This is a genomic window from Ensifer sp. EB106-03-01-XG145, assembly GCF_058792075.1.
The window spans coordinates 113,653-339,475 of sequence record NZ_JBYTEC010000002.1; the positions used below are offsets into that span (position 1 = coordinate 113,653).

General features: G+C 63.2%; 212 protein-coding genes, 2 pseudogenes and 2 riboswitches (2 of these 216 running past the window's edge). Of the genes and pseudogenes, 115 read left to right on the plus strand and 99 right to left on the minus strand.

Translation table 11 applies throughout. The features are described from left to right. Positions 1-671 carry the 5' portion of a GntR family transcriptional regulator gene (locus AC3WWH_RS09125; protein WP_057251983.1) on the minus strand. The gene continues 13 nt to the left of window position 1, outside the view, so only the first 671 of its 684 coding nucleotides appear in the window; its start codon is at positions 669-671; its stop codon lies beyond the left edge, outside the window. Between the two features lie 370 nt (positions 672-1,041). Between AC3WWH_RS09125 and AC3WWH_RS09130 the strand changes: the two genes are divergently transcribed. Next, positions 1,042-3,507, plus strand: a complete 2,466-nt coding sequence (locus tag AC3WWH_RS09130) for a DUF599 family protein (protein WP_162752605.1) — start codon at positions 1,042-1,044, stop codon at positions 3,505-3,507. A gap of 143 nt (positions 3,508-3,650) precedes the next feature. Beyond that, positions 3,651-4,031 (plus strand): DUF427 domain-containing protein, encoded by a 381-nt coding sequence (locus AC3WWH_RS09135; RefSeq protein WP_058322749.1) that lies wholly within the window; start codon positions 3,651-3,653, stop codon positions 4,029-4,031. Between the two features lie 111 nt (positions 4,032-4,142). Here AC3WWH_RS09135 and AC3WWH_RS09140 read toward each other — a convergent pair whose 3' ends face one another. Beyond that, the gene (locus AC3WWH_RS09140; protein WP_058322750.1) at positions 4,143-5,054 is read right to left on the minus strand and encodes a LysR family transcriptional regulator; all 912 of its coding nucleotides are present in this window, start codon (positions 5,052-5,054) and stop codon (positions 4,143-4,145) included. A gap of 91 nt (positions 5,055-5,145) precedes the next feature. Between AC3WWH_RS09140 and AC3WWH_RS09145 the strand changes: the two genes are divergently transcribed. Further along, positions 5,146-6,105 carry an MBL fold metallo-hydrolase gene (locus tag AC3WWH_RS09145; RefSeq protein ID WP_058322751.1) on the plus strand — a complete coding sequence of 320 codons (960 nt, stop codon included), beginning with the start codon at positions 5,146-5,148 and terminating at the stop codon, positions 6,103-6,105. 41 nt (positions 6,106-6,146) lie between these two features. After that, on the plus strand, positions 6,147-6,644 hold the full coding sequence (locus AC3WWH_RS09150; RefSeq protein ID WP_492376920.1) for a hypothetical protein: 498 nt from the start codon (positions 6,147-6,149) through the stop codon (positions 6,642-6,644). A gap of 1 nt (position 6,645) precedes the next feature. On the opposite strand, the gene AC3WWH_RS09155 is transcribed toward AC3WWH_RS09150, so the two are convergent. Then, positions 6,646-7,215 carry a helix-turn-helix domain-containing protein gene (locus AC3WWH_RS09155; protein WP_492376921.1) on the minus strand — a complete coding sequence of 190 codons (570 nt, stop codon included), beginning with the start codon at positions 7,213-7,215 and terminating at the stop codon, positions 6,646-6,648. Positions 7,216-7,401: 186 nt separating this feature from the next. Here AC3WWH_RS09155 and AC3WWH_RS09160 point away from each other — a divergent pair, with 186 nt between their 5' ends. Beyond that, entirely contained in the window at positions 7,402-8,535 is a 1,134-nt protein-coding gene (locus AC3WWH_RS09160) for an aminotransferase (protein ID WP_492376922.1), read from the plus strand. A gap of 20 nt (positions 8,536-8,555) precedes the next feature. Here the strand turns inward: AC3WWH_RS09160 and AC3WWH_RS09165 are convergent, their stop codons facing one another. Further along, positions 8,556-9,281: a glutathione S-transferase gene (locus AC3WWH_RS09165; protein ID WP_492376923.1), complete on the minus strand. Its 726-nt coding sequence runs from the start codon at positions 9,279-9,281 to the stop codon at positions 8,556-8,558. A 162-nt stretch (positions 9,282-9,443) separates the two neighbouring features. Between AC3WWH_RS09165 and AC3WWH_RS09170 the strand changes: the two genes are divergently transcribed. The 6 genes from AC3WWH_RS09170 to AC3WWH_RS09195 all read left to right on the plus strand — a co-directional run bounded on the left by AC3WWH_RS09170 (position 9,444) and on the right by AC3WWH_RS09195 (position 15,201). Further along, positions 9,444-10,445 (plus strand): LacI family DNA-binding transcriptional regulator, encoded by a 1,002-nt coding sequence (locus AC3WWH_RS09170; RefSeq protein WP_058322756.1) that lies wholly within the window; start codon positions 9,444-9,446, stop codon positions 10,443-10,445. Positions 10,446-10,594: 149 nt separating this feature from the next. Next, on the plus strand, positions 10,595-11,629 hold the full coding sequence (locus AC3WWH_RS09175; RefSeq protein ID WP_058322757.1) for a sterol desaturase family protein: 1,035 nt from the start codon (positions 10,595-10,597) through the stop codon (positions 11,627-11,629). An 8-nt stretch (positions 11,630-11,637) separates the two neighbouring features. Then, positions 11,638-11,949 carry a MocE family 2Fe-2S type ferredoxin gene (locus AC3WWH_RS09180; protein WP_058322965.1) on the plus strand — a complete coding sequence of 104 codons (312 nt, stop codon included), beginning with the start codon at positions 11,638-11,640 and terminating at the stop codon, positions 11,947-11,949. Between the two features lie 100 nt (positions 11,950-12,049). Further along, a complete protein-coding gene (locus tag AC3WWH_RS09185) occupies positions 12,050-12,994 on the plus strand; it encodes a substrate-binding domain-containing protein (protein WP_492376924.1) in 945 nt (314 codons plus the stop codon). A 120-nt stretch (positions 12,995-13,114) separates the two neighbouring features. Next, positions 13,115-14,320, plus strand: a complete 1,206-nt coding sequence (locus tag AC3WWH_RS09190; protein ID WP_492376925.1) for an NAD(P)/FAD-dependent oxidoreductase — start codon at positions 13,115-13,117, stop codon at positions 14,318-14,320. Continuing rightward, positions 14,320-15,201, plus strand: coding sequence for a sugar phosphate isomerase/epimerase family protein (locus tag AC3WWH_RS09195; RefSeq protein ID WP_156433120.1), 882 nt, complete (start codon positions 14,320-14,322; stop codon positions 15,199-15,201). The genes AC3WWH_RS09190 and AC3WWH_RS09195 overlap by 1 nt, the downstream gene beginning before the upstream one ends. On the opposite strand, the gene AC3WWH_RS09200 is transcribed toward AC3WWH_RS09195, so the two are convergent. Next, a complete protein-coding gene (locus AC3WWH_RS09200) occupies positions 15,194-16,135 on the minus strand; it encodes a LysR family transcriptional regulator (RefSeq protein WP_058322761.1) in 942 nt (313 codons plus the stop codon). The genes AC3WWH_RS09195 and AC3WWH_RS09200 overlap by 8 nt on opposite strands. Before the next feature lie 150 nt (positions 16,136-16,285). Here AC3WWH_RS09200 and AC3WWH_RS09205 point away from each other — a divergent pair, with 150 nt between their 5' ends. The 9 genes from AC3WWH_RS09205 to pcaD all read left to right on the plus strand — a co-directional run bounded on the left by AC3WWH_RS09205 (position 16,286) and on the right by pcaD (position 24,892). Next, the gene (locus tag AC3WWH_RS09205; RefSeq protein WP_058322762.1) at positions 16,286-17,467 is read left to right on the plus strand and encodes a muconate/chloromuconate family cycloisomerase; all 1,182 of its coding nucleotides are present in this window, start codon (positions 16,286-16,288) and stop codon (positions 17,465-17,467) included. Positions 17,468-17,477: 10 nt separating this feature from the next. Beyond that, positions 17,478-17,768, plus strand: a complete 291-nt coding sequence (catC, locus tag AC3WWH_RS09210) for a muconolactone Delta-isomerase (protein ID WP_057251968.1) — start codon at positions 17,478-17,480, stop codon at positions 17,766-17,768. 73 nt (positions 17,769-17,841) lie between these two features. Further along, positions 17,842-18,780, plus strand: a complete 939-nt coding sequence (gene catA / locus AC3WWH_RS09215) for a catechol 1,2-dioxygenase (protein WP_058322763.1) — start codon at positions 17,842-17,844, stop codon at positions 18,778-18,780. Between the two features lie 96 nt (positions 18,781-18,876). Continuing rightward, on the plus strand, positions 18,877-20,235 hold the full coding sequence (locus tag AC3WWH_RS09220; RefSeq protein WP_058322764.1) for a Rieske 2Fe-2S domain-containing protein: 1,359 nt from the start codon (positions 18,877-18,879) through the stop codon (positions 20,233-20,235). Continuing rightward, positions 20,232-20,720: a benzoate 1,2-dioxygenase small subunit gene (gene benB / locus AC3WWH_RS09225; RefSeq protein ID WP_492376926.1), complete on the plus strand. Its 489-nt coding sequence runs from the start codon at positions 20,232-20,234 to the stop codon at positions 20,718-20,720. The genes AC3WWH_RS09220 and benB overlap by 4 nt, the downstream gene beginning before the upstream one ends. 39 nt (positions 20,721-20,759) lie before the next feature. Further along, complete coding sequence (benC, locus tag AC3WWH_RS09230) at positions 20,760-21,788, plus strand: benzoate 1,2-dioxygenase electron transfer component BenC (RefSeq protein WP_058322766.1); 1,029 nt, start codon at positions 20,760-20,762, stop codon at positions 21,786-21,788. Then, positions 21,785-22,573 (plus strand): 1,6-dihydroxycyclohexa-2,4-diene-1-carboxylate dehydrogenase, encoded by a 789-nt coding sequence (locus tag AC3WWH_RS09235; protein WP_058322767.1) that lies wholly within the window; start codon positions 21,785-21,787, stop codon positions 22,571-22,573. Before benC ends, AC3WWH_RS09235 begins: the two co-directional genes overlap by 4 nt. Before the next feature lie 39 nt (positions 22,574-22,612). After that, positions 22,613-23,947: an MFS transporter gene (locus AC3WWH_RS09240; protein WP_492376927.1), complete on the plus strand. Its 1,335-nt coding sequence runs from the start codon at positions 22,613-22,615 to the stop codon at positions 23,945-23,947. 159 nt (positions 23,948-24,106) lie between these two features. After that, complete coding sequence (gene pcaD, locus AC3WWH_RS09245; RefSeq protein ID WP_492376928.1) at positions 24,107-24,892, plus strand: 3-oxoadipate enol-lactonase; 786 nt, start codon at positions 24,107-24,109, stop codon at positions 24,890-24,892. Positions 24,893-24,934: 42 nt separating this feature from the next. Here the strand turns inward: pcaD and AC3WWH_RS09250 are convergent, their stop codons facing one another. Next, the gene (locus tag AC3WWH_RS09250; RefSeq protein ID WP_058322768.1) at positions 24,935-25,339 is read right to left on the minus strand and encodes a cupin domain-containing protein; all 405 of its coding nucleotides are present in this window, start codon (positions 25,337-25,339) and stop codon (positions 24,935-24,937) included. 252 nt (positions 25,340-25,591) lie between these two features. Next, on the minus strand, positions 25,592-26,650 hold the full coding sequence (locus tag AC3WWH_RS09255) for an alpha/beta fold hydrolase (RefSeq protein ID WP_113399375.1): 1,059 nt from the start codon (positions 26,648-26,650) through the stop codon (positions 25,592-25,594). Between the two features lie 141 nt (positions 26,651-26,791). On the opposite strand from AC3WWH_RS09255, the gene AC3WWH_RS09260 reads away from it, so the two are divergent. Then, positions 26,792-27,856 (plus strand): helix-turn-helix domain-containing protein, encoded by a 1,065-nt coding sequence (locus AC3WWH_RS09260; protein ID WP_058322968.1) that lies wholly within the window; start codon positions 26,792-26,794, stop codon positions 27,854-27,856. Between the two features lie 58 nt (positions 27,857-27,914). Here the strand turns inward: AC3WWH_RS09260 and AC3WWH_RS09265 are convergent. From AC3WWH_RS09265 to AC3WWH_RS09275, 3 genes and pseudogenes are all read right to left on the minus strand, one after another. Next, positions 27,915-29,096, minus strand: a pseudogene (locus tag AC3WWH_RS09265) (Do family serine endopeptidase); the annotation flags it as partial. 196 nt (positions 29,097-29,292) lie between these two features. After that, positions 29,293-29,739 (minus strand): hypothetical protein, encoded by a 447-nt coding sequence (locus AC3WWH_RS09270; RefSeq protein WP_058322771.1) that lies wholly within the window; start codon positions 29,737-29,739, stop codon positions 29,293-29,295. A gap of 298 nt (positions 29,740-30,037) precedes the next feature. Beyond that, the gene (locus AC3WWH_RS09275) at positions 30,038-31,168 is read right to left on the minus strand and encodes a citrate synthase (protein WP_058322969.1); all 1,131 of its coding nucleotides are present in this window, start codon (positions 31,166-31,168) and stop codon (positions 30,038-30,040) included. Positions 31,169-31,243: 75 nt separating this feature from the next. On the opposite strand from AC3WWH_RS09275, the gene AC3WWH_RS09280 reads away from it, so the two are divergent. Next, positions 31,244-32,335 carry a citrate synthase/methylcitrate synthase gene (locus AC3WWH_RS09280; RefSeq protein ID WP_492376981.1) on the plus strand — a complete coding sequence of 364 codons (1,092 nt, stop codon included), beginning with the start codon at positions 31,244-31,246 and terminating at the stop codon, positions 32,333-32,335. A 23-nt stretch (positions 32,336-32,358) separates the two neighbouring features. On the opposite strand, the gene AC3WWH_RS09285 is transcribed toward AC3WWH_RS09280, so the two are convergent. The 4 genes from AC3WWH_RS09285 to minC all read right to left on the minus strand — a co-directional run bounded on the left by AC3WWH_RS09285 (position 32,359) and on the right by minC (position 34,740). After that, complete coding sequence (locus tag AC3WWH_RS09285; RefSeq protein ID WP_082640872.1) at positions 32,359-32,535, minus strand: hypothetical protein; 177 nt, start codon at positions 32,533-32,535, stop codon at positions 32,359-32,361. Between the two features lie 272 nt (positions 32,536-32,807). Continuing rightward, a complete protein-coding gene (minE, locus tag AC3WWH_RS09290) occupies positions 32,808-33,068 on the minus strand; it encodes a cell division topological specificity factor MinE (protein ID WP_057251956.1) in 261 nt (86 codons plus the stop codon). Further along, positions 33,065-33,880 (minus strand): septum site-determining protein MinD, encoded by an 816-nt coding sequence (gene minD / locus AC3WWH_RS09295; RefSeq protein WP_057251955.1) that lies wholly within the window; start codon positions 33,878-33,880, stop codon positions 33,065-33,067. The genes minE and minD overlap by 4 nt, the downstream gene beginning before the upstream one ends. 113 nt (positions 33,881-33,993) lie before the next feature. Further along, entirely contained in the window at positions 33,994-34,740 is a 747-nt protein-coding gene (gene minC / locus AC3WWH_RS09300; protein WP_058322773.1) for a septum site-determining protein MinC, read from the minus strand. Between the two features lie 329 nt (positions 34,741-35,069). On the opposite strand from minC, the gene AC3WWH_RS09305 reads away from it, so the two are divergent. From AC3WWH_RS09305 to AC3WWH_RS09320, 4 genes are all read left to right on the plus strand, one after another. Continuing rightward, positions 35,070-35,255 carry a hypothetical protein gene (locus AC3WWH_RS09305; protein ID WP_057252114.1) on the plus strand — a complete coding sequence of 62 codons (186 nt, stop codon included), beginning with the start codon at positions 35,070-35,072 and terminating at the stop codon, positions 35,253-35,255. Positions 35,256-35,943: 688 nt separating this feature from the next. After that, positions 35,944-36,348: a DUF1236 domain-containing protein gene (locus tag AC3WWH_RS09310; protein WP_058322971.1), complete on the plus strand. Its 405-nt coding sequence runs from the start codon at positions 35,944-35,946 to the stop codon at positions 36,346-36,348. 206 nt (positions 36,349-36,554) lie between these two features. Next, complete coding sequence (locus tag AC3WWH_RS09315) at positions 36,555-36,938, plus strand: cupin domain-containing protein (protein WP_306341296.1); 384 nt, start codon at positions 36,555-36,557, stop codon at positions 36,936-36,938. 308 nt (positions 36,939-37,246) lie between these two features. Next, complete coding sequence (locus tag AC3WWH_RS09320; protein WP_492376929.1) at positions 37,247-39,301, plus strand: calcium-binding protein; 2,055 nt, start codon at positions 37,247-37,249, stop codon at positions 39,299-39,301. A 14-nt stretch (positions 39,302-39,315) separates the two neighbouring features. On the opposite strand, the gene AC3WWH_RS09325 is transcribed toward AC3WWH_RS09320, so the two are convergent. The 3 genes from AC3WWH_RS09325 to AC3WWH_RS09335 are packed head-to-tail and all read right to left on the minus strand — an operon-like array spanning position 39,316 to position 42,288. After that, positions 39,316-40,032 (minus strand): ABC transporter ATP-binding protein, encoded by a 717-nt coding sequence (locus AC3WWH_RS09325; protein ID WP_058322775.1) that lies wholly within the window; start codon positions 40,030-40,032, stop codon positions 39,316-39,318. Further along, positions 40,029-41,270: an ABC transporter permease gene (locus AC3WWH_RS09330; RefSeq protein ID WP_492376930.1), complete on the minus strand. Its 1,242-nt coding sequence runs from the start codon at positions 41,268-41,270 to the stop codon at positions 40,029-40,031. The genes AC3WWH_RS09325 and AC3WWH_RS09330 overlap by 4 nt, the downstream gene beginning before the upstream one ends. Before the next feature lie 7 nt (positions 41,271-41,277). Then, positions 41,278-42,288, minus strand: coding sequence for an efflux RND transporter periplasmic adaptor subunit (locus tag AC3WWH_RS09335; RefSeq protein ID WP_058322777.1), 1,011 nt, complete (start codon positions 42,286-42,288; stop codon positions 41,278-41,280). Between the two features lie 143 nt (positions 42,289-42,431). On the opposite strand from AC3WWH_RS09335, the gene AC3WWH_RS09340 reads away from it, so the two are divergent. Next, complete coding sequence (locus AC3WWH_RS09340; protein WP_058322778.1) at positions 42,432-43,118, plus strand: TetR/AcrR family transcriptional regulator; 687 nt, start codon at positions 42,432-42,434, stop codon at positions 43,116-43,118. 30 nt (positions 43,119-43,148) lie between these two features. Here AC3WWH_RS09340 and AC3WWH_RS09345 read toward each other — a convergent pair whose 3' ends face one another. After that, a complete protein-coding gene (locus AC3WWH_RS09345) occupies positions 43,149-43,973 on the minus strand; it encodes an IclR family transcriptional regulator (RefSeq protein ID WP_113399370.1) in 825 nt (274 codons plus the stop codon). A gap of 334 nt (positions 43,974-44,307) precedes the next feature. Here AC3WWH_RS09345 and AC3WWH_RS09350 point away from each other — a divergent pair, with 334 nt between their 5' ends. The 7 genes from AC3WWH_RS09350 to AC3WWH_RS09380 are packed head-to-tail and all read left to right on the plus strand — an operon-like array spanning position 44,308 to position 50,966. After that, positions 44,308-45,366: an ABC transporter ATP-binding protein gene (locus tag AC3WWH_RS09350; protein ID WP_113511402.1), complete on the plus strand. Its 1,059-nt coding sequence runs from the start codon at positions 44,308-44,310 to the stop codon at positions 45,364-45,366. After that, the gene (locus AC3WWH_RS09355) at positions 45,366-46,238 is read left to right on the plus strand and encodes an ABC transporter permease (protein WP_492376931.1); all 873 of its coding nucleotides are present in this window, start codon (positions 45,366-45,368) and stop codon (positions 46,236-46,238) included. The genes AC3WWH_RS09350 and AC3WWH_RS09355 overlap by 1 nt, the downstream gene beginning before the upstream one ends. A gap of 4 nt (positions 46,239-46,242) precedes the next feature. Next, positions 46,243-47,037 (plus strand): ABC transporter permease, encoded by a 795-nt coding sequence (locus tag AC3WWH_RS09360; RefSeq protein WP_113398558.1) that lies wholly within the window; start codon positions 46,243-46,245, stop codon positions 47,035-47,037. Between the two features lie 6 nt (positions 47,038-47,043). Then, the gene (locus tag AC3WWH_RS09365; RefSeq protein ID WP_113398559.1) at positions 47,044-47,358 is read left to right on the plus strand and encodes a (2Fe-2S)-binding protein; all 315 of its coding nucleotides are present in this window, start codon (positions 47,044-47,046) and stop codon (positions 47,356-47,358) included. Next, positions 47,351-48,754, plus strand: a complete 1,404-nt coding sequence (locus AC3WWH_RS09370; protein WP_492376932.1) for an FAD/NAD(P)-dependent oxidoreductase — start codon at positions 47,351-47,353, stop codon at positions 48,752-48,754. The genes AC3WWH_RS09365 and AC3WWH_RS09370 overlap by 8 nt, the downstream gene beginning before the upstream one ends. Continuing rightward, complete coding sequence (locus AC3WWH_RS09375) at positions 48,751-49,893, plus strand: FAD-dependent oxidoreductase (protein ID WP_113398561.1); 1,143 nt, start codon at positions 48,751-48,753, stop codon at positions 49,891-49,893. The genes AC3WWH_RS09370 and AC3WWH_RS09375 overlap by 4 nt, the downstream gene beginning before the upstream one ends. Before the next feature lie 17 nt (positions 49,894-49,910). Beyond that, the gene (locus AC3WWH_RS09380) at positions 49,911-50,966 is read left to right on the plus strand and encodes an ABC transporter substrate-binding protein (protein ID WP_113398562.1); all 1,056 of its coding nucleotides are present in this window, start codon (positions 49,911-49,913) and stop codon (positions 50,964-50,966) included. A gap of 81 nt (positions 50,967-51,047) precedes the next feature. On the opposite strand, the gene AC3WWH_RS09385 is transcribed toward AC3WWH_RS09380, so the two are convergent. After that, complete coding sequence (locus AC3WWH_RS09385) at positions 51,048-52,784, minus strand: peptidoglycan D,D-transpeptidase FtsI family protein (RefSeq protein WP_058322786.1); 1,737 nt, start codon at positions 52,782-52,784, stop codon at positions 51,048-51,050. Position 52,785: 1 nt separating this feature from the next. Further along, positions 52,786-55,239, minus strand: coding sequence for a penicillin-binding protein 1A (locus AC3WWH_RS09390; protein ID WP_113398563.1), 2,454 nt, complete (start codon positions 55,237-55,239; stop codon positions 52,786-52,788). 318 nt (positions 55,240-55,557) lie between these two features. On the opposite strand from AC3WWH_RS09390, the gene AC3WWH_RS09395 reads away from it, so the two are divergent. Beyond that, entirely contained in the window at positions 55,558-56,481 is a 924-nt protein-coding gene (locus AC3WWH_RS09395) for a LysR family transcriptional regulator (protein WP_058322788.1), read from the plus strand. A gap of 191 nt (positions 56,482-56,672) precedes the next feature. Here the strand turns inward: AC3WWH_RS09395 and AC3WWH_RS09400 are convergent, their stop codons facing one another. The 12 genes from AC3WWH_RS09400 to bglB form a co-directional block, all read right to left on the minus strand. Beyond that, positions 56,673-58,217, minus strand: a complete 1,545-nt coding sequence (locus tag AC3WWH_RS09400; RefSeq protein WP_058322789.1) for a SpoVR family protein — start codon at positions 58,215-58,217, stop codon at positions 56,673-56,675. 12 nt (positions 58,218-58,229) lie between these two features. Continuing rightward, positions 58,230-59,549, minus strand: a complete 1,320-nt coding sequence (locus AC3WWH_RS09405; protein ID WP_057251935.1) for a YeaH/YhbH family protein — start codon at positions 59,547-59,549, stop codon at positions 58,230-58,232. Between the two features lie 25 nt (positions 59,550-59,574). Then, positions 59,575-61,524, minus strand: a complete 1,950-nt coding sequence (locus AC3WWH_RS09410) for a PrkA family serine protein kinase (protein WP_034798403.1) — start codon at positions 61,522-61,524, stop codon at positions 59,575-59,577. A gap of 268 nt (positions 61,525-61,792) precedes the next feature. Then, a complete protein-coding gene (locus AC3WWH_RS09415; protein WP_058322790.1) occupies positions 61,793-62,704 on the minus strand; it encodes an alpha/beta hydrolase family protein in 912 nt (303 codons plus the stop codon). A 9-nt stretch (positions 62,705-62,713) separates the two neighbouring features. Next, positions 62,714-63,472, minus strand: coding sequence for a 2-dehydro-3-deoxy-D-gluconate 5-dehydrogenase KduD (gene kduD, locus AC3WWH_RS09420; protein WP_058322791.1), 759 nt, complete (start codon positions 63,470-63,472; stop codon positions 62,714-62,716). Then, entirely contained in the window at positions 63,456-64,541 is a 1,086-nt protein-coding gene (locus AC3WWH_RS09425) for a sn-glycerol-3-phosphate ABC transporter ATP-binding protein UgpC (protein WP_113398565.1), read from the minus strand. The genes kduD and AC3WWH_RS09425 overlap by 17 nt, the downstream gene beginning before the upstream one ends. A 10-nt stretch (positions 64,542-64,551) precedes the next feature. Further along, positions 64,552-65,604, minus strand: a complete 1,053-nt coding sequence (locus tag AC3WWH_RS09430; RefSeq protein ID WP_110880477.1) for a carbohydrate ABC transporter permease — start codon at positions 65,602-65,604, stop codon at positions 64,552-64,554. Continuing rightward, positions 65,601-66,629, minus strand: a complete 1,029-nt coding sequence (locus AC3WWH_RS09435) for a carbohydrate ABC transporter permease (protein WP_057251930.1) — start codon at positions 66,627-66,629, stop codon at positions 65,601-65,603. Before AC3WWH_RS09435 ends, AC3WWH_RS09430 begins: the two co-directional genes overlap by 4 nt. A 197-nt stretch (positions 66,630-66,826) precedes the next feature. Then, entirely contained in the window at positions 66,827-68,095 is a 1,269-nt protein-coding gene (locus AC3WWH_RS09440) for an ABC transporter substrate-binding protein (RefSeq protein ID WP_058322794.1), read from the minus strand. A 90-nt stretch (positions 68,096-68,185) separates the two neighbouring features. Continuing rightward, entirely contained in the window at positions 68,186-70,672 is a 2,487-nt protein-coding gene (locus AC3WWH_RS09445; protein WP_492376933.1) for a hypothetical protein, read from the minus strand. Next, complete coding sequence (gene kduI / locus AC3WWH_RS09450) at positions 70,669-71,505, minus strand: 5-dehydro-4-deoxy-D-glucuronate isomerase (protein WP_492376934.1); 837 nt, start codon at positions 71,503-71,505, stop codon at positions 70,669-70,671. The genes AC3WWH_RS09445 and kduI overlap by 4 nt, the downstream gene beginning before the upstream one ends. After that, positions 71,502-72,602, minus strand: coding sequence for a beta-galactosidase BglB (gene bglB / locus AC3WWH_RS09455; protein WP_058322797.1), 1,101 nt, complete (start codon positions 72,600-72,602; stop codon positions 71,502-71,504). Before bglB ends, kduI begins: the two co-directional genes overlap by 4 nt. Positions 72,603-72,719: 117 nt before the next feature. Here bglB and AC3WWH_RS09460 point away from each other — a divergent pair, with 117 nt between their 5' ends. Further along, positions 72,720-73,772 (plus strand): LacI family DNA-binding transcriptional regulator, encoded by a 1,053-nt coding sequence (locus AC3WWH_RS09460; RefSeq protein WP_492376935.1) that lies wholly within the window; start codon positions 72,720-72,722, stop codon positions 73,770-73,772. Positions 73,773-73,788: 16 nt separating this feature from the next. Here AC3WWH_RS09460 and lhpI read toward each other — a convergent pair whose 3' ends face one another. The 8 genes from lhpI to AC3WWH_RS09500 all read right to left on the minus strand — a co-directional run bounded on the left by lhpI (position 73,789) and on the right by AC3WWH_RS09500 (position 82,423). After that, positions 73,789-75,480 (minus strand): cis-3-hydroxy-L-proline dehydratase, encoded by a 1,692-nt coding sequence (gene lhpI, locus AC3WWH_RS09465; protein WP_492376936.1) that lies wholly within the window; start codon positions 75,478-75,480, stop codon positions 73,789-73,791. Beyond that, on the minus strand, positions 75,477-76,478 hold the full coding sequence (locus AC3WWH_RS09470) for a 4-hydroxyproline epimerase (RefSeq protein ID WP_058322800.1): 1,002 nt from the start codon (positions 76,476-76,478) through the stop codon (positions 75,477-75,479). Before AC3WWH_RS09470 ends, lhpI begins: the two co-directional genes overlap by 4 nt. Before the next feature lie 13 nt (positions 76,479-76,491). Beyond that, complete coding sequence (locus AC3WWH_RS09475) at positions 76,492-77,739, minus strand: NAD(P)/FAD-dependent oxidoreductase (RefSeq protein WP_492376937.1); 1,248 nt, start codon at positions 77,737-77,739, stop codon at positions 76,492-76,494. Between the two features lie 7 nt (positions 77,740-77,746). Then, entirely contained in the window at positions 77,747-78,469 is a 723-nt protein-coding gene (locus AC3WWH_RS09480; RefSeq protein ID WP_034798411.1) for an amino acid ABC transporter ATP-binding protein, read from the minus strand. Further along, positions 78,462-79,112, minus strand: coding sequence for an amino acid ABC transporter permease (locus tag AC3WWH_RS09485; RefSeq protein ID WP_058322802.1), 651 nt, complete (start codon positions 79,110-79,112; stop codon positions 78,462-78,464). The genes AC3WWH_RS09480 and AC3WWH_RS09485 overlap by 8 nt, the downstream gene beginning before the upstream one ends. 13 nt (positions 79,113-79,125) lie before the next feature. Continuing rightward, a complete protein-coding gene (locus AC3WWH_RS09490) occupies positions 79,126-79,791 on the minus strand; it encodes an amino acid ABC transporter permease (protein ID WP_057251921.1) in 666 nt (221 codons plus the stop codon). Between the two features lie 72 nt (positions 79,792-79,863). Beyond that, entirely contained in the window at positions 79,864-80,670 is an 807-nt protein-coding gene (locus AC3WWH_RS09495) for an ABC transporter substrate-binding protein (RefSeq protein WP_057251920.1), read from the minus strand. Between the two features lie 235 nt (positions 80,671-80,905). After that, positions 80,906-82,423 (minus strand): aldehyde dehydrogenase (NADP(+)), encoded by a 1,518-nt coding sequence (locus AC3WWH_RS09500; protein WP_110880487.1) that lies wholly within the window; start codon positions 82,421-82,423, stop codon positions 80,906-80,908. A gap of 156 nt (positions 82,424-82,579) precedes the next feature. Here AC3WWH_RS09500 and AC3WWH_RS09505 point away from each other — a divergent pair, with 156 nt between their 5' ends. Continuing rightward, complete coding sequence (locus AC3WWH_RS09505; protein WP_113398570.1) at positions 82,580-83,614, plus strand: Ldh family oxidoreductase; 1,035 nt, start codon at positions 82,580-82,582, stop codon at positions 83,612-83,614. A gap of 195 nt (positions 83,615-83,809) precedes the next feature. On the opposite strand, the gene AC3WWH_RS09510 is transcribed toward AC3WWH_RS09505, so the two are convergent. After that, positions 83,810-84,583 carry an NIPSNAP family protein gene (locus AC3WWH_RS09510; protein ID WP_245299167.1) on the minus strand — a complete coding sequence of 258 codons (774 nt, stop codon included), beginning with the start codon at positions 84,581-84,583 and terminating at the stop codon, positions 83,810-83,812. A 101-nt stretch (positions 84,584-84,684) separates the two neighbouring features. On the opposite strand from AC3WWH_RS09510, the gene AC3WWH_RS09515 reads away from it, so the two are divergent. After that, positions 84,685-85,323 (plus strand): TetR/AcrR family transcriptional regulator, encoded by a 639-nt coding sequence (locus tag AC3WWH_RS09515; RefSeq protein ID WP_058322804.1) that lies wholly within the window; start codon positions 84,685-84,687, stop codon positions 85,321-85,323. Positions 85,324-85,488: 165 nt separating this feature from the next. Here AC3WWH_RS09515 and AC3WWH_RS09520 read toward each other — a convergent pair whose 3' ends face one another. After that, complete coding sequence (locus tag AC3WWH_RS09520; RefSeq protein ID WP_058322805.1) at positions 85,489-86,451, minus strand: dihydrodipicolinate synthase family protein; 963 nt, start codon at positions 86,449-86,451, stop codon at positions 85,489-85,491. 113 nt (positions 86,452-86,564) lie between these two features. Then, on the minus strand, positions 86,565-87,275 hold the full coding sequence (locus AC3WWH_RS09525) for a GntR family transcriptional regulator (RefSeq protein ID WP_057252112.1): 711 nt from the start codon (positions 87,273-87,275) through the stop codon (positions 86,565-86,567). Between the two features lie 335 nt (positions 87,276-87,610). Between AC3WWH_RS09525 and AC3WWH_RS09530 the strand changes: the two genes are divergently transcribed. The 6 genes from AC3WWH_RS09530 to AC3WWH_RS09555 all read left to right on the plus strand — a co-directional run bounded on the left by AC3WWH_RS09530 (position 87,611) and on the right by AC3WWH_RS09555 (position 93,433). After that, positions 87,611-87,757, plus strand: a complete 147-nt coding sequence (locus AC3WWH_RS09530; protein ID WP_064817045.1) for a DUF1127 domain-containing protein — start codon at positions 87,611-87,613, stop codon at positions 87,755-87,757. 203 nt (positions 87,758-87,960) lie between these two features. Continuing rightward, positions 87,961-88,476 (plus strand): EVE domain-containing protein, encoded by a 516-nt coding sequence (locus AC3WWH_RS09535; protein WP_058322806.1) that lies wholly within the window; start codon positions 87,961-87,963, stop codon positions 88,474-88,476. 123 nt (positions 88,477-88,599) lie between these two features. After that, positions 88,600-89,481 carry a helix-turn-helix transcriptional regulator gene (locus tag AC3WWH_RS09540; protein ID WP_245299168.1) on the plus strand — a complete coding sequence of 294 codons (882 nt, stop codon included), beginning with the start codon at positions 88,600-88,602 and terminating at the stop codon, positions 89,479-89,481. 147 nt (positions 89,482-89,628) lie between these two features. After that, positions 89,629-90,237, plus strand: a complete 609-nt coding sequence (locus AC3WWH_RS09545) for a (2Fe-2S)-binding protein (protein WP_058322808.1) — start codon at positions 89,629-89,631, stop codon at positions 90,235-90,237. A gap of 2 nt (positions 90,238-90,239) precedes the next feature. Next, on the plus strand, positions 90,240-91,217 hold the full coding sequence (locus AC3WWH_RS09550; RefSeq protein ID WP_058322809.1) for an FAD binding domain-containing protein: 978 nt from the start codon (positions 90,240-90,242) through the stop codon (positions 91,215-91,217). Continuing rightward, complete coding sequence (locus tag AC3WWH_RS09555; RefSeq protein ID WP_492376938.1) at positions 91,214-93,433, plus strand: xanthine dehydrogenase family protein molybdopterin-binding subunit; 2,220 nt, start codon at positions 91,214-91,216, stop codon at positions 93,431-93,433. Before AC3WWH_RS09550 ends, AC3WWH_RS09555 begins: the two co-directional genes overlap by 4 nt. Positions 93,434-93,497: 64 nt before the next feature. Here AC3WWH_RS09555 and AC3WWH_RS09560 read toward each other — a convergent pair whose 3' ends face one another. Further along, positions 93,498-94,433: an AraC family transcriptional regulator gene (locus tag AC3WWH_RS09560; protein WP_058322811.1), complete on the minus strand. Its 936-nt coding sequence runs from the start codon at positions 94,431-94,433 to the stop codon at positions 93,498-93,500. A gap of 190 nt (positions 94,434-94,623) precedes the next feature. On the opposite strand from AC3WWH_RS09560, the gene AC3WWH_RS09565 reads away from it, so the two are divergent. The 6 genes from AC3WWH_RS09565 (at position 94,624) to AC3WWH_RS09590 (ending at position 103,580) form a co-directional block, all read left to right on the plus strand. Beyond that, positions 94,624-96,090, plus strand: coding sequence for an alpha-glucosidase/alpha-galactosidase (locus tag AC3WWH_RS09565; protein ID WP_113398573.1), 1,467 nt, complete (start codon positions 94,624-94,626; stop codon positions 96,088-96,090). A 118-nt stretch (positions 96,091-96,208) separates the two neighbouring features. Beyond that, entirely contained in the window at positions 96,209-98,293 is a 2,085-nt protein-coding gene (locus AC3WWH_RS09570; RefSeq protein WP_492376939.1) for an ABC transporter substrate-binding protein, read from the plus strand. 69 nt (positions 98,294-98,362) lie between these two features. Continuing rightward, complete coding sequence (locus AC3WWH_RS09575) at positions 98,363-99,373, plus strand: ABC transporter permease (RefSeq protein WP_492376940.1); 1,011 nt, start codon at positions 98,363-98,365, stop codon at positions 99,371-99,373. Then, positions 99,370-100,497 carry an ABC transporter permease gene (locus tag AC3WWH_RS09580; RefSeq protein ID WP_058322815.1) on the plus strand — a complete coding sequence of 376 codons (1,128 nt, stop codon included), beginning with the start codon at positions 99,370-99,372 and terminating at the stop codon, positions 100,495-100,497. Before AC3WWH_RS09575 ends, AC3WWH_RS09580 begins: the two co-directional genes overlap by 4 nt. Positions 100,498-100,509: 12 nt before the next feature. Continuing rightward, a complete protein-coding gene (locus AC3WWH_RS09585; protein WP_058322816.1) occupies positions 100,510-102,183 on the plus strand; it encodes an ABC transporter ATP-binding protein in 1,674 nt (557 codons plus the stop codon). Positions 102,184-102,206: 23 nt separating this feature from the next. Beyond that, entirely contained in the window at positions 102,207-103,580 is a 1,374-nt protein-coding gene (locus tag AC3WWH_RS09590; RefSeq protein WP_110880544.1) for an alpha-glucosidase/alpha-galactosidase, read from the plus strand. A gap of 165 nt (positions 103,581-103,745) precedes the next feature. Here AC3WWH_RS09590 and AC3WWH_RS09595 read toward each other — a convergent pair whose 3' ends face one another. Both AC3WWH_RS09595 and AC3WWH_RS09600 read right to left on the minus strand, forming a co-directional pair. Continuing rightward, positions 103,746-105,116: a sensor histidine kinase gene (locus tag AC3WWH_RS09595; RefSeq protein ID WP_113398577.1), complete on the minus strand. Its 1,371-nt coding sequence runs from the start codon at positions 105,114-105,116 to the stop codon at positions 103,746-103,748. Continuing rightward, positions 105,113-105,787, minus strand: coding sequence for a response regulator transcription factor (locus tag AC3WWH_RS09600; RefSeq protein ID WP_113398578.1), 675 nt, complete (start codon positions 105,785-105,787; stop codon positions 105,113-105,115). Before AC3WWH_RS09600 ends, AC3WWH_RS09595 begins: the two co-directional genes overlap by 4 nt. Positions 105,788-106,079: 292 nt before the next feature. Between AC3WWH_RS09600 and AC3WWH_RS09605 the strand changes: the two genes are divergently transcribed. The 8 genes from AC3WWH_RS09605 to AC3WWH_RS09640 all read left to right on the plus strand — a co-directional run bounded on the left by AC3WWH_RS09605 (position 106,080) and on the right by AC3WWH_RS09640 (position 113,780). Beyond that, positions 106,080-106,607 carry a patatin-like phospholipase family protein gene (locus tag AC3WWH_RS09605; protein ID WP_492376941.1) on the plus strand — a complete coding sequence of 176 codons (528 nt, stop codon included), beginning with the start codon at positions 106,080-106,082 and terminating at the stop codon, positions 106,605-106,607. Between the two features lie 6 nt (positions 106,608-106,613). After that, positions 106,614-107,588, plus strand: a complete 975-nt coding sequence (locus AC3WWH_RS09610; protein WP_492376942.1) for a hypothetical protein — start codon at positions 106,614-106,616, stop codon at positions 107,586-107,588. A 211-nt stretch (positions 107,589-107,799) separates the two neighbouring features. Next, the gene (locus AC3WWH_RS09615) at positions 107,800-109,059 is read left to right on the plus strand and encodes an ABC transporter substrate-binding protein (protein ID WP_110880540.1); all 1,260 of its coding nucleotides are present in this window, start codon (positions 107,800-107,802) and stop codon (positions 109,057-109,059) included. A gap of 113 nt (positions 109,060-109,172) precedes the next feature. Further along, positions 109,173-110,096: a carbohydrate ABC transporter permease gene (locus AC3WWH_RS09620; protein ID WP_113398580.1), complete on the plus strand. Its 924-nt coding sequence runs from the start codon at positions 109,173-109,175 to the stop codon at positions 110,094-110,096. A 5-nt stretch (positions 110,097-110,101) separates the two neighbouring features. After that, on the plus strand, positions 110,102-110,968 hold the full coding sequence (locus tag AC3WWH_RS09625) for a carbohydrate ABC transporter permease (RefSeq protein ID WP_057251899.1): 867 nt from the start codon (positions 110,102-110,104) through the stop codon (positions 110,966-110,968). Positions 110,969-110,972: 4 nt separating this feature from the next. After that, entirely contained in the window at positions 110,973-112,034 is a 1,062-nt protein-coding gene (locus AC3WWH_RS09630) for an ABC transporter ATP-binding protein (protein WP_492376943.1), read from the plus strand. Beyond that, on the plus strand, positions 112,003-112,794 hold the full coding sequence (locus AC3WWH_RS09635; protein ID WP_492376944.1) for a formylglycine-generating enzyme family protein: 792 nt from the start codon (positions 112,003-112,005) through the stop codon (positions 112,792-112,794). Before AC3WWH_RS09630 ends, AC3WWH_RS09635 begins: the two co-directional genes overlap by 32 nt. After that, positions 112,773-113,780, plus strand: coding sequence for a ScyD/ScyE family protein (locus AC3WWH_RS09640; protein ID WP_492376945.1), 1,008 nt, complete (start codon positions 112,773-112,775; stop codon positions 113,778-113,780). Before AC3WWH_RS09635 ends, AC3WWH_RS09640 begins: the two co-directional genes overlap by 22 nt. A 109-nt stretch (positions 113,781-113,889) precedes the next feature. On the opposite strand, the gene AC3WWH_RS09645 is transcribed toward AC3WWH_RS09640, so the two are convergent. The 3 genes from AC3WWH_RS09645 to AC3WWH_RS09655 all read right to left on the minus strand — a co-directional run bounded on the left by AC3WWH_RS09645 (position 113,890) and on the right by AC3WWH_RS09655 (position 120,803). Next, the gene (locus AC3WWH_RS09645) at positions 113,890-114,963 is read right to left on the minus strand and encodes a glycoside hydrolase family 25 protein (protein ID WP_492376946.1); all 1,074 of its coding nucleotides are present in this window, start codon (positions 114,961-114,963) and stop codon (positions 113,890-113,892) included. A gap of 168 nt (positions 114,964-115,131) precedes the next feature. Further along, entirely contained in the window at positions 115,132-116,691 is a 1,560-nt protein-coding gene (locus AC3WWH_RS09650; RefSeq protein WP_492376947.1) for a B12-binding domain-containing radical SAM protein, read from the minus strand. Then, a complete protein-coding gene (locus tag AC3WWH_RS09655) occupies positions 116,688-120,803 on the minus strand; it encodes an AAA family ATPase (RefSeq protein WP_492376948.1) in 4,116 nt (1,371 codons plus the stop codon). Before AC3WWH_RS09655 ends, AC3WWH_RS09650 begins: the two co-directional genes overlap by 4 nt. 171 nt (positions 120,804-120,974) lie before the next feature. Here AC3WWH_RS09655 and AC3WWH_RS09660 point away from each other — a divergent pair, with 171 nt between their 5' ends. Continuing rightward, positions 120,975-122,660 carry an amidohydrolase family protein gene (locus tag AC3WWH_RS09660; RefSeq protein ID WP_492376949.1) on the plus strand — a complete coding sequence of 562 codons (1,686 nt, stop codon included), beginning with the start codon at positions 120,975-120,977 and terminating at the stop codon, positions 122,658-122,660. 41 nt (positions 122,661-122,701) lie between these two features. Here AC3WWH_RS09660 and AC3WWH_RS09665 read toward each other — a convergent pair whose 3' ends face one another. Genes AC3WWH_RS09665 through thiO form a run of 4 tightly spaced genes read right to left on the minus strand, consistent with a single transcriptional unit; the run spans position 122,702 to position 125,246 of the window. Next, positions 122,702-123,307, minus strand: a complete 606-nt coding sequence (locus AC3WWH_RS09665; RefSeq protein ID WP_492376950.1) for a thiamine phosphate synthase — start codon at positions 123,305-123,307, stop codon at positions 122,702-122,704. Further along, positions 123,304-124,077, minus strand: coding sequence for a thiazole synthase (locus AC3WWH_RS09670; protein WP_492376951.1), 774 nt, complete (start codon positions 124,075-124,077; stop codon positions 123,304-123,306). Before AC3WWH_RS09670 ends, AC3WWH_RS09665 begins: the two co-directional genes overlap by 4 nt. 3 nt (positions 124,078-124,080) lie before the next feature. Next, positions 124,081-124,278, minus strand: a complete 198-nt coding sequence (thiS, locus tag AC3WWH_RS09675) for a sulfur carrier protein ThiS (protein ID WP_057251890.1) — start codon at positions 124,276-124,278, stop codon at positions 124,081-124,083. Further along, on the minus strand, positions 124,275-125,246 hold the full coding sequence (gene thiO, locus AC3WWH_RS09680) for a glycine oxidase ThiO (protein WP_492376952.1): 972 nt from the start codon (positions 125,244-125,246) through the stop codon (positions 124,275-124,277). Before thiO ends, thiS begins: the two co-directional genes overlap by 4 nt. 160 nt (positions 125,247-125,406) lie before the next feature. Next, a riboswitch (TPP riboswitch) is annotated at positions 125,407-125,527 on the minus strand. Positions 125,528-125,939: 412 nt separating this feature from the next. Here thiO and bioB point away from each other — a divergent pair. From bioB to bioZ, 5 genes are read left to right on the plus strand one after another with little or no spacing between them, the layout of a single operon-like run. After that, positions 125,940-126,956, plus strand: coding sequence for a biotin synthase BioB (gene bioB / locus AC3WWH_RS09685; protein ID WP_058322831.1), 1,017 nt, complete (start codon positions 125,940-125,942; stop codon positions 126,954-126,956). Then, positions 126,953-128,098 carry an 8-amino-7-oxononanoate synthase gene (locus AC3WWH_RS09690; RefSeq protein WP_058322832.1) on the plus strand — a complete coding sequence of 382 codons (1,146 nt, stop codon included), beginning with the start codon at positions 126,953-126,955 and terminating at the stop codon, positions 128,096-128,098. Before bioB ends, AC3WWH_RS09690 begins: the two co-directional genes overlap by 4 nt. After that, the gene (gene bioD, locus AC3WWH_RS09695) at positions 128,095-128,733 is read left to right on the plus strand and encodes a dethiobiotin synthase (RefSeq protein ID WP_058322833.1); all 639 of its coding nucleotides are present in this window, start codon (positions 128,095-128,097) and stop codon (positions 128,731-128,733) included. Before AC3WWH_RS09690 ends, bioD begins: the two co-directional genes overlap by 4 nt. After that, positions 128,730-129,998, plus strand: coding sequence for an adenosylmethionine--8-amino-7-oxononanoate transaminase (locus tag AC3WWH_RS09700; protein ID WP_058322834.1), 1,269 nt, complete (start codon positions 128,730-128,732; stop codon positions 129,996-129,998). Before bioD ends, AC3WWH_RS09700 begins: the two co-directional genes overlap by 4 nt. Next, positions 129,995-130,984: a 3-oxopimeloyl-[acyl-carrier-protein] synthase BioZ gene (gene bioZ / locus AC3WWH_RS09705; protein WP_058322835.1), complete on the plus strand. Its 990-nt coding sequence runs from the start codon at positions 129,995-129,997 to the stop codon at positions 130,982-130,984. The genes AC3WWH_RS09700 and bioZ overlap by 4 nt, the downstream gene beginning before the upstream one ends. Before the next feature lie 63 nt (positions 130,985-131,047). Here bioZ and AC3WWH_RS09710 read toward each other — a convergent pair whose 3' ends face one another. After that, on the minus strand, positions 131,048-132,049 hold the full coding sequence (locus AC3WWH_RS09710) for a LacI family DNA-binding transcriptional regulator (RefSeq protein WP_058322836.1): 1,002 nt from the start codon (positions 132,047-132,049) through the stop codon (positions 131,048-131,050). A 296-nt stretch (positions 132,050-132,345) separates the two neighbouring features. Here AC3WWH_RS09710 and AC3WWH_RS09715 point away from each other — a divergent pair, with 296 nt between their 5' ends. From AC3WWH_RS09715 to AC3WWH_RS09730, 4 genes are all read left to right on the plus strand, one after another. Next, entirely contained in the window at positions 132,346-133,278 is a 933-nt protein-coding gene (locus AC3WWH_RS09715) for a sugar ABC transporter substrate-binding protein (RefSeq protein WP_057251882.1), read from the plus strand. A gap of 118 nt (positions 133,279-133,396) precedes the next feature. After that, on the plus strand, positions 133,397-134,959 hold the full coding sequence (locus AC3WWH_RS09720; protein WP_058322975.1) for a sugar ABC transporter ATP-binding protein: 1,563 nt from the start codon (positions 133,397-133,399) through the stop codon (positions 134,957-134,959). A 1-nt stretch (position 134,960) separates the two neighbouring features. After that, positions 134,961-135,974: an ABC transporter permease gene (locus AC3WWH_RS09725; RefSeq protein ID WP_058322837.1), complete on the plus strand. Its 1,014-nt coding sequence runs from the start codon at positions 134,961-134,963 to the stop codon at positions 135,972-135,974. A 135-nt stretch (positions 135,975-136,109) separates the two neighbouring features. After that, positions 136,110-136,580, plus strand: coding sequence for an RbsD/FucU family protein (locus AC3WWH_RS09730; RefSeq protein ID WP_492376953.1), 471 nt, complete (start codon positions 136,110-136,112; stop codon positions 136,578-136,580). A 57-nt stretch (positions 136,581-136,637) separates the two neighbouring features. Here the strand turns inward: AC3WWH_RS09730 and ubiV are convergent, their stop codons facing one another. The 3 genes from ubiV to ubiT are packed head-to-tail and all read right to left on the minus strand — an operon-like array spanning position 136,638 to position 139,076. Continuing rightward, positions 136,638-137,582, minus strand: a complete 945-nt coding sequence (ubiV, locus tag AC3WWH_RS09735) for a ubiquinone anaerobic biosynthesis protein UbiV (protein WP_492376954.1) — start codon at positions 137,580-137,582, stop codon at positions 136,638-136,640. Positions 137,583-137,589: 7 nt separating this feature from the next. Then, on the minus strand, positions 137,590-138,567 hold the full coding sequence (ubiU, locus tag AC3WWH_RS09740) for a ubiquinone anaerobic biosynthesis protein UbiU (RefSeq protein WP_058322840.1): 978 nt from the start codon (positions 138,565-138,567) through the stop codon (positions 137,590-137,592). Further along, the gene (ubiT, locus tag AC3WWH_RS09745) at positions 138,558-139,076 is read right to left on the minus strand and encodes a ubiquinone anaerobic biosynthesis accessory factor UbiT (RefSeq protein WP_492376955.1); all 519 of its coding nucleotides are present in this window, start codon (positions 139,074-139,076) and stop codon (positions 138,558-138,560) included. Before ubiT ends, ubiU begins: the two co-directional genes overlap by 10 nt. A 127-nt stretch (positions 139,077-139,203) precedes the next feature. Between ubiT and AC3WWH_RS09750 the strand changes: the two genes are divergently transcribed. Then, positions 139,204-140,715, plus strand: a complete 1,512-nt coding sequence (locus tag AC3WWH_RS09750) for a UbiD family decarboxylase (RefSeq protein ID WP_492376956.1) — start codon at positions 139,204-139,206, stop codon at positions 140,713-140,715. Then, the gene (locus AC3WWH_RS09755) at positions 140,712-141,290 is read left to right on the plus strand and encodes a UbiX family flavin prenyltransferase (RefSeq protein WP_057251875.1); all 579 of its coding nucleotides are present in this window, start codon (positions 140,712-140,714) and stop codon (positions 141,288-141,290) included. Before AC3WWH_RS09750 ends, AC3WWH_RS09755 begins: the two co-directional genes overlap by 4 nt. On the opposite strand, the gene AC3WWH_RS09760 is transcribed toward AC3WWH_RS09755, so the two are convergent. The 4 genes from AC3WWH_RS09760 to AC3WWH_RS09775 form a co-directional block, all read right to left on the minus strand. Further along, positions 141,287-141,979 (minus strand): NnrU family protein, encoded by a 693-nt coding sequence (locus AC3WWH_RS09760; RefSeq protein ID WP_113132527.1) that lies wholly within the window; start codon positions 141,977-141,979, stop codon positions 141,287-141,289. The two genes, AC3WWH_RS09755 and AC3WWH_RS09760, sit on opposite strands and share 4 nt — an antisense overlap. Positions 141,980-141,989: 10 nt before the next feature. Then, positions 141,990-142,418, minus strand: coding sequence for a hemerythrin domain-containing protein (locus AC3WWH_RS09765; protein WP_058322843.1), 429 nt, complete (start codon positions 142,416-142,418; stop codon positions 141,990-141,992). Positions 142,419-142,647: 229 nt separating this feature from the next. Beyond that, positions 142,648-143,331 carry a DUF1326 domain-containing protein gene (locus AC3WWH_RS09770; RefSeq protein ID WP_058322844.1) on the minus strand — a complete coding sequence of 228 codons (684 nt, stop codon included), beginning with the start codon at positions 143,329-143,331 and terminating at the stop codon, positions 142,648-142,650. A 279-nt stretch (positions 143,332-143,610) separates the two neighbouring features. Next, positions 143,611-143,766, minus strand: a complete 156-nt coding sequence (locus AC3WWH_RS09775; RefSeq protein ID WP_089044838.1) for a hypothetical protein — start codon at positions 143,764-143,766, stop codon at positions 143,611-143,613. A gap of 123 nt (positions 143,767-143,889) precedes the next feature. Between AC3WWH_RS09775 and AC3WWH_RS09780 the strand changes: the two genes are divergently transcribed. The 6 genes from AC3WWH_RS09780 to AC3WWH_RS09805 all read left to right on the plus strand — a co-directional run bounded on the left by AC3WWH_RS09780 (position 143,890) and on the right by AC3WWH_RS09805 (position 149,511). Beyond that, on the plus strand, positions 143,890-144,447 hold the full coding sequence (locus tag AC3WWH_RS09780; protein ID WP_057251872.1) for a cytochrome c oxidase subunit 3: 558 nt from the start codon (positions 143,890-143,892) through the stop codon (positions 144,445-144,447). Positions 144,448-144,452: 5 nt separating this feature from the next. After that, positions 144,453-144,731, plus strand: coding sequence for a cytochrome C oxidase subunit IV family protein (locus tag AC3WWH_RS09785; protein ID WP_058322845.1), 279 nt, complete (start codon positions 144,453-144,455; stop codon positions 144,729-144,731). A 170-nt stretch (positions 144,732-144,901) separates the two neighbouring features. Further along, positions 144,902-145,354: a c-type cytochrome gene (locus AC3WWH_RS09790; RefSeq protein WP_057251870.1), complete on the plus strand. Its 453-nt coding sequence runs from the start codon at positions 144,902-144,904 to the stop codon at positions 145,352-145,354. Between the two features lie 24 nt (positions 145,355-145,378). After that, complete coding sequence (locus AC3WWH_RS09795) at positions 145,379-146,725, plus strand: nitric-oxide reductase large subunit (protein ID WP_058322846.1); 1,347 nt, start codon at positions 145,379-145,381, stop codon at positions 146,723-146,725. 63 nt (positions 146,726-146,788) lie between these two features. Continuing rightward, positions 146,789-147,601 carry a CbbQ/NirQ/NorQ/GpvN family protein gene (locus AC3WWH_RS09800; protein WP_058322847.1) on the plus strand — a complete coding sequence of 271 codons (813 nt, stop codon included), beginning with the start codon at positions 146,789-146,791 and terminating at the stop codon, positions 147,599-147,601. A gap of 8 nt (positions 147,602-147,609) precedes the next feature. Further along, entirely contained in the window at positions 147,610-149,511 is a 1,902-nt protein-coding gene (locus AC3WWH_RS09805; protein ID WP_058322848.1) for a nitric oxide reductase activation protein NorD, read from the plus strand. A gap of 67 nt (positions 149,512-149,578) precedes the next feature. Here AC3WWH_RS09805 and hemN read toward each other — a convergent pair whose 3' ends face one another. Then, positions 149,579-150,931 carry an oxygen-independent coproporphyrinogen III oxidase gene (gene hemN / locus AC3WWH_RS09810; protein WP_492376957.1) on the minus strand — a complete coding sequence of 451 codons (1,353 nt, stop codon included), beginning with the start codon at positions 150,929-150,931 and terminating at the stop codon, positions 149,579-149,581. A gap of 222 nt (positions 150,932-151,153) precedes the next feature. On the opposite strand from hemN, the gene AC3WWH_RS09815 reads away from it, so the two are divergent. From AC3WWH_RS09815 to AC3WWH_RS09830, 4 genes are all read left to right on the plus strand, one after another. Then, a complete protein-coding gene (locus AC3WWH_RS09815) occupies positions 151,154-151,432 on the plus strand; it encodes a DUF2249 domain-containing protein (RefSeq protein WP_093235290.1) in 279 nt (92 codons plus the stop codon). A 142-nt stretch (positions 151,433-151,574) separates the two neighbouring features. After that, a complete protein-coding gene (locus tag AC3WWH_RS09820) occupies positions 151,575-152,954 on the plus strand; it encodes a hypothetical protein (RefSeq protein WP_113398588.1) in 1,380 nt (459 codons plus the stop codon). Next, positions 152,935-153,465: a DUF2249 domain-containing protein gene (locus AC3WWH_RS09825; RefSeq protein WP_058322852.1), complete on the plus strand. Its 531-nt coding sequence runs from the start codon at positions 152,935-152,937 to the stop codon at positions 153,463-153,465. The genes AC3WWH_RS09820 and AC3WWH_RS09825 overlap by 20 nt, the downstream gene beginning before the upstream one ends. After that, the gene (locus AC3WWH_RS09830; protein WP_058322853.1) at positions 153,452-153,778 is read left to right on the plus strand and encodes a metal-sulfur cluster assembly factor; all 327 of its coding nucleotides are present in this window, start codon (positions 153,452-153,454) and stop codon (positions 153,776-153,778) included. The genes AC3WWH_RS09825 and AC3WWH_RS09830 overlap by 14 nt, the downstream gene beginning before the upstream one ends. A gap of 69 nt (positions 153,779-153,847) precedes the next feature. On the opposite strand, the gene AC3WWH_RS09835 is transcribed toward AC3WWH_RS09830, so the two are convergent. Continuing rightward, the gene (locus AC3WWH_RS09835) at positions 153,848-155,071 is read right to left on the minus strand and encodes an NnrS family protein (RefSeq protein WP_113398610.1); all 1,224 of its coding nucleotides are present in this window, start codon (positions 155,069-155,071) and stop codon (positions 153,848-153,850) included. 339 nt (positions 155,072-155,410) lie between these two features. On the opposite strand from AC3WWH_RS09835, the gene nirK reads away from it, so the two are divergent. From nirK to AC3WWH_RS09850, 3 genes are all read left to right on the plus strand, one after another. Next, positions 155,411-156,547, plus strand: a complete 1,137-nt coding sequence (nirK, locus tag AC3WWH_RS09840) for a copper-containing nitrite reductase (protein WP_058322855.1) — start codon at positions 155,411-155,413, stop codon at positions 156,545-156,547. A gap of 101 nt (positions 156,548-156,648) precedes the next feature. Then, positions 156,649-157,566, plus strand: a complete 918-nt coding sequence (locus tag AC3WWH_RS09845) for an SUMF1/EgtB/PvdO family nonheme iron enzyme (protein WP_057251859.1) — start codon at positions 156,649-156,651, stop codon at positions 157,564-157,566. A gap of 275 nt (positions 157,567-157,841) precedes the next feature. Next, complete coding sequence (locus AC3WWH_RS09850) at positions 157,842-158,489, plus strand: Crp/Fnr family transcriptional regulator (protein ID WP_057252108.1); 648 nt, start codon at positions 157,842-157,844, stop codon at positions 158,487-158,489. Between the two features lie 402 nt (positions 158,490-158,891). On the opposite strand, the gene AC3WWH_RS09855 is transcribed toward AC3WWH_RS09850, so the two are convergent. Then, positions 158,892-159,695, minus strand: a complete 804-nt coding sequence (locus AC3WWH_RS09855; protein ID WP_058322856.1) for a class I SAM-dependent methyltransferase — start codon at positions 159,693-159,695, stop codon at positions 158,892-158,894. Positions 159,696-159,801: 106 nt separating this feature from the next. Between AC3WWH_RS09855 and AC3WWH_RS09860 the strand changes: the two genes are divergently transcribed. The 4 genes from AC3WWH_RS09860 (at position 159,802) to AC3WWH_RS09875 (ending at position 164,048) form a co-directional block, all read left to right on the plus strand. Continuing rightward, the gene (locus AC3WWH_RS09860) at positions 159,802-160,935 is read left to right on the plus strand and encodes an ABC transporter substrate-binding protein (RefSeq protein WP_492376958.1); all 1,134 of its coding nucleotides are present in this window, start codon (positions 159,802-159,804) and stop codon (positions 160,933-160,935) included. 154 nt (positions 160,936-161,089) lie between these two features. Next, the gene (locus AC3WWH_RS09865; protein ID WP_492376959.1) at positions 161,090-162,235 is read left to right on the plus strand and encodes an ABC transporter substrate-binding protein; all 1,146 of its coding nucleotides are present in this window, start codon (positions 161,090-161,092) and stop codon (positions 162,233-162,235) included. Next, positions 162,232-163,302 carry a FecCD family ABC transporter permease gene (locus AC3WWH_RS09870; RefSeq protein ID WP_058322859.1) on the plus strand — a complete coding sequence of 357 codons (1,071 nt, stop codon included), beginning with the start codon at positions 162,232-162,234 and terminating at the stop codon, positions 163,300-163,302. The genes AC3WWH_RS09865 and AC3WWH_RS09870 overlap by 4 nt, the downstream gene beginning before the upstream one ends. Next, positions 163,296-164,048 carry an ABC transporter ATP-binding protein gene (locus AC3WWH_RS09875; protein ID WP_058322860.1) on the plus strand — a complete coding sequence of 251 codons (753 nt, stop codon included), beginning with the start codon at positions 163,296-163,298 and terminating at the stop codon, positions 164,046-164,048. Before AC3WWH_RS09870 ends, AC3WWH_RS09875 begins: the two co-directional genes overlap by 7 nt. Positions 164,049-164,157: 109 nt before the next feature. On the opposite strand, the gene AC3WWH_RS09880 is transcribed toward AC3WWH_RS09875, so the two are convergent. The 5 genes from AC3WWH_RS09880 to gcvA all read right to left on the minus strand — a co-directional run bounded on the left by AC3WWH_RS09880 (position 164,158) and on the right by gcvA (position 170,439). Continuing rightward, on the minus strand, positions 164,158-165,432 hold the full coding sequence (locus tag AC3WWH_RS09880; protein ID WP_245299177.1) for a sugar MFS transporter: 1,275 nt from the start codon (positions 165,430-165,432) through the stop codon (positions 164,158-164,160). Between the two features lie 218 nt (positions 165,433-165,650). Beyond that, positions 165,651-166,697, minus strand: coding sequence for a glutathione synthetase (locus AC3WWH_RS09885; RefSeq protein ID WP_058322862.1), 1,047 nt, complete (start codon positions 166,695-166,697; stop codon positions 165,651-165,653). Between the two features lie 7 nt (positions 166,698-166,704). Continuing rightward, on the minus strand, positions 166,705-168,570 hold the full coding sequence (locus AC3WWH_RS09890; protein WP_373419890.1) for a flavohemoglobin expression-modulating QEGLA motif protein: 1,866 nt from the start codon (positions 168,568-168,570) through the stop codon (positions 166,705-166,707). 14 nt (positions 168,571-168,584) lie between these two features. After that, positions 168,585-169,409, minus strand: coding sequence for an N-formylglutamate amidohydrolase (locus AC3WWH_RS09895; RefSeq protein WP_058322864.1), 825 nt, complete (start codon positions 169,407-169,409; stop codon positions 168,585-168,587). A 130-nt stretch (positions 169,410-169,539) separates the two neighbouring features. Beyond that, complete coding sequence (gene gcvA / locus AC3WWH_RS09900; protein WP_058322865.1) at positions 169,540-170,439, minus strand: transcriptional regulator GcvA; 900 nt, start codon at positions 170,437-170,439, stop codon at positions 169,540-169,542. 106 nt (positions 170,440-170,545) lie between these two features. Here gcvA and AC3WWH_RS09905 point away from each other — a divergent pair, with 106 nt between their 5' ends. From AC3WWH_RS09905 to AC3WWH_RS09915, 3 genes are all read left to right on the plus strand, one after another. Next, positions 170,546-170,740, plus strand: a complete 195-nt coding sequence (locus AC3WWH_RS09905; RefSeq protein ID WP_058322977.1) for a hypothetical protein — start codon at positions 170,546-170,548, stop codon at positions 170,738-170,740. A gap of 279 nt (positions 170,741-171,019) precedes the next feature. Continuing rightward, a complete protein-coding gene (locus tag AC3WWH_RS09910; protein ID WP_057251848.1) occupies positions 171,020-171,232 on the plus strand; it encodes a hypothetical protein in 213 nt (70 codons plus the stop codon). 46 nt (positions 171,233-171,278) lie between these two features. After that, positions 171,279-171,881, plus strand: a complete 603-nt coding sequence (locus tag AC3WWH_RS09915) for a nitroreductase family protein (protein ID WP_058322866.1) — start codon at positions 171,279-171,281, stop codon at positions 171,879-171,881. A 51-nt stretch (positions 171,882-171,932) separates the two neighbouring features. Here AC3WWH_RS09915 and AC3WWH_RS09920 read toward each other — a convergent pair whose 3' ends face one another. After that, positions 171,933-172,250, minus strand: a complete 318-nt coding sequence (locus AC3WWH_RS09920; protein WP_057251846.1) for a potassium channel family protein — start codon at positions 172,248-172,250, stop codon at positions 171,933-171,935. A gap of 314 nt (positions 172,251-172,564) precedes the next feature. Here AC3WWH_RS09920 and AC3WWH_RS09925 point away from each other — a divergent pair, with 314 nt between their 5' ends. Further along, complete coding sequence (locus AC3WWH_RS09925; protein WP_058322867.1) at positions 172,565-174,241, plus strand: SulP family inorganic anion transporter; 1,677 nt, start codon at positions 172,565-172,567, stop codon at positions 174,239-174,241. A 1-nt stretch (position 174,242) separates the two neighbouring features. On the opposite strand, the gene AC3WWH_RS09930 is transcribed toward AC3WWH_RS09925, so the two are convergent. From AC3WWH_RS09930 to AC3WWH_RS09940, 3 genes are all read right to left on the minus strand, one after another. Next, positions 174,243-174,677: a GFA family protein gene (locus AC3WWH_RS09930; protein ID WP_058322868.1), complete on the minus strand. Its 435-nt coding sequence runs from the start codon at positions 174,675-174,677 to the stop codon at positions 174,243-174,245. Positions 174,678-174,818: 141 nt separating this feature from the next. Beyond that, positions 174,819-176,192, minus strand: a complete 1,374-nt coding sequence (locus tag AC3WWH_RS09935; RefSeq protein ID WP_058322869.1) for an ATP-binding protein — start codon at positions 176,190-176,192, stop codon at positions 174,819-174,821. Continuing rightward, positions 176,192-176,854: a response regulator gene (locus tag AC3WWH_RS09940; protein ID WP_058322870.1), complete on the minus strand. Its 663-nt coding sequence runs from the start codon at positions 176,852-176,854 to the stop codon at positions 176,192-176,194. Before AC3WWH_RS09940 ends, AC3WWH_RS09935 begins: the two co-directional genes overlap by 1 nt. 115 nt (positions 176,855-176,969) lie before the next feature. On the opposite strand from AC3WWH_RS09940, the gene AC3WWH_RS09945 reads away from it, so the two are divergent. Both AC3WWH_RS09945 and AC3WWH_RS09950 read left to right on the plus strand, forming a co-directional pair. Next, the gene (locus AC3WWH_RS09945; RefSeq protein WP_058322978.1) at positions 176,970-177,728 is read left to right on the plus strand and encodes a L,D-transpeptidase; all 759 of its coding nucleotides are present in this window, start codon (positions 176,970-176,972) and stop codon (positions 177,726-177,728) included. Positions 177,729-177,913: 185 nt separating this feature from the next. Further along, a complete protein-coding gene (locus tag AC3WWH_RS09950) occupies positions 177,914-178,630 on the plus strand; it encodes a L,D-transpeptidase (RefSeq protein WP_058322871.1) in 717 nt (238 codons plus the stop codon). A 48-nt stretch (positions 178,631-178,678) separates the two neighbouring features. Here AC3WWH_RS09950 and AC3WWH_RS09955 read toward each other — a convergent pair whose 3' ends face one another. From AC3WWH_RS09955 to AC3WWH_RS09970, 4 genes are all read right to left on the minus strand, one after another. Continuing rightward, positions 178,679-179,518 carry a L,D-transpeptidase gene (locus AC3WWH_RS09955; protein WP_082640861.1) on the minus strand — a complete coding sequence of 280 codons (840 nt, stop codon included), beginning with the start codon at positions 179,516-179,518 and terminating at the stop codon, positions 178,679-178,681. 82 nt (positions 179,519-179,600) lie between these two features. Next, on the minus strand, positions 179,601-180,590 hold the full coding sequence (locus tag AC3WWH_RS09960; protein ID WP_113398612.1) for a L,D-transpeptidase family protein: 990 nt from the start codon (positions 180,588-180,590) through the stop codon (positions 179,601-179,603). A 333-nt stretch (positions 180,591-180,923) separates the two neighbouring features. Then, positions 180,924-181,178: a hypothetical protein gene (locus tag AC3WWH_RS09965; RefSeq protein ID WP_058322872.1), complete on the minus strand. Its 255-nt coding sequence runs from the start codon at positions 181,176-181,178 to the stop codon at positions 180,924-180,926. Positions 181,179-181,337: 159 nt separating this feature from the next. Then, positions 181,338-182,246 (minus strand): SDR family oxidoreductase, encoded by a 909-nt coding sequence (locus tag AC3WWH_RS09970; protein ID WP_058322873.1) that lies wholly within the window; start codon positions 182,244-182,246, stop codon positions 181,338-181,340. A gap of 87 nt (positions 182,247-182,333) precedes the next feature. On the opposite strand from AC3WWH_RS09970, the gene AC3WWH_RS09975 reads away from it, so the two are divergent. From AC3WWH_RS09975 to AC3WWH_RS09985, 3 genes are all read left to right on the plus strand, one after another. After that, the gene (locus AC3WWH_RS09975; protein WP_058322874.1) at positions 182,334-182,906 is read left to right on the plus strand and encodes a TetR family transcriptional regulator; all 573 of its coding nucleotides are present in this window, start codon (positions 182,334-182,336) and stop codon (positions 182,904-182,906) included. 99 nt (positions 182,907-183,005) lie between these two features. Continuing rightward, a complete protein-coding gene (locus AC3WWH_RS09980) occupies positions 183,006-184,055 on the plus strand; it encodes a serine hydrolase domain-containing protein (RefSeq protein WP_058322875.1) in 1,050 nt (349 codons plus the stop codon). 75 nt (positions 184,056-184,130) lie between these two features. After that, complete coding sequence (locus tag AC3WWH_RS09985; RefSeq protein WP_058322876.1) at positions 184,131-184,625, plus strand: GAF domain-containing protein; 495 nt, start codon at positions 184,131-184,133, stop codon at positions 184,623-184,625. 17 nt (positions 184,626-184,642) lie between these two features. Here AC3WWH_RS09985 and AC3WWH_RS09990 read toward each other — a convergent pair whose 3' ends face one another. The 5 genes from AC3WWH_RS09990 to AC3WWH_RS10010 are packed head-to-tail and all read right to left on the minus strand — an operon-like array spanning position 184,643 to position 188,239. Then, the gene (locus AC3WWH_RS09990) at positions 184,643-185,659 is read right to left on the minus strand and encodes a zinc-binding alcohol dehydrogenase family protein (protein WP_492376960.1); all 1,017 of its coding nucleotides are present in this window, start codon (positions 185,657-185,659) and stop codon (positions 184,643-184,645) included. Then, positions 185,656-185,964, minus strand: a complete 309-nt coding sequence (locus tag AC3WWH_RS09995) for a cupin domain-containing protein (protein ID WP_492376961.1) — start codon at positions 185,962-185,964, stop codon at positions 185,656-185,658. The genes AC3WWH_RS09990 and AC3WWH_RS09995 overlap by 4 nt, the downstream gene beginning before the upstream one ends. 60 nt (positions 185,965-186,024) lie before the next feature. Beyond that, on the minus strand, positions 186,025-187,125 hold the full coding sequence (locus AC3WWH_RS10000) for an alkene reductase (protein WP_058322879.1): 1,101 nt from the start codon (positions 187,123-187,125) through the stop codon (positions 186,025-186,027). Positions 187,126-187,167: 42 nt separating this feature from the next. Continuing rightward, positions 187,168-187,845: an SDR family oxidoreductase gene (locus AC3WWH_RS10005; protein WP_197417355.1), complete on the minus strand. Its 678-nt coding sequence runs from the start codon at positions 187,843-187,845 to the stop codon at positions 187,168-187,170. Further along, positions 187,826-188,239 (minus strand): VOC family protein, encoded by a 414-nt coding sequence (locus AC3WWH_RS10010; protein WP_058322881.1) that lies wholly within the window; start codon positions 188,237-188,239, stop codon positions 187,826-187,828. Before AC3WWH_RS10010 ends, AC3WWH_RS10005 begins: the two co-directional genes overlap by 20 nt. A 90-nt stretch (positions 188,240-188,329) precedes the next feature. On the opposite strand from AC3WWH_RS10010, the gene AC3WWH_RS10015 reads away from it, so the two are divergent. The 4 genes and pseudogenes from AC3WWH_RS10015 (at position 188,330) to AC3WWH_RS10030 (ending at position 190,740) form a co-directional block, all read left to right on the plus strand. Next, a complete protein-coding gene (locus AC3WWH_RS10015) occupies positions 188,330-189,247 on the plus strand; it encodes a LysR family transcriptional regulator (RefSeq protein ID WP_058322882.1) in 918 nt (305 codons plus the stop codon). A gap of 240 nt (positions 189,248-189,487) precedes the next feature. Continuing rightward, positions 189,488-189,994, plus strand: a complete 507-nt coding sequence (locus AC3WWH_RS10020) for an RNA polymerase sigma factor (RefSeq protein WP_058322883.1) — start codon at positions 189,488-189,490, stop codon at positions 189,992-189,994. 101 nt (positions 189,995-190,095) lie between these two features. Then, a pseudogene (locus AC3WWH_RS10025) lies at positions 190,096-190,251 on the plus strand (FecR/PupR family sigma factor regulator); the annotation flags it as partial. A gap of 204 nt (positions 190,252-190,455) precedes the next feature. Beyond that, positions 190,456-190,740, plus strand: coding sequence for an acylphosphatase (locus tag AC3WWH_RS10030; RefSeq protein WP_058322980.1), 285 nt, complete (start codon positions 190,456-190,458; stop codon positions 190,738-190,740). 115 nt (positions 190,741-190,855) lie between these two features. Here AC3WWH_RS10030 and AC3WWH_RS10035 read toward each other — a convergent pair whose 3' ends face one another. Continuing rightward, positions 190,856-191,536: a TetR/AcrR family transcriptional regulator gene (locus AC3WWH_RS10035; RefSeq protein WP_058322884.1), complete on the minus strand. Its 681-nt coding sequence runs from the start codon at positions 191,534-191,536 to the stop codon at positions 190,856-190,858. Positions 191,537-191,741: 205 nt separating this feature from the next. On the opposite strand from AC3WWH_RS10035, the gene AC3WWH_RS10040 reads away from it, so the two are divergent. Continuing rightward, positions 191,742-192,938: a multidrug effflux MFS transporter gene (locus AC3WWH_RS10040; RefSeq protein WP_058322885.1), complete on the plus strand. Its 1,197-nt coding sequence runs from the start codon at positions 191,742-191,744 to the stop codon at positions 192,936-192,938. 84 nt (positions 192,939-193,022) lie between these two features. Here the strand turns inward: AC3WWH_RS10040 and nrdF are convergent, their stop codons facing one another. From nrdF to AC3WWH_RS10065, 5 genes are all read right to left on the minus strand, one after another. After that, the gene (gene nrdF, locus AC3WWH_RS10045; protein ID WP_058322981.1) at positions 193,023-193,997 is read right to left on the minus strand and encodes a class 1b ribonucleoside-diphosphate reductase subunit beta; all 975 of its coding nucleotides are present in this window, start codon (positions 193,995-193,997) and stop codon (positions 193,023-193,025) included. A 179-nt stretch (positions 193,998-194,176) separates the two neighbouring features. Beyond that, entirely contained in the window at positions 194,177-196,330 is a 2,154-nt protein-coding gene (gene nrdE / locus AC3WWH_RS10050) for a class 1b ribonucleoside-diphosphate reductase subunit alpha (protein ID WP_058322886.1), read from the minus strand. After that, entirely contained in the window at positions 196,300-196,716 is a 417-nt protein-coding gene (nrdI, locus tag AC3WWH_RS10055; protein WP_058322887.1) for a class Ib ribonucleoside-diphosphate reductase assembly flavoprotein NrdI, read from the minus strand. Before nrdI ends, nrdE begins: the two co-directional genes overlap by 31 nt. 12 nt (positions 196,717-196,728) lie before the next feature. Continuing rightward, entirely contained in the window at positions 196,729-196,950 is a 222-nt protein-coding gene (nrdH, locus tag AC3WWH_RS10060) for a glutaredoxin-like protein NrdH (RefSeq protein ID WP_058322888.1), read from the minus strand. 296 nt (positions 196,951-197,246) lie between these two features. Continuing rightward, positions 197,247-197,471, minus strand: a riboswitch (cobalamin riboswitch). Positions 197,472-197,760: 289 nt separating this feature from the next. Then, entirely contained in the window at positions 197,761-198,072 is a 312-nt protein-coding gene (locus AC3WWH_RS10065; RefSeq protein ID WP_058322889.1) for a hypothetical protein, read from the minus strand. Between the two features lie 130 nt (positions 198,073-198,202). Here AC3WWH_RS10065 and AC3WWH_RS10070 point away from each other — a divergent pair, with 130 nt between their 5' ends. Continuing rightward, positions 198,203-199,147, plus strand: a complete 945-nt coding sequence (locus tag AC3WWH_RS10070) for a LysR substrate-binding domain-containing protein (RefSeq protein WP_058322890.1) — start codon at positions 198,203-198,205, stop codon at positions 199,145-199,147. On the opposite strand, the gene AC3WWH_RS10075 is transcribed toward AC3WWH_RS10070, so the two are convergent. From AC3WWH_RS10075 to AC3WWH_RS10095, 5 genes are all read right to left on the minus strand, one after another. Next, on the minus strand, positions 199,105-199,842 hold the full coding sequence (locus tag AC3WWH_RS10075) for an aspartate/glutamate racemase family protein (RefSeq protein WP_057251811.1): 738 nt from the start codon (positions 199,840-199,842) through the stop codon (positions 199,105-199,107). The two genes, AC3WWH_RS10070 and AC3WWH_RS10075, sit on opposite strands and share 43 nt — an antisense overlap. A gap of 5 nt (positions 199,843-199,847) precedes the next feature. After that, the gene (locus tag AC3WWH_RS10080) at positions 199,848-200,669 is read right to left on the minus strand and encodes an ABC transporter permease (protein ID WP_058322891.1); all 822 of its coding nucleotides are present in this window, start codon (positions 200,667-200,669) and stop codon (positions 199,848-199,850) included. A 1-nt stretch (position 200,670) separates the two neighbouring features. Continuing rightward, positions 200,671-201,585 carry an ABC transporter permease gene (locus AC3WWH_RS10085; RefSeq protein WP_058322892.1) on the minus strand — a complete coding sequence of 305 codons (915 nt, stop codon included), beginning with the start codon at positions 201,583-201,585 and terminating at the stop codon, positions 200,671-200,673. 208 nt (positions 201,586-201,793) lie between these two features. Continuing rightward, positions 201,794-203,092 (minus strand): ABC transporter substrate-binding protein, encoded by a 1,299-nt coding sequence (locus AC3WWH_RS10090; protein WP_057251808.1) that lies wholly within the window; start codon positions 203,090-203,092, stop codon positions 201,794-201,796. A 33-nt stretch (positions 203,093-203,125) separates the two neighbouring features. After that, the gene (locus AC3WWH_RS10095; RefSeq protein WP_058322893.1) at positions 203,126-204,214 is read right to left on the minus strand and encodes an ABC transporter ATP-binding protein; all 1,089 of its coding nucleotides are present in this window, start codon (positions 204,212-204,214) and stop codon (positions 203,126-203,128) included. Between the two features lie 420 nt (positions 204,215-204,634). Here AC3WWH_RS10095 and AC3WWH_RS10100 point away from each other — a divergent pair, with 420 nt between their 5' ends. From AC3WWH_RS10100 to AC3WWH_RS10120, 5 genes are read left to right on the plus strand one after another with little or no spacing between them, the layout of a single operon-like run. Continuing rightward, positions 204,635-205,477 carry a metallophosphoesterase family protein gene (locus AC3WWH_RS10100; protein WP_058322894.1) on the plus strand — a complete coding sequence of 281 codons (843 nt, stop codon included), beginning with the start codon at positions 204,635-204,637 and terminating at the stop codon, positions 205,475-205,477. Then, positions 205,474-206,640: an ABC transporter ATP-binding protein gene (locus tag AC3WWH_RS10105; RefSeq protein ID WP_113398596.1), complete on the plus strand. Its 1,167-nt coding sequence runs from the start codon at positions 205,474-205,476 to the stop codon at positions 206,638-206,640. Before AC3WWH_RS10100 ends, AC3WWH_RS10105 begins: the two co-directional genes overlap by 4 nt. Then, positions 206,633-207,547, plus strand: a complete 915-nt coding sequence (locus AC3WWH_RS10110; protein ID WP_058322896.1) for a carbohydrate ABC transporter permease — start codon at positions 206,633-206,635, stop codon at positions 207,545-207,547. Before AC3WWH_RS10105 ends, AC3WWH_RS10110 begins: the two co-directional genes overlap by 8 nt. After that, positions 207,544-208,380, plus strand: coding sequence for a carbohydrate ABC transporter permease (locus tag AC3WWH_RS10115; protein ID WP_113398597.1), 837 nt, complete (start codon positions 207,544-207,546; stop codon positions 208,378-208,380). Before AC3WWH_RS10110 ends, AC3WWH_RS10115 begins: the two co-directional genes overlap by 4 nt. 23 nt (positions 208,381-208,403) lie before the next feature. Further along, positions 208,404-209,669: an ABC transporter substrate-binding protein gene (locus AC3WWH_RS10120; protein ID WP_058322898.1), complete on the plus strand. Its 1,266-nt coding sequence runs from the start codon at positions 208,404-208,406 to the stop codon at positions 209,667-209,669. Positions 209,670-209,733: 64 nt separating this feature from the next. Here AC3WWH_RS10120 and AC3WWH_RS10125 read toward each other — a convergent pair whose 3' ends face one another. Next, positions 209,734-210,720: a substrate-binding domain-containing protein gene (locus tag AC3WWH_RS10125; RefSeq protein ID WP_492376962.1), complete on the minus strand. Its 987-nt coding sequence runs from the start codon at positions 210,718-210,720 to the stop codon at positions 209,734-209,736. A 236-nt stretch (positions 210,721-210,956) separates the two neighbouring features. Between AC3WWH_RS10125 and AC3WWH_RS10130 the strand changes: the two genes are divergently transcribed. The 8 genes from AC3WWH_RS10130 to AC3WWH_RS10165 all read left to right on the plus strand — a co-directional run bounded on the left by AC3WWH_RS10130 (position 210,957) and on the right by AC3WWH_RS10165 (position 220,844). Further along, the gene (locus tag AC3WWH_RS10130; protein WP_057251800.1) at positions 210,957-211,985 is read left to right on the plus strand and encodes a substrate-binding domain-containing protein; all 1,029 of its coding nucleotides are present in this window, start codon (positions 210,957-210,959) and stop codon (positions 211,983-211,985) included. A gap of 59 nt (positions 211,986-212,044) precedes the next feature. Next, on the plus strand, positions 212,045-213,589 hold the full coding sequence (locus tag AC3WWH_RS10135) for a sugar ABC transporter ATP-binding protein (RefSeq protein WP_492376963.1): 1,545 nt from the start codon (positions 212,045-212,047) through the stop codon (positions 213,587-213,589). A 28-nt stretch (positions 213,590-213,617) separates the two neighbouring features. Beyond that, positions 213,618-214,607 (plus strand): ABC transporter permease, encoded by a 990-nt coding sequence (locus tag AC3WWH_RS10140; RefSeq protein WP_058322902.1) that lies wholly within the window; start codon positions 213,618-213,620, stop codon positions 214,605-214,607. Between the two features lie 2 nt (positions 214,608-214,609). After that, positions 214,610-215,620 (plus strand): sugar-binding transcriptional regulator, encoded by a 1,011-nt coding sequence (locus AC3WWH_RS10145; RefSeq protein WP_058322903.1) that lies wholly within the window; start codon positions 214,610-214,612, stop codon positions 215,618-215,620. Beyond that, positions 215,617-216,612, plus strand: coding sequence for an aldo/keto reductase (locus tag AC3WWH_RS10150; protein ID WP_492376964.1), 996 nt, complete (start codon positions 215,617-215,619; stop codon positions 216,610-216,612). Before AC3WWH_RS10145 ends, AC3WWH_RS10150 begins: the two co-directional genes overlap by 4 nt. Before the next feature lie 12 nt (positions 216,613-216,624). Then, the gene (locus AC3WWH_RS10155) at positions 216,625-218,373 is read left to right on the plus strand and encodes a glycerol-3-phosphate dehydrogenase/oxidase (protein WP_492376965.1); all 1,749 of its coding nucleotides are present in this window, start codon (positions 216,625-216,627) and stop codon (positions 218,371-218,373) included. Beyond that, complete coding sequence (locus AC3WWH_RS10160) at positions 218,346-219,188, plus strand: class I fructose-bisphosphate aldolase (protein ID WP_492376966.1); 843 nt, start codon at positions 218,346-218,348, stop codon at positions 219,186-219,188. Before AC3WWH_RS10155 ends, AC3WWH_RS10160 begins: the two co-directional genes overlap by 28 nt. A gap of 126 nt (positions 219,189-219,314) precedes the next feature. Continuing rightward, positions 219,315-220,844: an FGGY-family carbohydrate kinase gene (locus AC3WWH_RS10165; RefSeq protein ID WP_492376967.1), complete on the plus strand. Its 1,530-nt coding sequence runs from the start codon at positions 219,315-219,317 to the stop codon at positions 220,842-220,844. 106 nt (positions 220,845-220,950) lie between these two features. Here AC3WWH_RS10165 and AC3WWH_RS10170 read toward each other — a convergent pair whose 3' ends face one another. The 5 genes from AC3WWH_RS10170 to AC3WWH_RS10190 all read right to left on the minus strand — a co-directional run. Beyond that, on the minus strand, positions 220,951-221,577 hold the full coding sequence (locus AC3WWH_RS10170; RefSeq protein WP_492376968.1) for an outer membrane protein: 627 nt from the start codon (positions 221,575-221,577) through the stop codon (positions 220,951-220,953). Positions 221,578-221,786: 209 nt separating this feature from the next. Then, positions 221,787-223,124 (minus strand): sensor histidine kinase, encoded by a 1,338-nt coding sequence (locus AC3WWH_RS10175; protein ID WP_492376969.1) that lies wholly within the window; start codon positions 223,122-223,124, stop codon positions 221,787-221,789. Next, entirely contained in the window at positions 223,121-223,795 is a 675-nt protein-coding gene (locus AC3WWH_RS10180; protein ID WP_492376970.1) for a response regulator transcription factor, read from the minus strand. The genes AC3WWH_RS10175 and AC3WWH_RS10180 overlap by 4 nt, the downstream gene beginning before the upstream one ends. Before the next feature lie 262 nt (positions 223,796-224,057). Beyond that, entirely contained in the window at positions 224,058-225,797 is a 1,740-nt protein-coding gene (locus tag AC3WWH_RS10185; protein ID WP_492376971.1) for a M14 family metallopeptidase, read from the minus strand. Further along, positions 225,794-225,823: the 3' portion of an ABC transporter permease gene (locus AC3WWH_RS10190; RefSeq protein ID WP_058322909.1), read on the minus strand. The gene runs 825 nt beyond the window's last position; 30 of the gene's 855 nt are visible here — the last part of the coding sequence; its start codon lies beyond the right edge, outside the window; it ends in the stop codon at positions 225,794-225,796. The genes AC3WWH_RS10185 and AC3WWH_RS10190 overlap by 4 nt, the downstream gene beginning before the upstream one ends.

Sequence of the window (225,823 nt, forward strand, 5' to 3'; positions counted from 1 at the left end):
TCAGTCTCGCGCGCCTCAAGGAGCGCTTTCAATCTCGTTGCCGTCGCGTTGATATGGGCGCGTGCCAGCTTCTCGGCCTCGTCGAGGTTTCGTGCCGCGATCGCCTCGACGATCAGCCCGTGCTCGGCGACCGCGGTGCTCGCGCGTTCGCTGGACAGCGAAAAGGCGGGCGCAAAGACCTGCGAGGTCATACGCAGAAGCGGTCCGAGCGGTGCGAGCGATGTGTTGCGCGAGGCGGCGACGATCGCCTCGTGAAAGATCACGTTGGACTGGGTGTAGGCGGCGGGATCCCAGTTCTCGACAGTCTTGCGCTGGCGCTCCACCTGCTTTGCCAGATCCTTGATCTCGGCGGTGGTGGCGCGCTCGGCGGCGTTGCGGGCAGCCACGCCGTCCATCGCTTCGCGCACGGCATAGGCGTCCAGAAGCTTCGGCAGGTCTGCGGTTGCGACCCTGACACCGCTGCCCGGCTTGTTGACCACCAGCCCGTCGCGCTCGAGCACCCGCAAGGCTTCGCGCAGCGGCGTACGGCTGATTCCGAATTCGGCGGCGATCCGCTCCTGGCGCAGCGTCGCGCCCGGCGCATAGACGCCGGCATAGATGCGTTCGCGAAGTGCCTGAGCTACTTCGTCAAGAAGGCGCGATTGGCTTCGCCATTCGAAGGATTGGTTCATCGATCCCTCCCAATATCGAGGTAAATTGTATCCAGGATACAGAAGATGTCAATCGGCGGCCTGGCGAGTTCCGCTTTGTGCAAGTACTTCCGCTCTCCCGCACGCCCGACTGGCCGCCGGCCGGGTCCTAGCCGTCAAAGCGATCGCAAGACGAGGTGACCGTTTGCCGGCTCATGTTTCGACCTGACCCCAAAATTTGACGGTTGTCGGTTTGCGGCTCCCGTCCGCGGATAGAAGGCGGCCACTGACGTTCCACTGGAGCGTTATTCAGCCAAAGGAGAGGCGATGCATCACGAAGTTGCGCGGCACGAAGACGCTTCCAAATCGGCTCGCTTCGGCGCGTTTTCTTCACGCCCGGCGATTCGGCCCTTTGGCCTCGACCGCGATCGGTCTCTATCTGCAGAGCCTGCCGGCCGCCGCCGCATGCAGCTTCGTGCCGACCGCCGGTGACGACATCTATCTGTGCGACAGCGGCACTTCGGCCGGCTTTACGGATCTTGGCGGCAACAATACGCTTTCCCTGCCTGTCGGTGGTACCGGTACCATTACCAGCGCCGTCACCTTCGGCGCCGGCAGCGACAGTTTCACGATGACCAGCGGTACGCTGCAGTCGCTGAACCAGGGTGACAACCTCGACACGTTCTTCATGTCGGGCGGCGATATCGTCGGCTTCTTTGACGACGGCGACAGCGCAGTCATGACCGGCGGGCGCATCGGCCGCGTCAACATGCTGCTCGACGACAACCTGTTCGACATGTCGGGAGGCACGATCGACAACAACCTGGTCGCAGGCTTCGGCAACGACATTCTCTCCGGCGGCACGATCGGCGGCAACATCAGCGTCAGCGGCGGCACGGATAGCGTGACGTTGACGGGCGGGTCTGTCGGCGGCAATGTCCTGATGAGTTTCGGAACGGATACGTTCACGTGGGACAGCGGCGGCACCATCGATGGTAGCGTTGACCTCGGGGCCGACAACGACACTGCAAGGCTTCGTAACCTGACGAGCGCCAACCTCGCCGGGACCGATACGCTTACCGGCGGCCTGGGTGTCGACGGCTTGACGTTGGAAAACGTCCAGACCGGCGTCGTGGCGCGGTTCCAAAGCTGGGAAACCATCAATGCCAACGCCGGCAGCGTGTTGACCTTTGATGGCAATCTGACGCTCGGTGACAGCGGTTCGGGAACCGGCACGCTCAATGTCGATGCATCCAGCACGCTTCGCGGCGGCGGGACCAATGCGGCGGTCTCGGCAGCCGCGCCCGGTCAATTAGTGGCGGTCATCAATGCCGGCACCATCGATTTGTCGGATGCCGGCGCAAGCACGAGCGATCGCTTTACGGTCAACGGCAACTACACCGGCAATGGTGGCCTGCTGGTACTCAATACCGTTCTGGACGATGATGCCTCGCCATCGGATCGCGTCGTCGTGTCAGGCGGCACGGCGACCGGCACAACTGCCGTCAGCGTTGTCAACGCCGGAGGTGCCGGTGCCGATACGCTTGCGGATGGCATTATGGTCGTCGAGCTCGCCAATGGTGCGACGTCAGCGGCAAGCGCCTTCGCGCTCAATGGCAGGGTCGCCGCCGGCGCCCACGAATATTTGCTCTACAAGGGCGGAGTGACGGCCGGGTCGGAAGAGAATTTCTATCTGCGCTCGACGCTCGTCGTCGTGCCGACGCCGACAACGCCGCCACCCGAGAACGTGCCACCAATTATCGTCGACCCGCCGGCCGTGCCGCCCACAGTGCCGCCGGTCGTAGAGCCGGAAATCGTCATCCTTCCTCCTGGCCCCGGCGTTGCGCCACCTTCGGAGGACGCGACGCCGGTCGAGCCCGAAATCGTGACCGTGGACATTGGCGGAGTGCCGACCGTAGTCGAAGTCGTGCCGCTCTATCGCGTCGAGGTTCCGACCTATTCCGCAGTCCCACAGATTGCCGAATATCTGGCGCTTTCGACCCTTGGCACCTTCCATGAACGGCGTGGCGGATGGTTCGATCGCGCCACCGCTCGCGAGCGCGTTGACGTGCCCGTCCTACCTGTTTCAATTAGCAGCGGGTATGGTGGGAGGCTGGCCGTGCAGATACTGGATTGGATTGCGATTATCCTGTTCCTCGTAACCTGGGTGGGATTGGAGCCGATGATGGCGCTTGGCTGGCCGCGCCGGACAGACAGCCTGATGCTCGACATGGTGCGTATCAGGCGGGCCTGGATGCGCGAGGTCCTGACACGGGATACCAATTTCATCGGCGATGCCGCCATCCTCGGTCACACGATCAACTCGGCCTCGTTTTTCGGTTCGGCCAATCTCATCGTCATCGTCGCCATGAGCAGTGCGCTTTTCATCCAGCCGACGGCAGGTCTTCAGGCGGGGATCATTTCGATGTTCGCGCCGATCGAACCGCTGTGGATGTTCCAGTGCAAGGTGCTGCTCGTCATGGCGACATTGCTGCGGGGGCTTTCCGAATTCATCTGGGCGGTCCGGCAGATCAACTACTGCCTTGCGGCGATCGGAGCCAGTCCGTCGCGGGACGAAGCCCGAGACATCGCCGCATGGACCCACGCCTTGTCGCTGATGATCAATCCGGCACTTCGCTCATTCAGCCAGGGCGTTCGCTCCTACTACTTCACCGTTGCCGCGGCCCTCTGGTTCTTGGGCCCGATTGCTTTTCTCGTCGCCATCATCGGCTCGGTGGGACTTCTCGTCTGGAGACACAGCTGGTCGGATACGGCAAAGGGCGTGATGGAGGTGCGCAAGCTGCTGGATGAGAGCAATCCGCCTGCCGCCGAGGCAGAGCCTGCCGCAGCGATCAGTTCGCCGGTGGCGAATATCTGAAGACGAACCGCGGCGCCCGCGGAAAAAGCCGCCCTGTTCTCCCGTCCTTGGTCAGGCGTCGCAGGCGCTTTTGGCGTGAGCGGTTGGAATTCGACAGTAAGTCTACCATCTAGACATCAGCAACGTTTCAGAGGCGGTCGCTCATGTCAGACAAACCGATCAAGATTCCCGGCCCCGATCATCCGATCACAGTCGAGAGAAATCCGGCGCGTGTCGTCGTCACCCTCGGTGGGCGCGTTATCGCCGACACCCGCGATGCGCTGACTTTGCGCGAGGCATCCTACCCGGCGGTGCAGTACATTCCGCGCAAGGATGCCGACATGTCGTTGCTGGCGCGCACGGATCATTCGTCCCACTGCCCATACAAGGGCGATGCTTCCTATTTCAGCATCCCATCCGGCGGAGAGCGGTCGAGGAACGCCGTCTGGACCTATGAAAGCCCGCATGCGGCGGTGGCCGCCATCAAAGATCGGTTGGCATTCTATCCGGACAGGGTGGATTCGATTGAAGAGACCCGGCCCTAAAGCGTGTCGCGATCTTTCAGATTCGCTCCTTGCGCTTTAAGTTCTTGATATTTCGCATGTCGTTGTCGCAAAATTCGGCGCACTTTTGCGCGACAGGCTTTGGCCGCGAGGTCACTCGCTCCGGACCCGGAACGTTTCGCGCACCGCCCTCAGGAATTCTGCCACTTTCGGCAGATCACCCAGCTGCTGATGGTAGAGATAGTAGAGGTGTGTGGCTGGTCCGGACCATTCGGCAAGGACCGGAACGAGCCGCCCGGTGGTGACACCATCGGCGGCGAGCGCGCCGCTCAGCATACCGATGCCGAGACCCTCGGCGATCAGGCGCTCTCCGATCGCCGGATCGTCGACGACGATCGAGGGTGGGCGCTCAAGCGTGAAATGCCGGTTGCCGTCGGAGAGCACCCAGTGGGCCAGTTCCCGCCGCATCCGGGTCCGGTGCGCCACCAGCGCGACATGCATCAGGTCCTCGGGTGACGAGAGCGATAACCCGTCGCAGTAGGCCGGCGCGGCGTAGAGCCGCTGTTCGATCGTTCCGATCTTTCGGTAGATCATCTCGCTGTCGACCGGCTCGCCCATTCTCAGCGCCACATCGACGCTTTCTCCGATCAGATCGACATTGTTGTGTGCCGTCTGCAGATCGACCTGAACCGCCGGGCAAAGCTCCGCATAGCGCTTCAGGATCGGCGGTAGGAAGGTGCGGGCAAAGGCGACGGATGTGGCGACCCGCAGTCGCCCGCGGGCGGCGCCATCGGCGGGCCGGAAACCCGCAATGCCGCGATCGATGAGCTCTACGGCCCCGCCGATCGACTCGAGCAGGTGCTTGCCCGCCTCGGTCAGGGAGACCCGGCGCGTGGAGCGCAGCAGCAGCGCGACGCCAAGCGCGGTTTCAAGCTCAGCCAAGCGCCGGCTAACCGTGCTTGGCGGAAGGTGCAGGCGAAGTGCTGCGGCTGAGAAACTCTCGGTGCGGGCGACCTCGAGGAAGATCCTGAGGTTATTGAGATCGGGAGACTGGGGGGATTTCATGCGTTTCCGGAACAATCACTTCCATGATCGCAGGATAATCGACGGAGAGTTGAATTGATAGCTTCGTCGCATCCAATCGAAGGAGCCGATCATGACCACTCGCAGACAAGCTTTGGGCCTTCTCGCCGCCACGGCCCTGTTGCCGCTCGCACCGCGGTTTGCCTTTTCCGCTGCGCCGTTCTCGACCGTCGCCAATGCCGGTTACTACCATTTCCGCTTCGGAAAGTTTGAGGTTACGGCGCTTTCGGACGGCACGCTGGCACTGCCCATGGCGAAGATCTATCAGAAAGAGCCCGAGGGCGAACTGCAGCGCAGGCTCGATGAGGCCTTCCTCGGCAAGGAGCCGCATTTGTCGATTAACGCCTATCTGGTAAACGACGGCAAGCGCCTATTGCTGATCGATGCGGGGTCCGGCGCCTTGCTCGGCGCCGCCGCCGGCAAGCTCATCCGCCATCTCACGGCCTCCGGCTACCGGCCCGACCAGGTTGACGCCGTTGTTTTGACCCACGTGCATGCCGATCACTCCGGCGGCCTTACCGTCGACGGCAAGCCCCAGTTTCCGAATGCCGAAATCCATCTCGCCGACCGCGAGTATCGTTACTGGATCGAGCGCGAGGGCGTGACGACGATGACGGAGGCGCAGAAGACCGACTTCCAGCGCGCCGAGGACGCTCTGGCTCCCTATATCGCCGCCGGAAAAGTAAAGCGTTTCGCCGACAATGCGGACGTGTTGCCGAACCTCGGATCGATCCTGCGAGCCGGGCATACGCCCGGACATTCCTCGATCGTGCTCCAAGCCGATGACGGCCAGCGTCTGGTCTTCTGGGGTGACGTGATCCATGGCGACCACGTCCAGTTCGACGCTCCCGACGTCTTCGTCAGCTTCGACGTCGATGGAACAGCGGCGGCCGCGACCCGTGCGGTGGCACTGGCAGATGCAGCCGATGGCCGCTACCTCGTTGCCGGCGCTCACCTGCCGTTCCCCGGTGTCGGCCACGTGGCCCGGGACGAGACGCTCTATCGCTTCATCCCCTGGAACTACGTCGAATAGCGAGCGTTTCGAAGCCGGATCACTTGTAGGCGTAGGCGTCGATGGTTTCGCTGCGCCCGCTCAGACGCACGCCATCGTGGCGCACCCACCTGTCTGATCCGGCTTCGTCGATCTTTCCTGCCGCGAAGGCTTCCGCCGAAACGACGATCGATGCGCCGAGGTGGCGGGATTCGGCCTGCAGCCGCTGGCCGACTCCAGCGCCCGACGATGATCGAGAGCGCCAGCATCAAGGCGGCGATCGCCAGCGAGAAGGCGAACCGCGCATTCGAGGCGAAGCGTTCGGCCTCACGCTCGGCATCGAACAGGACGCGGCCGTCCTGGCTCATCCAGCTATCCGGTTGTTCGATTTTCAGAAGCATGTAGATCTTCGTCCCTCACTCGCCGAGTGCCGGGCATCCTTCCATTCGGGTCTGCTCGAATCAAGCGCGCCGGACCGAGCTTCCGCGATTGGTGAGCCGGTGCCTTCACATTGTCGTGTGGAGCGGCGTCCCCTCCGGCTCTTGCCCGCCGGGCTGCGTCTGCTAGGCGGCTACCGGTGAGTTAGGAAATGACGTTGCGGACGAACCGCACGACTTCGCCACCGTCATTGATGTAGGCATAGGCCTGGGCGGAGCTATAGACCGCGAAGGTACCGCTGGCGTATCGCTTGCGCACGCCAGCGACCTCAAGCGTCAAGGTTCCTTCCGTTACGAACAGCATTTCGTGCCACCCTTGCGGGTCGGGCTCGGCGTCATAGCGCTCGCCTGGGGCGAGCGACCAGAGCCACATCTGGGCTTCGGACGTAGCAGGGGCAGAAGCGAGCAGCCGCGCTTCGCTCTCTGCCTGTTGGCCGCGCCAGGTCACAGCGTCGATGTTGTCGCGGGATTGGCGAGACGGGTCCCTGACGAGATCGACGAAGCCGACGTTCATGGCAGCCGCCAGCTTGTCGAGGCTGGAGAGGCTGATGTTGGCGTCGCCGCCTTCGACCGCGACGATCATGCGGCGGCTGATGCCGGAGGCTTTGGCGAGTGCCGTCTGGCTCAGTCCCGCCGCCACGCGGATGCGCCGGAGATTGTCCGCGACATGGGTCAGCACGTCGGATCGATCTTGACTGTGCAATATATTGCTCATATCGTTCTTCTATACGGATCGACCATCAACGGCCAGCCATTTCTGGTGCCTCCGACCGCGACGGAGGCCACGTGCGCAGCTGTGCCAACTGGAAGGGTTTCATGTCACAGCAAGCGACAATTCTCAACGTCGCCGACAGGTCCGGCTTACTCGCAGCCATAGCCCAACATTCGAAAGGTCACTGACATGAAAATCCGCGACTTCGGCGTCGAAATCTGGATGAATCGCTACGAGAACCATTGCGAATGGAATCTCGCCGAGACCTGCGTTGAATCGCTGACCGTGGCGGAATTGCTGGAAATGGCGGGCAAGACGGACACGATCCTTGCCGAACTACTGCCGCTGAAGCTGACCTATGGCGCCATCGAGGGTTCCGAACGGCTGCGCGGGCAGATCGCAAGCCTCTATGCGAAACAGGCGATCGAAAACGTCGTCACCACGCATGGTGCGATCGGCGCCAATGCACTGGTGCATGAGACGCTCGTCGAACCGGGAGACCGGGTGATTTCGGTGCTGCCGACCTACCAGCAGCACTATTCGATTCCGGAAAGTTATGGCGCCGATACGCAGATCCTGAAACTGACGGAGGAGACCAGTTTCCTGCCTGATCTCGAGCAGTTGCAGCGGCTCGCAATCCCCGGCACGAAGCTGATCGCCATCAACAATCCGAACAACCCGACCGGCGCGCTGATGGGTCGCGGCTACCTCGAAAAGATCGTCGGTATCGCGCGCGGCTGCGGCGCATGGATCCTCTGCGACGAGGTTTATCGTGGCACGGACCAAGAGGGCGACGGTTTGACGGCATCGATCGCAGACCTCTACGAAAAGGGCATCAGCACCGGCAGCATGTCGAAGACGTTTTCGCTCGCCGGCCTGCGGCTCGGCTGGATCGTCGCGCCGCCCGAACTGATCCACGCCGTTTCGATCCACCGCGATTACAACACGATCAGCATCGGCATGCTGGACGATCACTTCGCGGCAATGGCGCTGGAAAACCGCGACAAGATCTTGGCGCGCAGCCAGCGCATTACCCGCACCAACCTCGCGGTGCTGTCGGACTGGGTCGACAGTGAACCGCGGATCTCCTGGGTCAAGCCCAAGTCGGGCACCACGGCACTACTGAAATACGATCTGCCGATAACCTCCGAAGCATTCTGCCTCGGATTGTTGGAGCGCACCGGCGTGATGCTGACGCCTGGCAGCGCGATGGATATGGAGGGCTATCTCAGGATCGGCTACGCCAACAGCGAAAGTATTCTTCGCGAGGGTCTGCAGCGCCTGTCCGGGTTTCTTCACGAGCAACAGTCTGCCGCCGCGTAAGGAGCACGCGGGCTTGTCCTTCAGGGCTCGATATCGAGCTCCGGGTAGCGACGGAAGATACCGTTCTCGTTGAAAGCCAAGCGTCGCGGCGACGCGAGATAGGCCGCGATGTTCGGCCTGGCTTTCACCGAAGCGTGCAGCTTCAAAAGCTCGGAGTATTGCCGCTCGTAATGGCGCATCGCCTTCGGGAAGGCATAGCGAAGCCCTTCGGTCACCTGGAAGAGCGAGAGATCGATATAGGTGGCGACGTCGCCGGAGGCGTGGCCGCTGCCATCGGGGTTTTGTTCAAGCACCCGCTCGAAATAGCCGAGAAACTTCGGGATGCGGTTGGTGACGAATTCGAAAGCCCGGCCCTTCGCCTCCGCCTTCTGCTCCTCGTAGTATTTCGAGGTTGCGATCGGGTGGTGGGTGTCGTGCACCTCAGCAATGAAGTCGGTGACGGTGAGTTGCAGGCCGTTAACGAACCAGCGCAGTGCCTCCTCCTTGGGTGCGAGCCCGAGCCTCGGGCCGAGGTAAAAAAGGATGTTGGCCACATGCGAAATGATCTGGTCGCCATCCCTCAGGAACGGCGGCGCGAAGGGGATGTGTGCTTCGGTGGCGCTCTCCATCAGCTTGATCATCTCGCCGGTGCCGCGGCCCGGTTCGCGGGTGACGTCGATATAGTCGGCACCGGCATCCTCAAGCGCAAGACGCACGAATTCGCCGCGGCCCTGAATGCCGTCCCAGTAGTACAACTCATAGGTCATGGAAGCCCTCTGCCGATCTCGGATACCCGGTTGATATAGGCCATCGGCGGTTTAGGGCGAGGGCAAGGCAGCAATTGCAAGGCGCGCGCTGTCGAACAGGCCGCGACGCATGCTATGGCGGTGTGGAGAAGCAACGGGGGCTGGTGCCAGGGGAAAGCCTAGGTGAGCAAACCGAATTATCGCGACATTGCCGAACTTGCAGGCGTCGGAACCGCGACGGTCGAACGTGTTCTCAACGGACGTGGCGGCGTGCGCCCGGACCTGGTCGAGAAGGTGGTCGTTGCCGCGCGCACGCTGAATTATCCGCGCACGCTGCCCGACACCCATCGCGGTCTTTTGCGCATCGACGTGCTGATGGTCCGCCCCGAAACGACCTTCTATCGCCGGCTCTCCAAAGCTTTCGAAAGGATCGCGGAGACGCTCGATCCGCTTGTCGTGGTGCAACGCAGCTTCACCGAGGAGATGAAGCCGGACGAGATTGCCAGGCGGATTCTTGCGACCGAGATTCCGCGTGCTGGCCTGATCCTTGCCGTGCCCAATAGTCCGCTGATCAGCGCCGCGGTCGAGACGGTCGTTGCGCGCGGGGTGCCGGTGATCCATGTCGTCACCCGGGCGTCCGAGAAGCAGGGCGAATTCGTCGGCATCGACAACTACGCGGCCGGACGAACGGCAGCACTCTTCATCGCCCGCATGGCGCGCGAAATCGGCCCTGTCGTTGCCCTCTGCCACCCGATCTATCAGGTCCATCGCGATCGCCTCAGCGGCTTTTCGGACTATTTCCAGGAGCATCCGGGCGAGCGCCGGTTCGACTGGCTGGGCTTCACCCGCGACGAGGAGCACTACGGCGCCGAAGCGCTGCGATCGGCGCTCGAGATGTATCCGGATATGGCCGGGCTCTACAATGCCGGTGGCGCGAACGCCGCCTTGATCGATGTTCTTCGCCGGCATCCGCGCGGCAGGGAGATTTTCTTCGTCGGCCATGAGTTGACCGATTATACGCGCAAGGCGCTTAGCGACGGCATCATGGACGTCGTGCTCGACCAGGCGCCCGAGGCGCAGGCCCGCCGCGCCCTTGACCTTGTGCTGCGCCGGATCGGTCTTTCAGAGCTGGAACCGGACAAGGCGCCTATTCGGTTCATCACCGTCACGGCCGAGAGCATTTGATCTAATTTGATCAAACAAGCCTTCGCCGTTCAGAACGCCTCCTGCTAGATTTTTATCAAGAAGGAGAGCGCGGTCCGAGTGAACCGGAAGGCGCTCTCCTTCACCGGAATTTGTGCGGAACGCCCGCGATCCGCCGGGAGGAGAGCGTTATGGACGACTTGAAGTATGGAACGCGCAACAAGCGCGGCGACTGGGCGCCGAATGAGCCGATCGAAACGGCGCCGCTGTTTGCCTTTCCGCCCAAACTGCTGGCGCTCCTGAAGTGGCTGCCGCACTATTTCTTTCCGTGGAATGCGATCTTCGCCGCTTCGGCCGTCGCCTACTGGGCCTGGGCAATCCCGCCGACCGAGACGATGCAGACTTTGGGCATCGGCTGGATCGCATGGCTCTACGTGGTGAACGCGGTCTGCGTCTTCCTCTTCTATGGCGCCTTCGAACTGCACCTCTACGTGCTGAAACGGCAGGAAAACCGCTTCAAGTACAATGGCAAATTCCCGGCCGAGCAGAAGAGCAAGGCTTTCTGGTTCGAGAGCCAGAACCTCGACAACATCCTGCGCACCTTTCTCTCAGGCGTGACGATCTGGACCGCCGTCGAGGTCGCCATGCTCTGGGCCTATGCCAATGGCTATGCGCCTTGGCTGAGCTTCGCGGAAAATCCCTGGACGCTCGCTTTCGTCGCGCTCGTCGTGCCTGTGATCCACGAGTTCCACTTCTTCTGCATCCACCGGCTCATCCACACGCCGCTGCTCTACAAGTGGGTGCATTCGGTCCACCACAATTCGGTGAACCCGTCGCCATGGTCCTCGCTGTCGATGCATCCGGTCGAGCACCTGCTCTATTTCGGCACCGCCTTCTACCACCTGGTGCTGCCGTCGAACCCGATCCTGATGCTCTACCAACTTCACTATGCGGGCTTCGGCGCCATTCCCGGCCATGTCGGCTTCGACAAGGTCGAGGTCGGCGAAGAGACACTCGTCGATAGCCACGCCTATGCGCATTACCTGCACCACAAGTATTTCGAGGTGAATTATGGCGACGCCCTGATCCCGCTCGATCGCTGGTTCGGCACCTGGCACGACGGCTCCAAGGAAGGCGAGGCGCGGATGCAGGAACGCTACCGCAAGCGCAAGGAAAAACTCGCAGCCCGCAAGGCGCGCAACACGATCGGGGAGGCAGCAGAATGAGCAACGTGATCACCTGGGTACCAGCCTGCAAACTGGATGACATCGAGCAGGAAGGGGCGATCCGCTTCGACCACGCCGGCCGCACCTACGCGGTCTACCGCGGGCCGGATGACAGCGTCTATTGCACCGCCGGTCTCTGCACCCATGAGGCGATCCATCTCGCCGATGGGCTGGTCATGGACTTCGAAGTGGAATGTCCCAAGCATTCCGGCGCCTTCGACTACCGCACCGGCGAAGCCCTTAGGCTTCCCGCCTGCGAGAACCTGAAGACCTATCCCGCCGAAATCGTCGACGGCGAGGTTCGGGTGGCCCTCGGTTAGGGCCCGCGCTTACCGCGCGCTCGAACCACTCGAGCATTGATCGGGTCCGTGGGACCCCCGGAATGCGCTCGGGTGATCCGGCACCCATTGGGAGGAAATCATGAAATCCATGTACCTGGCGGCTGCTCTTGCCGCCTTGATGGGAAGTGCTGCCTCGGCGGAGACGATCGGTGTCTCAATGCAGAGCTTCGACAACAACTTCCAGACGCTGCTGCGTGAAGGCATCAGCGCCAGAGCATCGGAAACCGGAGGCGTCAATGTCCAGATTGAGGACGCCCAGACCGACATCTCCAAGCAGCTCAACCAGGTAAACAACTTCATCGCGTCGGGCGTCGACGCGATCATCACCACGCTCGCCGACACCTCCGCCGCTCCAGGGATAAGCGAGGCGGCAGAGAAGGCAGGCATCCCGCTCGTCTATCTCAACCTCCAGCCGGACAATGTCGCCCAGTTGCCGGTAAAGCAGGCCTATGTCGGAAGCCGGGAAACGGACTCCGGCAAGCTGGGCGCCGAGGCCGCCTGTTCGCTGCTCAAGGAAAAGGGCAAGGCCGGTAACGCGCAGGTCTATATCCTGATGGGCGATCTCGCCCACCAGGCCTCGCGGGACCGCACCTCGTCGTTCAAGGAGACGCTGGCTGCCGGCGGCTGCAAGGGCGCCACCATCGCCGACGAGCAGTCCGCCGCTTGGACGCGCACCAACGCGATGGACCTTACCACCAACTGGATCACGGCCGGGCGCCCGATCGACGTGGTTTTTGCCAACAACGACGAAATGGCGATCGGCGCCATACAGGCGCTCAAAGCCGCCGGCGTGTCGATGGACGACGTGATCGTCGTCGGCATCGATGCGACGCAGGATGGTCTCGCCGCTATGGCCGCGGGCGATCTCGATGCGACGGTGTTCCAGAATGCCAAGGGCCAGTCGGCGAGCGCGCTCAATGCTGCCGTCGCGCTGGCGCGCGGCAAGGCCGTCGAACGCGAAGTGATGGTTCCCTTCGAGCTCGTCACGCCCAAGAACATGGCCGACTACGCGACTCGCAATTGATCCTCCCGGCCGGCGCATTTCTCCTGCCTGCGCCGGCCACCTTTCCTGAGCGGGATGAGGAACAGTGCGTGCGGTTTTCCGCCCGCATCCCGCTCCAACTTATGATCTTTGGAGCAAGCCATGAATGGCATCGTCATCATCGGCGCCGGGGAATCCGGCACCCGCGCGGCCTTTGCGCTGCGTGAATCGGGCTTTACCGGCAGCGTCACGCTCACCGGCACGGAACCGCATCTGCCATATGAGCGCCCGCCGCTGTCGAAGCCGCTCAACGGCGCGGTGCAGATGAAGCCGATCTGTGGCGCCGAGGCGCTTCAGGCCGCCGGTATCGACTACCTCCAGGGCGTATCGGCCCTGAGCCTCGATCCGGATACCCGGTCTGTCGCTTTCAGCGACGGGCGGACGCTTACATACGACAAGCTGCTGCTTGCGACCGGCGCTCGCCCGAGGCGGCTGACATGCCCTGGGGCTGAGCGCGCGCTCGACTTTCGCACCTATGCGGATGCGGCGACAATCTTCTCCAGCGCCGACCCGGGAAAAAGTATCGCCATCATCGGTGGTGGTCTGATCGGCATGGAGCTCGCGGCCGTTCTGCGCGGCAAAGGCATAACCGTCAGCGTTATCGAGATGGCGGCTAAGCCGCTCGGACGCGCGGTTCCACCGCGCTTTGCCGCCAAGCTCCATGCGCGGCATCAGGATGAAGGCGTTGCGTTTCATCTCGGTCAGGGGATCGCCGCGATCACCGACGATGCCGTTCTCCTCGCCGATGGCAGCGCGGTGCCTGCCGATATCGTCGTCGTGGCGATCGGCGTTCTGCCGGATGTGGCGCTCGCCGAGGCGGCGGACCTTGCCACCGGAAACGGTGTCCTGACGGACAGTTTTCTTCGCACCAGTGACCCGAACATCTTTGCGGCCGGTGACTGCGCCGCGGTGGCGCAGCCGGGCGGCGGGTACATTCGCTTCGAGAGCTGGCGCAATGCGCGCAGCCAGGCGGAGACCGCGGCCCGCAACATGGTCGGCGGAAAGGAAGCTTTTGGCGCAATCCCCTGGTTCTGGACCGACCAGTACGATCTCGGTCTGCAGGTCGCGGGCCTGCCGCAGCCGGAGCATCAGAGCGTGATCCGCCAACTCGACGGCGGCGAGCTGGAGTTCTACCTGGACGATGGACGCCTCCTTGCCGCGGCGGGCCTCGGTTCCTGCAATAGCGTCGCCAGGGACATCAAGCTCGCCGAGATGCTGATTGCCGCCGGTATCAATCCCGACCCCGCAGCGCTTGCTGATCCCGGCGTGAACCTGAAGGCGCTTCTGAAGAGCTCGCGGGCGGCCTGATGCAGAAGTTGCTTGTCTTTCAGTCGCTCTGGGCGATGGAGCGCCGGCATGCGGACGGCTGCGAACGCAGTCTCGAGGAAAACATCGCTGTTATCGTCGAGGCCGGGTTCGACGGCATCAGCGCGCATTACACCAACCGTGATGACGTCGTCCGCCTCAACGAAGTGATCCGCGGCACCGGATTGAAGATCGAGGGCGTCTGTTTTCCCCGGAGCGTCGAGGACCTGCGCCTGACGCTGGAGCTGGCGAGCGAATTTCCTGTCAGCCACATCGATCTGCAGGCGGATGTCCGTCCGCGCCGGGTGGAAGATTGCCTGCCGCTTCTGGACGGATGGATGCGGCTCGCCGAAAGGGCGGGTGTCCCCGTCTATGTCGAAACCCATCGCCACCGGATCACTAGCGACCTCTTGTTCACGTTGGACCTGCTGGGCCGACGCCCCGATTTACCGCTGCTCGCCGATCTCTCGCACTATCTGGTCGGCCGCGAGTTCGCCTTTCCGGTCGAAGCGGAAAGCCACGCCCAGATCCGGCGCATCCTCCACAACGCCCAGGCCTTCCACGGACGCATCGGCTCATGCCAACAGATCCAGATCGAGATTTCCTTTCCGCAGCATCGCCCCTGGGTCGATCTCTTCCGCGAGTGGTGGGCCTACGGCTTTCGCTACTGGCGATCCCGTGCCGCCGACGATGCCGCGTTGGTCATGACCTGCGAGCTCGGCCCCAGACCCTATGCGATCACCGACAGGGACGGCCACGACACGACGGACCGGTGGGCGGAGGCGCTTTTGCTTCGGCAGGTGGTGCTGGATGTGTGGGCTGAGAGCGCAGACCCTTCGGGCAACCGAACGCATGGCGCGTGCGTGCCGGACCCCGTCATTTAACGAAGGAGGGCCGGAATGGCAGATTGTGCTCGAGGCCAAGCCAGGGCGGGTTTTCCGCATACATCTCTTCGATCAACTGCTTGATCAGCTCGATGTGGCGTGAATTGTCGCCGACGCGATGATTGAGGATGACAGGAGAGGTCGCGCGTTCCCCCTCGATCATGCGGTAGTGGACGTCTGACCGCACCTGACGCGCCGAGGAGGGGACGATGCAGAGGCCGGCTTCCGAGGCGACGAGGCCAAGGGCACTCTGGATCTCCCGCACTTCATGCACCTCGGCAGGGCGCACGTCGTGGGCATGAAGCAGGCTCAGCACGTGATCGGCATAGCTCGGCCTCGGTTCCTTCGGATAGACGATCAGCTTCTGGCCGGCGAGCGCATTCAAGGGCAAAGGCGACGTGTCCTCGGCAAGCGGCGTGCCCTGGGGTATCGCCACGGCGAGGCGTTCTTCGCGCATGAGAATGCCGACGACATTGGGATCGCTGTGGTGAAGCCGGCCGAAGCCGACGTCGATCCGGCCCTCTTTCAAGGCCGCGATCTGCTGCACCGACACCATCTCCAATAGCCGGATATCGAGTTCCGGCGCATTCTGCCTCAGCTTGCGCACAAGTGTCGGCAGCCCGCCATAGAGCGTGGAGGCGACGAAGCCGATGGACAGGACGCGGTTCTGGTTAAGCCCAACGCGGCGCGTGGCCTCAACCATCTGCCCGACTCTCCCCAAAATCTGCAGCGACTGCTCGTAGAACAACCGGCCCGCCTCCGTCAGCCGGACCGGACGGCTCGCGCGGATGATCAGCGGCACGCCCAGCTCTTCCTCCAGAAGCTGGATCTGCCGGCTCAAGGGCGGCTGGGCGATATGCAGCTGCTCGGCGGCGCGGGTGAAGTTGCGCTCACGGGCGACGGCGACGAAGTAGCGAAGCTGGCGCAGATCCATATTCAGGCCCTCATTTTCCTACCATTGCGGTATGTTGCAGTGCGGTAACCGCATGAATCTGCGAAATCTCTATCACACTATACCATGAAGGTATCATAGAGAACCTATTTGGTGTTGGACGCCACCCAGTACGCGGCGCACAGTCACGCCATGAACACGACCCTTGCACCCATCTCTCCGACTGCAGCCTTCGTCCCCGTCGTCGAACGGGTCGAAACGATACTGGTCGATCTGCCGACGATCCGGCCGCACAAGCTCTCAGTCGCGACCATGACCGGCCAAACGCTGATGCTGGTGAAGGTCCATTGCAGCGACGGCACCGTCGGGATCGGCGAAGGCACGACGATCGGCGGTCTCGCCTATGGTGGCGAGAGCCCCGAAAGCATGAAGCTGGCGATCGATACCTATTTCGCGCCTGTCATGATCGGCGAGGACGTGACCCGCGTGAAGGCGCTAATGGCGCGCATCGGCAAAGCGGTGAAGGAAAACCGTTTCGCCAAGAGCGCGGTCGAAACGGCGCTGCTCGACGCCCACGGCAAGCGTCTCGGCCTGTCGGTCGGCGAACTCCTGGGCGGAGCGCTGCGCAAGCGGCTGCCGGTCGCCTGGACGCTCGCTTCCGGTGACACCGCCATGGACATTGCCGAGGCCGAAAAGATGCTCGACCTTCGCCGCCACCGGATCTTCAAGCTGAAGATCGGCGCGAAGCCGTTGAAGGACGATATCGCCCATGTGGCGGCGATCAAGCAGGCGCTGGGCGACCGCGGTGCGGTGCGCGTCGACGTCAACATGGCCTGGAGCGAATTCGAGGCGTCCTACGGCATGGCGGCGCTCGCCGATGCCGGTTGCGAACTGGTCGAACAGCCCGTCGCGTCGACGGCAGCGCTCAACCGACTGGTCCGCCGCTTCCCGGTGGCGCTGATGGCGGACGAGTCCCTTACCGGGCCTGAATCGGCCTTCGAGATTGCCAAGACCAAGGGCGCAGACGTCTTTGCGGTCAAGATCGAGCAGAGCGGTGGGCTCTTCAACGCGCAGCGCGTGGCGGCGATCGCCGATGCCGCCGGCATCGAGCTCTATGGCGGCACGATGCTGGAAGGTGGCGTCGGCACGGTGGCGTCAGCCCATGTGTTTTCCACCTTCGCCAATCTGCAGTGGGGTACGGAACTTTTCGGGCCGCTGCTGCTGACCGAGGAAATTCTGGCGACGCCGCTCGACTACAGCGACTTCGAGTTGACGGTGCCGGATGGACCGGGGCTTGGGATCGAGCTCGACGAAGACCGCCTGAAGTTCTTTGCGCGCGAAGGGCTGCGCAAGACCATTAGTGTTGCGAAGTGAGGATCGGCTGATGCTGTTTCACGTCAGAATGGATGTTCGCATTCCCCATGACCTGCCCGCTGAAGAGGCGGCCCAGATTCTCGCGCGAGAGAAGGCCTATTCACAGGCGCTGCAGCAGAGCGGCAAGTGGCGACATATCTGGCGGATCGCCGGCCAGTACGCCAACTACAGCGTCTTTGACGTCACAGACAATGCCGAGCTGCACGAGATCCTCTCGGGTCTGCCGCTGTTCAAATTCATGGACATCGAGGTGACGCCGCTGCTTCGGCATCCGTCGTCGGTCCGGGAGGATGACACCTGAGATTTCGTTCGGCCGCCGCCGGGAGGTTGGCAGGCGGCACCCGCTTTCAAACTATCCAAGTGGAGGATTTATCATGAGCGTGAAGATTTTCGACAAGCCGGAGACGCAAGATTTCCTGAAGGTTCTGAGCGGCCTCGACAAGGACGGCGGCAGCCCGCGCGTCAAAGAGATCGTGCACCGGCTGATGTCGGACCTGTTCAAGGCGATCGACGATCTCGACATCACCCCGGACGAATACTGGACCGGCATTGCCTGGCTAAACGAAATCGGTGCTGCCGGCCAGGCCGGCCTGATCTCGCCCGGCCTCGGCCTCGACCACTTCCTCGACGAACGTCTCGACGCTATCGACGAGGAGCTCGGCATCAAGAATCCGACACCGCGCACCATCGAAGGGCCGCTTTATGTCGCCGGCGCACCGGCATCGGAAGGCTTCGCCCGTCTCGATGACGGCCGCGACACCAACGGTCACCCGCTGATCATGCACGGCACCGTCTATGATTCCGCCGGCCAACCGCTGAAAGGTGCGACGGTCGAAGTCTGGCACTGTGATACCCGCGGCTTCTATTCGCACTTCGACCCGACCGGGGTGCAGGCACCGTTCAATATGCGTCGCACGATCGTGACCGACGCCAAGGGCCGTTACAAGTTTCAGAGCATTGTGCCGCACGGCTACGGCGTGCCGCCGGGCAGCCCGACGGAGCAACTGCTTTCTGCGCTCGGTCGCCACGGCCAGCGCCCGGCGCATATTCACTTCTTCATCAGCGCCGACGGTCATCGCAAGCTGACGACCCAGATCAACATTGCCGGCGATCCGCTGGTCAACGACGACTTCGCCTATGCGACCCGCGACGGCCTGGTGCCCGATGTTACCGAGCGGACCGACGAGGCAAGCATCAAGGCGAACGGTCTCTCCGGCCCCTTCGCCGAGATCGAATTCGACATTCATCTCACCTCATTGGTGAATGGCGTCGACAACCAGATCAACGAGCAGCGCAGGCGCGCCGCCGCCTGATCATTGTTGCGGCGGCCGACTGAGCCGCCGCCCCCACACCGACATTGTTGCAATAGCCGAACCGAGCACGGATCAGCCGTTTGCGGGAGAAGAACCATGTCTGCAGTTATCGACAAAACCCAGGCCCTCGACCACCTGCTCGCCACGGCAGTCGAGGACGATCATGAGACCGGCATGTTCAGGTGCCGTCGCGACATCTTCACCAACGAAGATCTCTTCGAGCTGGAGATGAAGCATATCTTCGAGAGCAACTGGGTCTACCTCGCGCACGAAAGCCAGATCCCGGAGAACAACGACTACTATACGACCTATATCGGCCGCCAGCCTGTCGTCGTCACCCGCGACAAGACCGGCGAACTGCACGCGGTCATCAATGCCTGCGCCCACCGCGGCGCGATGCTCTGCCGACGCAAGCACGGCAACAAGGGCAGCTTCACCTGTCCCTTCCATGGCTGGACCTTCTCCAACACCGGCAAACTCCTGAAGGTGAAGGACGAGAAGACCACGCAATATCCGCCGCAATTTGCGAAAGATGGCTCGCACGACCTGAAGCGCGTCGCTCGTTTCGAGAGCTATCGCGGCTTCCTCTTCGGCAGCCTGAATCCTGATGTCTCGTCGCTCGAGGATTATCTCGGCGAGACCAAGGTCATCATCGACCAGATTGTCGACCAGGCGCCCGACGGGCTCGAAGTGCTGCGCGGCAATTCCTCCTACATCTACGATGGGAACTGGAAGCTGCAGATGGAAAACGGTTGCGACGGCTATCACGTCAGCTCCGTGCACTGGAACTATGCCGCGACCATGGGCCGCCGCCACGAGGAGGGCACCAAGGCGGTCGACGCCAGCAGTTGGAGCCGCTCGATTGCCGGCGTCTACGGCTTCGACAACGGCCATATTCTGCTCTGGACCAACACCATGAACCCCGAGGTCCGGCCGGTCTTCCACGCCCGTGAGGAGATCAAGGCGCGCGTCGGCGAAGTGAAGGCGGATTTCATCGTCAACCAGACGCGTAACCTCTGCCTTTACCCGAACGTGTTCCTGATGGACCAGTTCAGCACGCAGATCCGCGTCACTCGCCCGATCAGCGTCGACAAGACCGAGATCAGCATTTTCTGCTTCGCGCCGAAGGGCGAAAGTGCTGAAGACCGGACTCTGCGCATCCGCCAATACGAGGATTTCTTCAACGTCTCGGGCATGGGCACGGCCGACGATCTCGAAGAATTCCGCGCCTGCCAGCAGGGCTATGCCGGCATCACCGCGCTCTGGAACGACCTGTCACGCGGGGCGCCGCTCTGGATTGACGGTCCGGACGACAATGCCAAGCGCATGGGCCTCGAACCGTTGCTCTCGGGCGAGCGCAGCGAAGACGAAGGCCTGTTCGTCCGCCAGCACGAATATTGGGCGAAGGTGATGCGCAACGCGCTTGCCTCCGAGACGAAGGGAGCGGTCGCATGAGCATCTCCTACGACACCGCCTGCGCCTTCCTCTACCGCGAAGCGCGCCTGCTCGACGACCGCAAATGGGACGAATGGCTGACCTGCTATGCGCCCGACGTCACCTACTGGATGCCGGCCTGGGACGATGACGATCAGCTGACCGAAGATCCGCAGTCTGAGATCTCGCTGATCTTCTATCCGAGCCGCGACGGCCTGGAGGATCGCGTCTTCCGCATCAAGACCGAACGCTCGGGCGCCTCCACGCCAGAGCCGCGCACCAGCCACAACGTCACCAATGTCGAGTTGCTGGCCGACCGTGGCGAGGAAGTGGATGTCCGCTACAACTTCCACACGCTCAACCACCGCTACAAGGTCACCGACCACTTCTTCGGCACCATGTTTGTGACGCTGCGCAAAAGCGGCGAAGAGCTCGTGATTTCACAAAAGAAGATCGTGCTGAAGAACGACTACATCCGCCAGGTCATCGACGTCTACCACATCTGATGACCGCCGCCTGACGACAAGGGATTGGGAGGAGCAACCATGGCCAGCTACAGGATCGCTTTGAATTTCGAGGATGGCGTCACCCGCTTCGTCGAATGCAGGGACGACGAGAAGGTGCTCGACGCCGCCTTCCGCAACAAGATCAACCTGCCGATGGACTGTTCCGACGGCGTCTGCGGTACCTGCAAGTGCCGCGCCGAAAGCGGTGCCTATGACCTCGGCGACGACTTCATCGACGATGCGCTGACGGCGGACGAGGCCACAGGCGGGCTGGTGCTGACCTGTCAAATGAAGCCGTCGAGCGATTGCGTCATCGCGGTGCCGACGACCTCGGCCGCCTGCAAGACCGGGCAGCAGAAGTTCGCGGCAACGGTTGCGCGGGTCACCCCGCACAATGATGCGGCGATCGTGCTCGAACTGGACGTGGACCCTACTGCAGCACCCGTGTTTCTGCCCGGCCAGTACGTCAATATCGATGTGCCGGGCAGCGGCCAGAGCCGCTCCTACTCCTTCTCTTCGGCGCCGGGCGAAGCGCGCATCGGCTTCCTGATCAAGAAGATCCCCGGCGGTCTGATGAGCAGCTGGCTGGAGCGTGCCGAAGTCGGCACGAAACTCGAGCTGACAGGGCCGCTCGGCAGCTTCTATCTGAGAGAAGTCCAACGCCCCCTGCTGCTGCTAGCCGGCGGCACCGGTCTTGCGCCATTCCTGTCGATGCTCGAAGTGCTGGCCCAGGCCAACGCGCAGCAGAAGATCCACCTGATCTACGGCGTCACCCGAGACCTGGATCTCGTGCTTGTCGATGAGATCGAGGCCTACACCAACCGGCTTGCCAATTTCACCTGCAGCACAGTCGTGGCAGACGCTGCCTCCAGCCATCCGCGCAAGGGCTGGGTCACCCAGCACATGCCGGAAGAGCTCTTCAACGGCGGCGATGTCGACGTCTATCTCTGCGGCCCGCCGCCGATGGTCGATGCGGTGCGCAAGCACCTCGACGACACCGGTATCGTGCCCAACAGTTTCCACTACGAGAAGTTCACGCCGAACGTCTTGGCGAAGGAGGCGGCATGAGCGCGGCCCGTTTTGAAGGGCGCTTTGCCGGCAAGGTGCTCGTGGTCACAGGTGCGGCTCAGGGCATCGGCCGCGCTGTGGCGCTGCGTGCTGCGGCTGAAGGCGGCAAGGTGGTGTTCGTCGACCGCGCCGACTTCGTCACAGAGGTGGCGGCGGAGGCCGGGGGCGATCGGGCGGCAGCCTACAACACCGATCTCGAGACCCACGAGGGCGCCGCTGCGGCGATGCGCTTTGCCGCCGAACGCTTCGGCGGCATCGACATCCTGATCAACAATGTCGGCGGGGCGATCCGCATGCGGCCCTTCGCCGAGTTCGAACCGTTGCAGATCGATGCGGAGATGCGCCGCTCGCTGATGCCGACGCTCTACTGTTGTCATGCGGTGCTGCCGCATCTGTTTGCCCGCGGTGGCGGCACGATAGTCAACATTTCCTCGAATGCCACGCGCGGAATTCATCGCGTGCCCTATTCGGCGGCGAAGGGCGGCGTCAACGCCATCACCCAATCGCTGGCTATGGAACTTGCCGAGCGCAACATCCGCGTCGTCGCGACCGCGCCGGGTGGGACGGAGGCGCCGCCACGCCGTGTCCCGCGCAATGCCGCGGGCGACAGCGACGCCGAGAAGGCCTGGATGGGCGACGTCGTCGCCCAGGTAAAGCAGTCGAGCTTCATGAAGCGCTACGGCAGCATCGAAGAGCAGGCGGCACCCATTCTGTTCCTGGCCTCCGACGAGGCCTCCTACATCACCGGCAGCGTGCTGCCGGTCGCCGGCGGCGATCTCGGCTGACGGCTCTCTATCTGAAACGCGCAACGACCTGGGGAGGAGATGATGCGCTCTATCGATGTGAATGAGGCAATAGACGGGAGCCCCCTTGGGGGCTTCCAGTGGATGGTGGTTGCGCTCTCAGCGCTGCTGCTGATTGTCGACGGTTATGACGTCTTCGTCGCCGGCACCGTGCTGCCGACGCTGATCGCCGAATGGGGACTGAGCAAGCCGCAGGCCGGCGCGCTGCAGGCCTGGGCACTGTTCGGCATGATGTTCGGGGCGCTGATCTTCGGCCCGCTCGCCGACCGGATCGGCCGTAAGAAGGGCATCGCCATCAGCTTCGTGCTGTTCACGGTCTCGACCTTGCTGACGGGGCTTGCCGGTTCGCCCGAACAGTTCAAGATCTTCCGGTTTTTCGCCGGTCTCGGCTGCGGCGGCTTGATGCCGAATGCCGTGGCACTGATGAACGAATACGCGCCGAAGCGTCTGCGCGGCACCCTGGTGGCGCTGATGTTCTCCGGCTATTCCGTCGGCGGCATGGTGGCGGCCGGCCTCGGCATCGGCCTCATCCCATCCTATGGCTGGAAGCCGATGTTCTTTATCGCCGCGGTGCCGTTGCTTCTGTTGCCGGTGATCCTCTGGAAGCTGCCGGAATCGCTCGGTTTCCTCATCCGTCAGGGCAAGCAGGACGAAGCGAAGCGGATCTATCAGAAGATCGATCCCGGCGTGCGTATCGGTGCGGCCGACAGGCTGGTCTTCGCCGAAACGAAGGGCGCCTCGGCGTCGGTCCTGGAACTCTTCCGCCATCAGCGCACCTTGCGCACGATCATGCTGTGGGTCGCGTTCTTCTGCTGCCTGCTGCTCGTCTACCTGCTGTCGTCCTGGCTGCCGAAGGTGCTGCAGGAAGCCGGCTATGCGGAGAAGGCAAGCCTGCTCAGCCTCTTCGCGCTGAATTTCGGTGGTATGGTCGGCGCCATTGCCGGCGGCTGGCTCGGCGACCGGTTCGGCCTGCCGAAGGTGGTGGTCGGATTCTTCGTCGCGGCAGCCCTGTCGATCGCGCTGATCGGCTTCAATCCGCCGGCGGCCCTCCTGTTCCTCATGGTGTTCGTCGCCGGCGCCACCACGATCGGCACGCAGATCCTGCTCTATGCCAGCGTGGCGCAGCTCTATAACCTCTCGGTCCGCTCTACCGGATTGGGCTGGGCCTCGGGCGTCGGTCGCATCGGCGCCATCGTCGGGCCGACACTTGGCGGCGTGCTCCTGGCGCAGGAGTTTCCGCTGCAGCAGAACTTCGCGAACTTCGCCATCCCGGCTGCGATCTCGGCGCTCGCCATGCTGGTCTTTGCGATCAGCAACGCCCGCCGCGACGAGGTCGTGCAACTGGCGACGGCTTAATGAACGGCGATGGCGGCCGGACCATGAAGGCATCCGGCCGCCATCCCTTTGCGCGTGCGAGACTTGTGCCGCAGCGCGCATGCCTATGAGGCGCAGCGTCGCGCCAACAACCATGAAGCCGCCTTCGCTGGCGGCTTCCCTGATTGGAGTGCCGGTTTCATGGCCTATCTCGACCTACCCAGCCATCGGCTTCATTACCGCATCGACGGCGACCTAAGCGGCAACGCACCCTGGCTGCTCTTCTGCAATTCTCTCGGCACCGATCTCACCATGTGGGATGCCCAGATCGGGGAGCTTTCGCCGCATTTCCGCGTGCTGCGCTACGATCGCAAGGGCCATGGTCGTTCCTCGGCGCCGCCACCGCCCTATACGCTCGCTGATCTCGGCCATGACGTGCTGGCTCTTCTGGATGCGCTGGAGATCGAACGGACGCATTTCTGCGGCCTGTCGATCGGCGGCCTGACCGGGCAATGGCTCGGCGGGCACGCCGGCAAGCGCCTGGACAGACTCGTGCTCTGCGCGACGGCGGCGCGCATCGGCACGCCCGAGGGCTGGGCCGCGCGCATCGACAGCGTCAGGGCGGGCGGCCTTGCGGCTTTGACCGCTTCCACAGCCGAACGCTGGTTCAGCCCGGAATTCGCAGCCAGCCATCGTGAAGCCGTCGGTCGCGTCCTCGAGAGCTTCGGCACCACCGCGACCGATGGCTATATCGGCGGCTGCACAGCGCTGGCGGGTGCGGATTTGCGAGAAGAAATCGTCAAGATCGCCAATCCCGTGCTCGCCATTTCCGGCGACGGGGATCCGGTTTGTCCGCCATCCGACCTCGAAAACATCGCCGCCCGCGTGCAGCAGGGGCGGCATCTGTCATTGCCCGGCCGGCATATCGTCAACATCGAGTCCGCGCCGGCATTCAACGCGGCGCTGCTCGAATTCCTTCACGCTTGAAGGCGGATTCACCAGCAGAACCGCGCAGCCCATCAACGTGCCTCACTTGACTGGAACCACGAGCGGCGCGTCCTTGGTGACGATGTAGGTCGCGAGTTCCGACGCCTTGGCGGTGCCGACGTTCTTGGCCACATGGGCAACGCCAGCCGGAATGAACAGCGCCTGGCCTGCCTGAAGCGTCACCGGTGCCCGGCCCTCGAGTTGGTATTCCAGCGAACCCTCAAGCACATAGGCGATTTCTTCGCCCGGATGGGAATGCTTGATCGAGGCGGTGCCCGGGTCGATATCGACGCGGACCTGCACAGCCTCGTGTCCGGGCACGCGGATCTCGTTCTTGATCAGGTCCGTGCGCTGAATGCCCTGCATCTGCTGAGCCTCAGCCATGCGAAGCGTCGTTACGCTGCCGGCGATCAGCAGGGCGGCGGCAATGAGGCGGGGCGTTTTCATGGGGTTCTCCGTCATAGCGTTGATCGAGTGGGCGTCGTTGGAAGCATCCTGATTTCAACGGAGGTGTGTATTGGCGGTGTGTCGGCCGGGCGCGCTTTTTGTAAGCCAATGTATTTCGCGGTTGGTACCGATGAATCCACTTGCGGTGTCGAGGTATCGTTTCTGGAAGAAGGGACGGCAAAGCGCGGTCCTGCCTGGCTGGGCGGCGATCCTGGGTGCGCATCGCCGCCATCCTCGCGCTCTCGCCAATCGCTATTCGCCAAGGCTCTGCTGCAAGGCTTCGCGCGCCAGGCTGATGATATCGGCATGGATGTCGGCGCGGGGACGCTCCGTCGGCTCGCAGATGGGGTCGACTTCGCCGAAGGATTTCAGCGCTTCGGCGGCGCCGTCCTTGCATTCCGGCAGGAAACTGAAGTGGTCGGCCCCGGCGATTGCCGCATAGGAGCCCTTTGGCGTCAGTGCCGCCAAAGGCTTGGAGGCGACGGCCTGGGGGATGGTCTCTGCGCTGCCGAGATTGATGAAATGCATCGGGATCTCGATCTTCTTCAGGCTTTCTTCCCTATAGGCCTGGGCGAGACCCGGATCGACCAGCACTGCCGCTTTGATGCGCCGGTCAAGGTTCGATTGTTCGAAGCGGGCTTTGTCGATCGTGCGAAGATCGAGCTTGCCGACCTCGACCGGCATGTCGTTGACGTAGCCTTTGCCGCCGGCAAACCAGGCGCAATCCCACTTCCTGTAGCTGTCGCAATAGCGGGCATAGGCATCGAGGCTTGCCTCAGCGCCGGACATCTCCATGGCAGTCGAGCCTCCGAGAGAAAAGCCGAGGACGGCGATCCGGTCGGCGTCGATTACCTTGTTCCATTCGCCGGTGCCGGTGAGCTTGTCGATGACGGTGGAAAGTTCGGCCGTGCGCTCCCAGAGCTTCGGCGTGTTGACGGGCGTCGAATCGCCGCTGGTCGTGCCGGGATGGTTGGGGCCGGCGACTATGAAACCGGCCTCTGCGAGTGCGGTCGCCAGCCAGCTCATCGCTTGAACGCGGCCTCCGGAGCCGTGCGAAACGACGACCAGGGGGAACGGCCCCAGGAGGAAGGGGGCGTCCCTTGCGGCCTCTGTTCCCTTAAAGATCTGGTTGTCGCCGACAAGGGCGGTTTCGCCGCCGGTCGCGGCGGGATACCAGATGGTGACAGAGAGATCTCGTCCCCGTTCGGGAGCCGGAACGCTGATCTCGCGCACGCCGACATCATGGGCATGCGAGGGGGTGGCAACGGCCAGGATGAAGACGGCGGCGGGCAAGAACTGGAAGAGGGGCATGGGCATCTCGCTGGGTTGAAAAAGACGCACGATCGTCGCCGGCGTTGCGCCTCTCCGCGTCCTTGATCGCGATTCAGGTCGTCCCGAATCGCGATCTGAGCCATGACTTCCCAGGTTATCTGCCCGCCAAAGGACTCGCTCTTGATCTTCCTGCCCTTGCCGTTCGTCGTCGCCTTGCTGTTGCTGATCCTGCTGGTTGTCATGCTACGCGGCGACGAGCCCGCGAAGCGCAATCGGGCGTTTCTCGTCTTGGTGGCGCTCTGTGCCCTCCAGTCGGTGGTCGTCGGCCTGCGGTGGGGTTACGACGTCGCGGCATTGCGATTTGCTCTGCCGGTGCTCGCAAGCGGCGTACCGCCACTGGTGCTCGCGAGTTTCCACAGCCTGATCCGCAGCGAGGAGCGAAGCGTTCCCGGCGCCGGGTGGATTCACGCGACGCCGACCATCGGCGTCCTCATGCTCGTGCTGCTCGCGCCGAGATACATCGACTTCGCCCTGATCGTCGAATATGTCGGATATGCGCTGGCGCTTTTGAACCTTGCCCGCACCGGCACGGATGCATTGGACGAAGCACGTTTTGAAGGCGCCGTTGCAGCGCACCGCGCTTTGGTCATTGCCGCGGTCTCGCTCTGTGTGTCGGCCCTCTTCGATCTTGCGATCATTCTGGACTTTGAATGGACAAAGGGGGCGAATATCGGCCTCATCGTCAGCAACGGGAATATGCTGGGATTGCTCTTCATCGGGCTGACCGCCATGGTCGCGGACCGTGCGCGCGCGCTTCCGGTAGCCAGCACGGTCATCGATGAAGATCCAGTTTCAGTGCCGCAGGACCGGGAGATCCTGGACCGGGTCGATCAACTACTGGTCAGCCAGAAACTGGCCCGCGACGAAAACTTGACGCTGTCGCGCCTGGCACGGCGCGCGGGCCTTCCAGCCCGGCAGATATCGACCGCCGTCAATCGGCTGGCCGGCAAGAACGTCTCGCAGTACATAAACGATTTTCGAATTGCCGAAGCCTGCCGTCTGCTGCGTGAGACCGATATGTCGGTGACCTCGGCGATGTTCGAATCCGGTTTTCAGACGAAGTCGAATTTCAATCGCGAATTCCGGCGGGTAACATCGTTCAGTCCCGGATCCTGGAGGGAGCAAAACCGGGAAGAAAAGCCTGGCCAAGAGGGCGGGGCGATCAACGCCAGAGGCTATCGCTGACAATTGTGCCCGGCCGCCGTGCGGCCGGACAGGTACGCCTCGCGGCGGCCGATAGCTACTGTTGATCCCCCGTGTTGCGGCCGACGGTGATCGAGAGATCCCTGGTCTTGCCGGTCCGCCAGACGCTCAAGCTCTTCGAGGTGCCGGGCGAGAGGTCGGCGACCATGCGCGAGAGATCGCGTGGCGACTTGATCGGGCTGCCGCCGAGGGCGGTGACTATGTCGCCAGCCTTGAGGCCTGCCCTGGCGGCGGGTGTTCCATCATTGACGCCGGCGATGAGCGCGCCTTCTGCCTGACGGAGGCCGATCGCATCGGCGATGTCAGCGGTCACCGGTTGAATTTCGACGCCGATGAAGCCGTGCTGGATCGAGCCGTCCTTCATCAACTCGGCGACGACTTTCTGCGCCTGATCCGAGGGAATGGCGAAAGCGACGCCGACACTGCCGCCGTTCGGCGAATAGATGGCGGTGTTGATGCCGACCACCCGACCCGCAGCATCGACCAGCGGTCCGCCGGAATTGCCGCGATTGATCGGCGCGGCGATCTGGATGAAGTCGTCATAGGGACCGCTGTGCAGATCGCGCCCACGTGCCGAGACGATGCCGGCGGTCACGGTCGTGCCGATGCCGAACGGGTTGCCGATCGCAAGCACCTGGTCGCCGACCCGCAAGGTGTCGGAATCGCCCCAGGCAACGGTGGCAAGCGGCTTTGCGGGCTTGATCTTCAGTACGGCGAGATCGTTCTTCGGGTCGGCGCCGACAAGCTTGGCGGGCACTTGCGTGCCGTCGTCAAGGGTCACCGTGATGCTCGACGCCTTGTCGATGACGTGGTTGTTGGTGACGATGTAGCCATCCGCGGCCACGACGAAGCCGGAGCCGAGCGCTTCGGCCCGTTGCGCGGGGCGCTGTTGCGGGGCCCGGTCCGGCAGCGGAATGCCCTGGTCGCGGAAGAACTGGCGGAACTGCTCGTCGAAGGGCGAGTTTTCGCTGAGTTGCGAGGTTTCGTCGTTACCAGCGTTGTCGGCCTTGATTACGGTGGTAATCGTGACGATCGCCGGCTTGTCCGCCGACACGATCGGAGCGAAGGAGGCGCCGGACGCAAGCGGCACCGCAACGGCCGGGCCGGTTCCGGCGGCCGCAGCCGCGTCATGGCCAGCAAAGGCTGCCATGGACAAAGGCGCGACGATGGCGGCTGCGCCGAGGAGCGCGGCAGCACGGTGCCTCATGAGAATGTTTGACATGATCTTGTTCCTTTCGCTGCCAGGTCGCCGAGAGATCTCAGGCGTGCGCCCCGTTCGGAGGCGAACACGGCTCATTGCTTCGGTCAGCTTCGTGTAAGGGCTTGTGTTGGTTGCCGAGGGACCGGGCTCAGGGAGCGAGCCCGGCGCTGTCGGTGGCGCCCACCTGGAAGCCGGGTGGGCCGCATCTGCCTGTCGATCACGCCATCCGGGCGATATCCCGGTCGAGGTGGCGAACTTCGTTCTGCAACCGCGCATAGGATTGCGTGGGCAGCATGCCGTTGTGGGCGGCGGCGGTCTTGACCGCCTGGGCGCGCACTGCACCGTCCTCGCGTTCAAGCTTCCTGTAGTTTGCCGCAGTCAGCTTGCCCTGTTCGCGGTCGGCATTGATCCGGTGGTTGTCGACCCTCAGTTCATGCAGGACGCGGTCTAGGCGCGACGATGCCATGTGAACCGGTGCGCGGTAGACCTGCATCGCCGGGGCCGTCATGTCGTCCTGGGTGAAAATGCCCTGGTAGTAATCGCCCGTATAGGCGCCCTTGTCACTGTCGCGACCGAAGTCGTGGTGATCGGCCGCAAAGGCACCGCCGGCGAAAACGACGAGGGCAAGGGTTGCGATGGTGGTGGTCTTGAGGGGCGAGCGCATATCTGCATCTCCTTCAACGCGGGAAGCGGGAGGAGCTTCCCTGCGAGGCCGTCTCCTATTGTCGCGTCGCGGCCGAAGCGGTCGCCGGCAATATTCAGCCTCGGTTCGAAGGTAATACTTTGATGCGCGTTAGTCATGTTAATATAATGTAATATTTCTCTGTCCTTTCTTGGAAGTTCAAATTATTAATTTTATGTAATAAATGCTGTCCGCGCTTTCTACTGGAAACTATTCTACTCGCCCATGCCTCAAAAAGGGGTTTTCGGGCCCCGTGCTTGCGTGAGCGTCGAAGAAATAGCTAGGTGCCTGCGTAATGTGCGCGAGGGCGGATCAACTCGCCGCTCTCGACCTGCTCCATCGCATGAGCGAGCCAGCCGACGGTGCGCGCAAGCGCGAAAATGACGAGCGGCGCATCGTCAGGGAGAGTATAGGCCGCTGCGAGGGCGGCCAGTGAAAAGTCGAGATTGGCGGGTTCGCCGAGCAACTCCTCGCCGGCTTCGGCCAAGGTGGTGTAGAGTGCCGGCACCTCGAAGCTTGCCATGATCGCCTTGGCGCGCGGATCGCCATCGGGATAGAGCCGGTGGCCAAAGGCCCTGACCACGCCCTCGGAGGAGAGCATTCCCCGAATCGCTTCGCGCACGCCGCACGCCGCCGCCTGTTCGGCCAGCCGCGTGACGCTGAGCCAGGCGCCGCCATGTCTAGGTCCGGTCAGCGTGGCAAGTCCTGAAAGCGTGGCGGCGGAAAGCGCCGCGCCGGACGAAGCTGTGACCCGGGCCGCGAAGGCCGAAACGTTGAGCTCGTGCTCGGCGGTCAGCACCAGGCATTTGCGGATCGGCTCCGCCGCCTCCGGCCGTCCCCAGCCCAGCGCCAGCCGCCGGTGCAGCGGCATTTGCTCTGGCGATGGCGCCATCTCCGTCGCGACGCTTGCAAGCACGTCGGCGGCTTCAGCCTTCAATATCGCCGGGCGGCGGCCGAGCGCCGGCAGGTCGCTTTCGATCCGTGCAGCCAGGCGCGCGAACGTTGCGGCCAGGCGCGATTGGCTGCCGCCGTGTTCGCCGGCGGGAACGGTCACTGGCTCGGATGATTGCCAAAGCAGCGCCGCGACCTGCTCCAGCGTCGCGTCGCTGGAGAGTTCGACCGCATCGCGGCCGCGATAGAATAGCCGCCCGCCGGCGATACTGGAGATCGTCGTCTTCAGAACCGGCTCACCCCAGCGGATCGCTTCGGCCGCCACGACCGCCGCCTGCCGTCGCCCGGTATGGCGTTCGGCCAGCCGATGCACATCGTCGGACTGATACAGGCTGCGGCGCGGGTCGGCTGGGTCGGGCTTGGCGCGAATGCGTCCACGACTGACATTGGCATAGAGCGTCTGCCGCTTGCTGCCGAGCCGGGCGAGCGCCTCTTCGGCGGTGATCCAGAGTGTCTTCATGTTGATCGATTGCATCAAGATTGACGTCAATAGATCTAGGTCGGATCATTCTCTGCGTAAAGGAGAAACTTGATGATGAAGAACGGACTTGAAGACGTCGTCGCCGCCGAAACGCAGCTCTCCCATGTCAACGGTGAGGCCGGCGAATTGATCATCCGCGGCGTCTCGCTCGATCACCTGGTCGGCCACGCGCGCTATGAAGATGTCGTCGCCCTGTTGTTCGGCGGACTGCTGGGGCCCACGCCGGATCGGGCCGAGCTTGCGAAGCGCCTCGGGCAAAAGCGGGTGGAGGTCTTCGCTCACGTCCCCGCTATCGACGATGCGTTGCTGGAACTGCCGCCGGTCGACATCATGCGTGCGCTGATCGCCCGGCTTCCGGATGGAGACGATCTCGATACGGCACTGCGCTTGCTGGCCGCCCCGGCCGTCTTCCTGCCTGCGGCACTGCGCCTGAAGAAGGGTGAAACCCCGGTCGCGCCGACACCGGCGCTTTCCCATTCTGCCGATATTCTGGCAATGCTCGGTGCAAGCGTGCCGAGCAAGGAAGAAGAGGCGGCGCTCGATGCCTATCTGGTGACGATTTCGGATCACGGTCTCAACGCTTCGACCTTCGCGTCGCGTGTGGTCGCGTCCACCAAAGCCGGCCTCACATCTTCGGTTCTTGCTGCGATCAGCGCGCTCAAGGGGCCGCTTCATGGCGGTGCGCCGGGACCGGTGCTCGACATGCTGGATGCGATCGGGACGCCGGAGAACGCGCGAGTCTGGCTCTCGGAGGCGCTCGACCACGGCGAACGGCTGATGGGTTTTGGCCATCGCGTCTATCGCGTCCGCGATCCCCGCGCCGACGCGCTGAAAGGCGCACTGAAGCAGCTGAGCGCCGCCAACCCGGCAAACCGCGATCGGATTCAACTGGCCGAAGCGGTCGAGCAATCGGCGCTTGCCATCTTGAAGGTGCGCAAACCGGACCGTCCGCTCGACGTCAATGTGGAGTTCTACACGGCGCTTCTGCTCGACGCTTTGAAGTTCCCGCGAGAAGCCTTCACCGGCGTGTTCGCGATCGGCCGAACCGTCGGCTGGATCGCCCACGCACGCGAACAGGCGTTGGAAGGCCGCCTTATCCGGCCGCGTTCGCTCTATGTCGGGCCGCTGCCGCAGCAGGCGGCCTGAGCGCCGGCACTCCATTGTGAGGTCTATGCCACCCGCGTATTTCGCAGGTGCTTTTGAAAGAACATCTTCAGGTCGCGGAAGTCGTTGAAGCCGAGGACGGTCGCAAAGCGAGCGACCGTCGTTGGCGAAACGGAACAGGCGAGCGCGATCGAACGGGCGCTGCCGAAAGCGACGAGGTCCGGCTTTGCCAGTGCTATCAGATGCCTCTACGTCGTCTCGGGCACATTGAACATCCATGTGCCGGAAGCGGAAGGCCTGGTCTGGTTCGAGCTCAATCCGCGCGACGGCTTCTACATTCCGGCGGGCTTCGATCACCAGTACTACAACATGTCGGGAGACAAGGCGGAGTTCGTTTTCGGCGTGGCGCCGGACTTCTGACCTTCCACGAAAAAGCCGGACAACATCTGTCGATATTGTCCGGCTAAAGGTATCCGGAGACGCTTTGACGTCATCTGGAACGAATGGGCGACCGTCAGGCCGCCTTCTTCGCGTCAAAGGGGATCTCGATATCGACGGCGAGCGTCGAAACCTGCGCGCCGCGTTCCATCGTCACCTTGACCTTTTCGTCGTCGATCTGCATGTGCTTGGAGATCGCCTTCAGAATTTCGTCGCGCAGCTTGGTGACGAGATCCGAATCGCCTGCGGATGCGCGCTCATGCGCCAGCAGGACCTGCAGCCGTTCGCGGGCGGCCGGTGCTGACTGGGAGCGGGAGAAGAAACCGAACAGATTCATGCCGCCTTCCTTCCGAAAATCTTGCCGAGGAAGCTGCGCTTTTCACCGGGAATGGTGATTGGCAGGGTTTCGCCCTTCAGCCGGCGCGCTGCGTCGAAATAGGCCAGCGCCGGCGCTGAGCGGTTGTCTGCCAGCGTGACCGGCGAGCCGACGTTGGATGCACGAAGCACGTCTGCGCTCTCCGGGATGATGCCCATCAGCGGGATCGACAGGATTTCGAGCACGTCGTCGACCTTCAGCATGTCGCCGCGCTCGGCGCGAAGCGGGTCGTAGCGGGTGAGCAGCAGGTGCTTTTCCATGCGCTCGCCGTTTTCGGCCTTCAACGTCTTGGAATCGAGCAGGCCGATGATGCGGTCGGAATCGCGCACCGAGGAGACTTCCGGATTGGTCACGACGATGGCGATATCGGCGTGGCGCATGGCGAGCGTCGCGCCGCGTTCGATGCCGGCAGGGCTGTCGCAGATCACCCAGTCGAAGGCGTTCTGCAGGGCGGCGATGACCTTCTCGACCCCTTCCGGCGTCAGATTGTCCTTGTCGCGGGTCTGTGAGGCCGGCAGGAGGTAAAGCGTTTCGACCCGCTTGTCGCGGATCAGCGCCTGCGACAGCTTGGCCTCGCCCTGGATCACATTGACCAGGTCATAAACGACACGCCGTTCTGCGCCCATGACGAGATCGAGATTGCGCAGACCGACATCGAAGTCGACGACCACGACCTTGTCGCCGTTCTGCGCAAGCGCAGCACCCAATGCGGCGCTGGACGTCGTCTTGCCGACGCCGCCTTTGCCCGATGTAACTACGACTACCTTGCCCATTCATCTCTCCAAGTATTTAAACTACGCCTTCGCCTTACGTCACGATGGTTCTGGATCGACCCAGAACCACAAGCGAGATGCGGGCGGTGTCCGCCCGGCCATCCCATCCCGCTCTAGCCGAGCGTTCCCGCCTTGAGCGCTTCGCCGTCGAGCCAGATCTGAACGGACTTGCCGCGCAGATGCTGCTCCATGTCGTCGGCGGTCTTGTAAAAGCCGTCGATCGCAATCAGTTCCGCTTCGAGCTTGCGGCAGAAAATCCGTGCCGAAACATTGCCGGTGGTGCCGGCCATCGCCCGGCCGCGCAGCGCGCCGTAGATGTGGATCGATCCGCCGGCGACGACCTCGGCGCCAGAAGCGACCGAGCCGATGATCGTCACGTCGCCTTCCGGGAAGAACAGCGACTGTCCGGAGCGCACCGGCTGGGTCACGACGATCGAGGGTGTTGCCTTGGCGGCAAGCGGCTCGGCCGTGATGACGGCTTCCGTTTCTGCTCCTGGCACCTCGGCCTTTTCTGCCTGCTCCGCCATCTTCGCTTCGTAGTCGGCTGCCGGGCGCCCGTCGTTCATCGCAGGCGGCAGATCGGCGCCGAGCAGCGACTGTCGCGCGCCTTCGATGCCCATGATTCGGACATTGCGTTTGCCGAGCTGATCGACGAGCTCGCGCAGTTGCGAGCGATCGATTTCGAGGCCATCGACGTCGAGCACGACGGGCCGCCGGAGGAAGAAACCGGCGGAGCGGGAAGCCAGATCGTCGAGCCGGGTGAGCCAATCCTCGAGGGGCAGCTCGGGGGTCAGCGCTAGCGCAAGGAAGGAGCGCCCCTTGAGGCGGATCGGCCGGGATTCGGTTAACACATCGTTCATCTTGGTAAATTTTCCGTTGCCTCGGTGTATCGAGAAAATGGTTAACAAATGGTTAATTCAGCAGTGCGAAGGTTAATGAGGCGGGTCCCGCGGCGGGCCTTCCGGCACTGAAAAACAAGGTAAATTGGTCGTCGTAACAAACCAATCTTTTGGCCATTATTGCCTTGGCGATGGCGGATTTGACCGTCTGCCGCCCGCTGACGAGAGGGTGATTCATCGATCCCTTTGCATGCGATTCGCCCGACCTCGCGAAGGGAGTTGACATTGGAGTGCTAAAATAAGAACATAACGTGAACAAATGGAGGTTTCCCATGAGCCGGACAGAAACCATGACCCATACGGAAGAAGTGATCGAACGCGCCATGGCTGCCGTTGCAGCCGCCCGGAAGAAGCGGGAACGCGAAGCCGAGTGGCGGAAGCGGACCTTCGGACGCATCGACATGACGCCGCCCCTGCCGCGGCTGAAGCGCGGCGGCGTGCAGCTTTCGCTGCGGCTCGATGGTTCGGCACGGTGATAGAAATAACGACTACGCGGGACCGGTGGGCCGATACCAGGGCGCCTGGCGCAGCTCCAACGGGGGCAATCCGCCCGAAAGCCGCCGATGCCCGCCTGCGGTGATGGGCGGATCGAGACGAAGCTTCGAGAGGACTGACCATGAGGCATCGTCGAAGCATCGACCTGATGCCGCGCGAAAATGCTGCCGACTACGGCTCGACCCTGGAGCTGCTACCGGAATGGTATGTGCTCGTGGCGAAGTGCGGGAAGTGCCGGCATCAAGGGCGAATTGACCGTCGGGTGATAGCCAGCACCTACGGATGGGGCATCCACCTCAATTCCATCGGCCGAACACTCAAATGCTCGCGCTGCGGAAACAGGGAGGGGAACAAACTGCTCCTTGGCAAGTTGCCCCGCGACTAGCGGGGCAGATCGTGTGCCGCGTGGCAGAAACCCGCTGCTCACGGGTCAGTCGGTGCTTTCAAAATGGAACCATGCGAACCGGGCATTTCTCTAGAATATGGTCGCGAATATAAAGTATCTAATCGCTCTTTGTCGGAATTTGTAAGGCATCGCCCGTGCTTGTTTTGATTGTGTAGGCGACTGTTAACGGAAGTTATCAAGCGTGATCCGAAAGCAAGAAGGTAATATTGGAACAATTTATTATCCCTTTCGTTGAGCTTGTGATCGAACGAAAGGATGAGATCATGAAGAAGCTTGTAATCACGGCGGCTGTTGCTGGTCTACTGGCAGGCTCCGCCTTTGCTCAGGACGCCAACAAGCAAGCCGGTACGGCTGCAGGCATGGCCGGTGGTGCGGCAGCGGGTGCTGTCGTCGGCGGCCCGATCGGTGCCGGCGTCGGCGCCGTTGTGGGTGGCGCGCTCGGTGCAGCGCTGACGCCTCCGCCGCCGGAAGTGGTCACCTATGTCGAGCAGCAGCCGGCTCCACCGTCTGTCGTCATTCAGGAACGGATCGTGGTCGGTAAGCCCATCCCGTCGGCTGTCGTCCTGACGCCGATTCCGCAAAACCCGCGTTACGCCTATGCGGTCGTCAACGACCAGCGGGTGATCGTGGAACCGCAGTCGAGAACGGTGGTCCGGGTCATCAACTGACGCGGGGCTCAATAGTCTCGCCTTAAGCGGCGGCGTTCAAGCGCCGCCCCTTTTGCTGTTTTCGCCGGCTTCGTCGCAGCCGCGCTCGCTTCACTGAAAGCGGATGGATCTATGATCCGCAACACCGCACCATCGTACCGATGCAGCAGTGCTGCTAAACTCGCAGCGACAAACGCCATGATCGACGAGGGGGGCCCGGCTTGGCAGTGATCGTGCATGAGAACTGGCCCGTTGAGCTATGGCGCCCCGGCGTCGAAACGCGGATGGTGATCTCCGCGGTGAACGGCGCCTCGCAATTGTGCCTGTTCGAGCAATGGGTGGCGCCCGGCGCGGGCGCTCCGACGCATCATCATCCCGTTGAGGAGATCCTGACGGTGCTCGCCGGCAAGGCCGAGATGTGGATCGAAGAGGAACGCATCATCGTCTTGCCCGGCCAGTCTCTTATCGTGCCGCCGCTCCGCCGCCATGGCTTCACCAATATCGGTAGCGAGACGCTCCAGCTTCAAGCCATCCTTGCGGCAGCAAGCTTCGAGGCCCGGTTTGACGGTTCGGTCGAAAGCGTCAGACGCTGGTGCGGCGAGGTCGACTAGGCCGCCGGTTCCCTGAACCTCAAATCCCTCCTGCACGCGATGACGTCCCGGTGCATCCGTTTGCCCGGCTTCGTCTTCCGGGTATAGTTTAAAAGCCCCTCAGCACAATTGCCGACCGCCGTTTTTTCAAGATCTCGTCAAACTCGGCGAATGTCTCGGGATATCTAATATATATTTCAAATTAAATTGCCTATATTCGGAAAGTTTATTCAATATTGCTTTGTGCCATCCTTGTAATACATTCACTAATCGGGATGTATATTCGAGTCTTTGAGCATATTCTTAAGTCGATCGAAGAGGATAGCGATATGGCGAAGATCGTAGGCTCGTCTGCGGGCGACGTTTTGAAGGGCACCGAGGAAAGCGACCGCATCTGGGGCCTCGTCGGCTTCGACACGATCGATGGCGGCGGCGGCGACGATTTTGTCGACGGCGGGGCGCATGACGACATGTTGACGAGCTCGAGCGGCTACGACCGGATCGACGGCGGCGACGGCAGTGACCAGATCGTTCTCACCGGGACCGGCGGGGCCATTACCGGAGGCAGGGGTTTCGACGGTCTCGTCGTCGACTTCTCGCAAAGCGCCGACCGGATGGTCTTCAACGGTGCCGGCGGCCATGGCTATGTTGGCGATCCGAGCGCTGTCAGCCAGCATGTCTTCTTCCACGATATCGAGTGGCTGCGCCTTCTTGCCGGCAGCGGCGACGACCGGATCACGGGGACCGCCGGGAGCGACCGGATCTCGACCGGAGCCGGCATCGACGTCGTCAATGCGGGCGCGGGAAACGACATCATCACCAATACAGGCGGACACGATCGTCTCGATGGCGGCGATGGAAACGATCGCTTTGTTCTCGTCGGGACGGGCAGCACCGTTTTTGGTGGTGCCGGAGACGATACCCTGGTCGTCGATCTTTCGGGATCGACTGATCCGGTCGTGTTCAACCTGGCGAATGGTCACGGCATTATCGGAGACGGGACGCAGACGGAGCGGCACCTCTTCGTCCAGCATCAGGATGTCGAGCGGGTTGTGCTGATGACCGGACGCGGGAGCGACCGTGTTACGGGAAGCGCGCTTGGCGACGTTATTGAGACGGCCGGCGGCAACGATGTCGTCGATGCTGGCGCGGGCGACGACAGGATCACGGACGGGCTCGGTGCCAACCGTCTATTTGGCGGCGACGGCAGTGACCAGATCATCTCCACATTCTACTCCGCCGAGATCGACGGCGGTGCGGGCCAGGACTGGCTCTATATCAGCGAGATGCAGCGCACGAGCGATCTCACCATCGATTTCGCCGCTGGCAAGGTTTCGACCGGTACCGTGCTGCGCGGATTTGAAGAAGTGAGCCTCGCGCTCGGCAGCGGCAACGACCGGGTCAGCGCGGGTGATCTTACCTATCTCATAGTCGATGCCGGCGCCGGGGACGATCACATAGAAGGCGGTGCCGGGCGGGACCGGTTCGATGGCGAGGAGGGCGACGACTATATCGATGCGGGCGCCGGAGACGACATGATCGAGACGGGCACTGGCGACGACGTGGCTTTTGGCGGGGATGGCCGGGATACGCTCGCCAATGACGGTGGCAGCGACGTGCTCGACGGCGGCGCTGGCGATGATTGGCTGCAGGACACCTTTCCCGGCAGCGGTTCGCTTGGCGTCGCGTCGATCCTGCGCGGCGGTGCGGGCAACGACACGATCAATGCCCGTTACCTCGGGGAGGCCGATGGCGGTGAAGGGCGGGATCTGTTGAACCTCAACTATGGCGGCTTGCCTGAAGCGACGGATTTCGATGCGGCACGCGGCGTAACGCATACCGGACTGACTTTCGCCAATGTCGAATATTTCAACGTCACGTCCGGGCGCTACGACGACGTGCTGCGCGGCGCCGAAGACAACGACACCTTCTATTCGTCGAGCGGCAACGACATCCTCGACGGGCGCGGCGGAAACGACACGCTGAGCGGCGCCTCGGAAAACGACCAGCTCTTCGGCGGTGACGGTGCGGATATCCTCGACGGCGGTTCGCAAAATGACCTCTTGAGCGGCGGCAATGGCGCCGATCGGCTGACGGGCGGCAGCGGCGCCGACACGTTTCTCTGGTCGTCGGAAACCTCCGGCGAAGCCGGTCTCGATCGCATCCTTGATTTCAACGGCAGGCTGGGCGATCGGATCGCCTTTTCCGAGGACGCCCAGGACGCCACGGGCATTCACAGCTATGCCGATTTTCTCGCTGCTGCGCACGATACGGCCGACGGCGTGTTCGTCGCCTTCAACGGTTCAGATGCCGAGGGCATTCTGATCGAGGACGTTTCGCTTTCGGTTCTGACGGAAAGCGATGTCGTCTTCGGCCTCGGCTGAGGTTTCGCCGGGCGTCAGGTGTCCGGCAACACGCCTTCGCCTGAGGCCCTGTCCGCCTCCGTGGTCAGGCGCCCATCGATCAAATGAAGGCGCCGGTCCATGCGCGAGGCCATGTCGAGGTCGTGGGTGACTGCGACCACCGTCTTTCCCCGCTCGCGCACCAGCGTTTCCAGGATCTTGAAGACCTGTTCGGAGCTCTGGCTGTCGAGGCTGCCGGTCGGCTCGTCCGCAAGGATCAGCGGCGGATCGTTGGCCAGTGCGCGGGCCACGGCCACGCGCTGGCGCTGGCCGCCCGAAAGCTGGTCTGGCCGTTTGTCGAAATGATCGGCAAGGCCGAGTGCTGCAAGCAGATCGCTCGCCCTTTGGCGCATCTCGTTCCGGCCAAGGCGACCGAGCTTGCGCATGGGGATCTCGACATTCTCGCGGGCAGTGAATTCCGGCAGCAGGAAATGGAACTGGAAGACGAAGCCGATATTGGCAAGCCGCGTGGCGGCCCTTTCGTCCTCGTCCATCCGGGCCGTGTTGCGGCCGCGGATCACGAGCGTGCCGCCGGTCGGCCGGTCGAGCAGGCCGAGCAGATAGAGGAGCGACGACTTGCCCGAGCCTGACGGGCCGGTGACTGCGACGAACTCCTGCTCGCCGATAACAAGAGAGATGTCTTTCACCAGGGTAACCGGCACCGTCTCCCTGAGGATGCGCGTCAGATCCCTTGTTTCGATCAGCGTGCTCATGTCGCGCCCCTGATGATGTCGACGGGATTGGCGCGGGCCGCCCGCCTTGCCGGCAAATAGCCGGCGACGGCCGCCGATCCGAGCGCGAAGGCGGCGGCGATCAGATAGTGCAGCATGCTCCAGGCGATCGGTAGCCGGGTCATTTCCTGGCCGGTCGCGGATATCTCGAAGCGCACGAGCGAGAGCGCATAGACCATGGCGAAGCCGAGCGACCAACCGAGCAGCGTGCCGGCTGTCGCGATCGCCACACCTTCGAGCACGAACAGGATGCGCATGTCGGCCTCGGTGAAGCCGAGCGACTTCATGATGGCGATGTCGCGCGCCTTCTCGTGCGTGATCGTCGAGATGATGTTGAAGATACCGAAGCCTGCGACCAGCATGATCGCCGCAACGACCGTGTACATGATGACGTTGCGCACGACGAGCGCCTCGAGGATCGACTCGTTCGCATCCTGCCAGGCAACCGCCTTGTAGCCGAGTTCCGCCTCGATGCGCCGCGCCACCGTGGGCGCCGCGTTCGGATCGTCGAGCTTGATGTTGATCTCGTTGATCGCGTTTGGCCGGGCCGAGAGGATCTGCGCGTTCTTCTGCAACACATAGGCTTCGCCCTCGTCGCGCGCCGTCGTGCCGGTGTGGAAGAGACCGACGATCTTGAAGCGGCGGCTGAGCCCTTCCGAAGAGACGGCGGTGAGCGTATCGCCGAGCTTGGCGCCGAGCCGGGAGGCCATCGTATCGCCGACCACCACATTATTGCCGCCGGCGGCAAGTGCGGCGAAGCTGCCGGCCTTGAAGTCTCCGATAATCGGCGAGACGCCGGGTTCCGCCTGCGGATCGATGCCGATGACGGCAGCACCGACCTCCTGGCCGGAATAGCGGATGACGCCTTGCGCCTTGAGGGGGGCGGCAAAGCGGCCCGGGATCCAGCCATCGAGCCAGGAGAGTGCCGCGGTGGGGTTGATGATGCCGCGCCGATCGTCGCGTGGCCTGAGGCCGGAAATGGCCGCTGCATCGAACAGGTCTTCTGCCGGTTGCCGCCGCGCCGTCCGCTGCTCGTCGGTCACCTGGACATGCGGCATCGTGTCGACGAGCTGGCGGACGAAATCGTCCTGGCCGCCCTGCATCAGAGCTGCCATGGCGATGGAGAACCCGACGCCGACCGCAACGCCCAGCATCGCGACGATCGTCTGCCGGCCGCGGCCGGAGATGTGGGTCAGTGCGAGGTCGAGGATGAGGCGCATGGCGAGCTCATGTTCCCGGGACGGGCGTGACCTTGACGCGCGTGCCATCGGCAAGGCCGGTCGGGAAGGGGGAGACGACGCGCGCGCCATCTTCCAGACCGGAGAGAATCTCGACGCCGTCGGCGCCGCGTATGCCCGTTTTCAATTCCCGTATCCTGGCATGATTGCCGTCGATCACCGCAGCCTTTGTCCCCTCCAGCGCTACGGTCGGGAGGATCAAGGCACCATGCGACACGCGCACGACGATGTTGACGTCGGTCGACATGCCGATCCGAAGCGGCGTGTCGTCGGGCAGGCGGAAGCGGACGCGATAGGTCTTCGTCACCGGGTCGCCCTTGGGGGTGATGCTGTCGACCGTCGCCTCGAGTTTCTGGTTGGGGAAGGCATCCGATCGCAACAACGCGCGCTGACTGACTTCGACGCGCGGAATATCCTCTTCGTTGACGTCGGCCGTGACGATCAGCGGTTTCGGTTCCCCGACCCAGAAGAGTACCGTGTCGAGATCCGCGACTTCGCCGATCTCGCCGTCCTGCCTGAGCACCTGGCCGGTGCTCGGCGCGCGCAGCACATAGGTCGCAAGCCGCGCCTGACGGCCGGCGACAAGGGCTTCGAGCTGGCCGAGTTCGCTGCGTGCCCGGTCGACTTCCTGTTCGCTGATCGTGCTGCGTTCGGAGAGCGCCAATTTGCGCCGATACTCCTCCTGCGCCAGCGTCAGCCGTGCCTGGAGTTCGCCGAGTGCTGCCCGTGCCTCGGTGTCGTCGAGGCGGGCGAGCACATCGCCTTTGGCGACACGTTCACCTTCGCAATTGCATTGTTCGACGATGCGTTCGGCGACCGTAGGTGTGACTTTCGCCCAGGTGCGCGGCTCCACGACGCCATCCGCATAGATGATCTCCGCCGCGTCGCCGCGCTTTGGCGCAATGATGGACACGGGAACCGGGCGAAACAGATACCAGGAAACCGTCGCGCCGATGGCGACGATAACCGCCCCTCCGATTGCAAAACGAGCCAGCTGCACGAGACGCTCCTTGAATGCTTCCAGTCAGTTCTGTATAAATAGACCGACGGTCGGTTTGTTTCAAGGATGCGTGTTACCCTTGCCATCAGGAGCGTCGTGGACCGCGCTGTGAACCCGTGCTAAGCCGCTGTTCTGGAGTGCTTATGGTCAGAACGAAAAAATCGCCGGAAGTCCGATCGAACGAGCTGATCGATTGTGCCGAGCGGCTGTTCTTCCAACACGGCTACGAGAATACGACGGTCAACGACGTCATCCGTGAGGCCAATGTCTCCAAGGGCGCCTTCTACCACTATTTCGTTTCGAAGGAGGCGTTGCTGGAGGCGGTTGCCACTCGCCTGGCGCAGCGGAACCTGAAGGAGTTGCAGCCGCTTTTCGACGACCCGTCGCTTGATGCGGTCGGGCAGCTGAACGCACTTTTCGCCGGCTCGAGGCGGCTGAAACTCGACATGGCGCCGCAGCTGAAGAACACCTTCAACGCGCTTTTCAAGCCCGAAAACGTTGCTCTCTATCACCGCATCGACGAGGCCCTGCTGGCGGTGAGCATACCCCTGGTCGCCGAGATGCTGCGGCGCGGGCATGAGGAGGGGACGCTCGATGCGCCCGATCCGGAAGCAGCAGCCTTGATGCTGCTGCAACTGCGCGTGAGCGTCGCCAAGGTGATGTACAAGGCGCTGCAACGTTACGAGGCTGGCGATCTAGATGGCGCCGCGGCGATGCTCGATGGCTGGATGCGAACCTACGGCACCGCGATCGAGCGCTTCCTGAAGCTTCCGGATGGCTCGATCGAGGTGACCGAGCCGGGCTTCGCCCGCGCCTTCCTGGAGGCGTGAGCTGTCGCTGCGCTACGACGTGTGCGTCTCTCAGCCCTTCTGCGCGGCACGCAAGGCGGAGGCCGGATAGCGCAGTGTCGGGTCGAAGGGGTTGAGCTTGCTGCTGATTGCCTGCGCCTCGGCCTTCAGGAGATCGGTGATGGTGCCGCTTCGCGTTTCCGTCAGGCGCGATGCCAGCGTGCCGATACTTAAAGAGGCGACTGCAATGCCGTTGCGGTCGAGCACCGGCACGCCGAGGCCGGCCATGCCCTCGATCATTTCAAAGTTCATCTGCGCGGCACCGATCCGCCTGACCTCTTCGATCTTGATGCGCAGATCCACCTCGTCGATCGCAGCCCGGTCCATGATGCGCGGCATGTTGAACTTGATGATCGCTTCCCGCTCCTCCTCCGGCAGGTGGGCGAGAATGGCGATACTGCCCTGGCCGATGCCGAGCGGCACCTTGCCGCCGATGTCGCCGGTAAAGGAGCGGATCGGGAAGGGCCCCTCGACCCGGTCGAGGCAGATCGCGTCGAAATTGCTGCGCACCAGCAGGAAGACGGTGTCGTTGAAGGTGGCCGAGAGCCTGAGAAGCGATGGGCGGGCGATGTCGAGAATGCCTTCGCGCCTGCGCGCCTGCGACGCGATCGAGAAGAACTCCAACGACAGACGATAGGATTTTCCTTCCGGCATCTGCTCGACGAGCCCTTCGGCGATCAGGCTCTTCAGCAGCCGGTGCGCCGACGGCTGGGTGAGATTCAGCCTGCGCGCGAGATCGATCACCCGCACACCCTCCGTCGCGTTCTCCGCGAGATCTTTCAGGATGTGGATCGCCTTGGAAAGGCTGGAGCTTCCTGCATTCTCTGATTCCGACATACGCGCAAATCTTTCAATATTCACATGACGGGATTCCGTATATCGGATTTTTCTAACAAAAAATTCCAAAATAGAAAATTGCATTTGTGTTTTTCGTCAATTTCCTGGAGTTAATTCACAAGCCTTTCTTGAGGGTGGATGCGCCACAACGTGGATAGCCGGGAGGCTATCCCGATCGCGAAATCGCGCCTTTGTCGTCGCGGTTGCGTCCGGCGGAAATCGCATCGCCTGAGATGAGGTTTGATGGTTGACGACGTGTCGTCGCCGCCGGGATCGCCGACAAGAAAAACGGGGCAGGCGATCCCTGGGGGCAGCGACCCACGGGAGAGTGAGCATGAGTTTCCTGAACCTCGAGAAGGTCTCCAAGTTCTATGGATCGGTTGCGGCCGTTCACGATTTCGATCTGGCGGTCGAAAAGGGCGAGTTCATCTCGCTGCTCGGCCCTTCCGGCTGCGGCAAGACGACGACCCTGCAGATGATCACCGGGCTCGTGCGCCCCTCCGCCGGCACCATCACCATGGGTGGGCGCGACATCACCCACCTGCCACCGCCGCAGCGTGAACTCGGCGTCGTTTTCCAGAGCTACGCGCTTTTCCCGCATATGACCGTCGCCCAGAACGTCTCCTTCGGTTTGGAGATGCGCAAGGTCGCGAAGGCGGACCGCGACAAACGCATCAAGGAGATCCTTGCGCTCGTTCACCTCTCGGCCCTTGCCGATCGCTATCCGCGCGAGATGTCCGGCGGCCAGCGCCAGCGCGTCGCGATCGCCCGTGCGCTCGTCATCAATCCGCCGGTGCTCTTGCTCGACGAGCCGCTGTCGAACCTCGATGCGCAGCTTCGCGAAGAGATGCAGTTCGAGCTGCGCCGCATCCAGCAGACCGTCGGCATCACCACGATCATGGTGACCCATGACCAGGCGGAAGCGTTGTCGATCAGCGACCGCGTTGTGGTCATGGAAAAGGGGCGCATCACCCAGGTCGATACGCCCTATGAGCTCTACGAGCATCCGCGCAACGACTTCATCTCGTCCTTCGTCGGCAAGTCCAATTTTCTGCGCGCGACCGCGGCTTTCAACGGCAAGGGCGCGTCGATCAGCATCGACAACACGCCGATCCGCTTCAACACCGATCGTCGCGAGCCGGATGGCAAGGTCTCGGTCTTCATCCGTCCGGAAAAGCTGCGGCTGACGGAACCGACTGAAGGCCAGATCCAGGGCAAGGTGACGACGCGCTATTTCATGGGCAGCCAATGGCTGGTCAGCGCCGAGACGTCGGCGGGCGTTCTCGCGGTTGCGGTCCCCAATCTCGGCGCGCCGCCGCCGATGGAAGGCGAAACCGTCGGGCTCGCCTGGCAGAACGCCGATTGTCGTGTGCTGGCCGGAGCGGCGAACTGATGAGCGCCGCCACGTCCGCCATCAAGCCGCGCCTGCTCGCGCCGCTGGCACTCTCCGGGCCGACGACCCTGTTCTTCGTCGGCCTCGTCCTCTTGCCGCTGCTCTTGACGGTCATTCTTTCCTTCAACAGCTACGACTATACGGCCGGCATCCAGAGCGACTTAACCTTCGCCAATTACCTGACGGTGCTGCAGGACGAATACTATCTTTCGACCTTCTGGCGCACGCTGCGTCTGGCGCTGCTAACGACGGTCATCACCGTGCTGATCGGCGTGCCGGAGGCCTATATTCTCTCGAACATGCGCAAGCCCTGGCGGTCGATCTTCCTCCTGGTGATCATTGGTCCGCTGCTCGTTTCCGTGGTGGTGCGCACCTTCGGCTGGAGCATGCTGCTCGGCAAGAACGGCTTCGTGAACAGCGCACTTGCCATTGTTGGCGTCGACCCGGTCCAGCTTCTCTACACCGAGACGGCGATCGTCATCGGCCTCGTGCACATCATGCTGCCGTTCATGGTGATCCCGGTCTGGACGGTTCTGCAGAAACTCGATCCGACGGTCGAGGCGGCAGCGCTCACCCTCGGCGCCTCGCGCTTCACGGCCCTTCGCCGCATCGTCTTCCCGCAGGCGGCCCTCGGCATCCTCTCCGGAAGTCTGATCGTCTTTGCGCTGTCGGCCAGCTCCTTCGCCATTCCGGGCCTGCTTGGCGGCCGGCGGCTGAAAATGGCAGCGACGCTCGTCTACGACGAGTTCCTGATCGAGCTCAACTGGCCGCTCGGCGCGACCATCGCGATCATCGTCCTCGTCGCCAATCTCGTGATCATGCTTGCCTATAACCGCCTCATCGAGCGGCAGGCGAAGCGCAAGCTGGGTTGAAGCCATGCAGAGAAACGGTCCCATTGCTCTTGTTTTTCATAGCCTTGTCGTCGTCTTCATGTTGGCGCCGATGGTGGTCGTCTGCCTCGTCGCCTTTACGCCGGAGAACACGCTGACGATGCCCTGGAACGGCCTCTCGCTGCGCTGGTTCGAGGCGGTGTTCCATCACGCCGACTTCATGTCATCCTTCGGAAACAGCGTCCGGCTGGCACTGCTTTCGGCGACCATCTCCACCGTGTTTGCGGTGCCGGCGGCGCTGGCAATCACCCGCTACGAGTTCCGCGGCCGCGAGGCGCTGAATGCCTTGTTCCTGTCGCCGCTGATCATCCCGCACCTGGTTCTCGGCGTTGCCTTCCTGCGTCTCTTTTCGCTGATGGGCATGGGCGGCTCCTTCGCCTGGCTGGTCGCCACCCATGCGATCGTCGTCACGCCCTATACGCTGCGGCTGATCCTCGCGTCGCTGACCAGCATGGACCGCAATGCCGAGAATGCGGCGCGCACGCTGGGTGCCGCCGAATGGACGGTGTTTCGCCGGATCACCATGCCGCTCATGCTGCCGGGCATCAGCGGTGGCTGGCTGCTCGCCTTCATCAACAGCTTCGACGAGCTGACCATGTCGATCTTCGTGACCTCGCCGTCGACCGTGACGCTGCCGGTGCGCATGTACATGTATGCCAGCGAATCCATCGACCCGATGATGGCGGCCGTTTCGACGCTGATGATCGCGCTCGCAACCGTCACCATGATCATTCTCGATCGGCTGTTCGGTCTCGACCGGTTGCTGGTGGGCAAGGGCTGAGATCCGATGTCGATGCATGCACAATTCCGGCGGCGCTACCGCCTGGACGAGACACCTGTGCCCTTCACGCTGAACGGCGTGCCCGAAACCGGGCGGCGCGGCGACACGGTGCTGACGGCGATCCTCTCCGTCAGCGGCCGTCTGCGGCAGAGCGAATTCACCGGCGAGGACCGGGCCGGCTTCTGTCTGATCGGCGCCTGCCAGGATTGCTACGTGATGTTGGCGAATGGCAGCCGCGTCAGGGCCTGCAGCACGGCGCTTGAGCCGGGCATGGCCTTCATCACCGATCTCGACGCCATGGCGGGGGCCGCTCATGAGTGAGCCGTTGCAGCCGGTTATCGTCGGTGCAGGCCCCGCTGGCATTCGTGCTGCCGAGCGCCTCGTCCGCGCCGGCCTCAGGCCGATCGTGCTCGACGAAGGCCAGCGCGCCGGCGGGCAGATCTATCGCCGCCCGCTGATCGAGGACGGACGATCCTACCGGAGCCGCTATGGTTCGGAAGCCGGCAAAGCACAAAGGCTGCATGAGACCTTCGAGGCGCTGCTGCCCGAAATTGACTACCAGCCCGAAACGCTCGTCTGGAATATCTCCGCCCCCAAGCGCGGCAATCAGCTCGATATTCTTTCATCAGGCGTTCATAGGCAGGTCGGCTTTTCGCAGCTGATCCTCTGCACCGGGGCGACCGATCGCGTGCTGCCGTTCCCGGGATGGACGACGCCCGGCGTCTATACGCTCGGTGCCTCGCAGACAGCGCTGAAAGCGCAAGGGTGCACGATCGGCGCGCGCGTCGTCTTCATGGGGTCCGGGCCGCTGCTCTATCTCGTTGCCTGGCAATACATGAAGGCCGGTGCGCGCGTCGAAGCCGTTCTCGATACCGCACCCGTCACATCGAAGCGGCACCTGCTGTCGCTTGCCGTGCACGCGCCACGCATCGTCGCGCTCGGTCTCTTCTACGGGCTGCAGCTCCAGCTTGCCGGCGTGAGGATCCGTTGTGGCGTGCGGCCCGAGGCGGTTCTCGGCAAGGGCCAAGTCGAGGGTCTGCGTTTCCGCCGGCGGACGCTCAAGGGCGATGTCGTCGAGACGATTGCCTGCGACGCGCTCGCCTACGGCTTCGCGCTCCGGCCGGAAACCCAGCTTGCCGATCTTGCCGGTTGCCGTTTCCGCTTCGACGAGCGTGACCGCGTCGGGCTGCCGGAGCGCGACACCATGGGGCGCACGAGCCGGCCGGACGTCTATGTTGCCGGCGACGGCAGCGGCATTGCCGGTGCGGATGCAGCGGAAATCTCTGGCGAGCTCGCGGCTGCCGCCCTGCTTCAGGACATGGGTCAAAGGTCGGCGGATACGACCCGCCTGGTGGCAGCGCGTGACACAATCCTGCGCCAGCGCGACATCCTCGAACGCGCCTTTCCCTTCCCGGATGACTGGTTCGAGACAGTTCCCGACGAAACGACGCTTTGCCGTTGCGAGGAGATCACCATCGCCGAGGGACGCCGCGCTATCGCGGCAGGATCGATCACCGAAATCAACCGCCTGAAGGCGTTGAGCCGCGTTGGCATGGGCCGCTGCCAGGGGCGGATGTGCTCCGCTGCTGCGACCGAACTCCTGAGCGGTGCGTGCGGCACGTCCGCCGGCGCGGTCGGCCGTCTGCGCGCCCAGGCGCCGGTCAAGCCGATCCCGCTCGGTTTCGGCGCTAGTGCCGAAACGGAGACCCGCTCATGAGCCGGCGCATCTCCGTCGACGTCGCGATCATCGGCGGCGGGCTGGTCGGCAGCTCCGCAGCGCTTGCCATGCGCAAGGCCGGGCTCGCCGTTACGCTGCTCGACAAAGGCCATTGCGGCGCCCAGGCGAGCGGGGTGAACTATGGCGGCGTACGCCGGCAGGGCCGCCCTCCGGAGCAATTGCCGCTTTCGCAGCGGTCGCACCGCATCTGGCCGCAGCTTAAGGCGATGATCGGTATCGATGCCGAATATGTCCGCTCCGGCCATCTGAAGCTTGCCCGCACGGAGAAGGATTTCGCCAAGCTCGAGGCCTATGCCGAGACAACAAGGGATTACGGTCTCGGGCTTGAGCTCGTCGCCGGAGCAGCGCTGACTGAGCGGTTTCCCTGGCTCTCGGCGAAGGCGGTCGGCGCGTCCCTCTGCCCTGAGGACGGCCATGCCAATCCGCGTCTGGTCGCGCCTGCATTTGCGCGGGCAGCCGAGCGGGCAGGTGTCACCGTATTGGAGCAGACGCCCGTGCGCGAGGTTACTGCGACGGGCAACGGCTTTGTCATCCTTGCCGGTGACGGCATCGAGATCCGATGCCGGCAACTGGTCAACAGCGCCGGCGCCTGGTCCGATCGCTTTGCCGCCCAATTCGGCGAGGTGGTGCCGCTGACGCGGATCTATCCGTCGATGGTGGTCACCGAACCGTTGCCGCTGCGGCTGCCTGTCAGCATGGGCGAGCAGGGCGGCAGCTTCTATGGCCGGCAGGTGGCCCGTGGCAACTACGTCATGGGCGGTGGTCGTGGTCTGCCGCTTGGCGATCCGGACTATTCGCGCCCGTCGGTGACTGCTGCCTCCTCGGTCATGCAGCGCGCCATCGCGCTCTTTCCGCATCTGGCCGATGCCCAGGTCATCCGCTTCTGGTCCGGAACCGAGGCCGAGATGCCCGACGGCAACCCGGTGATCGGCCCGAGCGAAACGACATCAGGCCTCTTCCACGCCTTCGGCTTCTGCGGCGCGGGCTTCCAGACAGCACCCGCCGTCGGCGAGGTGCTCGCAGAGCTCGTCACCGAGGGCCGCAGCACCACGCCCATCGACGCCTTTTCCATTGGCCGCTTCCGCAAGGTGGCGGTCGAAACTGCAGCCTCGTTGTAAACAGAAAGGGGAATACCATGATCGACCAACGGCTTACCAAAACCACGGCCCTCGCATTGCTGGCCTTTGTCCTGCAGCAGAACGCTGCGTCGGCGGAAACCAAGACGCTCTATATCGGCATGAACGGCGGCAACTTCGAGCGTGCCTATACCGAACACGTGCTGCCGCCCTTCGAGAAGGCGAACGACGTCAAGGTCGTCGTCGTGCCCGGCACCTCCGCCGATATTCTGGCAAAGGCGACCGCTGCCAAGGACAATCCGCAGATGCATGTCATGCTGCTCGACGACGGCGTGATGGTGCGCGCGATCGGCGGCGGCCTCTGCCAGAAGATTTCCGCCGATCCGGTGCTCGACCAGATCCAGCCGTCCGCGCGCCTCAAGGACGACATGGCGATCGGCGTCGACATGGGCATGACCGGGCTTGCCTACAATAAGAAGCTCTTCGACGAGAAGGGTTGGCCGGCGCCGACGTCGTGGATGGACATGGCCGATCCGAAGTTCGAAAACGCCGTCGTGTTCCAGTCCGCCTCCGCCTCCAGCTTCGGCCTGCACGCCTTCCTGATGTTCAACCGCATCCAGGGCGGCAATGAGACCAACGTCGAGCCCGGCTTCGAGAAGTTCTCCGATACGATCGGCAAGAACGTCATCGAGTTCATTCCGAGCTCGGCCAAGATCTCGGAGATGGTGCAGACCGGCGAGGCGGCGATCTTCCCGCTGACGCCGACGGCCGTCAACAACCTGAAGGACAAGGGCATTCCGGTCGAATATGCCCAGCCCAAGGAAGGCTCGGTCGTGCTCGCCGTCACCGAATGCGTGATCGCTAACAACAGCGAGCCGGACCTCAGCCAGAAGCTCGCCCACTACCTGCTTTCGGCCGAGGCGCAGAGCCTGGCGCTCGACAACGGCAACATCATCCCGTCGAACATCAATGCCAAGGCGGGCACGGATGCGGCGAACGCGAAGCTTTCGACCTTCAAGACCAACATGGAGACCGCCAAGGTTCTCGATTGGGATGCAATTAACCAGAACCGGCAGGAATGGAACAAGCGCTGGAACCGCATGATCGAAAGGTAAGCATTAGCTAACCTTTGTTCGCGCATGCACACGCCCTCGTGGACGGCACGGGGGCGTTGCTGCGTTCAGGCAAGGCGCGCGTCAGAGCGCGCCGTCGATGGGACGGCTGTTGCGTTCGCCCTTGCTTGTCGACGACGGAAAGAGCTGTGAGCCGAAAGCCCCTTGGCTGCTGATATCAGGAAAGCTGACATCGGCGATCTCGAAATCGGGCATCAGCGCAAGCATCGGCAGGATGCGCTCGAAGACCGCACCTCCGAGCGGTGTTGCGTTCCAGCCCGAGGTGCGGAAACCATAGGTTTCCGGCAGGCCCTTCGGCTCATCGAGCAAGGTGAGCAGGAGATAACGCGGGTTATCCACCGGGACGATGCCCATGAAGGACGTGATGTTGAGTTCCTTGGAGTAACGGCCGCCGACGACCTTCTCGGCCGTGCCGGTCTTGCCGCCGATGAAATAGCCTTTGACCCCCGCCCGTTTTGCCGAGCCGGTCTTGGCGTTGAGCCGCAGCAGGTAACGCAGCGCCTCTCCGGTCTCCGGCTTGATCAGGTCGCGGGCGATTATGCGCTCTTCGAGCGGTGCGCCCTTGATCAGCGTCGGCCTTATGAGATGGCCGCCATTGACGAGCGCCGCAACTGCGATACTCGCCTGCAGCGGCGTGACGGCGATACCGTGACCGTAGGAGGCGGTTGCCGTATCGATCTCGCCCCAACGCCGCGGCAATTGCGGATGGGCGCTTTCCGGCAGTTCGGTCGTCAACCGCGACATCTGCCCGAACCGCGTCAGGAACGCCTTGAGGTTTTCCGGGCCTACGGCAATCGCCATCTTCGCCATCGAAATATTGGAGGAGTAGATGAAGGCTTCGGGCAGCGTCAGCGGCCGATACTGGCCGCGATAGTCGTTGATGCGGAAACGGCCGAAGGCGAGCGGCCTGCTCGCGTCGATGACGGAGCGAAGGGTGAACTGGCCCGAGTCGAGCGCCATCGCCGTCGTCAGCGCCTTGAAGGTCGAGCCCATCTCGAAGGTGGCGGCGGCGATGCGGTTGATGCGATCGGGCTTTAGCGCATCGACAGGCAGATTCGGGTCGAAATCGGGATAGGAAACGAGCGCCAGGATCTCGCCATTGGTGACATCAAGCACCAGCCCGGCGCCCGCCTTGGCGCTGAACTTGGCGATCGCCTTGCGCAGCTCGGTCTCGAGCGCGTGCTGGATGCGGATGTCGAGCGTGACACTCACCGGCTCGAGATTGCGGTGGGAGAGATCCATACCGCTTTGGCGCAAGACCTCCAGCCCCTGTCCCTCGATCCATCTCTCGATACCGGCAATGCCGATATTGTCGATATCGACGGTGCCGAGCACATGGGCGGCGAGCGATCCGTTGGGATAAAAGCGCTGCTTCTCGCGCTGGAAGCCGATAGCGGGAATGCCGGCGTTCCAGACGGCCTGTTCCTCCGCCGGCGTTACCTGACGCTTGATCCAGGCAAAGGCTGCGCCGCTCTTCAGCCGTCGGTAGAGATCGCGCCCGTCGATGTCAGGGAAGATCGCGGTCAGCTTCTCGACGGCCTCGTCGACATCGACGATCAGCCGTGGTTCGGCATAAAGCCCGGAACTCGGCACATCGATCGCCAGCAGATTGCCGTTCCGGTCGAGGATCGACGGGCGGCCAAGGCTCGGCGGCGGCGGTATGTAGCCGGTCCGCTCATAGTCCGCGACGCCAAGCTGGACGAGGCGCGCGAGCATGAGGCCGAAGACCAGCGCGAAGGCGCCGATGACAAAGAGGAGCCGGCCACGACGATCCGGGCGGGACTGAACCTGACGTACCATATCAATAGAGCCCGTTGCCGTTGGTGAGCAGCTTTTCACGCAGTTCCGGGGAGAGGTCTGGGTCGGCGGTGGCCGACGTGCTCGCCGTTTCGAAACCGTCGATGACGGCGCACCCGCTCATGCAGGGGGCCGTCCCTGGCTTGAAGGATTCGATAATGGCTCCGGGGGTGCCCTCGGGCACAGGCTGGCCGCTCTTCCTGTCGATCGCCTCCAGCATCATGCCTGGTGGCGCGTGGAAATCGGCCGCCGGACGCCCTTGAAGGGCTATCTTCATGAAGTCGATGAAGATGGGTGCGGCGAGACCGCCGCCGGTTTCACCATAGCCCATCGGCTTCGGCGTGTCGTAGCCAAGGAAAACGCCGGTGACGATGTTCGGGGTGAAGCCGACGAACCAGACGTCCTTTTCGTCATTGGTGGTTCCGGTCTTGCCGGCGATCGGCACGCCGAGCGAGCCGACATTCCTGGCGGTGCCGCGCTCCACGACACCGCGCAGCATCGAGGTCACCTGATAGGCGGTCATCGGGTCGAGCACATAATCGCGATCATCGACCGGGACGGGCTCTTCCTGGCCGGTCCAGTCGGCGCCGTTGCAATCGTCGCAGCGGCGCTGGTCGTGGCGAAAGATCGTGCGGCCGTAGCGGTCCTGGATGCGGTCGACCATCGAGGGCGTGACCGCCTTGCCGCCATTGGCGATGACCGCATAGGCCGAAACCAGCCGCAACAGCGTCGTCTCGCCGGCGCCGAGCGACATCGGCAGATAGGGTTTGAGCTCGTCATAGATGCCGAAGCGCTTGCCGTAATCTGCCACGAGATCCATGCCGAGATGTCGGGCGAGACGCACGGTCATCAGGTTGCGACTGTTTTCCAGCCCGACGCGCAAGGTGGAAGGACCGCTGAAGCGCCCGTCGTAGTTCTTCGGCTTCCATGTCCTGCCGGCACCGTCGGCAAGGGCGATCGGCGCATCCATCACCAGCGTCGTCGGCGCATAGCCGTTGTCGAGAGCGGCGGCATAGACGAAGGGCTTGAAGGATGAGCCGGGCTGGCGATAGGCCTGCGTCGCGCGGTTGAATTCCGACTGTACGTAGGAAAAGCCGCCGGCGACTGCGAGCACGCGACCGGTGTTCGGATCCATGGAAACGAGCGCGCCCTGAACGAGCGGCGGCTGCCGCAGGACATAGCCGTCCTCCTGCTTCTCCACATAGACGACATCGCCGGGCGTCAGAACGCCATCGATGCCTGCGGCACAGTTGTGCTTTCCCTTGGCCGAGCGGCAGAGCGCCCAGGTGGCGCCTTTCCGGTCAAGGCCTATGGTCTCTGCCGGGGTGATCCCGTTTGACGCCGTGGACTCCGGGCGGAGACCGATTTCCGCGTCGGCCTTCCCGGCGGCGAGCACCACGCCCAGCCGCCATTCCGGCACGTCGGAAAGCGGCCGGAGCTTGGCGAGCGCCGAAGGCCAGTCCTTGATCGAGGATATTCTGGCGACCGGGCCGCGGTAGCCTTTCGCCTGGTCATAGGCGACGAGGCCCTTGCGCAACGCTTTCATCGCCGCCTCCTGCAGCGACGGATCGAGCGTGGTGCGCACCGAAAAGCCGGCGGTGTAGAGTGCAGCCTCGCCATACTGGGTGTTGAGCTGGCGGCGGACCTCTTCGGTGAAGTAGTCGGCAGCGGCGACCGCGGGCGATGGCGTGCGCCGATCGACGCCGAGAGGAGCTGCCGCCGCCTGGGCAGCCGTCGCTGCGTCGATAAAGTCATTCCGGCGCATCTGGTCGATGACCCAGTTGCGGCGGCCCATTGCGCGCTCCGCCTGGCGATCGGGATCGTAATTGTTGGGCGCCTTCGGCAGGGCGGCGAGGAAGGCGGCCTCAGAAACCGAGAGCTCGCTCACCGGCTTGCCGAAATAGGTGAGCGCCGCCTGTGCCACGCCATAGGCGCCGCGCCCGAGATAGATGTCGTTGAGATAGAGTTCGAGAATACGGTCCTTGGAATAGGTCTGGTCGATCCGCAGCGAAAGGATCGCTTCGCGCAGCTTCCGCTCCACCGTCCGGTCGGAAGACAGGAGGAAATTCTTGGCGATTTGCTGCGTGATCGTCGAGCCGCCGATCATGCGACGGCCGGAACCGTAGTTGGCGAGATTGGACAGAAGCGCCGTGCCGATGCTCGCAACATCAATTCCGGGATGGGCGTAGAAATTCTTGTCCTCGGCCGAAAGGAATGCCTGGCGGATGCGAACGGCGATCGCGCCGATCGGCAGAAACAGCCGGCGTTCACGCGCGAGTTCTCCGACCATCATGCCGTCGCCGGCATAGAGGCGGGTGGTGACTGCCGGTTCCCAGTTCGCGAGCGTGCGGTGATCGGGCAGGTGTCGCGTCAACGCTGCGACGACCGTGGCCGCCGCGAGTGCGACGACGGTTACGAGATTGAGGGATGTACCAAGCAGGTTTGCGATGAACTTCATAAGGGCGGAACGGACCTTTGGGGCAATAGACGGGCTGGCCGGCACGGGTGTCGGTGCGGCTCGCGGCCTGTCTTGGAACGGCATTTGGCTTCGCCGGCATGCGTGATGTCGGCTGCGGAGACGATGCGTTTGGGCGCTATGGCCAGGCGAAACGGCGCATGGGATCGATCCCCGTAAGCGGCGCAATCGGCGGCACCTTCCTGAGCTGATGCTGCCGAGCTACAGCCGCGTCAGCCGATGGAGTTCACCGTAAAGGGATTGTGCCCGAGCAACAAACCACGTTTATTTGCGAGACCCATTAGATGAGTTAGGGCATACATGGTCAGGCCATATCTTCCGCTCAATGCGCTGCGCGCCTTCGAGGCATCGGCGCGGCATTTGAGCTTCACCCGCGCGGCGATCGAACTCTGCGTGACGCAGGCTGCGGTGAGCCACCAGGTGAAGCTGCTCGAAAGCCGACTGAACGTCACCCTGTTCAAGCGATTGCCGCGCGGACTGATGATCACGGCGGAGGGGGAGGCATTGCTGCCGGTGCTGCGGGATTCCTTCGATCGGATGGCCGACATGCTCGAGCGCTTCGAGGCCGGGCACATTCGCGAAGTGCTGATGATCGGCGCCGTCGGCACCTTTGCCGTCGGCTGGCTGTTGCCGCGACTTGCCGACTTCCAGGCCAAATACCCGTTCATCGATGTCCGCCTTTCGACCAACAACAACCGGGTCGACATGGCCGCGGAAGGTTTGGATTTCGCCATCCGCTTCGGCGGCGGCTCCTGGCATAATATCGAGGCGACGCGGCTCTTCGAGGCGCCGCTTTCCGTGCTCTGCATTCCAGAGATCGCCGATCGGCTGAAGACGCCCGCCGATCTCCTGAACGAAACGCTGCTCAGGTCCTACCGGGCCGACGAATGGGTGAATTGGTTCGAAGCGGCCGGCATTGCCTATCCGGCGCCGCTGCTGAAGGGGATCGTCTTCGATAGTTCGCTGGCGATGATGGAGGCTGCAGCCCAGGGGATTGGCGTGGCGCTCGCGCCCCCAATGATGTTCTCGCGGTTGCTGTCGAACGGCACGATCCGACAGCCTTTCGACGTCCACACCTCGATGGGTAGCTACTGGCTGACGCGGCTGAAATCACGTCCGGTCACGCCGGCGATGCAGGCGTTCAGCGAATGGCTGGCTGCTGCGGCAGCACAGCAGGCAGCGGCCATGTCGCCACCTCTGGCACAAGACGCGCTCGCCGGCTGAGACGGAAAATCTTTTCCTTGGTGGCGTAGACCCGGGTTGCGCCTCGCGGCGCAGCGCGCACGTGCTTGAGGCTGCCATAAGACCAAATAATTCTAATGTCTGCCCTGAATTCTTGTGATGCCCGTTTGTGCCCACCCAGGGCGCCGCCCTTGTCGGCATTAACGGGGAGAGGCAGCCCGCTCGCGTCTTGCTCAGCCATCCTTTGTCGTCGAATACTCATACACTGTGCGGCCGGTTTGTGGGTCGACGCCGGCGAGGCTGACCTCGTAGCCCCAGAGGTGGCGCACATGACGCAACGTCGCGTTACGGCTGCCCTCTTCGAGCACGATGCCGCTCTTGATGTTGTGCTGCAATCGAAGGTGCCGGTCGCCCAGCAGATCGACGTCCATCACCTGAATATCAGGCTGGTTGGCGGCGACGTCGTAGCTGTTGGAAAGCGCCGAGCGAACCGCCGAATAGCCGCGTTCGTTGTGGATCGACGCGACCTCGACAAAACGCTCGGACGCGCGGTCCGCGAGATGGAACAGCCGGAATTTGCGCATAACGGCCGGGCTCAGATACTGCAGGATGAAGGATTCGTCGCGGTGGTTGGCCCAGGCGTCGCGCAGCGTCTCCATCCAGTCACCGTTGCCGGCAAAGGACGGAAACCAGTCGCGGTCCTCGGCCGTCGGCTCGGTGGCGATCCGCTGGATGTCCTGCATCATTGCAAAGCCGAGCGCATAGGGGTTGATGCCGGGATAGCGCCGGTCGTCGAAATCCGGCTGGAAGACGACGTTGGAGTGGCTCTGCAAGAGTTCCAGCATGTGGCCCTCGCCAATCCGGCCCTGGTCGTAGAGCCGGTTGATGATGGTGTAGTGGACGAAGGTCGCGCAGCCCTCGTTCATCACCTTCGTCTGCCGCTGCGGGTAGAAATATTGCGCGATGACCCGAACGATCCGGAGCAATTCCCGCTGCCACGGCTCCAGGATCAGGCTGTGTTTCTCGAGAAAATAGAGCAGGTTCTCTTCCGGCAGGTTCAGCACCTTCTTGCGCTCGGAAGCGTCCCGCTCGGCCTCGGCCGGGTCATGGCTCTCGGCCGTCTGCGGCAGCGTTCGCCAGAGATCGCTATAGGTCTGTTCCTCATATTCCAGCCGTTCCCGCGCCCGTTCCCGAACTTTTTCGGAGGAGAGCCGCGGCGGCCGGCGATAGCGGAAGACGCCCTGGTCCATCAGCGCATGGGCCGAATCGAGGATCGCCTCGACGGCGGCGGTGCCGTGCCGCTCCTCGCATTTGGTCACGTATTTCTTGGCGAAATCCATGTAGCTCAGGATCGCACCGGCATCGGTCCACTGGCGGAAGAGGTAGTTGTTCTTGAAAAAATGATTGTGGCCGAACGCGGCATGCGCCGTGACCAGCGCCTGCATCGCCATCGTGTTTTCTTCCATGAGATAGGTGATGCAGGGGTTGGAATTGATCACCAGCTCATAGGCGAGGCCGCGGTGCCCCTTGCGATAGTGGTGCTCCTCATAGGCGAAGCGCTTGCCGAAGGACCAATGCTGGTACATGAGCGGCATGCCGACCGAGGAATAGGCGTCGAGCATCTGCTCGGAGGTGATGATCTCCAGCTGGTTCGGGTAGACGCTGAGGCCCATTTCCTCAAGCGCGACTTGCTCGATCGCGTCATAGGCACGCGAAAGGGTCGTGAAGTTCCAGTCCGAGCCCTGGAACAGGAGGCCTGAAGTCGCACGTCGAGCCATCCGGTCGTCCCCTCATTTCCGGGTGCGTGTGGCCGGCTGCCGGGCAAAGAGCCTGCGGAAGACCGGGTAGATATCGGCGGGCTTGGCGATGCGCGTCATCTGGAAATTCGACTTCTCGCCATCCACCGTGCGATAGGCACGCCAGAGCGCAGTGCCGTTGTCCGTCGATCCGAAGATCTCCGTCTCTCGCTCGTCGATGATCTCGACATAGGCGTAGTACTGGCAGAGCTTCGTCAGTTTCTCCCGGAGGAGCGCTGCGCAATGCTCGCTGTCGCCGATGATGTTGTCGCCGTCGGAGGCCTGCGCGGCATAGATATTCCAGATCTGCGAGGGGTAGCGGTCCTCGATGATCCTGATCATCTCCTCGAGCGCGGTCGAGACGATCGTGCCGCCGCTCTGGGTGCTGTAGAAGAACGTCTCCTCGTCGACCTCGCGGGCCTCGTCCGTGTGACGGATGAAGACGATGTCGATCCGTTCGTAGCGCCGTTTCAGGAACAGGTGCAGAAGCACGAAGAAGCGCTTGGCGAGATCCTTTTCGCGTTCGCCCATGGAGGCCGAGACATCCATCAGGCAGAACATCACCGCATTGGCGTTCGGCAGCGGCTGCTGTTCGAAGCGGTTGAAGCGGATGTCGACCGGGTCGACATAGGGAATGCGCCGCCGCTTGCGCTCGATCCTCTCCAGTTCGCTGCGAAGCTCGCTGAGCCTCTGGCGGTCCTTCGGCGAAATCTCCGGCGCCGCCTCCAGCCGCGCGATCTCCTCGGAAAGGACGGTCAGTTCCTTTTCCTTGGGCCGATGCAGCGCCATGCGCCGGCCGAAGCTGTTGCGCATCGTCCGCCCGACATTGATGTTGGTCGGCGTGCCGGCGGTGGCAAAGCCTGCGCGACGCGGTTTGAACGTCACCGTTTCCTTGAGGCTGAGCTTGACCATGTCGGGCAATTCCAGATCCTCAAAGAAGAGATCCAGCACCTCTTCGCGCGACAGGATGAACTGGAAGTCGTCTTCGCTTTCTCCGGTCCCGGGGCGGCCCTTGCCGCCTCCACCCCCACCCGCTTCCGGCTTCGGCAGGCGGTCGCCGGCCGAAAACTGCTTGTTGCCGGGAAGCACATAATTGCGTTCGCCGCTGCCGCGGGCCGGCTGGAATGTCGGCTCACTGGCACCGTCGGTCGGCATCGGTACGCCGTGGGCGGCATCGACGTCGATGATCCTGTCGGATTTGACCTGTTCCTTGATGACCCGCTTGAGTTCCTCGCGGGCCCGTTTCAGAAAACGCTGTCGGTTGCCGAGGCTCTTATCCTTCGGATTGAGCCGCCGGTCGATGAAATTCGGCATATACCAATCCCCTGCTTCGGCATCGTCAGCCCGCCTTGTTGACCCGCATGTACCAATCGACCAGCCGTCGGACCTGACGCTCGGTATAGCCGCGCTCGGTCATGCGCTGGACGAATTCGGCATGCTGCTTCTCGGAGGCGCTGTCCTTCTTCGAGCCGAAGCTGATGACCGGCAGCAGGTCTTCGACCTGGCCGAACATGCGCTTCTCGATCACGTCGCGAAGCTTCTCGTAGCTCGTCCAGGAGGGGTTGCGCCCATGGTTCTTGGCGCGGGCGCGCAGGGTGAACTTTACGACCTCGTTGCGGAAGTCCTTGGGGTTCGCAATGCCGGCCGGCTTTTCGATCTGCGACAGCTCGCTGTCGAGGATCTCCCGGTTGAGGATCTGCCCCGTGTCGGGATCCTTGAAGTCCTGGTCTTCCAGCCAGGCGTCGGCATAGGCGATGTAACGGTCGAAGAGGTTCTGACCGTATTCGCTGTAGGATTCGAGATAGGCCTTCTGGATTTCGTGGCCGATGAATTCGGCGTAGCGCGAGGCAAGCTCGGACTTGATGAAATCGAGATAGCTCGCCTCGGTCTCCTTCGGGAACTGTTCGCGGCGGATCGCCTGTTCCAGGATATACATGAGGTGCACGGGATCGGCCGCGACCTCCTTGGTGTCGTAGTTGAAGGTCTCGGACAACACCTTGAAGGCAAAGCGGGTGCTGATGCCGGTCATACCCTCGTCGACGCCGGCGGCGTCGCGATATTCCTGAACGGACTTCGCCTTGGGATCGGTGTCCTTCAGGTTCTCGCCGTCATAAACCCGCATCTTGGTATAGAGCGGCGAGTTCTCGTGGCGGGCAAGCCGGGTCGAGACGGTAAAGCGGCTGAGGCTTTCCAGCACTTCCGGCGCGCAGGGGCTCTTGGTGAGCTCGCTTTCGCGCAGCAGTTTCTCGTAGATCTGCCGCTCCTCAGTAACGCGCAGGCAGTAGGGCACCTTGACGACCAGGATGCGGTCGAGGAAGGCCTCGTTGTTCTTGTTGTTCTTGAATTGCAGCCATTCCGATTCGTTGGAATGCGCAACGACGATGCCTTGGTAGGGGAACCCTCCAAAGCTTTCAGTGCCGTTGTAGTTGCCTTCCTGGGTCGCCGTCAGCAAGGGATGCAGGACCTTGATCGGCGCCTTGAACATTTCGACGAACTCGAGCAGGCCCTGCGTCGTCCGGTTGAGGCCGCCGCTGTAGGAATAGGCGTCGGGGTCGGCCTGGCTGTAGTTTTCAAGCTGGCGGATGTCCACCTTGCCGACCAGCGAGGAAACGTCCTGGTTGTTCTCGTCGCCGGGTTCCGTCTTCGCGATCGCCACCTGGCGCAGCCGCGATGGCATCAGCTTGACCACACTGAACTTGGAGATATCGCCGTCGACTTCGTCGAGCCGCTTCGTCGCCCAGGGCGAAATCAGACCGGTCAGACGGCGCCTGCCGATCCCGTATTTGTCTTCGAGCAAGTCGGCCATGCGGTCGGGGTGAAAGAGGCCGAGGGGGGATTCGAAGACGGGGCTGACCTTGCCGCCGACTGCCAGCGTGTAGATCGGCTGCAGCTCCATCAGTTTCTTCAGCCGCTCGGCGAGTGACGACTTGCCGCCGCCGACCGGTCCGAGCAGATAGAGGATCTGTTTGCGCTCCTCGAGCCCCTGGGCAGCGTAGCGGAAGTAACCGACGATCCGCTCGATCGTGTCTTCCATGCCGTAGAAATCGGCGAAGGATGGATAGATCTTGACGGTCCGGTTTGAAAAGATGCGGCCGAGACGTTCGTCCGCGCTGGTATCGATCAGGGTTGGATTACCGATGGCAGTGACCATCCGCTCTTGCGCGGTGGCATACATGCTTTTGTCGTCGCGACATGCGAGGAGGTATTCTTGAAGGCTGATTTCTTCTTGCGCTGCACTGGTATAGATCTCCGAGAAGAGATCAAAAACGTCGCATTCGCTCTTTTGCATCATGCTCTCCCGCGGCCGCTGGCTGAGACGGGGATCGCTGCTTATCGGCTCGCTCATTCGAATAAACGGCGTCCCATGCGCAATGTTCCATCAGAGTACTCGCTTTCTGGTGATTCTCGAAGGGGTTGTTTCGATGAATGAAAAATCGTGACTGCGACATCACGAAATCCTGATCGGACCGGTGATGTGGGGCAAGAAGGTCGGCACGATCGACCTTCGCGAAGCCTGAAAGCCATGCTTGCCGCCCGCGCACGAAGAGTTGGTTTCCTCAGCCGCTGACTGGCGCGCCGAGGTGGTGGGAGAAGAAGGCCAGAACTGCATCCCGCATGGTCGGCGTTTCGACGTGGCCGATGCCGGGCTCTGCAACCAAGGATAAGTTGCGCTCGGCGCCAGCCGCCCGATAGGCGGCGCGCGTTGCGGCATGGGCCCGCTCCACCGCCTGCGGCGGCGTCAGCGGATCGTCGAGCCCCACACAGATCAATTGTGGCCGCGGTGCAACGAGCCCGGCGATTTCGCCAGTCGAGGTCTCCGTGAGCAGACCGGGGATCGTGAGATAATGGCCGTGCAGATCGTGAGCGCCGGTTGCGACGAGCGTGGCGAAATCCGCATAGCAGCAGAGGTGGGCGATTGCCGCGATCCGCGGGTCGAGCGCAGCCAGGAAGTAGGAAAGGGTGGCGCCCATCGAGATCCCGGTCATGCCGATGCGCGCGGGGTCGACGTCGTCACGCATTGAAAGCCAAGTGAGCGCTGCCTGCTGCTCGGAAAGCATCTGGCCGAAAAGGGTTCCGCCATACCAGAGGGCAGCCTTCGTCGCGGCGCTCTCTCTTACGATCGAGCGCTCTCCGAACGTCGGCATGTCGATGCACAGGGTAACGAAGCCGTGCTCCGCGAGAACGGGCCCAGGCGGGCTGAGCAGTGCCGGCCGGCCATCAAGCAGTTCGTTCGCGCCGATCTCGTAGCGTCCGCCATGGGCGTGGGCGTAGAGGATCGCTGGTCGAGGCCCGTCGTTGACGGGTGGTCGTGTCAGAAAGCCGCGGATTTCAGCGCCGTTGCGAGGTGTGCGAAAGCGCAGCCTCTCGACGATGTAAGAACCACGATCCTCCATCACGCAGACATCCAGGAACAGTTCCGTATCAGCGAGACCGAGAAGCGTGCGCAGGCGCTCGGCGGAGAAGGACATTGGTGGCGCCTAGCGAACGAGCCAGCCGCCATCGACCGGCAGCACCGTTCCGGTGACATAGCCGGAGGCGGGTGCTGCGAAGAAGAGCACGGCGGTCGCGAGATCGTCGGGCGTGCCCCAGCGCCCCATCGGAATGCGGGCGGAGATCTGGGCGTTGCGATCGGGGTCGTTGCGCAGCGCCTCGGTGTTGTCGGTCGCCATGTAGCCGGGGGCGATCGCATTGACGGTAATCCCGCGCGGTGCCAGCTCGTTGGCCATTGCCTTGGTGAGGCCGGCGATGCCGTGCTTCGAGGCGGCATACGCCGGCACGCGGACGCCGCCCTGGAAGGTCAGCATCGAGGCGACATTGACGATGCGGCCGGCGCGTCCGGTCGAGACCATGTGTCTGGCTGCGGCCTGCGACAGCAGAAAGGCCGCCTTCAGGTTGACGTCGAGCACACTGTCCCAGTCTTCCTCGGAATAGTCGAGCAGGTCGGCGCGGCGAATGATGCCGGCATTGTTGACGAGGATGTCGATGCCGCCGAGGGCGGCCACGACGTCGCCGATCGCCGACGCCGCGTCGAAAGGCCTGGAGAGATCGACGGTCAGTTCGTGAAAGCGAACACCCGCCTCTCGTACCAGCGCTGCCGTCTCCGGCATGGGCGTCGAACCGAGGGCGGCGATATCGGCGCCGGCCCGCGCGAGTGCCAGGGCCATGCCCTGGCCGAGGCCGGTGCGGGCGCCGGTGACGAGGGCGGTCTTGCCTGTGAGGTCAAACAGCGCGTTCAAGGCGAAGCCCCTTTTCGTTGAAGAGGTGTATGGGGGCAGCCGCAAGCGACAGCCTGATGTCGGATCCCGGTGCCAGGTCATGCTGACCGGGGGCGACGACCAGGATCTTCTGGCCGGCGACATCGGCATGCAGCACGGTTTCGGAACCGAGCGCCTCGACGAGGCGGATCTTGGCGGGAATGCCGCTTTCACCGGCATCAAGCGTGATGTGCTGCGGCCGGACGCCAAGCGTGATGGGTGAACCGCTTGCCGCCGCGTTGTCCGTGATTGGAACCTGCAGCCGATGCCCGCCCTTCAGCGTCGCGACCGCCGTGCCGGCGCCGACCGCTTCCAACGTACCTTCAAGGAAATTCATGTGCGGAGAGCCGATGAAACCGGCGACGAAGCGGTTGGCCGGCTTGTTATAGAGTTCGAGCGGCGTACCGATCTGCTCGATGCGGCCGGCGCGCAGGACGACGATGCGGTCGGCGAGCGTCATCGCCTCTACCTGGTCGTGTGTCACATAGATCATCGTTGCCGACAGCCGGGCGTGGAGGGCCGCAAGCTCGGCGCGGGTGGAGCCGCGCAGTTCAGCGTCGAGGTTCGACAGCGGCTCGTCGAGCAGGAAGGCAACGGGGCGGCGCACGATCGCGCGGCCGATCGCGACGCGCTGGCGCTGGCCACCCGAAAGTTGCCCGGGGCGGCGCTCGAGATAGGGCTCGATCTCCAGCATGCGCGCGGCTTCCCCAATACGCTCGGCGATCTCCGTCTTCGGCATGCGGGTGTTTTCGAGGCCGAAGGCGAGGTTCTGGCGCACGCTCATATGCGGATAGAGCGCGTAGGACTGGAAGACCATGGCGAGGCCGCGGTCGGCGGCCGGCACGTCGTTGACCACCTTGCCGTCGATCGCGAGCTCTCCGCCGGTCGGCTTTTCCAGCCCGGCGATCATGCGCAGAAGCGTGGACTTGCCGCAGCCGGAGGGGCCGACGAAGACGACGAGTTCGCCGTCCTTGATATCCAGGTTGATGCCATGAAGCACGTCGACGGCGCCGAACGACTTGGTCACATTGGTAAGCTTGATGTGGCCCATGGGTGCCCCCTTATTTCAGTCCGGTGCCGGCAATGCCGGTGGTGATGAAGCGTTGCAGGAAGATGAAGACCAGGACGACCGGGATCATGGTCACGACCGTCATGGCGAGAATGAAATGCCACTGCACGTTCAACTCGCCGGAATAGATGCTTAAGCCCACCTGCAGCGTATAAAGCTCCTTGCGGGAGAGCACGATCAGCGGCCAGAGGAAGTCGTTCCAGCGCCAGACGACGGAGAAGATCGCAAGCACAGCGAGCGCCGGTGCCGTCAGCGGCAGGATGATGCGCCAGTAGATCTGCCACTCCGATGCCTTGTCCATGCGCGCGGCGTCGATCAGCTCGTCGGGGATGGTCAGCATGTATTGGCGAAGGATGAAGACACCGGTCGGCGTCGCGACCGTCGGCAAGATCACCCCCCAGAGATTGTTGAACAGACCGAGCGCCGAGACGATCGAATAGAGCGGCACCATGATCACCGAGAGCGGCACCATCAGGGTGGCGAGGATCAAGAGCATCGCGAAGGTGCGGCCGCGGAACTCGTATTTGCTGAGCGCGAAGGCGGCCATCGAATTGACGATGAGCGTGATCACCGTCGCCGTCACCGTCACGAAAACGGAGTTCCAGAGGTAGCGGACGAAATCGAAATGGGTGAAGGGCTCGCTGTAGTTCGACGTGGCGAAGGACATTGTGCGTACCGGCGTGCGCTCGGCGATGTTGACCTTGACGATCTCGGTCGGCTTCTCCGGTGAAACCATCTGGGCGACGATGCCGATGCGGCGAACCTCGGCGAGCACCTTCTTGCTGCCATCCGGCAGCGTCACTTCGTAGAGGTCGAGCGGCTTGTCGTAACCTTCGACGGTCGCCTTCTGCGTTACATAGGGCATGATCGTCGGCGGGAATTCGGCAAGGGCTGCCGGCGACTTGAAGGAGGAGCCGACGAGCCAGACGGCCGGACCGAACATGATGAAGAGACCGCCGATGAGCCAGACCCAGGTGACAATATCGGTCCAGTGCCAGCCATTGCGGCCGCGACGTCGAAAAATGAATTCGGCAAGACGGCTCATTTTCGGGCTCCCTTCTTCTCGCCTTTGCGGCCAAGGCCGAGCTGGACCAGGGTGAGGACAACCAGCACGGCGCCCATCAGGATCGAGGCGGCTGCGGCAAGGCCGGGATTGCGCAACTGCGTCGCGAAGCCGGTCTCGTAGATGTATTGCGTGATATAGAGTGTGCTGGTGCCTGGGCCCCCGCCGGTCAGCACGTAGATCTCGTCGAAGATCTGCACTGCGCGGATCAAGACGAGCACGATGACGACGAGCAGGTTGGGCATCAGCAGTGGCAAGGTGATGCGCCAGAAGGCGCGCGCCGGACGGGTGCCGTCCATCTCGGCCGCTTCATAGAGATCCTTCGGGATCGCCTGCAGGCCGGCAAGCAGGATCAGCGTATAGAAACCCATATGCGCCCAGATCGAAACGCCGACGGTTGCTGCAAAGGACCAGTTGCGGTCGTTGAGCCAGGTGTGCGGCTCGAGGCCAAGGCTGTAGAGACCGAAGTTCAGCAGGCCCTGACGTTGCAGGATCCACTTCCAGATGAGGCCGACGACGACGGGCGAGAGCAGCACGGGGAAGAAGAACACCGCCCGCCAGAAGCTGCGCGCCATCAGGTCGCGGTTGAGGATCAGCGCCGTCACCAGCGAAAACAGGATCATCAGGGTGACCTGCAGCACCACGAACCAGGCGGTGTTGCCGACGGCGGTCCAGAAGGTGTCTTCCGCGCAGCTGTTCGGGTTGGTGTAATTCACGCAATCGAAGAGGCGCGCATATTGGTCGCCGCCGACGAAGCTTCGGTCGGGGAGGAAGAGGGCGGTTCCGCCGGTCATGGAATAGGCGAAGTTGATGAAGAACGGCAGCAGCACGAATATGCCGAAGATCAGCATGTTCGGCAGCAAGAAGAAGGTCGCCATGCCGCCGATGCCGAGCCGGCGCTGCACGAAGCGGAGCGGCGCATCGACGGCGCCCATCAGCAGGCGCACGGGCACCATGACCGCCTCGCCAAGGCGTGAGCCGCCTCCTCTTGGAACATCTGCCTTCATCGTTTGCTACCTCGCCACCGGTCGCGCTTTGTAGCGCAACGATCGTCGCCGGATTGTGATCTGCTGCCCGCAAGAGACGGGCAAGCGCTGCTTGCCGGATGTCAGCATTATGTAAGCTAATGCCTACTGGTGTGTCGGCGGCTGATCCGACGGCATGATACGTCACACCGTCGGAAACCGGGTATCGATCGCCCGGATCAGTTGCCGCTATCTTTCACCTTGGTGGCGATATCGCTATCGATGCGCGTGAACGCTTCGTCGACCGTCATCTCGCCGGCAGCAGCCTGGCTGACGCGGGTGACGAGCGCGCCGTAGACGGCGTCGGACCAGAGCCAGCCGGGCAGCTTGCGCGCCTCGTCGGAGAGCGACTTGCTCGCCTCGACGAAGCCGTTGAGCGCCGCCTTTGCCTGGGGGTCGTCGGTCTTGAAGTCGAGCCCCTTGGCAAGCACGCCCTTATGCGCAGGCAGGAACAAGGTGCGCTCGGAGAACTCCTTCACGATCGGTTCGCTCGCAAGATAGTCCATCACCTTGGCCACTTCCTTCGGGTTCTTGGTGTATTTGACCGCCACCAGACCCGCGCCGCCGGTCATGCCGGTGCAGTTGCTCGGCCCGCAGGGACTGCCGGTCGCCACCCAGTCGAAGTTGGTGCCGATCTTCGTCGAGAAGTTCGGAACCTGCCAGGAACCGGAATAGTAGTAGACGAGCTGTCCGTTGATGAAGTCGTCGGCGGCGGCGCGATAGGTGGAGCCGGCGGCCGAAACCCAGACGTCCTTGCTCATCGTGCCGTCGGCAACCCAGCCGACGAAGGTCTTCAGGAAGTTCTTCGAGCCATCATCAAGCGGCGCCGGCTTGCCGTCGGAGCCGATATAATTGCCGCCATAGGCAAGGTTCGGGCCGCTGAGGCGGTGACCGGAGCGGTCGAGCGCCATCGGGAAGGGAACCTGCTGGTTTTCTGCCACCTGCTTGGCTGCCTTCGCCCAGTCGTCCCAGGTCGCATCCTTGCCGGGGATCGCGACGCCCGCCTGGTCGAACAGCGTCTTGTTGGCAAAGCCGCCGGCAATCGTGATCTGGGTCATGAAACCGGAGATCTGGTTCGAGCCGTCCGGGCGCATCCAATCTGCCTGCCCGCCGAAATTCTCGTCCCAATAGGTGGGATCGGCAACCAGCGGCCTAAGGTCGAGCCAGTGCTGGCTCTGGGCCTTGAGGTTGGTGACGCGGGCGATGTCGGGGCCGTTGCCGGCTTCGAGCTGCACCGGCAGCTGCTCCTTGACGACGCTGTAGGACACGTTGTCGAGGATCACGTTGATCCCGGGGTTCTCCTTCATGAAGCGGTCGAGCAGGTCCTTCAACACCTCGCCTTCGACGCCATCGGAGTACCACATGATGCGCACGTCGCCGGCCATTGCCGCCGTCGACGTCAGGAGCCCGACGGCGAGCGCCGCGAGCATCGTTCCGGTCTTCTTCATTGTCTTTCTCCTCCACTTATCCATACACGAGCTTCCTCCCGCTCGTTTGGGATGGCGCCGGCTTCCCCGACCGGCGCAATTCTTTTTGCCTTATCTGGCGGCGAGCATGGTTGCCTCACCTGCCACGGTGAAATCCTTGGCGGCGATGGTGCGCCCTTCGGCTTCCGTCGAACCGTCGTTGCGGAAGACGACGCGGCCATAGTCCGGATCGTTGATGACGAAAGCACCGTCGGCGGTTTCCTCGACGGAGAGCCCGGCAAACTTCGTTTCCACCCCGGAAAGCTCTTCGGTTTCGCAAACCCGGACGATCCAGCGCGTCTTGTGGCCGGCCTGACGCAGCTCCGCATGCGCTGACGGTCCATCGGTCACCGGTAACAGTTCGGTTGCGCCGATCAGGACAACGGCGCCACGGCCGCTGCGCGCAAGTGCCAGCTTGCCCTTGACCCTGCTCTCGTCGAGCTCGGCGACCGGGAACCACGCATGGGTGAAGTCCGGCTGTTCGCTGACGGTCGCAAAGTCGAGTACGGCCAGCCCCCTGTACTGGTGGGCACGAGGGAGGGTGCCGCAACCACCCCAATAGGATGGCCGGCCGTACCCGAACTGAATGGTCTCGCCCGGATGGTTGATCCAGATCGCCGCTTCGGGGCGCTGGCCAAGGCGCAAATGCAGCACCGTTTCCTGATAGCCCCATTCGTTCCAGCGATAATGCGCCGCCGAGCCCATGGCGAAATGGCGGCCTTTGTAATGGTAGAGCGCCGCAAAGCGGTTTTCGCCCTGAGCGAAGCGCCACTCCTGATGGGCTGCATCGTCCTCATGGCAGGCGACGGTGGCAAGCGCCTCCGGCACCACCAGGCCGTGGTCACGCAGGCAGACGGCAAGCTGCGGCAGTGCATGCACGCGGCGGCCGTACCAGCCCTTGCCCCAGAGCAGGCGCGCGACACCCGAGAGTTCGAGCGAGCGGCCGGCGCAGAGCGTGTGCTCGTAGGAGCGCCCCTGGGCTGCCGTTACCATGCCGTGATGGGCCGAGCGGGCGATAATCTCGCAGAGGCGCACGATGCCCTTCTTGGCGCGGTCGGCGATGTCGGCGTCGGGCGAGAGTGCCGCCAGTGCCGTCAGGCCTTTGAGGTCGATCGGGAAGTAGGGCGCGGAGTTGAACTCCGCCATTTCCCAGGCCTCGAAATGATCGAGCCAGGCGCGGACGCGGGCGGCGCCGACGGCGCTTTGCTCGCTGCCCTTGCGGCCCGAGCGACGGAAGGTCGCCTCGGGGAAGAGGTGGCCGGCAAGATAGGCCGAGGTGTGGAACAGAAGCGCATGGTTTTCGGAGAAATACCACTGCACGTCGTTGCCGGGTTCATCCATCCAGTAGCGGAAGCCAAGGATCGCCTGATCGATGCGATCGCGCGTCTTTTCGCCGATATCCTGGCCCCATGTGGTGCGCGACCAGATGAGCGGCACCAGCGAGAAGTCGGCGCAGTCGTGGCAATCCTCGATCGACGGCAGGATTTCCTCGATCATCGCGTCGGTGTCGGTACCGCCGCGACCGCTGGCAAGCCGGGCGAAGGCGCGGACCGTGTCACGTTCGGAAAAGCCCGAGATCTCGTCGAGCGTCTCGGTAATGCGACGCGCAAGCGTCTCCGACGGTTTGCCCTGGCGGCCGGCGTGGCAGATCTCGACACCAAGAGAGCGCGACGCAACGAAGCCGCCGGCATCAAGCGTGATGCGGAAATGGCGGAAATCGGCCGGTGTCTCTTCCGATGGTCCGACAACCAGCCTCTTGTCGCCGGCCTTCAGCACGAAGTCGTGGTCGAAGCGCTCGGTCGACATGAAGTCGCCTTCGACCGCGACATTGACCTTGACATCGAGCGGCAGGGCGGCGGCGAAGAGAAGGGTGATGTCGCCCTCGAAACAGGCGGTCCGTTCGAAATGCATGCCGTCGAGTGCGGTCTCGATATCGGTGGCGGCCGCACTCGGGCAGGGAACGGGCAGCGCCACGCGCGCCGTCGGTCCCGCGAGATAGTCGAACTGGAAGAAATATCGCGCATCGCGTTCGGCGAGGTCGTCGAAGAAGATCGTAACTTCGTTGAGCCCGGCCTTGAGCTCAAGATCGAATTCGGCCTTGGCCTCGAGATTGCGGCTATAGGGCGCCATCCAGCCCACCTCTGCGCCGTTCAGGAAGAGCACTGCACCGCCGCAGGTGCCCAGGCGAATCTTGGCGGTGCCAGCCGTGTCGGCCTCGATCGAGGTGCGGGCCCAGGTCGCCAGCCGCGTCGGCCGGAACCAGAAACCGGAGAGGTCGAGCCGCGGCGAGCCGAAGGGCAGCCACCAACGCGTCGCCTCGAATGTGCCGCGCACTTCCGGCCGCTTGCCGCGATAGCGTTCGGCAAAGATCGTCCGACATGGATATTCGTGCGGGATGAAGTTCTTGTGCTTGGTCAGGAAGAAGAAGGGGTCCATCTCGCCCTTCATCGGCTGGTCAGGCACGTCGAAGCGCTCCTCGGCAATTGTGCCGAGCTGCCAGTAGCCGACGGCCTGCCCCGCAACGAGGCTTTTCTTCAGATGGAAAATCGTATCGCTCATTTCAGCTCAGCCAAGGCTACGGGGGTGACGTCGTTGTATTCCTGGTTCTCGCCGGTCATGCCCCAGACGAAGGCATAGGGGCCGGTGCCGGCGCCCATATGGATCGACCAGGCGGGCGAAAGCACGGCGTCGCCGTTTGCGACGATCAGGTGCCGGGTCTCCTCCGGCTCGCCCATCACGTGGACGATGCGGTCTTCGGGTGCCATGTCGAAGTAGCAATAGGCCTCCATACGCCGCTCGTGCACATGCGGCGGCATGGTGTTCCAGGCGCTGCCTTCGGCCAGATCGGTAATGCCCATCAGAAGCAGGCAGGAGGGCATGACTTCCGGGTGGATGTACATGACGAGGCGCCGCTTGTTCGAGCGCTTGACGTCGCCGAGCTCAAGCGCCTTTGCCTCCGCCCTCTTGATCAGCCGGTGTGGCAGATCGGCACCGGCGGGAACCGAGTTCATGTAGAAGCGGGCCGGGCGGTCGGCGGTCTCGCTTGCAACGACGATCTCCTTTGCGCCACGCCCGACATAGAGAACGTCGCGATTTTCGAGCACGAAGTTCTTACCGTCGACGGTGATCGTCCCGGTGCCGCCAAGATTGGCGATGCCCATCTCGCGCGCCGAAAGCAGATAAGGCGTGCCGATATCGGCGCCGGAGCCGAAGGAGACGCTCTTTGTCTTCGGCATGGCGCCGCCGAGGATCAGCCGGTCGACATGGGTGTAGGTGAAGTTCACGGCGTCAGCTGCAAAGAGATCGCTGATCAGGAACTCGCGGCGCAGCCGCGCCGTGTCGTAGCCTTTGATATCCTCGGGGTTGGCCCCGTAGAGAACCTTCATCGTCATGCTGCCTGTCCTTCCGCGCCGACATGCTGCAGGGCTTCGGAGAGACACAGGATTGCCAGTGCCTGGCCATAGCCGGTCGGCTGAATTGGGATGTCCTTGTAGAATTGCAGGTCGTGGCCCATGCGTGTGCCGTAGGAGACGTTGAGCACGGTGCCGCTCTCGTCGATGTTGCGCATCACGACTTCAAGCGCGCGCAGACCGGCGGCTCTCCAGGCGGGCGTTCCATAGCCGAGCCGATAGCCCTTGAGCAGGCCATAGCCGATGCCGGCCGTCGCGGAAATTTCCTCATAGGAGGTCGCGTCGTCGAGCAGCGTGCGCCAGGCGCCGGAAGCGGCCTGCAGCGGCAGCAATGCCTCGACCTGGGTAACGAGCACGCCGCGCAGGTATTCCTTGACCGGTGCGGCGAGTTCCGCGAGGTCGAAGAAGTCGAGCATGCCGGCGGTGATCCAGGCATTGCCGCGGGCCCAGCGGGCGCGGGCGAAATTGTGCCGGCCGTCGAAGGTCCAGCCATGGAACCAGAGACCCGACTGGGTGTCGGCAAGGTAACGAGCATGCACGAGAAACTGCCGCGAGGCCTCGTCGACGAGTTCGCGCCGGCCGCTCGCCTGGCCATAGGAGGCGAGGAACAGGGCGACCATATAGAGCGTGTCGTCCCAGAGTTCGTTGTCGTTGACCTTGTCGGAGACGTGATGCTCGAAGCCGCCTTCCGGCGTCCGGCCCATTTCGTTCATCACCCTGTTTGCCCAGTCGTCGAGCAGCGGCTTCCAGCGGGGATTCCTGGATTTGGCCCAGAGAACCGAGAGGCCGAGCATCGGCGCGGTCGTGTTGACGTTGAGTTCCGGAAGCCCGGCAGCAAGGCGTCCTTCGTACCAGCCTTCGATAAGCTGACGGATGTCCTCGCGGCCGGTAAACAGCCAGAACTTGATCAGGCCATAGAGGCCAACACCCTGCGGCCATTCCCAGCTGTCGAAGCTGATGTAGTCGCCTGCGGTCCCGTCGAGGTTCGGTTCATCGAACCGGCCGTCATGCTTGAGACCGGTCATACCGCCGACAAGACGATCGAGACCCGTGCGAATATCGTGGGCGTTGAGGCCCATGGCACTCCTCCTCCTTAAGCCGCTCTTCCCTCGGCTTTCTTGAGAAAGATAAAGGCACGATGTTTTTTCTTGCGCAACATGAAAATTTTTCCCAATATTGTGGCAAGGGAGGATCACATGATCGCAAAACCGCTGCCGGGCAAACGCGGCAAGAAGAGCAAACGCGTTCGGCTGGAGGACATCGCGGAAGCCTGCGGCGTCTCCTTGAGCACCGCCTCCCGCGCCCTTGCTGGCGAAAAGGGCGTGCGCGCGGAAATCCGCCAGAAGGTGCTGGAAGCGGCCAAGAACGCCAACTACATGATCCCCACGGCGGTCGCCGGTCAGAAGGTCATCGTGGCGGCGTCGAGTGCAGCCATGATCGACTATGTGCGCAACCAGTTTACCCACTATGTGCTGGAGGGGTTGAAGGAGCGGGCCCACGCGTTGGATCTCGAAATCGTCACCCGGCCAATCGCGGATCGAAACGAAGAGTTGGCCGTTCTTGCCGAGGCCGAAGAGGACGAGCAAGTCGCCGGTCTCTTGTTTCTCACCATCGACGATGAGGGCATGATTGCCGCCACCCGCGGCTTCGACAAGCCGGTTGTGCTCTTGAACAGCGACGATCCTTATATGCGGCTATCGAGCGTCACGCCCTGCAACCGATCGAGCGCGCGGCTTGCGACCGACCATCTGATCGAGCTGGGCCACGAGCGCATCCTGTTCCTGATGCGGCCGGGGCGCCGTACGATTGAGCGGCGCTACGAGGGCTGGCGCGACGGGCTGCTCGCGAAAGGCCTGCCCGCTACCGACGACTTGCTCGTCACCGTCGAGGACTGGCTGCCGGAGCTTGCGATACAGGCGCTGACGCAGCGGATTTCGGAGCGGGGGCTGGATTTCACCGCCGTGCTCGCAGCCGGCGACAGCCTCGCCGTCGGCGCCATGCTCGGCATCCAGCAGAAGGGCTTTTCGGTTCCAGGCGATGTCTCGGTCATGGGCATGGATGATCTGCCGCAGGCGGCCTTCCTCAATCCGCCGCTGACGACGATGCACATCCCGATGCGCGAGATCGGTTCCGTCGCGCTCGACCTCTTGCGCGACACGCTCTCCGGTATCCCGGCGCCGCCGCGACGGGTGGAGCTTGCCTGTCACCTGGTGCCGCGCGCCTCGACGGCACCGCCGCGCGGCGCCTAAGCCCGCGGCGAAGTCGCTACGACAGCCAGGTCGGCAGACGTGCCGGGACGCGGCCCGTGAGCGCCGCCTCAACGCAATCGGCGAGGCTGCCGAAGCGAACGGCGCGCCCGGAGAGGCCGGGGCCGTAATGGGCGTACTTTCCGGAATTGGTCATCAGCGCCCGCGTCTTCGTCGGGAACACCGGCTCCGAGATCGAGCACCAGCAGAGATCCGGCAGCACCTGGATACCACTTGCCTCCAGTCGAGCCAGCAGACCCTCTTCCCGTGCTGCGGCGATCGCGTCTCGTCCGGCGGTCACGATTAGGGCGACATCGCCATGCCGCTTGCGACCGTCGAAGGCGTCGGCCAGAGCGCGGCATTCCTCGAGCGAGGCGTGCGGGCTGCCGATGGCGACGAGCTCAACCTCGGCTGGTCCCTCGTTGAAATGCGCCCAGGCCTCGGCCATGTCGGCACGTGTGATGGCCGTTTGGTCGGCATCCTCAGCCGTGGCACCTTCCGCTTCCGGGGTTACACCTTCCACATGCAACATGGGGGCTGCGGACGTGGTGCCGAAGGCGGCGCAGAGCGCCTTCAGATCGTCGCGCGAGGGTCGTGCGGACGCAAGTCCACGCAACAGCGGGATGCGGTCGGGCGCGGCCTTGCCGGCGAGGTAGCCGATCAGCGGCCAGAAGGCATCGTCGATACCATCAGGCAGTTCCACGTCGATGACGCGCTTCGCCCTGCGCGGTTCGTCGAGATAGACACCCGAAAGGGGCGCGCGGCCGGTCAGCGCGATGCAGAGGTCGAGAAAATCCGGATGTTTCGCCGTACGGGCGCCAAGCACGGTGTTGGCGAAGATGACGGCGTTGGATTCCGCCCAGGCAATGGATTCGCCTGATTTCGGTGCGCTGTCGAGCAGATAGGGCGAACAGGTGAAGGTCGGGCGACAGCCCATGCGCACATAGGCGTCGGCAAGCTTAGCCGCCGGGTCGCCGAAACTTTCCGGCACGCCCTGCGCCCGCCAGTTGGCGCGGTCGACCGAGATCGCGTTCATCGTCGTCGGCACCTGGACCTTGGCGCCCATGTTTGCCATCTTTTCGGCGAAGGTGAGGTTGGCGGGGCTCGCATAGATGCAGCCGTCGATATGGCCCTGGACCACGTCGATGAGCTTTTCCGCCCCCTGCTGTGCGGCCATCGCGGAAATGATCCGCATCGCTTGCTGCACGGCGATGCCATCGCGGCCGTCGAGCATTGCGCGGTCGTCTTCGGTAAGGTCGAGAGCGGTCACTGCCGGCGGCTCGACCGGGATCGTCAGGCCGTCGGCCTCGATCGTGCCAGCGCCGATCCCTGCTGACTTTGCCTGCGAAAGCATCTTGAAGGCGTCGCGTGAAAGCCTGAGCACCGGCAGAGATTTTCCGAACATCTCGGCGGCGATCAACGCGCCGAGCGTCAACACGTCCTCGGCTTCGCAGAAGACCAATGCGGCAGGCGCCCGGCCGGTGAGCGCCATATCGAGCAGAACGCCCGAACCGGTACAGGAACCGCGGCTCGATGGCATCATCAGGATGCCGCCGGTGAGACAGATCCCGTGCAGCGGGTGATGCACATCGATCACCACGCCGGTTGCCGGATCGACCCCGCCCCAGAAGCTCAGCGCCTCCTCGGTGGCGATGATGGGGCCATCGGCGGAGCCAGAGAGAATGCTGCGGGCGGAGATCGATTGGGTCATTTTACGACAAATCCATGGGCGAAGGGGTCGCGGTCATCGATGAAGATCGTGTTGATGCCGGTCATGCGGGCCCAGCCGGCGATCGAAGGGATGATGGCGTCGCGGTCGGCAACCTTGGTCGCCGCCTCGACGCGGCCCTTGAACAGCGACCCGATGATCGATTCATGCACGAACTCGTCACCGACCTTCAGCTTGCCCTTGGCGGCAAGCTGCGCCATGCGCGCCGAGGTGCCGGTGCCGCAGGGCGAGCGGTCGATCGCCTTTTCGCCGTAGAACACGGCGTTGCGCGCATGCGCCTCGGCCTGGGTTGGCTTGCCGGTCCACTGGATGTGGCTGAGGCCCTGGATCTCGGGGTGTTCCGGATGGACGAACTCGTACTTGGCGTTGAGGGCTGCGCGCAGCTTCGGACTCCAGCCGACGAGCTCGCCGGCGGTATGATCGGCCATGTCGCGGAAGTTCTTCTGCGGCTCGACGATGGCGTAGAAGTTGCCGCCATAGGCGACGTCGACGACGATCTCGCCGAGGCCCTCGACCTCAGCCGTCAGGCCCTCGGCATAGAGGAAGCCCGGCACGTTGGTGAGGCGCACTTCCTCGACGAAGCGGCCTTCCTGGCGATAGGTGATGTCCACCTTGCCGGCCGGCGCGTCGATCGACAGCTTGCCCGGTTCACGCGGGGTGATCAGCCCGTTCTCGATCGCCATGGTGATGGTGCCGATCGTGCCGTGGCCGCACATCGGCAGGCAGCCGGAGGTCTCGATGAAGAGCACCGCGACGTCGCAGTCGGGCCGCGTCGGCGGATAGAGGATCGAGCCGGACATCATGTCGTGGCCGCGCGGCTCGAACATCAGGCCGGTGCGGATCCAGTCGAATTCGCGCAGAAAGTGGGCCCGCTTCTCCAGCATGTTGGCCCCTTCGAGCCGCGGCCCGCCGCCGGAAACGAGCCGGACCGGGTTGCCGCAGGTGTGTCCGTCGATGCAGGAGAAGGTATGGTTGGCCATGGTCGAAGCCCTATCAGAAACGTTGCGGCGAGAAGGATTGGATGTCGATTGCCGGCCGCTGGCCGGTCAGGAGTTCGGCGACGAGACGCGCGGTGCCGGCCGATTGCGTCAGGCCGAGATGGCCGTGGCCGAAGGCGTAGATCACGCGCCCCGTGGCACGGGCGCGGCCGATCGCCGGCAGGCTGTCGGGCAGTGACGGGCGGAAGCCCATCCACTGCACGCCGCCTTCGCTTTTGAAGCCGGGCAGGAATTTCTGCGCCTTCTTCAGCATCGCTTCCGAGCGGCGGAAATTCGGCGGCAGCTTGAGGCCGCCGAGTTCGACGGCGCCGCCGACCCGGATGCCGGTCGAAAGCCGCGTGACGACAAAGCCGTGGCCGCCGAAGGTGACCTGGGTGCGCAGATCGAAGGCGTCCTGCGGCAGCGTGGTGTTGTATCCGCGCTCGGTTTCGAGCGGGATACGTTCGCCGAGCGTCCGGGCGATCTGATGCGAGAAGGCGCCGGCGGATAGCACAACCTGGTCTGCACGCCGTGTCTTGCCGTTGGACGTCAGTTCCACGCCACCCTCGACCGGCCGCAATGCCGTAACCTCGGCGCGTTCGATGATGCCGCCCTTGGCGCGGAAATGGTCCGCGAGCGCGAGGGTATAGAGCTTCGGATCGGCGATCGAGTACCAGCCGGGCGTGAAGGTGCCATGAGTAAAGCACGGCGCGAGACCGGGCTGGATCTCGGCCATTTCGGCAGCACCCATATGGCGGAATTCGATGCCGTGCTCTGCCCGCGCCTTCCAGCCGGGAAGCGATGCCTTCAGTTCGGCTTCGCTTTCATAGACCTGGAGATTGCCTTCCTTGCGCAGCATCGGCAGGGTGCCGGTTGCGGTGAGGAAGGGTTCTAGCTCCGCCTTGGACAGGTCCATGATCGCGGTCTGCGCCGTCGTCGAATGCGCAACGCGGCCCGGCGAGCAGGCGCGCCAGAAGCGGAACATCCACGGGGCGATCTGCACCGCGTAGGCCGGCGGGACGCTCAAGGGCCCAAGCGGGTCGAGCAGCCACTTCGGCGCCTTTTTGAGGATGCCGGGAGAGGCGAGCGGCAGGATGTCGGTAAAGGCGAAGGCCCCGGCATTGCCGGCAGAGGCACCTGCGGCCGGGCCTTCCCGGTCGAGCACGGTGACGGAAAGTCCCCGTGCCTGGGCGGCGATCGCCGCGGAAAGGCCGACAACGCCGGCGCCGATGACGATGACGTCAGGCTGAGCTGCATCCTTCATGATCGGCTCAGTGCGTCGCTGCCAGGAACTTCTGGAGTTCCGGGTCCTTCGGCGCGCCGAAGAGCGCCTCGGGTGCTGCGATTTCCGCCATCACGCCCTTGTGGAAGAAGGCGACGCGGTCGGAAACTTCGCGGGCAAACTTCATTTCGTGTGTGACACAGATCATCGTCATGCCTTCGGACGCAAGCATGCGCAGCGTGTCGAGCACTTCGCCGACGAGCTGCGGGTCGAGTGCCGAGGTCACTTCGTCAAACAGCATGTATTCCGGCGACATGGCAAGCGCGCGGGCGATCGCCATGCGCTGCTGCTGGCCGCCCGACATGCGGGTGGGATAGACGCCGAGCTTCTCGCCGAGGCCAACGTGCGTGAGCTGCTTGACGGCGTTCTCCTCAGCCTTTTCCTTGGAGAGGCCGAGCACCTTGCGCGGCGCCAGCATGACGTTTTCAAGCACGGTCAGGTGCGGGAAAGCATTGAACTGCTGGAAGACGATGCCGAGCTTGCTGCGCAGCTTGTTGAGGTTTGTTGATTTCGCGTGGACCTCGGTGCCGTCAACGAGGATGCGGCCGGCATCGATCGGCTCGAGACCGTTGATGCAGGTCAGCAGCGTCGATTTGCCGGAACCGGAGCCGCCAATGATGGTCAGCACCTCGCCCTTGTTGACGGTGAGGTCGATGCCTTTGAGAACCTCCAGCGAGCCGAAGGATTTGCGAACGTTCTGGATCTCAATCATTGGACCACCGTTTTTCAAGGTAACCGCCGAGCCGGGCGATTGGGAAGCTGATGAGGAAGTAGATGGCGCCGCAGATCAGAAGGATCAGCAGCGGCTCCTGCAGACGGGTGACGAGCACCTGCGAGGCGCGCAGCAGCTCGATCAGGCCAAGCCAGAGAACGAGTGCGGAGTCCTTCATGACGCCGAGCGTCAGGCCGATCCAGGACGGCAGCGAAACACGGGTCGCAAGCGGCGCCACGATGTAGCGCATGTCCTGCCACCAGGTCATGCCGAGCGAGCGGGCAGCGCGGCGCGTCGTCGGCGGCACGGAGGAGATGCCGCCGCGCACGATCTCCGTGCAGTAGGCGGCCGTGTAGAGCGACAGCACCACGCAGGACGTCGTGAACGGCGCCCAGCCGAGCTTGGCGATCGCCTGGAAGGCGTTGGCAAGCACCAGCTGGATCAGGAGCGGCACCGAGCGGAAGATGTCGAGCACGAAGGTGAGCGGTGCGGCCCAGTAGGGGCCGACCTGGTTGCGCACGACGCCGAAGATGATGCCGAGCACGGTGCCGGCGGTGACCGAGACGGCGGTGACCGCAAGCGTCATCAGGGCGCCTTTCAGCAGGAAGCCGAGATCAGCAAGGGTGAGGGCGGTATTGAACATCTCTCACCTCTCCTTAGTAGCGGAACATGCGCGCGGCGAGCAGACGGGCTGCCAGCGTCACGGCCTTGGCGATCAGGTAGTAGATTACTGCGGCGATCGCGAAGAATTCGAAGGTGCGGAACGAGCGGGCATTCAGTTCCTGGGTGATGCCGGCAAGGTCGGTGTTCATGCCGACGGTGACGCCGAGCGAGGTCATCAGGATTGCCCAGACCATCTGGTTGGTAACGGGGAGGAAGGCGATGCGTAGCATCTGCGGCAGCACGATATAGCGGAAGGCCTGCACCGGCGTCATGCCGAGCGAGCGGCCGGCGCGCGTCTGGGTGTCGGGAATGGCCTTGAGCGCGCCGCGGAAGTTTTCCGCGAGATAGCCGGCATTGTTGAAGGCGATCCCGGCGAGCAGCGCCGTATAGGGGCTCAAGTGGATGCCGAAATTGCCGAGGCCGAAATGCGCCATATAGATCTGGAACAGCGCGGGCGTGTTGCGGGCGATCTCGACCCAAGCGGTCGCAAAACCGCCGAGAATGCGATTGCCGGACAGGCGGCAGGCCGTCAGCGCCAGCGCCAGCGCCAGGCCGATGACCATCGAGAGCAGAGCCACCTGCAAGGTGACCAGCGCTCCATCGAGCATCTGCGGCAGGGCTTTCAGCGCCTGGTTCCAATGGAAGGTATAACTGAACATGTTTCGTCTCGCCTCTTCGGAAACGAATAGCGGCGCGAAGCTACACTCCGCGCCGCCAGATGGACGGCCAGATTAGCGGTAAACGCCCTTTGCCGTAAGGTCCGGAAGCTCGCCGCCGACCCACTTTTCGTAGAGTTCTGCGTAGCGGCCGGTGCGGACCTGCTGGTTGATGAAGAGGTTGAGGAAGTTGACGAAGCCGTATTCTTCGCGGTTCGTGAAGAGCGCGACGTAGTCGGTGTCGAACGGAGCCTTGCCGACAACGGCGATGCCCGGGAACTTGCCGGTCTTCACGTTGGCCTGCGCAACGGTCGAGGTCGAAACCGTGGCGTCGATCTGGCCCTGGCTCAGAGCGAGGAAGACGTCGGCCTGGGTCTGGTACGGACGGAACTCGCCGGCGCCCCATTCCTTGACCTGTTTTTCAAGCGCGATGGCTTCGAACGTGCCGGCGGTGGCGCCGACGACCTTGCCCTTCATGTCTTCGAAGGACTTGACGCCCGACTTTTCATTGGCGGTCACGGCCATTTCGAAGGCGAAGTAAGGGATCGTCATGCCAACGGTCTTGGCGCGCTCAAGCGTGTCGGAGGTGGAGGCAACGCCGACGTCGACACGGCCCGACATCAGAGCGGGAATGCGCTCCGGGAACGGGGTCTCGACGATTTCGGCGGTGACGCCGAGGGCCTTGGCAAGGTCGTTGCAGTAGTCGACGTCAAAGCCGATCGGGTTGTTGTTCTCGTCGCGAGAACCCATCGGCGGGAAGTCGAGCACGACCGCGCAACGCAGCGTTCCCGAGCCGATGACGTCATCCAGCTTGTCGGCATGGGCCTGGCTGGTCAGAGCAGCGGCCGCAACGAGGCCGAGCGCAAGCACCGAAGTCTTCATTATCTCTCTCCCTGAAATGAGTGCCGTTTGACGGCTGGGGCACTATTCCGTTTTAGAGAGCTTAAATCAATAGAAAAATACAATTAGTATACAAAAAGTATATCATCATAACGCAGAACGCGCGCAGACATCCCATTTGTTTCGCCAAATGGGATGTCTGCGCAGCGATCTGTCGTGTCTCATACGTGAGAGCGAACTGCGGGCGGCAAGCCGCCTGCCCATTTCCTCTTCCGTTTTAGCCCTGGAAATCCTCGGGCAGCATGGCTTCCGGCATGTTCTGGTAGGCGACCGGCCGCAGGAAGCGGCGTATCGACAGGGTGCCGACGCTGGTCGCGCCGAAGTTGGTCGAGGCCGGGTAGGGGCCGCCATGGACCATGGAATCCACCACCTCGACGCCGGTCGGGAAGCCGTTGACGAGCACGCGGCCGGCCTTGCGCTCGAGGATCGGGCGCAGACGACGGGCGGTTTCGAGGTCGGCCGTATCCATGTGGATCGTCGTGGTCAGTTGCCCCTGGAATCCACGGGCAAGCTGTTCCATCTCGCTGGTCGAACCGACGCGGACGACGAGGCCGAGCGGACCGAAGACCTCTTCGCCGAGCGCATGGTCGGCGAGGAACTGGTCGCCGGTCGTTTCGAACAGGTTCGGCGAGACCGAGCGGCCGGAGGATTCGGTCACGAGCAGTGGCTTAACGGCATTGCGGCTTTCGAAGTGCGCCTGCCCATCGTGATAGGCCTTGGCGATGCCGTCGGTCAGCATCGTCTGCGGCGCCACCTTGCCGAGCGCTTCGACGGCGGCAGCTGTGAAGCGGTCGGCGTCAGCGCCTTCGACTACCACGGCGATTCCGGGATTGGTGCAGAACTGGCCGGCACCCATGGTCAGCGAACCGGCCCAGCCCTGGCCGAGCGTTTCGGCGCGTGCCTTCAGCGCTTCCGGCAGCAGGAACATCGGGTTGACCGAACCGAGTTCGCCGAAGAACGGGATTGGTTCCGGGCGCGCGGCGCAAAGATTGAAGAGCGCACGGCCACCGGCGAGCGAACCGGTGAAGCCGACGGCCTTGATCAGCGGATGCTGGACCAGCGCTTCGCCGACCTGTCGGTTGCCGCCCTGGATCAGCGAGAATACGCCCGGATGTACGCCCGTCTTGCGGATCGCGGCTTCAACAGCCTGCGCGACGATCTCACCGGTGCCGGGATGGGCCGAGTGGCCCTTGACGACCACGGGGCAACCGGCGGCAAGTGCGGCGGCCGTGTCGCCGCCGGCGGTCGAGAAGGCGAGCGGGAAGTTCGAGGCGCCGAAAACGGCGACCGGGCCGATCGGCCGCTGGATGAGGCGGATCTCCGGACGCGGCGCCGGCTGGCGTTCAGGCAGTGCGGCGTCGAAGCGGCGGTCGAGATATTCGCCCTTCTCGATGTGGTCGGCGAAAAGGCGGAGCTGGCCGGTGGTGCGGCCGCGTTCGCCCTGCAGGCGGGCTTCCGGCAGGCCGGTTTCCTGGCTGCCGATCTCGGTGATCGCCTCGGCACGCGCCTCGATCTCGTCGGCGATCGCGCGCAGGAATGCGGCGCGCTCGGCGCGGGTCGAATAACCGTAGCTCAGGAACGCTTCTTCCGCGGCTTCGGCCGCACGGTTGACCAGTTCCACGGTGCCGGTGGCAAACTGATGGACCGGTCCGTGAGCGGGTGCGGATGCGAAGGTGCCCGCGCCGTCGAGCCATTCGCCGGCGACAAGGTGTTTTCCTTTGGGGGTGAAGGCCATCTGGCGATCCTTTCTCTCGATCCCGGATTGCCTTTTGGGGCAGAGGGGATCATGGCTGAATTGCACTTGTCGGATCTTTGTATACTATATGTATGCAAAACATCAATCGCCTGACTGGCTCATCCGGATCAGGCGCAGCATTTGAGAGGGAGAGAGATGAGCGAGACCAACCTGACGATCGCGGCACTTTTCGATCGCGTCGAGGCGATCTTCCGCAAGGGGGGCCTCAATGAGGTCCAGGCAGGCGCACTTGCCCGCGTGATCGTCGCGGGCGAACGCGACGCCTGCAAGTCGCACGGCGTTTACCGCATCGAAGGCGCGCTCCGGACAGTCAAGGCCGGCAAGGTGAAGGCGGATGCCGTGCCGGAGCTCGATGCGCAGGAAGGCTCGGCGATCGTCAAGGTGAACGCCAAGGGCGGCTTCGCCAACCCGGCCTTCGAGCTCGGCCTGCCGGTTCTCGCCGAACGCGCCCGTTCTTTGGGCATCGCTGCGCTGGTCATCAATGATTGCACCCATTTCTCGGCGCTGTGGCCCGAAGTGGAAGGCTTGACCGGCGAAGGGCTCGCGGGCCTCGTCATGTGCCCAAGCTATGCGACCGTTGCGCCGACCGGCGGCAACAAGCCGCTGCTCGGTACCAACCCCTTCGCCTTCGGCTGGCCGCGCGAAAACCAGCCGCCTTACGTCTTCGACTTCGCGACCTCGGTTGCCGCGCGCGGGGAGATCGAGCTGCACCGCCGGGCCGGAAAGCCTCTGCCCGAGGGCTGGGCGATCGACGCAGAAGGCAATCCGACGACGGATCCGGAAGCGGCCCTTGCCGGCGCCATGCTGCCTTTCGGCGGCCACAAGGGATCGGCGATCGGTACGATGATCGAGCTTCTCGCCGGCATCATGATCGGCGACCTGACGAGCCCGGAAGTGCTCGACTACCTCGGCACCACGACGCTTGCGCCCTTCCATGGCGAACTGATCGTTGCCTTCTCGCCGGAGAAGTTCGCAGCCGGAAGGCCCGGCAATCCGTTTGCCCGCGCCGAAGTGCTTTTCGAGGCGATCGTCGGCCAGGGCGCACGTCTTCCGTCACAGCGCCGCTTCGTCGCGCGCGCCAAGTCGGAAGCGGTTGGTGTTGTTCTTAACCAGGCCGAGACGGAGCAGCTCGACCGGCTGCTCGCGCTTGGACTGGAAGCCGTCGCGTAAAATCAAGACCGGGACATCCGGCCCTTGTGGCGCTTTTCAGAGCGAATGCCCCTCCCGGGGGGCGTTCCAACCAGGATGCGGAACAGGTTGCTCCGGTTCCGCATCTCGAGGTAGAGGGCATCCGGCGGCAAACACCACACGCGCTTACGACCCCGTCGAGAGAGCATTCGCCGATGCTCCCTCCGAGGGAAGGCGTCACGGCAGCAGCGATCGTGCTGTTGGCGTCAGGCGCAACACCTCGTTCTGTCGCCACGTCCGCCGCTCCATCTCCGAAACGGCCTCTGTCGTCCAGGTCTCGCAGCGCGCGAGCACGGCAAGGTGGGTCTCGTACGCAGCCAAACTGGGGAAGGCGGAGAACCAGACGAAGACAGTCTCCCCCTCGCGAACAGGCAGCCTTGGGAACGTGTTCGGGCTCTGCTCCGTTACCAATGCCGCCAACACGGTGGCCGAGGCTTGCACCAGCTGTGGTTTCACAGTGTCCTCAAAGAACCGGGCAAACGCCTCCTCCGTGCGTGGTGCGAGATAACAACATGTCGCAACCACAAGGCCGCGCCGTCCATCTGCCGCGCCGGGTTGGGCGCGCGTGGCGCGCAACGGCGCAAAGCCGACGTCGGGCGATGCAGGCCGTAACAGCAGAACATTGTCCGAGTTGATCATCGTGCCGTTCGCCTGCTCGCGGTGAGCGGCCCACACCGGCCCGCTATAAAACGCGTCCAGCGCCGCGGCGCGAGACGGCATGTCGCTGAAGCCTCTCAGCCATACGAAGCTGTCGGGATCATCAAGGTCGCGGAATTGCCCGATCACGCACATTCCCTGCGCTTCCTGGGGTTCAATGAACGCGCGGTCGAACAGGTCGATCAGCGTCTCCCGTGCGTGCGGTCGAAGCCGATACCGTCGCAGTTCAATGATGGCGTTGGTTCCACCGCGTGCGGCTTGCGCCATTGGTTCGCCCTCCACGATTACAGTCATATCCGTTCCTCCACAAAACAGGACAACCGTCCCGTTTTGAATACAGGGCAGTTGTCCTGTTTTGTCAATCTGCTATAACTTCGCAAGAATGGAAGGAACTCATGGCGGAACGACCGACATCGCCGCATCGGCGCACGAACGATCCCGAGGGGCTAAAGCAGCGGCTTGTCGATGCGGCCTACGCGGCCTTCACAACGCGCGGCTACCATTCCAGTGCCCTCCATGACTTGAAGCGCGATGCGGGCGTCACCGGTGGAGCGCTTGCCCATCACTTCCCGACCAAGAAGGCCCTCGGCCTCGCCGTCATTCAGGATCGTGTGGCGGAAGCCGTTGAATCGACCTGGATCACGCCGGTCAGAGTTGCGACCACGGCGGTCGATGGGATCCAGGCGGTGTTTGCAACGATCATTTCCGAACTGGAGCGGAAGGGGGCCGTGTCGGGCTGTCCGCTCAACAACCTGGCGCTTGAACTGTCGCGCGAGGACGAGGCCTTCCAGGCCGCGATCGAAGCGATTTTCTTGCGCTGGAGGTCCGCCATCGCCGACAAGCTGCGGGCAGACCTTCGTGCGGACCGCATTGACGATTTCGACTCTGAGGCCATGGCAACCCTGGTCGTGGCAACCTATTCCGGAGCGATGGCGATGGCGAAAGCATCCCAGTCCGTGGCACCCCTGAAGAGCTGTGGCGAGCAATTGACGTCAATCATTCAAAGTCGGACGTCAAAGGGGCGCGAAGTTTAAGGGGGAGGCAGAAGCTGCCTCTCGCGCCCTTCAGATCTCCGCGCAAAAATAAACCCCCTATATCCCTGCGGATTAGGGGGTTCAGCAGAAACGTCACCTGAAATTCCACACTTCGGCAAACCTCCGGCCGGGAGGTCGCCTCTCTAAAGTGCGGTCAATCGATGATCAGGCCTTGTACTTCTGGACGGCGCCCGGGAGCTTGCTCCATTCGGCGTACCAGCTGTTGAACAGCTTGAACTGGGCTTCGACGTAGCCGCGCTGGCTGTCCGAAAGCACGTCGCTTTCGTTGAAGTGCAGCGTGTATTCCTTGTCGCCCTTCAGCACCATCATGTGCTTGAAGTAGAGAACGAGGTCCGGGCCTTCGTCGAAGGACGAGAGCACGGCGAGCGCCTGTTCCAGTTCCAGTGCGCGCTGGCGGGCGTCGACGTCGCCTTCGGCGGCGGCGCGCGACAGGTTGCACATGTGGATGACTTCCTTCGGCAGCACGCAGCCGATGCCGGTGATGGCGCCGGTCGCGCCGCAGTTGACGAAGCCGTGGAACACAGCCGTGTCGACGCCGATCATCAGCGAGACGCCATCGTCACGGCTGGTGATGTTTTCGGCCGCATAACGCATGTCGGCAGCGCCGCCGAATTCCTTGAAGCCGACGAGGTTCGGATGTTCGGCGCGCAACGCGAAGAACAGGTCGGCGCGGGTGGCAAAGCCGTAATAGGGGCTGTTGTAGATAACGGCCGGCAGGCTCGGGGCGGCCGAAAGAATGGCCTTGAAGTGGTTCTTCTGGGCGGCGACGACCGAACCACGCGACAGCACGCGCGGGATGACCATCAGGCCCTGGGCGCCAACCTTCTCGGCGTGCGCCGCATGGGCGACGGCCGAAGCGGTGTTGACGGCGCCGGTGCCGACGATGACCGGAATACCGGCCTTGACCAGGCGCTCGACGCCTTCCATGCGCTGCGCATCGGTCAAGAGCGGCCAGTCACCCATCGAGCCGCAATAGACGACGGCGGACATGCCCTGAGCGATCAGCTCCTGGCCCTTGCGTACCAGCGCGTCGAAATCGGGGGTGCGGTCTTCCTTGCAAGGGGTCATCAGCGCCGGGATGACGCCGGTGAAAATCTGAGCCTTCATCTGAAACTCCTCTCGGCTTTGTCTTCGGGGCAACGGCGCACGCGCGCCCTTGCCTTTGATCTAGACAATAGTCGTTTGTATTTTATTTGTCGACAAGAAAAATACAAAGACTGCTACAATGCGATGTCGAGCTTGTTGTTACGGGCAAAAAGCTTTTGCACCTGCTCGACGATCTGCTCGGCATGCGCCTTGCCGAGACGGTCCGCCGTCTCGATGTCGCGCGCCGCAATTGCAGCGATGATCGCCGCGTGCTCGTCGACGAAGCGCTGCGGGAACTGCTCCTCGTAGGACTGGTAGTAGAGGCGCAGGATGCGCCGCCCCTCGTCGAGCAGCCGGCGGAACAGGCTGGTGAAATAGGGATTGCGGCCGGCCTCGGCGATCGCCGCATGGAAAGCGGCATTGGTGGCGATCATCGTCAGCGCGTCGCGCGCCTGGACGGCCGCGGCATAGTCCTCGTGGAAGCCGCGAATGATCGGCAGGTCTTCCGGGCGGTGGTTCTGCGCCGCAAGCCGCGTGGTGACGCGGTACATCAGCACCAGGGCGTCGAAGAACGGGTTCAGGTTGAGGAAGTCGATGTTCGCTACCATCGTCGAGCGGTTGGGCAGCGTGTCGATCAACCCTTCGCCGGCAAGCCGGACCAGCGCCTCGCGGATCGGCGTGCGCGACATCTTCAGTCGCTCGGCAAGCTGCACTTCGTCGATCGGGCTGCCCGGCGGCAGCACCAGGTCGAGGATCTCGTCGCGCAGGAGGTCATAGACCATCTTCACGCCGGAACCGCGCTTGCGTTCGGGGATGGGGCTGTTGTCGGTGTCGATATCGGTCATCTCGGATTCCTTTGTCGACAAAAGAAATACTTGTCTCTGCCGTCGGGATCAACAGCTTCCGTGGCAACGATTGTGCGAGGCTGACATTTCGAATGCACGCAGCTGTTGCTTTTGCCTTCTGTCCGGTAGGGCGCGAACAAGGGAAGATCTCAACGCGCGGGCTTTGCGCTTGACCTTGCGGCACGCAAAACGACCCATGCATTTCCCACATGGGAGCGCTGACTTTTGAGCGCTGCAACTTACCAAGGGCCTCAGTTATAAGGTGTTCATCGAAGCGAAACGAGGCGCCACGGACTGGCTGCCAGGCTTCGAAAGCCCATTGAAAGGGGGATCAAATGAACATCGCACGCTCCATCAACAACTGGCGCAAGTATCGTCAGACGGTCACCGAGCTGGGCCGCATGTCGAACCGGGAACTCCGTGACCTCGGCATCGAACGCGCCGACATCGACCGCGTCGCACGCACGGCCTTCGCCCGCTAAGGCGATCTACACAGACTGAAAATTCGCCAAGCGCCTGCATCTCCTGCGGGCGCTTTTGCTTTGTGGCGAACGGTTGCACGCGGGGCAACTGCTCCGCCGAAATCCAGGTTGCCCCGGCACCAATTCCTCGAATTCAATGCTGACAGAATCTGGCAGGGGTCGCGCGTAAAGTGCTCCCATGATCAGAGATCGAGGGATGACCGATGTTGGCGCAGGATGTGTTTCAAGTGGGTGCAGGAAGCCGGCAGGGCGAGCGCAACTTCTGGATCGGCGCGGTTTCCGGCGATGACATGCAGCATGCGCAGGAAGGCGGCTTCTCGCGATTCGGCCACGGCAACGTGCAGCCGTTGACGCGCATGAAAGCGGGCGACGGTTTTATCGGTTATTCACCCAACGCCGCCTTCAGCGGCAGAGCGGGGCTCGCTTGTTTTACGGCCATTGGTGTGGTCAAGGAGCGTCCGCCCCACTTCTTTGCAATGGGTGGAGTCGCGCCGCATCGCGGCGATATCGATTGGGCCGACAGTATGGAGGCTCCCGTCCGTCCGTGGCTCGACAGCCTGGAATTTGCCGAGGGCAATCGAAACTGGGATCAGAAACTTCGTTTCGGTCATCTCGCCATCAGCGAACATGATTTCCGCGTGATCGCGCGGGCGATGCATGCCGACCTTGGTGGCGTTTTCCCAAGGGTGGCCGAGTACCGCCGGCAAGCCTGGGCGTGATTGCAGCCCGCGGGTCGAAAACTTGACCCGCGGGCGATATTTTCGCGCGCGGCGAAGGATGTTAGTTCTCCGGGAGATAACGCGTTTCGGGCTATCCACGAGAGACAAGATCGAATGGGCGGAATGGGACTTGCGGATACGGAGGTTCATATCCGTCGCTTGCAGCGCGGGTTTTCCCCGCCGGTCATTCCGGAGGTGTTCTCCGGCGATACGCGCTTGGTCGGCCGTTGGCGCAACGAGCCCTTCGAGTACCACCTGCCACCACTGAAGGATCATATTCTCGCGGCGAAGTATGCAGGCGACGGGACTGCTTCGTTGAAGGTTGGTCGTCAGACGATCACCGCGCCGGCGCTAGCCGGCACCATCACTTTTGCGCCCAGGGGGCACGAAGGACTTTGGCGCGCGGATGGTGCCGTCGAAGTGTCGAATATCTTTCTGGGGCACCAGCGCCTGCTTGCCTGCGCGGATCAGGTTGGGAATGGTCGTGAGCCCGAGCTTCTCGACCGCGTGAATTTCAGCGATCCCAAACTGTTTACGATCATGTCCTTGATCAACGACGAGATCAGTACCGGTGACGCGGTATCGCACCTGTTCATCGAGCAGCTTCTCGATCTTGTCTGTCTCCAGCTTCTGCGCGGGCACGCCGCAATGTCCGTGCCCCTCGCCCCCGGACCACGGCGTGGCCTTTCGGCCTGGCAGATCAAGCGTGTCACCACCTACATGCGTGACAATCTCACCAAGGATATTCGGCTTCAGGAGCTGGCGGATCTCGTGAATCTCAGCCGCTTTCATTTTTGTACCGCTTTTCGTGTGGCGACCGGGCACACGCCCTATGTCTGGCTGACACGGCAGCGCATCGCCCACGCCAAGGCGCTGCTTGCGGACCGGACGCTGCGCATCACCGATATCGCTCTTGTCGTCGGCTATGAAACGCAATCGGCCTTCGCTTCGAGCTTTCGCAAAGTGACAGGCCTCACCCCGAGCGAGTTTCGCCGTCGGCTTTGACCTCGGCTGCGACCGGGCCGGCGCTCCCGTGCGCCGGCGTCCTCGACCGCCGCAACTTTCAAGCAGGATCGAAAGATCGCAACAGTAACGCCGTCGTTCGACGCCTATCTTCTGCATGGTTTGGTGAGGCAGGAGAGTGTTTCCGACATGGTCGGAAATAGATCAGAATCCTATGTGCAAGGTCCGGTGCTGTCGCGCCGGGAAGCGCTTCTGGCAGGTGCCGGAACCGTGGCGCTGGCAGCGCTGCCGTCTCAGTCGGCGGCAGCGACAGGTTCTCCGGCGAAGGAGGTAAGCCCCATGACCCTGACCATGACCGTGAACGGCGAACTGCATGTTCTGACCATCGACCCAAGGCAATCGATCCTGGACGTCCTGCGCGAGACGCTTGATCTCACCGGCACCAAGAAGGGGTGCAACCAGGGCGCCTGCGGCGCCTGCACGGTGCTTGTCGACGGCGAGCGCATCGTCTCCTGTCTCACACTGGCATGCATGCATGACGGCGCCCGGATCGAAACGATCGAAGGGCTCGAGAAAGATGGCGTGCTGCATCCGCTCCAGGAAGCCTTCGTGGCGCATGAGGGCCTACAGTGCGGCTTCTGCACGCCGGGGCAGATCATGTCGGGTGTCGGCTGTATCGCTGAAGGCCATGCGGGCTCGACCGACGAGATCCGCTTCTGGATGAGCGGCAACATCTGTCGTTGCGGCGCCTATCCCGGCATCGTCGCGGCTGTTGCCGATGCGGCGGGGAGGGGCTGACCATGCTTCCTTTCACGATGGAAAAACCTGAGAGTGCCGAAGCGGCGATTGCGGCGGCCGCCGGCGGCGCGCGCTATATTGCCGGCGGCACCACGCTCATCGACCTGATGCGCGAAGAGGTCGAGCGCCCGGAATGGCTCGTCGACATCAACGCGCTACCGCTTGGCGGTATCCGCGTCGAAGGCGACGACCTCGTCATCGGCGCGCTGGCTCGCATGTCCGAAGTCGCGGCCGATCGCAACGTCCAACGGCTGCAGCCATTGATCGCCGAAAGCTTGATTGAGGGCGCCTCGCCGCAACTGCGCAACATGGCGTCGATGGGCGGCAACATGCTGCAACGGGTGCGCTGTCCCTATTTCCGCATGCTGGACGCCGGCTGCAACAAGCGCACGCCCGGCTCCGGCTGCGCCGCCATCGACGGATTGAACGCCGGTCACGCGATCCTCGGCACCAGCGAGCACTGCGTTGCGACGCATCCCTCTGACGTCGCCGTCGCTCTGGTGGCGCTCGATGCGACTATGCGGGTGCGGGGACCTGAGGGCGAACGCAACTTTCCGATCGAAGACCTCTTCCGGCTACCCGGAGATACGCCGCATCTCGAGCACACGCTGCTGCCCGGTGAGTTGATCGTCGAACTGCGTGTGCCCGGAGGGCCGTACAGTCGCCGTGCGCGCTATCTCAAGGTTCGTGACCGCGCCTCCTATGAATTTGCCCTCGTTTCGGCTGCCGCTGCACTTTCGGTCGAAGACGGGGTGATCCGCGAGGCTCGCCTTGCCGTCGGCGGCGTCGGGACGAGACCCTGGCGCCTGCGCGATTGCGAGGCCGCATTGATCGGCAAGCGGCCGGAACGGCAGGCATTCGAGGCGGCGGCACAGCTGGCAACACAGGGCGCGCGGCCGTTGCAGCACAATCACTTCAAGGTCGAACTCTTGCCGCGGACGATCGTCCGGGCACTCGAAATGGCAGGAGAAGTCGCATGAGCGTCAACACCATCGGAAAACCAATGACCCGTGTCGACGGCCGGGCCAAGGTTACGGGTCGGGCGCGCTATGCCGCCGATTTCAACCAGCCGGGTCAACTCTACGCGGTGATCGTCAGTTCAACTATCGGCCTTGGCCGCGTCACGGGATTTCAGACTGCCGAGGTCGAGCGCATGCCCGGCGTCGTCGCCGTCATCACGCACCGCAACGCCGAGAAGCTGCCCTATCTCCCGCACAAGGCCGGCATCGACCCCGCCACCGGCGAGCGGCTGCACGTGTTGCAGGACGATGCCGTGCGCTTTTATGGCCAGCCGGTTGCGCTCGTCGTTGCCGACACGCTCGATCACGCCGAGCGCGCCGCCGCAGCGCTCCGCGTGACCTATGAGGCGCGGCCGCTGCTCGTCGATCCGACGGATCCGAAGGCGGAGAGCATTGTCCCCGATACACGCGGGCGCGTGTCTCCCGACCGGGCGCGCGGCGACGCCGACAAAGCGGTGGCAGGAGCCCCTGTCACGCTCGACGCCACCTATGAAATGGCGCGGGAAAACCACAATCCGATGGAGCCGCACGCAACCATCGCCGCCTGGAGCGGCGCCCGGCTGACGCTGTGGAGCAAGAGCCAATATCTCGTCAACGAGCAGGCGGAGATCGCCGCAGTCTTCGGCATGCCGGTCGAAAACATCGAGGTGATCTGTCCCTTTATCGGCGGTGCCTTTGGAACGAGCCTCAGGACATGGCCGCATGTGACGCTGGCGGCGCTGGCCGCGCGCCATGTCGGCAGGCCGGTGAAGCTGGTGCTCACCCGCAAGCAGATGTTCTTCACCACCGGCCACCGGCCGCGCACGCTTCAGCGCGTGGCGCTCGGCGCCACCAACGACGGCAAGCTCACCGGCGTCGTTCACGAAGGCACGGGGGAAACGAGCCGTTATGAACAGTTCATGGAAGCGCTGACGGCGGTCACGGATTACCTCTATTCCTGCCCGAACGTGCGCACCCAGTACCGGCTGACCGAACTCGACACCGGCACACCCAATCACATGCGCGGGCCGGGAGAGGCGAGCGGCATCTTCGCGCTCGAAAGCGCGATGGACGAGCTGTCCTACAAGCTCGGCATCGACCCGATCGAGCTTCGGCGCCGCAACGAGCCCGAGAAGGACGAAGCGGAAAACAAACCGTACTCGAGCCGCTCGCTGATGCAATGTTACGCGCTCGGTGCCGAGCGTTTCGGCTGGGCCCGGCGCACGCCCGAACCGCGCTCGATGCGTGACGGGCGGCTGCTGATCGGCATGGGCGCGGCCACCGCCACCTACCCGGCGTTCCACGCGGCGGCGAACGCCCGGGTGCGGCTGCTTGCCGACGGCACGGTCGAGGTCGAGGCGGCGGCCAGCGACATGGGGCCGGGGACCTATACGTCCATGACCCAGGTTGCCGCCGAGACGCTTGGGCTGCCACCGGAACGCATCCGCTTCCGGCTCGGCCGGTCAAGCTACCCCCAGACCCCATCGCATGGCGGTTCCTGGACCATGGCTTCGGTCGGATCGGCCATTCAGGCGGCTTGCATCGAGGCGCAGGCGCAGGTCGCGCGTCTCGCGGCGGCCGATGCCGCGTCGCCGCTCTACAATGTCGTGGCCGGGGAGCTCGAGTGGAGCGAAGGGCGGTTGCGGCGCCGCGGCGAAACGACGAGCATCAGCTATCGCGAGATCGTCGCCAAAGCCGGCGCGCCGATCGAGGTGGATGGCTTTGCCCAACGCAATCCCGAGGTTGCCGAACGCTATTCGATGCATTCCTTCGGTGCCGTCTTTGCAGAGGTCGCTGTCGATCCGGATGTCGGCACCATCCGGGTGCGCCGCATCGTCGGCGCCTATGGCATCGGTCGGGTCGTCAATCCGTTGCTCGCCCGTAGCCAGTGCACCGGCGGCATGATCGGCGGCATGGGCATGGCCCTGATGGAACGCACGGTTCTGGATAGCCGTGATGGCCGGCCGGTCAATGCCCATATGGCCGACTACCTCATGCCGGTGAACCTCGACATCCCCGAGCTCGAGGCGCATTTCGTCGACGAGGTCGACCCGCACGTCAACGCCCTCGGCGTGAAAGGCCTCGGCGAGATCGCCCTGGTCGGAACGGCGCCAGCCATCGCCAATGCGGTGTTCCATGCGGCGGGGACGCGCGTACGTTCGCTGCCGATCCACATCGAGGACGTGTTGACGGCGTAAGATTGCTTCTCTGTGCGGCGGTACCGGCACTGAAACCCGGTGCCGCCGCGTATGCAAGGAGGTGTCAGTTCGATGGCGCCCGATCGTAAATGCTCTCGGATGGCTCTTCGACGGAGCCGGCGGCGACGCTGGCATACATGCCCGTCGTGCGGAACTCGGTCGGGCTCAGGCCGAAGGACCGGCGGAAGACCTTGGCGAAGTAGTTGGGGTCTTCGAAGCCTGAGAGGATCGCCACCTCCTTGACCGGCAGGCTCGCCGTTTTTGTCAAGAGCTTTACGGCGCGCTGCAATCGCTTCTGCAAAACGTATTCGGCCGGCGCCATGCCTTCGCTGGCGGCAAAGACGCGGGAGAAATGCGCGCGGCTCAAGCCGGAGACACGCGCCAGCTCCTCCACCGGAAGCGGGCTCTGCAGATTGTTCATGATGTGGTCGACGACGCGGTGCATCGTTCGGTGCTCGTGGCTGAACACCGGGTGCGAGCCGAAAACGTCGTCATAAAGCGCCATCGCCGCCTCGTAGGCGATCGCCGAAGCCCGCCCGGGCGTCTCGCCGCCGCGGATCAACCGCAGGCTGCAATCGGCCAGATGCTCGATCGTTTCCGGCTGCAGCTTCAGCACCGGGCCGGTGACGGCGAGGATCGCGCGATGGACGCGCAAGGCTTCGTCGCCGTTCATCGAGATCCAGAAGAACTCCCAGCGCCCGCCGTCTTCCAGCCAGTAGCGATGATTGTGCGGCACGAGCAAGAGCAGCGTTTCGCCTTCGCGCACCCGATAGCTCCGGTTCTCGTAGCGCAGGTTTCCAGCACCCGCGATCGTGTGCTGCAGCACGGTGAACGGGGTGTTGCCGCGCTTCCTCCCGTCCCAGTCATAGGTGGCATTGGTGCGGATTTCATAACCGGTGCTGGTCGGCATCGTGTGCAGGCTCTGGCGCCCCCGCGGCAGCGAAACCGTTCGCATGATCGGGCCATTATTGATCAAATCTTGCAGCATAAAATTACCCATGAAAGCACAATACCGCTCTGGCGGGGTCGGCGATTATACACATAATGACGGCCAACACTGCAATAGGCGGCACTTTCGGCCCGTAAGGAATGAGGGGCTGCGTCGATGTTGCAGGCATATGCGGTAAAGAACCGTGAATTGATTTTACCCTTTGTCAGACACACGTGCAGTTCATGAGGAGTGAGAGGGCATGGCAACATTCAAGATCGCCATCATCGGCGCCGGCAGCATCGGCTTCACCAAGAAGCTCTTTACCGACATTCTCGCCGTGCCGGAACTGCGTGATATCGAAGTGGCGCTGACCGACCTCAGTGCCCGCAATCTGGAGATGATCAAGGCGATCCTCGACCGAATCGTCGAGGTCAACCGCCTGCCGACGAAGGTGACGGCGACGACCGATCGGCTGAAGGCGCTGGAAGGTGCGCGCTACATCATCAGCTGCGTTCGCGTCGGCGGCCTCGAAGCCTATGCCGACGACATCCGCATTCCGCTGAAATATGGCGTCGACCAATGCGTCGGCGATACGATCTGCGCCGGCGGCATCCTCTACGGCCAGCGCAACATTCCGGTTATTCTCGATTTCTGCAAGGATATCCGCGCGGTCGCAGAACCGGGTGCGAAGTTCTTGAACTATGCCAACCCGATGGCGATGAACACCTGGGCGGCGATCGAATATGGCAAGGTCGACACGGTCGGTCTCTGCCACGGCGTCCAGCACGGCGGCGAGCAGATCGCCGAGATCCTCGGCGCCGGCGAGGGCGAACTCGATTACATCTGCTCCGGTATCAACCACCAGACCTGGTTCGTCGACGTCAGGCTCAAGGGCCGCAGAATAGGCAAGGACGAACTCATCGCCGCCTTCGAGGCGCACCCGGTGTTTTCGCAACAGGAGAAGCTCCGCATCGACGTGTTGAAGCGCTTCGGCGTCTACTCGACCGAGAGCAACGGCCATCTCTCCGAATATCTTCCCTGGTACCGCAAGCGCCCGGAAGAGATCAGCCGATGGATCGACATGTCGGACTGGATCCACGGCGAAACCGGCGGCTATCTCAGGTATTCGACGGAAACCCGCAACTGGTTCGAGACCGAGTTTCCGCAATTCCTGGAAGCCGCCGGAAAACCGCTCGATCACCAGAAGCGCTCGAACGAACATGCGAGCCACATTCTGGAAGCGCTTGAGACGGGGCGTGTCTATCGCGGCCACTTCAACGTCAAGAATTCAGGTGTCATTACCAACCTGCCGGCTGATGCGATCATCGAATCCCCCGGCTTCGTCGACCGCTTCGGCATCAACATGGTCTCCGGCATCACGCTTCCGGAAGCCTGCGCGGCCACCTGCCTCGCATCGATCAATGTCCAGCGGATGTCGGTGCATGCGGCCGTGACCGGCGATCTCGACCTTCTGAAGCTCGCAATGCTGCACGATCCGCTGGTCGGTGCGATCTGCACGCCTGAGGAAGTCTGGCAGATGGTCGACGAGATGGTCGTCGCTCAAGCCCAGTGGCTGCCGCAATACGCCCACGCCATCGACGGCGCGAAGGAGCGCCTGAGCCGCGCCACCGTCAAAACGCGCGAGTGGAACGGCGCCGCCCGACGCCAGGTGCGCTCGCTCGACGAACTGCGTGCCGAGCGCCAGGCGGCCCGCGCCGCCGGCTGACCGATTGCAGCGCATGCCCGCGTGAGGAGACGCGGGCTGCGCTGCCACAACCACAACTGCAGACTTTCAAGGAGGAGGCCACGCTTCGGCGCGGCGAAAAGAGGGAGAATCTGAGCCAATGACCAGCCACAGACTGACGAAAACGGCGAGCCTGCTGCTCGTCGGCATCTCGACCTTCGCCCTTCAGGCGGCGGCCTCCGATCCATCAGTCGTGCCCGAGCAGCCGCCATTCCCGGCCCAGGGCAAGATCACCTATGTGCCGCGCGACTCGATTGCCGAGTTCAAGGCGCTGCCGGAGTACAAGGAGCCGGCCTGGGTCACCGAAAAATACGTCAAGGCCGGCAAGCTGCCGCCGGTTGCCGAGCGCCTGCCGAAGGAGCCGATGGTCTTCAAGACCGGCAACATGCCCGATGGCGTCGGCGTCTATGGCGATACGCTGCGCCACGTCATCGGCGGCCGGCCGGAAGGCTGGAACTACTCGGCCGGCCAGAGCCAGGGCTGGGGCGGCATCGATATCGGCATGTCGGAATGTCTGACCCGCACCGCACCGCTCTTCCAGGTGGAAGCGAAGGACGTCGAGCCGCTGCCAAACCTTGCCAGGAGCTGGGACTGGTCTGCCGACGGCCACAAGCTGACAATGCATCTCGTCGAGGGTGCGAAATGGTCGGACGGCGACCCCTTCGACGCCGACGACGTCATGTTCTACTGGGACGACAATGTCCTCGACCCGAATGTATCTCCGCTGAACGGCGCAACGCCTGAGACCTTCGGCGCCGGAACGACGCTGAAGAAGATCGACCAGTACACGGTCGAATGGACCTTCAAGGAGGCCTTCCCGCGCCAGCACCTCTATGCCATGGCCTATGGCACCTTCTGCCCCGGCCCGTCGCATATCCTCAAAGCCAAACACCCGAAATATGCGGGCACGACCTACGACCAGTACAAGAACGCCTTCCCGCCGGAATACATGAACATCCCCGTCATGGGCGCCTGGGTGCCGGTCGCCTACCGTGCTGACGATATCATCGTGCTGCGCCGCAACCCCTACTACTGGAAGGTGGACGAGGCCGGCAACCAGCTCCCTTACATCAACGAGCTGCACTACAAGCTCTCGACCTGGGCCGACCGCGACGTGCAGGCGATTGCCGGTTCCGCCGATCTCTCCAACCTCGAGCAGCCGGAAAACTTCGTCGAATCTCTGAAGCGCGCTGCCCAGGATACGGCACCCGCGCGGCTTGCCTTCGGCCCGCGCCTCATCGGCTACAATCTGCACATGAACTTCTCGGCCAATGGCTGGGGCGAGCCGGACGAACGGGCCCAGGCCGTGCGCGAGCTCAACCGCAACGAGGATTTCCGCAAGGCGGTGACCATGGCGGTGGATCGCAAGAAGCTCGGCGAGGCGCTGGTGAAGGGTCCGTTCACGGCGATCTATCCGGGCGGACTTTCCTCCGGCACCAGCTTCTATGACCGGGAGTCGACCGTCTATTATCCCTTTGACCTCGATGGCGCGAAGGCTCTGCTCGAAAAAGCTGGCCTGAAAGACACCGACGGCAACGGCTTCGTCAACTTCCCGGCCGACAAGGCCGGTGGGCAAGACGTCGAGATCGTGCTTCTTATCGACAACAGCTATGCGACCGACCGCAACCTCGCCGAAGGCATCATCGGGCAGATGGAGAAGCTCGGTCTTCGGGTCGTGCTGAATTCCCTCGACGGCAAACAGCGCGATGCGACCAACTATGCCGGCCGCTTCGACTGGATGGTTCACCGAAATGGACCGGAATACGCGTCCGTCGTGCAAAACACGCCGCAGCTTGGCGCAACGGGTCCGCGCACCAGCTGGCACCACCGCGCGCCGGAGGGTGGACAGGTCGATCTGATGCCGTTCGAGCAGGAGCTTGTCGATACCATCAACAAGTTCATCGCCAGCAACGACAATGCAGAGCGTGTCGCACTGATGAAGCAATATCAGAAGATCGCGACGACGAACCTCGATACGATCGGTCTGACCGAATATCCGGGGGCGCTGATCATCAACAAGCGCTTCGCCAACGTGCCGACGGGTGCGCCGATCTTTATGTTCAACTGGGCGGAGGACACGATCATACGCGAGCGCCTCTTCGTTCCCTCGGACAAACAGGGTGACTTCGAGCTCTTTGCTGAACAGCTTCCGGGCAAGCCCGGCGAGAAAGGCCTCAGCAACTGATGCCACGCTGCTCCTCCGGTCGCAGGCCGGAGGAGCGCTCCATCACCCCAACCGACAGAAGGAAACGGCATGTTCAGGTTTCTGCTTGTCCGCATTGCCTCTGCCATCCCGGTGCTTTTGGTGCTGAGCGTTGCGACCTTCGCTATCATCCAGGCCCCGCCCGGAGACTATAGCGATTACATCCGCTCGCAGCTGATTAACCAGGGCGGCGCGTCCTACGAGGAGGCGGAAGCCCAGGCCCAGGCCTATCGCAGGGAGCATGGGCTCGATCAGCCGATGGCGGTGCAATACGTCAACTGGATGACCGGCATCCTGACGCGTGGCGATTTCGGCCACAGCCTCTACTACAACAAGCCTGTGGCCGACGTCGTCGGCGAGCGCCTGCCGCGCACGCTGGCGCTGGCGCTGGTCTGCCACATTCTCGCGTCGGTGATCGGCATTTCCTTCGGCATCATCGCGGCGACCCGGCAATATTCCTGGGTCGACAGCCTGCTTTCGACGGTTGCCTTCCTCGGCATGACGGTGCCGCGTTTCCTGATGGCGCTGATCATCGTCTATATCCTCGTCTTCCACTTCAATGTCAGCGAAATCAACAGTTTCCACTCGGCCCGCTACGGCGGCGCGCCCTGGTCATGGGACAAGTTCGTCGACCTCGTCAAACATGTCTGGCCGGTCGTGGCGATCGCCACCTTTGGCGGGCTCGCCTACAATATGCGGGTAATGCGCGGCAATCTGCTCGACACACTGAACGCGCAATATGTCGAGACGGCGCGAGCGAAGGGCTTGAGCGAAGGGGCCGTGGTCATGCGCCACGCGGTTCCGAACGCCCTGCACCCGCTGATCATGTATCAGGGCGTCGTGTTGCCCTATATGCTGACGGGCGAGATCGAAACCGCGATCATCTTCGCGCTGCCGACCGTCGGTCCGGCCATCGTCGGCTCCATGTGGGTGGGCGACGTTTATGTCACCGCCACCTTCATGCTGGTGCTGTCGGCCACCCTCATCCTCGGCAACATCATCGCCGACATGCTGCTCGCAGCACTTGATCCGCGCGTGCGTCTGGGAGGAGCCCCGGCATGACCGTCGAGATTGAGACAACCCTTCCGCTCGTTGTCGAGCCCAAGCACGAGCAGCACAATGAAAGCTACCAGGCGCTCGTCTGGCGCCGGCTGAAACGCTCCTGGACGGGCATGCTCGGGCTGGTCCTCGTCGGCCTGCTGATCTTCATGGCGGTCTTTGCCGACTTCCTGTCGCCGGTCGATCCGAAGGCAACGGGTGTCGCCTTCGCGCCGCCGCAGGCGATCAGCTTTGCCGACAAGGACGGCAACTTCGTCTTCCCGCCGCGCAGCTACCCGCTGAGCGAGGGCACGGAGCTTGACCCGATCACCTTTCAGCCGATCATCGGCCCCGATTACGACAATCCGCAGATCCTCGGCTTCTTCATCAAGGGCGCGCCCTACCGCCTCTTCGGCCTGATCCCGGCCGAGCGGCATCTCTTTGGCGCGGTCGATGGTTCGCCGGTGCATCTGCTCGGAACCGACAAGTTCGGCCGCGACGTGCTCTCGCGAATTTTGGTCGGATCGCGCATCTCGCTGATGATCGCGCTGATCGTGGTATCGATCGTGACCTTCGTCGGCACCACCGTCGGCATGGCGTCGGGTTACTTTGGTGGCCGCTTCGACGTCTGGACCCAGCGCTTCGTCGAGCTGGTGCTCGCCTTCCCGCAACTGCCACTCTATCTGGCGCTGACATCGCTGATCCCGGTGACCGCGCCGACCAATGTCTTCCTCGCCTTCGTCATCATCGTCATGTCGGCGCTCGGCTGGGCGCAGATGTCACGAGAGGTGCGCGGCAAGACGCTGGCGCTTGCCCGCATCGACTATGTGCGGGCGGCCATCGCCGTCGGGGCCAGCGACCGGCGCATCATTTTCCAACACATCCTGCCGAACGTGATGAGCCACGTGATCGTCGCCGTCACGCTCTCGATCCCGCAGGTGGTGCTCTTGGAATCCTTCCTCGGGTTCCTCGGCTTTGCGGTCAAGCCGCCGCTGATTTCCTGGGGGCTGATGCTGCAGGACACCTCCACCTATTCCGTCATCGGGTCCTATCCCTGGATTCTCTCGCCCGTCGCCTTCGTGCTCGTCACGGTCTTCGCCTTTAATGCCCTTGGCGACGGCCTGCGCGATGCCATCGATCCCTATTGAGGAGGACGCAACATGTCAGAGACAATCGACGCCCTCTCAGCTGCTCCGCCTGAGCGCAAGGACCTTGCCGAGCGGACCGGCCGGCCCATTATCGACGCCCGCAACGTTGCGGTCGGTTTCAAGGTTGAACACGGCACGGTGGAGGCGGTGAAGGATGTGTCCTTCCAGCTCTACCGCGGCGAAACCATCGCCATCGTCGGCGAATCCGGCTCTGGCAAATCGGTGACGGCGCGCAGCGTCATGGGGCTTTTGTCGAAGCGCGCCACCATCGCCCCGCAATCGCGCATCGACTATGACGGCAAGGACGTGTTGAAATTCTCGCCGCGCGAACGGCGCGGCTTGCGCGGCAACCGGCTGGCGATGATCTTCCAGGAGCCGATGAGCTCGCTGAACCCTGTCTATACGGTCGGCACGCAGATCATCGAGGCGATCCGGGCGCACCGTAGGATCAGCCGCCGCGCCGCGACGGAGCGGGCGCTCGAACTGTTGCGCCACGTGCGGATCCCGGATCCAGAGCTGCGGCTCAACCAGTATCCGCACCAGCTCTCCGGCGGCCAGCGCCAGCGCGTGATGATTGCCATGGCGCTTGCCAACGATCCGGACGTGCTGATCGCCGACGAGCCGACGACGGCGCTCGACGTCACCGTGCAGGCGCAGATCCTCAATCTCATCCGCGACCTGCAGCGTGAGCTTGGCATGGCGGTGATCCTCATCACCCACGACCTGACAGTGGTGCGGCAGTTCTCCGACTATGTCTATGTGATGCAGTATGGCGAGGTGAAGGAGCACAACACCACGGCGGCGCTCTTCGCCAACCCATCGCATCCATACACGAAGCGGCTGCTTTCTTCGGAACCGTCGGGTGCTGCCAAGCCACTGCCCGACAATGCGCCGATCATGCTTGACGGGCGGAACGTGAAGGTCTGCTTCACGCTGAAGAAGGGTGGCCTGTTTCGCCCGCAATTCTCCGAGTTCGTCGCCGTCGACAGGCTGAGCCTCAATCTGCGCAAGCATGAGACGCTGGGGCTCGTCGGCGAATCCGGTTCCGGCAAGACGACCTTCGGCCAGGCGCTGATCCGTCTCATCAATGCCGATGGCGGCGAGGTCTTCTTTGACGGTATCCCGATCCACGACAAGGACCGCACCCAGATGCGGCCGCTGCGTTCGCGCATCCAGATCGTCTTTCAGGATCCCTTCGCCTCGCTCAATCCGCGCATGTCGATCGGCCAGATCATCGAGGAGGGCCTGGTCGTCAACGGCATCGGTCAGAACCGCAAGGAGCGGCTCGACCGGGTGGTGGATGCGCTCAGCGCCGCCGGCATGCCGGGCAACATCCTGTCGCGTTTCCCGCATGAGTTCTCCGGCGGCCAGCGCCAGCGCATCGCGATCGCCAGGGCAATCGCGCTCGAGCCGGAATTCATCCTGCTCGATGAGCCGACTTCGGCGCTCGATCTCTCCGTCCAGGCCCAGATCATCGAGCTGTTGCGCAAGCTGCAGGACGAGCGGGGGCTCAGCTACCTCTTCATCTCCCATGACCTCAAGGTCGTGCGCGCGCTCTGCCACCGGGTGGTGGTGATGCAGCATGGCAAAATCGTCGAGGAGGGGCCGGTGAGCGAAATCCTTTCCAATCCCAAGACCGCCTACACCGAACGGCTCGTTAAAGCCGCCTTCGATGTGGCAGCATGACCACGAGAAAACAGAGGCAATCCATGACCAGACAACCCAAGATCACCTTCATCGGCGCTGGATCCACCGTCTTCATGAAGAACATCATCGGCGACGTGCTGCAGCGGCCGTCCCTGTCCGCCGCAACGATCGCGCTGATGGACGTCAACCCGCAGCGCCTCGGCGAAAGTGAGATCGTCGCCGGCAAGCTGGTGCACACGCTCGGCGTCGAGGCCAAGATCGAGACCCATTCCAACCAGCGCAAGGCGCTGGAAGGCGCGGATTTCGTTGTCGTTGCCTTCCAGATCGGTGGCTATGAGCCCTGCACGGTCACCGACTTCGAGGTGCCGAAGAAATATGGCCTGCGCCAGACGATCGCCGATACGCTCGGCGTCGGCGGCATCATGCGGGGCTTACGCACCGTGCCGCATCTCTGGAAGATCTGCGAGGACATGCTGGAGGTCTGCCCGAACGCGATCCTGCTGCAATACGTCAACCCGATGGCGATCAACACCTGGGCGATCTCTGAGAAGTATCCGACGATCCGCCAGGTCGGCCTTTGCCACTCGGTCCAGGGCACGGCCTTCGAGCTGGCGCGCGATCTCGATATCCCGGTTTCGGAAATCCGCTACCGTGCCGCCGGCATCAACCACATGGCCTTCTACCTGACCTTCGAGCACAAACAGGCCGACGGCAGCTACCGCAATCTCTACCCGGATCTGGTGCGCGGCTACCGCGAGGGACGTTTTCCGAAGCCCAGCCACTGGAACCCGCGCTGCCCGAACAAGGTGCGCTATGAGATGCTGACGCGGCTCGGTTACTTTGTCACCGAAAGCTCGGAGCATTTCGCCGAATACACGCCCTATTTCATCAAGGACGGTCGGCCGGATCTGATCGAGAAGTTCGGCATTCCGCTCGACGAATATCCGAAGCGCTGCGTCGAGCAGATCGAGCGCTGGAAGGGGCAGGCGGCAGCCTTCAAGGAAGCCGAGACGATCGAAGTGGCCGAGAGCCACGAATACGCCTCCTCGATCATGAACTCGGTCTGGACCGGCGAGCCGTCGGTGATCTACGGCAACCTCAGGAACAACGGCTGCATCACCTCGCTGCCGGAAAATTGCGCTGCGGAAGTTCCCTGCCTGGTCGACGCCTCCGGCATCCAGCCGACCTTCATCGGCGACCTGCCGCCGCAGCTGACCGCGCTGATCCGCACCAACATCAACGTGCAGGAATTGACGGTCCAGGCGCTGGTGACCGAAAACCGCGAGCACCTCTATCACGCCGCGATGATGGATCCGCACACGGCGGCCGAACTCGACCTCGACCAGATATGGGCGCTTGTCGACGATCTGCTCGTCGCCCATCGCGACTGGATCCCGGAATGGGCGCGCGTGTCGAAGAAGGTCCAGGCGGCTTAGCTCTTTCTCCCGGCTAAGCTGCGATCGAGCCCCGGAACTGCTGTTCCGGGGCTTGTCCTTTCACTACAGCGCCGCGCGTCTTATCAGACGCGCAAAGGTTGCTGTAGCACTTTGAATTGCGCATGTTTTGTCCTTTGATCGGCGACGATTAAAGGAAACATCCAGTTAGGCTTCAACGCCTTGCGAAAGCGGCAGCACAATGCGCATGCAAGCGCCGCCGGACGCCGAGCGGGCGACATCGACGCAACCGCCGTGCAGATGGGCGATTTTCTGCACGAGATTGAGCCCAAGGCCGGCGCCCTTGCCGTCCTTGCGCAGCCGCTGGAACGGCTCGAATATCTTGTCCGTCTCGCTGCGCGGTATTCCGTCGCCGTCGTCGCACACATCGATCGAACCCTGCGGATGGACCTTGACCTTGATCGTGCCCCGCCGACCGCCGTGGTCGATGGCGTTCTGCACGAGATTGGTGAGCGCCCGCTCCAGCGACGCCTCATCTCCCGTCACCATGACAGGTCGTTGATCCGCCTCGAAGGTCATCTCATAGCCGGCGCCAAAAGCAAGGGGGGCGAGTGCAACGATCACCCGCTCTGCGAGGACTGCGAGATCGACGGGTCTGAACTCGTCCTTTTGGGCATCGAGACGTTCGAGGTCGAGCAACTGGCCTGCCAGAATTGAAAGGCGCGTCACGTCCTCGTTGAGTCGGGTCTTGTCCGATCCCGGTGGAAGCGACGCGATACGGGCTCCGAGGATGGCGACCGGTGTGCGCAGTTCATGCGCGGCCTGCGCCAGAAAGCGCTTATGTCTTGTATAACCGTCATCAAGCCGCACCAGCGCATCGTTGACCGCCGTCACCAGCGGCAGGAATTCCGAGGGTACGCCCGCGACCGGCATCTGGATGCCGCGCTGGTCATATTCGATATGCGCCGCATGCGAGGCCGCGTGGGAGAGGCCTGACAGCATTCTCCTGACGACGATCGGCGTGACCACTACGGTCGCAAACGCCAGAAGCAGCAGCATCGGCACGAAGATCGTGAGGAAGGCGCCGGTCGTGCTGAGCAGAAGGCGGTTCAAGGTCAGCTCCCCTTCTGTGCCGCTGAAGATCTGGATGCTGCCGGCCGGGGACTCGAGCCATTTGACAACGGCTTCCGGGCGCGCGTTCTTGTCCGGGGAAAGCCTGAAGCGGGCGTCGTTCATGTGCTCGAGGCCGGCGGTCGCAAAGGCGAAGGCGTCGGGCACCTCTCCTTCGGAGAGACTGTGTCCTTCCTTGTCACGCACGATGAACCAGATGTTCCCCGCCTGCTGACGCAACCGGGTCAAGTCAGGCGTTTCCTGAAGGACGAGGTCGCCGTTCTGATTGCGGGTGATGGCATCCTTTAAGACGTCGACATTGCCGTTCTCGTAGCCGTCAATGAGATAGCCGGTCACCCAGAGCAAACCGACGGCAATGGCGATCACGACCAGGGTCGCGACCGTCTCGAACAGCACCAGCCAGCCGACGAGACGCCATTTGAACGAATGCGAAGCGCTGCCGCTCATGTGCCTCCCCTGAGCAGATAGCCGACACCGCGGATGCCGTTGATGATCACCCCGGCATCCGCCTCCTGCAGCTTGCGGCGGACGCGGGAAATATGGGTGTCGAGTGCGTTGGACTGGATTTCGTCGTCGAGGCCGAACACCGCTTCCATCAAGGCGGCGCGCAGCACCATCCGGCCCATGCGGCGGGTGAGGGTTTCGAGCACCAGAAGCTCGCGCCGCGGCATTTTCAGCGATGTGCCGGCCACGCTTACCTGGCAATGCGCGAGGTCGAAGGAGAAGCGCCCGACCGTGACTATGTCGGACTGCACAGGGATCGGCCGCCGCGCCAGCGCCCGCAGTCGCGCCAGCAGCTCCTCAAAGGCAAAGGGTTTGCCGATGTAATCGTCGGCCCCACCATCGAGCCCTGCAACCCGGTCGGCGAGGTCGTCGAGTGCGGTCAGCACCAGCACAGGCACGTTGTTGCCGCGCGAACGTATCGCGGAAATGAGCGAGAGCCCGTCACCATCCGGAAGCTTGCGGTCGAGCACGATGACATCGTAGACCGCATCGCGCAGGATCAAGGCCGCTTCGGCGAGGTCGCGCGCATGATCCGCGATCATCCTGTGATTGCTCAATGCCGCCCTCAGCGCACCCGCGAGTTCCTTCTCATCCTCGACCAGCAAGACCCGCATGATTGCGCTTCACCTCGTGCAAATGTCGTTACGCGCGCGCAACGTAGTGCCGCTTCATTGAGGGAACCTGTCATTCGTCCTATGGGGCAAATGCTGGTTCGATCGGTATCTTCAAAGAGGGCGTTCCTTCCGTAGGATGCCGCAAGCTAATCCCGATCGACAGCATTGCACAATCATTCGTTGCGAGCGCGGCGCATGACATGCTGTCTCAATGTTGATCCTTAGGCTGTGCGACAATCGCTCGTGGGCATGCGTTCCGCGAGATATCGCCAAAGGGCCTGGATCAGGACGCATGAAAATCGGGAACCGAAGGTGGCGTTCACGCCACGCGCATGGAGATCGACCCGGCCGCAACCCAGCCACGGGGTGGGCTGCGGCGATCCATTCCTCGAGACTTCTGCAGTGCGGGGTTCTGGCATTCGCGCTCGCCCTGGCTGGCTGCGTCGGCCCGGACGTGACGCCGACGAACAGGCGGCTGGAATTGACGACCGGAGCCATCCCGCTGCAGCGACCGACGCCGGATGCCGACGACACGGGTATCATTCTTGCGTTTTCCGGGGGCGGCGCCCGCTCGGCTGCGTTCGGCTATGGTGTGCTGTCGGCTCTGGCGGAGGCGCCATCGCCAGGGGTAAGAGGGCGCAAGCTCGCGGACGACGTTGCCGTCGTCGCCGGCGTTTCCGGCGGGGCGGTGCTTGCGTCGTACTTCGCACTTTACGGCCGCTCGGGCCTTGCCGACTTCCGCGAGCGCTTTCTCGGGCGAAACGTCGAGGCGTCGCTCCGGTTGTCGTTTTCGCCGGGGAACATCCTGCGCGGCTATTAGGGCGGGGTGAACGACCGGTCCGGCTTGCCCGCCTGGCTTGATGCGAACCTGTTCAAGGGCGCGACGCTCGGCACGGTGGCGCGCCCGGGCCATCCGCGCCTGGTGATCCATGCGACCGACCTCTACAACCGCGCGCCGTTCATCTTCGACCGCGAATCTTTCACTGCCATTTGCAGCGATTTTGACGACTATCCGCTCGCCTACGCTGTCGCGGCCTCGGCCGCCGTCCCGGTCGTCTTTGCGCCCTTGACCTTGCAGAACTTCCGGACGGGTTGCGAGGCGCTGCCTGAAAAGGCTGCCCCGGTTGCCGGATCACGCGCAGCGGGTTCGCTTGTCGCAAGCGAGTACGCCGGCGCCCTGCGGCGATACGAAACAGCAAAGGATCTGAACTACCTAAAGCTCTACGACGGCGGTCTGGTGGATGGCGTCGGAACGCAGAGTCTGTTGCATCTGATGGTGCGGTCTGCACCCGAACCCATTCCCGAGGAGCGGGCCCAGCGCTTGAGGCACGTGATCGTCATCGTCGTGGATGCCTCGACCCGGATCGGAGGGGATCTGTCGAAAACCGTCGATAGCCCCAAGGCGCCGGACGCGATTGTCGCGGCCATCGACGCGATGATCAACATCCCCAATCTCCAGAGTTTCGATACCTTCCGCAACCATCTGCCGGCCTGGCGCGACAGCTTCGTGAAGTGGCGTTGCGGTAACGGGAGGGCGAAGCGGAACTGCGGCGATCTCGATGTCGACGTCGTCCGGCTGGCCTTGACCGATATCGTCGACCCGCCGGTGGCGCGGCGGATCATGACGCTCCACAACAGGCTGACATTGGATGCGAAGGATGTCGATTTCCTGTCGGGCCTCGGCCGGCGGCTGCTTATCGAACATCCCGGATACCAGCGATTCCTGGACCGCATCGGGCGGGGCACCACGGATGGGCGTATCAGCGCCTTGTCGAACTGGCGCTCGCGCAATCTCAAATAACAGTAAATACTAATGCAACCTCTCTGAATAAGGCTTTCGATGTGATAAACTCATCGCGGGAGCAACAGCCGGCTTAGGAGATGCCGGCCTCCGTTTCATCTCGCAGTTCAGTCGTTCGTGGATGTCGAGGCAGTGTCTCCACTATGCCGGACCAGGTCAGGCCGTCCGCAAAGTCGACCTTTGACCAGAAACTCGGATTGGGAGGTGTATGATGGTTCGCAAATTGTTTCTCATTTTGGCTGCCGCGGCGTCCGCGCTTGCGATCAACGGAGCCGCTTGGGCCGATTTCACGGTCCTCGTGCCATCGAGCAGCGAGGGGGATGGCCTTAGGGCTGCTGCCGACGACTACTCGAAGATGAAGGGCACGAAGGTGGAGATCGTGCAGGCGCCTTATGCCAATGTGTTCGAACAGGGCGCCAATGCAGGGGCAACCAAATCCGGCGTGTTCGACATCATCCTGATGGATGACCCGTGGATTCCGTTCTTCGCCGAGAACGGACATCTCGAGGATTTGACGCCATACTTCAAGAATGCGGGCCTGGAGGGGCCGGACACCGACTTCCTGTCGAAGTCGCTGGCGATCTGCCGCAACCCTTACAATACCGGTCCCTATGTTTGCCTGCCCTATGTGGGAAACGCCCAGATGTTCTTCTATGATGCCGCCAAGTACAAGGAAGCCGGCGTCGACGCTCCCAAGACCTGGGATGACGTCTTGAAGGCGAGCCAGGCCCTGACCAAGGACGGCGGCGGCCGCTATTTCGGTTATGTCTTCCGCGGCGGTCAGGGTAACCCCGTGGTGGCCGACTTCATGCCGATCTTCTGGTCCTACGGCGCCGATATGTTCAACGAGGATCGCACAAAGGTGACGATCGACACGCCGGAAGGCGCGGCGGCGATGAAGACCTTCATGGCGCTCCGCGACGTTTCGCCAAAGGGGATCGAGAGCTACAACGCCAACGAAGTGGGTACGGCGCTGGCCGCTGGTACCGCCGCCTCGTCTATCAACTGGCCGAACTGGGTCGCGACCTTCGAGGATCCGAGCCAATCGAAAATGGTCGGCAAGATATCCTACAGCCCGATTCCGGCGGGCACGAAACCGGGCAGCTCGGAAATCGGCCATTGGACCATGGGCATCATGTCGGCCTCCAAGAACAAGCAGGAAGCCTTCGACTTCATGCTGTGGGCGACCTCGCCCGAGCAGATCAAGATCTCCGCCGAGCGCGGCAACCCACCGGTGCGGACCTCGGTCTTCACCGACCCGGCACTGACCAAGCAGGAGAAATTCCGCCATTACCCGGTGCTGATGGAGGCGATCCAGGCCTCGACGCCACGGCCGCGCCATCCGAAGTGGCCGGAGATCGAAAATGCCTTCGGCATCGAGCTTTCCAAGGTGGTCGCGGGCACGATTACGCCCGAGGAAGCGCTGAAGAACTCACAGGCAGCGGTCGAAGAAATCACCGGCCTTAAATAGGCGGACGCATATATCGGCGGGGCCACAGACCCTACTCTCGCGGCCGCATCGGCATCGGTCCGGTGGGGTCGCACTTGAGGTCTGTATATGGACAGCGCCTGCGGGAGAAATCGATGTTGAAGCCCGGCAAAGGCATACCGGCGGCCTCGCTCCGACTGGGTGGCGCGTTCGAACATTGGACCGAGCGGCACTTGCGCTACCTGATGCTGGCGCCGACCATGCTCATCCTTCTGGCGCTGACGATCTTCCCCAGCCTCTATATGTTCTATGCCGCGGTCCACAAGATCAGCCCCAATCCCGACCTGCCCTGGCAATTCGTCGGTCCAGGCAATTTTGCGCGGCTCTTGACCGATGCACAATTTCACGCCGCGCTGCGCAACACTGCGGTCTTTACCATCGTTTCCGTGTCAGTGGAGTTCGTGCTCGGTCTCGGCCTGGCGCTGCTTCTTGATCGGTTCATTCGCCGGCTCACCTTCTTGAAGACTGTGCTGATGATCCCGATGATGCTGCCGCCAATCGCCGTCGCGATCACCTGGAAGATCATCTACGAGCCACAGTTTGGCGTGCTGAACGAAATCATGTTCCGTCTCGGCCTTCCACTGCAGGCCTGGGCGGGCGACGTGAACCTTGCGATGTTTTCGATCATCGTTGCCGATGTCTGGCAATGGACGCCTTTCATCTTCCTTCTGATGCTGGCGGGGCTGGCAAGTCTCCCGGTCGAGCCCTACGAGGCGGCCGCGCTCGATGGCGCCTCGTCCTGGCGGCAGTTCTGGGATCTGACGCTGCCGTTCCTCAAGCCGGTGATCGCCATTGCCTTGCTGCTGCGCGTCATGGATGCGCTGCGCCTTTTCGATCTCGTCTTCATCCTGACGGGAGGAGGTCCCGCCGATCGCACCAAGGTCCTGAGCCTCTATATCTACCAGGTCGCCTACCGCTTCGCCGATCCCGGCTATGCGGCGGCGATATCGCTGTTCGTGCTGTTCGTGACGATCGTTCTCAGCACCTGGTTCATGAAGCGCATGCGGCTGGCGGATTGACGATGATGGCGACGACGACCCTCCCCACACGCAGCCGCACCAGAGAATGGCTCATCCGCCTGTCCGCCTATCTGGCGATCCTCGTCGCCTTGGTGTTCACGCTTTTTCCGATCTATTGGATCGCCGCGAACTCGTTCAAGTTCGACATCGATATCTTCGCCGTGCCGCCCGAATGGCTGCCGCGCAACCCGACATTGAAGCACTATGACGAAGCCTTCATTCAGCGACCGTTCCTGCGTTACGCGCTGAACAGCTTCCTCGTCGCGGCCGGCACGACCATCGTTTCCGTGGTTTTTGGTACGATGGCGGGTTATGCGTTGGCGCGCTTCAGCTATCCCTGGCAATGGCGCAAGCAGATTTCCTTCTGGATACTGTCGACGCGGATGATGCCGCCGATCGTCAGCATCATCCCGCTCTACCTGTTCTTCAACTACTTCGACATGCTGAACACGAAGTCGGCGCTGATCATCGCCTACACGGCCTTCAACCTGCCGTTCGCCACCTGGATGATGAAGAGCTATTTCCAGGACCTGCCGGTCGAACTGGAAGAGGCGGCGATCGTCGACGGCGACACGCGCTGGGGCGCCTTCCTCCATGTCGCTTTGCCGCTCGCCAGGCCCGGGCTCGCGGCGACGGCCATCTTCTGCCTGATCATCTCCTGGAACGAGTTCCTGCTTTCCCTGATCATCACGCTCACCGAGCAGTCGCAGACGCTGCCGATCGGCATCGCCGGGCGGGTGACGCAGTACAAGACCTATTGGGGGGAAATCAGCGCCGCCGGCTTTATGGCCTGTGTGCCGATCGTCATCTTCGCTTTCATCGTTCAGAAGCATCTCGTCCGGGGGCTGTCTCTCGGGGCGGTCAAGGGGTGAAACGATGGCGTCCGTCACGTTCAACAACGTCTCCAAGAAGTTCGGCGAATTCGTCGCGGTGGCCGACTTCAATCTGGAGGTTCGGGACAAGGAGTTCCTGGTTCTGCTCGGGCCTTCCGGCTGCGGCAAGACCACGACGATGCGCATGGTTGCCGGTCTCGAGGAGGCGACATCGGGTGACATCTTCATCGACGCCGAGCGCATCAATGGCGTGCTGCCGAAATACCGCGACGTGGCGATGGTTTTCCAGTCCTATGCGCTCTATCCGCACCTGACCGTCGAGGAGAACATCGGCTACCCGCTTAGGATCCGCAAAGTGCCTGAGGAGGAACGCAAACAACGTATCGCCGAGGTTGCCCGGCGGGTGGAACTCGAGACCATGCTCTCCCGCCTTCCGAAGGAGCTCTCCGGCGGCCAGCGCCAGCGCGTCGCGCTCGCCCGTGCGATCGTGCGCACGCCGCGCGTCTTTCTCATGGATGAGCCACTCTCCAATCTCGACGCCAAGCTGCGCACCCAGATGCGCTCGGAGCTGAAACATCTTCAGCACGAGTTGCAGGTCACGACGATCTACGTCACGCACGACCAGATCGAGGCGATGACGCTGGCGCACCGGGTGGCGGTCATGAACAAGGGTGTGATCGAGCAACTGGGGACGCCGCGGGAAATCTACAGCAATCCGCGCACGCTCTTCGTCGCCGGCTTCATCGGCTCTCCGCCGATGAACCTCATCCCGGGGGAGGCACGCGACGGAGTGTTCACAAGTGCCGGCTTCAGGGTCGGAGGGCTCGGCCGGGCGACTGTTCCCCGCGCCGTCCTCGGTGTTCGCCCGGAAGATGTCCAGGCAACGAACGCCGCAGACCCCGATGTCAATCTGGTTGCGCCGATCTATTCGGTCGAGCTCACCGGCGAGAACACGCTGGTCAGCCTGCGGCTCGGCGCTCAATTGCTGACCTTGCGTGCAGACAAGAACTTCGCCGGCCAGATCGACCAGCCGATCGGCATCAAGGTCGTGGCCGACCGGGTGTTTCTGTTCGATGGCGAGTGTCAGCGTCGTGTCGATTTCTAATCTCCGGGTGGCGGCCGCAGTCGTCGCGATCACGTTTGCGGCAGGGTCAGCCGTCGCTGATGACGGCCCGATCACCGGCAATGCGCTCGTCGACATTCCCGCCGGCACTTTCGTCTTCGGCCGTGACGATGGCCCGGACAACGAACGTCCGCGCCAACTGGTGCTGGGCCACGCCTTTGCCATCAACCGCACCGAAATCACAAATCGTCAATATCAGGACTTCGTGGCCGCAACGGGTCATCGTCCTGCGTTCTATGCCGGTCACCCGCTTCTTGGTTTGGACGATCATCCTGTCGTCGGTGTAAGCTGGGCGGATGCCGATGTCTTTTGCCGTCACTACGGCCTCACCCTTCCGTCGGAGCAGCAATATGAAAGAGCGGCGCGCGGAACCGAGGGACAGGCGTTCCCTTGGGGCATGGCGCCGGCGGACGATCGACGCGTCAATGCCGGGGCGACGATTTGTTGCTCCGGCGATGCGAGCGACGGCTATCCGATGACCGCGCCGGCGATGTCGTTTGCCGCCGGCGCGAGCGGCGAGGGGGTGCTCAATCTGGTCGGCAATGTCTGGGAATGGACCAGCGATCTCTATGCGCCCCATGAACCCAAGGGAGCCATGGGTGGCAGATCGTATCGCGTACTGCGCGGCGGGGCCTGGAACAGCGATCCCGCGCATCTTACCACAACCTATCGTTTGGCCTATGATCCCAGCTTCCGGTTCTCGGCCAATGGCGGTTTTCGATGCGTCCGTTCCGGCAGATGACGACCCTCGTCGCCTTTTTGCTTCTGGCAGCAGGTGCCGCTGCCGAGCCGAAGGTCGCGCCAGGCTATCGGCTCGAAAGCGTCAGCAAAACCGGCGCCGCCTTCGCCGGCCTTTCTCGCGATGGCGAGGCTCTGCTCGTCACCGATCTCGCCAGTGGCCGGCTCTATCGCCGCATGCCGGGCGGCGATTTCGATGCGTTCGGTCCAATCTTTCCCCATGGGCTCGATGTGATCGGCGATCCGACCGGTCCCTATCGCGTGTTTCGCGCCGGTGACAAACTGATCGTCGCCCAAGGCTGGACGCCGGCAAACGGCGATGAGGGATCCTATGACCATGCGCTCATCGCGATCGACGGTACCGGCAGACGCCATGTTATCAGCGCCGATTTCTGGAACCCGTTCGACCTTGTCGCCGTCGAGGATGCCTATTACGTCGTCGACTCCGCGCGCAACAGTGTCGAGCGTCTTGGGGTCGATGGCCGCAAGCAGACGATCATGAGCTTCCGCCGCCTGCAGCAACAGGCGACCGCGTTGGAGACGCTCTCGCCGACGGAGTTCAAGGGTGAAGACAGCTACGAAGTCGACGCCGTGCCGACCGGTATCGCGCTTCGCGAGGGGCGCCTCTATGTCGCGCTGTTCGGCGGCTTTCCCTTCCTCGCCGCTGCCGGAAAGGTCGTTTCGATGGCCGAGAAAGGCGATCGCACGGAGGTGCGGCCGGACGTTGAGGGCCTGAACGCACCGGTCGCCATCGCCTTCGACGACGAAGGACAGATGCTCATCCTCGAACACGGCCTATACGACCAGCAGCAAGGGTTCCGGTCAGGAAGCGGGCGGCTGTTGCGGCTCGACAAGGCGACGGGCCGCCGCGAGACGGTTGTCAGTGGGTTGACGCGACCGGTCTCCATCCTCGTCTGGGATGTGAGGCAGATCGTCATCTCCGAACTTGGCGGCACGCTCCTCTTCCTGACGCGCGAGGAGAGGCGCTGACGTCGCAGTTGCCGGGGCTGACTATCGTGACCTCATGCAGCAAATCAAAGTGCTACAGCGACCTTGCGCGTCTGATATGACGCGCGGCGCTGCAGAGTGTGGCCGAGCCTCAACTCGCCCGCGCCTCCAGCCAGTTTTGCCACTCCGCCTCGCTGCCGTGGAAGACGTTGAGGTCGATCTTGCCGTCGACGCCGTGCGACAGGCCCGAGCCCGAATACTGCCAGAACAGCCACTTGCGGTTCGGGTAGACCTTGGACGGATGCTGGGCCACGGCCCTCAGCCAGAACGGATACTTCTGGAACGCGCCCTGCAGGTTGTCGCCATAAAAGTCCGGGGCGGTGTAGATGATCGGGCGCTGGCCGTAATGCGCCTCGAGCTTGTCCATGAAGACCTGCATCTTTTCGCGCACGCGTTCGGGCGACAGGCGGCGCTTGCAGCTGGATTCGCCGTTGTATTCGACGTCGATCACGGGCGGCAGCGCGCCGGGCTCGCGCGGAACGTTGCGGATGAACCAGTCCGCCTGCTCGCCGGCGGTGCGGCACCAGTAGAAGAAGTGATAGGCACCGCGGCGTATGCCGGCCGCCTTGGCGGCGCGCCAGTTCTTCTTGAACATCGGGTCCAGATGGTCGCCGCCGTCGGTCGCCTTGATGAAGGCGAAGTTGGCCCCTTGAGTGCGCAGCTTCGGCCAGTCGATCTCGCCCTGCCAGCGTGAGACATCGACGCCGTGAACGGCCATCTTGCGCGGATTTTTGGCGCGGCCGAAATTGATCGGCTTGGCGTCACGGAAACGGTGACCGTAGATCCGCGAACGACCCTGTGGCATCGCCTGCGTCACCGGATTGTCCGGCGCGACGAAGGCGACCGGGCGCGCGCCCGGAACGGGCATGGCCAGGGTCGTGGTTGTGGTCGTGGTATTGGCCGCGGGCGCGAACGCTTCGGGTTCCGGAACCGGCCCGGCCCAGGCGAGCATTTCCTGCGGCGGTGCGGATTGGACGCTCTGAGGCGGTGTGACCTCGGCCACCCTTGCGCCGACATTGGCGACGGGTACCGGCGCGGCCGAAAGCACGACCGAACTGGTCGTTTCTCGCGACGGTCGCGGTGCGATCGTGTCCAGGCTCGAACTGGAAGAGCAGCCGGAGACAAGGCCGGCAAAGATGATTGCGGTCGCAGCTGAAAGACGCATGGGCACCCGTACGCAAAACAAGGTCGACGGCAATCGCCGGCCGACAGGTGTGAAATAGCTAACGGAAGCTTACCCAAAAAGTTTGAATCCAATCTTACCAAGCCGACCCAACTTCACGCACTGGAGGTTGCAATCGGGGGGCAGATTGACGCAGGCGCCGGGACGCTCTCAACCAGGGCTATATTCGACGCCGAGGCTCGTTCGTTGCCGCGGGCTGGTCCGATATTCGAGATTGCGGGCAATGGTTTCGTCAAGCGCACCCGAGGCGTCGGTGATCATCGTTGGCGCGAAATGCGAGCGGAAGCCTTCGCCGACCCGAAAGGCCGGCGTGTAGAGCGGTCCAAGCGGCTGCGTCGTCGTGACATAGGTGAGATTGTCGTCGCTGCCCGAACGGGTCGGAAGACCATGGCGATGCATGATAGAGGGCAAGGCGAGGCGCAGGCTGTTGGCCAGCAGATGGATCATCTGCCGGCCCGAAAGCGAGCGACGGTAATTGCGGTAGAAGCCCAGGCAATGGCGCAGGATTTGGGTCCGGTTGCCGTCGAGGCGCGATAGCTTGCGGGCAAACAAGGCGACATCGTCAAGGTTGTCGAGGGGATGGGTCATCAGCGTGAACCCATCCATGTCGCGCAGTTTGGCAGAAGGAAGGAAGCGGCCCTCTGCGGCGCATTCGTCAAACAGGGGTGTGCCCAGCAGCGGGATCGTCAGGCTCAGGAAGGCCGGCAATGGCATTCTGCTTTCGCCGGTGATGAAGGCGAGTTCGTCCTGCATCGCCTGCATCGTCTGCGACGACGGATCGAACATCAGCCCGTACTGGAAGGCGACACCGGCCTTCAGGCAGGTCTGAATGGCTTCCAGCTGCGGCACCACCAGGTTCTGTTTCTTCTGGTAGCGCTTCAACTGCGCTTCGTTGAGCGTCTCGACGCCGCTGAAGAGGCCGAGACAGCCGGCCGCGCGCACCGCTTCGAGATTGTCGGGATCGCGAAAGAAATCTCCGGTGACGAGCGCAATCCAACCCTGAAACAGTCCCTCTTTCCAAAACGAGCGGATCAGGTCGAGCTTGGCATGGAAGGCGTCCTTGCTGTTGCCGTAGAAGTTGTTGTCGATGAACAGCACGTATTTCTTGGCCGGGACATTGCGCAATTGCGCTTCGATATAGCCGAGGTCGTAGCTGTGATAGCGCCGGCCTTCGGCGGTGAGCGCACAGAAGCTGCACTTGAAATTGCAGTAGCGGCTCGTCTCGACATAGCTGACCGGGCCGCCCCAGCCGGCGAGGTCGAAGCGCGGCAGGATCGTTTCGGAGACGGCCCATTCGCCGAAAACTTCCTTGATAACGGCCTGCATCTCCTCGACGTCACCTTCGCAGGCGTAGTCGAAGGTTTCGGCGCTCGAAACCGGCAGATTGCGGACAACCGGTCCGCCGGCGACGATGACGCAGCCTGGCGATTTCGTGCGGGCATAGGCGGTCAGATGGCGCATCCGGTCGAAGGCGGCGGTGACCCCGGTCAGCACCAGCATGTCCAGTTCCGCGAAGGCCGCCTCGTCGACGAGCGGTCCGTCGTGAAATTCGCTGTAGGCGCGAAGGCTCACGCGATTACGGGCAAAGGCGCCCGCCAGGAACAGGTGGCCGGTTCCCTGCGGGATGAAGTCGGGGCGACCTTCCGGATTTCTGGTCTCGTCGAAATGCGCAAGCACGATTAGGACGCGCGGCACTCGATACTGGTTCACGCATGGCCTCCCTCGAACGCAACAACCTGGACATGGGGCGGAAACTCGGCCTGATCGAGCTGGAGGACCTCGCCCCAGGTGTTTTGCCGAACGGCAAACATTGTCTCCAAGGCCTGCCACGCCGCAGCATCCCTCGGCCCCGCCGGGTGGCGCAACGAGGCGAGCGCCACGGCCGGCATCTCCAATTGTATCGCCTCGGCGAAGGCGTATCGCGCCACCCGCTCGGCGCGTCGTTGCTGGCCGAGATGCAGGTAAAGGGTCGCCTCGCCGAGTGCTGCCGTTGGACGGCCGATCGGATAGACGCGTGCGAACCGCTCGAGCTTTCGCAGGACAAGCTGCGCCGCTGCCGGGTCGCCGCCCTCCGTGTCGCTCGCGACGTCGAACAGCCGGGCAAGCGCCGGCAGGGTTCGCGTCTTCATCGCCGGGTTGAGCGTCTGGCACCAGGAGAATGCCCGTTCGAACCATGCCTTTGCTTCGCCCGCGTCACCCTGCCGCCGGGCGGCTTCCACCAGAAGCGATGCTCCCTCGATGCAGTGCACGAGTTCCAGTCCGTCGGCCTTTGCGGTGATGATCTGCCTGAGTTCATCGAGATCGGCGTCGATGGCGGCCCATCGGCCCAGCGCCGCATGGCCCCTGAGGCGGCCGAGCAGGCCGCAGCCAAGCACCTGGGTGTCGCCGCGCCTGCGGCCCTCTTCGCAGATGCGCTGAACCAGGATTTCCCATGGTGCAATGCCTTCGAAAGCGGAGGTCAGTAGCCAGGGGCCGGAAATCGTCTCAAGGCCAACGGCCACTTCGCACCAGCGTCTCAAATCACCGACGGTCGAGGCGTTGTTGAGGCCGGCCTCGAACGCCCGCTTGCCTTCGCGCCAATGGCCTAGGCCGATTTGGTACATGCCCGACAAAAGGTCGACGCGCACGCGCGTTCCCAGTTGATCCACGCGCTCCGAAAGGGCGGCGGCCAATCGGCTGTAGTGCTCGGCCTGTTTGTGAAGCGGGATGACGCCGCATATGGCGCCGAGGCTCGCGTAATTGGTGGCGGTCGTCGGCGAGACATATTTGTTTCTTTCGGCAAGGTTCGTCGCCCGAAGCGTCGCATGGATCAGCCGCAGCTTCTCGCTGGTGAAGTAGTAGATCCGCGTCAGGTCTTCATGCGCTTTTGCCGCAAGCAGGAACGGATCGGATGGCGACCGCGAGATCTCGCGCTCGAGGATCCAGTCCTTGTCTCCATGGGTCACACGACGCCACACCTGTTCGGCAAGATCGAGAACGAGATGCAGCGCGAGGCCGGCCGAGGTGCGCGGAAGCGGCAGGCCGGAAAGCCTTAGGCCCTCCTCATAGGCATGCCTTGCAGCTTCGGCGCGGCCGAGATTGAGACTGGCCTCCCCGAGCAGGAAACAGGCGGCCGCCCGCCGGGCAGGCGTGATCGTGATCGAGAGCTCGCGCGCGGTCTTGAAAAAGCGCTCGATCAGGTCGACGACAGCGGCATTGTCGAACTGGCGCAGACGCAGCTCGGCGACACGATCCAGGTAGTTGAATGCCAGCGCTGCATCGCCGGCGCGCTCCCAATGGCTCAATATGCGCGGCAGATTTTCCGCATTGTCGGGCTGCCCGCTCTCTTCCATCGCCTGGGCGATGGCGCGATGTGCCTCACGGCGCTGTTCCGACAGCATGCTGTCGTAAATGGCCTGGCGGATGACGGCGTGGCTGAATGTGAAACGGCCCGGACGGTCGTCCATGGGTTTGATCAGATGGGCCGCCTGCAGCCGCTCGATGCTTGCCTCGATGTCCAAGGCGGACTTCCTGATCGGTGAAAGCGCCTGGAGTTCGGCGATGGAAAAGGTCGCGCCCATGGCGCTTGCGATCTTCAGGAGAGCCTGGAGCTCAGCCGGGAGCTGGTCGGTTCGGGCGATCACGGTGACCTTGGCCGTATTGAGCAAGGTCGCTTCGTTCGAACGGGCTTCGGCGAGCGACAGGGGGACCTGGGTTTCCGCAGCCTTCGGCAATCGCCGTTCGCCGATCATCCGGCAGATTTCGCGTATGAACAGCGGGTTTCCCGCCGACTGTGCATAGACCGCTTCGCAAAAGCCATCTGCCGGGGAGTTGCTGCCGATCGACGCGCGCACGAGTGAAATCGTGCCCTCGAAATCGAGGGGCAAGAGATCAAGTGTCTGCGCACCATTGTAATGTTGTCCGGTCCACCGCGTCAGGTCCTGTTGCGTCCTGGCCGTGCGGGTTGACACAACGACCGGGATCGGCGCCGTTCCGGAAACCAATCGGCCGAGCAGCTGACCGGATGCCTCGTCCAGCCAGTGGACGTCCTCAAGCACCACAAGGCCGCGCCCCCAGGAAAGGCTGTCGGTCATCAGATCGCGCAGCAATTCACGCAGCCGGTGCGACCGCCCGTCGCCTGACATCGCCCGGGTCTCGACCGTGTCGGTCAAGGTGAGGTTGATGGCATCGTTCAGCAACGGCGCCAGATGTGCGAGTTCCGGTCGGTGGGCGAAGAACTGCATCACCTGATCCGAGGCTTCGGCGCCGCGCAGGTCGCCGATACCAAGCAGGTCGCGGATCACTCCGCGCCAGGCAAAATAGGGCACGTCGCTTTCGATATCGTCGGCATTGCCGACCAGAACCTGGCTTCCACGGTCACGGCAGGTTTCGACGAAGGAACGAAGCAGCGCCGATTTGCCGACGCCGGAATCACCCTTAACGATCATCACGCCGGTGGCCTGTCCATTGCCTGCGCGCTCCACATACGCGTTGAGTGCTGCAAGTTCGGCCGCCCGGTTGAAGAGAACGGGGGACTTGGTGTCGATGGTCGCGACGGTCTCGGCAATTGGCGCAAAGGCGACCACGCCGCCGCGCATGCCGGGCACGGCAAGTGTCCAGGGACCGGAAAAAGCAATCTGGCCGGCAGTCTCCTTCGCCGTTGCCTGGTCGACGAGAATGCGGCCTGCGGCAACGCTCGCCAGCCGGGAGGCCATGTTCACGGCGGCTCCAACGACAGTGTAGTCGGCACGATGGATCGTCCCGAGCGCGCCGCAGAAACTCTCGCCGGTCGAGATGCCGGCCGACAGGCCGAGATCCGGCTCGTCGAGTTCGTTCGACAGGCGAAGGGCGGCGATGATCGCCCGGCGCGCATTGTCGGCATGTTTTTTGCCGGGCAGGCCGAAAACGGCGAAGACTTCGAGCCCGCCGGAATGGAGCGCTGTGTGCAGGATCTCTCCACCGGTGCGGCCGACGACGGCAATCGATCGTGCTACGAGCTTGTTCAACCGATCGAGATCCGTATCGAGATCGCGCCCGACGATATGCACGAAAAGCGCGGTCACGATCCTGAGGTCTGCGAGCCATTGTGAAAGCGGTGAGAGCAGGCGGCTGCGCAGCGAAAGCGGTAGATAGGCTTCAAGCCGGTCGGTTGCGGAGCCCGGCTGAGTGCGGGGCGCTTCCTTCGTGGTCGAGCAGGGCTCGATGCTTTCGAGGCGTGTGGTCCCTTCCCGGTTCAGCCCGCCCTTGGCGCGCCTGCCGATCAGCTGCCACGCGGCATCGGACACGAGAATTTCTCCGGCGTCGCTCAGTTGGCCGCCATGATCGGCCTGGGCCAGGCAGTCGCCTCCGACGATCAGCCAACGCTGGTCCGCACGCGGCAGCAGATGCAGCAGCGTAATGGCGCCGGCACCGACGGCGATGCGCAGTTGAAGCGCGTCTTCGGGATTGCCCGGCCCGCCGATTTGCTCGCGGATACGTTCTGCACAATAACAGCTGCGCCAGGCCGTCTGTTCGAGCTCATCCGGGGATGGTGCCCGCCAGCCGGCAATCAGGCTGTCGCCGGCGAAACTCAAGACCGTGCCGCCATGCTCCTCGATATGGTTGATGAGCTCGCCCATGAAGGCGTTCAGAAGCAGGCTGACGCGTTCGGCGCCGGCAGCGCGGTCGCTTTCGGACCATTTGGCGGTCAAACGCGTAAAGCCGGAAATGTCGGCGAAAAGCAGCGAGCCGAGAAAGTCTTCCCGAGCGGGGGCAGCCGATTCCGTTGCTGCCGGGGAGGACCATTGGACCAGGGCTCCGGACAGGTAACGTTGGAACTCATATTTGCCGGCGCCACCAACCACGCAAAATTCTCCCCAAGATTTTAGAGTAACACGCCTCCTGTCTGACTGAAAGTCGACTCACGCTGATCTACGGGACCCCAGTAACGGCAAGTAAATATCTGTTTCGCGCGGCTTTCGGACGGAGTAATGTTTGCCCGATTGTTCGAGGGGGTCTCGCAACAGGAGGGGACAATGGAGGTCGACTGGGCTGGTCCGGTTGCCGCCGTGACGCGCCGCGATGTCTTGCGGCTGGTTTCGGCGGGCGTGCTTGCAAATGTGCTTGCCGGATGCCGGCATCTGCCTTTGCCCGGCGCCTGCAGTCTCAATCATCCGATCATCGACGTCCATTGCCATTTCTTCAACGCGGCGGATGTGCCGGTGGATGGCCTGGTTCGCTACGTGGCGCTGCGGGAGAAGATGCCGGAGAAAAGGCTCTCCGCGAACGCTGAGGAGGCGAAGGGGCTGGAAAATGCCCTGGTGGTCTTTCTCGTGACAGCGCTTGGCGATGTCGCGCCCAAAGCCAAACATGAACTTGCTGTTCTGAAAAAAGGCGCTCGGCGCCTTTCCGACGCCGAGCTCGCGCGGCGCAAGGACGAGCAATTGCGCGTCGCGGTAAGGGATCTGATCGCGCGCGCAGGCGAGCAACGATCGACGTTTTCGAGGCGCAGTCTTGGCGAATCCCCTGACTATGACGGTTTGCTGCGCCAGCTCGGCGGAACTCCCGATCTGCCCCAGACATTCCAGCGGCGTTCGGGCGGCGGCGTGAGTGAAGCGGATGTCGATACCGTCGCCACCGCCGCAAAGGCGCACGACCAGATCGGAACCTATCTTTCCTTCGTCCGGCTGATGCAGGACTACCGGGAAAACCTGGCGGAAGCCTATGTCAAGATCTTCGCTTCCAAATGTCGGCTCTCTCTGATCACGCCGAGCATCCTGGACTTCGATAAATCGCTTCACGGGACATCATCGCCACAGCGCGACCAGATCGACGTCATGGACGAGGTCCAGCAGATCGTCACCAGGAAGCACGGCATCCGCATGCACAGCTTCGTCGGCTTCGATCCGCATCGGGAAGCGCAAAGGCCGGGTTCATCGCTGGCAAACGTCCAGTACGCGATCATGGAAAAGGGCTTCATCGGTGTCAAAATCTACCCGCCGATGGGCTTCAAGGCATGGGGCAATGCGGATCCGGCGATCGATGGCGCGCTGAAGCGGCTCTACGCCTGGTGTCGCGACAACGATGTGCCGATCATGGCCCATGCGGAAAACAGCATCGGGGCCGGCTGCGGCTACGGCAATCTTGCAAGCCCCGCCTATTGGAAGAAGCTGCTCGACACGAACCAGTACGATAAGCTGCGGATCAATCTCGCGCATTTCGGCGCCTTCGACGAAATCCTGCGCCCGGGGGCGCCGACAGGCGTGATGGTCTCCTGTGCCCAGGACAAGTTTTCCGGGCCGCCGACCTGGGAAGAGATCATCGGCAGGACGATCGATCACGAGCGTCGCCCGAACCTGTTTGCGGATCTGAGCTATCTCAGCGAACTGGTCAGCAGCGACGACAAGAATCTTCACACGAAGATCCGGCAGCTGTTGGACGAATGGCTTGATGATTACGACCCGGACGCCCGCCATCTCATGTTCGGCACCGACTGGTCGATGATGGCGCTGGAGAAGGACTACAACGCCTATGTTTCGAGAATAGTCGAGCAACTGACGCTCGCCAGCGTCAGCGACGAGCACCAGCAGAATATCCTCTGGAGGAACGCTTCCCGCTTTCTCGGTCTCGACCGGCCCGGCAAAACGCGCGACCGGCTTACCGCCTATTGCGACAAGCACGGCCTGGGTTCGGCCTGGCTTTCAGAACTGGCGATTGCCTGAGGCAGAGCCACGGCGTCAGGTGATCCCGCTGTTTTCCTCGATCAGCGCCACGTCGCCGTGCGTGCAATCCACTCCCGCGTCCGCCCCTCTGGATCGCCATTCAGCGTGATATCGGTGACGACCGCGGCGCTGTCGACGCCATGCTCGAAGACGCCGGCAATCCGGTCGATATTGAGGCCGCCGATCGCAACGAGCGGCAGCGGCGTGACGCGCTCCCGCCAGGCGGAGAGGCGCGGCAGCCCCTGCGGATCCCATTTCATCTGCTTGAGGATCGTCGGATAGATCGGTCCGAGCGCGACATAGTCGGGCTTGGCGGCAAGCGCCGTCTCCAGCTCCCTCTCGTCGTGGGTGCTGAGGCCGAGCTTCAGGCCGGAAGCGCGGATTGCGGCAAGATCCGCATCCGCGAGATCCTCCTGGCCGAGATGGACGAAATCGCAGCCCTCGTCGATTGCGAGGCGCCAGTAATCGTTGACGACGAGCTGGCACCCATGACGGTCACAGATCGCCTTGGCCGCGCGGATCTCATCACGAAGCTCTGCTTCCGGACGGTCCTTGACGCGAAGCTGCACCAGTTTCACGCCGAGCGGCACCAGCCGCCCGATCCATTGGGCACTATCGACGATGAGGTAGAAGGGGTCGAGTTTCACGCGAACACCGCCTTTCCGATGACGGGCGTGGAGGGAACGGCAAAATCGCGCGGTTCGAGCATGCCCGCCTCGAAGGCGTCGAGTCCGGCGTCGATTGCCCGGGCGAAGGCGGAGGCCATGAGGGCCGGTTTCGTTGCCCCGGCGACGGCGGTGTTGAGCAGAACCGCGTCGAAGCCGAGTTCCATCACTGTCGTTGCGTGTGAGGGCCGGCCGATGCCGGCATCGACGATCAGCGGCATATCCGGAAAATGGGCCCGCATGGCGCGCAGCGCCGGGATGTTCTGTGGCCCCATGGCGCTGCCGATCGGCGCGCACCAGGGCATCAGCACCTTGCATCCGGCCTCGACGAGGTGCTCGCCGACCACGAGGTCGTCGGTCGTGTAGGGGAAGACCTCGAAGCCTTCGGCGCAAAGGATGCGTGCTGCTTCGACCAGCCCGAAGACATCGGGCTGAAGCGTATCCTGATGGCCGATGACTTCGAGCTTGATCCAGTTGGTGCCGAAGACCTCGCGCGCCATCTTGGCGGTCAGCACCGCCTCCGACACCGAGTGGCAGCCGGCGGTGTTGGGCAGCACGTGCACGCCGAGCGACCGGATCAGGTCGAAGAAAGCGCCGCCCTGACGGCCGCCGGCGGTTTCGCGGCGCAGCGACACCGTGACAATCTCGGTCGCCGACGAACGAACCGCGTCTTCGAGCGCGGCAGGCGAGGGGTAGCGGGCGGTGCCCAGAAGCAGGCGGGAACGCAGTTCCTGTCCATAAAGCGTCAGCACGTCTCAGCCTCCTTTCATCGGCGAGAGAATTTCGATCCGGTCGCGATCGCTCAGGGAATGGGCCGAGCGGTCGGCTCGGTGCACCAGCTCGCCGTTGACGGCGGTGGCAAGCCAATCCCCTTCGAAGTCGAGTGCGGCCAGGAGTTCGGCAAGGGTCGTGACTGTGAGGTCGTGATCCTCGCCGTTGACGGTCAATTTCATGCGGCGTCTCCCTTCAGGTTCTGGGCAAGGGCAAGGTTCGCCGCTTCCTCGGCCAAGGCCGGTGAAAGCAGGAAGCCGTGGCGATAGAGCCCGTTGAGCGTGATGGTGTTTCCGGCGCGCATGACGCGCGGCAGATTGTCGGCAAAGGCCGGCCGGACGCCGGTGCCGGTTTCGAGAAGGCGCGCCTCGCCGAAGGCGGGGTGAAGCGCATAGGCAGCGTTCAGCAATTCCATCAGCGAACGGGCGGCAATCGGACCGCCATCGTCGGTTTCGATCATGGTCGCGCCGCACATGAACAGACCATTGCCGCGCGGTACGATGTAGAGCGGGATGCGCGGGTGGATGAGACGGACTGGCCGCGACAATTCCACCTCGCCGGTCTGCAGATAGAGCATCTCGCCGCGCACGCCGCGCAGGCCGGCGATGGGGCCGATCCGCGAAGCGCCGCTACAGTCGGCGATCAGATCGCTGTCGCTGCTATTATCCGCCTCGCCGATGAAGGCGACGCCGTTCTCGACGAGCTTTTGCCGCAGCAAGACAAGCGCCCGGCGCGGGTCGAGATGCGCCTCGCCGGGGAAGAACAACGCCTCTCGGAAGCGACCGGCAAGCGCCGGCTCCAGTCTCGCGATCGCTTCTCCGTCGAGCCATCCGAAGCCGGACGTGCGCGAAGCGAAGCGTTTGAGTTCGCCGACGTCTCGCGGCGGAGCGACGACGAGGGTGCCGTTGCGTGACACTTCGCCCGGAAGCGCACGGTCCCACCAGTCGATGGCGCCGATGCCGCGCGTCAGCACCGTTTCCTCGGCGCTCTCGCGTTCGCACCAGGGCGCCAGCATGCCGCCGGCAAACCACGACGCCGCCCCGCCGAAGTCCGGCTGCCGCTCGGCAACGGCCACCTCGACGCCACGGCCGATCAGCTCATGTGCCAAGGTCAGCCCGACGACGCCGGCGCCTTTGATCAGGACGCGCATGGTCAATGCGCCCAGCTACGGCGAGCCGAACGTCGGTCTGAAGGAAGCAGAATCGCGATGAAGATACGCATTGCCGAGGCTCCATTGTTGGAGACCCAGTTCGGACCGGAAGAGAGGGAAGGACGCCTTGCCGAGATCTGCTCGCGCGAACGCGAATGCGGCAGCGATGTCTGCACCGTCCCTACGCCAGTATGAACTGGATCAGGTTCAACGGGTCACTGCGCCGCGGAAGTCGCCTAGCAGAATCTCAGCCCCTTGTCGGGACACCCCTGGTGAATGCTTCAAACTGAGCGGCTGGAGCGGATTTTGTCAAGGGCTGCCGGCGTGTACCTCGCGTGCGGTTCTTTGGCTGAAAATTATCTATAAAAATTGGAAAGGCATGTGTTCTTGCGGCTCGGTGGTGTCGGTAGCGGGCATCGGTCGGGAGATCTGCGGATGGTGCGAGGCGCAAGGTCCGAAAATCTGGGCATTTGGCGGCTGCTCTCATTGCCATCAGCTGATGCCGCCAAGGCGGAGAGTTGCGGCATTTGCCCTTCTCGCCGCATCCGTTGAATCGTATGAAAGCACGCTATAATTGAAGTAGTAGAGTGCGCTCTCCTTTTGGGTGGTTGCTTGATGCGGTGCTCGTGAAAATTATAGATAATAATGGATTCTATCTATTTTGCTTTGCCGCAAACAGGGAAGTGAACGAACATGCTGGATACAAACAGATCGACCGAGCCGACCTCGGGAGCCACCAAACCCGCCAAAACCGGTTGGAATCTGGCCGACGCGCAAAAAATCTATAATTTGTCGTTCAACGACCTTCTGTATCGTGCGCAGTCCGTTCACCGCGCCCAGTTCGACCCCAATGCCATCCAGATGAGCCGCCTGCTCTCGATCAAGACCGGCGGCTGTGCCGAAGACTGCGGCTATTGCAGCCAGTCGGCGCACTACCCGACGGGGCTGAAAGCGTCGAAACTGATGGAAGTCGAACAGGTTCTTGCAGAGGCACGCAAAGCGAGGGATGGCGGCGCGACGCGCTATTGCATGGGCGCCGCCTGGCGCAGCCCGAAGGAGCGCGACATGGAGGCGATCGTCGCCATGGTCCGCGGCGTCCGGTCGCTCGGCATAGAGACCTGCATGACGCTTGGCATGCTGACGCCGGAACAATCCGGGCGGCTCGCAGATGCCGGGCTCGACTACTACAACCACAATGTCGATACGTCGGAGCGCTTCTACGGCGAGATCATCACCACCCGCAGCTTTGCCGACCGGCTGGAAACGTTGGCAAACGTCCGCGAGGCCGGCATCAAGGTCTGCGCCGGCGGCATTCTCGGCATGGGCGAGACGGCTGACGATCGGATCTCGATGCTGGTGACGCTCGCCAATCTGCCGGTGCCCCCCGAAAGCGTGCCGATCAACATGCTGATTCCGATCCCAGGCTCGAAGCTTGCCGATGCGGCGCCCGTCGATCCGATCGATTTCGTCCGCACCATCGCACTCGCCCGCATACTCATGCCCGCGTCTCACGTCCGCCTTTCAGCCGGCCGCACCGACATGAGCGACGAGATGCAGGCACTCTGTTTCTTCGCCGGCGCCAATTCGATCTTCGTCGGCGAAACGCTGCTGACCGCCGACAACCCCGGCGAGGATCACGATGCGGCACTCTTCCGCCGCCTCGGGCTGAAGCCGATGGCGCCTACGGCAGAACCGGAAGCGGCCGAATGACCGCGGGCTTGCTCCACCGCTACGAGAAGACGCTTCACGGCCTTGAACGCAAGGAGCGCCGCCGCGAACTCGCCTCCGGCAGTGGGGTCGACTTCACCTCGAACGACTATCTGGCGCTCGCCGGATCGCCGCGTCTGAAGGCCGCAATTGCCTCAGCGATCGACCGCGGCGTGCCGGTCGGGTCCGGCGGTTCGCGGCTGTTGCGCGGCAACCATGCGGAACATGAGGCGCTGGAGGCGGAGGCGGCAGCGTTCTTTGGCGTGGAGCGAACGCTGTTCTTCGGCAGCGGCTATGCGGCCAATGCCGCCTTGTTTTCGACGCTGCCGCAGCGCGACGACATTATCGTCCACGATGCCCTGATCCATGCGAGTGCCCATGAGGGGATCGCCGCAAGCAGGGCCGGCGCGGTCGCGGTCAAGCACAACGACGTCGACGCCTTTGCCGATGCGATCGGCACGTGGCGCAAGCGCGGCGGCATGGGACATCCCTGGATCGCCGTCGAAAGCCTCTATTCCATGGATGGCGACCGGGCGCCGCTTGCGGATCTCGCCGCACTGGCCGCGCGGCATGATGGTTTTCTGGTGGTCGACGAAGCGCATGCGACCGGCGTTTTCGGACCCGACGGCCGTGGTCTGGCCGCGGAATTGGAAGGCCGAAGGAATCTCGTTGTGCTCCATACCTGCGGCAAGGCGCTCGGCGTTTCCGGCGCCCTTGTTGGCGCAAACGCCGTGCTTTGCGACTATCTTGTCAACCGTGCCCGCAACTTCATCTATTCCACGGCGCCATCGCCGCTGATCGCTGCCGCCGTCCGCGAGGCTCTTGTGACACTCGCGGATGAGCCTCGGCGCCGGGCGGAGTTCGATGATCTCAGGACCTTCGCCAATCGGGCGCTTGCCGAAACCCTCGGCATCCAAAGCAGCGGCTCGCAGATCCTTCCAGTCCCGGTCGGCGACAACGGTCGCGCCGTGCGGATTGCGGCGCGGATGCGCGCCGAGGGGTTTGATATCAGGGCGATCCGTCCACCAACTGTTCCCGAAGGGACGGCGCGGCTTCGGATCGCGATCACGCTGAATGTCGACCGGCCGATGATCACGCGCATGCTGCAGGGCTTGAAGGTCGCAATGACGGAGGAGCGGTCATGATGCGCCGTTTCGTCGTTACCGGCACGGATACCGGCATCGGCAAGACGATATTCTCCGCGGCGCTGACCGACGCGCTTTCCGGTTGCTACTGGAAACCGGTGCAATCGGGACTCGATGAAGAAACCGACAGCGAGGCTGTAGCGCGGCTCGGTCGGATCCCGCCCGAGCGCATCCTGCCTGAGACCTATCGGCTGAGGACACCGGCTTCGCCACATCTGTCGGCGCGGATCGATGGTGTGTCGATCCGGCCTGAACATCTCTTGCCGCCCAAGGTCGACCGCCCGCTCGTCATCGAGGGGGCAGGCGGGCTTCTGGTGCCTCTCACCGAGCGGAGCGTCTTTGCCGATGTGTTCGCGCGCTGGCAAATCCCGGTCATTCTCTGCGCCCGCACGGGGCTCGGCACGATCAATCACACGCTGCTGTCGCTCGAGGCGCTCCGGCGCCGTGCGATCCCGGTCCTGGGTGTCGCCTTCATCGGCGAGGAGCAGGCGGATAGCGAAGCGATCGTCGCGGAACTGGGGGAGGTTCGACGGCTGGGGCGGCTGCAGCGGCTCGACCCGTTGACGCCGGAACGGCTGCGGCAGGCGTTTCGCGAGAATTTCAACGTCGACGATTTGCTGGAGGTGCCGGCATGAGAAATTCCACCGTCTGGTATCCCTTCACCCAGCATGCATTGGAGCCGGCGATGCGACGCGTCGTCCGGACCGAGGGCGCCTATCTCATCGACGAACACGGGGCGGCGATCCTCGATGCGATTTCGTCCTGGTGGGTCATCACCCACGGCCACCGGCATCCCGCCATCATGGAAGCGATCCGCATGGCCACGGAGACCCATGATCAGATCATCTTCGCTGAATACACCCACGCGCCGGCGGAAGACCTGGCGAGAGGGCTGATCGAGATCGCGCCACCCGGGCTCGCCCATGTGTTCTACTCCGACAGCGGCTCGACCGCGGTCGAAGTCGCGCTGAAGATGGCACTTGGTTTCTTCCACAATCTCGGCCGGCCGCGAAACCGTATCTGCGTGCTCGAACATGGCTATCATGGCGATACGATCGGCACGATGTCGGCGGGGGAAAGGGGCGTCTTCAATGCGCCTTACGCGCCGTTGCTCTTCGCCGTCGATCGGCTACCGTTTCCGGAGCCGGATCAAGAGCAGACGACGCTCGATGCCTTCGAGGCGGCCTGTGCCACCGGCGAGGTTGCGGCCCTGTTAATCGAACCACTGCTCCTCGGTGCGGGCGGTATGAAAACCTACGAGCCTTCCGTGCTTGCCAAGTTGAAACGGATCGCCGAACGGCACGGCAGCCTGTTGATCGCCGACGAGGTGATGACCGGGTGGGGAAGGACGGGCAGGCTGTTTGCCTGCGAGCAGGCTGGCATCACGCCCGATATTCTTTGCACCTCGAAGGGACTGACCGGTGGCGCGCTGCCCTTGGCGGCGACACTCTGCACGGCCGAGATCTTCGAGGCGCATCTCTCGACAGATCGACGCAAGACGTTCTTCCATTCGAGTTCCTATACGGCCAATCCTATCGCCTGCGCGGCAGCGCTCGCCAATCTCGCCGTCTGGAAAGAAGAGCCTGTGCGAGAACGGATCGACGCGTTGACGGAGGAGCAGCGTCGGCATGTCGCTCGCTTCGCCGACGATCCCCGGTTCAGCGATACCCGCCAGTTCGGAACGATTGCCGCGCTGGATCTCAAGGTTCCGGCCGGCGGCTATCTCTCCGAGATCGGCCCGCGGCTCAGGGCCTTCTTCCGCGAGCGGCGATTGCTGATCCGCCCGCTCGGCAATGTCATTTATCTGATGCCACCCTATTGCGTGACCGCCGATGAGCTCGACCGGGCCTTTGGAGCGATCGACGAGGCGGCATCGCTTTTCGCGGCAGGGCGGCTGTGAGCGCCGCACGGTCATCTCGCGTTGTCGGTTTCGGCCATGCCGTGCCGGCACGGCGCGTTGCCAATGCCGAGATCGAAACGAAGCTCGGTCTCGATCCCGGCTGGATCGAGCGTCGTACCGGCATTCGCGAGCGGCGTTGGGTCGAGGATGGCGAGACATTGACGGGACTTGCGTCGAGCGCCGGCGCGGCGGCGCTCGAGGATGCCGGCATGCCGCGGGGCGATGTCGCCCTGACCCTGTTGGCGACCTCCACGCCCGATCATCTCCTGCCGCCTTCCGCACCTTTGCTCGCCCACCGGCTCGGGCTCACCCGTTCCGGCGCGATCGATCTGGCCGGTGCGTGCTCGGGGTTCCTCTATGCTTTGACGCTTGCCGACGGCTTTGTCCGTTCGCAGGGAAAACCGGTATTGGTGGTGGCGGCCAACATTCTGAGCCGACGCATCAACCCGGCGGAAAGAGCAAGCACCGTTCTCTTTGCCGACGCGGCGGGTGCGGTCGTCGTTGCGCCTTCCGATGATCCGCAGACCGGTTTGCTTGGCGTTGACCTTGCCGCCGACGGCAGCCGCTACGACCTGATCTCAATCGCAGCCGGCGGCAGCAGCCAACCGTTCTCACCGGGCCTGCAGCCCGAGGATTTCCTGATGACGATGCGCGACGGGCGGGAGATGTTCGCCCAGGCGGTGGAGATGATGACAGCCTGTGCCGTCCGCGCAATGGATGCCGCCGGCTGCAATCCCCAAGAGATCAGCCGCTTCGTGCCGCATCAGGCCAATGCCCGGATCTTTGACGCCGTCTGCGATCGCCTTGCCATCGAGCCTGCAAGAACCGTGCGGAGCATCGCGGACTACGGCAACTCGTCCGCCGCGACGATTCCGCTCTCGCTATCGTTGGCGCGAGAAGAGCGGCCGTTCGATCGCGGGGAGAAGCTGCTGTTGACGGCAGCGGGCGCCGGGCTCACCGGAGGCGCGGTGGTGCTTGGCTGTTAGCCGGTGCGAGACGGGTGCGGAAATCGCGCGCAATTTTCGCGCCTCACTTGGGCAGGCTCGCAGTCAGGGCGTCCCAGGCGCTGCGCAGGATCCGCGGCGTATGAGGACTGGCTGCAGCTTGTATTCCTCCTGCAGCGCGTGGCTGCCGAGCACGCCGTCCAGCGCCAGCCGAGCGATCTCGTCGATCGGCTGGCGGATCGTCGTCAGGCGCGGCAGCACCAGCGACGCAAGCGGGATGTCGTCGAAGCCGACGATCGAAAGATCGGTCGGCACGCGCACGCCCATGTCGCCGGCGGCGCGCAGAAGACCGATCGCCTGCTGATCGCTCGCAGTGGCGATCGCCGTCGGGCGCGTTGCTGCCGCTTGTGTCAGCATCTGCTTACCGAGCTCTTCGCCCGAGCGGTAGTCGAAGTGACCTTCGACGACCTGCGGTGCGACGTATTCGCCTGGATGGTTCGTGCGGAATTCCTCGAGTCGCTGCTTAAAGCCATCGCGGCGCTCGCCCGACACCTCGGTCGAACTCGGTCCGCTGATGTAGCCGAGCCGGCGATGCCCGAGTGCGAGCAGATGATCGGCGGCGAGGTAGCCGCCCTGCCTGTTGTCGACGGCAACGAGCGCATGCCCGCTCAAGGGCCGGTCGACGGTTACCGTCCGCGTGCCGGCGACAAGTCCGTCGACGAGACTGTTGCTGACGGGAACGAGGATCAAACCGGCGGGCAGGCGCCCGAGCAGTGTCTCGATCTGCTGCCTTTCGGCCTCCGGGTCGTCATGGGTGTTGGCGAGCAGAACCGAATATCCCTCGGCCGAAGCAAGCATCTCGACATGCTTGGCAAGCTCGGCGAAGAAGGGATTGGTGATATCGGGCACGACCAGCCCGATGATGTCGGTTTTGGCGAGCCTGAGACTGCGGCCGAGGATGTTCGGGCGGTAGCCGATTGCCTCAATCGTTGCTTCCACTTTCTTCCGGATGTCTTCGCTGACCGTCTTGTTCTTGGCGAGGACGCGCGAAACAGTGCCCACGGAGACACCGGCACGCTGGGCAACATCCTTTATCGTCGGGTTCAAACGGTCGGCTCCAGTCCCATTTTCTGCGTCCGCTGCGGTTAGAAATCATGCAGCAGATCAAAGCGTTATCGCAAGCCCCCGGGGCATCGGGTGGCGGCTGGTTTCTTCCTCTTAAATCAGAGAATGCCGGCAACAGATAGCGACTTCCAGCACAAATTTCACCGCGATGAAACGTTTCATATTGACAGCAGAGAGATGTTTCGCTCTTCTTGGCGGTAGAAGCGGTTCATTCGCATTCACTTGATGAAACGTTTCATCGATGGTTGGAGGACCGTCGTTTCACCGGAGGAGAACCCATGAAGCTTTCAAGATTCGCATCTATCGTCGCGCTCACTGTTGCCACTGCGCTCCCGACGATCGCGATGGCCGCCGACAAACCCGTCGTTGGCCTCGTCATGAAGTCGCTTGCCAACGACTTCTTCAAGAACATGCTCGAAGGCGCAGAGGCGCATGCAAAGAAGCGGGGCGACTACGAGCTCAAAGCCATCGGCATGCAGAACGAGACGGATTTCGAGAGCCAATTGAACGGCGTCGAAAACTTCATCACCCAAGGCGTCGACGCGATCGTCATCGCACCAGCCGACTCCCGCGCCATGGTCGCGCCGCTGAAGAAGGCGATGGACGCCGGCATCGTCGTCGTCAACTTCGACGTCTCGCTCGACGAGCAGGCGAAGAAGGATGCGGGTGTCGACCTCGCCTTCGTCGGTCCTGACAACCGCGGCGGCGCCAAGATGGTCGGCGATGCGCTCGCCAAGGACCTTGGCGCCGGCGGCAAGGTCGTGATCCTCGAAGGCAACCCGGGCGCCGACAATGCGGCGCAGCGCAAGCTCGGTTTTGAAGACGCGGTCGCCGCCGGCAAGCTCGATCTTCTCGATTCCCGCACGGCTCATTGGGAAACGGAAGAGGCGAACGCCGTCTTTTCCACCATGCTGACGGCGCATCCCGATATCCAGGGTGTGCTCGCGGCCAACGATTCGATGGCGATCGGGGTGGTCAAGGCGCTCGATGCGGTCGGCCGCAATGACATCAAGGTCGTCGGCTTCGACAACGTGCCAGCGGTCGCGCCCATGCTGAAGGACGGCAAGCTGCTCGCGACCGTCGACCAGTTCGGCTCGGAGATGGCGGCCAATGCGATCGACAAGGCGCTCGCCGTCGTCGCCGGCGGTCCCAAGCTTGAAGGCTGGGTCAAGACCGACATCAAACTCGTGACCAAGGACGACGTGAAATAGCCCAGAGATTGCTTCTACCGCACCGGGTGTCGCCCGGTGCGGCTTAGGCAGGAACAGCGGACGCGGGATGCGATTGGCTCCCGTTCGGAACTGCTGCGTTTCAAAGGGCTAGATTATGATGAACACGGAATCAGTGCGAGCGGATGCGGCTGACATTTCGACGCGGCCCGTTCTGGAGCTGCACGATGTCAGGAAGGCCTTCGGCGGCACCAAGGCGCTGAACGGCGTCAGCCTTTCTATTGAGCCAGGCGAAGTGCATGGCCTGATCGGCGAGAACGGCGCCGGAAAGTCCACGTTGATCAAGGTGCTCTGCGGCATCGTCCGTCCGGACGAGGGCGCGATCAACCTGTCCGGCCGCGCTTACGCGCCGACGACGCCGCGCGAGGCCAAGGCCAACGGCCTCCAGGTCGTGCACCAGGAATTCAACCTGCTGCCCTATCTCTCAGTGGCGGAAAACATCTTCATCGAACATCTGCCGCGCAATGCACTCGGCGTTGTCAGGCTGCAGGAGATGCATGCCGGCGCGCGTGCCGCGCTCGACGCCATCGGGCTCAGCGATATCGACGTGCGTTGGCCGGTCGAGCGGCTCGGCATCGCCCATCGCCAGCTCGTCGAAGTTGCCAGAGCGCTGATGACGGAAAGCCGCATCCTCATACTGGACGAACCGACGGCAACGCTGACGTCGCGCGAGACCGAGCGGCTGTTCAAGATCATCAACGAGCTTCGCAGTCGCGGCGTGTCGATCATCTTCGTTTCCCATCACCTCGACGAGGTCTTCCGCATTTGCGACCGGGTGACGGTGCTGCGCAACGGCGAGACGGTGTTCTCGCGGCCGATTGCCGAAACCAACCAGGACGAACTGGTGCGCGCCATGGTCGGCCGCAAGCTGCAACAGCAGATGGCGAGCGAAATGGTGTCGTTGGCGCGCCCCGAAGAAGCGCTGTCGCTCGTCAACTTCCGCCATCCGCAATCGCCCCATGCCCAAGGCATCTCGCTTCAGTTGCACAAAGGCGAAATCCTCGGGATTGCCGGTCTCGTCGGTTCGGGGCGCACCGAGCTCTTGCGCGCGATCGCCGCTGCCGAGCCACCGCTCTCCGGCGCGCTTCGTCTTGAGGGTGCGCCCGTTTCCTTCCGCTCGCCGCGCGAGGCGATCAATGCCGGCATCGGTTTCGTCACCGAGGACAGGAAGGAAGAGGGGCTGATCCTCAACATGCCGATCGCGGTCAACGTCACGCTCGCGTCTCTCTCGGACGTGTCGCGCGCCGGCATCCTCGACAGGAAGGCCGAGATCGCGGTGACGGAGCGGCTCGGTGCCGAGCTCAAGCTGAAATATGGCGGGCCGGGCAGGAATGCCGCGACGCTTTCCGGCGGCAACCAGCAGAAGGTGGTACTCGCCAAGTGGCTGGCGCGGAATCCGAAAGTGCTTTTGCTCGACGAACCGACGCGCGGCGTCGACGTCGGCGCGAAGGCCGAAATCTATGCGTTGATCCGCCAGTTCGCCGAACGCGGTCTCGCGCTCCTGATCGTCTCGTCCGAACTGCCGGAGCTGATGACGCTGTCGGACCGGATCCTGGTGATGTCGCAGCACCGCGTCGTCGGCGAACTGTCGCGGCCGGAATTCTCCGAAGAACGTATCCTGCAATACGCCTACCAGGGCGAGCAGCAACAGGCGAGGCACTGAGATGCAAGCACTCGAAAAGACACAAGCGAGCGATACCGCCGATACGCGCCGGCTGACGGGCTGGTCGCCGAAGGTGCTCCTGCGCGATGCCGGGATCGGCCTGGCGCTGCTGCTTTTGATCGTCTTCTTCTCGGTCAGCACCGAGCATTTCCTGACGCCCAACAACATCTCCAATATCCTGACGCAGATCACCATCAACCTGATCCTCGCCGTCGGCATGACCTTCGTCATCCTGATCGGCGGCATCGATCTCTCCGTCGGCTCGATGCTCGCCTTCTGCGCCGTTGTCGGTGGCACGGTGCTGACGATCCCCGACCTCTCCGTGTTCCAGGCGGTGGTGCTTGCGACGCTCGCAGCCGTCAGCACCGGCGTCATCTGCGGCTTCCTCAATGGCTGGATCAGCGCCTTCTGGGGCCTGCCGTCGTTCATCGTCACGCTCGGCATGCTCAATATCGCCCGTGGCGCCGCACTTCAGGTGACGGATGCGCGGACGATCTATTCCTTCCCGCCGAGCTTCAACGCCTTCGGTTCGCAGATGATCCTCGGCATACCCGTGGTCTTCCTGATCGCACTGGTGCTCGTCGCGATCGCCTGGTTCGTGCTGTCGAAGACGGTGTTCGGCCGGCTGCTCTATGGCATCGGCAACAATGAGGAGGCCGTGCGCCTCGCCGGCCACTCGCTGATGTTCTACAAGGTGGCGGCGTTCACCATCGCCGGCGCGCTCGTCGGCATCGCCGCCATGGTCTACATGGCACGCCTCAACATCGCCAGCCCGATCATCGGCATTGGCTTCGAATTGAACGCCATCGCCGCCGTCATCATCGGCGGAACGAGCCTCAACGGCGGTCGGGGCACCGTGATCGGAACGCTGCTTGGAGCCTGCATCACCGGGGTTCTAGCCAACGGCCTCATCCTGTTCGGGCTCAGCGACTTCATGCGCCAGATGATAACAGGCGTCGTCATCATCCTCGCCGTGATCATCGACAAATATCGCGAGCGGCTGACGGGCATCTGATCGGGGCGGCTTGCCGCCCGCTCCCAACCAACGAGAAACGTTCATGCGCGCTGCTGGGGCGACGAGGCCCGCACGCATTGCAGTTTCGTGCCCGGATTTCCGTGGGCAGAGACAAGCTGAGGAAAGGATAGGCTGATGCTTATGAATGTTGACCCTGCGCTGAATGCGGACGTGTTGCACGCGCTTCGCTCCATGGGCCACGGAGACCGGATCGCACTCGTCGACGCGAACTTTCCGGCCGACACGATTGCCCGCAACACCCGGCTTGGCCTGCCGTTGCACATTGCCAATGTTTCGGCTGCGCGCGCAGCCAGAGCCATCCTCTCCGTCATGCCGCTCGATACGCCGCTGCAGCCTTCCGCCGCTCGAATGGCGCCAGAAGCCAAGGCGGGGGAGTTGCCGGATGTCCAGCTGGAGGTGCAGGCCGAAATCGCACGGGCGGACGGCGACGCGCCGAAGATGTACGCGATCGAGCGCTTCGCCTTCTACGAGGACGCAAGACGCGCCTATTGCGTCATCGTGACCGGCGAGGCGCGCCTTTATGGCTGCTTCCTGTTCACCAAGGGCGTAGTGCCGCCCACCAGCCATTGGGACGAGGCGATGTGACGGAAGGCGGCATCGTTGCTTCCTCGCCGCCCGGCACAAGTGTGGCCGGCCCGCGACTCAGGCAGCCGGGATCGCCAAGGACGCTGGTACCTTGACCCAGGCCGCTCCCGTCTGGCCGTGGTGGAAGCCATTGGAAAACGGGACTCCCGGATAGACAGACTCGAGGCGTGCCAGGCTTTCGTCGATGGCGCGCCGGCCGACGATCGCGTCGCCATAGATCTCGGCGACGGCGACCATGTCGCAGTCCTGTGGGGACAGCCGGATGCGGGAGACGCCGGCGGCGGCAAGTTCAGGCAGTTCCTGCATCAGCGCCTGGCAGGTGTGCGACATGGTCTGCACGCCGTTCAGTGCGAGGAAAGGCTGACGGTCGAGCGTCTCGACGGTCAGGCCATCCGTATCCTCGCCGCAGATGAACTGGCAATTGTCCTTGATCAGGCCCTTGGAACGGGCATGGGCGCAGCGCGCCGAGATCGCCAGCGGCACGCGACCGAACGCGAAGATCTCGAAAGCGAGGCCCGGATTGTCCTTGATGATGCCGCGCACCGACGCCATCGGCAGTTCTGGCGGCAGACAGATGCTCGTCGCGCCCCTCGATGCCAATAGCCTGGCGGTTGCGCCGTTATAGACGTTGACCAGCGGACCGACCGAATGCGGCCTGCCGGCAAGCAGGTGCAGCGCGGATAGGTCGTTGGCCTCGATCGGGTAGGTGCTGTCACGCACCAGCCCGCGCACGAGCTGGCTTTCGCGTTCCAGCGTCACCAGCGCCAGCGAGGCGAGGCTCACCTCTTTGCCGGCACTCTCCAGCCGCTCGATGACCTCTCCGACATGCGGCTCGATGAAATGCAGCCGCTTCGAGCACACGGCCTCGCCGATCGTTACATGGGCGACCGGCGCCTCGTCGGCGATGCGGAAATAGAAGTCGCGCCACTTGGGGCCGTCCCAGAGATAATAGACCGGGCCGAGGCTCAAGGCGGGCTTGGATGGGCTCGTAGATGTGGTCATGGGCCGATTACCTCCAGCGCTTCTCATAGGCGCCTGTTGTCGTCTTCTGGCCTTCGCTGAGCGCTTTAAGCCGCGATACCAAACCGGGCCGCTCGGCGGCGCCGGCGGTCAGCGCCCGCCGCATGACCGAGACGACCTCGGCGACATAGGCCTTGCCGCGCTGCCGCCCTTCGATCTTCAGTGCGCTGACGCCCGCGCTGCGCAGCGCATCGATATGGTCCATCACGTCGAGCGAAACCGGATCCTCGAAGGCGTAGCCGCGCTCGTCGGCGATGTCGAAACGTCCCTTGCAGAGCGTCGGATAGCCGGCGGCCTCGCCGGCCGGGAAGCGGTTGATCGTGTAGTCGCCGAGCTCGGAGACGAGATCGCGCCCGTCCTGGCGGTAACGCACATGGCTTGCGGGCGAGCAGACGCCGTTCATGTTGGGCGACTTGCCCGTGGCGTAGGAAGAGAGCGAACAGCGCCCTTCGGCCATGACACACAGGCCGCCAAAGGCGAAGACCTCGATCTCGCAATCGATCTGCTTGGCGAGGCGGGCGATGTCGGCGATCGTCAGTGTGCGCGGAAGCACGACGCGTTTTGCCGCGAAGGCCACGACGAGGAACCGCACGGCATCGGCATTGGAGGCGGAGGCTTGCACGGAGACATGCAGCCGCTGCTGCGGATGGCGCTCGACCGTGTAGGCCATCAGGCCGAAGTCGGCGAGGATGACGGCATCGGCGCCGAGTGCGACGGCGTCGTCCACCGCCTGGTGCCAGAGTTTTTCCTGACCGGCGCGCATGAAGGTGTTGATCGCGACGAAGGTCATCACCTTGCGCTGCTTGGCATAGGCAATGGCCGTCCGAAGCTCCTCTCGGGAGAAGTTCAGCCCGGGAAAATTGCGGGCGTTGGTTTCGTCGCGAAAACCGCAATAGACCGCGTCGGCGCCGGCATCGACGGCTTCGCGGAAGGCGGCCGGCGTGCCGGCGGGGCAGATCAGTTCCATTGGGGAGCCTCCTCCTTGAGAACGCGGCCAAGTGCGCGCTCACGGATTTCCTCCCCGGCGCGGCGCACGAGCGGTGCGAACGGCCCGCTCATGTCAGCAAGATCGCGTGGGAGATCGATTTCGCAATCGTCGAGTGCGTTGCGCAGCGCCAGCATCGCCTCCATGTCGCCGCTGACGGTGAGATCGCGCGAGAAGAAGACGGCGTCGCCATCGATACGGCCTTCAAGCAACGCCAGCAGCAGCACCAATTCACCTTCCATGCAGGCATCGGAAGCCGGCGCGCACCCCTTGCGGTGGACGGAGATGCGCGGCACGGCCGGTTCGACGAGAAAGCCGATCGGCAGATCGGAGGGCAGGAAGGCGTAGCGCTTGGCCGCATGCTCCGCGAGACGATCGAAAAGACCGGGATGGGACTCGATCACGCGGGCGAACACGCGTTGCACCACGTTTTCGATGGCGATGATGGGAACGAAGCTGAGAGGTGCGGTGATCGCGAGCGGAAGTGACATTGTTACCTTTTGGGGCTACCTGCGAAGCGACGGAATCGGACGATGCGGCGCATGCTAGTCGCCCGCCGCCGCCGGTTGTTTGCGCCACGTCAAAGACAAGGGCCATTCGCCGCCACAAACAGGCTCCATGAACAGGACCTTCCGCCCGTCCCAGGGCTTTGCAACGCTTCAGGAATTTGTCGATACGCTCGAGCGCGAGGGCGACCTGAAGCGCATCTCACGGCCGGTTTCGCTGGTGCACGAGGTGACCGAGATCCACCGCCGCGTGCTTGCGGACGACGGGCCGGCGCTTCTTTTCGAGCAGCCGATCGATGCCTCTGGCGCCGTGCAGCCGATCCCGCTTCTCACCAATCTCTTCGGGTCGGAACGCCGGATCGAACGCGGTTTCGGCCTGATGCCGGGAGGGCTCGATGCGCTTGCCGCCGAACTGGCGGAACTGCGCGACCCCAGAGCGCCGCAGTCGCTGCGCGACGCCTGGGATCGGCTGCCTCTATTGAGATCGGCGATGTATATGCGGCCGCGAAAGGTAACGCGCGCACTCTGCCAGGAGGTCGTCTGGCGTGATCACGAAATCGACCTCGGGCGCCTGCCGGTCCAATGGTGCTGGCCGGGCGAGCCGGCGCCGCTCATCACCTGGCCGCTGGTGATCACGCGCGCCCCGGATGATCCGCTGGATGTCAATGTCGGCATCTATCGCATGCAGGTGCTCGGCCCCGATCGTGCCATCGTGCGCTGGCTCGCGCACCGCGGCGGCGCCCGCCACCACCGTCTGTGGCAACGGCTGGGTCAGGATATGCCGATAGCGGTCGTTATTGGCGCCGACCCGGCAACAATCCTAGCTGCCGTCATGCCGCTGCCCGACGGGTTGAGCGAGCTGAATTTTTCAGGACTGCTCAGGCGCGGCAGGACACAGCTTGTGAAGGCGAAGACCGTGCCGCTTTCGGTGCCGGCCAATGCGGAGATCGTGCTGGAGGGTACCGTCTCTGCCGTCGAAACGGTAGAGGAGGGTCCCTATGGCGACCACACCGGCTACTATAATTCGGTCGAGCCGTTCCCGGTCATGCGTCTGTCGGCGATCACCATGCGCCGGAACCCGCTTTATCTCTCGACCTATACCGGCCGGCCGCCGGATGAGCCCTCGCGGCTCGGTGAAGCGATGAACAGGCTGTTCGTGCCGCTGGTTCGCAAGCAGTTTCCGGAGATATCCGATCTCTGGCTGCCTCCGGAAGCCTGTTCCTACAGGGCCATGGTCGTCTCGATCGACAAACGTTACCCGGGACAGGCCAAGCGTGTGATGATGGGGCTTTGGTCGATGCTGCCGCAGTTCAGCTACACCAAGCTGATTATCGCCGTCGATCCCGATATCGACGTGCGCAACTGGTCCGATGTGATATGGGCCTTGGCGACTCGTTTCGATGCCAGCCGCGACGTGACCGTGATCGAGGGTACGCCGATCGACTATCTCGACTTCGCCTCGCCGCGCTCTGGCCTCGGCGGCAAGCTCGGGCTCGACGCCACCAACAAGATAGGCACCGAAACCGATCGCGACTGGGGGCGGGTCCTCGAAATGTCGCCAGAGGTCATCGGTCAGGTCGATGCGATCTGGGCCGGTCTCGGGCTTGGAGGACTGACACGATGACCCGAATGAAGATCGTGCTCGGCGTCACCGGCGCTTCCGGTGCAGCGATTGCGGTGCGCATCGCCGAGCGGCTCAGCGATATTGAAAGCGTCGAGATGCATCTCGTCCTGTCGCCGGCGGCGCACCGCACACTCGCGCACGAGGTTGGCGCGGAGGCGCTTCCGTCGCTGTTACGTAGGGCTACCCGAACCTATGACCACGCCGACATCGGTGCGGCGATTGCGAGCGGGTCGTTTTCGACGGCGGGCATGATCATTGCTCCGTGCTCCATGCGTACGCTCGCGGCTATCTCCGCCGGCATGGCCGACAATCTCGTGGTTCGCGCCGCCGACGTGCATCTGAAGGAGCGCCGCAGGCTGATACTGATGGCGCGAGAGACGCCGCTGCATCTCGGTCACCTGCGCAACATGTGCGCCGTCACCGAAATGGGGGCGATCATCATGCCGCCCGTGCCGGCCTTCTACCATCGACCTGAAACCGTGGACGCCATCGTCGACCATCTGGCGGCGCGGGCTATCGACCTCCTGGCGCTGCCGATCGCCCCGCTGGCAAAGGCCTGGCAAGGTGAAGGCTAGTCGAAGGCAGCAGCCTGGAGCAGTGGGTCGGCGCCGAAGAGGACCTCGTGACCGCCAAGCAGCAGCCAGACGGCAATCGCCACGGTGGCAAAGGCGGCGATGATCATCACCGGATCGGCACGCAAACGGGTTTCGCCCCGAATAATCGCTGCGAAGGGCCAGACCGATGTGCCCTTCGAGGCCGCTTGCCAGCCGTCACCGAGACGACGGCGTGCGCGCTTTTCGAGCATGAAAAAACCGCCCACGGAAAACAGCGCGAAGCCGCCGAAAAGCACGAGCGAGCGCAGGTCGCCATTGGGCACGATGTGACCGGCGGCCCAGAGGAGGAAGCCCCAGAGCACCGGATGACGGGTGATCGTCACGATGGCGCCGGGCCGCTCGTTGCCCTGGTAGATCGAGATCGACAGCGCGTTCTCGCTGAAGAGGCCGGCCAGCACGAGAAAGATCCCTAGCGGCGCCAGCATGAAGGTCATCCACGCCTGCCAGGCGGCCGGTTCCCAGAGCGGGATGAAATCGAGCTGCAGCGCTGCGTGAAAAACGAACCCGAGAGCGAGCAGCGACAGCAGCGAGTAGACCGCGAAATAGGTCGAGCGGCCGAGCCGGTCGATCAGGCCCTGGCGCAGCGCCGGCCAGGCCGGCACCAGATGGAGCAGGAGGAAGACGGCGAAGGCGAGGAGGAAATAGGTCATGTCGATCTCCTCACGCATGGCGCCAGAGAAGCAGGCGTTCCGTTGCCACGTGGCGGCGAACGGTTTCGAAGAAGCCCCGCAACATGTAGCCGATCGCATCCCAGCTGAGCGAAGCCCTGTTGTCGAGAACGGCCTTCAGCACGTGCACCAGCTCGGCGGCTGCCCGTTCGTCCTGGTCGTGTTCGGCGCGCAGTCGGGCGATCAAGGCGTCGCGATCATCAGTCGCTCGCCGGTCTTCGACTGCAGGAAACAGGATCTTTTCCTCCAGCGCGTGGACGCGCCGGAGCTTTTCCGGAAGTTCCGTCATGATCACGCGGCAGCTTGTCAGGTCGATGCGGCGCGGAATGGAATCGGCGAGCGTCTCGAGGCGATCGCACAGCGAAAGAAGCTCGCGGTAAGCCTGTCCCAGCTCGTGGTGTTCCGAAAATTGCTGCTGCATCGATCTGCTCCGTTGAGTGTCGTGCTTGAACTACACCCAACGGCAACGGTCCTCTTTGACATTTCTCAAAGTCTGCGGCGTGACCGTTCATGGCTCGGACGCTTGTCTCGCGCGATACGAACGCGTTGGCGACGGGCGTCCTTGTCACAGCAATCAGATTGTGACTTGGAGTTTGCAAGCCCGGAACACGGCCGCGGCCTTTGGCCGGGCTTGGCTCCGTCGCCGTCATTCACGGACGCGGTGTCAATCGATCAAGCCATGCAGTCAGTCTTGATCTTTCGCGGACCAAACCATTCTGATTGAAGTGGTGAACACAAAAATGCGCCCATGAATCCTCGTAGGCCATCTCCATACTTCCGGTGACCGCAGTCGTACCTAGCCCGATCTCTGCGTAGGTAAACTCGAAACTGCCACTCGGACGTGCCATCGCAATGTGGAACGGTTGACCAGTAAACTCGTTGATCATCGGCCGACCGCTGCTGCGCATGACGCCGGGTATCTCTACTCTGGCGGTTCTGAGTTCCAGGTCCGCTTCAAGATGAATCGGCAGGAACAATGTCTCGCAAAACTCCGAGCATGTGGATGCGAACACGGAGAACAGATTGCTGAGTGGTTCGCCTGCTTCGCCCGAGATGATCGCTTCAAGCGCGCTCCGTCGCGCTTGATCCGCACGCTCGTCGATAACGATCAGGCGCTGGCCGTTTCCATCCTTGATTTCACCTGGCCACTTGTACATCGCCGCCCAGTTCAGGCCCGCTATCGGCGTATCGCCAAAGTAGCCTTCCACAATGTTGCCGACGAATGCCGACTGACAATAGCCGTGGGTGCTCGGCAGGTTGAACTGGCAGCCGCAGTTCATGGCGCAATTGCAGTTATCGTAAGTCTCGCTCTTGAATAGCCATTGGTCGATCATACCCTGATCCTCCCCTAGTCCGTGAGAGAGGGCAGCTCGTCAGGCTGAACTCTTCTGCATCGCTCCGCGCCCGCGACACGCGCCCAGTTTGGATGCGGAAGAAACCGAAGCTGAGCAGTGCTGACATGTGTCAACCGCGAGGCTCGAACTCCGATTATAGCATGACTTGGAAGGGCGGCTCATCGCTCCAAAAGCGGAATCTGACAAGCCGTCCGCGAGCGTGGTTATGAGTCCACTCCCTTAGGTCCAGGCAGCTGGCGCCGCGGAAGACTTCGCGCCTTAGCGATCGAGGAAGAGAACGATCGCGATTGCAACGGAGGAGAGGATCGCCGACAGCGTCGCGCCGCGCTGAAGCACGCCCATACGATAAAGCACCAGGGCGAAGACGATGATGATGGGGGTGGCGACGGAAAGGCCGATCTGTGCGTCTGTCATCGGAAGGCTCCTTTGTTTCCCGCCAATAGCCCCGCTCCCTGCCGCCTTCTTTGCTCAATCGCAAAGACAGGGTGGGCGCCCGTGCCTAGCTCAAGCCTCAAGTTTTTTGACGGAGGCCCTGACATGGATGCGCGCAGTCATCCGATTGCCGCGACGGCGGAAGAGGACACGACGGACACACTGCTGCTCTGGGTGCTCGTCTGGAGCGAACTTGCCGCCTTCGGCATTCTGCTTGCCGGTTTTCTGCTTGTCGGTCTCGTCCAGCCGGACGCGTTTGTTGCCGCCCGTTTGCATCTCGATCCGCTGCTTGCCGGTATCAACACGCTTGTTCTTCTGACCAGCGGCTGGCAGGCGGCCCTGGCGACAAGGCCGCGGGCGTCGCTCGGGCAGCGCCGGCGGGCGCTGGTGAATGCCGCGCTTATCGGCTTTGCCTTCGTGGCGATCAAGCTCTTCGAATACAGTACGGAGGCGGGCGTCGCCGGCGATCCTGCATTCGGCTCCTTCTTCGAACTCTATTTCCTCGTCACCGGTTTCCATCTGCTGCACGTCGTCTTTGGTGCCTTTGTGCTGCTCATCGTTGCGTGGCGCCCGGCATCCGGCAACGTCACCCTGATCACCACGCTGTGGCATGTGATCGATCTCGTCTGGATCGTGATGTTTCCGCTCGTCTATCTCGTGTGAGTGCCATGACCGACCGAAATCCCCGACAATTGTTCAACACCTGGCTCGTGCTCGCCGTGGTCGTGATCGCGGGCATGGCGTTGATGGCGATCGCCGGGCCGACAGCTCCCGTCATCGCGGTCTTGCTCGGGCTCGCCGTCGTCAAATGCCGGTTCGTCGCACTCGATTTCATGGGGCTCAGGCAGGCGCCGTCCGCCCTTCGCTTAGGCCTTTTGATTTGGCCCGTAACGCTCGTCCTGCTCGCCGCAGCGAAGCTGGTGTTGAGCACTGTTCTCTTCATCTGAGCTCACCCGCCGACTTGTTTGCCGAAACGCAAAGAAGCCGCCGCCGATTTCCCTAGACATGGGTTCGCCCCGATTGTTGCCGGCGTTGGAAGTACCGACGCCACACGGGGAGGGGATCAGATCAGCCGGCCGCGCTCTTCGCGGCCAACTGAAATCGAAAGGACCACGTGATGGCAGAACGCCTCACCAAAACCGGGGCCCGTAACGTCTTTTACGGCGGGTCCTTCTTTTTCTTCGCAATCTTCGTCGGGCTGACAGCCCACAGCCACTACTACATGCGGACGACCTCGACGGATGAAACGACGCTGACCGATGCGGTCGCACGCGGCAAACACGTCTGGGAAAAGAACTCCTGTATCAACTGCCACACGCTCCTGGGCGAGGGCGCCTATTTCGCGCCCGAGCTCGGCAATGTCTGGAAGCGCTTCGGCGGCGAGGCCGATCGAGACGGCGCCCGCGAAACGCTCAAAGCCTGGATGGCCGCCCAGCCGACCGGCATCGAGGGGCGGCGGCAGATGCCGCAGTTCAACCTCTCCGAACAGGAACTCAACGACCTCGCCGACTTCCTCGAATGGACGAGCCGCATCAAGACCCAGAACTGGCCGCCGAACGAGGCGGGTTGAGCAGAGCAATTGGAGTGTGACACCATGAAATACCAAACCCAGAAGGTCGCGATGCTCTACTTCTACGGAGCGCTCGGCCTGTTCCTCGCCCAGGTGCTGTTCGGCGTGCTTGCCGGCACCATCTATGTCCTACCCAATACGCTCTCCGAGCTGCTGCCCTTCAATATCGTGCGCATGGTCCACACCAACGCGCTGATCGTCTGGCTGCTCATGGGCTTCATGGGCGCGACCTATTACCTGCTGCCGGAAGAGGCGGAAACCGAACTCTACAGCACGAAGATCGCCATTGCGCAGTTCTGGATCTTCCTGATCGCCGCGGCCGTCGCCGTCGTCGGCTACCTCCTGCACATTCATGAGGGGCGCGAATTCCTCGAACAGCCCTTCGCGATCAAGGTGGGAATCGTCATCGTCGCGCTGATGTTCCTCTACAACATCACGCTGACGGTGCTGAAAGGCCGCAAGACGACCGTTACCAACATCCTGATCTTCGGGCTCTGGGGCGTGGCGATCTTCTTCCTTTTCGCCTTCTACAACCCGATCAACCTGGCACTCGACAAGATGTACTGGTGGTACGTCGTCCACCTCTGGGTCGAAGGCGTCTGGGAACTGATCATGGCATCGGTGCTCGCCTTCCTGATGATCAAGCTCAACGGTATCGACCGCGAAGTCGTCGAGAAATGGCTCTATGTCATCGTCGGCCTGGCGCTCTTCTCCGGTATTCTCGGCACGGGCCACCACTATTACTGGATCGGTGCGCCGGGCTACTGGCAGTGGATCGGTTCGCTATTCTCGACGCTCGAAGTGGCCCCCTTCTTCACCATGGTGATCTTCACCTTCGTGATGACCTGGAAGGCCGGCCGCAAGCATCCGAATCGCGCGGCCCTCCTCTGGTCGATCGGTTGCTCGGTCATGGCCTTCTTCGGTGCCGGCGTCTGGGGCTTCCTGCACACGCTGTCTTCGGTGAACTACTACACCCACGGCACGCAGGTGACCGCGGCCCACGGACACCTCGCCTTCTTCGGCGCCTATGTGATGCTGAACCTGGCGGTCATGGCCTATGCCATCCCGGAGATCCGCGGCCGCGCGCCCTATAACCAGTGGCTGTCGATGGTGAGCTTCTGGACCATGTGCACCGCCATGTCGGTCATGACCTTCGCGCTCACCTTCGCCGGTGTCCTCCAGGCGCACCTGCAGCGGGTGCTCGGCGAAAGCTACATGGACGTCCAGGACCAGCTCGCGCTGTTCTACTGGATCCGCCTCGGCTCCGGTGCCGTCGTGCTGATCTCGGCGCTGATGTTCATCTGGGCGGTTCTCGTCCCCGGCCGCGAGCGCAGCGCGAAGCTCGCCGGCGTCGTCCAGCCTGCCGAATGACCTATCGGCCGGCGCGGTTTGCCGCGCCGGCACCCCCAAGAAATCCCACCATGGAGACCTGCCATGAGCCCTGTCCAAACCGCCGCCAGTCGCGCGGCGCTCGATATTCCCGCCTATAGTCCCTCCGGTAATGAGTGCGCGCTTTTCGAAAGCGCCTGGGCGCGGCAACTGCCGCTGCTCCTCAAGGGACCGACCGGTTGCGGCAAGACCCGTTTCGTCAGCCACATGGCAGCGAAGCTAGGCCTGCCGCTTTCGACTGTTTCGTGCCACGACGATCTTGCCGCCGCCGACCTCACCGGCCGCTATTTGCTGAAAGGCGGCGACACCGTCTGGGTCGACGGCCCCCTGACCCGCGCCGTGCGCAATGGCGGCGTCTGCTATCTCGACGAGATCGTCGAGGCGCGCAAGGACGTGGCCGTGGTCCTGCACCCGCTCACCGACGATCGCCGGATGCTGCCACTTGAGCGCACCGGCGAACTGCTCGAAGCACCGTCGAGCTTCATGCTGATCGTTTCCTACAATCCCGGCTACCAGAACCTTCTGAAGAGCCTGAAGCCCAGCACAAGGCAGCGCTTCGTGGCGATCGAGTTCGACTTCCTGCCGCGGAACGAAGAGATATCAGTCGTTTCCCAAGAGAGCGGATTGCTGGAAAGCCAGGTGGCACCACTCGTCAACCTCGCGCAGCGGTTGCGTGCGCTCAAGGGGCATGATCTGGAAGAAGGCGTGTCGACCCGGCTGCTCGTCTATTGCGCCTCCCTCATCGATGCCGGCATGCCGATCAAGGACGCGGTGCGCGCTGCGATGATCGAGCCGCTTACGGACGAGCCAGATGTGCGCGCAGCCCTTCTCGAAGTGGCCGGTTCGCTGATTGCCTGAGGTGGACCATGCTTGATTTCCTCGAGCTCGAAGAGACCGTCGGACGGGCCTGGCACCGCTTCGTCGGCAATACCAGAACCTGGCGGCGCTATCCGGAAGAGGCGGTGAAGCTCGCCGACATGATGCCGGTGCTCGCGGTATGCTTTCGCGGACACGGCGGTGAGGCGGCGGTGCAGATCGTACCCGCCCGCGGGCGCACGTCAGGCCATCGCTTGCGCTGGCGGCAGCGCATGGGGCTCGGCGAAGAGAAGCTCGTCCAGCCGGCGCGCGACCACGCGTCGCTGATGCTGCCGGGCGAGATCGATATTTTTCCGACGAAAGACCTCAACCGGGATCTCTATCACTGGCTCGTCGCCTATATGGCGACGATGCCGGTCGACCCCATCAGCGAAACCGATCCGCTCCGTCGCGACCTGGCGCTGGTATCGCGCGCCCAGGAAACGGTCGAGGAAGTATTCCAGCGGTTCCCCGGTCTCCGGCGGCGCTATCGGCGCCTGGCCGAGGCGACGCTTGCCGAGCGGCAAAGGGGCGCGCTGCCGTCGATCGAGCAGCATCTCGAAAATCGTATCCTGCGCCTGTTGCGCAAGGTCGTAGGTGAGGCGGATGCGACGCTGCCGGTGATCTTCCCGCATCGCGCTCCGCCCGGCTACCTGCCGATGCTGCCGATGCCGCTTTGGCCGGACACGCTGCTGCGCACAGAAACCACGACCACGCGCGACGAGGATGTCGCCGCGACACCGGGCACTCAGAGTGCGGTTGCCGAAGTCGAACGCCACATCGCCGTGCGCGAAAATCCGGAAAACCGCAAGGGGGAGCGCAGCCCCTTCATTCTCAACCGCTTCGAGAAGATCCTCGCCATGGCCGAAATGGTCAATGTCGACCGTCCCGGCGACGACAGCGACGACCACGACAGCAAGGCGGCCGAGGAACTCGACGACATGACGCTTGGCGAGCGCAAGGGACGCCCCTCGGCACGCTTCCGCTTCGATCTCGACCTGCCGCCGGAAGCGGTCGACCCGACGCCTTTGACGGCCGAGCTCACCTATCCCGAATGGAACTACCGAACCGGACAATACCTCAAGGACCATTGCCGGGTGCTGGCGACGCCTGCCTCGGCCCAGGAAGAGCGGACCGAGCTCACGGAGGAAAGCAAGAGCCTGATCCGCCGGGTGCGGCGCCAGTTCGAAGTGCTGCGCCCACGGCACGAGATGCTGCGCGCGCAACTCGACGGCGCTGATCTCGACCTCGATGCGGTCGTGCGCGCCCGCACCGATCTCGCCGCTGGCGGCCAGGGCAGTGATCGCATCCATCTGATGAGCCGGCCGCAGGTGCACGATCTGGCGGTGACGATCCTCGTCGACGTGTCGCTGTCGACCGATTCCTGGTCCGACAACCGGCGAGTGCTCGACGTGGAGAAGGAGGCGCTGCTCATCCTTGCGCACGGGCTGTCGGCCTGCGGCGACAACCACTCGATCCTGACCTTTACCTCGCGACGGCGCGACTGGGTGCGGGTCGAAACGGTGAAAGCCTTCAACGAGGCGATGGGACCACTGGTCGAGGCGCGCATCGCGGCGCTCAAACCCGGCTACTACACCCGCATCGGCGCTGCGATCCGCCATGCCTCGGCCGAGCTTCGCCGGCAACAGAACCGCAAGAAACTTCTGCTGGTACTGACGGACGGCAAGCCCAACGACATCGACCATTACGAGGGGCGCTTCGCACTCGAAGATAGCCGTCGTGCAGTCACGGAAGCACGGCGCAGCGGCATCAACACCTTCGCCGTCACGGTCGACCGCGAGGCGAAGTCCTATGTGCCTGCCATGTTCGGCCAGAACGGCTACGCCGTCGTCGGCAACATCTCGCGGTTGCCCGCGGCGCTGCCGGCGATCTATCGCAATCTGGTGGGGTGAGGCGGCTGCGCCGTCAGGGGAAAGAAAAAGGCCCGGCAGTCGCCGGGCCTTTTCGATGAAAGCGCCCTCAAGCAGCCTTGCTGTGCACTCTCTGGGACTCGTCGATATAGGCATCGAAGGCGGCCGCGACCGCGCGGATGACGAAGCGGTGTTCAGGGCGGACGGTAATGACGCCATCAGCGATATCGATTACGCCGTCCTCTCGCAGCTCGGCCAATTTGCCGTTGCCTACGACGAGTGACTGCCAATCGCGCCCATGCTCTGTGGCGATGGTGGAAACATCCGCTCTGAAATCGCACATTAGCCGTTCGATGATCGCCGCGCGCAACCGGTCCTCGTCGGTCAACCGATAGCCCTTGGTGGTCGCGAGCCGACCCGAGGCGATGCGGCTTGCGTAGACACCGGGCGGCACCTCGTTCTGCACATAGCCGGCGCGCGACCGGCCGATCGCCGAGGCGCCGAAACCGATCAGCGTCTCGCAGTTGTCGGTGGTATAGCCCTGGAAGTTGCGGCGAAGCCGGCCGGTCGCCTGGGCGGTGACGAGATCGTCGTCAGGCAAGGCGAAATGGTCGAGGCCGATCTGCCGGTAGCCGGCCTTGATCAGCGCCTCGCCGATGGCCAGCGCCTGTTCGGCGCGGGCGCTACTGTCCGGCAGTGCCGTCTCGTCGATCATGCGCTGATGCTTCTTGAAGCTTGGCACATGGGCGTAGCCGAAAACGGCGAACCGCTCCGGACGCATCGTGACGGCCGCTTCGACAGTCTCGATGCAGGAGCGCACCGTTTGATGCGGCAGGCCGTAGATCAGGTCGAAATTGATCCCGCCAATGCCGGCGCCGCGCAAATGGGCGACCGCTTCGGCCGTCTGCTTCTCACTCTGAATGCGATTGATCGCCTTCTGCACAACGGGATCGAAGCTTTGCACGCCAAGGCTGGCGCGCCTGACGCCGCCTTCGCCGAGCGCCTCGGCCATGGCGAGTGTCAGCCGGCGCGGATCGATCTCGACGGCGACGTTGGCCGACGGCGACAGTACGAAGTGCTCGCGCATCAGCGTCATCAGCGCCAGGAATTCGCGTGGCTCGATGATCGTCGGCGTGCCGCCGCCAAAGTGCACTTCTGCAACCGGCAGCGGCCGGCCAACGGTATGGGCGACCATGCGGATCTCGTCTCTCAGCACGTCGAGATAATCGAGGATCGGATCGTCCTTCTTGGTGATCGTCGTGTGGCAGCCGCAGTACCAGCACATCGAGCGACAGAACGGGATGTGCAGGTAGAGCGACACGTCCTCACCCTCGGGGATCGCCTTCAGCCAGCCGCCGTAGGTGTGATCGTCGACCGCGGCGACAAAGCGTGGGGCGGTCGGGTAACTCGTGTAGCGCGGCAGGCGCATTTCACCGTATTTCAGGAGCGCGGAAGCTAACATTTCGTCCTCATCTGGGTGCCGATGGATGCACCTTTCTAGGCCTCGCGGCCCGGCAACTCTTTGCGGAAAGTCAAGGACGGGGGTGGTCTTCGCCAAACAGGGATTTGTTTGCGCTTCGACAAAATGTCGCGGTGCCGCCGCCGCTAGGTTGCGGAAATCCGGGGCGTGTGCGCCGGCGTTTCCCGGACCATCATCAAACGACGGCGCCTAGAGCGGATGACCATGACCATTGCAGAGACCGACAAGCCCTTCATCGATGTGCGGACCATTCCGCCGGTGGAGCGCCATCCGAAAATCTTCGGCATGCTGAATGCGCTTGCCGAGGGTGGTGCCTTCATCATCATCAACGATCACGATCCGCGTCCGCTGCACTACCAGCTGGAAACGCGCTATCCGGGCGAGTTCACCTGGGAGTATCTGGAGCAGGGACCGGCTGTCTGGCGTGTCGAAATCGGCCGGCAGCAGTCCTCCGGCTGCGATTGCTGCTGCGGCGGGCACTGAGCCCCAGTGCGCCTCAAGAGCGGGATCGGGAAAGTGGATGCGGATTTCCGCTCACATCCCGCTCTAACTTACGAGAATCGGTCACGTTTATGGCTTTTGGTCGGCTCGGCCAAAACCATCGTGCTCTAGGGGATGAACCACCATGTTCGCAGCAACGCTATCCCGCTGGACGATGTCCTACTTCGCGGCGGCGCTGATCTTTCTCGTCCTTGGCGAGATCATGATGGTTCTCGGCTACGGCTACCCGGTCTCATCCCTTGAGGCGCCCGAAACGCTGGCGCTCGTCCATGCCGTCGTCCTGGGCTGGTTGAGCCTGTTGATGACCGGCGCGCTGCTGCAGTTCGTGCCTGTCCTCGTCGGCCGGCCGCTTTCCTTCCCGAGCGTCGCGCTGCCGGCGCTCCTCTTCCTCATCGCCGGCATCGCCGGCCTGACACTTGGCTTCGTCAGCCTGTCCGGCGCGATAGATCTTCCGGTAACACTGCTTCCTGTCGGAGCCGCTTTCTCAATTGTTGGGTTTTCGGTTCTCGGCTTCTCCTTTGCAGCCACGCTCTGGCATGCCCGCCCCCTGCCGCTCCCGGCCCGCTTCGTCGCGGTCGGTCTTGCTGCGCTCTTCGGCACGATGCTGCTCGGCGGCGTCTATGCCGGGGTACTGTCGGGGTTGATCGATGCGGAAGCTGCGATCGACCTGACGATCGATGGGCTTTCACTGCATGCTTCACTGGGCCTGTGCGGCTGGTTGAGCTTCACCACCATGGGCGTCAGCTATCGGCTTTTGACCATGTTCATGCTGTCGCCGGACAAGGAGCGGACAAGCAGTCGCGTGGTCTTCGCGCTTGGTGCCCTGTGCCTCGGCCTTCTTGCAGCGGCGGTGCCGGTCATTCTCGCGGGTACTTTCGGTCGCTCCTCGCTCCTACTCCTTGCCGTTGGCTCCGGCGCTGCCGTGGTGGCGATCTATACCGCCGATATCCTGCGGATCTATCGGGAGCGTCGCCGCAAGGCGATCGAGCTCAACAGCCGCGCCAGCATCGGCGCCTTCGCGTCGTTGATCGCTGCGACTGCGCTGTTCGTCGCGCTGCTCGCGACCGGCCGTCTCGACGCGGGTTCCGGTGCCGTTATCTATCTCGTCGCCTTCGGCTGGCTGACGGGCATGGGCCTTGCCCAGCTCTACAAGATCGTGCCGTTCATGACCTGGCTCGAATGCTACGGGCCGGCGCTTGGGCGTATGCCAACGCCAAGGGTTCAGGACCTCGTCGTCGAGGTCTCGGCCCTTCGCTGGTTTTGGCTCTATTATCTGACGGTAGCGCTCGGTACTCTGGCCCTGCTGATCGGTAGTGTTGTCCTCTTTCGCTTTGCGAGCCTCGGCCAATTGATTGCCGTCAATGCGCTCATCCTGGAGTTCGTGCGAACACGGCGTCTGATCAACGTTCCGGCTGAACTTCGATTGCCTGATGGACTTGTTCGACCAGGCCTGTTTTTGCCATCCATTCCTCACGGAGGTTCCCATGAGCCAAGATCCCTATGAACTCGATGTCCGGCCGCTGTTGCGCGGTGGTAGCGACCCGTTCCAGGCCATCATGAATGCCGTTGACAGTCTGGCGCCGGGCCAGGCGCTGAAGCTGATTGCAACCTTCCGGCCCGTTCCGCTCTACAGCGTCATGGCCGGACGTGGTTTCACCCATCAGGACCGCCCGCTCGACAATGGCGACTGGGAGGTTCTGTTCACGCCCGAAGGAGACGTGGACGAGATCCGGCTTTCGGTCGGCGAAACGGATCTCGACACCTGGCCCGACCCGAGCCGCCAGCTCGACCTGACCGAGCTCGATCCGCCCGAGCCCATGGTGCGCATTCTGGCGACGGCCGAGAAGATGGCGGAGGGTGAAGTGCTCTTCGCCTTGCTCGCACGCGAGCCGCTTTTCCTCTATCCGGAGCTCGCCAAACGCGGGCACAAATGGGCCGGCAATTTCGATGCGACCGGCGAGACCTACCGGATCCTTGTTCGCGTTGGCGGGAGGCGCTCCCATGTCGGCGCCTGATACCCTGGACCTCGAAGCGAAGATCCGCGATGCGCTGCGCATCATCATCGACCCCGAAATGGGCAAGAACGTCGTCGATCTCGGCCTGATCTATGACATCGACGTCCAGGAGGGTGGCATCGCCCGCGTCACCATGACGACAACGATCAAAGGGTGCCCTGCGACGGCCTTCCTCAAGGAGGCCGTACAGAACTGCGTCTGGTATGTGCCAGGTGTCGAATATGCCGAGGTCCGCCTGACCTACGAGCCGCCCTGGACGCCTGAGATGATGGCCGACGGCGCGATCGAATTCGCGCACGGCGGCATCTTCTAAGAGTTGTCTTGCAACAAACAAAAGGCGCCGCTGATGCGGCGCCTTTTTTCTTCGGGTTCGAACGTGCAGTCAGGATGACGCGCGGGGCGATCGGCGATCGCAGACCAGCATCGGCCCGTATTCGAGCGTGAACAGTGCGAAGGCTGCAATCCACAGCCCGCCCGAAAGTGCGATCAGATGGTGATAGTGCTGGGGTAGCACCTCTGCCAGCGGCCGGATCAGCGCCGCGGCCATGATGGCGACGTAGGAGGCGCTTGTGAGTGTCGATCCCACCAGCGGTCGTCCGGTGTGGCCGCGACTGGCGCGGGTCATGACGGCGAGCATCATCGACGCAATCACGCCGACGGTCAGCACGTGCATGACCGGGTATTCGCTCAGGAGCTCGATCGCTCCGGCAGCGATGGCCAGGAAGCCGAGCGGCACGAAGGCATAGGCTGCGTGCAGCACGAAGAGCAGCGTCTCCGGCAAGGTCTCCAATCCGCGCCAGCGGAACAGCCGCACCGTATGGAAGGCGCAGGCGATGAGCGCGATTGCCGCCGTGACGATGTGATCGGGTGCGAAGGTCCAGGCAGCGAGCGCCGCGACACCGATCAGGATCGCCGCGGTGTCGAAGCGGTTATAGGGCACCGGGAAATTTGTGCGCCCGACCTTGTTCAGCCAGTTGCGCGTGAAGCTCGGCACAATGCGTCCACCAACGATCATGATCAGCATGGTGTAGGCGCCGATCGCCAGTCGCGCCGCGGCATCGACGTCGAGGTCGCTGAGAACCGAAAGGTGAAAGCAGATATTGGCGGCGGACAGGAGCACCAGCCCGCCGATGACTTTCAGATCCTTCCATTTGCGACCGACGATCACCTCGCGCGCGCAGATCAGCAGGAGCACCGGCAGGAACAACGCTTCTATACCGGCCGCGACAGGCAGGCCGATCAAACCGCTCGATAGCAGAGCAATCCGGCCGACCACCCAGAGCCCGAAGAGGGCGGCGAGCGGACCGCCGGAGACCGGCAGCCTTCCCGTCCAGTTCGGGATCGCCGTCAAAAGGAAGCCGCCGAGGACGGCGGAGGAGAAGCCGAACAGCATCTCATGCGCGTGCCAGTGGGCGGCGCCGTAGTTGCCGGCAAGGTCGAGCCCGAAAACCAGTGCCGAGATCCACAGCACCATGGCTCCGATCGCCCAGAGGGCGGCACCGAGAAAGAACGGCCGGAAGCCATAGGAGAAAAGCACCGGGCCGGTGGTGGAGAGTCCGCGCGGAATACCGCCGCTCGGTTTCGGTCTTATGAGTCTGTCCAACATGATCATCGTCCTCATCGTGCGTGCTTGCGGACTTGCGGATGAGGCTTGATCTATCAATGGCTTCAGAGGGGCTCTTTGCGAAAACGCAAGTATCGCGGCCCCGCTTCGCCAGGTGTGTTCATGGGGGACTAAGAAAAACGATCGCCTCGAAACGATTTGTTCCAAGACAAAGACGCGATTCGTCTGTGGTTCTATTTCTTTTGTGACTGCTGGGGGGCCGGTGGTCGAGACCGGAGGTGAGGCCGCCCAAGTCGGCGTCGCCCACCCTAACTCGTTGAATACAGGCGCGTTTCGCAGAAGGCCAATTCCGGCCGCTGGAGCGCGTCGAAGGAGAGCAAGATGACTGAACAACTTCAGATGACCCGCCGGACGATGCTTGCCGGCGCTGCCCTGGCGGGCGCCGTTGCGCCGCTTCTCCATACCGCTTCGGCACAGGCGGCCGGCGCCGCGACGACAGCGGGCGCTGCCCCCGTCGATATCTCGACCCTGCCGCGCGTGAAGGTCGACCTCGTCAAGCCGCCTTTCGTCCACGCCCATGAACAGGTCGCCAAGACCGGACCGCGCGTCGTCGAGTTCACGATGACGATCGAGGAAAAGAAGCTGGTGATCGACCGCGAAGGCACCGAGATCCACGCAATGACCTTCAACGGCTCGGTGCCTGGCCCGCTGATGGTGGTGCATGAGAACGACTATGTCGAGCTCCGCCTGATCAACCCGGCGACCAACACGCTGCTGCACAACATCGACTTCCACGCCGCAACCGGCGCGCTGGGCGGTGGTGCGCTGACGCAGGTCAACCCGGGCGAGGAAACCACGCTTCGCTTCAAGGCCACCAAGCCCGGCGTCTTCGTCTACCATTGCGCGCCCGAAGGCATGGTGCCCTGGCACGTCACCTCGGGCATGAACGGCGCCATCATGGTGCTGCCGCGCGAAGGCCTGAAGGACGAGAAGGGCCAGCCGCTGACCTATGACAAGATCTACTATGTCGGCGAGCAGGACTTCTACGTGCCGAAGGACGAGGCCGGGAACTACAAGAAGTACGAAACCCCCGGTGATGCCTATGAAGATGCGGTGAAGGCGATGCGCACGCTGACCCCGACCCACATCGTCTTCAACGGCGCGGTCGGCGCGCTGACCGGCGACAACGCCCTGACAGCGGCTGTGGGCGAGCGCGTGCTCGTCGTCCATTCGCAGGCCAACCGCGATACGCGGCCGCACCTGATCGGTGGGCATGGTGACTATGTCTGGGCGACCGGCAAGTTCCGCAACCCGCCGGACCTCGACCAGGAAACCTGGCTCATTCCGGGCGGAACCGCGGGCGCTGCCTTCTACACATTCCGCCAGCCGGGTGTGTACGCCTATGTCAACCACAACCTGATCGAGGCCTTCGAACTGGGCGCTGCCGGCCACTTCAAGGTCACCGGCGATTGGAACGACGACCTCATGACTTCGGTCGTCAAGCCGGCGTCGATGTAGACGGCTGAAGCAAGGTGATTGCGGGGCCGCGATCTGCGCGATCCCGCACGCGAACAAAGGCACGCGCTCGTCAGCGCGTGCCCTTTCCCCGGAGGCCTCCCATGACCAGCAACAAGAAATCTGCGGTTTCGCTCCTCTCGCTCGCAGCCCCGGCCGTCCTTTTGGCCGCAATCGGTGGCGTGCTTTCGGCGAAGGTGGGGCTGTTCGACGATCTCAAGGACGGCGTCGACCTGTCGATCAGGCCGCCGGTGACCGTGACGATCGCACCGCGTCAAATGAGCTATCGGGCGGAGGGACACTTCCTGAAGAACGGCTTTGCTGTCGATGCGCCCATCGTCGTTGCGGCGCTCGAGCAGCCGCTCGAGATCATGAAGTACCAGGTGACGCGTCAAGATTTTGAACGCTGCATCGCCGACGGCGCCTGCCAGCAGCCGGAGGGCGGCCATGGTGCCGGCCTGTCGGGCGTGCCGATGACCGGGGTCAACTATACCGACGCGAACGACTATGCGGCATGGCTGACCAGGAAGACCGGCGAAATCTGGCGTCTGCCGACCGACCAGCAATGGGCCTTTGCCGCCGGCTCCAAGTTTCCTGACGATGCGCTCGGGATCGACGGCAGCAAGGAAAATCCGGCGCTGCGTTGGTTGGCGGACTACGAGCGCGAGGCGAGCCGGCAGCGGGCGAAAGACCCGCTGCCGCAGCCTTCGGGCGCTTTCGGCGAGAACGAGTACGGCGTTGCGGACCTGGACGGCAATGTCTGGGAATGGACAGAGACTTGCCACCGCCGCGTGACGATCGGCGACGATGGCGAGGTGCTGAAGGAGCAGCCCGCCTGCGGCATCTTCGTCGTCAACGGCAAGCACCGGGCATCGATGAGCTTCTTCATCCGTGATCCGAAGAGTGGCGGCTGCGCCGTCGGCGTGCCGCCCGATAATCTCGGCTTCCGGTTGGTGCGCGACGGCCGCTGGTATTCGGGCTTCCTCTACGCCTTCGAACGCCGGCTCCAGGGCGCCGGCTAACATGGCGCAGGCAGTGGACCCGCTGGGGCTCGCACCTCTCAACCGGCACAAGGTCCAATACATGCTTTTGCCCCTAGATCGTCACCGATCTAGGGGCAAAAGCATGTGGCAATCGCGGTGCTATGGCGTCCTTTGCACATCTGACAGGACGTGCGGCGCCGTGGTCCTTTTGCAGGGTTCCGGGCTGTGCTAGAGCAGAGCAACTCAAACGGCAGGATGCCAAAGTGGCTGCACTCGATCGCACACTCGTCAAATCGCTCCCTCTTTTCCAGAAAATGAGCGATCAGGAACTGGATTCGCTGCTGACGCGCGCCACGGTGCGGCGTGTTCCGCAGAACGAAGCCGTGTTCGAGCAGGGTGCGCAGGCCGACTTCTTCTTCCTGCTGCTGCACGGCCGGCTGAAGGTGACCCAGGTCACCAAGGACGGGCAGCAGATCATCGTCCGGGTCGTCAATCCCGGCGACCTCTTCGGCTTTGCCCGTGCGCTGCAGCGCAGCGACTATCCGGGAACGGCGACAGCCGCGACCGAGAGCCTGGTTCTCGCTTGGCCGACGGAGCTTTGGAACGTCTTCGTCGAGAAGAACCCTCACCTCGCCGTCAACGCCATGCATACGATCGGGCAGCGTCTCGACGAGGCGCATACCCGCATCCGCGAAATGTCGACGGAAGAGGTCGAGCGCCGTGTCGCCCACACGGTTCTCCGCCTTGCGGAGCAGGCGGGCAAGCCGGAAGGCGGCGGCGTCCGCATCGACTTCCCGATCTCGCGCCAGGATATCGCCGAGATGACCGGAACAACGCTGCACACCGTCTCGCGCATCCTCAGCGCCTGGGAAGGGCAGGGCCTCGTCCAGGGCGGACGACAGAAGCTGATGCTCAAGGACATTCCAGGCTTGCGGCGTCTGGCTGAACGGATTGGCAGCTAGAATGGCCGGCCGTACACCAGCGCGCGATCCTGCGACGTTCTTCCACATCGCATGACGGCCATTCACTTGCGAGTGACGAGCTATTGAGAACCCACCCCGCCAATCGCAGGATTGCACAATGTCGACGGGAAGGGATCTTAGATCACGGTTTACGGTGGTTCAGCGTCTACTTTGGAGCGACGATCCCAGGATAGAAGTCACCGTCGCCGCCTTCGTAGTTGCCGCTGTAACCGCCACCGCCGGTTTGGGAGCATGCGGCGAGGCCCAGAACTATTGCCAACAAGATTGTAGCGCGCATTTTTCTACCTTTTTCAGTTCATCGTTCACGACAGGGCTGTCGAAATTCCGTCCTATCATGTGGGGGATCAACCGATATCGGGCAATCCCGATGGCAGGATTTTGCTAGGGTTTTTCCGCCCGAACAGCGTAGCGATGCTGGGACTGCCGTGCCAGACCCTTGAAGACATTCCAGTTCTTGGCCTGGGTGCGATGGATTTCGCGGAATTCCCTGTCGACCGTGATGTCGACGAAGCCGGCCTTCTGCAACAGTTCGACGACGGCCTCGGCGCGGGCGCCCTTGGAGAAATGCACGCGGGAGAGAATGCTGCGATGCGTCGCCATCATCTGCGGTGAACCGGTCGGCGTTTCCGCCCTGAAGAGGCCGAGGCGTTGTCCCCAGGCGCTGAGCTTCGAGAACAGCCGCTCGAGCGCTGTGGTGTTCACAAAGTCGCCATCGACAATCAGCAGCGTGCCGCCCGGTTTCAGCACACGCAGCCATTCGGCAAAGGCTGCGGCCGGATCGACGAGTGTCCACACCAAGTGCCGGTTGACGATCACATCGTAATGGCCGTCGGGCTCCATGGTATTTTCGGCGTCACCGAGGGCAAAGCGGATCGAGCGGCCGCGCTTGCGGGCCTTTTCGCGGGCGCGTTCGAGCATGGGTTCGGCCCAATCCAGGCCCTGCACCTTGAAGCCGAGTTCGTCGAGCAGGTGCGAGATGACGCCCGTCCCGCTGGCAAGGTCCAACGCGGCGCGGCCGGCGCCAGGTCCAAGGTGGCGTAGAAACAACGCGTGCCAGGCAGCGCGCTCCTCCTCCGAGAAGATCTCATGTCCCGGTGACAGATCGAAAGTTGCGGCGCGCTCCGACCAGTAGGCCTTGATTTCATCCCGCAGGTTGTAGTTCTGCCGATCCGTTACATCGCTCATGTCGATACCGCCGTCTCTGTTTGGAGGCGTTCTAAAAGATAAATGTTGACTAATAAAGTCATGAAACATTAGATCGCGTCGATTTTTCCCAGCGGAGCAGAAAACAATGCGGTTTTTCAACAGGGTGGCTGCGGCCGCCACGGGCTTTTGCGTGCTTTTTTCAACGGCAGCCTTCGCTGATGTCGTGACGCTGAAAGACGTGACCGGCCGCGATGTCGAGGTCAATGTACCGGTCGAGCACGTGATCCTCGGCGAAGGCCGCCAGATCTATTTCCTCGGTGCGCTCGACCGTGACGAGCCGTTCAAACGCGTCGTCGGCTGGCGTGACGATCTCTCCAAGGCTGACCCGGAAAGCTACGTCGCCTATCTCGCGAAATACCCTGATATCGCCAAGCTGCCGACCTTCGGCGGCATGAAGGACGGCACTTTCGACATCGAGCAGGCGGTGGCGCTAAAGCCCGATGTTGTCTTGATGAATGTCGATGCCAAGACGGCGACGGAGGAGGCCGGCTACATCGAGAAGCTCGCCAAGGTCGGCATTCCGCTCGTCTATGTCGACTTCCGCGAAAAGCCGATGGAAAACACCGAGCCGAGCATGCGTGTGATGGGCAAGCTGCTGGGCAAGGAGGAGAAGGCCGAAGAGTTCATCAAGTTCCGCGCCGAGAGCATCGCCAAGGTGACCGATGTGTTGGCGAAGGCCAACCCGAAGAAGCCGCTGGTCTTCGTCGAGCGCGCCGGCGGTTACTCCGACGATTGCTGCATGTCTTTCGGCAACGAGAATTTCGGCAAGATGGTCGAATTCGCCGGCGGCGTGAACATGGCCAAGGACATCATTCCCGGCACCTTCGGCACGGTCAATCCGGAGCAGATCATCGCCGCGAACCCGGACCAGATCATCATCACCGGCGGCAACTGGCGGGGTTACGTGCCGGACGGCGCCTGGGTTGGCGTCGGTTATGGCGCGGATGTAAAGGAAGCGGCCCGCAAGCTCGAAAACCTGACCAAGCGCCCGGCCTTCACCGGCGTGCAGGCGGTCAAGGACGGCCAGGTACATGCCATCTGGCACCAGTTCTACAACAACCCCTACCAGTTCGTCGCGATCCAGCAGATCGCCAAGTGGCTGCATCCGGATCTCTTCGCCGATCTCGACCCGGAAGCGACGTTCACGGAGCTGCACGAGCGCTTCCTGCCGCTTCCCTATGAGAGCGGCTACTTCGTTTCGCTGACGACCAGCAAGTAAGCGCATCGACAGCCGGAGGAGGGGAGGTCTCTACGGCACCGCGCGTCTTATTAGACGCGCAAAGGTCGCCGTAGCACTTTGAATTGCTGCATGTTTTCGCCCTTAAATCGCATGCGATTTAAAGAAAACAGCAGCAGCGTCGCGATCGAAAGGAATGAGAATGCCGATCTTCAGGAAAATCGCGTCGGCGATGATCGCCGCCATTGTGCTGGCGGTTCTGCCGGCTAGCGCCGCGGAAATCATCGACGTTACCGGCCGCCGGGTCGAAATCGCGCTGCCCGCCAAGCGCGTGCTGCTGGGCGAGGCGCGGCAGATCCATGTCGCGGCGGCGCTGAAAGGCGAGCATGTCTTCGACACGATCGTCGGCTGGCGCGACGACCTCGTGAAAAAGGACCCGGATTCCTACGCCGCCTATGTCGAGCGCTTCCCCGAGATCGAGAAGCTGCCGCGTTTCGGCTATATCCCTTCAGGCGATTTCAGCCTCGAAGCGGCGATTGCGTTGCAGCCCGATGTGCTGACCCTGAACCTCGAGGCTGAGAAGGCCGTCGAGGAATCCGGCTTCATCGAGAAGGCGGCGGCCGCTGGCATCGCCGTCGTCTATCTCGACTTCCGCGTCGATCCGGCTGCCAACAGCGAGAAATCGGTCGAAATCCTCGGCCAGCTCTTCGGCGCCGAGGCAAAGGCGCGTGAATTCATCGAATACCGCAATGCCCAGATCGCGTTGGTGACGGACCGTCTGAAGACGGCGGGGGCAATCGCACGCCCCAAAGTCTTTATCGAGCGCTCTCCCGGTATCACCGGCGACGTCGTCTGCTGCCGAACCTTCGGTCCGGCGAATTTCGGTAAGATGGTGGAAGAGGCCGGCGGCCACAATATCGGTTCGGACGTGATCAAGGGCACCTTCGGCGACCTCAATCCCGAGCAGCTCATCGTCAGTGATCCCGATCATGTCATCATCACCGGCAGCAACTGGTCGGCGGAATCCGATCTCAACCAGTTCGTCAGCGTCGGCCGTGGCGCCGATGCGGCGGCGGCTGAGGAGCGTCTGCGCAGTCTGATGCAGCGCCCGGGCTTTCCCCGCCTGAAGGCGGTGAAGGAAGGTAACGTGCACGCCGTCTGGCATCAGTTCTACGGCGCGCCTTACGAGTTCATTCCGATCCAGCAGTTTGCCAAGTGGTTCCAGCCGGAGCTTTTTGCCGACATCGACCCGGACCGGACTTTCCGCGAGTTTCACGAGAAGTTCCTGCCGGTAACCTATCGCCCGGGCTACTTCGTCTCGCTTCCGAAGGGTGGTGAATGATGGTTGCGATGACCGACCAGGTTTCCGGCGTTGAGGGACGGGGGCGCTACCGCGCGCTCGTCCTGCGTCGTTTGGTGCTGATCTTCTGTCTCGTCGGCGCGCTGTTTGCGTCCGTCGCGGTCGACATGGCGCTTGGGCCTGCAAACTATCCGCTTACCGATGTGCTGACGGCGCTGTTCCGGCCGGAAACGGTGAGCGACCAGCTCCGGGTAGTGATCTGGGACATCCGCATGCCGATCGCGCTGATGGCCGTGACGGTCGGTGCTTCGCTGTCGGTCGCCGGCGCGCAGATGCAGACGATCCTCGCCAATCCGCTGGCAAGTCCGTTCACGCTCGGCATCTCCGCCGCTGCCGGCTTCGGCGCGGCCCTCGGCCTCGTTGCCGGCGTCGCGGTCTTTCCGGTTGCAGTCCAGTACATGGTGCCGATCAACGCCTTCCTGATGGCGATGCTGGCGGCGCTCTTCATCCACTTCGCCTCCACCATGCGCGGCGTCACGGTGGAAACGATCGTGCTGCTCGGTATCGCGCTCGTCTTCACCTTCAATGCTGCGCTGTCGCTGCTCGAATACCTCGCCTCCGAGCAGGCGCTGGCCGCGGTCGTCTTCTGGACGATGGGCAGCCTCACCAAGGCAACATGGCCGAAGGTCTGGATCACCGGCGCCGTGCTGCTGTTCGCCTTGCCGCTCTTTGCACGGCACGCCTGGGCGCTGACGGCGCTTCGGCTCGGCGACGACAAGGCGGCGAGCTTCGGCATCAATGTTCGCCGGCTAAGGCTCGAGGCGATGATGACGGTCAGCCTGCTTGCGGCGATCCCGGTCTCCTTCGTCGGCACGATCGGTTTCGTCGGTCTCGTCGGGCCGCACATCGCCCGCATGCTGGTCGGCGAGGATCAGCGCTTCTTCCTGCCGGCCTCGGTGCTCTGCGGTGCGCTGCTGCTTTCGGTCACCTCGGTCGTCAGCAAGATGCTGATTCCGGGCGCGGTGCTGCCGATCGGCGTCATTACCGCGCTCGTCGGCGTGCCCTTCTTCTTCGTGCTGATTTTCACCAACAGGAGGCGCGCATGGTAAGCCTGACGCTGGAAAAGGTCGGCGCGAACTATGGCCGGCGCACGGTGCTGTCGGACGTCAATACAGGTGTCCTTAGGGGCGGTGGCCTAACGGCGGTGATCGGTCCCAATGCCGCCGGCAAGTCGACGCTGTTCAAGCGCATCGCAAGCCTGACGTCCGGGCCCGGCACTGTCCACCTTTCGGATACCGCCAAGGGGCCTGAGGGCATCTGCTACATGCCGCAGGATACTGGCGCCAATGCCGTGCTCACCGTCTACGAGTCGGTGCTTCTGTCGGCCAAGCAGGGTTCCGGCTGGAAGGTGAAGGACGCCGAACTCGCCGAGATCGACCGAGTGCTCGGCGAACTCCGGATCGCCGACCTCGCCTTTCGCGGTCTCGGCGAACTCTCCGGTGGCCAGCGCCAGCTCGTCTCCATCGCCCAGGCCCTGGTGCGCAAGCCCGAAGTGCTGTTGATGGACGAGCCGACCTCGGCGCTTGATCTCTTCCGCCAGATCGAGGTGCTCGGCTTCATGAAGCGCCTATCGGCGCAGTCGGGCATGGCGGTGCTGATCGCGCTGCACGACCTGAACCATGCGCTGCGCTACTGCGACGACACGATCGTCATCAGCGGCGGCTCGGTGTTGGCGAGCGGTCCGACCCATGAGGTCATCACCGCGGACATGCTGCGCTCGGTCTACCGCGTCGAGGCGCGTGTGGAGGCTTGCTCGATGGGGCGCCCGGTCGTCATCGTCGACGAGTCGCTTTAAGCGCCAGAGCAATTCCAGGAAAATGTGAAGCGGTTTCCGTCTGGAACTGCGCCAATTCAAGAGGCTGGAAGCACTTCGCCGCCGAGGCGGCGAAGTGCTGCTTCAGAGATCAGGTCGGCTTGTGTCCCTTCAGGCCGTAGAAGGCGATATAGGCATAGCAGGCGACGGGCATCAGGAAGGCGAGGTGGATGCCGATTGTGTCGGCAAGGCCGCCCTGGACCAACGGCAACAGCGCGCCGCCGACGATTGCCAGGCACAGGATGCCGGAGCCCTGGCTCGTGTATTTCCCGAGGCCGTAGAGCGCCAGGCTGAAGATCGTCGGGAACATGATCGAGTTGAAAAGCCCGATCGCCAGAACCGACCACATGGCAACGCTGCCGCCGGCAAAGACGGTTAGCAGCAACAGCACCATCGCTGCGACTGCGTTGAAGGCCAACGCCTTGCCGTCGTCGACGAAGCGCATCGCAACCGCGCCGATGAACCGGCCGACCATCGCTCCGCCCCAGAAATACATCACATAATGGGCGGCTTCGGCTTCTGAGAGACCGGCAATATCGGGCTGGTTCAAGAAGTTGACGAGGAAGCTGCCGATGCTGACCTCCGCGCCGACATAGACGAAGATGCCGATGGCGCCGAGGATCAGGTGGCGGTAGTGCCAAGCCGACTTGCCGTCGGTGATCGGCTCGATCTCGTCATGCACTTCGACGGTCGGCAGCTTCAGGGCGGCGAAGAGCGCCGCAAGCAGCAGGAAGGCGGCGGCAAGAAGCAAGTAGGGCAACTTGATCGCGCTTGCTTCGGCGAGCCTCAGAGCGTCGAGTTGTTCCGGCGTCGCGTCGGCGGTGGCGACGACAGCAGCCGACAGGATCAACGTTGCGCCGAACATCGGGGCCAGCGTCGTGCCGAGCGAGTTGAAGGCCTGGGTCAGGGTCAGGCGGCTCGCGGCCGTATCCGGCGGACCAAGCACGGTCACGTAAGGGTTGGCCGAAACCTGCAGCAGCGTGATGCCGCTTGCCAGCACGAAGAGAGCACCGAGGAACAGCGCATAGATGCGAAAGCTTGCCGCCGGGACGAACAGCGCGCAGCCGATGGCGGCGATGACGAGGCCGAGCACGATCCCCCATTTGTAGCTGATGCGCTTGACGAGCGCGCCGGCGGGCAGCGAGACGATGAAATAGGCGCCGAAGAAGCAGAATTGGATCAGCATCGACTGCGTGTAGTTGAGCGAGAAGACGTTCTTCAGATGCGGGATCAGAATGTCGTTCAGGCACGTGATGAAGCCCCACATGAAGAACAGTGAGGTGAGCGCGAAGAGGGCAAATCGATAGCCCGTCGCGTCCGGTGACGCGGATGAGGCCGCGCGCGTGGGCTCAGCGCCCTTGGTGATGATACCTGCCAATGGTTTAACCTCGTGATGTCGTTGACGCCGGAGCTTGGGCCTTGGGAGGGCGTCGCATGGGACGCGCCGGCGGCAGCCGTTGATCTTCGTTTGGGAGCACGAAGATGCCCGGCTGCGCGGCGCTTATACCGCGCGGATAGGGCTTTGACAGCGTGAAAGGTAGGATTTCCCCGGTCGCCGGGCCTGTCACGAGGGCCGGCTATAGGTCAAAGCGTGGCAAGCTCGCGATTGGAAAGTGTGCCGCCATTGGCCCGTTTGATGTCGAGCTTCCGTTCGAGCGCCGCCATGATGTCCTCGCTGAACTCGATCGATGTCAGTTCGGCGATTTCAGGCAGGGCTCCCGGGGTAAAGACGTTGACCTCAACGAGCTTGTCGCCGACCACGTCCAACCCTACGAGGAACATGCCGTCGCGCACCAGCTTCGGCCGCATCTGTTCGGCCACCGCGAGCATTTCCGGCGTGACGACGGCGGCGACGGGCCTGCCGTTGACATGCATGTTGGAACGTAGCTCACCTTCCGCCGGGACGCGCCGAACCGCAGCGTAGGTATCGCCGCGTTTGAGCGGCCGGCCGTTCATCAGGAACAGCCTGACGTCGCCTTCCGTTGCTGCCGGCAGATATTCCTGCGCGATCACATAGCCCATCTCGCTGACCGCCTCGAAGATCTGGTTGAGGTTCGTCTCGTGGCTGGAGCTGACCTTGAAGACGTTCTTGCCGCCGGAGCCCTGCAGCGGCTTCAGGATGACACCTTCCGGGTGCTCGTCGACAAAGGCCCTGATCTCCTCGATATGCTTCGAGATCAGCGTGGTCGGCCGGACGATTTCGGGGAAGTCCTGGAGATAGAGCTTGTTCTGCGCCCGCGTCAGCCCGTCGGGATCGTTGACGACGATTGCCCCGCGCTCGGCCGCAAGCCGCCCGAAGATCACGCCCACCTGGGTGGCCCAGGGGCGCGGACCGGCGTCTTCCGACGGGTCGCTCCGCAGAAACAGAACGTCGACATCGGCGATGTCGAGGATGTCTCGCCCGGTCGCGTCGCCCCTTAATGCGGCGATGAAGGTTTCGGCCTTGCGCGGCTTCGCCGCGCCGAGGTTGAGGGCGTGGATCATCAGGCGGCCATCCGGCCTCAGGATGAAATCACCAGGGGTGACGTAGACGATCTCGTGGCCACGGGCGAGTGCCGCGAGCGCAAGCGATGTCGTCGCGTAGACCGTCTCTTCGCCCTCGATGGAGTTGACGAAAAAGGCGATGCGCATCCGTTTCCTACTCTGCGACCATGTCGAGCGGGGTAATTCCCCTCTGGGCTCGCTGAAGTCGGTCGCGCGCTTTGACGTCATCGAGGAAAATAGGGCGAATGGCGGCGGCACCAAGGAGGCCGCGCAAATTGAGTTCCTGGATCGCAGCGAAATGCGACGCGGCGATCTTGCCCATCCAGAAGGGCTCGAGACTGCCGCCGTCGGCGAGATGGTCGAGAAGCTGCAGCAGGCCGCGCAGGTAGATCGCGTCCTTGACCAGCCCGCCGCCGCGATAGATGCGCAGCGTAATGTTGAAGGCCTCGGCGGTGCCGAAGCCGTGGCCGTCGACGAGCAGCCGGTAGGTGTCCGGAAACGGTGCGCCGTCAAGCAGGGCCGCGCAGCCGACGACTCTCGCCGCAAGCACCCGCAGCCGGTCCGCGGTCATGCCGGCGCTCAAGTATTCGGCGAAAACGGCAAGCCCTTCCTGCATGCCCTCGTAACCCGCAAGCCCGGAGCGGAGGATCCTGAGGCCCTGCGCCGAGCCGTTGAAGTAGGTTAGCAGGTGTACGCCGACCTCGTGGTTCAGCAGCGCCTCGACGCGATCGGGGTCGAGTGCCGAGCTTCGCGCGATTAGCAATTGGCCGCGCGAGACGAGCAGGCCGGCTGGCAGGTCGTCGCGAATTTCGACGGAGGCGGTGAAATCGGCCGACTGGCGCCGATAGGCTGATATCATCGCCTGGGCCCGCTCCCTTATGTAGTCGCAGTCGCGCTTGTTGCCGGATGTCGGCGGTGCGTCGCCATCGGCTGCTGTGCGCGTAAGGATGTCGGACGCGGCGTTGAGAAGTTCGCTTTCCACCGGGCCGTAGAGTGCGCGGCCGAGTTCGACGAATTTGCGGGTCTCGCGCGCGGATATCATCGAGAGCTGGAGATCGACCTCCTGCTGCTTTTCCCGATAGAGGGCGTAGAGCAGCGGATCTTCGAGATGCTCGAAATTGAGGGTGAAGAGTTTGCGCTTGGCCGTTTCGATCTGCAGCGCCAGCGGCCGATAGTAGAGGCGGGGGCTTCTGGAAAAGCCGCTCGACGCGAATTCCGCCCACGCGGTTTCGGCGTTGATCGGCGTCACCGCGAGCAGGAAATCGAAGCTCGAGGCGATCTCGTCGATGCCGCGGTCGGCACGCACGACCGCGTCGACGAAGGCTTTCCGGCCAAGGGCGCGATGCGTCGGTAGCCGGAAGTCATCGGACCGCGCGCGGGCGAAGGCCGCAACGGCGCGGAGCCCAGCATCGAAGACGCTCGCAACCAGCCGCTCGCGCAATTGCGGATAGATGCGGCGGGTGCCCGGCTCGCAGTAGATGGGGGCAAAACGCACGGTGAGATGGGGATAGTCGAGCGCCAGGGCCCTTCGGCCTGCCCGTGCCTCCGGTTGTCGCTCGACAAGCGTCACATGCGGGGTCCGGAACTTTCCCTCGATCGTCGCAGCCGTCTCGATCAATGCTTTCGCGGCAACCTGCTCGGCGCCGCTTAGCCCGGCGACGACCTCGATCAGGAAGGGCGGCAGGAACGGCGCGTCCTTGGCCGGCGGGTCATCGCTTTCGAGCTCGGCAAACTCGAGAACGATGAACATGCCCTGCCGCTCTTCGATCACGCGGCCGACCCGCTCGATGACAACGGCGGCGACATCGACGCTCGGCGCCAGCAGATAGGCGGCATTCGCCTGGGCGATATCGCGCGCGACCGGCTGCTCGTGCTCGGCGGCGATATGGACGCAAAGGAAAGGAAGCAGGCGGTCGATGTGCAGCCGTCCACCCTCGCCGAAGTCCCGTCGCACGGCGCGACCATCCTTCAGTCGGACAATGGCTTCATCGAGCCACTCCGAGTCAAGGCCCGCGCGCATGGGTCTCCCGTCCGTCATCGCTGCCTCGCGAGCGCCTCGGTTAGGATCGGAACGAGTGATCCGACCAGTGTGCGCAGCGACCTTAGCGCTTCGAGGTCTGGCTTGCCGGTCCACTCGTCCATGAAGGTCTTCTTGAACTCGATCGCGATCGCGCAGCCCGTATCGGGAAAGTGCTCGTGGATGAAGCGCGTTTGTTCTCCGCGTCCCTGAAAGGCAATGTTTTCACGCACATCCACAGGCCGACCCGCGAGCGTGGTGGCGCCAATGGCCGATATCAGCGTTTCGATCACGCCGGCCCATTTGACCCGATCCATGGACGAGGTTCCGATGTTGATCTCGGGCGCCTCGGCGATATCGGCCGGTTCGGCTTCCGGCCCCTGCCGCCGATGGTTGTAGCTGTGAACGTCGAGCACGATGAAACGCTGATGGCGGCGCTCGATTGCCGTAAGCATCGACCGCAGCATGGCGTAGTATTCGTCATGGACGGCGAGGGATGTTTCGATCAACTCGGCAGGCGGATGCTCTCGCCAGACGGAAAGGCCCCACGCCTGTGCGGGCTGGAGATAGATGGCGCCTGCACGGGCACGATTGATATCGACCTCGAAGCGCGAGCGATGGACGACGATGCGGTTGGCGAGGTCGCGGATGATGAACTCCGTGAACGGGTCCTCCTCGCGCAGCCTTTCTTTCTCCGTCAACGCCACCAGCGCCCGGGCATCGCTGCGCATGGCATGCCCATTGTGGATCGCGGTGCCGACGATCGGTCCATCGCCGCGATTTACGGTCCACCAGGCGTTCTGCGTGGCTGAACGGAACTGTTCCGTCGGCTCGCGTTGCATGTTCGCTCCCGCATGCCCTCACTATGGGCGCTTCGGGAATGCAACTCCCGGGCACGCCCGAGAGTTCCGCAAAGATTCAAAATTCCATGGCAGATCAGTCCGGTTCGGGGTGCCGTTCTCGGTTCCCGCTTCAGCGCGAAGAAGCCGCGATTTCGCCGAGGATCCATTGGCGGAAGGCGCTGATCTTCGGTGAATTGCGCCGCGTCTCCGGGTAGACCAGCCAGTAGGCATGGTCGTCGTTGCAGAGAAGATCGAAGGGCTGGACGAGGCGCCCATCGGCCAATTCGGCCGCAAAAAAGGCCGGCGTCAGTATTGCCACGCCCTGGCCGGCCGTCGCGGCGTTGCCCTCATAGGCCTGTGCGCCCATGCTGGCGCCGGGACGACTTGAAAGCCCCTCGGCAGGCACATTCGCGGCCGCAAACCACTTCGCCCACCAGGGATCGCCGGGATCGAGCAGCGGCAGACCCAACAGATCGGCCGGCTCTTTCACCCCGCCGATACTGGCCGCAAGGCTCGGGCTGAGCATAGGGGTGAAGTCGGCGTTGATCAGCCGGTGCGCCGCAAGCCCCGGCCAGTCGCCGCGGCCTGAGCGAATGCCGATATCGACCTCCTCGCGGCTGAAGTCCACCAGGTGAGGCTCCGTTTGAAGGCGGACGGCAAGGGAAGGGTGGGCGATCTGAAAGGAGCCAAGACGCCGCGCCAGCCAATTGGAGGCGAACGTGGCGATCGTGCTGATGACAAGCGTTCCCTGGGCGCCGCCGCGCGCCGTGACATAGGCTTCGCTGAGCTGCTCGAAGGCCTGTGTGACCGCCGGAGCGAGCCGCTGTCCGACTTCTGTCAAGGCGATCTGGCGCGGTCGACGCAAAAACAAGGGCGCGCCGAGCCGATCCTCGAGAACCTTGATCTGATAGCTCACCGCGGCCTGGGTCATGCCGAGCTCGGTTGCGGCCTTGGTGAAGCTTCCATGCCGGGCGACCGCCTCGAAGACGCGGATCGCCGTCAATGGTGGAAGCGGAAGTGTCTTATGCATTAAATGGCCTTATGCATGGTAAGCGATATTCGATTGGAAGGTGATGCCGCTCGTAACCATTTTCAAGATCCGTCCATTAGACGGATTGATGAAGAGGATGACGGCTATGACAACCATTCAAGTACGTAGTTTTTCGTCGACAAACGATTTTTCCGCGCGCTCCTGGCTGGCGCTTCTGTTCGCGCGGAAGCGTCGCGCGCTCGATGTCGTCGACGTCAGAGACCTGTCTGATCACCTGAAGCGGGACATGGGCTTCCTCGATGGCAACCGCCCCGACGCGAAGGACCTCCCGACCGCTTGACCGCTTCCGACCTGGGCGAGCCTCCCACCGCCCAGGTCCACCAATGCCGCGGAGCGCATCACCGTCACCGCGGCCTCCTTCCTCCATTACATTGCCTCGCGGCTTTGACGTGCGCCAAAAGCGGAGCAGTTTTTCATCTCTCGCTCGCTCTTTGGGTCAGAATTCCTTTAATCCACTATTTAAGTGGATAATCTCGGAGAGGCTCGGTCAGGAATCGAGCTGGCAGAAACGCCTCCGGTCGGTGCAGGTTTGCGTTGATCGGCTGAAATGAGGTCCGAGATGAGTATGCTGCGGCAATTTGAGCGTTTGAGCGCAATTCGCGAGGTCCTGCAGGGCCGTTTGGAACTGCACGAGGCGCGGGACTGTTTTGGCTTCGACGATGTCGAGGACGGCACGGCCAATGAGCTCAGGGACCGCATCGCCGAACTCTCCGATGAAATCTCGACCTTGAGAAGTCGTTGCGACCGATACGAAAGCTTCGGTCGTCAATGACCAACCCGAAAGGCGGCAGCACGTCGCCGATGAATGGACCATCTCCATGACATTGCATGTGAATTCACGCGTCGCGGATCACGCGATCAATCCGCTTTTTCTCGAACGCTGGTCGCCGCGGGCCTACTCGGGCGAAGAGATTTCCGAGGCCGAACTGTTCGAAATCCTGGAGGCCGCCCGCTGGGCGCCATCAGCCTACAATGCCCAGCCCTGGCATTTCGTCTATGCCCGCCGCGGCGGACAGGACTGGGAGAAGCTGCTCGGTCTTCTGAACGAGTTCAACCGCAGTTGGGCAAAAGAGGCTTCGGCCCTCATCTTCGTGCTGTCGAAAACCTCCCTGCTGCCGCCAGGCGCCAGCGAAGAGGTGCCTTCCTACACCCATTCCTTCGATACCGGCGCTGCCTGGGGCGCGCTCGCGCTGCAGGCGGCTCATTCCGGTTGGCAGGCCCACGGCATGGCCGGCATCGACTACGACCGCGCGCGGGCCGAACTCGAAGTTCCCGAAAACTACCGGATCGAGGCTGCCGTCGCGATCGGACGCCTCGGCGACAAGGCTCTGCTTCCGGAGGCGCTGCAACAGCGCGAGCAACCAAGCCCGCGCAAAGCCCTCTCCGAAATCGTGTCTGAAGGGCGCTTCGTGGCCGGCTAAGCTTCGGCAGACTTGGACGGGGAGCGGGCAAACTTTGCCGGCCCGCTCTCCTCAGCGATCGTCCGTTTCATCCTTGCTCGTCGCGTTCAGCGCCTGAACGCTGATGGCCGCGACGAGGCCGGTCAGGACGATGCCGGAAAAGCCTATCACCAGAGCCAGTAGCCGTGCGCCCAGGTGTTTGGGCGTGATGTCGCCGTAGCCGATCGTCAGCCCGGTGACGAAGGTGAAATAGAGGGATTCATCGAGCCGCCATTCCTCGATGCGGCCAATGATGACACCGCATCCGGTCATCACGATCAGGATTGCGGAGAAGATCGGCCAGAGCACCTGAAGTTGCTGGTAGAGATTGGAGAAGAACAGGCGCCGCATTCTTTTTGAATGGCTCCTGCGATGAGATTTCGCCACGCAACCCTCCCTCTCGCCAGGTAGGAAGCCCGCCGTGCTAACGATTCCGTACGCCTGCGACGGTCCGCCTTGGCTTCGCTCCCTGCCGCCGAAATCCCCTCTCGGCCCGGCACCCGCAGTCCTCAAGATATCCGCAAGTCGAGCAGCCTGCCAGCGTCTGCTTTGGTAGGCGACAAGTGATGCCCGAAGTGTGGCTGAGGCGTTCCTTGCAACGGATTTTACCCAGTGCTATCGCTTTAGAATAACTTCATGAAAGCTCCTGCCAGAGGATAGTCCGGATGGCATCGAACGAGCATTCGCCTGTCGGCGACGGTCGCGGTGCCACTGCGGGTTTCCGGCTCGACGTGATTGCAGGTCTCACGGCCGCTGCCGTGGTTCTGCCAAAGGCGATGGCCTATGCCACGGTCGCCGGTCTGCCTGTCAGTGTCGGTCTCTACACCGCCTTCGTGCCGATGATCATCTACGCGCTTCTCGGCACGTCCCGGGTGCTGAGCGTCTCGTCGACCACGACCCTTGCCATTCTCGCCGGAACACAGCTCGGCCTTGCCGTCCCGGATGGCGATCCCGGCAAGTTGATAACGGCAACCGCGACGCTGACGGCGATGACCGGTGGGCTTCTCATCCTGGCTTCGCTTCTCCGCTTCGGCTTCGTCGCCAACTTCATCTCCTCGCCGGTCCTGATCGGCTTCAAGGCCGGCATCGGCCTCGTCATCGTGCTCGACCAGGTGCCGAAGCTGCTTGGCCTTCACTTCACCAAGGAAGGCTTCTTCCGGGATATCCTGAGCATCGCCGGCCATCTGTCCGAGACCTCGCTACTGACGCTTGCAATTGCGGCTGCGGCGCTGGTGGCGCTTCTTGCGATGGAGCGGCTCTGGCCGCATTCGCCGGCGCCGCTTCTGGCGGTGGCTGCAGGCATTGCGCTTTCCTGGTTCGCCGGCCTCGAGGCGCTCGGTGTCTCCACCGTCGGCTTCATCCCGCAGTCTCTGCCTTCGATCACGCTTCCGAGCCTCGGTCTTGCTCAGGAGCTTCTGCCCGGCGCGCTCGGCATCGCCTTGATGAGCTTCACCGAGACCATCGCCGCGGGACGTGCATTTGCCGCCCCCTCCGACCCGCCGATCAGGGCGAACCGTGAATTGCTGGCAACCGGCGCTGCAAATCTCGGCGGCGCGCTTTTCGGCGCCATGAGCGCCGGCGGCGGAACATCACAGACGGCCGTCGTGCGTGCCGTCGGTGGACATTCGCAGGTGGCGTCGCTGGTCACCGCGGCGGCAGCGGCTGCCACGATGCTGGTGCTGGCGCCCCTGCTGGGTCTGCTGCCGCAGGCGGTCCTGGCGGCAATCGTCATCGTCTATTCGATCGGGCTTATCAAACCGGCGGATTTCTTGTCGGTCCGCAAGGTCCGGCGAATGGAGTTTCAGTGGGCACTGGCGGCCTTCCTCGGCGTGCTGCTCTTCGGGACGCTGCAGGGCATCATCGTCGCGATCGTGCTTTCCTTCATCGGACTGGCCCGCCAGGCGGCATCGGCGAAGGTCTATGTCGTCGGCCGCAAGCGCGGCACCGATCGGCTCCGGCCGCTGTCGCCGGATCATCCTGACGACGAGACCTTCGAAGGGCTGCTGATCCTTCGGCCGGAGGGGCGCCTGTTCTTTGCCAATGCCCAGCAAGTGGCAGACCAGGCGCAGATGCTGGTCGCCAAGCACAAGCCCAAGGTTCTCGTGCTCGACATGAGCCGGGTCTTCGATATCGAATACTCCGCGCTGCAAATGATGATGGAGGGCGAGCATCGCATCAGCGAACACGGGGTCACCGTCTGGCTGGCCGAGCTGAACCCGGATGTGCTCGCCTATGTGCGGGCCTCCGGTTTTGCCGATCAGCTCGGCCCCGATCGCCTGTTCGTCAACACGCGCACAGCCCTTCAGCACTATCTGGCGAGCATCGCTCCGGCTGCGGCCTGATTCACTCCGCGATCAATTCTCCGGTGCCGCCGAATGCCGGGGGGAAATCGCGATACTTGGGTAGGCCGTCCTTCATCGGCAGCACCGTCTCCTGATAGTTGACGTGGAGCGCGGGTTTGAACGGCAGTGTCGGGATGACCGCAGCAAAGACGTCCGTCACGCCCCAGAGCGGATGCTCGGTCATGAGGTGACCACCGCAGGCCTTGCACCATTTGCGCACACTCGTCGCGGTCTTCTGGTAGCCGACAAGATTGTCCGCGCCCTTGACGATGCGGACCTTCTCCGGCGGCCAAAGCGTGAAGGCATTCACGGGTCCCGCCGACCACGTCCGGCACGAATTGCAATGACAGAAGCCCATGGCGGCCGGATCGCCGTTCACTTCGATCTCGACTGCGCCGCAGAAGCACTTTCCGTTATAGCTGCCGTTCGCTGCCATGACTTTCTCCTTTCAGTTCGCGCCATCCGGAGATTGGGCTCTCGCCGATGACCGCTGTGAACCATGCCTGAGCGTGTCACGCCTGATCCTGAGGTCAACGCCTCCTTTCGAGCTAGGTTTGTGCTTCGGCCCGGAGGCTGGTCACCGGATGAGGCTTTGCTGTAGCGCGATGCGGGCCGACAAACCGCCGCGCTCCCGGTTGCGGAGCTCGAGCTCCGCGCCGGTACGATCCAGCGCCCGTTCGACGATGCTGAGGCCCAGGCCGCTGCCGACCGATGTCTTGAAGCGGCCGCGGAAGAAGCGCTCGGTCACGTGCGGTATCTCCTCATCGGGAATGCCGGGGCCTGTGTCGTTGATCACAATGACGAGGCGGCCGGCCGCCATCTCGCAGGTGCAGGAGACTGTTGCGCCAGGCGGCGAATGGTTGATCGCATTTTCCAGGAGGTTGCGCGCCGCCAGGCGAAAGAGGTCCGGATCCATCTCGATCTTCACACCGAAGAGGTGCGGGTCGATGGCGACGTCGACCCGGTGAGCTTGGCCGGCGAGTTCGGTCCGAAGACCTGTCAATATTTCACCGACATTGAAGGCTCCTGCTGGCTTGGCACTTTCGGAGGCCTCGACGGAGGCGATGTCGAGCAGTTGCCGCACCAGCTTGCCGGTCCGGTCGACCCCGGCGACAATCTGGCCGAGCGCCTTCTCACGGATCTCGCCGTCGTCGCTGGAAAGCGCGACCTGGGCTTGCGTCTTGAGGCCGGCCAGAGGCGTGCGCAGTTCATGGGCGGCAAAGGCGATGAAGTTCTGTTCGCGCTCGCGGGCACCGGCGACGCGGGCGAAGAGGCCGTTCAGCGATTTCAACACCGGGCTGATTTCACGCGTCGTGCCCACGTCTTCGATCGCGTGCAGATCCGAAGCCTCGCGCGCGGCGAGATCGCCCGCAAGTTTCCGGAGCGGTGCCAGCCCGCGTCCGACGCTGAGCCAGATCAAGACGGCCAGAAGGGGGATGATCAGCAGCGCCGGTAGCAGCAATCCCTTGACCAGATCGTTGACCAGCCGGTCGCGGATGCGAAGATTGTCGCCGACGAGGACGCGCACTCCGAGGCTGGCATTCTCCACCGCGAAAACCCGCCAGGTCTCACCGTTGATAACGGTTTCCGAGAAGCCCATCGCATGCGGCGCGAGCGTCGTGTCGGGAGCGCTGTCCGACTTGCCGATCAGCGTGCCGTCCAGCGACCAGATCTGGCAGGAGAGCTGCCGGTCGTAGTGCGGGTGCTCCAGAACCGGAATCTTGATCGCGCTCTGCGCCGGACGGTTGGCGTCACCGTCGCCTTCCTCCTTCATCATGTCAGGGCTGACGATCAGGGAATTCACCATGCGCGCGGCCTCCATCAGTCGCGCGTCGAGCACACGCTCGACCTCGGCGCGCGTGCTGAGGAAGATCCACATCGTCGCTGACAGCCACAGCAGTCCTGTCGTGATCAACAGAATGGCGAAGAGGCGGGTGCGCAGCGACCGCATCAGCCGGCTCCACCCAGCCGGTAGCCGATGCCTCTGACGGTTTCGATCAGGCCGGGGCCGAGCTTGTTGCGCAAATGATGGATGTGGACCTCGACGGCGTTGCTTTCGATTTCCTCCTGCCAGCCGTAGAGCCTGTCTTCGAGCTTGGTTTTCGAAAAGATGACGCCGGGCTGTGCCATCAGCGTGTGCAGGATCGAATACTCACGCCGCGAGAGTTGTAGCGGCTTGCCGGCCTGTTCCACCGATTGCCGGGCGGGATCGAGCCGCAGGCCTGCCCATTCGAGCGCCGCCGTCGCACGGCCGGTAGACCGCCGAGACAGCGCCCGCAACCGTGCGGCCACTTCGTCGAGGTCGAAGGGTTTCCCGAGGTAGTCGTCGGCGCCGGTGTCGAGGCCGGCCACGCGATCGCGAACTGTGTCGCGGGCCGTCAGCAGGAGCACGGGAGTGTCATTCTGGCTGGAGCGCAAGTCCTTGAGGATATCCATGCCGGAACCATCCGGCAGCATCAGGTCGAGCACGATCGCGTCGAAGCTGTTGGCGGCGAGCGCCGTCGCCGCCGCGTCGCAGGTGCTGACGGCATCGGTGGTAAATCCGGCCAGCGCCAGGCCAACCTTCAGCCCGTCTCTGAGGATATCGTCGTCTTCGACGATCAGGACTCGCATTGCTATTCCTCACATTTTTGAGAGCGGAACTCTTAAATCGCTCCCTTAAGGCAGCCTTAAGGTAGGACTTCCCTCTGAAGCGACATTGCAACAATCGAATCGTTGAATGCCCGATATGACCGAACCAAACGAGCCCTCTTCATCCACGGCCGATCACAAGACCGGCATCACGCTCACCCGCCGTAGCCTTGTCGTCGGAGCAGCCTCGCTGTTCGTCACCGGTTGCGCGACCGCGCGCCCGACGCCGGCGGCGGTGCCGGTGGCGGCAGTACCCGTCCGCGCCGCGGCCGGGCCGACCGTGCCGCCGATGTACTACGCGATGCCGGATGAAGAGTTTCCGATCCCCGAGGTGAAGGTTGCCGAGGTCGATCCGAAGTTCTGGCGACAGGAGGTGGATTATCCGAGCGGCGAGCGGCCCGGCACGCTCATCGTCGATACGCCGGCGAAGTATCTCTATCATGTGCTGCCCGGCGGGAGGGCGATGCGCTACGGCATCGGCGTCGGCCGCGAGGGTTTTGCGTGGTCCGGTCGCGCGATCGTCGCCTACAAGCGCAAATGGCCGCGCTGGACGCCGCCCGACGAGATGGTCGCGCGTCAGCCGAAGCTCGCGCCCTACAGCATCGCCAATGGCGGCATGCCGCCGGGGATCAAGAACCCGCTCGGCGCCCGTGCGCTCTACATCCACAAGGACGGCAAGGACACGCTCTATCGGATCCACGGTAGTCCCGAGGCGCATTCGATCGGCAAGGCGGTCTCGTCGGGCTGCATTCGCCTGCTCAATCAGGATGTCGTCTATCTCTACGATCAGGTGCGCGACGGCAGCACCATCGTCGTCATTCCGGATCCCACGAAGGGCGATCTGGCCATTGGCTAAGGCAGCCAACAGAGGTGGCGCGGGAATTCTGCAACACTCCGGAAACGAGTGCTCGCAGCGGGCGGCGATCCACGCCAAAGAATGATTTTCACCACATTTCGGTCACGGTTCGGCCCAACAGCCTTGGGCCTCTCCTCGGAACATTTCCTACCGAAATCCCCAACCTGGAATAGAATAAAGTGTCGATGAATTTGTCCCGCCGCTCGCTGCTCGCGGTGATCGCCAGCTCTGTCTTGAGCGCTTGCACGCAGGTCCCGAAACCAGAACCGAAGCCGAAGCTGATCGAGCCGATCGCCGGGGACGGTGGCTCGCCGGAGAAGGCAGCCGATGCCGCGGGCGTGGCGACGAAGACCTTCGATTATGCGAAGATCTATGGGCCGGTGAAGGACGAGGGCTACGACGTTCCAGGCATCCAGTACGGTGAGATCAAGCCGCAGTTCCTGCGCCAGGAAGTGGCCTATGCCACCAACGAGCCGCCCTATTCGATCGTCGTCGATACCCAGACGATGTTCCTCTACTACGTATTGCCGGGCGGTCGCGCCATCCGCTACGGCGTCGGCCTCGGGGCCGCGGGGCGCGCCTGGAAGGGGCGCGCGGTCGTGCACTGGAAGCGCAAGTGGCCGCGCTGGACGGTGCCGGACGACATGGTCGCGCGCCAGCCGCACCTCAAGAAATACGGCATTGACGCCGGCGGCATGGATCCGGGCCTCGACAATCCGCTCGGCTCGCGGGCCATGTATATTTTCCAGGATGGCCAGGACACGCTGTACCGCATCCACGGCTCGCCGCAGTGGCGCTCGATCGGCAAGAACGCATCCGCCGGATGCGTGCGCATGCTGCAGCAGGACGCGATCGATCTCTACGATCGGGTGAGAGGCAAGACGCCGCTGCTCGTCCTGTGACGCGCTACGCTTTGGCGTGATTTTCCAGCTTTCACCGGACGGATTGCCTCAGAGCGGCTGAGGCGGCGGAAGTCCGTCCGGTCCCATTTGCATATAGTCCTGCGGCTGCGGCAGTGGCTGCGAATCCGGAAGTGGCTGGGAGTCCGGAAGTGGCTGTATTTCCGGCATCGGCTGCGATTGCACCATGCCACCGCCCGATAGGTCGGTAACGACGATCGGCGTGCCGTTTGGCACGCGATTGTAGAGGTCGACCACGTCCTGGTTGATCATGCGCACGCAACCCGAGGATACCGATTTGCCAATGGTCCACCATTCCGGTGAGCCATGGATGCGGTAGAGCGTGTCCTCGCCGTTCTGGAAGATATACATGGCGCGCGCGCCGAGCGGGTTCTTGAGGCCGGGGTCCATGCCGCCGGCGTCGATGCTGAATTGTTGCAGCTCGGGCTGGCGCGCCACCATTTCGTTCGGCGGTTTCCAGCGCGGCCATTCGCGTTTGTACTGGATGACGCCGCGCCCGGCCCAGGCGAAGCCGGCGCGCCCGAGACCGACGCCGTAGCGCATCGCCTGGCCATTTTCATAAACGCGATAAAGAAAATGGCCGCCGACGTCGACGACCAGCGTTCCCGGCTTCTCGCCGGTCGGATCGGCGACCATCTGGCGGTAGAAGCGGGGCTCGATCTTCTCGTAGGGGATGGCCGGCAGCGGATAGGGTTCGTTCGGCTTCTCGCCGTACATATCGGCAAGGAAGGCGTTCGCCTCGGGGACAGGTTCCGGCGCATAGGAGCGCGTCACCGTCGGCCGCGTCGAGGCACAGCCTGCCAATCCGGCGGCCGCGAGCCCCGCGGAGAGTTGCAGGAAGGCGCGGCGGCGGATCTCTCTTTCAGGCATGGAACCCTCGATCGTCCTGTGTTTGCTTCTGGCAATGCAACCGGTCTTTTAGGTCAATTGTGCGTCGCCAGCCGACGAACGATCACAAGCCGGCGTAGGGATCCGCCAGCGCCGCTTCGGGTCGGCTAATAGGATACTTAGTTCCCGAGATCTTCGCTGCCAGCTTTTCGGCGCCGTTTTTCTCAAGGAGCGCCCGGAAGCTCGGATGCATCCCGCCGTCGACATAGGCGTTGAGCGGCGCCGACGTCTGGTTTGCCATCAGGCCCGCGAGCTTCGCGTCCTCCGATTGCAGCTTTGCCAAGAGCCCGGCGTCTGGCGCCGTCGCAGCGGCGGGGCAGGCCGCGAGCGGATCGGACGGCTCGCCATCGGCGAATTCGGTGTTGAAGACATAACGGCGACCGCAGGCCGAAACCTTCGGCTGGCGCCTCGTCGTCTGGAAGATGTCGTAGCCCTGCTTGATGTTCTTCCAGAACTCGAAATTCGGATCGCCGCGGTGCTTGGCCATGTTTTCGGCGGTCATGCGGAAGGGATATGCCTGCACCTGGAAGGTGCCCTGACCGCCGGCAAGCGCGCGCTGGACGACGGAGTAGATCTCGCCGACGCCCTGGTCCGTCAGTGCGTAGCAGCCCGACGACGAGCAGGCTCCATGCACCATCAGCGCTTCGCCGGTGTAGCCGAGCGCCGATTCCAGCCGGTTCGGATAGCCGAGATTGAAGGACAGGAAATACTGCGACTTCGGATTCAGCATGCCGGCCGAGACATGGTAGAAACCTTCCGGCGCCTGGCGGTCGCCCACCTTCGTCTTCGGGCCGAGCTTCCCCGACCAGCGGCACATGGGGTAGGTCTTCAGCAGGGCGTATTGGCCCTGCTTGTTCTGTTTCCAGACTTCCAGTTCGCTTTCCTGCTTGAAGATGCGCACCAGAACCGGGCTTTCCGGCTTGCTGCCGTTCTTCGCCATGGCGGCGATCAGCTTGGCCGGGATCGGCGGCGGTTCGCGCACGTCGTCGGCATCGAGCGCCATGCAGCTGGAAAGCGCAAGTGCCATCGCGCCGATCGCCAGAGCATGCCGCATCCAGCGCGCCTGCGTGAAAAACTTGCCAGTGGAGGGCGTTTGGGAGGAGGGGCTCTGTATCGTCTCGCGCCGCATGCGGGCTCCTGGCTATGCTGCCGCCGCCCAGCGTCTTGCGTTCGGCGCGGTTACCGACGGCATGCGTTCGACGCACAGCGGGTCGGCTTTAGTTCAGCGATTAAGCGGTGGCAGCCCTGGCTGCAAGCCTTTGTCCTGGGCGCTGGCGATCAACAATACTTGAACGCGCGCCGCCATAGCTGCCCGCCGATTGGGTCGATGTTGAGACAAGATGGTGAATTTTTTCTCAACGCGGGCGCCCGGATTGCCCCAGGCGCATCAGTCCCGTGGTTCGCTGCCGGGCGCGTAGACGGTCTTCTGCTTGAACGCAAAAACGTTGCCGCAGCGGCAGCGGACCATGTGCTTGGCGGGGTCGGGAGAGGTGCGCTCGGTCGAAAAGCCCTTGGGCATGACGTCGATGAGAAAGCCGCGATTGCCGCCCTTCGCCTTGTCATTTTCAGAGGCTTCAGCGAAACCGGACGCCCCACATTTCGCGCATTCCAGCTTTCTCGAATAACGATCCCGCGACGCCATCTTCCATCACACCTGATTGCGCTGCCGCGCCGTTCCGTCGAACCGGGACCTACAGGAGCCGGCCTTTCGGTTCAAGCTCGGCCGCTGTCATGACCGTCATTTCTCGCGCTCTATTGGGCGGGATGCATCGAGAAGCCGCACCGGCATGCGACATCAGGCTTACCGATATCCAGTGACATCGGCCGGCTTGTTTGCCTCCATCACCTCGCGCATATAGCGCCAGCAATCGGGCCGCGAGCCGTCGAGATCGGTGAAACCGTAAACCTGAGCCAGTTCGCCGCTCGACAGCGACTGGCCGTTCCAACGCGCCTTGTCCGGATCGGCCGCCAGCGCCGCCACGGCGCGGCCGACGAAACGCGGGCTTTCGGAAATGACGAAGTGCGGCTGGACCTTGGTCCCCTCCAGCCAGTTTTCCTCGGTCGCCTGAAAATGCTCCAGCATCATTTCGGAGCGCATCCAGCCGGGCGTGATCGAAACCGAGGTCGCACCGTGCGGCGCCAGATCCTTGGCGTGGGCCCAGGCCATGCGGTTGGCCCCCACCTTGGTGAGGTCGTAGAAGGGGGAAATGCGGTAGTGAGTGGCATTGTACTCGGCGGTGCCGTCGGTGACCTCGACGAGCAGCCCGCCCGGCTTCTCGATCATCAGGGGCAGGGCGTAGTGCGCGGTGATCAGGTGGGTGTCGATGCCGAGGCGCAGAAGCCTCAGGCCGTTCTCGAGATTGTGCTCCCAGACGGACTTCTCCCACTCGAACAGGTTTTCTCCGCCCCAGACGTCGTTGACGAGGATATCGAGCCGCCCCTGTTCACGGCGGATGCGCGTGACCAGCGCTGCGACTTCGGCCGGCTGGAGATGATCGACCTGAACGGCAATACCCTTGCCGCCGAGGCTGGTGACGATGTCGGCCGTTTCCTCGATCGTTTCGGGCCGTTTGTATTCGGATTGCTGTTGCCTTGTGGTGCGGCCGGTCACGTAGACGGTGGCGCCGGCGGCGCCGAGTTCCACAGCGATGCCGCGCCCGCCGCCCCGTGTCGCGCCGGCAACCAGAGCGATTTTTCCTTCGAGAGTCATGGTTTTCCTCCTTGGGGCCGATAGCCGCTGGTGCTTTCTCTTGAACGTGATATATAAATGATTGTTCGGTTATAAATGAGAGTCAAGATGCCACGACCAAAAACGATGCCAGACGAAGAGGTGCTGGTGGCGGCATTCGCGCTGATGCGAGCCGAAGGGCCGGATGGCCTGACGTTCGCGGCGCTCGCCGCAAGCACCGGCCTTTCTGGCGCCACGCTCGTGCAGCGCTTTGAAAACAAAACGAAGCTGATCCAGCGCGCGCTCAACCAGGCCTGGGACGGCCTTGACCGCCAGACGGCGGAGCTGGTGGCGACGGTGCCGAGAACGCCGGAGGGAGCCATCGCGCTGCTCGTCGGCCTGTCCGGCGATTATGGCGCCATCGAATCCTATGCCGACGATCTCCGAATTCTCCGGGAAGACCTACGGGACCCGCTGCTCCGTGCGCGGGGGGCGACGTGGCGCGACGTGCTTTCCGGCGTGCTCGACGAATGTCTTTCGGGATTGCCCGCCGCTGCCCCTGGACTCGGACTCCTGATGGCATCGCAATGGCAGGGATCGCTGCTCTGGTGGAGTTTCGACCCAGAAGTGCCTGTCGCGGAGTTCGTCGAACAGAGCCTGCGGCGTTTCGTCGAGGCCTTTGCAAGGCAACCGACGGCCTGAGGTCAGCGCCACGGCCTTTCAGTCACCCGGTTGTCAAATCGCCGTGAGATGGCCGTGCAGTGGATGACGGCGGCGGAAGATCGTCTTAGATGCTGTTCCATGTTCAGATTTGCTGCCGTTCTCTTCGCCCGGATCGTCGCCTTGGCACTCGTCGTCCTGACGTTGCTCACCTTGCCGGCGGCTGCCCAGGTGGTGGCGCCGGTTTCGACCTTGCTGGAAGAACTGGCTTCGCGGCAGGAGCTTGAGCCCCTGAAGACCGTGATCGTCGCGCGTGACGGAAAGGTCCTCGCCGAGCGCGGCTATCGCGGCAACCGCGTGACCGACTCGACCAACATCAAGTCGGCGTCAAAATCGATCATCTCGGCGCTGGTCGGCATTGCGATCGACAAGGGATTGCTCGAAGGGCCGGACCAGAAGATCGCGCCGATCCTGAAGACGGACCTGCCGGCTTCGCCTGATCCGCGCATCAACGACATCACCATCGGCAACCTGCTGTCGATGCAGGCCGGGCTTGGCCGGCTGTCGGGGCCGAACTATGGCCGATGGGTCGCGAGCAGCAACTGGGTGCGTACGGCGCTCGCTCAGCCCTTCGACGACGACCCGGGCGGTGAGATGCTCTATTCCACCGCATCGACCCACCTGCTTTCGGCGATCCTGACGAAGGTCAGCGGCAAGTCGACCCTGGCGCTGGCAAGCGACTGGCTGGGGCTACTCGAGGGTTTTCGCATCGGATCCTGGGATCGCGATCCCCAAGGCATCTATCTCGGGGGCAACCAGATGGCGATGAGCGCCCGTTCCCTGCTTGCCTTCGGCGAACTCTACCGCAATGGCGGCCGCGCGACCTCAGGCCAGCAGCTTGTGTCATCAGAATGGATCGCAGCATCCTGGCAGCACCGCACCAATTCGCGTTTCTCCGGGGACGAGTACGGTTACGGCTGGTTCGACCGCCAGATCGCTGGCGAGGAGGTGCACTTCGCCTGGGGCTACGGCGGGCAGATGCTCTACATCGTTCCGAGCCTCGATCTGACCGTGGTGATGACCTCGGCCGAGAGCGGACCGTCAGCCCGCAACGGCTACCGCGATGCTCTACACTTTGTGCTCGGCGAGATCATCACAAGGGTGGAGACCGCTCCGGAAACGGACGGGTGACAGGCCGCGTGCCGCTCATGCCGGCTGGCGCGTGCCCAACAGCGGCTCAGGATGCCGAGATTTGAAAGGTGAGAGATGTTTGCCACGAAGACAATCGAGACCGGCGACAAGCCCGAATTCTATCGTGAGCTGGCTGGCCAGCTCGGCGGGCTTCTGCATGACGAGCGCGACTTTATCGCCAATGCCGCCAATCTTTCCGCCCTCGTTTTCGATCTGGTGCCGGATCTGAACTGGGCCGGCTTCTATTTCCTGCGGCCGAATGACGAACTGGTGCTCGGGCCGTTTCAGGGCAAGGTCGCCTGCGTGCGCATTCCGGTCGGTAAAGGGGTTTGCGGGGCTGCCGCCACGCAACGGCAGACGATGCTGGTGCCCGATGTGCATGCCTTTCCCGGGCATATCGCCTGCGATGCCGCGTCCCGCTCAGAGCTCGTCGTGCCTCTGCTCAAGGATGGCAGAGCGCTCGGCGTGCTCGATCTCGACAGCCCGAGCCCCAACCGTTTCGATGCCGAGGATCAGGCTGGCCTCGAGGTGCTCGCCGCGATTTACGTCGCGGCGAGCGATTTCAGTTAGATCGGTAGCTGGGCGCGCTAGCCTTCAAAACCTTCGATGACGATCTTGCCCTTGGCAGCACCGGTCTCGATGCGCCGGTGCGCTTCGCGCAGGTTTGTGGCATTGATCGGCGACAGCACCTCGGCAAGCGTCGTTTTCAGCCTTCCGGCATCGATCTCGTCGGCGACGAAGGACAGCAGCCGATGCTGCTCGATGATGTCAGGCGTCTGATGCATCGGGCGGGCAAACATGAATTCCCAATGCAGGCTCGCCGCCTTGGTCTTCATGCCCGCCATCGGCATTGGCACGTCGGTGTTGTCGATCGAAACGATGCCCCCTTGAGGCCGGATCAGCTCGACCGCGTCGTCCCAATGGCGCATGTCGTTGAAGATGGCGATGTGGTCGACATGGGAGAAGCCGAGCGCCCTGACCTGGGCAACCAGCGGCTCGCGGTGACTGACGACGTGGTCGGCGCCGAGTTCCTTCACCCAGACGATGGTCTCCGGCCGCGAGGCCGTGGCGATCACGGTAAGCCCGGCGCGCTTGGCAAGCTGGATACCGATCGAGCCGACGCCGCCGGCGCCACCGACAATCAGGATCGACTGTCCGCGATCCGCACCGTCCCGGTCGATCCCCAGCCGGTCGAAGAAGGCTTCATAGGCGGTGATCGTCGTCAGCGGCAGGGCGGCTGCCTCGGCGAAGCTTAGCGACTTCGGTTTGCGCCCGACGATGCGCTCGTCGACAAGCTGATACTGCTGGTTCGTGCCGGGCCGCGTCAGGTCGCCGGCGTAGTAGACATGGTCGCCGGGCTTAAACACGGTCACATCCGGGCCGACCGCTTCGACCACGCCGCTGGCATCCCAGCCGAGTACGCGCGGCGTTTCCTCGATCTTGTCCTTCGGCGCGCGCATCTTCACATCCACCGGATTGACGGCGACCGCATGGACGGCCACCAGAATGTCATGCCCCTTGGGTTCCGGCTTCGGCAGGTCGACATCGAGGAAGCACTGCGGGTCGGAAACCGGGAGATAACGGGTGAGGGCGACGGCTTTCATGGCTTGCTCCTTGTCATGGACGAATGGTCTTGGGCTGAGAATTCGGCGGTGACGAAGACGAGTTCGGCGTCGCCGGTATTGGTCAGATCGTGCACGAAGGCGGTCTCCGGCGTCAGGTCGCTGAAGTGGCGCGTGTCGCCGGCGCGGTAGACCACGTCCGTGACCTTTCCGCCGCCCGAGCGCGAGCGTGCCGTACCGTCGGTCAGCGCCGTCCAGAAATAGGGCCGGTCGCGGCGATGGGGGCGAAGCGTTTCACCGGGCTTCAGCCGCAGATGCCAGACGCGCAGGCTCTCTTCCTCTAGCACCAGCTCGGTGCCAATCGTTGACCAGGGCTTCCGCGCGCTCGTGTTCCGTCAATGGCGCGCTCATGCGGCGTCCTCCAGGGCCGGATAGGTAGAATATCCGTCGGCACTGCCGCCGAAAAGCTTGGTTCCGTCGAAGGTCGCAAGCGACAAGCCTTCCTTCAGCCGGCGCGGCAGGTCCGGATTGGCGATGAAGGAACGCCCAAAAGCAACGATGTCGAGGCCGGCGGAGAGGATCGCCTCCGCTTTCTCCCTGCCGTAACGGCCGGCGACGATGATGCGGCCGGAATAGGCGGCGCGCAGGTCGCGGCGGAAGTCTTCGGGGATATCAGGCGCATCGTCCCAATCGGCCTCGACCAGGTGAATATAGGCAAGGCCGATGCGGTCGATCTCATGCGCGGCCTTCAGGATCGTCGGGATGATCTCGTCGTCGACCATATTGCGCTGGGTGATGTACGGCGAAAGTCGGATGCCGACGCGAGCTGCGCCGATTTCCGCGGCGACGCCTTCAGCGACCTCGACCAGGAAACGGATGCGGTTTTCCGCCGGACCGCCATACCGGTCATGGCGCTGGTTGGAGGAGCGGCGCAGGAACTGGTCGATCAGGTAGCCATTGGCGCCGTGAAGCTCGACGCCGTCAAAACCGGCGGCGATCGCGTTGGCGGCCGCCTTCCGATAGTCCTCGACGATGCCGGCGATCTCGTCAGTTTCCAGGGCACGCGGGACGGGACTGTCGACCATCGTGCCGACGCCGGTTTCCGGATCGACAACCCAAACCTTGGCGTCCGGCGAAAGCGCAGACGGCGCAACCGGACGGCCGTCTTCATGGAAGCTCTCGTGGCTCATGCGGCCGACATGCCAGAGCTGCAGCATGATGCGGCCGCGGGCCCGGTGGACAGCCTCGGTCACCAAGCGCCAGCCCGCGATCTGCTCCGGCGAATGGATACCGGGCGTGAAGGAATAGCCCTGGCCCTGGCTCGAGATCTGCGTTGCTTCGGTGACGATGAGACCGGCCGAGGCGCGCTGGGCATAGTATTCGGCCATCAGCGCAGTCGGGACGTTGCCCGACTGGCTGCTGCGCGCCCGCGTCATCGGCGCGAGCGCAATGCGGTTCGGCAGGGTCAACGAGCCGAGGGAGACAGGAGAAAAGAGCGTTGTCGGCATGGGGCGATCCTTTCGCGGGCGAAATGTCGGAACGGGTTTGCGTCAGTTGATGAGCGCGCCGCCTTCGATGTCGATGACGGATCCGGTGGCGAAAGGATTGTCGATGGCAAAGAGGTAGCCGTGGGCGATGTCCTGCGGCTGCCCGAAACGGCCGGCGGGCAAGGTCGCTGCGGCGCGATCGAACATGGCGTCGCGGGCGTCGCCGGCCATGCCGGAATAGGCCTCGGTCTGCGTCAGTCCGGGGCTGACGACATTGACGCGCAGCGGCGCCAGCTCCCTGGCCAGGATCTTCGCCACGGCCTCGAGAGCAGCATTCATCGCCGTCTTTACGAAGGTGCCGGGAACAGTCCGGCGGGCGAGAAAACCTGAGGTGAAGGTGATCGTGCCGCCTGGACGCATGTACCTGGCCGCCTCGCGGGCGAGCACGATCGAGCCCCAGAACTTGACGTCGAAGGCGGCCTTGGCCGCATCCAGGTCGATATCGGCAACTTTGCCGCCGGGGGCCGAAGAACCGGCCGTGACGACCAGATGGTCGATCGGCCCGAGCTTGCGGAAGTAGGCGGCAACGGAAGCGGCGTCGGCGATATCGAGGCCGATGGCGCGGCTGGCGATCTCGACCCGGCCGGGACGCTGGGTCAGCGCCTTGGCGACGGCGGCGCCGATGCCGCTCGTGCCGCCGATGACGACGGAAACGGTATTGTCATTGAATGTCATGGTCATTCTCATGCTCCAGGGAATGCGGGGGAACGGGTTCGGAAAAGACGGCTTCAAGCAACGGACCGCCGGGCGTGCGCAGAAACAGCCGGCGCTCGCCGATGTCGGCAAGGTCCATGGTCGAGTAGGGAATGGCGAGCCGGTCGAGCCTGGCCCGGAAGGCCGCGTAGTTGTCGAGCCGGATGCCGACGTGATCGATAGCCTCGGCGGCCCGGTCGAAACCGCTGCCTTGGCTGCCGATGATGTGCACGATCGGTTTGCCGTCGGCGTAGAGCCAGTAGCCCGGGATGCGCCGGATCGCCGCCGGGCGCTCGCCGACGGTCAGATCGAGGACCGTTTCGAAGAATGCGCGCGTGCCTGCGATGTCGCCTGTGCGGATGGTCACGTGGTCGAGATGCATGCCGCGTCTCCTTTCGGGAAGGAATTAGCTCTTGCGGCGCATCCGGATAATTGGCTTATTTCCAAAATTATATTTCGGAAGAGGCGAAAGATGTTGCTCGACAATCTGGCACTGTTCCTTTTGATCGTCGAAAAGGGCGGGCTTTCCGCCGCAGGTCGCGAAAAGGGGCTGTCGCCGGCCTCTGTTTCCGAGCGGTTGGCGGCGCTTGAAGCCCACTACGGTGCTGCCCTTCTGAAACGCACGACGCGCGCAATCAGCCTGACGGAGGAGGGGCGCCTGCTGGTCGATGGTGCCCGCCGGCTGCTGGCGGAGGCCGACGAACTCGAGAGCGGAATTCGCTCGGGCGCCCGCATGATCTCCGGTCCGATCCGGCTCAGCGCGCCGGAGGACATGGGTAGACGCTACGTCGTGCCGATCCTCGACCGCTTCCTTGCCGAGCACCCCGACGTGACGGTGGATCTCAACCTTACCGATGGCTACGTCGATCTGGTCGGGCAGGGCATGGATTTCGCCATCCGCCACGGCGTGCTTGCCGACAGTACGCTCCGGTCGCGCTCGCTCGGCGAAAACCGTCGGGTCGTCTGCGCCGCACCCGCCTATCTGGAGGCCAGGGGCCGACCGGAGCATCCGGACGATCTTTCCCGTCACGACTGCATCATCATGCGCTTCGGTTCCAATCTCGACAGGGAGTGGGCTTTTCAGGTCGATGGCAAGCCGCACAAGGTCATGGTGCGCGGCAGGCGCGTCGCCAATGACGGCGGGGTGGTTGGGGAATGGTGTCGCGCGGGGCACGGCATCGCGCTCAAATCCGTCTGGGACATTGCCGAGGACCTGGCGTCCGGTGCCCTTATCGAACTCCTGAAGGATTTCTCTATAGGTGGGACGGGATTGCAGATCGTCTATCCGCCGCTCACCGTCCAGCCGCGCCGGGTGCGACTGCTGATAGACCGCATCGCCTCGGAGCTGAGTTCCATCGAGAGTGTTTTGCCGAGCAAGGGACGAACCTGAAGCCGCCAATCAGGGTCGCGCCCGTACCAGACGCCGTGGCCTTCGCGCAACAGTCCTTTTCCAATAGACGGCGCGGCCGGTCCTGACGCAGTTTCGGTTCGTCATGCCGCACGTCAGTGCATTGCAGCACACCTCCGCTTCACTTATGAAACATGAGTAGCGCATTCAAGATAGGCGGCAGCGACCGGGCCGTACGTTCAGGATGATGGTGCGACAGCCGCACGCTGGAGAGGCAGATTGATGACCGATGCGATGGTGCGGGGGCTTCACGAGCGGGAAGAGGGCAGGATCCGCCGTTTCTTCAGCCGCCGCCTCAGAAACCGCGAGGACGCCGTCGACGCCATCCAGGAGACCTTCATGCGCATGCTGGAGGCATCGCGCTCGACGCTGATCGAGAACCCGCAAGCCTACCTGTTTCAGGTCGCCCGCTCGGTCGCGCGGGTCGCGTCCGAGCGAGCAGCGCGGGAGCGAGCGATGTTCGTCGAGGACAGCGAGGGCCTGGAGCATGCGGAGGACAGACCGATCCAGGATCGCATCGTCAACGCCCGCCAGTGCCTGCTGATCATGGCGCGCACCATCCAGGGCCTTCCGAACCGCTGCCAGCAGGTCTTCATCCTCAGCCGCCTGCACGGCTTGAGCAACGGCGCGATCGCCGATGAGCTCGGCATCTCGAGAAACATGGTCGAAAAGCATATCATCCGAGCGCTGCTCGAATGCCGGAAGATGCGCGCCGAGATTATTTTCTGAGCGAACGTCAGGTCAAACCGTTCTTTCAACTCTAAGATGATTGAAGCGATTCCCTTGGAGGGTTCGCTTGACGGCATTTTCAGTTCGACCGGAAGATGCGCATGAACGGCAATCGCCAGACCATCGATGACAGCGTTCTGGAAGCGGCGGCGACGTGGGTTGCGAAGTTGCAGTCCGACGACGCGACGGCCGCCGACCGTGCGGCGTTCGAGCTCTGGGTTTGCGCACATCCCGATCACCGGATGGCCTATGAAGAATTGCGGGCGCTCTGGAGCGATCTCGGAGACGTGCCGATCCCCAGCGAGCGCCTCGGTGAATTGCACGCCCAACGCCGCCGTCGGGTCGGCGGTTTCGTCGGGCTCTGTCTTGCAGCGGGTTTCGCCATGCTCTCGCTCGCGGATGACTTGCCTTTGCCCCTCCTCGCGCCAGATAGCGTGGCAAACGGTGACGGAGACGAGATCATGTCTGAGACCAGCAAGACGGCGTTGGTCCGAATCCTCGGGCGGGTACAAGGCGTTAGCTTCAGGGTTTGGGCCCGTGACGAGGCGCAGAAGCTCGGTCTCGTCGGATGGGTTCGAAACGAAGCCGATGGCTCGGTCGCCGCTCTGATCAGCGGCCCGGAGGAGGCAATCACCCTCATGCTCGAGCGCCTGCATGAAGGGCCCCCGGCCGCGTGGGTTTCGAAGGTCGTTGCCGAGTTCGTCGAAGCGCCGGAAGGCGTCAGCGGCTTTCGGATCACCAGATAGGCATTCGTGCCTCTAGTGATGCTGCCTAATACAGGTTGAGCTTCAGTTCTCCTGCCGCATTAGAGCGTGCGCGGCTGTCGCAATGGGCACAGCCCTGCGGCGATCGTGCGCGATATCAATGTTGCGCTTCGAGACTGCTCGTTCTCTGCTCGCGGCCATAGGCACGGAGAAACGTCCTGACCGCCTTATGGGCGCTGACTTCCAGTTCCGCTTCGCTCGGGGCCTCGCCGAAAAGCCCGCCCATCTGCAAGTCTGCCTTGATCAGCGCGATGAACTGCCGGGCGGCGAGGTCGAAGTCATCGATGTCGAGCGGTGCTGAGTGGGCGAGCCGGGCAAAGAGTGCGGCCAGCGCCCTGTCGGTCTTGCCCGGTCCCTGTTCGCGCCAGAACTGGAAAAGATGCGGATAGCGGTTGCCCTCCGTCGCGATCAGCTTCTGGATGAACTTGGCATCCTGATTGCAGATGCAGTTCTTGTTGAGGCGGACGGCGAAGGCGACAAGTTCGTCTTCGAGATTGTCGGCGGTTTCAGGGAAGGTCGCGAGGATCGAAAAGAGCACGCCATTGGCGCGATCCATAATGTCCTGGATCACCGCCATGAACAGCGTCTCTTTTTCGCGGTAATGGTTGTAGATGGTCTGGCGCGACACGCCGGCTTCGGCGGCGATCTCGTCGATGGCCGCGCCGGAAAAGCCCTCCCGGCAGAACACCTCGGCTGCCGCCTCCAGGATCGAGACGCGTTTCGCCAGCTGTCCTTTTTGCACGCGGGGGTCCGGCGAGGCGAAGTCATGTTTTTTCATAGAGCGAAGATAGAGCCCATTGACGATTTAGACAATGCTGTCTAATTTTACAGCTGTGTCCAAATTAATGGACTAAGTAGTCAGCGCAGGATGCGTCTCCCAAACGTTCGATCCTGGCACGACCGTCATCTTTCGAGTTTCAATCCCGGCGACAGCGATGTCGGCCCTGTGCCGGAGCGTTGTCGTGTTCTGAAAGATCATTGCCATGACAGCGTCCTTCCTTCGCACGGCCATCGTCCTCGGTCTGATTTCAGCGATCGGTCCCTTCGCAATCGACATGTATCTGCCTGCCTTGCCGTCGATCGGCAAAGACCTGGCTGCCGAAACCGGCGTCGTGCAGCTCAGCCTGCTCTCGTTCTTCATCTCCTTCGCCATTTCGCAGTTGGTCTACGGTCCGCTTTCGGATATCTGGGGCCGCAAGGCGCCGCTTTATCTCGGCATCGGTCTCTTTACCGTCGCCAGCATCGGCTGCGCGCTTGCGACTGATATCGAGACGCTGATCGCCTTCCGTTTCCTGCAGGGCATTGGTGGCGCTGCCGGCATGGTCATTCCAAGGGCCGTCGTCCGTGACATGCACACCGGCGTCCAGGCGGCACGGCTGATGTCGCTCCTGATGCTCGTCTTCAGCATTTCGCCGATCCTGGCGCCACTGGCCGGCAGCGCGGTGATCCAGTTCTACGGCTGGCGCGGCGTATTCTATGCGGTGATGATCGCCGCCTTCATCGGGCTGATCCTGCTGTCGACGCAATTGCAGGAGACCCGACCCAAAAAGGACCGCGCCGATAGCAGCCTGGGGAGCGCACTCGCCGCCTACCGCCTGCTGCTCAGAGATCGCAACTTCCTGACGCTCACCTTCATCGGCGGGCTCGGGATCTCCGGGTTCCTGGTCTATCTCGCCAACTCGCCCTTCGTGCTGATCGACCATTACGGGCTGACGCCAACGCAATACAGCATTGCCTTTTCGATGAATGCCGTTTCGTTCTTCGCGGTGTCGCAGGCGACCGGCTGGCTTGGCGAGCGTTTCGGCCTGGTGCGGGTGATGCACCTCGCCGTCGCCGCCTTTGCGCTCACCATGGCCAGCATGTTCATCGTCATGAGCCTCGGCTTCAACCAGTTGCCCGTCATGGCCGCCTTCCTGTTCGTCGGCTACGGCGTGCTCGGTCTGGTGATCCCGACCTCGGCGGTGCTGGCGCTTGAGGATCATGGCGAAATCGCCGGCACGGCATCGGCGCTGATGGGCACGCTGCACTTCGTCACCGCCGCGGTTGCGATGGTTGTCGCAAGCTTCTTCTTCGACGGAACCGCCCTGCCGATGGCCGGTGCCATCGCGGCTTGCGCGCTTGCCGCCTTCCTGCTGACGCAGGCCACCATCGGCCGCAGCCGGGTGGTCGCGGCGGAATAGCCGCACCCCTTTGATGCGCGGAGCCGCCCAAAGACATCATGTCCTCGGGCGGTTCTTCATGTTCCCGCAGGTGCCTGGGGTTCCTCAGAAATCCCAGTCCTCGTCTTCGGTCGCGACCGCCTTGCCGATGACGTAGGAGGAGCCGGAACCGGAGAAGAAGTCGTGGTTCTCGTCGGCGTTTGGCGACAGCGCGGAGAGAATGGCCGGATTGACCTTGCAGGCCTCAGCCGGAAACAGCGCCTCGTAGCCGAGGTTCATCAGCGCCTTGTTGGCGTTGTAGTGCAGGAACTTCTTCACGTCCTCGGTAAGCCCGACGCCGTCATAAAGGGCTTCCGTGTATTTCGCCTCGTTGTCGTAGAGTTCGAGCAGCAGGTCGAAGGCGAAGTCCTTGATTTCCTGCCGGCGTTCCTCGGTCAGCCTCTCCAGGCCGCGCTGGAACTTGTAGCCGATATAGTAGCCGTGTACCGCCTCGTCACGGATGATCAGCCGGATCATATCGGCGGTGTTCGTGAGCTTGGCGCGGCTCGACCAGTACATCGGCAGATAGAAACCGGAATAGAAGAGGAAACTTTCGAGGAAGACGCTGGCGACCTTCTTCTTGAGCGGATCGGCGGAGGCATACTGCTCCATGATCAGCGCCGACTTCTTCTGCAGGAACTCGTTTTCCTCCGACCAGCGGTACGCATCGTCGACATCGGGCGTCGGGCACAGCGTCGAGAAGATCGAGGAATAGGAGCGCGCGTGCACCGCTTCCATGAAGGAGATGTTGGAAAGCACCGCCTCCTCGTGCGGAGTGATGGCATCCTCCATCAGCTTGACGGCGCCGACGCCGTTCTGGATCGTGTCGAGCAGCGTGAGGCCGGTGAAGACGCGGATGGTGAGCTTCTGCTCCTCCGGCTTCAGGGTCGCCCAGGAGGGGATGTCGTTGGAGAGCGGCACCTTCTCCGGCAGCCAGAAATTGCCGGTAAGCCGGTTCCAGACCTCCAGATCCTTGTCGTCCTCGATGCGGTTCCAGTTGATGGCGCGGATGCGGCTCGCTGGCTTGTTGTGCATGTTCATTTCGTTGTCCTCTCGGGCGTGGACGCCCCTCATCCGCCTGCCGGCACCTTCTCCCCGCTTGCGGGGAGAAGGCATATGCCGCGCCATCTCGCATAATCTGGGCCGTCAGTGTGGCAGGTACCCTCTCCCCGCAGGCGGGGAGAGGGTTAGGGTGAGGGGCACTTAATGGGAACGCGGCGCTACAACGCGCAGGAAACGCAGCCCTGGACCTGCGTGCCCTCAAGCGCCATCTGGCGAAGGCGGATGTAGTAGATGGTCTTGATGCCCTTCTTCCAGGCGTGGATTTGCGCGCGGTTGATGTCGCGCGTCGTCGCCGTGTCGCGGAAGAACAGGGTCAGCGACAGGCCCTGATCGACATGCTGGGTCGCAGCCGCATAGGTGTCGATGATCTTCTCCGGCCCGATCTCGTAGGCGTCCTGGTAATATTCGAGGTTGTCGTTGGTCATGAAGGCGGCCGGATAGTAGACGCGGCCAATCTTGCCTTCCTTGCGGATCTCGATCTTCGAGACGATCGGGTGGATAGAGGAGGTCGAGTGGTTGATGTAGGAGATCGAGCCCGTCGGCGGCACCGCCTGGAGGTTCTGGTTGTAGAGACCACCTTGCATGACCGCCTGCTTCAGTTCCAGCCAGTCTTCCTGCGTCGGGATGGAAATGCCGGCCGCTTCGAACAGGGCCTTTACCTTTTCGGTCGCTGGCAACCATTTGGCCCCGGTGTATTTGTCGAAATATTCGCCGGACGCATATTTCGAGTTCTCGAAGCCCTTGAAGGTCACGCCCTTCTCGACCGCCAGCCGGTTGGATGCGCGGATGGCGTGATAGGTCACCGTGTAGAAATAGATGTTGGTGAAATCGATGCCTTCCTCGGAGCCGTAGAAGACGCGCTCGCGGGCGAGGTAGCCGTGCAGGTTCATCTGGCCAAGGCCGATCGCATGGCTGTCGTCATTGCCCTTCTCGATCGAAGGCACGGAAGAGATGTGGCTCATTTCGGAGACGGCGGTGAGCGCGCGGATCGAGGTCTCGATCGTCTGGCCGAAATCCGGACTGTCCATCGCCGCGGCAATGTTCAGCGAGCCTAGATTACAAGAGATATCCTTGCCCATCTTTGCGTAGGAGAGGTCGTCGTTGAATTCGCTCGCCTCGCTCACCTGCAGGATTTCCGAGCAGAGGTTGCTCATGGTGATGCGCCCGGCGATCGGGTTCGCCCGGTTCACCGTGTCCTCGAACATGATGTAGGGGTATCCGCTCTCGAACTGGATTTCGGCAATGATCTGGAAGAAATCGCGCGCCTTGATCTTCCGCTTGCGGATACGAGCATCCTCGACCATCTCGCGGTACTTCTCCGTCACCGAAATTTCGGTCAGCGGCACGCCGTAGACGCGCTCCACGTCATAGGGCGAGAACAGATACATGTCCTCGTTGTTGCGGGCGAGCTCGAAGGTGATGTCCGGGATGACGACGCCGAGCGACAGCGTCTTGATACGGATCTTCTCGTCGGCATTTTCCCGCTTGGTATCGAGGAAGCGCATGATATCCGGGTGGTGGGCATGCAGATAGACAGCACCTGCTCCCTGGCGGGCGCCAAGCTGGTTGGCATAGGAGAAGCTGTCTTCCAAGAGCTTCATCACCGGGATGATGCCGGAGGACTGGTTTTCGATCTGCTTGATCGGTGCGCCCATCTCTCTGATGTTGGTGAGCGACAGCGCCACGCCGCCGCCGCGCTTGGAGAGCTGCAACGCGGAATTAATCGCGCGGCCGATGCTTTCCATATTGTCCTCGACCCTAAGCAAGAAGCAGGAGACGAGCTCGCCGCGTTGCTTTTTGCCGGCATTGAGGAAGGTCGGCGTCGCCGGCTGGAAACGGCCGGAAATGATCTCGTCGACGAGATCGCGGGCAAGCTGTTCGTTCCCGCGCGCCAGCGTCATCGCCACCATACAGACGCGGTCTTCGTAGCGCTCCAGGTAGCGCTTTCCGTCAAAGGTCTTCAGCGTATAGGACGTGTAGTATTTGAACGCGCCGAGGAAAGTCGGGAAGCGGAACTTCTTCCCGTAAGCGTGGTCGTAGAGGTCGCGGACGAAGTTGAAGGAATACTGATCCAGCACCTGCTGTTCGTAGTAGCCCTCGGTCACCAGATAATCGAGCTTCTCCCTGAGGTTATGGAAGAAGACGGTGTTCTGGTTGACGTGCTGGAGGAAGTACTGCTTCGCCGCCAGCCGGTCCTTGTCGAGCTGGATGCGCCCCTCTTCATCATAGAGGTTCAGCATCGCGTTCAGCGCATGATAGTCGAGCGCTGCTTCCGTCGCCTTCAGGGGGCGTTCGAGTGTTGAGACGTCCAAAATCGTTCCATCCCGTTTCTGACATTGGCGACGTCCTCCTCGGTTCCGAGCAGCTCGAACCGGTAGAGGTAGGGCACCCGGCACTTGGCCGCGATGACGTCGCCGGCGATCCCGTAGGTCGCGCCGAAATTGCTGTTGCCCGCAGCAATCACGCCGCGGATGTGAGAGCGGTTGCCCGCATCGTTGAGGAAGCGGATCACCTGTTTCGGCACGGCGCCCCGGCCGTCGTCGCCGCAATAGGTGGGCACGACCAACACGAAGGGCTCGGAAACCGTAAGTGAAGCCTTACTTTCCTTGAGCGGTATGCGCGCTGCGCGAAGGCCGAGCTTTTCGACGAAGCGATGGGTGTTTTCCGAGCGGCTGGAAAAATAGACGATCAGGCCCACCGCCTGTCTCCTCTAGGAAAGCGCGCTGATCTTGTCGGGGCGAAAACCCGCCCAGTGTTCGGGGCCGGCGACGACGACGGGAAGCTGCATGTAGCCGAGGCCCTTGACCGTTTCGAGCGCGTCTTGGTCGATGGAGATATCAATGATCTCGTAGTTGACGCCCTGGCGATCGAGCGCCCGGTAGGTCGCGGTGCATTGGACGCAGGCGGGCTTGCTGTAGACGGTAACGTTCATTTCTTCCTCGTTTGGTCGGCTGGATGAGAGCATGAGAAGGCGCACGGACACGCAACCGCGATCCGGCGAAATGCAGGGCTGTCATGGCTGTGGCTCGCTCGGATCTGGACGCCCGGGCATGCCTCTTCGTCAGTTGCGCGGGAAACCGCGCCTCTTGATTGGCGAGCGATAGAATTTCAATGACGCGGACATGACTTCACCCCGAAGCTTTCGACAGGCTGCCGGGGAGATGTCGAGACGATCAGGCAGGCTCATCCTGCCGCACGCAACTCAACCTCTCCGGACACCCCGCCCGTGGACGTTTGTTGCTCGAGGCAGGTCTCCTGGCTCACGGGTCTCAGCTTCCATCCCGACCTTCCCGAGGCCTCATGCCTCAGTGGTCCAATTCCGGACAGTCGCTCGCCGTCTACAGTTGCGGGGGCAGCTACGGCATAGCCTGGCGAAAACTCGCCGACGCACCGTATTCCCGTCTTAGCTCTCAATCCCTGCGAATCGAGAGAACCTCGAACACTAGATATAGTAGTTCATCGCAAATCTGCGTCAATAGGTTCGAGGTGCCTGAAGCCGGGGAGAGAAGGTGATTTCTTTCGCCGTGTGGATAACAAGGAGTAAACCGCGGGATGCGGCGAAACCTGTGGGTGGAGAGCTTCTCGGCTTCGAGCCCGGCGCTTGCTCCGTTGCCGATCACTTGCGAAGAGGCTCCGGCACGCCGCTTTCAGAAACGCCACGCCGGATCGCTCTCGAATTCGGTCCGCGGGCTGGCAGGTGGCAGATCACGACAACTGCGCTGTCTCTTGCCTCTGCGTTCCGTCAATCGCAGAGCGACATGCTTACGTCTTTGTTTTCTCCGGGCTGGGCTCGAGGCGAAGCCCTTGCCATTTGCGGCGCGTCGCCGCAATCCCGCTCCGGCGAGGGCGGTGACTTGCGCGGATTGCCGTCCGTCGGCCAATGCCACGGATCGGCACCATCGTCGATGCGCGCCCGGACGGTCTCGTGATCCCGCGTGAGGCCGATATCCTTCAGCTGGAATTCGCTGAACGTATCGATGGCGATGGTCGGGTTGAGTGCGTTGCCGGCCCAGTTCAGGGCATGAAGGATCGTTGATCGCACTGCGCTAAGCATTGCTATCCTCTTTGTTTTTGCTGTTGTGTTCGCGAAAAAAAGTGAGGATTTTTGCTGCTTCGCGCAAAGCGATTTCTCGCATGCAGGCATAAAGAATGCTTATCTCAGAACCATGAGCAAGATTCCTCCCATGAGTGCCGTGCGCGCCTTCGAAGCGGCCGCCAGACATCTGAGCTTCACCCGCGCCGCCGACGAGCTCGGCATGACGCAGGCGGCGGTCAGCTACCAGATCCGGATCTTGGAGGAGCGCATCGGCACGCCGCTCTTCGTTCGTCTTCCGCGCGAGGTGAGGCTGACGGCGGCCGGGCGGCAACTGGCGCCGAAGGTGACCGAGGCGATCGATCTTCTCGGGGCTGCGTTTTCCGAGATCGCCGACATGACCGAGCACCACCTGCACATTTCCGTGCTACCGACCGTCGTCTCGAGCTGGCTCGGTCAGCGGCTCGCCTCGTTTCAGACGGCCCATCCGAACATCAGCATCCGGGTGCACATGTCGACCGAACTGATCGACTTCAAGCGTGATGCGATCGACCTCGTGGTGCGCAGCGGCAACGGCGACTGGCCCGGCAACGACGTGTTTCCGCTCTTCCCTATCGATTACATGCCGGTCTGCACACCGTCTTTCATGGAGAAACACCAGCTCAAGCATCCCTCGGACGTTCTGCGCGTACGGCGCTTCGGTAACGCCAGCTGGTGGCGGCGATGGATGATCGAAACCGGCGTGGAACCACCGGCGAGCAACGGCACCGAACTGATCTTCGACGTTCAGGCGATGGACGTCGCCACGACACTTGCGGATCACGGCATTGCCATCGCCGTCTCGACCTTCCTGCTGGAGGAACTCAGAAACGGCAAACTCATCCGGCCGTTTGACCATGTGGTGCAGGACGGCCGGGCCTATTGGCTGGTCTACCCGCAGAGCCACCGGCGGCAAAAGAAGATCCAGGCCTTTCGCGAGTGGATCATTGCCGAGGCCGATGCATCGAATGCGCTGCTGGCGACCGTCGTGGGCGATTCCAGGTCGGCATCACCTCAAGCCGGGGTCGGAGCGAGCGCGCTCATGAAACCTGAATAGGGCTTGCTGAGCGGCGACGCATAGGCCCCGCGCTTACTGGTCATAAGTCCCTGTGACACGAGTGCTTCCGCCTGTTTGACCGCGGCCGAAACGCCGTCGATGACAGGGACGTCATAGTCCGCTTGGAGCGCACGGGCGAGATCGGCCATGCCGGCGCAGCCGAGCACGATCGCTTCTGCGCCATCCTGATTGAGCGCCAGCTCGATCTCGCGCCGGAGTTTGGCGAGCGCGTCTGATGCCTTGTCCTCCAGTTCGAGCACCGGGATGTTGGCGGCGCGGACCCTTGCCCGGTCGCCCATGCCGTAATGCCGGACGAGATTCTCGATCAGCACCCGTGACCGTTCGAGCGTGGTGACGACGGTGAAACGTTGCGCCAGCATGGCAGCGGTCGCGACGGCGGATTCGCAGAGCCCCACCACCGGTATGCGGGCGAGCGCACGGGCCGCCTCGAGGCCGGTGTCGTCGAAGCAGGCGATGACCGCGGCATCGGCGCCTGCGGCCTCGCCGTCGCGGATTTCGGCGAGCAGGCCCGGCAGGGCGACGGCGCCGTCATAATGCCCCTCGATCGAGGCCGGTCCCGATCTGGAGGTGCGCGCGAGAATTTCCGTGGCAGGGTTGGCGACAGTCCGAGCGGCCGCGGCTGCCTTGGCCGTCATCGACGCGGTGGTGTTGGGATTGATGATCAGGATGCGCATCTAGCCTAGCTCAGCTTTGCCTGGCGGCGTCGCAAGGTCAGAATGACTGCGAGCGCGACGAGGATGATGGTGAAGGAGAAGAGGGTGGTGACCGTGCCGAGCGCATAGAGCACCGGCGTCGTCACATTCGTAGTCATGCCGTAGATCTCGAGTGGCAGAGTGTTGTAGCTGCCCGAAGTCATCAGCGTGCGGGCGAATTCGTCGTAGGAGAGCGTGAAGCCGAAGAGGCCGACGCCGATCAGGCTTGGCGCGATCATCGGCAGGAGAACGTGCTGGAAGGTCTGCCAGGACGTCGCCCCGAGATCGCGCGCCGCTTCTTCGTAGGCCGGTGAGAACCGGTTGAAGACCGCAAACATGATGAGCACGCCGAAAGGCAGTGTCCAGGTGAGATGCGCGCCGAAGCCGGAGGAGTACCAGGCGGGCTTCAGGCCGAACTGCTGGAAGACGACGCCGATGCCGAGCGAGATGATGATCGACGGCACGACGAGACTTGCGACGGTGAGATAGAAGAGCGCGGTTGCGCCGCGGAAGCGTCGGCGGAAGGCAAGGCCTGCAAGCAGGGCGACCACGACGTTGACCGCCATTACCATCAGGCCGAGCGTAAAGGAGCGCCGGAATGAGGCGCCGAAGTCGCCGACCGCCTGCCGTTCGAACAGGTTGTAGAACCAGTGCAGCGATAGGCCGTTCAGCGGAAAGGTCAGGCCGCCGTCCGGTCCCTGGAAGGACAGGATCAGCACGGCCGACAGCGGGCCGTAGAGAAACAGCACGAACAGCGTGAAGAAGATTGCGAGCAGGTAGAATTCCTTGCCGCGTCTCTCGTGGTTCATGTCAAAGCTCCTTGCGGATGTCGACGACGCGCAGGATCGCGGCGACCATCAAGAGCACGACGATCAGAAGCACCACGGCATTGGCGGCCGCTGCCGGATATTGCAGCAGCGACATCTGGTTCTTCATCATCAGCGCGACGGAGGCGCTCTGGCCGCCGGACATGACCTGCACCGTTGAGAAATCTGCCATGACGAGCGTGACGACGAAGATCGAGCCGATCGCGATGCCCGGCTTGGCGAGCGGCAGGATGACGTTCCAGAGGATCTGGCCGCCGGAAGCGCCGCAGTCGCGCGCCGCCTCGATCAGCGAGCGATCGATCCGCATCAGCGTATTGAAGATCGGCGTGACCATGAACAGCGTGTTGAGATGCACCATGGCAAGCACCACGGCAAAGTCGGAGTAGAGCAGCCACTCGATCGGCTGTGGGATCAGGCCAAGCTCGATCAGGGTCGAATTGACAAGGCCGTTGCGGCCGAGCACCGGGATCCAGGAAATCATGCGGATGATGTTCGAGGTCAGGAACGGCACGGTGCAGACGAGGAACAGCACCATCTGCATGGTCGTTGTGCGGACATGGAAGGCGAGGAAATAGGCGACCCAGAAGCCGATTAAGAGCGTCAGCGCCCAGACGAGGGCGGTGAATTTCAGCGTGTTGAGATAGGTCTTCCAGGTGACCCACGAGCCGAGCGTATCGGCGTAGTTCATCGTCAGGAAGTCCGGATAGAGACCGGCGAAGTCATAGTCCCAGAAGCTGACGACGATGATGGTCAGGATCGGCAGCACGAAGAAGAAGCCGAGGATCAAAAGGAGAGGGGTTGCCTGGAGATGGGAGGCCAGCGCGCGCGGAGCGCCCCGGCGACGGGATGCCTTCTCTGTCCTGATTTCCCCTGGCTGGGACGTCGCAAGTGTCGCCATCGTCGTTCCTCTCTGGATTTCTGCGATCGGGGTCCGCCCCTCATCCGCCTGCCGGCACCTTCTCGCCGCTTGCGGGAGAAGGGAGATGCGTCGCCGTCCCGCTCATTCTTGATCGCCTATGTGCACGCTCGGCCGGCCGATGTGGCACGTCCCCTCTCCCCACCTGCGGGGAGAAGGTTAGGGTGAGGGGGCGCTTCCGCGCCGGCGATTACGCCGCGATGAACTCGTTCCAGCGCTTGATCATGTAACGGTCCTCGTCCATCACAGAGTTCCAGCAGGCGACCTTGCCCATGCGTTCCTCGAACGAGCCGCCGTCGCGCACCGCACCCGCTTTCTCCATGATCTTGCCCTCCGGCGAAAGGATGTCGCCTTGGGCGGGCTTGCCTTCCACCCAGAAACCCCACTCGTCCTCGGACATGAAGCCCTTGGCGGTCTCCATCGCGGCGGAGTAGTAGCCCTGACGGTTGAGGTAGGCGCCGACCCAGCCGGAGAGGTACCAGTTGATGTACTCATAAGCCGCGTCGAGCTGTGCGCCCTGGAGATGGGCGGCAAGCCCGAGGCCGCCGCCCCAGGCGCGATAACCTTCTTTCAGCGGCTGGTACTTGCAGGCGATGCCCTTGGAACGGACGGCGGCGACGGCCGGCGACCACATGGACTGGATGACGACTTCGCCCGAAGCCATCAGGTTGACGCTCTCGTCGAAGGACTTCCAGAAGGCACGGAACTGGCCGTCCTGCTTGGCCTTGATCAGGAAGTCGATCGTCTTGTCGATCTCGTCCGTGGTCATGTTGCCCTTGTCGGCATATTTGATGTTGCCGAGCGCCTCCATGATCATCGCGGCGTCCATGATGCCGATCGAAGGAATGTTGAGGATCGCGGTCTTACCCTTGAACGCCGGGTCCATGATGTCGGCCCAGGTCGAGATCTCGCGCCCGACGAGATCGGGGCGAATGCCGAGCGTGTCCGCGTTGTAGATCGTCGGGATCAGCGTCATCCAGTCGGTCGGCGACTTGGCGAAGGTCTTGGAATCTTGCGCCTCGACGAAGCCGACGGTGTGCGGTGCGGTCCCCTGGGCGACCACGCTTTCGGGTTTCAGCTTGCCGTCGATGAACAGCGGCACGATCTTGTCGAAGTACTTGATCTTTTTCACGTCCATCGGCTGCATCACGCCGGCTGGGAAGACCTTCTTGGCAATCCAGTATTCGATGTCGGCGATGTCGTAGGAATCGGGCTGGGTCACCGCACGCTGGGCGGCGGCGTCGGAATCGGTCGCCGTCATTTCCAAGGTGATGCCGAGGTCCTGTTTGCACTTCTCGGCAATCGCATTGATGTTGGAAACGCCGGTGCCGAACTGGCGAAGCGTGATCGGGTTCTGGGCCCAAATGGTCGGGAAGCCGGTGATGGCACCCGATCCGGCGATGGCGCCGACGGCGGCAGCGCCGGTCTTCAACAACGATCGGCGTGTCAGGCCGGCGCCAGGCTTTTCGGTTTTAGTTTCAGTCGTCATGTGCAGTTCCCCTTCTTGTGATGGTTGATTAGCTCATGCGGAAAGGCGGCCGAGGGGGACGACGTCCTCCAGGGTCCAGCTCAGGGACACCGCGTCACCGACCGCGACAGGCTTCCTGAAATAGTCAGCGTCGCTGACGATCAGCGTGAAGTCGTCGCTGCCGGCACCGATGGCGGTGAGCTTCACCGAGGCGCCGCGATATTCGATGTTGGAAACCACTGCCTGGAAGCCTAGGCCCTCCTCGCTCGGCGGATCGAGCCGCACACGATCGGTGCGGATGCCGATATCGATGGCCCGGCCGACTTCCTGGGCGATATCGCGCACCGAAAAGACCTGACCCTCTGCCGTCTCCATCTCGACGATGTTGTCGGTGATCGACCGGACTTTTCCAGAAAGCACGTTGTGGTCGCCCATGAAGCGCGCGACAAAGGCGGTGGCCGGCCGTTCGAACACCGTGCGCGGGGCCGCGGCCTGCTCGATCCGGCCGTTGTTCATCACCACGATCAGGTCCGCGAGCGCCATTGCCTCTTCCTGGCTGTGGGTGACGTGCACGAAGGTGATGCCGAGCGTCTTCTGCAGCTTCTTGAGTTCCGCACGCATGCGGATCTTCAGGAATGGATCGAGCGCCGACAACGGCTCGTCGAGCAGCAGCGCTTCCGGCTCGGTGATGAGGGCACGGGCAAGCGCCACGCGCTGCTGCTGGCCGCCGGAAAGCTGGGCCGGACGCCTGGAGGCATAGGCCTCCATCTGCATCAATCTCAGCATGTCGAACGCCCTGGTGCGGCGGGTGTCGCGGTCGACGCCCTTCATCTTCAGGCTGAAGGCAACGTTGTCGACGAGGTCGAGATGCGGGAACAGCGCATAGGATTGAAACATCATCGCCGTGCTGCGCCTGGCCGGCGGAAAATCGGTGACGACGACATTGCCGAGGCGCAGGTCTCCCGAAGAGATGTTCTCATGGCCGGCGATCATGCGCAGCGTCGAGGTCTTGCCGCAGCCGGAAGGACCGAGGAAGCAGCAATAGCTTCCGGCGGGGATTTTCAGGCTGATGGAGTGTACGGCGGTGGTGGAGCCGTACATCTTGGAAACGGATACGATATCGATCTCTGCGGCTTTCGACATGAGCGTTCTCCTTGCACCAGAGAAGAAGCATCAATCGTGCCAATTTCGTTCGCCGAGCCTAAGGCTATGTTTTCGCGCGACAATGGCCGTTTCGGCTGCCGGCTGCAGTCGTTATCGGTTTAGGGCGACTGCTCACGAATTGAGCTTTTCGTCGTCAATATGCGCAAATTATTGTATACAATAGTATGAAATTTTGAGCACACCGACCGCAACGCTTCCATCAGGACGCGCAAGGGTGAACTTCGCGACCGGTTGGCTTTCCTGAAGGTGACGCTTTCATGGAGAAACTGAAAATCAGCTGAGAACGACTGTTACCAAACTGACATGGCAAGCCCCTAAAGACTGCGGCCAACCGCATCGGAGGGGAGAGAAATCCCTCCGATGAGCACGCCTTGAAGCCATCGTCGGAGGCCCGTTCCCATGAAGATCGTCCAGATCAGCGACACCCATCTCAGCCCCTCCAAGAGCCATTTCAACAACAATTGGGAGCCGGTTCGCGCCTGGATCGAGGAAATGGCGCCTGATCTCGTCATCCACACCGGCGACCTCACGATCGACGGCGCCGACCGTGAAGACGACATCACCTTTTCGCTGGGCCTGATCAACCGGCTCTCGATGCCGGTGCTCGTCGTTCCCGGCAATCATGACGTCGGCCATCTGCCGGGCTCGCACCAACCGGTCGACCCGGAGCGTCTTGCCCGCTGGCGCGGACTCGCCGGCCCGGACTACTGGGTCTCCGATCACGGTGATTGGCGACTGGTCGGCTTCAACAGCCTTCTTGTGGGCTTCGAGGACGAGGAAGAGGAGAAGCAATTCGCCTGGCTGGAAGAGCAGTTGCGAGACCGCGACGGGCGCAAGGTGGCGGTCTTTGCCCACAAGCCGCTCTTCGTCGATGGACCGCAGGAAGGCGACACCGGCTACTGGGGCATCCGCCCCCGCCAGCGCCGGCGTCTGTTTGATCTCTTCGCCGGCGCCGACGTGGCGCTACATGCGAGCGGCCACCTGCATTGGGCCTGGACGGGCGAACATGCCGGCACTGCGCTCGTCTGGGCGCCGCCGACCTCTTTCATCATCGACACCCTGGAGCGGCCGATGCCGGGCGAACGGCTGGTCGGTGCCGTCGTGCACACGTTCAGCGAAGCCGGCGTCGTGAGCGAGATCGTTGCCGTTCCGGGGCTCGTCAGCCACGTGCTCGATCTGATCGTCGAGGAGGTCTATCCGCTCGCCGCCAAGAAGAAGCTTAAGGTGGAGGCGGCGCAATGAGCGTGCTTTCGCTGCGCGGCATCACCAAATCCTATGGCGGCAACGCCATCCTGAAAGGCATCAGCCTGGAGGCCGAAGTGGGCGAATTCATCGCGCTTGTCGGTCCTTCCGGCTGCGGCAAGAGCACGCTTCTTCGAATCGTGGCCGGGCTTGATCACGGCGATACCGGCGAGATCGTCATCGGTGCACGCAGCGTCGTGCGCAAGGCTGCGGCCGATCGCAATGTCGCGATGGTGTTTCAGTCCTATGCCCTCTATCCGCACCTGACCGCCGGAGAAAATATCGCTGTGCCGCTCGCCATGCGGCGCCTGACGGCGGCGCAGCGCCTTCCCGTCATCGGCAATCTTATGCCGGGGCAGAAGCAGATCCGCACCGATATCCAGCGCCAGGTCAAGGAAATGGCCGGCGCGCTGAAGATCGACCATCTGCTCGACCGCAAACCGGGCCAGATGTCCGGCGGCCAGCGTCAGCGCGTGGCGCTTGCCCGCGCCATGGTGCGCCGCCCCGCCGTCTTCCTGATGGACGAGCCGCTCTCCAATCTCGATGCCAACCTGCGCGTCCATGCCCGCGGCGAGATCGTCGATCTCCACCGCCGCGCCGGCGTCCCGACGCTCTATGTCACCCACGACCAGTCGGAAGCGCTGTCGATGGCCGATCGGGTCGCCGTCATGATCGGCGGCAATCTGCTGCAATTGGCCAACCCGAAGGAGATCTACGACAACCCCTCCCATGTCGAAGTCGCGCGCTTTCTCGGCCAGCCGAAGATCAATGTGGTGGATACCCGCACCGATGCCGCCGGCATCGTGCGCTTCGGTGATCTGATGCTGCTGGCGAAACGGGGGCAGGCACCTGACGCGGCGGTGAAGCTCGCGGTCCGCCCGGAATACGTTCGCTTTCATGCACAAGTTGCCGGCCGTCTGAGCGCGCGGATCGAGCGCATGGAATTCCTCGGCTCGGAAGTCATCGTCCATGCCCGCCTCGACGCGATCGGCGAAATCATGACGTCTAAGGCAGCTCCATCCGAGGCCGCTTCGCTTAGCCTCGGCCAGCCGGTGGATGTCGAGATCCTGCCCGAGCGCGCGATGCTCTTCGATCACGACGGCGCGCGCCTTCAGGCCGAGCCGCTTGCTGTTGCGGCGACGCGGGAGAAGATCAATGGCTAGCGTCGCGACCTTCGAAACCGCACTCGCCGAGCCCGCGACGCGCGAGGCCCGCATCGCCTGGCTGCTCGCGCTTCCGGCGATCCTCCTCCTCTTTCTCTTCATCCTGCTGCCGACGCTTGCGGTGATCGTGCTCGGTTTTACCGATTTCGAGCTCGGCTACGGCAGCTTTCGTTTTGTCGGCTTCGAGAATTACGCCGAACTCTTCGGCGACCGCACCTTCCGCCGGTCGCTCTGGAACACCGCCGTCTACACGGCGATCGTCACGCCGGTCTCGATCGTTCTGGCGCTTGCGATCGCCATGCTGATCGAGGCGGAAACCAAGGGCCGGGCTTTCTTCCGCACGGTTTATTTCCTGCCGGTCGCATCGCTGCTCGTCGCCATGGCGACCGTCTGGCAGTTCCTCTTCCATCCGACCATCGGCCCGATCAACACCTTCCTTGCCCTCTTCGGCATTGCCGGCCCCAACTGGCTCGGCGCTTCGGGCACGGTGCTCTACGGCCTCTCGATCATCGGCGTCTGGCAGTCGGTCGGCTTCAACATGGTGCTGTTCCTCGCAGGTCTCACCGCCATTCCGCGGGAGCTCTATTCAGCAGCCGAAGTCGACGGTGCCAAGTCCTGGCTCGACCGCTTCCGGCTGGTGACCTGGCCGATGCTCGGGCCGACGACGCTGTTTGTCACCACCATCAGCATCATCAATTCGGTGAAGGTCTTCGAGACGGTGAAGACGCTGACCGAGGGCGGGCCAAACAAGGCATCGGAAGTGCTGCTCTTCACCATCTACCAGGAGGGTTTCGTCTACCTGCGCGTCGGCTACGCCTCGGCGATGACCGTCGTCTTTCTCTTGATCCTCGTCGTCCTGATGTTCCTGCAGTACCGCGTGCTCGACCGGAAGGTGCACTACGCATGATCACGAACGCTCTCTCCGTCGCCCGTATCGCACGCCTCGCGGTCCTGTCGCTTGGCGCGCTGCTCTTCCTCGCGCCCTACATCTTCATGGTCTCGACCGCGGGCAAGGCGCAAAGCGAGATCTTCTCCTCGTCGCTGTCGCTGATCCCGGAGCAGTGGTCCTACATCGAGAACTTCTCCAAGGCTCTGTCGCGCGTCTCGATGACGACCCTGATTTTCAACGGCGTTGTTGTCTGCGCACTGATCTTCGTCATCCAGATCGTCGTCGCCATTCCGTGCGCCTATGCCATGGCGAAGCTGAAGTTTCGTGCGGCCCGCGCCATGATGGTGCTGGTCATGCTCGGACTGCTGGTGCCGATCCATGCGACGGCGCTGCCGATCTATGTCGCCTTTGACAAGCTCTCGGTGCTGAACAGCTACGCAGCACTTGTGGCGCCGTTCTCGATCTCGGTCTTTGCGATCTTCCTGTTCCTGCAGTTCTTCCGCGCCATGCCCGACGACCTGATCCATGCAGCAAGGCTCGACGGCATGTCGGAGGCGGGCATTGTCGCACGGGTCATCGTGCCGAACGCCTGGCCGGCGATCACCGCCTTTGCGATCTTCTCGGTGGTCGCCCACTGGAACGACCTCTTCTGGCCGCTGATCGTCGTCACCAACCAGGATTACGCCACCCCGCCGCTCGGCCTTCTCTTTTTCCGCGCGGCTGAAGCCGGCGACGACTACGGCGCGCTGATGGCGGCGACCCTCATCATTACCCTTCCCCTCGTTTCTGCATTTCTGCTGGCGCAGAAGCGCTTCGTCGAGGGCATCACCATGACCGGTCTCAAAGGCTGAACGGTCCAACCTGGAGCACAACCATGAACCATCTGAGACAGCTTTTCACTGCGGCTGCCGCATCGCTGATGCTCGCAGCCCCTGCCTACGCCGAGACCCAGCTTACGGTCCACTATCCGATGCCCGGGTTCTTCAAGGACGTGATGGACACGATCTCGAAGAAGTTCATGGAAGAAAACCCCGACATCAAGATCACCTTCGCCAACCCGTCGGCCACCTATGAGGAAGGCATCCAGACGATCATGCGTCAGGCAGGCACGGCCGAGATGCCCGATCTCACCTTCATCGGCCTCAACCGCCTGCGCATGGTCAACGAGCGCGACATTCCCGTCGATCTCGGCCCGTTCATTGCCAAGGACGGCAATATGGCCGAGCAGGGCTTTTCAGAAAACATCCTGAAGCTCGCCCAGGTCGGCGGCAAGCAGGTGGGCCTTGCCTTCGCCACCTCCAACCCGATCATGTATTACAATGCCGATCTGGTGCGCAAAGCTGGCGGCGACCCGGACAGCCCGCCGAAGACCTGGGACGAGGTCATCGCGCTCGGGGCAAAGATCAAGGCGCTCGGCGACGGCAACGAGGGCATCGACTTCCGCTGGCAGGGCGACGACTGGATGTTCTCCGCACTGCTCTTCGGCGCCGGCGGCGACATGCTGAGTGCAGACGAGAGCAAGGTTGCCTTCAACGGGCCGGAGGGCCAGAAGGCCGTCGACGTGCTCGACCGCATGGTCAAGGAAGGTGGGCTGCCGGTTCTGACCAAGCAGGCTGGCGAGCAGGCCTTCGTTGCCGGCAAGATCGGCTTTGCGTTCCAGACGACAGGCGCGCTCCGCAACACGATCAAGAATGTTGGCGGCAAGTTCGACCTGCGCACCGCGCACATTCCGCTGATCGATCCGGTAAACGGCAAGCTGCCGACCGGCGGCAATGCCGTCGTCATCCTGACGCGCGATGCCGAAAAGCAGGAAGCCGCCTGGAAATTCGCCAAGTTCGCCGCCGGCCCCTATGGCGCCTCGGTCGTCGTTCCCGGTACCGGCTACGTGCCGAACAACGAGCTCGCCGCCAAGTCGCCGGAGTATCTCGCCAACTTCTACAAGGAAAACCCGTTGTTCCGCGCCGGTCTCGAGCAGATGCCGCTGATGCGCCCCTGGTATGCCTTCCCCGGCAGCAACGGTGTGAAGGTCACGCAGACAATCGTCGAGAACCTGTCGCGCATCGTCGAGCAGACGGCCACGCCGAAGGAGGCGCTGGACGAGGCTGCAGCCGAAGTCGAAAGCCTGCTGCCGCGTAGCTGATACTATTTCCTTAATGATTGTCGCCGCCCCGGAGGAAATTCCGCGGGCGGCGTTCCTGTGTCGCTCAGACGAGGTGGCGAACGGTCCCGCCCCCGTAGAGGCGGCACTCGAGGCTGAGATGGCGGCAGCCGGAGGCGTTCTCGGCCATGTCGAGCAATAGCGCCGCCGCCGCAAGCCCCATGTCTCCGTCGGGCATCGCTATCGTGGTGAGTGTTGGGCTCATCAATCGCCCGAGGGCGATGCCGTCGAAGCCGGCGACCGAGACATCATCCGGTACGGAAAGGCCTTCGCGTCGGAGCGCCGCGATTACGCCGAGCGCCAGCAGGTCGTTGGAGGCGATGATCGCCGTCGGGCGGTGATGCGCGAGGACCGCTGCGAGGTCGAGGTTCTCGTAACCGTCGACGAAGGGGATCTCGACAGCCTCCATCGGCTGGACGCCCGCCTCCTGCATGGCGGCGGAATATCCGTCGTAACGCAGGCGCGCCCGGTCGGAGGAGTGGAAATGGCCTGACACGACGACAACGCGACGATGCCCATGCGCAAGGATATGCCGGGTCAATTCGTAGCCTGCGCGGTAATTGTCGACGGTGACGGCGGCGGCGAAGCGGGCGACAGGCCGGTTGTTGAGAAGCACGGTCGGCGGCAGCGCCGCCGAAAGCGCCTCGCTGGTGCGGGCGTCGCAGAGCGTCAGGATCAGCCCGGTCGGGCGCTGCTCGAGCAGCGAGCGCACGGCGCGCGCCTCGAGTGCGGGATCATAATTCGATTGCGCGATCAGAACGCCATGGCTTGCCACCTGCATGCGGTGCTGGATGCCGGCAAGCGAGGCGGCGAAGACCGGGTTGGTGACGCTCGGCACCAGCACGCCGACGACCGGTTGGCTGCGGCTGGCGGTGCGCCCCGCGGCCGTCGCCGGCCGATAGCCGAGCTCGGCGGCGGCCCGACGCACGCGCCGTACCATCTCGTCGCTGACGGGGCCTTCGCCGTTGAGCACGCGCGAGACGGTCGCCAGCGAGCAGCCGGCATGAAAGGCGATCTGTTGCAGGGTAGCCATCGCTGCCCTTTAGCCGATCCCCGTGACAGCAGATTGAAGGCCACCCCTCGCTGTTTTTTCACATCGCGCATGAATTATTATTCATCCTATGAATTATATTGACAGTCGGTGAGTCCGCGGCTTTAATCGCAATCGTCGGAAGTCGAGGAGGAGTTCCGGCGAACTCACATATTCAGCGGCCGCAAACAGGCGGTCCATCGGTTTTTGGGAGGGGCTTCGGCCTCGAGGAGGAACGCGTGCGCAAATTTTTCAGCACGACCGCTCTGGCGGTCATTGCAACGTCATTCTGGGCCGGTTCGGCAAGCGCCGAAACGACAAACCCGTTTCGCTGCCAGCCCGGCGAAAAATACGTCATGAACGTCATGGTATCCGGCGTCGAATACTGGTTCCCGGTCTATGAGATGTTCAAGCAGGCCGGCCAGCAGTTCGGCTGCGAGACCGAATATACCGGCACGCCGGAGTATGACGTCAACAAGCAGATCGCCACCTTCGACCAGGCGCTCGCCCAGAATCCGGCCGGGATACTGGTGCACCCGATGAACTCCGATCCGTTCATCGAGCCGATCAACCGGGCGATCGACCAGGGCACGGCCGTCGTCACCTTCGCCGCGGACTCGCCGCTGTCGAAGCGTGTTTCCTTCATCACCTCGGACAACAGCCGCGAAGGCACCTACGCCGCCGACGCGATCGCCGAGAAGATGGGCGGCAAGGGCGAGTACGCGGTTCTCGAAAACCCCGGCCAGGACAACCACGACAAGCGCATCACCGCCTTCGTCAATCGCATGGCCGAGAAGTGGCCTGACATGAAGCTCGTCGGCCGCGCCGCCTCGAACCAGGATCCGAACAAGGCCTATCAGGGCCTGATGAGCATCATCCAGGCCAATCCGAACCTCGGCGCCGTCTTCATGCCGGAAGCGAACTCTGCAATAGGTGCGGCCCAGGCGAGCAAGGAAAGCGGCGGCAAGGTGCTCGTCATGTGCGCCGACGTCAACGCCAACATCCTCGACATGATCAAGGCCGGCGAAGTCTTCGGCTCCATCAACCCGAACCAGGGCATGCAGGGCTATATGGGCTTCATGCTGCTGTGGATGGCCAAGCACCCGGAACTGATCGACCCGATGAACGACGCCAAGCGCGCCGGCTTCAACCCGATGAGCATCCCCTTCGTCGACAATGGTCTCTCGATCGTCACAGCCGAGAATGCCGACGACTTCTACTGGGACAAGTACCTGAAGCGTCGTGGTACCAAGGGTATCGACGAGTAAGGGCGAAAAATGGCTGCCCGGTCCGCTCCGGGCAGCCAATGATACGGGTGGAGGACGGCATGACAGCACAACCGGTTCTGGAGGTCCGGCGCGTCACCAAGCATTTCGGTGCGGTGAAGGCGTTGACCGAGGTGAATTTTCGGCTTGAGCGCGGAGAGATCCACGCGCTCTGCGGCGAAAACGGCGCCGGCAAGTCCACGCTGATGAACATCATTGCCGGTGTGCTGCAGCCGAACGAGGGCGAGATCCTCGTTGACGGAGCACCTGTCAAAATAGGCTCTCCGGCGATCGCCCAGACGCTCGGGATCGGCCTCGTACACCAGGAGATCGCGCTCTGCCCGGACGCGACGGTGGCAGAAAACATGTTCATGGCCGCCACCAATCGCCGTCGCTCGCCGCTGATGAATTACGGCGCGCTGGAGCGCGAGGCGCAAGGTGTGATGAACCGGTTGGCACCGATCGACGTCCGCCGGAAGGTCGCCGACCTCGGCATTTCCAGCCAGCAGCTCGTCGAGATCGCCAAGGCGCTGACACTCGACTGCCGCGTGTTGATCCTCGATGAGCCGACGGCGGCGCTGACGGAGGCCGAAGCCCAGGCGCTGTTCGCCATCGTCCGCGATCTCAAGGCCGCGGGCATTTCGATCATCTATATCAGTCACCGCATGGCCGAAATCTTTTCGCTCTGCGACCGCGTCACGGTGTTTCGCGATGGCCGCCATGTGGTCACCGAGAAGATTTCGGACGTCACGCCTGATGATGTCGTGCGCCGCATGGTCGGCCGCGAGATCAGCCAGCTCTATCCGCAAAAACAGGCGCCGGAAGCGCGCTCGGGCGAGACCATCCTTTCTGTCCGTAACTTGAGTGATGGCGACCGGATCGACGGTGTTTCCTTCGATCTGAAGCGCGGCGAGATCCTCGGCATCGGCGGCCTGATCGGCTCGGGCCGCACCGAGATCGCCGAAGCGATATGTGGTCTTCGGCCCAAATCTAGTGGCGAGATCACCCTGCGCGGAAAAGTCCAGCGGATCGGCAACTACCGTGATGCCGTCAACACCGGCATCGTCTACCTCTCCGAGGACCGCAAGGGCTCCGGCGTGTTCACCGAACTGTCGATCGCCCAGAACATTTCTGTCCTCGATCTGAAGACGCTGACGGGTCCGCTCGGGCTCTTGAATTCGAGGGCCGAGGCCGATCTGGCGCGTGATTTTGTCCGGCGCCTCGGGGTGCGCATGGGCGGCATCGACATGCCGGTCTCGTCGCTTTCGGGCGGCAACCAGCAGAAGGTGGCGATCGCCAAGCAGCTTGCCGTTCGGCCTCAGGTCATCCTGATGGACGAGCCGACGCGCGGCATCGACGTTGGCGCGAAGTCCGAAATCCATCGGCTGCTGCGCGAACTGGCGGAAGCCGGCATCGGCATTGTCGTCATCTCATCGGAACTGCCGGAACTGCTTGGGCTTTGCGACCGGGTGCTGGTGATAAGGGAGGGCGCGATCGCCGGCGAGCTTGATGACACGGATATGAGCGAGGAGGCGGTGATCCGCCTGGCGTCCGGCGTGACGCAGACGGATCAGATCGCAACAGGCGGGGCAGCACATGTCGCCTGAAAGAACGGAAAGAGCCGGGGAGGCGGAAATGGCAGTTGATACGATGGTTGCAACCGAGAGGCAGGCGCCGGCCTGGAAACGCATTGGCACGATGCGCGAAGCCGGGCTGATCGCGATCATCCTCGCACTCGGGATCGTCATGAGCTTCGCCTCGCCGCATTTTCTCACCTTCGGCAACATGCGCGCCATGCTGATGAGCTTCTCGGTCGAAGGCATCGTCGTCGTCGGCATGACGATCCTCTTGATCGTCGGCGGCATCGACCTTGCCGTCGGCTCGGTCGTCTGCTTCGCCATGGTGCTTGCCGGCTCACTGTTCCTCGCCGGCGTCGATCCCTGGACGGCCTCGCTGGTCGGCATCCTTGCAAGCAGCATGATCGGCATGATCATGGGCTTTTTCGTCACCATCGTCGGCCTCAACCACTTCATCACGTCGCTGGCGGCGATGGTGATCGTGCGCGGTCTCTGCCTGGTCATCACCAAGGGCACCCCTCTGTCACTGTTCACGCTGCCGGCCTCGTTCAAGGCCGTGGGGCAGGGCACCTTCCACGGCGTTCCCTATGTCATCCTGATCTTCGTTGCGGTCGTCATCCTCTTCGATTTCCTGCTCCGTCGGGCGACCGCCTTCCGCAAGGTGTTCTATACCGGCAGCAATGAAAAGGCGGCGCTCTACTCGGGCATCAAGACCAAGCAGGTGAAGTTCTGGGTGACGGTGCTCTGCTCGACGCTCGCCGGCGTCGCCGGCGTCATCTACATGTCCCGCTTCGGAGCCGCGACGCCGACCTTCGGCGTCGGCATGGAGCTCAACATCATCGCGGCGGCCGTCATCGGCGGCGCCTCGCTCAACGGCGGCTCGGGCACGATCCTCGGCGCCATTCTCGGCATCGCGCTGCTTTCGGTCGTCACCAGTTCGTTGATCCTGCTCGACGTGTCCGTCTATTGGCAGGACATGATCAAAGGCTGCATTCTCTTAGCTGCCGTTTCCATCGACCACTTGCTGCACAAGCGGAAGGCCGTCTGAACATGCCGATTGCCAAATCCACGCTGTCCCCTGTTTCGAATGCGCGCGAAGAACTTGTCGTCGCAAGGCAGATGCACCAGGCGCTCGTCCTGCATTTCCTCGAAGGGCTGACCCAGTCGCAGATCGCCGACCGGCTCGGCATTTCGCAGCCGACCGTCAACCGGCTGATCAAGCGCGGCCGCCAGCTCGGCCTGGTCGAGATCAAGATCAAGTCGCCGATCGAGCCGCTGGTCGACATGGAAGAACAGCTCCTGGCGATCGGCGGCATCCGCCGCGCGATCGTCGTCCCGACGGTCTCCGACAACCAGCAGACGGCACTTCAGGCGGTCGGCGAGGCGGCGGCCCGGCTACTGCTCGAAGAGATTGGCGACGGCGACACCATCTGCATCACCGGCGGCAAGGGCGTCAGCGCCGTCGTCGCCGGGCTGCAGGCACCGCGCCGCTTCGATGTGGAGGTCATCCCGGCGACCGGCTGCGTCCAGGGCAAGCACTATACCGACGTCAACCACGTCTCGACGCTGATGGCCGACCGGCTCGGCGGCCGGTCCTTTCAGATCCATGCGCCGCTTTTTGCCGACAGCGCTGCCGAGCGGGCGATGCTGATCAATATGCGCGCGGTGGCCGACGTTTTCGGCAGAGCGCGAGAGGCGAAGGTCGCGGTGGTTGGCATCGGTTCGATCCTGTCAGACGATTCGAGCTACTACGACCTGCATCCGTCATCGAGCACCGACCGGGCGGCGATCGAGCGCTCCGGCGCGAGCTGCGAACTGCTCGCCCATCTGCTCGATGATGAGGGCCGCGTCTGCGACTACAGCCTCAACCGTTCGCTGGTGTCGCTGACGCTTGAGGAGTTCGCGTCGATCCCGACGAAGATCGGAGTGGCAAGCGGCCCGAACAAGGCCGGGCCGATCCTCAGCGTCATGCGCGGGCGGCATCTCGATACACTGGTGACGGACGAGGCGACCGGTGAGCGTGTGCTCGCCATGGCAAGCGAAAAGGGACTTCTGGCATGAGTGGGGAACAGTTGATGCGCGAGATCGGCCGATCGGGCGTGAAGGCTTCGGCCGTCGGGCTCGGCACCTGGGCGATCGGCGGCTGGATGTGGGGCGGCACCGACGAGCGGGAATCGATCGCCGCGATCCAGGCCTCGCTCGACGCCGGCGTGACGCTGATCGACACGGCGCCCGCCTACGGCCTGGGGCGTTCGGAAGAAATCGTCGGCAAGGCGCTTGCCGGCCGGCGCGACAAGGCCATCATCGCCACCAAATGCGGTCTCGTCTGGCATACGGACAAGGGGCGGCACTTCTTCGACCAGGACGGCAAGCCGGTGCATCGCTACCTCGGCCGCGACGCCATCCGCCATGAGGTCGAGCAGAGCCTGAAGCGGCTCGGCACCGACTATATCGACCTCTACATCACCCACTGGCAGGACCCGACTACGCCGATTGAGGAAACCATGGCCGCCCTCGAAGAGCTGCGCCAGGCGGGCAAGATCAGGGCGATCGGCGCCAGCAATGTCGGCCGCGGCGAACTGGAACAATACATCGCAATCGGCGGGCTTGATGCGATCCAGGAACGCTTCAGCATGATCGATCGCGAGATCGAAGCCGATCATTTGCCACTGACGAGGCGCAACGGCGTCGCGACGCTCAGCTACTCCTCGTTGGCGCTCGGGCTTCTTTCGGGCGGCATCGGACCAGAGCGCATTTTCTCAGGTGACGACCAGCGTCGCGACAATCCGCGCTTCTCCGTCGGCAATCGTGAGAAGGTCGCGGCCTTTGCCAAGACGATCCGGCCAATCGCCGAGAAGCATGGCGCGACGATCGCCCAGATCGTGATTGCCTGGACGCTTGAACAGGAGGGCGTAACCTTCGCGCTCTGCGGCGCACGCAATCCGGGCCAGGCGCTCGACAATGCCCGGGCCGGAACGATCCGGCTCGATCAGGACGACCTTTCGACCATCGACGCGGCGATCGCGGCGAAGCTGGCGAACATGGACAGGTAACGGGCTGGCATCATGAACCGCGAAGAGATTTTCAACGGGCTCGCCGCGAGCCCGAAGGTGGACGTGTGCGTCCTCGGCGGCGGCATCAACGGCCTCAGCGTCTTTCGCGAGCTGGCGCTGCAAGGGATAAACGTGCTGCTCATCGAGAAGCACGACTACTGTTCGGGGGCGAGTGCGGCGCTGTCGCGCATGGTGCATGGCGGGCTTCGCTATCTTGAGAACGGCGAATTCAGCCTGGTGCGGGAATCGCTGGTCGAGCGCGACCGGCTGCTGAAGAACGCGCCGCATTACGTCGCGCCGCTGCCGACGACCGTTCCGATCTTCGATATCTTTTCAGGTCTTGCCAATGGCGCCGTGCGGTTTATGGGGCTGACGCGCCGTCCGAGCCGCCGCGGCGCCGTTGCGGTCAAGCTGGGCCTTGGTATTTATGATTTCCTGACGCGCAAACGCGCGTTGATGCCCAAGCATGCCTTTCGTGGGCGTCGCGCCACCCTTTCCCGCTGGCCGGCCCTCAACCCGCAGATCAAGAGTTCCGCCACCTACTACGATGCCTGGGTCAGCCAGCCCGAGCGTCTCGGCATCGAGCTGCTGAAGGATGGGCTTGCCGCCGGGTCCCATGCCCGAGCGATCAACTATGCGGAGTTGTCTGTTGCGGCATCCGGGCAATATGAACTGAAGGACAGCGTGACCGGAGCGACGATAGCCATCGAGCCTGCCCTGATCATCAATGCCACGGGCGGCTGGATCGATATCGTCAACGGGCACCTGTTTTCGCCGTCCACGAAACCGTCCCCGCTGATGGGCGGCACCAAGGGATCGCACCTCATCATCGACAATCCGGCGCTGATGAAAGCGCTCGACGGCCACATGATCTATTATGAGAACGAGGACGGCCGCATCTGCATCCTCTTTCCCTATCTCGGCAAGGTGCTGGTGGGCTCGACGGATATCCGCGTCGACGACCCCGAAACCGTGCGCTGCGAACCGGACGAGCGTGACTACATCCTGCAGTCGCTCGCCTTCGTTCTGCCTGATATCAAGATCCGGCGGGAAGAGGTGGTCTTCCAGTTCTCGGGCGTGCGGCCGCTGCCGGCAAGCGAGGACAGTTTTACCGGACGCATCCCGCGCGACCATTTCTGCACCTTCGTCGAAGCTGTCGACGATGGCCCGCCGGTGCTGTGCATGATCGGCGGCAAGTGGACGACCTTCCGCTCCTTCGGCGAAATGGCGGCAGATCTCACATTGGAGCGTCTGGGCCGGGCGCGCCATGTCAGTACCGGCGAGCGCGCCATTGGCGGCGGGCGGCAGTATCCGTCCGATCGCGATACATGGATCGACGACGTTGCGGCATCCACCGGACTTTCGCGCGAGCGCATGCGCACGTTGTTTACGCGTTATGGAACGGGCTCGAGGCAGGTCGCCGATTTCATCGCTGGCGGTGCCGACCACGCCTTGCCACATCCGGATTACTCCGCGCGGGAGCTGCAGTTCCTGGTCCGCAACGAAGCCGTCGAACATCTCGACGATCTCGTGCTGCGTCGCAGCACGTTGGCGATATCTGGCGAACTCTCGCTCGACATGGCCGAGGCTGCTCTCGCTTTGCTCGCGGCCGAAAAGCACTGGTCGCTGGCCCGCGCCGATCACGAGCGCAAACGCTTTCTCACCCTCCTCGCCGAGCGCCATGGCGTCGACGAGGAAACCCTCTCCGCACGGAACGAACAAAGGAGTGCATTATGCGAAACAACAGCAAGGTCCGGATGAACCGTCTCTTCGGTGGCGGACGTTGCCTCGATGTCGCGATCGATCATGGCGTCTGCAACGAACCGTCCTTCCTCAACGGTCTCGAAGACATGTCCGCCGTGGTGAAGGCTCTGGTTGCGGCGGCACCGGACGCGATCCAGATGAACTATGGCCAGGCTGACCTCTTGCAGGACGTGCCCGGCAAGGACAAGCCGGCGCTCGTCATGCGTCTCGACATGGGCAACCCCTATAACCGCATCCGCCACCGGCACATGTGGGCGGTGCTGCAGAACGAGGCCGAGCCGCTGATCGGCGCGCTGGCGATGGACGCGGCCTGCGTCGTCGTCAACCTCTTCATGCTGCCGGACGAACCCGATCTCTTCCGCCAATGCGTCACCAACATCTCGCGCGTCCGGGCCGATTGCGACAAATACGGCATGCCGCTGATGATCGAGCCCTTGGTGATGCAGCCGGTGACTGAACAGGGCGGCTACATGGTCGATGGCGATGCCGAAAAGATCGTAACCCTGACCCGGCTTGCGCGCGAGATGGGAGCCGATATCGTCAAGGCGGACCCGACCACCAACGCGGAGGATTTCCACAGGGTCGTCGAGGCGGCGCGCTGCCCGGTCCTGGTGCGCGGCGGCGGCAAGGAAGATCTGCGCAACGTCTTTGCCAAATCGGCGGCCTTGATGTGCCAGGGCGCAATGGGCATGGTCTATGGCCGCAACATCTACCAGCACGCCAATCCGAGCGCCGTCGTGCGCGGGCTGATGGCGATCATCCATGAGGATGCGGGCGGCGAAGAAGCTTACGCGCTCTATCAGCGCGGCTGAGAATCGCTGGGACGGCATCGCGCCTCAGGGCGCGACGCCTCTTGTGACAGGGTGGAGCGCGTCGCCGTGGAGGACAGCGGCGACGTCTCGGCCGAACGGATTTAGAACCTTGGGAGGGGTTCGCGAATGGGAGAGTATCTGCTCGGGATCGACGCCGGGAACACCGTGATCAAGGCGGTGCTTTTTGACCGAGAGGGCAACGAGATCGCGATGGCCGCTGAGGAAGGGCATAGCCAGGTTCCGACGCCGGGCCATGTTGAGCGTGGGCTCGGCGAGCTCTGGAGCCACGCGAAGGTGGTGATCCGCGCCTGTATCGAGCGTGCCGGTATCCGTGCTGATGAGATCGCGGCGATCGGCTGCGCCGGGCATGGCAACGGCCTCTATGCGCTGGATCGTAGCGGCGCGCCTTTGATCGGCATCCAGTCGCTCGATACCCGCGCAGCCGGCCTCGTGGAGGAATGGCAAGCTGAAGGCGTCGGCCAGCGCACCTATCCGATCGCCGGGCAGCGGCCCTGGCCATCGCAGACGCCGACGCTTCTTGCCTGGCTGAAACGCTTTCGCCCGGACCTCTTCGCCAAGATCGGCACGGTGTTTCTTTGCAAGGACTTCGTCGTCAATCGCCTGACCGGTGCCCGCGTCAGCGACGTCTCCGACATGAGTGGAGCGGGGCTGCTCGACGTCGCCGGGCGACGTTATGACGATGGGCTGATGAAGGCCTATGGCCTTCACGACTGCATGGATCTGTTGCCCGATCTCGCCGAAAGCGACGCGATCGTTGGAAGGGTGAGTGAAGAAGCAGCCGTGCAAACGGGACTGGCGGCCGGTACGCCTGTTGTCGGCGGCCTCTTCGACGTCGTCGCCTCGGCGATTGGATCCGGCGTGACAAAGACCGGAGCGGCCTCGATCATTGCCGGTACCTGGAGCATCAACCAGGTCCTCATCGATCAGCCGGACCTCAGCAATCCGATCTTCATGTTCTCGACCTTCGATCGAAACCGCTACATGGCGATCGAGGCGAGCGCGACGTCTGCCGCCAATCTCGAATGGCTGGTACGGGAACTGTTTCCACACGACGGCAAGGACGGCCGCTCACCCTTCGATCTGTGCTGCCAATTGGCGGCCGAGGTCGCGCCTGCGGCGAACGATCCGCTCTACCACCCGTTTCTCTATGGAGCGCAGCAGGATGGCAACGCGCGGGCGGGTTTCTACGGTGTCGCCGGCTGGCACACCAAGGGCCATCTGGTCCGTGCCGTGCTCGAAGGCGTCGCCTTCGGACATCGGCAGCACATCGCGACGATGCGAGCTGCAGGCGCGGGTTTCGACGAGGCGGTGCTCTCAGGCGGCGGATCGCGCAGCCTGATCTGGCCGCAGATCTTTGCGGATGTGCTTGATGTGCCGGTGACGGTCGCGCGTTCGCGCGAGACCGGCGCGCTTGGTGCTGCGATCACCGCGGGTGCCGGCATCGGTCTCTTTGCGGACATTTCCGCCGGAGCCGCGGCGATGGTGCAAACCGACCGCCACTACCGACCGAATGCCGCGCTCGGTGCACACTATGACCGGCGCTTCGCGATCTACGGTGAGATCGCCGCCGCCATGGCGCCGATCTGGCGCCGGCTGGCGACATCAGAGCCGTTGGCGAGGGAAGCGGCGGAGTGATCCGATTTCGGCGTGACGCCCTGCCGTTTGCCGGGCCTGGAACGGCAGGCCCGCTTTCGCGAAGGTCGTCGGCTTAGCAGGGCGCCGCTGCGAACCGGCGGCCCCGTCAGAAGCGCATGTTGATACCGGCCTTGATGACGTGGCTGTTGATGTCCTTTTCACTGGAGCCTGAAACGGTGCTGGTGTGGACATCGGGCGTCATGATGTAGTTGTACTCAAGCTTGGCCGACAGGCCGCCTGCGAAGGCTTGCTCGATGCCGGCGCCAACGAGATAACCGCCCTTGAAGCCGACGTCGTTGCGAACATCGCCGCCTTTCTTGTAGTTGGTCATCGCATAGCCGGCTGTGCCGTAGACGAGCGTCTGGTCGAAGGTGAGGCCGGCCTTCGCCTTGATCGCACCGCGCCATTTTTCCTTGAGCTTGCCACCATTGACCTTGTGCTCCGTGTCGCCGAGGTAGGAGCCCTCGATCTCGGCACCGACGATGCCCGGGCCGGCCTGCATGTTGTAGCCGGCCTGGACGCCGAGCGCGACGCCATTGCGGTCGGCGAAGGGATTGGGGCTACCGCTGAAGCCGAGGCCACCATGCGCACCGACATAGGCGCCGCTCCAGCTAAAGGCTGGCGGATCCTGATAATCGGGCGCGGAGAGGTCGGCTGCCTGGGACTGCTGGACGCCGAGGAAGGTTAGCAGGGTAAGACTGGACCAGATCGAAAACTTGCCGGATTGCCGCATGATATTGCTCCGTGGATTGGATAGGGCGCCGTTCGCGGCGCTTCGGTTCTTCCATTTCGCGTCTCATGCCGGGTAGCGCGGTCGCGAAGCTTGGAAGATGCGCATCCTTTGTCGGCTCCACGGATTGCGCCAACATTGCACAAATTAACTAAGCTGCTGATTTCGTTATTAATTGTCTATCAATCATGTTGGGAGCCGCGCGATCTGTATCATGCCGCGGGCAAGGTGATGCGGAAGCAGGCGCCGCCGGCGGGTTCATCGACAACGGAAATGTGGCCCTTATGCCAACCGACGATTTCGCTGACCAGATGCAGGCCGAGGCCTGCGCCGTGGTCGCGTGGCTGCAGGCGATGGAACGGCTCGAAGATGCGTTCACGCTCGCGTTCGGGAATGCCGGGGCCTTCATCGGTGACCTCGATCACGCCGCCGCGTTCGACGCGGATGGTGATGAGGCCACCGGCATGCTCGATGGCATTGCGCACCAGATTGGTGACCGCCCGCTCAATGGCGCCGGCATCGCCGCGCGCAACGACACGCTCGACGTCCGAGGCGAAGGAGAGTTCGCAGCCTGCCGAAAGCGCGAGCGGCGCGAGGTCGGCGGCGACGTCACGGCACAGCGACACTAGGTCGAGCGTGGAAAAATCCGCCCCATCGCGATCGATGCGTTCGAGATCGAGCAATTGTTCCGCAAGCCCCGCGATGCGATTGGAATCGATCAACAGGCGGTTTCTGAGCGGCCCGGCATCCATGCTTTCCAGCCGCGTCTGCAAGATGGCGACCGGGGTCCTCAGCTCATGCGCCGCATCCAGAATGAAGCGCTGCCGCCGTTCGTATCCCTCGTCCAGCCGCTGCAGCGCGCCGTTGAATGCCTCGACCAGCGGACGCACTTCGCCGGGAACCCGATGATCGGACAAGCGGGCGCCGCGGCGATCGACGTCGATCTTCTTGGCCTGATCGACCATGTCGGCGAGGCCGGCAAAGGCACGCCTGACGATGATCGGGATGGCAAGGGCCGGGATCAGCACGACGATGAGCACGATAGGCAGCAGCACCAGGTTTGCCAGCAGGAAAACCGCGAAGGACGCGCTCCACAGTCGGCCGCCACCTGCGAGCACCGTAAAGGTTCCGCTTTCCGTGGTCACCGAGCGCACGATCGACGAGAGCGTGTAGGGCTCGACGCTGTCTCGCATGTCGCCAAAGGCGATCCGATCCAGATGTTCGCCAATGTTACGATAGGCGTCCGGCACGGGGCCGCTGCGGATCATGTCGCCGCGTTCGTTTCTCGCGACGAACCAGAAATCCGGCGACTCGGCCCGCATGGCAAGCAATTGCGGTGTCTCGACCAGCGACAATCCACCCGCGGGCTGCGACCGGATCGCGCCGGCGGCGACCGAAGCGGCGTCGGCATCGAGGAACTTTCCGCCAAGATCGGCGCGCGTCAGCAATGCCATGAGGCCGGCGATGACCACCATCAACAGCAGCACCTGAAAGGTGAGGATCTGCCAGATCAGGCGCTTCTTCAACGAGTTGACGGATGACGTGCTCATGGGGAAGGCCTCAGCAGGTAACCCACGCCGCGGATGCTGTGGATCTCCACGCCGGAGCCGGTGTCGGCAAGCTTCCGGCGCAGCCGCGAGACATGCGCGTCGAGCGAGTTGGATTGGATCTCGTCATCATAGCCATAGACGGACTCTTCCAAGGTCGAGCGCTGCACGGTGCGGCCCTGCCGCCGCGCCAGCGTTTCCAGCACCAGCAGTTCGCGACGGGGCAGGTCGAGCAACTGGCCGTTCACCTGCGCCTGCCTGCCGTCGAAATCGAAGACGAGTTTGCCGATGCGCGCCGTCATGGGGGCGATATCCGGCGAACGCCGCATGAGGGCGCGGATCCGCGCCAACAGTTCTTCCACGGCAAAGGGCTTGGCGAGATAGTCGTCGGCGCCCACGTCGAGGCCGTGGACCCGCTCGTCGACCGCGCCACGCGCGGTCAGAACAATCACGGGAATTCCGGATTTCAGCGCACGGACGCGCGGGATCAGTGACAACCCGTCGCCATCGGGCAATTGGCGATCGAGGATGATGCCGTCATGCACGTGATTGGCGAGCGCCGCCAATGCATGGTCGAGCGTTGGCGCATGATCCAGGATCATGTCGTAGCGACCGAGCGCGGCGCTGAGCGCCGCCGCCATTTCCAGCTCGTCCTCGACAAGAAGCAGGCGCATTGAATTCTCCGAATACGATAGATGTTGCCTCACGTCTGGTCGACGAGGATTGCAGCAACGTTGCGGTGCATGGGTGCGTGGGCGTGTGCCGGTTCTAGCGGGACACGCAATGGCACGGCAATGCAGCCTCGTCAGGCTTTACCGTATTCGGTGGTGGGGCGTCGGATGGCCAAAATCGCCAGCGGCGGCTTGTCGCTTGCGGGGAACGCTCAAGGGGTCGGCTTTTGGGCAGCGGCACTGGATACCGTCGCCCTGTGAGGCTTTAGGCGATGGCCATCATCCGCTGAAACGCGTCGTAGGCGGCAAGCACCGTTTCCTTCTGGGCGTCGTGGCCAGCGATGAAGGCATCGCCATAGATGGTCTCGTCCGGATATTCGGTGATCAGCGTCAGCGGCGCCGTGTGGCGGTCGTCGACCGAGATCATGCAGGGAAAGCCGTTGATGATCCGGAAGCCGGTTTCGCCGGCGTGGGTCTCGTAGAGGGCGATCTGCGCGTCGTTATAGGCGAGCAGGCCAGGAACCTTGGCGAGCCGCTCGGTGACTGCCTCGACCAGCCGTTCGGCGCGGTCGGTCCATTCGGCATGATGGCGCATGATCAGGAAGAAGCCCTTGGGCAGGGTCCACATGGCAAAGCCACGCGGCACATAGCCCGAAAGCGGCCGGGTCCATTCGTGCGAGGGATAACCATGCAGGTTGACGTGCAGCTGTGCATCCGTCAGCCGCTCGGCTTCCTTGCGGATTTCGCGCTCGTTGAGCGCTGCGCCAGTGCGGTATTCGAGGTCATCGCCAAGTGCTGTGTAGCGGGCGGCGTGATGCATGTGTAGCGGGTTGTCCACCCGCAGCCGCTGGTGCACGGCATAACCGTCGGGGTTTTCGAGCGGCGAGATGGTGAAATGGGTGCCTGAGCGGGCGGCAAGCGCCTGGGCTGCGCGCAGCACGCCGACAATGCCGGTCGTCTCGTTCGGATGCTGGCCGCCGCTGATCATGACCGGCGCATCGGTTCCCTTGCGGTAGCGGGCCTTGACGGCGCGGCCAGCGCGCGACTTCGCTTCGAAGGGCTGGCCGTCGATCGCGGCGAGTTCCGCGTGGATTTGCGCCACCGACAACGGTGCTTCGGCGGTTTCGAGCGTCTGGGCTTCGCCCTCGGCATCCCCTGCCTGCAAGGGCCGCGCTTCGACGACGACGGTCGGCTTGCCGACGCCAAAGACGATCTCCGGTATGATCTGGCCGGGTTTCAGCCCGCGGTCGCCGAGGGGACGACCGGACTTCTTCTGGAAGACTTCGAGCAGCGAGAAATAAAAGTCCTCGTGCAGCGCCTCACGAAGGCTCACGACCTCTTCGCCGATGGGCAGGCGGAAGTCGGTGATCGGCAGGGTCACGCGGATGTTGAGCTCTTCGAAATAGGGCTCGCTATCGCCCCAGGCGTGGTCGGCAATCGCCTGCATGGTGCCGGCAAAGAGCCGCTCATAGTCGGTTTCGAGATGGCATTCGCGACATTTGTCGCAGCCTTCGTCGAGACGAATCCACCCGGTCGGCGAAAGCAGAGTTTCACCGACGAAATCGGTATGGATACGGTTTGGCGCGAAGACGGCGTGGCTTTGCTGGCGCCCATCGCGGAAAGTCAGCGCGACGTCGTAGGTGAAAGCCTTGGCGCTGCCGGCCTCGAAGCGGATGTCGGCGTTGCCGATGAGTGCAGCAAGCGGATAGGCTTCAAGCAGGAAACGGTTCTGGGGCGCGCCCTCGTGTTGAGGATAGGAGATGGTGACTTGGGCGAGCGCTGCCCGGTCGATCTCTTCGAGGAAGAAATGCAGCAGCGGCTTGTAGGCGCTCCTCAGCGTCGCCTTCACGCCGAAGCTCGCAAGCTTCTGTTCCGCCGCCTTGCGGCTGGCGGCATCGTCGAAGAGCCAGGCTTCGAGCTTGGTGCCGCGGGCCGCTTCCTTGCCGTAGGTGGTGAGAAGGGTATCGAGCGTGCGCTCGAAGGCGCCTTCGAAAATCGTCGTCATCGTGAAGTTCTACCGGTTGGGTCGAG

Coding starts and splice junctions, on each gene's coding strand:
- AC3WWH_RS09135 (WP_058322749.1), top strand. CDS start 3,651: ATGTCAGACAAACCGATCAAGATTCCCGGCCCCGATCATCCGATCACA.
- AC3WWH_RS09140 (WP_058322750.1), bottom strand. CDS start 5,054: ATGAAATCCCCCCAGTCTCCCGATCTCAATAACCTCAGGATCTTCCTC.
- AC3WWH_RS09145 (WP_058322751.1), top strand. CDS start 5,146: ATGACCACTCGCAGACAAGCTTTGGGCCTTCTCGCCGCCACGGCCCTG.
- AC3WWH_RS09150 (WP_492376920.1), top strand. CDS start 6,147: ATGGTTTCGCTGCGCCCGCTCAGACGCACGCCATCGTGGCGCACCCAC.
- AC3WWH_RS09155 (WP_492376921.1), bottom strand. CDS start 7,215: ATGAGCAATATATTGCACAGTCAAGATCGATCCGACGTGCTGACCCAT.
- AC3WWH_RS09160 (WP_492376922.1), top strand. CDS start 7,402: ATGAAAATCCGCGACTTCGGCGTCGAAATCTGGATGAATCGCTACGAG.
- AC3WWH_RS09165 (WP_492376923.1), bottom strand. CDS start 9,281: ATGACCTATGAGTTGTACTACTGGGACGGCATTCAGGGCCGCGGCGAA.
- AC3WWH_RS09175 (WP_058322757.1), top strand. CDS start 10,595: ATGGACGACTTGAAGTATGGAACGCGCAACAAGCGCGGCGACTGGGCG.
- AC3WWH_RS09185 (WP_492376924.1), top strand. CDS start 12,050: ATGAAATCCATGTACCTGGCGGCTGCTCTTGCCGCCTTGATGGGAAGT.
- AC3WWH_RS09190 (WP_492376925.1), top strand. CDS start 13,115: ATGAATGGCATCGTCATCATCGGCGCCGGGGAATCCGGCACCCGCGCG.
- AC3WWH_RS09195 (WP_156433120.1), top strand. CDS start 14,320: ATGCAGAAGTTGCTTGTCTTTCAGTCGCTCTGGGCGATGGAGCGCCGG.
- AC3WWH_RS09200 (WP_058322761.1), bottom strand. CDS start 16,135: ATGGATCTGCGCCAGCTTCGCTACTTCGTCGCCGTCGCCCGTGAGCGC.
- AC3WWH_RS09205 (WP_058322762.1), top strand. CDS start 16,286: ATGAACACGACCCTTGCACCCATCTCTCCGACTGCAGCCTTCGTCCCC.
- catC (WP_057251968.1), top strand. CDS start 17,478: ATGCTGTTTCACGTCAGAATGGATGTTCGCATTCCCCATGACCTGCCC.
- catA (WP_058322763.1), top strand. CDS start 17,842: ATGAGCGTGAAGATTTTCGACAAGCCGGAGACGCAAGATTTCCTGAAG.
- AC3WWH_RS09220 (WP_058322764.1), top strand. CDS start 18,877: ATGTCTGCAGTTATCGACAAAACCCAGGCCCTCGACCACCTGCTCGCC.
- benB (WP_492376926.1), top strand. CDS start 20,232: ATGAGCATCTCCTACGACACCGCCTGCGCCTTCCTCTACCGCGAAGCG.
- benC (WP_058322766.1), top strand. CDS start 20,760: ATGGCCAGCTACAGGATCGCTTTGAATTTCGAGGATGGCGTCACCCGC.
- AC3WWH_RS09235 (WP_058322767.1), top strand. CDS start 21,785: ATGAGCGCGGCCCGTTTTGAAGGGCGCTTTGCCGGCAAGGTGCTCGTG.
- AC3WWH_RS09240 (WP_492376927.1), top strand. CDS start 22,613: ATGATGCGCTCTATCGATGTGAATGAGGCAATAGACGGGAGCCCCCTT.
- pcaD (WP_492376928.1), top strand. CDS start 24,107: ATGGCCTATCTCGACCTACCCAGCCATCGGCTTCATTACCGCATCGAC.
- AC3WWH_RS09250 (WP_058322768.1), bottom strand. CDS start 25,339: ATGAAAACGCCCCGCCTCATTGCCGCCGCCCTGCTGATCGCCGGCAGC.
- AC3WWH_RS09255 (WP_113399375.1), bottom strand. CDS start 26,650: ATGCCCCTCTTCCAGTTCTTGCCCGCCGCCGTCTTCATCCTGGCCGTT.
- AC3WWH_RS09270 (WP_058322771.1), bottom strand. CDS start 29,739: ATGCGCTCGCCCCTCAAGACCACCACCATCGCAACCCTTGCCCTCGTC.
- AC3WWH_RS09275 (WP_058322969.1), bottom strand. CDS start 31,168: ATGAAGACACTCTGGATCACCGCCGAAGAGGCGCTCGCCCGGCTCGGC.
- AC3WWH_RS09280 (WP_492376981.1), top strand. CDS start 31,244: ATGAAGAACGGACTTGAAGACGTCGTCGCCGCCGAAACGCAGCTCTCC.
- minE (WP_057251956.1), bottom strand. CDS start 33,068: ATGAATCTGTTCGGTTTCTTCTCCCGCTCCCAGTCAGCACCGGCCGCC.
- minD (WP_057251955.1), bottom strand. CDS start 33,880: ATGGGCAAGGTAGTCGTAGTTACATCGGGCAAAGGCGGCGTCGGCAAG.
- minC (WP_058322773.1), bottom strand. CDS start 34,740: ATGAACGATGTGTTAACCGAATCCCGGCCGATCCGCCTCAAGGGGCGC.
- AC3WWH_RS09305 (WP_057252114.1), top strand. CDS start 35,070: ATGACCCATACGGAAGAAGTGATCGAACGCGCCATGGCTGCCGTTGCA.
- AC3WWH_RS09310 (WP_058322971.1), top strand. CDS start 35,944: ATGAAGAAGCTTGTAATCACGGCGGCTGTTGCTGGTCTACTGGCAGGC.
- AC3WWH_RS09320 (WP_492376929.1), top strand. CDS start 37,247: ATGGCGAAGATCGTAGGCTCGTCTGCGGGCGACGTTTTGAAGGGCACC.
- AC3WWH_RS09325 (WP_058322775.1), bottom strand. CDS start 40,032: ATGAGCACGCTGATCGAAACAAGGGATCTGACGCGCATCCTCAGGGAG.
- AC3WWH_RS09330 (WP_492376930.1), bottom strand. CDS start 41,270: ATGCGCCTCATCCTCGACCTCGCACTGACCCACATCTCCGGCCGCGGC.
- AC3WWH_RS09340 (WP_058322778.1), top strand. CDS start 42,432: ATGGTCAGAACGAAAAAATCGCCGGAAGTCCGATCGAACGAGCTGATC.
- AC3WWH_RS09345 (WP_113399370.1), bottom strand. CDS start 43,973: ATGTCGGAATCAGAGAATGCAGGAAGCTCCAGCCTTTCCAAGGCGATC.
- AC3WWH_RS09350 (WP_113511402.1), top strand. CDS start 44,308: ATGAGTTTCCTGAACCTCGAGAAGGTCTCCAAGTTCTATGGATCGGTT.
- AC3WWH_RS09355 (WP_492376931.1), top strand. CDS start 45,366: ATGAGCGCCGCCACGTCCGCCATCAAGCCGCGCCTGCTCGCGCCGCTG.
- AC3WWH_RS09360 (WP_113398558.1), top strand. CDS start 46,243: ATGCAGAGAAACGGTCCCATTGCTCTTGTTTTTCATAGCCTTGTCGTC.
- AC3WWH_RS09365 (WP_113398559.1), top strand. CDS start 47,044: ATGTCGATGCATGCACAATTCCGGCGGCGCTACCGCCTGGACGAGACA.
- AC3WWH_RS09370 (WP_492376932.1), top strand. CDS start 47,351: ATGAGTGAGCCGTTGCAGCCGGTTATCGTCGGTGCAGGCCCCGCTGGC.
- AC3WWH_RS09375 (WP_113398561.1), top strand. CDS start 48,751: ATGAGCCGGCGCATCTCCGTCGACGTCGCGATCATCGGCGGCGGGCTG.
- AC3WWH_RS09380 (WP_113398562.1), top strand. CDS start 49,911: ATGATCGACCAACGGCTTACCAAAACCACGGCCCTCGCATTGCTGGCC.
- AC3WWH_RS09385 (WP_058322786.1), bottom strand. CDS start 52,784: ATGGTACGTCAGGTTCAGTCCCGCCCGGATCGTCGTGGCCGGCTCCTC.
- AC3WWH_RS09390 (WP_113398563.1), bottom strand. CDS start 55,239: ATGAAGTTCATCGCAAACCTGCTTGGTACATCCCTCAATCTCGTAACC.
- AC3WWH_RS09395 (WP_058322788.1), top strand. CDS start 55,558: ATGGTCAGGCCATATCTTCCGCTCAATGCGCTGCGCGCCTTCGAGGCA.
- AC3WWH_RS09400 (WP_058322789.1), bottom strand. CDS start 58,217: ATGGCTCGACGTGCGACTTCAGGCCTCCTGTTCCAGGGCTCGGACTGG.
- AC3WWH_RS09405 (WP_057251935.1), bottom strand. CDS start 59,549: ATGCCGAATTTCATCGACCGGCGGCTCAATCCGAAGGATAAGAGCCTC.
- AC3WWH_RS09410 (WP_034798403.1), bottom strand. CDS start 61,524: ATGCAAAAGAGCGAATGCGACGTTTTTGATCTCTTCTCGGAGATCTAT.
- AC3WWH_RS09415 (WP_058322790.1), bottom strand. CDS start 62,704: ATGTCCTTCTCCGCCGAGCGCCTGCGCACGCTTCTCGGTCTCGCTGAT.
- AC3WWH_RS09425 (WP_113398565.1), bottom strand. CDS start 64,541: ATGGGCCACATCAAGCTTACCAATGTGACCAAGTCGTTCGGCGCCGTC.
- AC3WWH_RS09430 (WP_110880477.1), bottom strand. CDS start 65,604: ATGAGCCGTCTTGCCGAATTCATTTTTCGACGTCGCGGCCGCAATGGC.
- AC3WWH_RS09435 (WP_057251930.1), bottom strand. CDS start 66,629: ATGAAGGCAGATGTTCCAAGAGGAGGCGGCTCACGCCTTGGCGAGGCG.
- AC3WWH_RS09440 (WP_058322794.1), bottom strand. CDS start 68,095: ATGAAGAAGACCGGAACGATGCTCGCGGCGCTCGCCGTCGGGCTCCTG.
- AC3WWH_RS09445 (WP_492376933.1), bottom strand. CDS start 70,672: ATGAGCGATACGATTTTCCATCTGAAGAAAAGCCTCGTTGCGGGGCAG.
- kduI (WP_492376934.1), bottom strand. CDS start 71,505: ATGACGATGAAGGTTCTCTACGGGGCCAACCCCGAGGATATCAAAGGC.
- bglB (WP_058322797.1), bottom strand. CDS start 72,602: ATGGGCCTCAACGCCCACGATATTCGCACGGGTCTCGATCGTCTTGTC.
- AC3WWH_RS09460 (WP_492376935.1), top strand. CDS start 72,720: ATGATCGCAAAACCGCTGCCGGGCAAACGCGGCAAGAAGAGCAAACGC.
- lhpI (WP_492376936.1), bottom strand. CDS start 75,480: ATGACCCAATCGATCTCCGCCCGCAGCATTCTCTCTGGCTCCGCCGAT.
- AC3WWH_RS09470 (WP_058322800.1), bottom strand. CDS start 76,478: ATGGCCAACCATACCTTCTCCTGCATCGACGGACACACCTGCGGCAAC.
- AC3WWH_RS09475 (WP_492376937.1), bottom strand. CDS start 77,739: ATGAAGGATGCAGCTCAGCCTGACGTCATCGTCATCGGCGCCGGCGTT.
- AC3WWH_RS09480 (WP_034798411.1), bottom strand. CDS start 78,469: ATGATTGAGATCCAGAACGTTCGCAAATCCTTCGGCTCGCTGGAGGTT.
- AC3WWH_RS09485 (WP_058322802.1), bottom strand. CDS start 79,112: ATGTTCAATACCGCCCTCACCCTTGCTGATCTCGGCTTCCTGCTGAAA.
- AC3WWH_RS09490 (WP_057251921.1), bottom strand. CDS start 79,791: ATGTTCAGTTATACCTTCCATTGGAACCAGGCGCTGAAAGCCCTGCCG.
- AC3WWH_RS09495 (WP_057251920.1), bottom strand. CDS start 80,670: ATGAAGACTTCGGTGCTTGCGCTCGGCCTCGTTGCGGCCGCTGCTCTG.
- AC3WWH_RS09500 (WP_110880487.1), bottom strand. CDS start 82,423: ATGGCCTTCACCCCCAAAGGAAAACACCTTGTCGCCGGCGAATGGCTC.
- AC3WWH_RS09505 (WP_113398570.1), top strand. CDS start 82,580: ATGAGCGAGACCAACCTGACGATCGCGGCACTTTTCGATCGCGTCGAG.
- AC3WWH_RS09510 (WP_245299167.1), bottom strand. CDS start 84,583: ATGACTGTAATCGTGGAGGGCGAACCAATGGCGCAAGCCGCACGCGGT.
- AC3WWH_RS09515 (WP_058322804.1), top strand. CDS start 84,685: ATGGCGGAACGACCGACATCGCCGCATCGGCGCACGAACGATCCCGAG.
- AC3WWH_RS09520 (WP_058322805.1), bottom strand. CDS start 86,451: ATGAAGGCTCAGATTTTCACCGGCGTCATCCCGGCGCTGATGACCCCT.
- AC3WWH_RS09525 (WP_057252112.1), bottom strand. CDS start 87,275: ATGACCGATATCGACACCGACAACAGCCCCATCCCCGAACGCAAGCGC.
- AC3WWH_RS09530 (WP_064817045.1), top strand. CDS start 87,611: ATGAACATCGCACGCTCCATCAACAACTGGCGCAAGTATCGTCAGACG.
- AC3WWH_RS09535 (WP_058322806.1), top strand. CDS start 87,961: ATGTTGGCGCAGGATGTGTTTCAAGTGGGTGCAGGAAGCCGGCAGGGC.
- AC3WWH_RS09540 (WP_245299168.1), top strand. CDS start 88,600: ATGGGACTTGCGGATACGGAGGTTCATATCCGTCGCTTGCAGCGCGGG.
- AC3WWH_RS09545 (WP_058322808.1), top strand. CDS start 89,629: ATGGTCGGAAATAGATCAGAATCCTATGTGCAAGGTCCGGTGCTGTCG.
- AC3WWH_RS09550 (WP_058322809.1), top strand. CDS start 90,240: ATGCTTCCTTTCACGATGGAAAAACCTGAGAGTGCCGAAGCGGCGATT.
- AC3WWH_RS09555 (WP_492376938.1), top strand. CDS start 91,214: ATGAGCGTCAACACCATCGGAAAACCAATGACCCGTGTCGACGGCCGG.
- AC3WWH_RS09560 (WP_058322811.1), bottom strand. CDS start 94,433: ATGGGTAATTTTATGCTGCAAGATTTGATCAATAATGGCCCGATCATG.
- AC3WWH_RS09565 (WP_113398573.1), top strand. CDS start 94,624: ATGGCAACATTCAAGATCGCCATCATCGGCGCCGGCAGCATCGGCTTC.
- AC3WWH_RS09570 (WP_492376939.1), top strand. CDS start 96,209: ATGACCAGCCACAGACTGACGAAAACGGCGAGCCTGCTGCTCGTCGGC.
- AC3WWH_RS09575 (WP_492376940.1), top strand. CDS start 98,363: ATGTTCAGGTTTCTGCTTGTCCGCATTGCCTCTGCCATCCCGGTGCTT.
- AC3WWH_RS09580 (WP_058322815.1), top strand. CDS start 99,370: ATGACCGTCGAGATTGAGACAACCCTTCCGCTCGTTGTCGAGCCCAAG.
- AC3WWH_RS09585 (WP_058322816.1), top strand. CDS start 100,510: ATGTCAGAGACAATCGACGCCCTCTCAGCTGCTCCGCCTGAGCGCAAG.
- AC3WWH_RS09590 (WP_110880544.1), top strand. CDS start 102,207: ATGACCAGACAACCCAAGATCACCTTCATCGGCGCTGGATCCACCGTC.
- AC3WWH_RS09595 (WP_113398577.1), bottom strand. CDS start 105,116: ATGAGCGGCAGCGCTTCGCATTCGTTCAAATGGCGTCTCGTCGGCTGG.
- AC3WWH_RS09600 (WP_113398578.1), bottom strand. CDS start 105,787: ATGCGGGTCTTGCTGGTCGAGGATGAGAAGGAACTCGCGGGTGCGCTG.
- AC3WWH_RS09605 (WP_492376941.1), top strand. CDS start 106,080: ATGAAAATCGGGAACCGAAGGTGGCGTTCACGCCACGCGCATGGAGAT.
- AC3WWH_RS09615 (WP_110880540.1), top strand. CDS start 107,800: ATGGTTCGCAAATTGTTTCTCATTTTGGCTGCCGCGGCGTCCGCGCTT.
- AC3WWH_RS09620 (WP_113398580.1), top strand. CDS start 109,173: ATGTTGAAGCCCGGCAAAGGCATACCGGCGGCCTCGCTCCGACTGGGT.
- AC3WWH_RS09625 (WP_057251899.1), top strand. CDS start 110,102: ATGGCGACGACGACCCTCCCCACACGCAGCCGCACCAGAGAATGGCTC.
- AC3WWH_RS09630 (WP_492376943.1), top strand. CDS start 110,973: ATGGCGTCCGTCACGTTCAACAACGTCTCCAAGAAGTTCGGCGAATTC.
- AC3WWH_RS09635 (WP_492376944.1), top strand. CDS start 112,003: ATGGCGAGTGTCAGCGTCGTGTCGATTTCTAATCTCCGGGTGGCGGCC.
- AC3WWH_RS09640 (WP_492376945.1), top strand. CDS start 112,773: ATGCGTCCGTTCCGGCAGATGACGACCCTCGTCGCCTTTTTGCTTCTG.
- AC3WWH_RS09645 (WP_492376946.1), bottom strand. CDS start 114,963: ATGCGTCTTTCAGCTGCGACCGCAATCATCTTTGCCGGCCTTGTCTCC.
- AC3WWH_RS09660 (WP_492376949.1), top strand. CDS start 120,975: ATGGAGGTCGACTGGGCTGGTCCGGTTGCCGCCGTGACGCGCCGCGAT.
- thiS (WP_057251890.1), bottom strand. CDS start 124,278: ATGAAATTGACCGTCAACGGCGAGGATCACGACCTCACAGTCACGACC.
- thiO (WP_492376952.1), bottom strand. CDS start 125,246: ATGCGCGTCCTGATCAAAGGCGCCGGCGTCGTCGGGCTGACCTTGGCA.
- bioB (WP_058322831.1), top strand. CDS start 125,940: ATGCTGGATACAAACAGATCGACCGAGCCGACCTCGGGAGCCACCAAA.
- AC3WWH_RS09690 (WP_058322832.1), top strand. CDS start 126,953: ATGACCGCGGGCTTGCTCCACCGCTACGAGAAGACGCTTCACGGCCTT.
- bioD (WP_058322833.1), top strand. CDS start 128,095: ATGATGCGCCGTTTCGTCGTTACCGGCACGGATACCGGCATCGGCAAG.
- AC3WWH_RS09700 (WP_058322834.1), top strand. CDS start 128,730: ATGAGAAATTCCACCGTCTGGTATCCCTTCACCCAGCATGCATTGGAG.
- AC3WWH_RS09715 (WP_057251882.1), top strand. CDS start 132,346: ATGAAGCTTTCAAGATTCGCATCTATCGTCGCGCTCACTGTTGCCACT.
- AC3WWH_RS09720 (WP_058322975.1), top strand. CDS start 133,397: ATGAACACGGAATCAGTGCGAGCGGATGCGGCTGACATTTCGACGCGG.
- AC3WWH_RS09725 (WP_058322837.1), top strand. CDS start 134,961: ATGCAAGCACTCGAAAAGACACAAGCGAGCGATACCGCCGATACGCGC.
- AC3WWH_RS09730 (WP_492376953.1), top strand. CDS start 136,110: ATGCTTATGAATGTTGACCCTGCGCTGAATGCGGACGTGTTGCACGCG.
- ubiV (WP_492376954.1), bottom strand. CDS start 137,582: ATGACCACATCTACGAGCCCATCCAAGCCCGCCTTGAGCCTCGGCCCG.
- ubiU (WP_058322840.1), bottom strand. CDS start 138,567: ATGGAACTGATCTGCCCCGCCGGCACGCCGGCCGCCTTCCGCGAAGCC.
- ubiT (WP_492376955.1), bottom strand. CDS start 139,076: ATGTCACTTCCGCTCGCGATCACCGCACCTCTCAGCTTCGTTCCCATC.
- AC3WWH_RS09750 (WP_492376956.1), top strand. CDS start 139,204: ATGAACAGGACCTTCCGCCCGTCCCAGGGCTTTGCAACGCTTCAGGAA.
- AC3WWH_RS09755 (WP_057251875.1), top strand. CDS start 140,712: ATGACCCGAATGAAGATCGTGCTCGGCGTCACCGGCGCTTCCGGTGCA.
- AC3WWH_RS09760 (WP_113132527.1), bottom strand. CDS start 141,979: ATGACCTATTTCCTCCTCGCCTTCGCCGTCTTCCTCCTGCTCCATCTG.
- AC3WWH_RS09765 (WP_058322843.1), bottom strand. CDS start 142,418: ATGCAGCAGCAATTTTCGGAACACCACGAGCTGGGACAGGCTTACCGC.
- AC3WWH_RS09770 (WP_058322844.1), bottom strand. CDS start 143,331: ATGATCGACCAATGGCTATTCAAGAGCGAGACTTACGATAACTGCAAT.
- AC3WWH_RS09775 (WP_089044838.1), bottom strand. CDS start 143,766: ATGACAGACGCACAGATCGGCCTTTCCGTCGCCACCCCCATCATCATC.
- AC3WWH_RS09780 (WP_057251872.1), top strand. CDS start 143,890: ATGGATGCGCGCAGTCATCCGATTGCCGCGACGGCGGAAGAGGACACG.
- AC3WWH_RS09785 (WP_058322845.1), top strand. CDS start 144,453: ATGACCGACCGAAATCCCCGACAATTGTTCAACACCTGGCTCGTGCTC.
- AC3WWH_RS09790 (WP_057251870.1), top strand. CDS start 144,902: ATGGCAGAACGCCTCACCAAAACCGGGGCCCGTAACGTCTTTTACGGC.
- AC3WWH_RS09795 (WP_058322846.1), top strand. CDS start 145,379: ATGAAATACCAAACCCAGAAGGTCGCGATGCTCTACTTCTACGGAGCG.
- AC3WWH_RS09800 (WP_058322847.1), top strand. CDS start 146,789: ATGAGCCCTGTCCAAACCGCCGCCAGTCGCGCGGCGCTCGATATTCCC.
- AC3WWH_RS09805 (WP_058322848.1), top strand. CDS start 147,610: ATGCTTGATTTCCTCGAGCTCGAAGAGACCGTCGGACGGGCCTGGCAC.
- hemN (WP_492376957.1), bottom strand. CDS start 150,931: ATGTTAGCTTCCGCGCTCCTGAAATACGGTGAAATGCGCCTGCCGCGC.
- AC3WWH_RS09815 (WP_093235290.1), top strand. CDS start 151,154: ATGACCATTGCAGAGACCGACAAGCCCTTCATCGATGTGCGGACCATT.
- AC3WWH_RS09820 (WP_113398588.1), top strand. CDS start 151,575: ATGTTCGCAGCAACGCTATCCCGCTGGACGATGTCCTACTTCGCGGCG.
- AC3WWH_RS09825 (WP_058322852.1), top strand. CDS start 152,935: ATGAGCCAAGATCCCTATGAACTCGATGTCCGGCCGCTGTTGCGCGGT.
- AC3WWH_RS09830 (WP_058322853.1), top strand. CDS start 153,452: ATGTCGGCGCCTGATACCCTGGACCTCGAAGCGAAGATCCGCGATGCG.
- AC3WWH_RS09835 (WP_113398610.1), bottom strand. CDS start 155,071: ATGTTGGACAGACTCATAAGACCGAAACCGAGCGGCGGTATTCCGCGC.
- nirK (WP_058322855.1), top strand. CDS start 155,411: ATGACTGAACAACTTCAGATGACCCGCCGGACGATGCTTGCCGGCGCT.
- AC3WWH_RS09845 (WP_057251859.1), top strand. CDS start 156,649: ATGACCAGCAACAAGAAATCTGCGGTTTCGCTCCTCTCGCTCGCAGCC.
- AC3WWH_RS09850 (WP_057252108.1), top strand. CDS start 157,842: ATGAGCGATCAGGAACTGGATTCGCTGCTGACGCGCGCCACGGTGCGG.
- AC3WWH_RS09855 (WP_058322856.1), bottom strand. CDS start 159,695: ATGAGCGATGTAACGGATCGGCAGAACTACAACCTGCGGGATGAAATC.
- AC3WWH_RS09860 (WP_492376958.1), top strand. CDS start 159,802: ATGCGGTTTTTCAACAGGGTGGCTGCGGCCGCCACGGGCTTTTGCGTG.
- AC3WWH_RS09865 (WP_492376959.1), top strand. CDS start 161,090: ATGAGAATGCCGATCTTCAGGAAAATCGCGTCGGCGATGATCGCCGCC.
- AC3WWH_RS09870 (WP_058322859.1), top strand. CDS start 162,232: ATGATGGTTGCGATGACCGACCAGGTTTCCGGCGTTGAGGGACGGGGG.
- AC3WWH_RS09875 (WP_058322860.1), top strand. CDS start 163,296: ATGGTAAGCCTGACGCTGGAAAAGGTCGGCGCGAACTATGGCCGGCGC.
- AC3WWH_RS09885 (WP_058322862.1), bottom strand. CDS start 166,697: ATGCGCATCGCCTTTTTCGTCAACTCCATCGAGGGCGAAGAGACGGTC.
- AC3WWH_RS09890 (WP_373419890.1), bottom strand. CDS start 168,570: ATGCGCGCGGGCCTTGACTCGGAGTGGCTCGATGAAGCCATTGTCCGA.
- AC3WWH_RS09895 (WP_058322864.1), bottom strand. CDS start 169,409: ATGCAACGCGAGCCGACGGAACAGTTCCGTTCAGCCACGCAGAACGCC.
- gcvA (WP_058322865.1), bottom strand. CDS start 170,439: ATGCATAAGACACTTCCGCTTCCACCATTGACGGCGATCCGCGTCTTC.
- AC3WWH_RS09905 (WP_058322977.1), top strand. CDS start 170,546: ATGACAACCATTCAAGTACGTAGTTTTTCGTCGACAAACGATTTTTCC.
- AC3WWH_RS09910 (WP_057251848.1), top strand. CDS start 171,020: ATGAGTATGCTGCGGCAATTTGAGCGTTTGAGCGCAATTCGCGAGGTC.
- AC3WWH_RS09915 (WP_058322866.1), top strand. CDS start 171,279: ATGACATTGCATGTGAATTCACGCGTCGCGGATCACGCGATCAATCCG.
- AC3WWH_RS09920 (WP_057251846.1), bottom strand. CDS start 172,250: ATGCGGCGCCTGTTCTTCTCCAATCTCTACCAGCAACTTCAGGTGCTC.
- AC3WWH_RS09925 (WP_058322867.1), top strand. CDS start 172,565: ATGGCATCGAACGAGCATTCGCCTGTCGGCGACGGTCGCGGTGCCACT.
- AC3WWH_RS09930 (WP_058322868.1), bottom strand. CDS start 174,677: ATGGCAGCGAACGGCAGCTATAACGGAAAGTGCTTCTGCGGCGCAGTC.
- AC3WWH_RS09935 (WP_058322869.1), bottom strand. CDS start 176,192: ATGCGGTCGCTGCGCACCCGCCTCTTCGCCATTCTGTTGATCACGACA.
- AC3WWH_RS09940 (WP_058322870.1), bottom strand. CDS start 176,854: ATGCGAGTCCTGATCGTCGAAGACGACGATATCCTCAGAGACGGGCTG.
- AC3WWH_RS09945 (WP_058322978.1), top strand. CDS start 176,970: ATGACCGAACCAAACGAGCCCTCTTCATCCACGGCCGATCACAAGACC.
- AC3WWH_RS09950 (WP_058322871.1), top strand. CDS start 177,914: ATGAATTTGTCCCGCCGCTCGCTGCTCGCGGTGATCGCCAGCTCTGTC.
- AC3WWH_RS09955 (WP_082640861.1), bottom strand. CDS start 179,518: ATGCCTGAAAGAGAGATCCGCCGCCGCGCCTTCCTGCAACTCTCCGCG.
- AC3WWH_RS09960 (WP_113398612.1), bottom strand. CDS start 180,590: ATGCGGCATGCTCTGGCGATCGGCGCGATGGCACTTGCGCTTTCCAGC.
- AC3WWH_RS09965 (WP_058322872.1), bottom strand. CDS start 181,178: ATGGCGTCGCGGGATCGTTATTCGAGAAAGCTGGAATGCGCGAAATGT.
- AC3WWH_RS09970 (WP_058322873.1), bottom strand. CDS start 182,246: ATGACTCTCGAAGGAAAAATCGCTCTGGTTGCCGGCGCGACACGGGGC.
- AC3WWH_RS09975 (WP_058322874.1), top strand. CDS start 182,334: ATGCCACGACCAAAAACGATGCCAGACGAAGAGGTGCTGGTGGCGGCA.
- AC3WWH_RS09980 (WP_058322875.1), top strand. CDS start 183,006: ATGTTCAGATTTGCTGCCGTTCTCTTCGCCCGGATCGTCGCCTTGGCA.
- AC3WWH_RS09985 (WP_058322876.1), top strand. CDS start 184,131: ATGTTTGCCACGAAGACAATCGAGACCGGCGACAAGCCCGAATTCTAT.
- AC3WWH_RS09990 (WP_492376960.1), bottom strand. CDS start 185,659: ATGAAAGCCGTCGCCCTCACCCGTTATCTCCCGGTTTCCGACCCGCAG.
- AC3WWH_RS10000 (WP_058322879.1), bottom strand. CDS start 187,125: ATGCCGACAACGCTCTTTTCTCCTGTCTCCCTCGGCTCGTTGACCCTG.
- AC3WWH_RS10005 (WP_197417355.1), bottom strand. CDS start 187,845: ATGACCATGACATTCAATGACAATACCGTTTCCGTCGTCATCGGCGGC.
- AC3WWH_RS10010 (WP_058322881.1), bottom strand. CDS start 188,239: ATGCATCTCGACCACGTGACCATCCGCACAGGCGACATCGCAGGCACG.
- AC3WWH_RS10015 (WP_058322882.1), top strand. CDS start 188,330: ATGTTGCTCGACAATCTGGCACTGTTCCTTTTGATCGTCGAAAAGGGC.
- AC3WWH_RS10020 (WP_058322883.1), top strand. CDS start 189,488: ATGACCGATGCGATGGTGCGGGGGCTTCACGAGCGGGAAGAGGGCAGG.
- AC3WWH_RS10030 (WP_058322980.1), top strand. CDS start 190,456: ATGTCTGAGACCAGCAAGACGGCGTTGGTCCGAATCCTCGGGCGGGTA.
- AC3WWH_RS10035 (WP_058322884.1), bottom strand. CDS start 191,536: ATGAAAAAACATGACTTCGCCTCGCCGGACCCCCGCGTGCAAAAAGGA.
- AC3WWH_RS10040 (WP_058322885.1), top strand. CDS start 191,742: ATGACAGCGTCCTTCCTTCGCACGGCCATCGTCCTCGGTCTGATTTCA.
- nrdF (WP_058322981.1), bottom strand. CDS start 193,997: ATGAACATGCACAACAAGCCAGCGAGCCGCATCCGCGCCATCAACTGG.
- nrdH (WP_058322888.1), bottom strand. CDS start 196,950: ATGAACGTTACCGTCTACAGCAAGCCCGCCTGCGTCCAATGCACCGCG.
- AC3WWH_RS10065 (WP_058322889.1), bottom strand. CDS start 198,072: ATGCTTAGCGCAGTGCGATCAACGATCCTTCATGCCCTGAACTGGGCC.
- AC3WWH_RS10070 (WP_058322890.1), top strand. CDS start 198,203: ATGAGTGCCGTGCGCGCCTTCGAAGCGGCCGCCAGACATCTGAGCTTC.
- AC3WWH_RS10075 (WP_057251811.1), bottom strand. CDS start 199,842: ATGCGCATCCTGATCATCAATCCCAACACCACCGCGTCGATGACGGCC.
- AC3WWH_RS10080 (WP_058322891.1), bottom strand. CDS start 200,669: ATGAACCACGAGAGACGCGGCAAGGAATTCTACCTGCTCGCAATCTTC.
- AC3WWH_RS10085 (WP_058322892.1), bottom strand. CDS start 201,585: ATGGCGACACTTGCGACGTCCCAGCCAGGGGAAATCAGGACAGAGAAG.
- AC3WWH_RS10090 (WP_057251808.1), bottom strand. CDS start 203,092: ATGACGACTGAAACTAAAACCGAAAAGCCTGGCGCCGGCCTGACACGC.
- AC3WWH_RS10095 (WP_058322893.1), bottom strand. CDS start 204,214: ATGTCGAAAGCCGCAGAGATCGATATCGTATCCGTTTCCAAGATGTAC.
- AC3WWH_RS10100 (WP_058322894.1), top strand. CDS start 204,635: ATGAAGATCGTCCAGATCAGCGACACCCATCTCAGCCCCTCCAAGAGC.
- AC3WWH_RS10105 (WP_113398596.1), top strand. CDS start 205,474: ATGAGCGTGCTTTCGCTGCGCGGCATCACCAAATCCTATGGCGGCAAC.
- AC3WWH_RS10110 (WP_058322896.1), top strand. CDS start 206,633: ATGGCTAGCGTCGCGACCTTCGAAACCGCACTCGCCGAGCCCGCGACG.
- AC3WWH_RS10115 (WP_113398597.1), top strand. CDS start 207,544: ATGATCACGAACGCTCTCTCCGTCGCCCGTATCGCACGCCTCGCGGTC.
- AC3WWH_RS10120 (WP_058322898.1), top strand. CDS start 208,404: ATGAACCATCTGAGACAGCTTTTCACTGCGGCTGCCGCATCGCTGATG.
- AC3WWH_RS10125 (WP_492376962.1), bottom strand. CDS start 210,720: ATGGCTACCCTGCAACAGATCGCCTTTCATGCCGGCTGCTCGCTGGCG.
- AC3WWH_RS10135 (WP_492376963.1), top strand. CDS start 212,045: ATGACAGCACAACCGGTTCTGGAGGTCCGGCGCGTCACCAAGCATTTC.
- AC3WWH_RS10140 (WP_058322902.1), top strand. CDS start 213,618: ATGGCAGTTGATACGATGGTTGCAACCGAGAGGCAGGCGCCGGCCTGG.
- AC3WWH_RS10145 (WP_058322903.1), top strand. CDS start 214,610: ATGCCGATTGCCAAATCCACGCTGTCCCCTGTTTCGAATGCGCGCGAA.
- AC3WWH_RS10150 (WP_492376964.1), top strand. CDS start 215,617: ATGAGTGGGGAACAGTTGATGCGCGAGATCGGCCGATCGGGCGTGAAG.
- AC3WWH_RS10155 (WP_492376965.1), top strand. CDS start 216,625: ATGAACCGCGAAGAGATTTTCAACGGGCTCGCCGCGAGCCCGAAGGTG.
- AC3WWH_RS10160 (WP_492376966.1), top strand. CDS start 218,346: ATGCGAAACAACAGCAAGGTCCGGATGAACCGTCTCTTCGGTGGCGGA.
- AC3WWH_RS10165 (WP_492376967.1), top strand. CDS start 219,315: ATGGGAGAGTATCTGCTCGGGATCGACGCCGGGAACACCGTGATCAAG.
- AC3WWH_RS10170 (WP_492376968.1), bottom strand. CDS start 221,577: ATGCGGCAATCCGGCAAGTTTTCGATCTGGTCCAGTCTTACCCTGCTA.
- AC3WWH_RS10175 (WP_492376969.1), bottom strand. CDS start 223,124: ATGAGCACGTCATCCGTCAACTCGTTGAAGAAGCGCCTGATCTGGCAG.
- AC3WWH_RS10180 (WP_492376970.1), bottom strand. CDS start 223,795: ATGCGCCTGCTTCTTGTCGAGGACGAGCTGGAAATGGCGGCGGCGCTC.
- AC3WWH_RS10185 (WP_492376971.1), bottom strand. CDS start 225,797: ATGACGACGATTTTCGAAGGCGCCTTCGAGCGCACGCTCGATACCCTT.